The sequence below is a fragment of the Streptomyces termitum genome, assembly GCF_014650175.1.
In the GTDB taxonomy this organism is placed as follows: domain Bacteria; phylum Actinomycetota; class Actinomycetes; order Streptomycetales; family Streptomycetaceae; genus Streptomyces; species Streptomyces termitum.
This window is the reverse complement of record NZ_BMUL01000003.1, coordinates 171345-398118: the sequence shown is the minus strand read 5'-3', so window position 1 is coordinate 398118 and position 226774 is coordinate 171345. Positions and strand designations below refer to the sequence as shown.

Genomic DNA, 226774 nt, shown 5'->3' with positions numbered 1-226774 from the left:
ACGGCGGCGCCTCCTACCTCCAGCTCCTGGAGCCCACCCGGGAGGACTCCGCGGTCGGCAAGTGGCTGGCCAAGAACGGCGAGGGCGTGCACCACATCGCCTTCGGCACCGCCGACGTCGACGGGGACGCCGAGGCCGTCCGCGGCAAGGGCGTCCGGGTCCTCTACGACGAGCCCAGGACCGGCTCCATGGGCTCCCGGATCACCTTCCTCCACCCCAAGGACTGCCACGGCGTCCTCACCGAACTGGTCACCTCGGCACCGCCCTCCGCGGACCCCTCCTCGGCGGAGCACTGACCTCCGTATTCCCGGCCCGGTAGAGTGGGCGGCTCCGGGCCGGGGCCGGTCGGGGCCGCTGCGCGTGGCGTCGAAGTCGGGATGTCGGGGTCGTCCGATCTGCCACGATTCCCCGGGGGGCCGTTCTTCCGGTGAACGGTGCTCGTCGGAACGTTGCGACCAGGGTTGGGGGCTCCCCCGCTCCCGGAGCTCGGGGAAGGATGGACCGCGCGGTGCGGGGCTACGAACGCCAGGAGAGCCACCGAGCTGAAGAGGACCATCTCTCGCGGTTCGAGGCCGAGATGGACCGGCTGAGGAAAGAGCGGGAGAAGGCCGTTCAGCACGCCGAGGACCTCGGCTACCAGGTCGAGGTCTTGCGTGCCAAGCTCCACGAGGCGCGGCGCACCATCGCGTCCCGTCCCGCCTACGACAGCGCCGACATCGGCTACCAGGCCGAGCAGTTGCTGCGGAACGCCCAGGCGCAGGCCGAACAGCTCCGCCAGGACGCCGAGCGCGAACTGCGGGAGGCGCGGGCGCAGACCCAGCGCATCCTCCAGGAGCACGCCGAGCACCAGGCGCGCCTCCAGGCCGAGCTGCACAACGAGGCCGTCCAGCGCCGCCAGCAGCTCGACCAGGAGCTGAACGAGCGCCGCCAGACCGTCGAGGCCCACGTCAACGAGAACGTGGCCTGGGCCGAGCAGCTGCGCGCCCGCACCGAGGCGCAGGCCCGCCGGCTGATGGACGAGGCCCGCGCCGAGGCCGAGCAGTCGCTCACCGCCGCCCGCGCCGAGGCCACCCGGCTCAGCGAGGAGACCGGCCGCCGCGTCGGCGCCGAGGCGGAGTCCGCCCGCGCCGAGGCCGAAGCGATTCTGCTGCGCGCCCGCAAGGACGCCGAGCGGATGATGACCGCCGCCTCCACCCAGGCCCAGGAGGCCACCGGCCACGCCGAGCAGCTCCGTACCGCCGCCGTCGCCGAGACCGACCAGGCCCGGCGCCAGGCCACCGAGCTCTCCCGCGCCGCCGAGCAGCGCATGCAGGAGGCCGAGGAGCGGCTCCGGCAGGCCCGCGCCGAGGCCGACAAGGCCCTCACCGAGGCCAAGGAGTCCGCGGCGAAGACGCTGTCCTCCGCCGACTCGGTCAACGAGCAGCGCACGCGCACCGCCAAGGCCGAGATCGCCCGGCTGGTCGGCGAGGCCACCGAGAAGGCGGAGGCCCTGCGGTCCGAGGCCGAGGAGAAGCTCCGCGAGGCGACCGCCCACGCCGAGAAGCTGGTCTCCGAAGCCTCCGAGAAGGCCCGCACCACCGCCGCCGAGGACTCCGCCGCCGCGCTGGCCAAGGCCGCCCGCGGCGCCGAGGAGATCCTCAGCAAGGCGTCCGAGGACGCCTCCGAGACCACCCGCAAGGCCGCCGAGGAGGCCGAGCGGATCCGCCGCGAGGCCGAGACCGAGGCCGACCGGCTGCGGTCCCGCGCCGAGGAGCAGGCCGACGAGCTGCTCGGTTCGGCGAAGGACGACACCAAGGAGTACCGGGCCAAGACGGTCGAGCTCCAGGAGGAGGCCCGGCGGCTGCGCGGCGAGGCCGAGCAGCTGCGCGCCGAGGCCGTCGCCGAGGGCGAGCGGATCCGCGGCGAGGCCCGCCGCGAGGCCGTCCAGCAGATCGAGGAGGCGGCCAAGACCGCCGAGGAGCTGCTCTCCAAGGCCAAGGCCGACGCCGACGAGCTGCGGGGCAACGCGGGCGCGGAGAGCGAGCGGGTCAAGTCCGAGGCGATGGAGCGCGCCCAGACGCTCCGGACCCAGGCCGAGGAGACCCTGGAGCGGACCCGCGCGGAGGCCGAGCGGCTGCGCGGCGAGGCCGAGGAGCAGGCCGAGGAGGTCCGGGAGGCCGCCGCGAAGGCCGCCGCCGAGCTGCGCGCGGAGGCCGAGCGGGCCGCCGGGGCGCGCCGGGCCGAGGCCGCCGAGGAGCTGGCCCGGCTGCACACCGACGCCGAGACGAAGGTGGCGGCGGCCGGGCAGGAGCTGACCGACGCGCGCGCCGAGGGCGAGCGGATCCGCCGGGAGGCCGCCGAGGAGGCCGAGCGGCTGCGCTCGGAGGGCGCCGAGCGCATCCGTACGCTGAGCGAGCAGGCCGAGACCGAGGCCGAGCGGCTGCGGTCGGAGGCCGCCGGCGACGCCGCCGCGGCCCGCGCCGAGGCCGAGGCGACCGCGCAGCGGCTGACCGGCGAGGCGGAGACCGAGGCCGAGCGGCTGCGGTCGGAGGCCCAGGAGACGGCCGACCGGGTGCGGGCCGAGGCCGCCGCGGCGGCCGAGCGGATCGCCGCCGAGGCCGCGGAGGCGCTGGCCGCCGCCCGCGAGGAGGCCAACCGGCGGCGCCGGGAGGCCGAGGAGACGCTGGAGTCGGCCCGTTCCGAGGCCGGCCGGGAGCGCGAGCTGGCCCGCGAGCAGTCCGAGGAGCTGCTGGCCGCCGCCCGCAAGCGGGTGGAGGACGCGCAGGCCGAGGCGCAGCGGCTGGTCGAGGAGGCCGACGCGCGGGCGACCGAGATGGTCACCGCCGCCGAGCAGACCGCGCAGGAGGTCCGCGACGCGGTCGCGGGTCTGCGCGAGCAGGCCGAGGAGGAGATCGCCGGGCTGCGGTCGGCCGCCGAGCACGCGGCCGAGCGGACCCGCACCGAGGCGCGGGAGGAGGCGGACCGGGTCCGCGCCGACGCGTACGAGGAGCGGGAGCGGGCCTCCGAGGACGCGGCCCGCACCCGGGCCCGGGCCCAGGAGGAGTCCGAGGCGGCGAAGGCGCTGGCCGAGCGGACCGTCGGGGACGCCCTCGCGGAGGCGGAGAAGCTCCGTACCGACACCGCCGAGTACGCGCAGCGGGTGCGGACCGAGGCGACGGACGCGCTGGCCTCGGCCGAGCAGGACGCGGCCCGCACCCGGGCGGACGCCCGGGACGACGCCAACCGGATCCGGTCGGAGGCCGCCGAGAAGGCGGAGGGCGTGGTCGGCGGGGCCCGGGACGAGGCCGAGCGGATCGCCGCCGAGGCGGCGCTGGTCCTGGACGAGGCCCGGGAGGCCGCCGACAAGCGGCGCTCGGACGCCGCCGAGCAGGCGGACACCCTGGTCGGCGAGGCGACGGCGGAGGCCGAGCGGATCGGCGCACAGGCCGCGCGGGTCCTCGACGAGGCGCGGGAGGCCGCCGACAAGCGGCGCTCGGACGCCGCCGAGCAGGCGGACACCCTGGTCGGCGAGGCGACGGCGGAGGCCGAGCGGATCGCGGCCGAGGCGGCCGTGCTGCGCGAGACGACCGAGCGGGACGCGGCGCGGCTGCGGAGCGAGGCCGAGCAGGTGCGCACCGACGGCGAGGCGCACGCGCAGGCGCTGCGGACCACCGCGCTCGCGGACGCCGAGCAGATCCTCGACGAGGCCCGGCAGGCGGCCGACAAGCGCCGTCAGGACGCGGCCGAGCAGGCCGACGCGCTGGTCGCCGAGGCGAACGCGGAGTCCGGCCGGATCACCGACGAGGCGGTGGAGCTGGCCGACTCGGTGACCGCCGACGCGCGGACCGAGGCCGAGCGGACGGTGGCCGACGCGGCCGGCGAGGCCGAGCGGCTGCGGACCGAGGGCGCCGAGGCGCTGGAGGCGGCCCGGCAGGACGCCGGGCAGGCCCGTGCCGACGCGGCGCGGATCCGGCAGGAGGCCGAGGAGGCGGCCGAGCGGATGCGCTCGGAGGCCCGCGAGGAGGCGGACCGGACGCTGGACGAGGCCCGCGAGGCCGGGGCGAAGAAGCGCGCGGACGCGGCGGGGCAGGCCGACCAGCTGATGGCGAAGGCCCAGGAGGAGGCGCTGCGCGCCACCACCGAGGCGGAGAGCCAGGCGGACACGATGGTCGGCGCGGCCCGCAAGGAGGCGGAGCGGATCGTCGCCGAGGCGACCGTGGAGGGCAACGCGCTGGTCGAGAGGGCGCGGACCGACGCCGACGAGCTGCTGGTCGGCACGCGGCAGGACGCGACCGCCATAAGGGAGCGGGCCGAGGAGCTGCGGGCCCGGATCGAGGGCGAGATCGAGGAGCTGCACGAGCGGGCGCGGCGCGAGTCGGCCGAGCAGATGAAGACGGCCGGCGAGCGGGTCGACAAGCTGGTGAAGGCCGCGGAGGAGCAGCGGGCCGAGGCCGAGGAGAAGGCCAAGGAGATGCTCTCGGAGGCGAGTTCGGAGGCGAGCAAGGTCCGGATCGCGGCCGTGCGGAAGGCGGACACGCTCCTGAAGGAGGCCTCGCAGAAGAAGAACTCGCTGGTGGCCGAGGCCGAGCGGATCAAGGCGGAGGCGGAGGCCGAGGCGGAGCGGCTGGTCGAGGAGGGCCGGCGCGAGCTGGAGCTCCTGACCCGGCGCCGTACGGACATCAACGCGGAGATCTCGCGCGTCCAGGACGTCCTGGAGGCGCTGGAGTCCTTCGAGACCCCGGGCGGGGGCGCGAAGGCGAGCGCTTCCGCGGGTTCCACTCGTTCGGGTGGCAAGTCCCAGGACGGCTAGCCACTCAAAAGGTTGGACATTCTCCAGATCAAACGGGCATACGCTCGATGACACGCCGCTTCGGCCCCTAGGATTCCTTCTATCACCTCACCGGTCTCATTCGACAGGAACTCCATGAGCAGCGACCACTCCTCCCCCTTCGGCTTCGAGCTCGTGCGGCGCGGTTACGACCGCGGTCAGGTGGACGACCGCATTACCAAGCTCGTCGCCGACCGTGACAGCGCGCTGGGCCGGATCACCTCTCTGGAGAAGCGCATCGAGGAACTCCACCTCGAAACGCAGAACGCCCAGGCACAGGTGACCGACGCCGAGCCGTCGTACGCCGGTCTCGGCGCCCGCGTCGAGAAGATCCTCCGCCTGGCCGAGGAGGAGGCGAAGGACCTGCGCGAGGAGGCCCGCCGCGCCGCCGAGCAGCACCGCGAGCTGGCCGAGTCGGCCGCCCAGCAGGTGCGCAACGACGCGGAGTCGTTCGCGGCGGACCGCAAGGCGAAGGCCGAGGACGAGGGCGTCCGGATCGTCGAGAAGGCGCAGGGCGAGGCCAACACGCTGCGGGCCGAGGCGCAGAAGGACGCGCAGTCGAAGCGCGAGGAGGCGGACGCCCTCTTCGAGGAGACCCGCGCCAAGGCCGCCCAGGCCGCCGCGGACTTCGAGACCAACCTGGCCAAGCGCCGCGAGCAGTCCGAGCGCGACCTGGCCTCCCGTCAGGCCAAGGCCGAGAAGCGCCTGGCCGAGATCGAGCACCGCGCCGAGCAGCTCCGCCTGGAGGCCGAGAAGCTCCGCACGGACGCCGAGCGCCGGGCCCGCCAGACGGTGGAGACCGCGCAGCGCCAGGCCGAGGACATCGTGGCCGACGCGAACGCCAAGGCCGACCGGATCCGTTCGGAATCGGAGCGCGAGCTGGCGGCGCTGACCAACCGCCGCGACTCGATCAACGCGCAGCTGACCAACGTCCGTGAGATGCTGGCGACGCTGACCGGTGCCGCGGTGGCGGCGGCCGGCTCCCCGCTCGACGAGGAGCGCGGCGCGGGCGTCCCGGCGCAGCAGACCCGCTGAGCCGGGCGCGGCCGGGAGGACTCCCCCGTGCCTCTCGTCCGATCCTCCGAACCCCCCGTCACTCCGGTGGCGGGGGGTTTCGCGCGCCCTTAACTTGGTACGCATGATCGAGCTTGAGGGGCTGACGAAGCGGTACGGGACGAAGACGGCGGTCGATCACCTCTCCTTCCAGGTGCGGCCGGGTATGATCACCGGCTTCCTGGGGCCCAACGGGGCGGGCAAGTCGACGACGATGCGGATGATGCTGGACCTGGACAACCCGACGAGCGGGACGGTCCGGATCGACGGGCGGCACTACCGGGAGCTGGACGAGCCGCTGAAGTACATCGGGGCGCTGCTGGACGCGAAGGCGATGCACGGCGGCCGGTCCGCGTACAACAACCTGCTCTGCCTGGCGCAGTCGAACCGGATCCCGGAGCGCCGGGTGGGCGAGGTGCTGGACCTGGTGGGTCTGACGGCGGTGGCGCGGAAGAAGTCGAAGGGCTTCTCGCTCGGCATGGGGCAGCGGCTCGGCATCGCGTCGGCGCTGCTGGGCGATCCCGAGATCCTGATGTTCGACGAACCCGTCAATGGTCTGGACCCCGAGGGAATTCACTGGATCCGCAATCTGATGAAGGCGCTCGCCTCCGAAGGGCGGACGATCTTCGTTTCCAGCCATCTGATGAGTGAAATGGCGCTGACGGCAGATCATCTGATCGTCATCGGGCAGGGAAAGCTGCTGGCCGACACGTCGATGGCGGATTTCATCCGGCAGAATTCCCGGAGTTTCGTACGGCTCCGGTCCCCGCAGCGGGAACGGCTGCTCGACGTGCTCCACGAGAACGGCTTCGTCGCCGTCGAGTCCGGGAACGGAACCCTGGAGATCGACGGGACGACCACCGAGGCGCTCGGCGAACTGGCCGCCGCCCACCAGCTGGTGCTGCACGAACTGAGCGCCCAGCAGGCCTCCCTGGAGGAGGCGTTCATGCAGATGACGGCCGGCGCGGTGGAGTACCACGCGCACGGCGGCGCCGGTGACCCCGGCGCTCCGCCCGCCGCCCCGCCCGGCCCCCAGTGGGGCGCGCGGGCCGGCGGCCCGACCACCGAGGAGCTCTGAGCGATGGCAGCGGTACCGGCGGTCCTCCGGTCCGAGTGGACCAAGATCCGGACGGTCTCGTCGACGGTCTGGACCCTGGCGTGCGCGCTGATCGTGACGGTGGCGATGGGCGCGGCGCTGTCGGCGGTCCTGAAGTCGACCTTCAACGATCTGGGCGAGGTCGAGCGGGCCACCTTCGACCCGACCTTCGTCAGCTTCTCCGGGATGGTGCTGGGGCAGCTGGCGATGGTGGTGTTCGGGGTGCTGGTGGTGGGCACCGAGTACTCCTCGGGCATGATCCGCACCTCGCTGGCGGCGGTGCCGCAGCGGGCCACCTTCCTCTTCTCCAAGGTCGCGGTGGCCGGGGCGCTGGCCCTGGGCGTCGGCCTGGTGACGAGCTTCCTGTCGTTCTTCCTCGGGCAGGCGCTGCTCGGCGAGCACCGGACCACGATCGGCGCGGACAACGTGCTGCGGGCGGTGGTGGGCGGCGGGCTCTACATGGGCCTGATCGCGATCTTCTCGATGGGCGTGGCGGCGATGCTGCGCTCCTCGATGCTGTCGCTCGGCATCCTGGTGCCGTTCTTCTTCCTGATCTCGCAGATCCTGTCGGCGGTGCCGAAGGCGAAGGAGGTCGCCCGGTACTTCCCCGACCAGGCCGGCGCGAAGATCATGCAGGTGGTGCCGGACGCGATGGGCTCGGACAAGGCGCCGTACGGGCCGTGGGGCGGGCTCGGGATCATGCTGGTCTGGGTGGTGGCCTCGCTGCTCGGCGGCTACCTGGTGCTGAAGCGCCGGGACGCCTGAGCGGGCCCCGGCCCCTGCCGCCCGGACGCCCCGGACCCCGACGCGGGGCCGGGGCGTCCCGGATTTCTCCCTGAGGTTTCGCTTCGGTCTCGCTTCCCCGGAGCGGGAACCGTCAACGGCTGGTTAAGCTCCTGACTCGTACGGGGGTCCTTCCGGCCGCGCGCCGTCGTGCCCCGATCGCACACCACCGACCTGTCGATGGGGCTGGAGAATGATCGAGGCAGTCGGCCTGACCAAGCGCTACGGCGCGAAGACGGCCGTGTACAACCTTTCCTTCCAGGTGAGGCCGGGGGTCGTCACCGGCTTCCTGGGACCGAACGGCTCCGGCAAGTCGACCACCATGCGCATGATCCTGGGCCTGGACCGGCCGACGGCCGGGCGCGTGACGATCGGCGGCCACCCCTTCCGGCAGCTGCCGAACGCGCCCCGCCAGGTCGGCGCCCTGCTCGACGCCAAGGCCGTGCACGGCGGCCGCAGCGCCCGCAACCACCTCCTGTCGCTGGCCCAGCTGGCCGGCATCCCGGCCCGCCGGGTGGACGAGGTGCTCGGCGTGGTCGGTCTCCAGGACGTGGCGAAGCGCCGCTCCAAGGGCTTCTCGCTCGGCATGGGCCAGCGGCTCGGCATCGCGGCGGCCCTGCTGGGCGACCCCCAGGTGCTCCTCTTCGACGAGCCGGTCAACGGCCTGGACCCGGAGGGCATCCTCTGGGTGCGGAACCTGATGAAGAAGCTGGCCGCCGAGGGCCGCACAGTCTTCGTCTCCAGCCACCTGATGAGCGAGATGGCGCTGACGGCGGACCACCTCATCGTGATCGGCCGGGGGCAGCTGCTCTCCGACATGCCGGTGAAGCAGTTCATCTCGGCCAACTCGGCGGACTTCGCCCGGGTGCGGACCCCGGAGACCGAGCCGGGCCTGCGGGAGAAGCTGTCCGGGGTGCTCACCGAGGCCGGCGGGCAGGTGCTCTCCGAGCCGGACGGGGCGCTGCGGGTCACCGGCCTGCCGCTGCCCCGGATCAGCGACCTGGCGCACGGGGCGGACGTCCGCCTCTGGGAGCTCTCCCCGCACCAGGCGTCGCTGGAGGAGGCGTACATGCGCCTGACCCAGGGCGCGGTGGACTACCGCTCCACCGACGACAAGCTGGCCCACCTCCAGGCCCCGCCGCAGCCCGGGCAGCCGGGGTACGGGATGCCGGGGCACGGGATGCCGCAGCCGCCCGTCGCGCCGGACGCGCCGGGGCAGGGCGGCTGGTACGCCCCGCCGCCGCCCGGGCAGAACCCGCCCGGACCGAACCCGTACGGCCAGGCCCCGGCCGGGCCGAACCCGTACGCCGCCCCGCAGCCCCCGGCCGCCCCGAGCGACACCACCGAGGACGCCCGATGACCGCCCCGCTCCCCCCGGCCCCCACGCCGCCCCCGTCGTACGGCTACGTCTCCCCCATCCCGGTCCGCCGGGCGCACCTCGGCGACGCGCTCGCCTCGGAGTGGACGAAGATCCGCTCGGTCCGCTCGACGGTGTGGACGCTGGGCACGATGGTGGTGCTGATGCTGCTCATCGGGCTGGGCGTGGCCGCGATCGCCTCCGGCCAGGGCGGGAACATGGGCGAGGAGTCGGCGCTGCCGCTGGGCTTCTTCGGGATGCTGCCGGCGTCGATCTGCGTGATCACGCTGGGCGTGCTGACGATCTCCTCGGAGTACGGCACGGGGATGATCAGGACCACCCTGACGGCGTGCCCGAGCCGGTCCCGGGTGCTGACGGCGAAGGCGGTCGTCTTCTTCCTGCTGGTCTTCACCGTGACCCTAATCGTCTCGTTCGCGGTGGCGACGGCGCAGGTCGCGATGGTGGAGGCGGCGGAGCCGACGGCCGCGGAGTGGGCGCGGGCGACGGTCGGCACGGCCCTGTTCCTGGCGGTCCTCGGGCTGCTGTCGATGGCGATCGGCGCGCTGGTGCGGCACTCGGCCGGGGCGATCACGGTGATGATCGGCCTGCTGCTGCTGCCGCTGGTGGCGGCGCTGTTCATGTTCGCGCCGGCGCTGAAGGGGCTTCAGGAGGCGCTGTTCACCTACTCGCTGCCCTCGCAGATGATCGCCCTGTACAGCGACCGCCCGCCGTTCACGGAGAGCGGTCCGGCCGGCTGGGAGGCGCTGTTCATCCTGGTGGGCGTGGCCGTGGTGGGGGTCGGCGGCGCGTACGCGCTGCTGAACAACCGGGACGTCTGAGCCCCGGACCGCCTCAGTACTTCGGCGCGTTGCGGGACCGCTGCACCCGGGAGGTGCGGCGGTCCTTCGCGTTCCAGCACGCCTTGTGCCAGTGGCGGCGGTCGTCGACGCCGCCGTACTCGGGCCAGGCGACGACGTGCGGGGCGCCGGCCGGGATCTCCTGGTCGCAGCCGGGGCAGCGGTAGCGCTTGCCGGGGGAGCTGGCGCCCGCGACCAGGCGGACGTACCACTCCTCGCCCTGCCAGGACTCGGTGCGCTGCGCGCCGCCGTACCGGTCGGCCCGGTCGTCGTCCTGCTCGTCGGGCCTGGCGCCGCGGCGGGCGCGGTTGTGGCGCGGGGACACGGCACACCTCACAGGGTCGGGGAGCACGGAACGTTCCCTCCAGCGTACGGGCCGCGACCTGGTGCCCGGGGCCCCGGTCCGCCCCTCCGGGCCGAAAATCGCAAGATTTTCGCGTCGTAGCCGTTGCCTTTGGCACGTGTCAGGCGTTGTTGCCGGTACGGGGACAGAACGTGTCGGCCGCGAGGAGGCAGAAGACGATGCGCGTGGGAACGTTCGTTCTGGCGGCTCAGTTTCCGGGCCAGGGGCAGGGGGAGGCGCTGCACCGCGCGGTGCGGACCGCCGAGGTGGCCGAGGAGGCGGGGCTGGACGCGGTCTGGCTGGCCGAGCACCACTTCGTGCCGTACGGGGTCTGCCCGTCGGCGGTGACGCTGGCGGCGCTGCTGCTCGGGCGCACCCGGCGGCTGCGGGTGGGCACCGCCGTCAGCGTCCTGCCGACCGTCCACCCGGTCGCCCTCGGCGAGCAGGCGGCACTGCTGCACATCGCGTCGGGCGGCAGGTTCACCCTCGGGGTGGGCCGCGGCGGGCCGTGGGTGGACCTGGAGGTCTTCGGCGCCGGTCTGGAGGCGTACGAGCGCGGCTTCCCGGAGGCGCTCGACCTGCTGCTGCGCTGGCTCACCGAGTCCCGGGTGGGGGCCGACGGGGAGCGCTTCTCCTTCCGGGAGGTGCCGGTGGTGCCCCGGTCCGGGGAGCTGCTCGGCGGCTCCCCCGCGCCGGAGGTGGTCGTCGCCTGCACCTCGCCGAAGACCGTGCGGCTGGCGGCCGAGCGCGGACTGCCGATGCTGCTCGGGATGCACTGCGGGGACGAGGAGAAGGCGGAGGCGGTCGCGGCCTGGGCGCGCTGGGCGCGGGAGGCCGGGCGGGATCCGGACGAGGTCGCGCGGATCGGCGCCGGGCACGTCTCGGCGGGCGTGGTGCAGCTCGCGGACCGGGGCGCGGAGGCGGCCGAGACGCTGGTGAAGGCGATGCCGGGCTGGCTGCGGCAGGGGCTGGACGCGCACGTGACGGTGGACGGCCGGCACCGGGTGATGCGGGACCCGGTGGCGTACACCGAACTGCTCTGCTCGCTGCATCCGGTCGGCACCCCCGCGCAGGCGGCGGACCGGCTGGCGGCGACCGCCGAGCGGACCGGCATCCGGCGCTTCGCGCTGCTCGCCGAGGGCTCCGGCGATCTGGCCGGCACGGAGGAGAACCTCCGGCGGCTGGGGGCGGAGGTCCTGCCCCGGCTGGACGGGATGGCGGGGTGAGCCGCCGCTCCGGCGTCCCCGCACCGCGATGCGCGTCGACACGCACCGGGCACGGCTCCCGCGACGCGGAGCGGCGGCATCACGTCCCGGTGGTCCCGGGCGACGGCGGAGCTCAGCAGTCGCGGAGTTCCGGCGACTGGTTGAGCAGCTGCCCCCGTATCGAGGTGAAGCGGGCGAGCCGCTCGTCCACCGCCGGGTCCAGCGGGAAGACCGCCACCCGGTGGCAGTTCTGGAAGGCCAGCCGTACACCGAAGTGCCGCTGGAGCGCGCCGCGGATCGCGTCGCTCGCCAGCGCGCGCAGCAGCTGACCACGTGCCTGCTCGTTCGGCGGCGGCGTCTGGTTGTCGGCGAACTCTCCGCCTTCCACCTCCAGCTGGGCCACCAGAGAACTGATCATCTCCCACGCGAAGGGCAGGGAGGTCCGGACGCAGTCGACGAAGGCGGCTTCGTCGACCTCGCCTCGCTCGGCCTGTTCCAACAGTGCCGGTGAGACGTCGAGCGACATGGGTTCTCCTCTCGCGACCCCGCGGAGCGGGGTCTGTGCGGGCAGGTCCGGAGACCGACGTCGCCACGCAGCGTGCACGGACGACGACCTCCAGCTTCCACGGTAAGCGCGCGGTCCGGCCCGCACCAGGCGATTGGGCACACAACAGGCCGATAACCGACGGGTGTTCGGCTCAGGACGGTGCCCGAATCGCGTAGAAGGGCGCCCGTCTTGTAGCGTTGCCGACCATGCGTCTCGTCATTGCCCGTTGCTCCGTGGACTACGCGGGCCGGCTCACGGCCCACCTGCCCTCCGCACCCCGGCTGATCCTGATCAAGGCAGACGGCAGCGTCTCCATCCACGCGGACGACCGGGCGTACAAACCGCTCAACTGGATGTCTCCGCCGTGCACCCTCAAGGAGGGCGCCGAGGACGGGACCGCGATCTGGACCGTGATCAACAAAGCGGGCGAGAAACTGATCATCACGATGGAGGAGATCCTCCACGACTCCTCGCACGAGCTGGGCGTGGACCCGGGCCTGATCAAGGACGGCGTCGAGGCCCACCTCCAGGAACTGCTCGCCGACCGGATCGAGACGCTGGGCGAGGGGTGGACGCTGGTCCGCCGCGAGTACCCGACCGCGATCGGGCCGGTGGACATCCTCTGCCGGGACTCGGACGGCGCCACGGTGGCGGTCGAGATCAAGCGGCGCGGCGAGATCGACGGCGTCGAGCAGCTGACCCGCTACCTGGACCTGCTCAACCGCGACCCGCACCTCGCGCCGGTGAAGGGCATCTTCGCCGCGCAGGAGATCAAGCCGCAGGCGCGGGTGCTGGCGACGGACCGGGGCATCGACTGCGTGGTGCTCGACTACGACGCGCTGCGCGGCATCGAGGACGACAAGCTGCGGCTCTTCTGAGCCGGACGGAGCGGACGGAAGAACGGGGAAGGGGACGGCCGACCGGCCGTCCCCTTCCCCGTTCCGTCCCTCAGGTCGTCTCGGCCCCGGGGGTGCCGGTGTCCTCGGGGGCGCTCGCGAGGGGGGCCTCGCCGGGGGTCGTCCCCGTCGGTTCGGGGGACGGGCTGTCCGTGGTCGGGCCCGGGGTGGGCGACTCCGTCGTCGGATCGGGCGACGGGGTGCTGGGAGTGGGGCTGCTCTTCGTGGGCGTCGGCTTCGGGCTGGTCGGACGGGTCGTCGGCGAGGTCGGGGTGCCGGTCGCCCCCGGTTCGCTGGTGGAGGGGTCCGGCGTGCCCGTCCCGGTGGCCGACGGGGAGCCGCCGGCCGAGGGGTCCGTCGCGGAGCCCGACGGCGTCGCGCCGGGGGTCGTCGGGCCGGGCGAGCCGGAGGCGGTCGGCGTGGCGGTCCCGCCGGGTGCGTCCGCCGCGTCCTCGGCGGGGGTCCCGTCATCGGTGCCGGGCAGGTCGGTGCCGGAGCCCTGGCCGGCGGTGCTGTCGGTGGTGACGGTCCCGGAGGTGGGGGCGTCGTCGCCGGAGACGGCGTTGAGGGTGACGACGGTGCCGAGGACGGCGACGAGGAGCGCGCCGGCGCCGACGGCGGCGAGGTTGCGCCGGGTGCCGCCGATGAGCCGCTGCTTGAGGCCGACGGTCTTCTCGGCCGCCGGGACGGCCTCGGGGCGGGTGATGAGCGTGGGGCCCTCGTCGGCGAAGTCCGGGAAGGCGGGGAAGCCGGCCGGGGTGGCGGCCCGGTCGGGGGCCGGCCGTGTCCCGGCGGCCGGTGCGGCGGGGGCCGGGACGCTGATGCGCAGGGCGGGCAGGCCGCGCGACGGGGAGGGCGGCCCCTCCGCGGCGGCCGGGGGCGCGGCGGGTTCCCGGTCGCGGCCGAGGTCGGCGACGAGGGCGAGGGCCCGGCGGCCGGCGACGGTGCCGCGCTTGTCGGCGAGGGCGCCGCGCAGCCCGATGGACGCCTCCAGTTCGGCGCGGGCGCGGGCGAGGTTGCCGGCGCAGAGGGCGAGGACGCCGAGCTCGTGGTGGAAGTACGCCTCCTCGGCGACCTCCCCGGCGAGCCGGGCGGCCTCCTGCCCGGAGCGCAGGGCCCGCTCCCAGGCGCCCCAGTGGAGGCCGGCGGCGAAGGCGGGGGCGGCGGCGCGGGCGAGGGCCACGGCGACGGCCCGGTCCTCGGCGGCGGTCCCGGCGGTACGGTCCCCGGCCTCGGCGGCGGGGACGTCCTCGGGGCCGTTGCCGAGGCCGCCGACGAGGGCGCCGAGGACGGCGAGGACGGCGTCGGACTCGGCGGCGGCCCGCTCGGGGGCGACGGAGGGGTGTCCGGTCCACCAGGCGTAGTGCTGGGCGGCGCCGCGGACGCGCTCGGTGGCGTCGTGGCCGTAGCCGTGGCCGAGGAGCTGGGTGAGGACGCCGGTGGCGAGCCGGTGGCGGGGACCGACGGGGCTGAGGAGTCCGCAGGCGCGGAGCTCGCCGAGGGCGGCGTCGGCGTGGGTGTCGCCGGTGAGGGCCGGGAGGTGCGCGTGGTGCGGGAGTTCGCCGCCGAGGGCGACGGCGAAGCGGAGGGTGGTCTGGGCGGCGCGGCTGAGCCGGGAGGCGAGGAGCGCGGCGGGGGCGGCGCCCTCGCCGAGGCTGGGCAGCGGCACCTCGCGCAGTTCGACGTCGGGGTCCTCGTACGGGTCGAGGGCGGGCGCGGCGGGCTCCCGGCCGGGGTCGGCGGCGGGCTCGGCGCCGGGGCCGAACGCCTCCTCCAGGGCGCCGAAGGCGTCGAACTCGGCGGGGGTGACGCGCAGCCGGTCGCGCTGCCGCAGCAGGGCGCCGGCCTGGACGAAGCGGAGCGGCAGGCCCTCGGACTCGAACCAGAGGTCGCCGGCCCAGTTGGCCTCCTCGTCGGTGAGGCGGCGGCCGACGGCGGCCTCCAGGAGGGCGAGGGAGCCGGCGCGGCCGAGGCCGGGGAGGGCGACCTCCTCGATCCTGGCCCCGGTCGAGGGGGCGGGGACGCCGGGGGCGGCGGAGAGGAGGAAGGCGCACTCGGGGGCGGCGGCGAGCAGCTCGTCGAGGGCGGTGCCGCCGAATTCCAGGTCGTCGACGACGACCACGGCGCCGATGGTGCCGAGCGCGGTGCGCAGGGCCTCGCGGCCGGGGCGGTGGCGGGGGTCGTGCAGGACGGCGGCGCGCAGCTCGTGGAGCAGTTCGCCGCTGGTGCGGTGGTGGCCGGAGAGGCGGACGACGCCGTCGGGGGCGAGGTCGGCGCAGTCGGCGGCGACGGCGTCGAGGAGGGCCGTGCGGCCGGAGCCGTCGGGGCCGGTGAGGCGGGCGGAGCGGCCGCGGGTGAGGGTCTCGGTGAGCCGGGCGCGCTGGGCCTCGCGCTCCAGGAGGGGCAGCTCGGGGGCGGCGGGGCCGGGCGGCACGGGCGCGGTGGTGGCGCGGGCGGCCTCGGCGCGCTCCTCGGGGGTGCGGCGGCGGGCGGGCGGGGGCTCCTCGCCGGGCGGGCACGCCTCGATCTCGCTGCCGTCGACGGGGTTGACGGTGAGGAGGAGGCCGTCGGAGACGACGCGGGTGACGCGGGCGCGGGCGGCCGGGGCGGCGCGCTCGGGCAGGGCGGGGTGGGTGGGGCGGGCGTCCTCGGCCGCGGTGTCGTGACCGGACTCGTCCGGCCCCCGGTGTATCGGGTCCATGGTCAAAGCCCCCAAGAGCGGTGGTGCGGAGCCCGCCGGGTGGGTCCGTCGTCGGGTGCGGGCGACCGAACCCTAGACGGTAGCGGAGCGCCCGGGAACAGGCGGGGTGCCCCGGAGACCAAGACGTCACGGTCTTGTGAGGATTGGGACACGACCGCCTGGTTCGCACCGTGCCTCCACCGTTCGGGGGGCTGCTCACCTTGGGGAAAGGGGCCGCCGGGCGGTCAGACGCGGGGCAGGGACTCCACCACGAGGCCGCCCTCGATGGCGAGGATGCGGTGCAGCCGGGTGGCGACGAGGAGCCGCTGCATCTGCGGCGGCACCCCGCGCAGGACGAGCCGCCGCCCGCAGCGGCCGGCCCGCCGGTGGGCGCCCATGATCACGCCGAGTCCGGTGGCGTCCCAGGAGTCGAGGCCGGTCAGGTCCAGCACCAGGTCGCCGACTCCGTCGTCGACGGCCGTGTGCAGGACCGTACGGGCGTCCGCCGCGCTCCGGACGTCGAGGCGGCCCCCGACGACCAGCTCGGCGTGGTCGCCCCTGATGTGCATAGTCGCTCCCCGGGAAATGCTCCGTCGTTCGCAACGACTGACTGCCGCTCGGGCGGATACGTTGCGCCTTGTTCACGAACAGGTACCTGAATTCACCCCATGGAGTGAGGCCGAGTGGCCGGGCGAGATCAGTACGTGTAAAAGCCCTGCCCGCTCTTGCGGCCGATGTCACCCGCGTCCACCATCCGGCGCATCAGCTCCGGCGGCGCGAACTTCTCGTCCTGGGTCTCGGCGTAGATGTTGCCCGCGGCGTTGACGAGGATGTCGACGCCGGTGAGGTCGGTGGTGGCGAGCGGGCCCATGGCGTGGCCGAAGCCCAGCTTGCAGGCGAGGTCGATGTCCTCGGCGGTGGCGACGCCCGACTCGTACAGCTTGGCCGCCTCGACGACGAGGGCCGAGATGAGGCGGGTGGTGACGAAGCCGGCGACGTCGCGGTTGACGACGATGCAGGTCTTGCCGACGGACTCGGCGAAGGAGCGGGCGGTGGCGAGGGTGGCGTCGCTGGTCTTGTGGCCGCGGACCAGCTCGACGAGCTGCATCATCGGGACCGGCGAGAAGAAGTGGACGCCGACGACGGCCTCGGGGCGCTCCGTCACCGCGGCGATCTTGGTGATCGGGATGGCGGAGGTGTTGGAGGCGAGGACCGCGCCGTCCTTGGCGATCTTGTCGAGGGAGCGGAAGATCTCGTGCTTGACCTCGATCTTCTCGAAGACGGCCTCGACGACGACGTCCGCGTCGGCGACGGCGTCGAGGTCGGTGGTGGCGGTGATCCGGCCGAGGGCGGCCTCCGCGTCGGCGGCGTCCAGCCTGCCCTTCGCGACGAACTTCTCGTACGAGGCGCGGATGCCGTCGGTGCCCCGGGTGAGGGCGGCGTCCGTGACGTCCCGCAGGACGACGTCCCAGCCGGCCTGGGCCGAGACCTGCGCGATGCCGGCTCCCATGAGTCCGGCTCCGATGACGGCGAGCTTCCCAGCCACGTATTCCACCCCTTAACACCTGTTCACTTCTGGCTCTCCGGCGGAGATTAGCGGGCCGGAGGCGCCATGTGACCGTGAAGTAACGCGCGTCACGCTCCCTTTGACGGACGTCACACTCACGACAGGCCCCGGGGGCGGGAGCGTCACTAGGCTGGGGTCCATGGTCAATCTGACGCGCATCTACACCCGCACCGGCGACACGGGCACGACGGCCCTCGGCGACATGAGCCGGACGGCCAAGACCGACCTGAGGATCGCGGCCTACGCCGACGCGAACGAGGCGAACGCCGTGCTCGGCACGGCGCTCGCCCTGGGGAACCTCGACGAGGAGGTCGCCGCGGTCCTCACCCGGGTCCAGAACGACCTCTTCGACGTCGGCGCCGACCTCGCCACCCCGGTGGTGGCGGAGCCGGAGTACCCGCCGCTGCGGGTGGAGCAGGCGTACGTGGACCGGCTGGAGGCGGACTGCGACCGCTTCCTGGAGCCGCTGGGGAAGCTGCGCTCGTTCATCCTGCCCGGCGGCACGCCCGGCGCGGCGCTGCTGCACCAGGCGTGCACGGTGGTCCGGCGGGCCGAGCGGTCCACCTGGGCGGCCCTGGAGGCGCACGGCGAGACGATGAACCCGCTGACGGCCACCTATCTGAACCGGCTGTCAGACCTTCTCTTCATCCTCGCGCGGACCGCGAACCGCGGGGTCGGGGACGTGCTCTGGGTGCCGGGCGGGGAGCGCTGACGCCTTCGCGCCGCCGGGGTCCGGGGAGCCCGGGCCCTTCGGGGCCTTCTTCGGCCAGAGCGCGTAGCTGAGGGCGATCAGGCCGTGGATGCCGACCGCCCGCCAGACGACGTGGACCGTGGAGCGCAGCCCCGAGGTGTCGCCGTCGGGACCGACGTACCAGACGGCGGCGAACAGGAGGCCGGTGGCGACCGCGCCGGCGACCAGCGAGCCGAGCCAGACCGCGCCCTCGTGGCGGGCGCGGGCCATGCCGTAGCGGGGCGGCTCGGGCGGCGGCGGGGCGCCGCCGAGGCGGTGGGCGGCGTGGCCGTCGAGCCACTTCACGGTGCGGTGGCCGTGGCCGGCGGTGTAGCCGATGTAGACGGCGGCGAGGCCGTGCCGCCAGCTCGGCTCGGCGCCGTTCTTGAGGTCGATCGCGGTGACGACGAGGAGCAGGACCTCCAGGAGCGGCTCGCAGAGCAGCAGCCCCGCGCCGAGCCGGGGCATCCTCAGCAGATAGCGGGCGGTGAGCCCGGCGGCCAGCAGGACCCAGAAGCCCACCTCGCAGACGATGATCATCGTGACGATCACGGTGCTTCCCCTTTCGCTTCCCCCGGCGGGTCCCTCCCAGCGTCCCGCGCGGCCGGGCGCCGTTCGTCGTCGCCGGTGACGAAACCCGCCTACATCCTTCGACGGAGGCGGGGGCGCGCCGGGATCGGCCCGTACGCCGAGGTGGCGGGGGCTCCGGCCGTGTTGGATGGGACCGTGACGCTCCCCCGCCCGCACCCGCACGACGTGTTCATCGCGCTCGCCAGCCTCGCCGTCGGCCTGCTGCTGTGGTCCTACGGGCTGTACCTCGCGGCCGACCGGGTCTTCGAGCAGCGGTGGGCGGCGCTCGTCCCGCTGGTGGTGATGGCGGCGGCGGAGTCGGCGCGCCGGACGGCCCCGCGGACCGCGCTGGTCGTCGGCACGGCGGCCGTCGTCGGCGACCAGTTCACCAACGGGAACCTGGCGACGGTGCTGATGTTCTCGGACGTGGTGTACGCGGCGGTGGTCTACGGCACCCCGGCCCAGGCCCGGCGCATCCCGTACACGACGGCGCTGGTCACGGTAGGCATCACGGTCGTCTTCCTGGTCTGGTGGCAGAACGCCGTCGCGCTGCTGGTCGGCGTGCTCAGCGGCATCGTCTCCTTCCTGCCCGCCGTCACCGGCTCGGTGGTGCGCAACCACCGGGAGGCGGCCGAGGCGGCGCGGCTGCGCGCCGGGCAGACGGCGCTGCTGGCCGAGATGGACCGGGCGCAGGCGGTGGCGGCGGAGCGGGCCCGGATGGCGCGGGAGCTGCACGACGTGGTCGCCAACCACCTGTCGGCCATCGCGATCCACTCGACGGCCGCGCTCTCCCTCGACGACCCGGACACCACCCGGCGGTCGCTGACGGTGATCCGGGAGAACAGCGTGGCGGGGCTGGCCGAGATGCGGCGGCTGATCGGGCTGCTGCGGGAGAGCGGGGCGGAGGCCGGTCCGGCCGCGACGGCGACCCTGGCGGGGCTCGACGCGCTGGTGGCGCAGGCGCGGGCGAGCGGCGCGGCGAGCGGGCTGCGGTTCGCCCTGGACGACGCGCGGCGGGACGGTCCGGGGCTGCCGGCGCCGGTGGAGCTGGCCGCGTACCGGATCGTGCAGGAGTCGCTGACGAACGCGCTGAAGCACGCGGCGCCGGGCGAGGTGCGGGTGGCGCTGGCGCGGGCGGGCGGGGCGCTGACGGTGGAGGTGACGAGTCCGTACGGGGAGCGGCCGGGGCCGCGCGCGCCGGGTTCGGGGGCGGGGCTGGTGGGGATGCGGGAGCGGGTGGCGCTGCTGGGCGGCTCGCTGGAGGCGGGCCGGGCGGCGGACGGCGGCCCGGGGGCGGTGTGGCGGGTCCGGGCGGAGCTGCCGGTGGACGCGAGCGAGGAGGAGCCGGCGTGACGGTGCGGGTGGTGGTGGCCGAGGACCAGAGCGCGGTGCGGGCCGGTCTGGTGCTGATCCTGGGGAGCGCTCCGGACGTGGAGGTGGTCGGGGAGGCCGAGGACGGGGAGCGGGCGGTGGAGCTGGCCCGGGAGCTGCGGCCGGACCTGGTGCTCATGGACGTGCAGATGCCCCGGCTGGACGGGGTGGCGGCGACCCGGCAGGTGGTGGCGGAGGGGCTGGCGGACGTGCTGGTGCTGACCACCTTCGATCTGGACGAGTACGTCTTCGGGGCGCTGCGGGCGGGGGCTGCGGGGTTCCTGCTGAAGAACGCGGACGCGCGGGAGCTGATCGAGGCGGTGCGGACGGTGGCGCGGGGCGAGGGGCTGATCGCGCCGGCGGTGACACGGCGGCTGATCGCGGAGTTCGCGGCGGGGCGGCCGATGGAGCCGGCGGCGGACCCGGCGGCGCTGGAGGCGCTGACGCCGCGCGAGCGGGAGGTGCTGGCGGCGCTGGGGTCGGGGCTGTCGAACGCGGAGATCGCGGTACGGCTCGACATGGCGGAGGCGACGGTGAAGACGCACGTCAGCAAGGTGCTGGGGAAACTGGGGGTACGCAGTCGGGTCCAAGCGGCGGTACTGGCAAGGGAGTTGGGGGTCACGTAAAGAAAAGCGACGTTGGTCCAGACCTCTTGACGATTGGTCCAGACCTTCTTACGCTCTCGAAGCGCGCGCAACTCTACGGACCACCCCCACCCCCGAACGTCCGCTACTTGAGGAGCACCGTTGAGCACTCAAGCACCGACGCGCAGACGAAGCTTCAAGGCGAAGGCCGCCGCCGGCCTCACCTCCTTGATCCTTCCGCTCGCCGCGATGGTCGGCCTGGCCTCTCCCGCCGAGGCCGCCGACTCGGTCACCGCGACCTATACCAAGACCCAGGACTGGGGCTCCGGCTTCGGAGCCAACTGGACCATCAAGAACACCGGTACCACCGCCGTCTCCTCCTGGACCCTGGAGTGGGACTACCCCGCCGGGACCCAGGTGACCTCCGCGTGGGACGCCACCGTCACCAGCAGCGGCAACCACTGGACCGCCAAGAACCTGTCCTGGAACGGCACCCTGGCGCCCGGAGCCTCTCTCTCCTTCGGCTACAACGGCTCCGGCGCCGGCGCGCCCTCCGGCTGTAAGATCAACGGCGCCTCCTGCGACGGCGTCGTCCTGCCGCCGGGCGACAACCCGCCCTCGGCCCCCGGCACCCCGGTCGCCTCGGACATCACCAACACCTCGGTGAAGCTCACCTGGGGCGCGGCCGACGACGACAAGGGCGTCAAGAACTACGACGTCCTGCGCGGCGGCACGAAGGTCACCACCACCACCGGTCTGACCTACACGGACACCGGCCTCACCGCCGGCACCGACTACAGCTACACGGTCGTGGCCCGCGACACCGCCGACCAGACCGGCCCCGCCGCCGGCCCGGTCCCGGTCCGCACCACCGGAGGCGACACCCCGCCGCCGCCGAAGGCCATCAAGATGGGCTACTTCACCAACTGGGGCGTCTACGGGCGCAACTACCACGTGAAGAACATCGTGACCTCGGGCTCCGCCTCGAAGATCACGCACATCAACTACGCCTTCGGCAACGTCCAGGGCGGCAAGTGCACCATCGGCGACGCCTACGCCGACTACGACAAGGCGTACACCGCCGACCAGTCGGTCGACGGCGTGGCCGACACCTGGGACCAGCCGCTGCGCGGCAACTTCAACCAGCTGCGCAAGCTGAAGAAGGCGTACCCGAACATCAAGATCCTGTGGTCCTTCGGCGGCTGGACCTGGTCCGGCGGCTTCGGCCAGGCCGTCCAGAACCCGACCGCGTTCGCGCAGTCCTGCTACGACCTGGTCGAGGACCCGCGCTGGGCCGACGTCTTCGACGGCATCGACCTGGACTGGGAGTACCCGAACGCCTGCGGTCTCACCTGTGACACCAGCGGTCCGGCCTCCTTCAAGAACATGATGCAGGCCATGCGCGCCAAGTTCGGTGCCAACAACCTGGTCACCGCGGCCGTCACGGCCGACGGTTCCAACGGCGGCAAGATCGACGCGGCGGACTACGGCGGCGCGGCCCCGTACTTCGACTGGCTGAACGTCATGACGTACGACTTCTTCGGCGCCTGGGAGGCCAAGGGCCCGACCGCCCCGCACTCCCCGCTGACCTCGTACTCCGGCATCCCGCAGGCGGGCTTCAACTCCGCCGACGCGATCGCCAAGTTCAAGGCCAAGGGCGTCCCGGCCAACAAGCTGCTGCTCGGCATCGGCTTCTACGGCCGCGGCTGGACCGGCGTCACCCAGGCCGCCCCCGGCGGCACGGCGACCGGCCCGGCGCAGGGCACCTACGAGCAGGGCATCGAGGACTACAAGGTCCTCAAGAACTCCTGCCCGTCCAACGGCACCATCGCCGGTACCGCCTACGCCCACTGCGGCACCAACTGGTGGAGCTACGACACCCCGGCCACCGTCGTCTCCAAGATGAGCTGGGCCAAGACCCAGGGGCTCGGCGGAGCCTTCTTCTGGGAGTTCAGCGGTGACACCACCAACGGCGAGCTCGCGACCGCGATCAACTCCGGTCTGAGCTAGTCGGCACCCGCTCCACGGAGCCCCGTACCGCTCCCCTCCACGAGGGGGCGGTACGGGGCTCCTCGCGTTCCCCGTCGGCAAGGAGATCGCAAAGAACGCCAACTCACGCTCCCACGAAAGGCGTTCATCCTATATTCCTATCGAGGACTGAACCTTTCCCGCCCTGAAAGGGGGTGCAGTGATGAAGCTTCTCTTCGCCATCCGCAACAAGGTGTCCGCTCAGAAGAGCCTGAAGGCCAGCTCCTGGTACATCTGGTACTGAGCCGCCCGGCCGTCCCCGCCGCGAGGCGGGGGCGGCCCGCCCTCCGACGCCCGCACCTCCCGGAGACCCCCATGCGCGCCACGGTGTTCCACCCCCGACTCGCCGCCCTGTTCCGGGACCACCTCGGACAGGACGTCTTCCGGCTCGAACCCGACACCGTCGGCGTCGCCGGACACGAGGCCGCCGACCGGATCCTCGCCGCCCGCCGCGCCACCGAGGACGAGCGCCCCACCTTCAAGCCGCTCCAGGGCCGCTCGATCCCCCGCACCGAGGGCGCCGCCGTGATGCGGACCATCGGCGCCGACGTCCGCGCGGCCCTCAAGAAGGAACGGCTCCGGCCCGAGGACGTCGACCTGGCCGGGGTGTGGCCGCACCGGGGCCACGTCTTCCTCCGCGACCTGGTCCTCGGCCAGGACCCCTACCGGCTGCGGATCCTCATGAGCCGCAACCTCGAACTGACCCCCAAGCTCACCTGGGCCGTCATCGCCGCGGGCGCCGCCCTCCCCGGCCGGCCCGGCAGCCGCGGCGAACCCCTCACCGGCCTCGCCCGGCTCACCGCCGACGCCGCCGGCTACCAGGACCGCCGCTACGCCATGGGCATGTACCGGCGCGCGGCCGCCCCCGTCTGCTTCACCGTCTCCGCCCTCGTCGCCAACGCGCTCTGGCTCGGCGCGCCCTTCGACCCCGGGACGCCGAACCGGCACCTGCTGTACGAGTCCATGCGGCTGCTGCCGCCCTCCTGGAACATCCTGCGCAACGCCTCCCCCGAGTACCCCGGCATCGACTCCCGCATCGGCCCGGCCGACGATGTCCTGCTGCTGCCCCTGCTCACCCACCGGGACCCGGAGCTGTGGGAGGACCCCGACGTCTTCCGCCCGGAGCGCTGGGAGCACCTCGACCCCGACGACACCCCCGGCTACCTGCCCTTCGGCCACGTCTCCGAGCGCTGCTGGGGCCGCCACATGGTGATGCCGCTCGCCGAACTGCTCCTGGACCTCGTCCGCGGCGCGGGCCTGGAGGTCGACCCCGGACAGACGAGCGCCGAGGTGCCCCTCACGGGACTCCTCGGCGTGTCGGAGATACGCATACGGCGCGGCCGTCAGGCCACGTTCACCCTCTGACCGGGCGGTGCCGCCTCCAGCCAGGCCATGAAACCGGTCCGGGCGTCCTCGCTCATCGCGAGTTCGAGCCGGACCCCGTTGTACATGCAGGGCTGGATCACCGCGTCGGACAGGAGCGCCAGCTCCTCCTCGCCCTCCGGCATCCGGCGCTCCAGGGCCACGATGGCCGAGCGCTCCAGGAAGCGGCGCGGCCGGGGCGCGTACGAGAAGACCCGGAACCAGGCGATCTCGTCGCCGCTGTACCGGGCCACGCCGTACACCCAGCCCTTGCCGGACAGGTCCGGCGTCTCCGGGACGTCCCAGCGCAGCGAGCAGTCGAAGGTGCCGCCGGCCCGCTGGATGAGCCTGCGGCGCAAGCCGAAGACGAAGAGTCCGATCATCACCAGTGCGACGACCAGGCCGCAGAGCAGCAGCGCGAGGAACATCTTCACCGACCTCCTCGCCGCGTCCTGTGACCGGCACCGCCGGTCCGACCGAATACAACCTGCATCTGCATCGCCTCAGCCGCGGCACGGTCTGGAACATTCCAGCCGTGCCGCGGCTGAGGGCACTACTCTTCGGCTCGGGCCCGCGTCAGCGGACCGATACCGCGCGCAGCCGGACTTCGGCGCGCCGCTCGGCGGCGGCGTCCTCGCCCGACTTGGCACGCTCCAGCGCGCGCTCGGCACGCTGGGCGTCGATCTCGTCCGCCAGCTCGGCGATCTCCGCGAGCAGAGAAAGCTTGTCGTCGGCGAAGGAGATGAAACCGCCGTGGACGGCGGCCACGACGGTGGCGCCCTCGCTCGTGCGGATGGTCACCGGGCCCGATTCCAGCACACCGAGCAGCGGCTGGTGACCGGGCATGACGCCGATGTCGCCGGAGGTGGTCCGCGCGATGACCAGGGTGGCCTCGCCGGACCAGACACTCCGGTCCGCGGCGACCAGCTCGACGTGCAGCTCAGCGGCCAAGGGTGGCTCCTCGGGTCACCACCCGGCGGTCGTGCCGGGTGTTGGGGTCAATTCTACTGGGGCGTGAAGAGGGGGGCGGGACACGTCCCGCCCCCCTCAGGCGAGCACGGGGCTCAGGAGACGCCGAGCTCCTTGGCGTTGTTCTTGAGGTCCTCAAGACCACCGCACATGAAGAACGCCTGCTCCGGGAAGTGGTCGAACTCGCCGTCGCAGATCGCGTTGAACGCGGCGATCGACTCGTCCAGCGGAACGTCCGAACCGTCCACACCGGTGAACTGCTTCGCCGCGTGGGTGTTCTGCGACAGGAAGCGCTCGACACGACGCGCGCGGTGCACGACGAGCTTGTCCTCCTCGCCGAGCTCGTCGATGCCGAGGATCGCGATGATGTCCTGGAGATCCTTGTACTTCTGCAGGATGCCCTTGACGCGCATGGCGGCCTCGTAGTGGTCCTGCGCGATGTAGCGCGGGTCCAGGATCCGGGACGTGGAGTCCAGCGGGTCCACGGCCGGGTAGATGCCCTTCTCGGAGATCGGACGGGAGAGAACCGTCGTCGCGTCGAGGTGGGCGAAGGTGGTCGCCGGCGCCGGGTCGGTGAGGTCGTCGGCGGGGACGTAGATCGCCTGCATCGAGGTGATCGAGTGACCACGGGTCGAGGTGATGCGCTCCTGGAGGAGACCCATCTCGTCGGCCAGGTTCGGCTGGTAGCCCACCGCGGAGGGCATGCGGCCGAGCAGGGTCGAGACCTCGGAACCGGCCTGCGTGAAGCGGAAGATGTTGTCGATGAAGAACAGCACGTCCTGCTTCTGCACATCGCGGAAGTACTCCGCCATGGTCAGACCGGCGAGGGCGACGCGCAGACGGGTGCCCGGGGGCTCGTCCATCTGGCCGAAGACCAGGGCGGTCTTGTCCAGAACGCCGGACTCCTCCATCTCCGCGATGAGGTCGTTGCCCTCACGGGTGCGCTCGCCGACACCGGCGAACACGGAAACGCCGTCGTGCAGCTTGGCCACACGCATGATCATTTCCTGGATCAGAACGGTCTTGCCGACACCGGCACCACCGAACAGACCGATCTTTCCACCCTTGACGTACGGGGTGAGGAGGTCGACGACCTTGAGGCCGGTCTCGAACATCTCGGTCTTCGACTCGAGCTGGTCGAAGGCGGGGGCCTTGCGGTGGATGGACCAGCGCTCGCCGACCTCCGACTCCGCCTCGGGGTCGTTCAGGATCTGACCCAGCGTGTTGAACACGCGGCCCTTGGTGACGTCGCCGACGGGCACGGTGATGCCGTCGCCGGTGTCCACCACGGGGGCCTGGCGGACCAGACCGTCGGTGGGCTGCATGGAGATGGCGCGGACGACGCCGTCACCGAGGTGCTGCGCGACCTCCAGGGTCAGCGTCTTCTTGGCGCCGTCCTCGGCCGGGTCGGCGACCTCGACGTGGAGGGCGTTGTAGATCTCCGGCATCGCGTCGACGGGGAACTCCACGTCGACGACCGGGCCGATGACCCGGGCGACGCGGCCCGTGGCGGCGGCCGTCTCAACAGTGGTCGTCATTACTTGTCACTCCCCGCGGTCGCGTCGGCCAGGGCTGCGGTGCCACCGACGATCTCGCTGATTTCCTGGGTGATTTCGGCCTGGCGGGCCGCGTTGGCAAGTCGGGAGAGGTTGTTGATCAAGTCTCCCGCGTTGTCGGTCGCCGACTTCATCGCGCGCCGCGTGGCGGCGTGCTTCGACGCCGACGACTGGAGCAGCGCGTTGTAGATCCGGCTCTCGACGTAGCGCGGCAGAAGGGCGTCCAGGACGTCTTCCGCCGACGGCTCGAAGTCGTACAGCGGGCGGAGCGTGTCCGACTCGCCGGCCTCCTTCGCGACCTCGTCGAGGCTGAGGGGCAGCAGCCGGGCCTCGACCGCCGTCTGCGTCATCATCGAGACGAACTCGGTGTAGACGATGTGGAGCTCGTCCACACCACCCTCCGCCGTGTCCTTCTCGATCGCCTTGATCAGCGGCTCGCCGATCTGCTTGGCGTCCGCGTACGTCGGCTCGTCCGTGAAGCCGGCCCACTTGTCGGCCAGCTTGCGCTCACGGAAGTTGAAGTGCGCGATGCCGCGGCGGCCGACGACGTAGACGTCCACCGCCTTGCCCTCGCCCTCCAGCCGCTTGATGAGCTGCTCCGTCGCCTTGATGGCGTTGGAGTTGAAGGCGCCGGCCAGACCGCGGTCGCTCGACAGGAGCAGAACCGCGGCACGGGTCGGGTTCTCGGCCTCGGTCGTCAGCGCGTGCTTGTCGCTCGCACCCGTGGCCACCGCGGTCACCGCGCGGGTGAGCTCGGTGGCGTACGGGGTGGACGCCTGCACCTTGCGCTGGGCCTTGACCACGCGCGAGGCGGCGATCATCTCCATCGCCTTGGTGATCTTCTTCGTCGCGGTGACGGATTTGATGCGACGCTTGTAGACCCGGAGCTGCGCTCCCATGAGTCAGGTCCCTTCCGTCGTCACTTCGAGACGTTGACGGCGGCAGGGGCGTCCGCGCCGAGCAGCTTGCCGTCAGAGGTCTCGAACTGCTTCTTGAACTCCGCGATGGCGTCGGCGACGGCCGTCAGGGTGTCGTCCGACATCTTCTTGCCCTCACGGATGGAGGTCATGAGACCGGAGTGGTTCTGGCGGAGGTACGCCAGGAGCTCGGCCTCGAAGCGACGGATGTCGGCGACCGGGACGTCGTCCATCTTGCCGGTGGTGCCGGCCCAGACGGAGACGACCTGGTTCTCGGTCGGCATCGGCTGGTACTGAGCCTGCTTCAGCAGCTCGACCATCCGCTGACCGCGCTCCAGCTGCGCCTTCGACGCGGCGTCCAGGTCGGAACCGAAGGCGGCGAACGCCTCCAGCTCACGGAACTGGGCGAGGTCCACGCGGAGGCGGCCGGCGATCTGCTTCATGGCCGGGTGCTGGGCGGAGCCACCGACACGGGAGACCGAGATACCGACGTTCAGGGCCGGACGCTGACCGGCGTTGAACAGGTCGGACTCCAGGAAGCACTGGCCGTCGGTGATGGAGATGACGTTGGTCGGGATGAACGCCGAGACGTCGTTGGCCTTCGTCTCGACGATCGGGAGACCCGTCATCGAACCGGCACCGAGGTCGTCGGAGAGCTTCGCGCAGCGCTCCAGGAGACGGGAGTGCAGGTAGAAGACGTCACCCGGGTACGCCTCACGGCCCGGCGGGCGGCGCAGCAGCAGCGACACGGCGCGGTAGGCGTCGGCCTGCTTCGACAGGTCGTCGAAGACGATGAGGACGTGCTTGCCCTGGTACATCCAGTGCTGGCCGATGGCCGAGCCGGTGTACGGGGCGAGGTACTTGAAGCCGGCCGGGTCGGAGGCCGGGGCGGCGACGATCGTCGTGTACTCGAGCGCGCCGGCCTCTTCCAGGGCACCGCGCACGGAGGCGATGGTGGAGCCCTTCTGACCGACGGCGACGTAGATGCAGCGGACCTGCTTGTTCACGTCGCCCGAGCGCCAGTTGTCGCGCTGGTTGATGATCGTGTCGACGGCCAGGGCGGTCTTGCCCGTCTGGCGGTCGCCGATGATCAGCTGGCGCTGGCCGCGGCCGACCGGGGTCATGGCGTCGACGGCCTTGTAGCCGGTCTCCATCGGCTCGTGGACCGACTTACGGGCCATGACGCCGGGGGCCTGCAGTTCGAGGGCGCGGCGGCCCTCGGTCGCGATCTCGCCGAGACCGTCGATCGGGTTGCCGAGCGGGTCGACGACGCGACCCAGGTATCCCTCGCCGACGCCGACCGAGAGGACCTCGCCGGTGCGCTGCACCGACTGCCCCTCCTCGATGCCGCTGAACTCGCCGAGGACGATCGCGCCGATCTCGCGCTCTTCGAGGTTCAGCGCGAGGCCGAGGGTGCCGTCCTCGAACTTCAGCAGCTCGTTCGCCATGGCCGAGGGAAGACCCTCGACCTTCGCGATGCCGTCACCGGCCAGGCTGACCGTGCCGACCTCCTCGCGCGAGGCCGCGTCCGGCTGGTACGACTGGACGAAGGTCTCCAGTGCGTCCCGGATCTCCTCCGGCCGGATCGTGAGCTCCGCCATCTGGGTTCCCTGCTCTCCTTGTTGGGCCCGAAGTTTCTTAAGGGGTCTGGGGGCCGACCCCCAGGAATCTTCTGCAATCTCTGCACGGCCCAACCGGGCCGCTGTGATGCGTGTTGAGTTGTGGCTGCCGCCGGTGTCAGCCGGCCAGTCGCCGCTTCGCCTCGTCGAGGCGCTCGGAGACCGTGCCGTCGATGACCTCGTCGCCGACGCGCACTGAGATCCCGCCGAGGACCGCGGGGTCCACGTCCAGGTTCAGGTGCATCGCGCGGCCGTACAGCTTCGCCAGTACGGCCCCGAGGCGCTGCTTCTGCGCGTCGGTGAGCGGCACCGCCGAGGTGACGACGGCGACCATCCGGTCCCGGCGCGCCGCGGCGAGCTTGGACAGGGACTCGAGTCCCGCTTCCAGGCTACGTCCCCGGGGCTGGGTCACCAGACGGACGACCAGGCGCTCGGTGGTACGGCTGGCCTTGCCGCCGAGCAGGCTGCGGAGCAGCTCGCCCTTGGCGGTGGCCGTGGCGGTCTTGTCCGTCAGCGCCGAGCGGAGCTCGGTGCTGGAGGACACGATCCGGCCGAAGCGGAACAGCTCGTCCTCGACGCTGTCGAGGGAGCCCGCCTTCTGCGCCGCGGTGAGGTCGGCGATGTTCGCCAGCTCCTCGGCCGCGTCGACCAGGTCGCGCGAGCGCGACCAGCGGGACCGGACCATTCCGGAGACCAGGTCGAGGGTCTCGCCGCCCACCTGACCGGTCAGGAGTCGCTGCGCGAGTTCGGCCTTGGCCTCACCCTGCTGGGCGGGGTCGGTCAGGACCCGGCGCAGCGACACCTCGCGGTCGAGCAGGACGGTGACGGCGGCCAGCTCGTCCGCCAGCTTCGCCGCGTCGACCGAGGTGTTGTCGGTCAGCGCGTCGAGGGACTCGCGGGCGGCGGAAAGTGCCTCACGGCTCGCTCCGTTCATCGGACGGCCTCAGCCTTCTCCTCGAGCTCGTCGAGGAAGCGGTCGATCGTGCGGCTCTGGCGGGCGGTGTCCGTGAGGGACTCGCCGACCAGCTTGCCGGCCAGGTCGGTGGCGAGCTTGCCGACGTCCTGACGCAGGGAGGCGGCCGCGGCCTTGCGGTCGGCCTGGATCTGCGTGTGGCCGGCGGCGACGATCTCCTCGCGCTGGCGCTGGCCCTCCGCCTTCATCTCCTGGATGATCGCGGTGCCCTGCTCCGTCGCCTCCTGGCGGAGACGTGCGGCTTCGTGGCGGGCCTCGGCGAGCTGTGCCTTGTACTGCTCCAGCACACTCTGAGCCTCGATCTGGGCCGACTCGGCCTTCTCGATGCCGCCCTCGATGGCCTCACGGCGCTCTTCCAGAACCTTGTTGATGTTCGGGACGAGCTTCTTGGCGAGGAAGCCGAAGACGATGACGAAGGCGATCAGGCCGATGACGAGCTCGTCAATGTACGGGATCAGAGGAGGCTGGGCCTCCCCCTCCGCCGCAAGAAGCAGAGCGTTCACATCAGTGCCTTCCGTGAAAATGTGGCTGTCGTCGAGAAGCAGGCTTAGTAGACGAAGCCCATGACGATGCCGATGAGGGCGAGCGCCTCACAGAAGGCGAAACCCATGATCTGGTTGGTACGGATCAGGCCGGCCGCCTCGGGCTGGCGGGCGAGGGCCTGGGTGCCGTTACCGAAGATGATGCCGACGCCGACGCCGGGGCCGATCGCGGCGAGGCCGTAACCGATGGCGGCGACGTTGCCTTCGACAGCAGCAAGGGTCTGGAGAGCGGACATGCCGGTTCTTCCTTCTCTTTCAAGGACCCGGTGGGGGTTGGCCACCGGAGACTTCGGGGTGGGTGGTGGAGCTGGTCCGTGGCAGGGGGCTCAGTGGTGCTCGGAGAGCGCGCCCTGGACGTAGTTGCAGGCCAGGAGCACGAAGACGTACGCCTGGACGGCCTGGATGAAGAGCTCGAAGGCGGTCATCACGAGGACCATCACGAAGGACGTGGCCGCGTAGACGACACCGATGCCGTTGAGCAGGTACCAGGAGGCCAGCGAGAACATCACGATGAGCAGGTGACCGGCGAACATGTTCGCGAACAGTCGGACCGCGTGCGTGAAGGGGCGGATGATCAGGTTCGAGAAGAACTCGAGGACGACGACCAGCGGCAGGATCGGGCCGAGCGACTTGTCGTAGCCGGTGATGTTCTTCCAGCCGCCGACGAAGCCGTGCTTCTTGAACGTCAGCGAGACCCAGAGGACGTACACGATCAGCGCGAGGGCCGCCGGGAAGGCGATCAGCGAGGTGACCGGGAACTGGGCCAGCGGGATGATCGACCAGAGGTTCATCATCCAGACGAGGAAGAACATGGAGACCATGAAGGGGACGTACTTCTCGCCGTCCTTCTTGCCGATGATCTCGTAGACGATGCCTCGGCGCACGAAGTCGTAGCCGGCTTCGCCGACCATCTGCATCTTGCCGGGGACCAGCTTCGGCTTGCGGAAGGCCGCCCAGAAGAACCCGACCACCACGACCGAGCTCAGGACCGCGAGCAGCATGGGCTTGGTCAGCTCGAAGCTGCCCCACGTCGCGATCGGCTCGTAGATGAACGTGTGCAGGCCCGGCGCCGGGAAGCCACATCCGGTGAAGATCTGGCAATCGGGGTCGAAGGCAAGCGTCTGGTCAGCACTCACCGCGGGCTCCTTCAGCGTGGCGCATAGGTACGGCAACCTCGTTGTGTCGGCGCGGCACGCGGCCGCGGGTCGGCACTGGACTGGTCTTACGGATGAGAGGGCGGCGGTTCGGCATCAAGCCTCGCGCTGGGACGGGTGCCTCTTCGGAAGCCCAAGCCCGCAGTGCCGCAGTTGGAAACGGACGATAGCAGGAAGCCGAACGCGTCTTTATCCCGGCCCTACCCTTCACGGCTTCGAACCCGTTTTCTCGGGCTCGACGTACGTGATCTTGGCCTTCATGTAGGCCCGGGCCTGGGCCGCTACCCACACCACGGTCGCCGCGAGCAGCGTGAAGGCGAAGGCCTTGAAGTCGAACACCGTGGTGCCCTTCAGCAAGGCCAGGAAGACGAAGAGGACCAGCAGCTGGGTCGTGTAGAGCAAGAGCCCCATGGCCTGGAACAGCTGCGGGAGCTTCTTGGCCGTCCGCTGGAGCACCAGCATCCCGATGCCCATGAAGAGGAGGACGACCAGGGTGCCGAGAACGGCGCCGATCGCCCCCTTCCCGCCGGCGACGATGCCGCTGATCACCGTGGCGATGACGCCGACGGCGGCAGTGGGTACGACGGCCGAGAGGAGGAGGCGTGCGTCGCTGGAAGGCATGGCGGTGTCTCCGCTTTTTGATGGTGGGGCGATGGTGTCGTCAGGGACGAGCGTAAGCCCGGTCCGAGGTGGGTCTCGGGGCCAACAGACCGTCGCACTACGGTCTTTCGGCACTGTCGCCGGGTCTCGTGAACCGTATCACAAACTATTTGAATAGGTCTTTACTCATACGGTGTGCCACCTGTCACACGTGAGGGTGATGACGCGCGAATGTGCGAGACAGCGGGGCGACTTGTCTGGTATTGCACCCCGCCGCGCCTTTCGTCAACTCGGCGTTCCGGCCTTCCGCCGGTCGGTGAAGCGCGAGCGGTGACCGATCGCCGTCGACCCGTGCAGCCCCGCCGGGACCGGCACGCGCTCCTCGGCGGGCTCCTCCGCGTCCTCCCCGGCCTCCTCGGGGTCCGGGACCGGACGCCGCCGGTAGCGCGGCGGAACGACCGCCTCCGCCCAGCGGGGGGCCCGCGGCGAGAAGCGCGGCAGCAGGAGCAGCACCAGCCCGAGCGCGCTCAGCCCGGTGACCGCCAGCACGATCCACATCGACGTCGAGTGGACCGAGTACGCCAGCGTCCCGAAGGCGATCAGCGCCGACCAGAAGTACATGATCAGCACGGCCCGGCTGTGCGAGTGGCCGATCTCCAGGAGCCGGTGGTGCAGGTGGCCGCGGTCCGCGGCGAACGGCGACTGGCCCTTCCAGGTGCGCCGCACGATCGCGAGCACCAGGTCCGCCATCGGGATCGCGATGATGGTCAGCGGCAGGATCAGCGGGATGAAGACCGGCAGCGCCGCGTGGGTCGCCTGCCGGGTCGAGCCCTCGAAGATCTTCAGGGTGTCCGGGTCCACCTGGCCCGTGATCGAGATGGCCGAGGCGGCCAGGATCAGGCCGATCAGCATCGAGCCGGAGTCGCCCATGAAGATCCGCGCCGGGTGCATGTTGTGCGGCAGGAAGCCCAGGCACATGCCCATGAGGATGGCCGCGAAGAGCGTCGCGGGGGCCGCCGCCTCGATCGTGTAGCCGTACCAGAGCCGGTACGCGTACAGGAAGAACGCGCCGGTCGCGATGCAGACCATGCCGGCGGCGAGGCCGTCGAGGCCGTCCACGAAGTTGACCGCGTTGATGGTCAGGACGACCAGGGCGACCGTCAGGAGGGTGCCCTGGCCCTGGGTCAGCGCGACCGTCCCGACGCCCGGGATCGGCAGCCACAGGATCGTCAGGCCCTGCGCCACCATCACGCCGGCCGAGATCATCTGCGCGCCCAGCTTGATCAGCGCGTCCAGCTCGAACTTGTCGTCGAGGACGCCGATCAGCCAGATCAGCGCGGCGCCGGACAGCAGCGCGCGCGGCTCGTTCGACTGGTCGAAGACGCTGTTCAGGTTCTGGAGGTGGTCCGCGACCAGCAGGCCCGCGCACAGCCCGAAGAACATGGCGATGCCACCGAGCCGGGGCGTCGGTTCTCGGTGCACGTCGCGCGCGCGGATCTCGGGCATCGCCCCGGTCGCGATGGCGAACTTCCGCACCGGACCGGTCAGCAGATAGGTCACCGCGGCCGTGACACAGAGCGTCAGCAGGTAATCACGCACGGGCTGTCCCCACAGGAATCGCTGGCCATCTCAGCCCCACACCCTAGCCGTGCCGTCCATGTGGTGGGAGACACGCGGGGGGCCGGAACGGTTGCGTCCGGTGCCCCCTCAGCCGCCGTACGGGGGAAAACCGCTGGTCAACTCCCGTACTTCCGCCCTTGCCCGAGCCGTCGCCTCCCGTTCGCCCCGCAGTGCGACGGTGAAGAGGGCGGCGATCCCCGCCATCTCCGGGGCGCCCATCCCCTGCGTGGTCACGGCGGCCGTCCCCAGCCGGATACCGCGCCCCGTGCCGTGCGGCAGCGCGCAGGTGTCGAGGACCATCCCGGCCGCCGCCAGCCGCGCCCGCGCGGACCGGCCGTCGAGACCCAGCGGCGCCGGGTCGGCGGTGATCAGGTGGGTGTCGGTGCCGCCGGTGGTCAGCGCGAAGCCCTCCGCCGAGAGCGCGGCGGCGAGCACGCGCGCGTGCTCCACCACCCGATGGGCGTACCCGGTGAACGCCGGAGTGGACGCCTCCCCCAGCGCGACCGCCTTCGCCGCGATCGTGTGCATCTGGGCCCCGCCCTGGGTGAACGGGAAGACCGCCCGGTCGATCCGGTCGGCCAGCTCCGCCGTGCACAGCAGCATCCCGCCGCGCGGACCGCGCAGCACCTTGTGCGTGGTGGCGCAGACGACGTCGGCGTACGGCACCGGGTTCGGCGCCGCTCCCCCGGCGACCAGGCCGATGGGGTGGGCCGCGTCGGCGATCAGGTACGCCCCCACCTCGTCGGCGATCGCCCGGAACAGCGCGTAGTCGGGGTGCCGGGGGGAGGAGATCGAGCCGCAGACGATCGCCTTCGGCCGGTGGTGCCGGGCGAGCGCGGCGACCTGCTCGTAGTCGATGAGGCCGGTCGCGGGGTCGGTGCCGTACGGGACGAAGTCGAACCAGCGGCCGGAGAAGTTCGCCGGCGAACCGTGCGTGAGGTGCCCGCCCTGGTCCAGGCCCATCGCCAGGACCGTGTCACCGGGCCTGAGAAGGGCCGCGTACGCCGCCAGGACGGCCGCGGAGCCCGAGTGGGGCTGGAGGTTCGCGTGATCGGCTCCGAAGAGCGCGGTGGCCCGTTCCACGGCGATCCGCTCGGCCGCGTCGGCGTACGCGCAGCCGCCGTGGTGCCGGGCGCCCGGATACCCCTCGGCGTACTTGTTGGCCAGCGGCGAGGCGAGCGCGGCGAGCACCGCGGGCGAGGTGAAGTTCTCCGCCGCGATCAGCTGGAGCGTCTCGGCCTGCCGCCGGGCCTCCCCCGACAGCACGTCGGCGATCTGCGGGTCCTGCCGCCGCAGGACGTCGAGACCTTCTCCGGCGGGCGCGCTGACGGCCATGGCTGACTCCGGGCGTGGAGGGACGTAGCACCAATGTAGGCGCGCCCCACGACCCCCGCCCCCGGAGCCGTCCCCTCGGGGACCCGGGAGGGCCCGCGCCCCGTCAGCGCGGGGCCCCGACCCCCGTCAGGGCCGTGACGACCGGGTCCAGGGCCTCCTGGATCTCGTCGCCGATGGAGCGGAAGACGGTGATGGGGGCGCCGTAGGGGTCGTTGACCTCGTCCGCCTCCGCGGAGGGGGCCAGGAGCCACCCGCGTAGAGCGGCGGCGGCACGGACCAGGGAGCGCGCGCGTTCGACCACGCCGTCGCGGGGGTCCGGGAGGGTGGCCGGGTCGATGGCGCGGACCAGCCGGGTGAACTCCTTCAGGGTGAAGGTGCGCAGTCCGGCCGAGTGGCCCATCGAGATGACCTGGGCGCGGTGGTCGCGGGTCGCGGTGAGGACGAGGTCGGCGCGGATGACGTGCTCGTCGAGGAGCTCGCGTCCGACGAAGCCGCTGTGGTCGGCGCCGAAGTCGGCGAGGACCTGCTCCGCGTTGGTCTCCATGGGGGCGCCCTCGTGGCCCCAGGTGCCGGCGCTCTCCACGATGAGGCCCCGGCAGAGCCCGTCGCCGAGCCGCTGGCCGAGGGCGTGGCGGGTCAGCCGCTCGGTGATGGGCGAGCGGCAGACGTTGCCGGTGCTGACGTGGAGGATGCGGAAGGTGGTGTCGTACCCCGCTATGCCACGCCCCTCAGGGGCGGTCAACTGGCCACCTCAAGGTCCGGCACGACCTTCCTCAGCTCCTCCGGCGAGAGGGAGCCCTCACGGAGCAGGACCGGCACCGGGCCGGTGACGTCGACGATGGAGGAGGGGGTGTTGCCGGGCGTCGGGCCGCCGTCGAGGTAGACGGAGACGGCGTCGCCGAGCATCCGCTGGGCGGCGTCGCAGTCCTCCGGCGCCGGGTGGCCGGTGACGTTGGCCGCGGTGACGGCCATCGGGCCGACCTCGGTGAGCAGCTCGATGGCGACCGGGTGCAGCGGCATCCGGATGGCGACGGTGCCGCGGGTGTCGCCGAGGTCCCACTGGAGGGACGGCTGGTGCCGGGCGACCAGGGTGAGCGCGCCGGGCCAGAAGGCGTCGACGAGCTCCCACGCGTGCTCGGAGAAGTCGGTGACGAGTCCGTGCAGGGTGTTCGGGGAGCCGATGAGCACGGGGACGGGCAGGCCGCGCCCGCGGCCCTTCGCGGCGAGCAGGTCCGCGACGGGCTCGCTGCCGAAGGCGTCCGCGCCGATGCCGTACACGGTGTCGGTGGGGAGCACGACCAGTTCGCCGCGGCGGACCGCCGACGCGGCTTCGCGCAGGCCGGTCGCGCGGTCGGTCGCCTCGTTGCAGTCGTATCGGCGGGCCATCAGTCGCGCTCCTCCTCGGTGGCGGTGCGGTGCCGGCTCACGGCATCGCCTTGCGGGCGGTCGCGAAGCGCGGCCGGTTGTTGAGGTCGGGGTGGTCGGCGGCGTCCGCCCAGCCGGCCTCCTCATTGAAGATCCACGGCACCTGGCCGCCCTGGGTGTCCGCGTGCTCGATGACGACGAGGCCGCCGGGGCGCAGCAGCCGGTGGGCGGTGCGCTCGATGCCGCGGATGGTGTCGAGGCCGTCCTCGCCGGAGAAGAGGGCCATCTCGGGGTCGTGGTCGCGGGCCTCCGGGGCGACGTACTCCCACTCGGTGAGGGGGATGTACGGCGGGTTGGAGATGACCAGGTCGACCTGGCCGTTCAGCTCGGGGAGCGCGGTGAGCGCGTCGCCCTGGTGGACGGTGACGCGGGAGCCCTCGGCGTTCTTCCGGGTCCAGACGAGGGCGTCGTCGGAGAGCTCGACGGCGTGCACGCGCGAGCGCGGCACCTCCTGCGCCATGGCGAGGGCGATGGCGCCGGAGCCGGTGCACAGGTCGACGATGAGCGGTTCGACGACGTCCATGGCGCGCACCGCGTCTATGGCCCAGCCGACGACCGACTCGGTCTCCGGGCGGGGCACGAAGACGCCGGGTCCGACCTGGAGCTCCAGGTAGCGGAAGAAGGCGCGGCCGGTGATGTGCTGGAGGGGTTCGCGCGCCTCGCGGCGCGCGACGGTCTCCCAGTAGCGGGCGTCGAAGTCGGCGTCCTTGACGTTGTGCAGCTCCCCCCGCTTGACGCCGTGCACGAACGCGGCGAGCTCCTCGGCGTCGAAACGCGGTGAGGGAACGCCGGCGTCGGCCAGCCGCTGGGTGGCCTGGGCCACCTCGGCGAGCAGCAGGTTCACGCTGGTCCTCCGTGGTACGGGGTGGGGCTGGACGAGGTCTCGGGCGGGGGCGCGGTCCTACGCCGCCGCGAGCTTGGCGGCCGAGTCGGCGTCGACGCAGGCCTGGATGACGGCGTCGAGGTCGCCGTCGAGGACCTGGTCGAGGTTGTACGCCTTGAATCCGACGCGGTGGTCGGAGATCCGGTTCTCCGGGTAGTTGTACGTCCGGATCTTCTCGGAGCGGTCGACGGTGCGGACCTGGCTGCGGCGGGCGTCGGCGGCCTCGGCCTCGGCCTTCTCCTGGGCGGCGGCGAGCAGCCGGGAACGGAGGATGCGCATGGCCTGCTCCTTGTTCTGGAGCTGGCTCTTCTCGTTCTGGCAGGAGGCGACGATGCCGGTCGGCAGGTGGGTGATGCGGACCGCGGAGTCGGTGGTGTTGACCGACTGGCCGCCGGGGCCGGAGGAGCGGTAGACGTCGATGCGCAGGTCGTTGGCGTGGATCTCGACGTCGACCTCCTCGGCCTCGGGGGTGACGAGCACGCCGGCGGCGGAGGTGTGGATGCGGCCCTGGGACTCGGTGGCGGGCACGCGCTGGACGCGGTGGACGCCGCCCTCGTACTTGAGGCGGGCCCAGACGCCCTGGCCGGGCTCGGTGGCGCCGTTGCCGCCCTTGGTCTTCACGGCGACCTGGACGTCCTTGTAGCCGCCGAGCTCGGACTCGGTGGCGTCGATGATCTCGGTCTTCCAGCCGACGCGCTCGGCGTAGCGGAGGTACATGCGGAGCAGGTCCCCGGCGAAGAGGGCGGACTCGTCGCCGCCGGCGCCGGCCTTGATCTCCAGCAGGACGTCCTTGTCGTCGCTCGGGTCGCGCGGGACGAGCAGCAGGCGGAGCTTCTCGGTGAGCTCCTCGCGCCGCCGCTCCAGGTCCTTGAGCTCGGCCGCGAAGTCGGGGTCGTCGTGCGCGAACTCGCGCGCCGTCTCGATGTCCTCCCCGTTCTGCTTCCAGGAGCGGTACGTGGCGACGATCGGGGTCAGCTCGGCGTAGCGCTTGTTCAGCTTGCGCGCGTTGGCCTGGTCGGCGTGGACCGCGGGATCGGCGAGCTTCTTCTCGAGGTCGGCGTGCTCGCCGACCAGTTCCTCGACCGCCTCGAACATCTTCGGGCTCCTGGTTTCGTCAGTTGCTACGGGGACGCCAAAGCGCCGGTCCCGGCCGCCCCGCTCGGGGGCGGCCGGTGACCGGCGCGGGGGCTCGCTACTTCGCGGCGGAGCCGGCGGCCTTGCCGAAGCGGGCCTCGAAGCGGGCGACGCGGCCACCCGTGTCGAGGATCTTCTGCTTGCCCGTGTAGAACGGGTGGCACTCGGAGCAGACCTCGGCACGGATGGTGCCCTCGGTGAGGGTGCTACGGGTGGTGAACGACGCGCCACAGGTGCAGCTGACCTGGGTCTCGACGTACTCGGGGTGGATCTCGCGCTTCAAGGTGTCTCCTAGTTCCGGGAGGGCGCCGGGTCGTCGCCGCGGGTTGCGGCGGACGTGAACCGGGGCCGACGTACCAGTCTGCCAGGACCGGCCGCATCTCCCCAAACCGGGGTGGCGCCGTCCGTATTCCGCCGGGGGGTCCGGGGGCGGTCCCGCCGGGGTCCGGGGCGGCGGCTACCGCACGATGCCGTCGGCCCGTCCGGTGGCGGTGTCGGCGGTGGCGGCCGCGGGGATGTCCCGGTCGGCCTTCAGGGCCGTCCAGACCTGCCGGGCCTTGGCCTCGACGGGGACGACCCGGTTGGGGTCGGCGGCGTCGTACTCCACCGGCAGGGTGACCATGCGGATGTTCCCGGCGGAGATGCCCATGAGGCCCTGGGCGAAGCCCATCAGCTCCTGGACGGAGTCGAGTTCGGAGTCGGGGGTGACGGCCTTGGTGGCGGCGTCGGCGAGGTCGAGGAGCTTCTTGGGGCTGGTGCCGATGCCGAGGTCCTTGACCTGGGCGACGAGCGCCTTGACGAAGGCCTGCTGGAGCTGGATGCGGCCGAGGTCGCTGCCGTCGCCGACGCTCTTGCGGGTGCGGACCAGGGCGAGGGACCGCTCGCCGTCGAGGGTGTGGGTGCCGGGGGCGAGGTCGAGGCCGCTCTTGGGGTCCTCGATGGCCTTCGTGGTGGTGATCTCGACGCCGCCGAGGGTGTCGACGATCTTCTTGAAGCCGGTGAAGTCGACCTCGATGTAGTGGTCCATGCGGATGCCGGACATCGCCTCGACGGTCTTGACGGCGCAGGCGGGGCCGCCGGCCTGGTAGGCGGTGTTGAACATGGCGCGGGTCTCGGCGGGGACCTCGGTGCCGCGTGCGTCGGTGCAGGCGGGGCGGTCGACGAGGGTGTCGCGGGGGATGGAGACGATGCTCGCCTTCTTGTGGCCCTCGTGGACGTGGACGACCATCGCGGTGTCGGAGCGGGCGCCGCCCTCGTCCCTGCCGTAGGCGGCGTTGTCGCCGGAGCGGGAGTCGGAGCCGAGGACGAGGATGTCCGTCGAGCCGTTGTCGAGGTTCTTGGGGCGGTCGGCGCCGAGCTGGGAGTTGATGTCGACGCCCTCGATGTTGCCGTCGAGCCTGAGGTACAGGTATCCGAGTCCGGTGCCGGCCAGGACGAGCGCGGTGGCGACGCCGGAGAGGAGTATGGCGGCGCGGCGGCGGCGCCTGGCGGGCGGTTTGCGGCGGCGTCCCGTGCCGCCGCGGGGGCGCGTGCCCCGGTGCTGTTCGGTCATGTCGTCCCTCGGCCTTCGGTTCACCTGCTGTGACGGCGAAGCGTCCGAAAGAGTTGCATACGTCCCTGTGCGTCATCCCCCGGAAACGGGCTGTGCCCACCGCTCGGTGAGCGGTGGGCACAGTGTTCGCGCTGGTCACGAGGGGGTTACGGCCCCGGGGCCGGTCTCCCCCGTGTGACGGGGATCTCCGCGACGGCGTCAGTCGTTGTTCCCGCCCGGCGTCGTCTTCTGGATCTGCAGCAGGAACTCGGCGTTCGACTTCGTCTGCTTGAGCTTGTCCAGGAGCAGCTCGATGGCCTGCTGCTGGTCGAGCGCGTGCAGGACGCGGCGGAGCTTCCAGGTGATGGCGAGCTCGTCGCTGCCGAGGAGGATCTCCTCCTTGCGGGTGCCCGAGGCGTCGACGTCGACGGCCGGGAAGATCCGCTTGTCGGCGAGCTTCCGGTCGAGCTTGAGCTCCATGTTGCCGGTGCCCTTGAACTCCTCGAAGATCACCTCGTCCATGCGCGAGCCGGTGTCGACCAGCGCGGTGGCCAGGATGGTCAGCGAGCCGCCGTCCTCGATGTTGCGCGCGGCACCGAAGAAGCGCTTCGGCGGGTAGAGCGCGGTCGAGTCGACACCACCGGACAGGATGCGGCCGGAGGCGGGCGCCGCGAGGTTGTACGCGCGGCCCAGGCGGGTGATGGAGTCCAGCAGGACGACCACGTCGTGGCCCAGCTCGACGAGGCGCTTGGCGCGCTCGATGGCCAGCTCGGCGACGGTGGTGTGGTCCTCGGCCGGGCGGTCGAAGGTCGAGGAGATGACCTCGCCCTTGACCGACCGCTGCATGTCGGTGACCTCTTCCGGACGCTCGTCGACCAGGACGACCATCAGGTGGCACTCGGGGTTGTTGTGGGTGATCGCGTTGGCGATCGCCTGCATGATCATGGTCTTGCCGGTCTTCGGCGGGGCCACGATCAGACCGCGCTGGCCCTTGCCGATCGGCGACACGAGGTCGATGATCCGCGTGGTCAGGACGCCCGGGTCGGACTCCAGGCGGAGCCGGTCCTGCGGGTAGAGCGGGGTCAGCTTGTTGAACTCGGGGCGGCCGCGGCCGGAGTCCGGCGCCATGCCGTTGGTCGAGTCGAGGCGGACCAGCGCGTTGAACTTCTCGCGGCGCTCGCCCTCCTTCGGCTGGCGGACCGCGCCGGTGAGGTGGTCGCCCTTGCGCAGGCCGCTCTTGCGGACCTGGGCGAGGGAGACGTACACGTCGTTCGGACCGGGCAGGTAGCCGGAGGTCCGGATGAACGCGTAGTTGTCGAGGATGTCGAGGATGCCCGCGACGGGGATCAGGACGTCGTCGTCGGAGACCTGCGGCTCGCCGGCGGCGAACTCGTCACGGCCGCGACGGCCGCGACGGTCGCGGTAACGGCCGCGACGGCCCCGGCGACCGCCCTCGAAATCGTCGTCGTCCTGCGGGCCGCCGCCCTGCTGGCCGCCGCCCTGACCCTGGCCCTGGCTCTGGCCCTGCTGCTGGCCGCCGCCCTGGCGCTGCTGGTCCTTGCGCTGGCCGCCGCCCTGCTGCTGGTCGTCGCCCTTGCCGCGCTCGCGCTGGCGGTCGCGGCGGTCGCGGCGGTCCCGGCGGCTGCGGCCCTCGGCACCCTCGCCGACGGCGTCGGCGCGCTCGCCCTGCTGCTCGGTCTTCGCCTCGGCGCGGACCTCGGTACGGGTCTCGGTCTTGACGGCCTGCGGGGCCTCGCCGCCCTCCGGCGAACCGGCGGGGGCGGTGGCGCGGCGCCGGCGGCGCTCGCCGGCCGGCTGCTCGTCGGCCTGCTCGGCGGCGGGCGACTTCGACGGCTGGCCCGGGATGTCGATCTGCTGCTGGGCGGCGGCCGGCTCGGCCTTCTCCGCCTTCGGCTCGGCGGCCTCGGCGGTCTCACCCGTGCGGGCCTTGGAGGTGGCGCGGCGCTTCGGCTTGGCCTCGGCGGTCTCGGCCGCGGCCTTGGCGGGGGCGGCGGCACCGCCGCCGGCCTGCGCCTCCTTGATGACCTCGATCAGCTGGCTCTTGCGCATGCGCGCGGTGCCCCTGATGCCGAGGCCGGACGCGACCTGCTGCAGCTCGGCCAGGACCATGCCCTCGAGGCCGGTGCCGGAGCGGCGGCGCCGTGCGGTGCCGGTGGCACCTGCGGCGGGCGCGGCGGCGTCGACAGTGCTGTCGGCAGTCACGCCCATCAGATCGGTGGTGTCGCTCACGAAGGGTCCTTCCCTGGAGCGGACGTCGGCCCTGTGGCTCGGCGACCGGTTGTGCTGTCCGGCGGCGGTCCTGGTTGGCGGACCGTGTCCGGGGCGGTGGTCCCGCCGGGATGCGGCGAGAAGAGAGAAACGTGCTGTGGGTCCGGCCCGAGCGCCCCCTGCTCGGTCCTCGTGCGGAAGAACGAGGGGTGTCGTGCCGGTTCCGGAGCGTGCTCAAAACTGCTCAGGCAGGCTGCTCAGGCAGTTGAGGAGGCTTCCGGAAGAATGATTGGTCCCTGAGGGGACACGCCGCACCGCTCCACCAACAAGAGGTCGGGTGCAGACTTGAGGTTAACACTACCGGCTCCAACAAACATTCCCCCTCTCCGTCACCGGCCATCGCGTGTCAGGACGCTGCCCGGCGTCCCGTACGGCTGCCGCCGCGCCCCGTCAGGACGTCAGCGGCAGCACGCTCGCTCCGGACGCGTCGAGGTCGAGCCGGTTGGCGGCCCAGCCCTCGCCCGCGAGCAGGGCGACCTTGTCGGCCGTCCCGTTGTCGGCCAGCGCCAGGACCGTGGGGCCCGCGCCGGAGATGACCGCGGGGACCCCGTCCGCCCGCAGCCGGTTCACGAGGGCGATGCTCTCGGGCATCGCGGGGGCCCGGTACTCCTGGTGCAGCCGGTCCTCGGTGGCCGCGAGCAGCAGCTCGGGGCGGCGGGTCAGGGCCTCGACGAGGAGGGCGGCGCGACCGGCGTTGGCGGCGGCGTCCACATGGGGGACGGTGCGCGGCAGAAGGCCGCGGGCGGTCTCGGTCAGGACCGGCTTGCCGGGCACGAAGACCACCGGAACGATGGATTCCGAGGGGTCCATCCGGATCGCGCGGGCGGCTCCGGCCTCGGTCCACGCGAGGGTGAAGCCGCCGAGCAGACAGGCGGCGACGTTGTCGGGGTGGCCCTCGATCTCGGTGGCCAGCTCCAGCAGGGCGGTCTCGTCGAGCCGGCTGTCGCCGCCTATGGTCACGGCGCGGGCGGCGACGATGCCGGCGCAGATGGCGGCGGAGGAGGAGCCGAGGCCGCGGCCGTGCGGGATGCGGTTGGCGCAGACGACCTCCAGGCCGCGCGGCTGTCCGCCGAGCAGGTCGAAGGCCGTGCGCAGGGAGCGTACGAGCAGGTGGCTCTCGTCGCGCGGGAGGGTCTCGGCGCCCTCGCCCGCGATGTCGACGTGCAGCCCGGAGTCGGCGACCCGGACGACGACGTCGTCGTAGAGCCCCAGCGACAGGCCGAAGGCGTCGAAGCCCGGGCCGAGGTTGGCGCTGGTGGCGGGAACGCGCACCCGTACGGCGGCGGCGCGGAACGCGGGACCGGCCATCTCTCGATGACTCTCCTTGACTGCGACTACAGGGTGATCGAAGAAGTGCGGGGACCCGGGGTGCCGTTTCGGCCGTTTCGGTCGCGGGGAGGCGACAACGGCAACGACACCGCGCATATGCGCCGGGGCGGGTCCGGTACAGCCTATCGAAGGAAGGTTCTGCGGCGACATAGGGCGCACGGGAGGCGCACGATGCGTGTCGCCCGCCAACCTGTGCGCCTATGTACGTTCCTGATCGGGTTTCGCTCATCCCGCGGCCCCCGGGGCGGGGGCCGCGGGCGGCGGGATCAGGCCAGGCCGAGCCGCTCGGCGGCGGCCGCGGCGTCGACCGGGACGGTGACGGGCTGCGGGGCGCCCGCGACGGCCCAGTCGGGGTCCTTGAGGCCGTTTCCGGTCACGGTGCAGACGATCCGCTGGCCCGGGTCGACCTTGCCCTGCTCGGCGGCCTTCAGCAGACCGGCGACCGAGGCGGCCGAGGCGGGCTCCACGAAGACGCCCTCCTGCGCGGCCAACAGGCGGTAGGCGCGCAGGATCTCACGGTCCGTCACCTCGTCGATGAAGCCGCCGGACTCGTCCCGCGCGGCGATCGCGTAGTCCCAGGAGGCCGGGTTGCCGATGCGGATCGCGGTGGCGATGGTCGACGGGTCCTTGACGACCTCGCCGCGCACCAGCGGGGCCGAACCGGACGCCTGGAAGCCCCACATGCGCGGGCGGCGGGTGGCGAGGGCCGGAAGAAGAGGGCGACGCGAAGCGTCTCCGGCAGGGGTGGTGGCGGGCGACGGGAGGGCGTACTCGCGGTACCCCTTCCAGTACGCGGTGATGTTGCCCGCGTTGCCGACCGGGAGCACGTGGATGTCGGGGGCGTCGCCCAGCATGTCCACGATCTCGAAGGCGGCGGTCTTCTGGCCCTCGATGCGGACCGGGTTGACCGAATTGACCAGCGCCACCGGGTAGTTCTCGGAGAGCGAGCGGGCCAGGGTCAGGCAGTCGTCGAAGTTTCCGTCGACCTGGAGGATCTTCGCGCCGTGCACGAGGGCCTGGCCCATCTTGCCGAGCGCGATCTTGCCCTGGGGCACCAGGACCGCGGAGACCATCCCGGCGCGCACCGCGTAGGCGGCGGCGGAGGCGGAGGTGTTGCCGGTGGAGGCGCAGATGACCGCCTGGGCGCCCTCCTCCTTGGCCCTGGTGATGGCCATGGTCATGCCCCGGTCCTTGAAGGAACCGGTGGGGTTGGCGCCCTCGACCTTGAGGTGCACCTCGCAGCCCGTGCGCTCGGAGAGGACCTGAGCGGGGACGAGCGGCGTACCGCCCTCACGGAGCGTGACGACCGGCGTCGTGTCCGTGACCGGGAGGCGGTCCCGGTACTCCTCGATGATGCCGCGCCACTGGTGGGTGCCCTTGTGGGTCATGGGTCCTTACTCCCCTTCAACACGCATGATGCTGGCGACACCGCGCACGGTGTCGAGCTTGCGCAGCGCCTCGACGGTCCCGGAGAGGGCGGCGTCGGGCGCGCGGTGGGTGACGACGACGAGGCTGGCCTCGCCGTCCTTGCCCTGCTGGCGCACCGTATCGATCGATACGCCGTGCTCGGCGAAGACCGTCGCGACCTGGGCGAGGACACCCGGCTTGTCGGCCACGTCGAGACTGATGTGGTACCGCGTGACGACCTCGCCCATGGAGCTCACGGGCAGCTGTGCGTACGCGGACTCGCCGGGGCCCGTCGCCTCGTTGAGACGGTTGCGGCAGACGGCGACGACGTCGCCGAGAACGGCCGAGGCGGTCGGCGCGCCGCCCGCCCCGGGGCCGTAGAACATGAGCCGGCCGGCGGCCTCCGCCTCGACGAAGACCGCGTTGTACGCCTCGCGGACGGAGGCGAGGGGGTGGCTCAGCGGGATCATCGCGGGGTGCACGCGCGCGGTGACGGACGCGCCGTCGGCGGCCCGCTCGCAGATGGCGAGCAGCTTGATGGTGCAGCCCATCCGCTTGGCGGAGGCGAAGTCGGCGGCGGTGACCTCGGTCATGCCCTCGCGGTACACGTCGTCGAGGCGCACGCGCGTGTGGAAGGCGATCCCGGCGAGGATGGCGGCCTTGGCGGCGGCGTCGAAGCCCTCGACGTCGGCGGTCGGGTCGGCCTCGGCGTAACCGAGCGCGGTGGCCTCGTCCAGGGCCTCCTGGTAGCCGGCGCCGGTCGAGTCCATCTTGTCGAGGATGAAGTTCGTGGTGCCGTTGACGATGCCCATCACGCGGTTGATCTTGTCGCCGGCGAGGGACTCGCGCAGCGGGCGGATCAGCGGGATGGCGCCCGCGACGGCGGCCTCGTAGTAGAGGTCCTTGCCGTGCCGGGCGGCGGCCTCGTACAGCCCGGCGCCGTCCTGGGCGAGCAGCGCCTTGTTGGCCGAGACCACCGAGGCGCCGTGCTCGAAGGCGGTGGTGATGAGGGTGCGGGCGGGCTCGATGCCGCCGATCACCTCGACGACGACGTCGATGTCCCCGCGTTTGACCAGGGCGGTCGCGTCGGTGGTGATCAGCTCGGGGGCGATCCCGCCGCGCACCTTGTCGGGCCGGCGGACGGCCACGCCGGCGAGCTCGACCGGCGCGCCGATGCGCGCGGCGAGGTCGTCGGCGTGCGTCGTCATGATGCGCGCCACCTCGGAGCCGACAACTCCACAGCCCAGCAGCGCCACCTTCAGCGGACGCGTACGCATCATCCGACCTCGTCTCTCGTACTTCTGAATCCGCATCCCTGCGGGTTCGGGTCTCTACGGGTTCGTGTCCCTGTGGGGTCCCGGGATTCCCGGCGGCTCCTTTGGGGAGTGGGAACAAGTCTCACCCACCCTGTGGAGGATTCCGCCGTTCGTCCGGATCCTGAGACATCGATTCCATCACCTGACTATTTCATCAGCCGACGTCGAGTCGCAGGAGATCTTCCTCCGTCTCCCGGCGGACGATGACCCTTGCTTCGCCGTCCCGGACGGCCACGACGGGCGGCCGGAGGGCGTGGTTGTAGTTGCTCGCCATGGAGCGGCAGTAGGCGCCGGTGGCGGGCACGGCGAGCAGGTCGCCGGGGGCCAGGTCGGCGGGGAGGAAGGCGTCCCGGACGACGATGTCGCCGCTCTCGCAGTGCTTGCCGACGACGCGGCTGAGCATCGGCTCGGCGTCGCTGGCGCGCGAGACGAGGGAGACGCTGTACTCGGCGTCGTACAGGGCGGTGCGGATGTTGTCCGACATGCCGCCGTCGACGCTCACGTACGTCCGCAGCCCCTCCAGCGGCTTGACCGTGCCGACCCGGTAGAGGGTGAAGGCGGTCGGGCCGACGATGGCCCGGCCCGGCTCGACGGAGATCCGGGGGGTGCGCAGCCCGGCCGCCTCGCACTCGCGGGTGACGATCTCGCTCAGCGCCTTGGCGATCTCGTGCGGCTCGCGCGGGTCGTCCTCGGAGGTGTACGCGATGCCGAGGCCGCCGCCGAGGTCGATCTCGGGCAGTTCGACGCCGTGCTCGTCGCGCACGTCGGCGAGGAGCTGGACGACGCGGCGGGCCGAGACCTCGAAGCCGGCCATGTCGAAGATCTGCGAGCCGATGTGCGAGTGGATGCCGATGAGCTCCAGGCCGTCGAGGGCCAGCGCCCGGCGCACGGCCTCGGCGGCCTGTCCGCCGGCCAGCGCGATGCCGAACTTCTGGTCCTCGTGGGCGGTGGCGATGAACTCGTGGGTGTGCGCCTCGACGCCCACCGTCACCCGGATCTGGACGCGCTGGCGCTTGCCGAGGGACCGGGCGACGTGGGCGACGCGGACGATCTCCTGGAAGGAGTCGAGGACGATCCGGCCGACGCCGGCCTCGACGGCCCGCAGGATCTCGGCCTCGCTCTTGTTGTTGCCGTGGAAGGCGATCCGCTCGGCGGGCATGCCGGCCGACAGGGCGGTGGCCAGCTCGCCGCCGGAGCAGACGTCGAGGTTGAGGCCCTCCTCGTACAGCCAGCGGACGATCGCCCGGGAGAGGAACGCCTTGCCGGCGTAGAAGACGTCGGCGTCCGGCCCGAAGGCGTCGGCCCAGGCCCGGCAGCGGGCCCGGAAGTCCGTCTCGTCGAGGAAGTAGGCGGGCGTCCCGAACTCCTCGGCCAGGTCGGTGACGCGCAGCCCGGCGACGGTCGCGATGCCCTGCTCGTCGCGGGCGACGGTCCGCGCCCACACCTTGGGGTCGAGCGTGTTCAGGTCGGCGGGCGGGGCGGTGTAGTGGCCCTCGGGGAGGACGTCGGCGTGGCGGGGGCCTGCGGGGTGGGCGGAACGGCTCATGGTCCTGGTCTGCTCTTTCAGATCCGGTCGGGTGCGCTGATGCCGAGCACGGAGAGGCCACCGGCGAGCACCGTCCCGGCGGCTTCGGCGAGCGCGAGCCGGGCGCGGTGGGCGGCCGAGGGTTTCTCGTCGCCGCGCGGCAGGACCGCGTGCTGGAAGTCGAGCAGCGCGTCGGCGACGGCCTCGACGTGCCGGGCGACCCGGTCGGGCGCCCGGAACCGGGCGGCGGAGAGGAGGACGCCGGGGTACTCGCGCAGGAGGGCGGTGAGGGCGGCGGCCGTCGTGTCGGCGGCGGCGTCCGCGGGAACATCGGCGGCGGCATCGGACAGGGCGTCGGGGAGGACGCCGAGGTCCGCTCCGTTGACGAGGAGCCGCCGGGCGCGGGAGTGGGCGTACCGGACGCGGAAGAGGCCGTTGCGCTCGTGCCGTACGAGGAGGGCGTCGCCGTCCGGCGGACGGTCGTGGGGCGCGGGCCGCAGCAGCCGCCAGCGGGCGGCGTCGGTGCCCAGCCGGTCGGGCTCGTACGCCCCCGGGTGGACGTGGAGCCGCTCCCCGCCGGGCGCGGTGCCGGCGTCGGCGCCCTGCCCGCGCAGCAGGCCCACCAGGCAGTCGGTGACGACGGCGGCGCGCGCCTCGCGGGCGGGTGCGAAGCGGACGGTCCGCCCGGCGAGGGCGCCGCCGCGCCCGTACGCGGTCCCGGCGGCGGCGATCTCGCGGAGGAGTGCGGCCGTGTCCGTGCGGCGGAGGGTGAAGTTCAGGAACCCGGGTCCGGTGATGTCGACGGCAAGGATGCCGTCGGCGCCGTCGAGCCGCTCCTTGAGGACGGAGGCGACGTCGAGCGCGGGCCGTCCGGCGGGCCGCGCGAGGGAGAGCGCGACGCTGCTGGCGTACTCCCCCACCCCTCCGGGCCGCGCCTTCTCGACCTTCACGCGCGGGGGGACGTCGACCCGCAGCGCACCGTCGTCGACCGCGCGGCGCACGGCGCGCCGCACGGTGAGGGAGAGGTCCGCGGGGGTCACGGTCCCAGCCTAGGGGAGGAGGGGGGTCGGAACGCGAACCGGTTTCGCCATCCGGTCACTCCCCCGGCGGCGCGCGAAGAACCCGCAGGTGAGAGGGGTACGCCCCCGAGACGCACCGCGCCCCGAAGAACGGACGGCACGCCTCCGCCCGCCCGGGCCGCACGGCTGCCCGCGGATCGCCTCGGCGGCGAGGGACCGGCGCCCCTCCCCGTCCGGGTCACACCCTCCCGGCGGCCGGTCTGCCCGCGGAGCCGTCCCCTGCGGACGGCTCCTCTCCCGCGTCGGGCCCACCGGCCTGACGCCGCTGCCGGGGCTCGCGGTGCAGCAGCAACTGCCGCACGACGCGGACGAGCTCCGCCGGCTCGAAGGGCTTGGCGAGGAACGCGTCCGCCCCGGACGTCGCCTCGCCCCCGCACGCGCTGATGATCGCCACGGGGAGGTGCCGGGTCCGCGGGTCCTCGCGGAGCCGCTGGGCGGTGCTGATCCCGTCGAGGCGCGGCATCACGACGTCGAGGGTGACGACGTCGGGCCGCACGCGGTGGACGACGTCCAGACACTCGGCACCATCGGCCGCGGTCACCACCTCGAACCCCTCTAGTTCGAGATTGACCCTGATCAACTGCCGGATGACCTTGTTGTCGTCGACAACGAGCACCCGCCCGGACACTCCTGACACACGGACGAGAGTAGGCGCCCCCGAACCACCGCGTCCGGGTTTTGCCCACTTCCGCCCCGCGCGGGGGACCACCCCTCCGGTGACGCCCCGGAAATACCTGTTCACAGGCACCCCACGAGAGCTGGTAGTGTTCTACCCGTCGCCACCGAGCGCGACGAAAGCCCCCGTAGCTCAGGGGATAGAGCAACGGCCTCCGGAGCCGTGTGCGCAGGTTCGAATCCTGCCGGGGGCACTTCGCAGGAAGTGCCACACAGACCCCGTGATCAGCGAAAAGGCTGAGAGCGGGGTCTTGTTGTATGTGCGGGCGACGCTGTCGAGCGTCGTCACGCGGCGGCTTCCCCGCTGGAGGAGAACGGCATGGCATTCATCTCGAAGAAGACCCCGGAACAGCAGGCGCAGGCGACCGCGGAGAAGGAGCGCAAGCGGCAGGAGGCCGCGGAGCGGCAGCGGGCCGAGCAGGCCGAGCGCGACCGGAAGGCATTCCTGTCCACTCCGGTGGGCAGGGCGCGGCAGTGCTTCGAGCAGGGGGACCTCGTGTACCAGTGCTCGATCGACGTCATGAGTCAGCAGGCGGTCATCGTCGCGATGGTCGGCAGCACGACCCTCAAGCAGACGACCGACCCGGTGGCCGTCCTCAACGCCGTGTGCCGGGAGGGCTGGGAGCTGGTGAACGGCTCCTTCGTCTTCGTGGAGCAGGGGCAGCAGAGCCGCGACAAGTTCATGACGTCCGGTCAGAACGTCGCCGTCAAGGGCGAGACCGTGGGCTATTACCTCTTCAAGCGCCGCGAGGCGAACCGGAAGGATTCCTGACCGGTCACGGGCACGGGAAGTTCACGTTCCGCGACTGGTTCGACGCGCACCGTATGTGGCGCAAAGCGAGCGGCGTCGGTGGGGCTCGGGCCCCTGTGGCGGCCCTCCTGTGGTGCACACTTGCTGCCTGATGGAGGGCTCACGGGGGAAGGCGGCCTGGCAGATGCTGACGGGGATCGAGGAGGTCGACTGGGCCTCGCTGGGGCATGCGTACGGCCCCGCGGACGATGTGCCGGCGCTGCTCCGCGGGCTCGTCTCGGCCGATTCCGGCGAGCGGGAGGCCGCCCTCGACGGGATGTACGGCGCGGTCCACCACCAGGGGGACGTGTACGACTCCACGCTCGCCTGCATCCCCTTCCTCCTCGAACTCGTCGCCGACCCCGCCGTCCAGGACCGGGGCTGCCTGGTCGAACTCCTCACCAGCATCGGCGGGATCGAGCTCGACGACGAGGACGCGGACCTCGGCGGGGTGGGCGGTTTCGATCCCGGCGACCCCGAGTCGCTGCCCGCCGCGAACTTCGCGATGGCCTCGGCGGCGATCGCCGCGGGCGCCGACGTCTTCCTCGGCCTCGTCGACGACCCCGACGCCGAGGTCCGCCTCGCCGCGCCCGTCGCGCTGGCCTCGCTGCACCCCGATCCCGCGCGCGTGCTGACCCTGCTGCGGGAGCGGCTGGAGCGGGAACCGGACACCGAGGTGCGGCTCGCGCTCGTCGCGGCGGTGGGGCGGATCGGGCTGCGGCACTCCTCGCTGGCCGCCGAGACCGTCGACCGGCTGGACCTGCTGGCGCGGACCGCCCTGGAGCCGGGGCTGCGGCTGGCGGCCCTCGCGCAGCTCGCGCGCTGCGCGCCGGGGCGAATACCGGACGACGTCGTGCGCCGGGTGACGGAGCTCCTGGAGGAGATCAGGACCGCGCCCCGCACCGGGCCCGAGGAGGGTGCCGCGGGGTCCGGATCCGGCCGGATGCCGGTGACGCTCGTCGGCCAGGTGCGCGAGCTCCTGGAGGAGCACGTGGCGGGCCGCCGCACCCCGTGGACGGAGGAGCTGCTGCGCACCCTGCACGGCGCCCTCGACGACCGGGTCGACGACCGGATCGCGCTGGTCCTGGCGCAGCTGCGCAGCCCGGACCCGGGGCAGCGCACGGACGCGGTCTGGCTGTGCGGCGGTCTGGTGCGGCTCTGGCGGGGGCGGTACGAGGAGGTGGTGCGGCTGGTCGGGGCGCAGCTCGCCGATCCGGACGCCCGGCTGCGGGAGGCCGCCACCTCGTTCCTCGAGCGGTTGTTCGAGCTGGCCGGGCCGGCCGCCGACGCGCTGGCCGGGGCGCTGGCGGGCGGGGCGGCGCGGTCCGGCGGGCGGTTCGGGCGGGACGGGATGCTGCTCGCGCTGGCCCGGACCGGCGACGCCCGGGCCGTACCGGCGCTGGCGCGGGTCCTGGAGGCCCCCGGCGAGGCGCGCCGCGAGCTGCTGTACGCGGTCGACGGGCTGGGGCCCGCGGCGGCCGGGCTGGCCCCGCTGCTGCGGCTGCGGCTGGCGGGGGTCGAGCTGGACGAGGACCTGTACGACCGGGCATCCCCGCTGCTGCACGCGCTCGCGGCGGTGCGGGGCGTGGAGGCGCTGCCCGAGGTGCTGCGGGTGCTGCGCGGGGCGCCCGAGCACCGGCGCGCCTGGGTGCGGGAGTCGGCGGCGCGGACCCTGGGGGCCTTCGGTCCGGCGGCCCGGGAGGCCGTGCCGGAGCTGCGGGGGCTGCTGCGCGCGGAGCAGGTGGCGGTGGTCGCGGCGGCGGCGCGGGCGCTGTGGTCGGTGGAGGGTGACGCGGGTGCGGCGGTGCCCGCGCTGGAGCGGTGGCTGCGGCCGGGGGCGTCGAGCACCGACCGGTGCGTGGCGGCGCAGGCGCTGGGGGCGATCGGCCCGGCCGCCGCGGGCGCGGCGCCCGCCCTGGCGGCGGGGCTGGGCGCCCGGGACCTGTGGGAGCGGGTGCGGTGCGCGGTGGCGCTGTGGCGGGTGACCGGGGAGACGGGGCGGACGCTGCCGGTGCTGCTGGCGGCCTGGGAGGAGAACCGGCACGCGCGCGTGGCGGTCGCCGAGTGCCTGGCCGAGATGGGTCCCGCCGCGGCGGCGTCGGCGCGGCTGCCGGTCCTGACCGAGCTGACCCGCCGCCGCCGGCACAACGCCCGCGAGGGGGCCTCGGGCAGCCATGACGTCCACCACGACGAGAAGCTCCTGACCCTGTGCCGGGCGGCCCTGGCCCGGATGGAGCACGGCGGGTTCTGAGCGGGCGGGGCACGCGCCGTTCCGGCGGGAGGGGCCTTCTCCGTCGCCGTCCTCCACCCTGCGGAGCGAATCCGGCAAAAGACCGGATACGCGACTCGGCATATCGTTCCTTCACGTAAGCCCTTTTCGGGACCCTTCGCGGGGTCCGCTGCCGGGCCCTCCCCCGGGGCCCTTCGAGGAGTGACGTGAGAAGCCGTGCCGTCCGGCCGTTCGTCCAGGCCCTCGCGTCCGGCGTGCTCGCCGTGGCGGCCGGGGTGGCGCTCGCCGGGTGCGGGGCCGGGGGCGGGCTGGTGAGCGACGGGCCGACGCCGGCCGCCGCCGGGCCGGTGCGGCTCTGGCCGGAGCTGCCGCCCGCCTCCGATCCGCCGGTGGACTACGGGGAGACCGACACCGAGCGGGTGCCGGGGATCGCCGTGCGGGACGCCGACGTCCGGACGGTGGACCCGGTGGCGGTGCTGCGGGCGGAGGCGGCGGCGCACTCCGACACCTTCGCCGGGCCGGACGGGGACCACGAGGAGACCGCGCGGGCGGTGCTGGCCTGCGGCTCGGCACCGTCCGCGTGCCCGGTGCTGCGGGCGTACCGCCACGATCTGACGGGCGACGGGCGGGACGAGCTGATCGCGGGCGTGCGGCTGCCGGGCCAGCAGGTCGCCGTCCGCGTCTACCTCGCGGAGGACGGCGGCCTCACCCGGGTGATGTCCGCCGTCGAGCAGGTGGTGAGCGTGGAGCTGGCCGGGCGGGACCTGATCGTGCGGGCCGCGTCGGCGGGCATCCCGGGGTACGAGTACCGGACCGTCTGGTCGTGGGACGCGCGGCAGCACGCCGTGCTGCCGGCCCGGGACGAGATCGTGCCGCTGCGGCCCCGGCCCGTCCCGTCCCGGTCGGGGGCCACCCCGGAGCCGGTGTCGTGACGGCGCGCCCGCGACGGCCCCGGGCGCCCGCCTGGACCGCGACCCTCACCTGGAAGGCGGCCCTCTTCATCGCGGCGATGTGCTGCGCGCTGGCCGCGCTGCTCGGCGTCCTCGTGCACGTCTCGGTGACCGGGCAGACCGTGCGGGACGCGCGGGAGAAGGCGCTGTCCCGGCTCACCGAGGTCACCCGGCTGTACGAGGCGGGCGAGCCGCTGCCGCGGTTCGCCGGGCTCGACCCGGCCGGGCTGCCGGCGCCGCTGCGGCGGCTGGTCGCGGACGGCGAGCGGGGTTCCGCGCTGGGCTCGTACGAGGGGCGGCCGGTGATGTGGGCGGCGGGTCCGGCGGACGGCCGGGCGCTGGCGGTGCGGGTCGACCACAGCGTGGGCGCGGGGACCATCGACGCCCTGGACCGGTCGATCGTCGGGTCGTCGGTGCTCGCCATCGCGGCGACCCTGGCCGTCGGCGTGTTCGCCGTCACCCGGGTGACCCGGCGGCTGCACCTGACCGCGCGGGTGGCCGGGCGGATCACGGCCGGGGACCTGGACGCGCGGGTGGACGATCCCCGGACGCGGGACCCGCGCCGGGTGCGGGACGAGGTGGCGATCGTGTCGGGCGCGCTGGACACCATGGCCGCCTCGCTCCAGCGCAAGCTGCGCGGCGAGCAGCGCTTCACGGCGGACGTGGCGCACGAGCTGCGGACGCCGCTGACGGGGCTGTCGGCCGCCGCCGAGCTGCTGCCGGAGGGCCGGCCGGCGGAGCTGGTGCGGGACCGGGTGCGGGCGCTGCGGGCGCTGACCGAGGACCTGCTGGAGATCTCCCGGCTGGACGCGGGCACCGGGACCGTGGACCTGGCGGTGCACCGGCTGGGACCGCTGGTGGAGCGGGCGGCGCGGGCCCCGGGGGCGGAGGCGGAGGTGCGGGTGGTGCGGGACGCGGAGGTGGCGACGGACCGGCGGCGGCTGGAGCGGGTGCTGGGCAATCTGCTGGCCAACGCGCATCGGCACGGCCGGGCGCCGGTGGAGGTGACGGTGGACGGCCCCGAGGTGACGGTGCGGGACCACGGGCCGGGCTACCCGGAGTACCTGCTGGTGTCGGGGCCGCAGCGGTTCCGGACGGAGAGCGGCGGGAAGGGGCACGGGCTCGGGCTGACGATCGCGGCGGGGCAGGCGGAGGCGATCGGCGCGGAACTGGTGTTCGGGACGGCCCTGGAGGGCGGCGCCGTGGCGCGGCTGCGGCTGCCGGAGTACGGGCGTCCCGACGGCACCGGCGAGGACATCGGCGGGACCGGCGACGGCGGCACCGGGGAGACCGGCGGCACCGGGGCCGTACCGCCGAAGCCGTAGGGACCTGAGCCGTACCGCCGGGGCCGTACCACCGGGGGCGTACGGCCGGAAGTACGGAGGGGTGCCCGCCGTGGCTCCGGTGGCCGTCCGCACGGCGCACCGCACGGCACACCGTACGACAAAAGGGACATACGGTGTGCGTCTTGCTACGTTGCCGACCATGACCGCACCTCGGAGCACGGGCACGGGCACCGGCGCGCGCCCGTCCGGGCCGGCCGGCGGCCGCGCCCCGAAGCGGCGCGGGGTGGAGCTGGTGCTGCTCCTCGGCGCCGTCCTCATCTCCGTCTGCGGCTACGCCGAGGTGGGGCTCGCGCACGACGGGGCCGTGCCGCCGGACGCCGCCCGGTACGGGGCGGGGCTCGGGCTGCTGGCGCTCCTGGCGCACCTGGCCGTCCGGCTGCGCGCGCCCTACGCCGACCCGCTGCTGCTGCCCATCGCCGTGCTGCTCAACGGGCTCGGCCTGGTGCTCATCTACCGGCTGGACCTGGAGACGCCGAGGGACCAGGCGGCCACCCCGCAGCTGGTGTGGTCCACGCTCGGGGTGGCCCTCTTCATCGTGGTGGTGGTGCTGCTGCGCGACCACCGCGCCCTCCAGGGGTACGCGTACGTCTGCGTCGCCGCCGCGCTGGCCCTGATGATCCTGCCGATCTTCTTCCCGGCCGTGAACGGGGCCCGCATCTGGATCCGGTTCGGCGGGCTCTCCTTCCAGCCGGGTGAGTTCGCGAAGATCCTGCTCGCGGTCTTCTTCGCCGCCTACCTCTCGGCCAACCTCGGCGTGCTGGCGTACGCCGGGCGCCGGATCTGGCGGTTCCAGTTCCCGACCTGGCGGGTGCTCGGGCCGATCGTGGCGATCTGGCTGGTGAGCGTCGGCGTCCTCGTCCTGGAGCGGGACCTCGGCACCTCGCTGCTGTTCTTCGGCCTCTTCGTGATCATGCTGTACGTGGCGACCGGGCGGACCGGCTGGATCGCGATCGGGCTGCTGCTCGCGGCGGCCGGGGCGTTCCTGATCGGCTCGGTCGAACCGCACGTGCACGGCCGGGTGCAGGACTGGCTCGACCCGTACGCCTCCATCCGGGCGGGCGACGGGCCCGGCCAGCTCGCCCAGTCCCTCTTCGCCTTCGCCGCCGGCGGCTTCCTCGGCACCGGGCTCGGCCTGGGCCACTCGGTCCTCATCGGCTTCGCCGCCAAGTCGGACTTCATCCTGGCGACGGCCGGCGAGGAGCTGGGACTGCTCGGCCTGACCGCGCTCTTCCTGCTGTACGCGCTCTTCGTGGGGCGCGGCTACCGGGCCGGGCTGTCACTGCGGGACCCCTTCGGGCGGCTGCTCGCGGTGGGGCTCGCGTCGATCGTGGCGCTCCAGGTCTTCGTCATCGCGGGCGGGGTGATGGGGCTGATCCCGCTGACCGGCATGGCGATGCCGTTCCTGGCGCAGGGAGGGTCGTCGGTGGTGACGAACTGGGTGATCGTGGCGCTGCTGGTGCGGGTCAGCGACTCCGCGCGGGCGCCGGAACCGGCGGCGGCGGGGCCGGGCGAACCGGCCCGGGTGGAGGAGCGGGCGGGATGATCCGGTACATCCGGCGGGCCGCCGCGCTCTGCCTCCTGCTGCTGGCCGCGCTCCTGGTGAACGCGGTCCGGGTGATGGTCGTCGAGGCCGGGGAGCTGGACGCGAATCCGGCCAACCGGCGCGGCCCGATCGCCCGCTGGGCCGAGCCGCGCGGCGAGATCCTGGTGGACGGCGAGCCGGTGACCGGCTCCCGGGACAGCGGCCAGCAGCTCCGCTGGGAGCGGACCTACCGCAAGGGGCCGCTGTACGCGCCGGTGACCGGCTACGCCTCGCAGACGTACGGCACCACCCTGGTCGAGAACGCCCGGGACGGCATCCTCGCCGGGACCGACCCGGCGCTGGCGCCGCTGCCGCTGTGGAACGAGCTGACCCGGGGCCGCTCCCCCGGCGGCGACGTGGCGACCACCGTCCGGGCGGCCGTGCAGGAGGCGGCCTACCGGGGGCTGGACGGCAAGCGGGGCGCGGTGGTCGCCCTGGAGCCGTTCAGCGGCCGGATCCTGGCGCTGGTGTCCTCGCCGTCGTACGAGCCGGGGGTGCTGTCCGGCACCGGGCCCCGGGTGGAGGAGGCGTGGTCCCGGCTGACCACCTCGCCGAACCAGCCGATGCTGAACCGGGCGCTGCGGCAGACCTATCCGCCCGGCTCCGCCTTCAAGATCGTGACGGCGGCGGCGGCGCTGGACGAGGGGGTGGTGCGGGACGTGGACGCGCCGACCGACACCCCCGATCCGTTCGTGCTGCCGGGGACCCGGCAGGTGCTGCCGAACGAGGCGAAGGGGTGCGCGGACGCGTCCCTCGCGTACGCCCTCCAGTGGTCGTGCAACACGGTGATGGCCGGGCTGGGGGTGGACGTGGGGCTGGACGGGATGGTGGCGGCGGCGGAGCGGTTCGGCTTCGACGACACGACGCTGCGGGTGCCGTCCTGGGTGGCGAAGTCCAACTTCGACCGGCGGATGAGCCCGGACCAGCTCGCCCTGTCGTCGATCGGGCAGTTCGACACGACGGCGACGCCGCTCCAGATGGCGATGGTGGCGGCGGCGGTCGCCAACAACGGCGAGATCGCGCGGCCGTACCTGGTGGAGCGGACGACGACGGCCGGCGGGGCGACCGTGGAGCGCACCCCGCGCGACCGCTACCGGCAGGCGATGAGCCCGTCGACCGCCCTCCGGCTCCAGCGGCTGATGGTGCGGGCGGTGGAGGAGGGCACGGGCACCAACGGGGCGGTCCCGGGGGCCCGGGTCGGCGGGAAGACGGGCACGGCGCAGCACGGCTTCGGCAACACGGGGACCCCGTACGCCTGGTTCATCGCCTGGGCGCAGGCCGACGACGCGGCCCGGCCGGCGGTGGCGGTGGCGGTGGTCGTGGAGGACGCGGAGGCGTCCCGCACGGACATCAGCGGCGGCGGCAGCGCGGCGCCGATCGCGCGGGCGGTGATGGAGGAGGCGCTGCGGCTGGACGCCGAGTCCCGCACGGGCGGGGCGCCGGGGGCGCGGGGCGGGCGGCCGTCCGCCGCCCCGGCTCCGGTGGGGCCGCCGGGCGGCCCGGGGCGGTCTACTCCGCCGCCGCGCCGTCCCTGACGGCCTCGGCGACCTCGGCGACCCGGGCCCGCTCCTCGGCCGCGAAGCGTTCGGCGTCGAGCCGCTCGGCGATCTCCTCGTCCTGGCTCATGAGCAGGTCGAGGCTGGAGTCGCCGAGGTCGAGGACGCCCATGTCGAGGTAGGCCCGCTGGAGGCGCTCGCCCCACAGGCCGATGTCCTTGACGCAGGGCACGATCCGGCTGAACAGCAGCTTCCGGAAGAGGTGCAGGAACTCGCTGCGCTCGCTGTACTCCTCGGCCTCCTTGCGGGGGACGCCGAAGTTCTCCAGCACCTCGACGCCGCGCAGCCGGTCGCGCATCAGGTGGCAGCCCTCGATGACGAACTCCTCGCGCTCGCGCAGTTCGGCGTCGGTGAGCTGCTTGTAGTGGTCGCGCAGGGCCATCCGGCCGAAGGCCACGTGCCGGGCCTCGTCCTGCATGACGTAGGCGAGGATCTGCTTCGGGAGCGGCTTGTCGGTGGTGTCGCGGATCATGCCGAAGGCGGCGAGGGCGAGGCCCTCGATGAGGACCTGCATGCCGAGGTAGGGCATGTCCCAGCGGGAGTCGCGCAGGGTGTCGTCGAGGAGGGTCTGGAGGTCGTCGTTGATCGGGTAGAGCATCCCGACCTTGTCGTGGAGGAAGCGGCCGTAGATCTCGGCGTGCCGGGCCTCGTCCATGGTCTGGGTGGCGGAGTAGAACTTGGCGTCGAGGTCGGGTGCGGACTCGACGATCCGGGCGGCGCAGACCATGGCGCCCTGCTCGCCGTGGAGGAACTGGCTGAAGTTCCAGGCGGCGTAGTGGCGGCGCAGTTCGCCCCGGTCCTTCTCGGTGAGCTTGGCCCAGTGGCGGGTGCCGTGCAGGGCGAGCGCCTCGTCGGGGGTGCCGAGGGGGTCGTACGGGTCGACCTCCAGGTCCCAGTCGATGCGGCGGGCGCCGTCCCACTGCTTGTCCTTGCCCTTCTGGTAGAGGGCGAGGAGGCGTTCCCGGCCGGTGTCGGCCAGGTCGTACTCCCAGGAGAAGCGGGCGTCCCCGGTGGCCGGGATCTCCCGGCCGGCCCCGGACGGGGGGTTCACGTAGAGCTCGTGCGTCGACATCGACCACTCCTTCCAGCCGTCGGGAGCAGGCTCACACGTTGCTGACAGATCGTCAACAAGTCGCGCACGAGGGATTGACGGCTTTGCTGACGGCAGGTCTCATAAGAGGTGACCGACGGTAACCCGCTGCTCGCGCCCCCGTGAGGTGTCCCCCGCCATGAGCCCCCGCACCGAGCCCGACTTCACCCTGATGCGGGACGCCCTCGGCCCGCTCCGCGACCGCGAGCGACTCGCCGAGCGGCTCCTCGACGCCTCCCGCCGGCACTCCCACGACCCCGACGCCGAACTCGACTGGGACGCCCCCTACGAGGACGGCAAGTGGTTCTGGCCCCCGGAGCTGGTCTCCCTCTACGACACCCCGCTGTGGCGGCGGATGTCCGAGGAGCAGCGGATCGCGCTCTCCCGCCACGAGGCCGCCGCGCTCGCCTCGCTCGGCATCTGGTTCGAGGTCATCCTCATGCAGCTCCTCGTCCGGCACGTCTACGACCGGGACCTGACCAGCCATCACGTCGGCTACGCGCTCACCGAGATCGCCGACGAGTGCCGCCACTCGATGATGTTCGCCCGCATGATCCGCAAGGGCGGCACCGGCTCGTACCCGGTCCCCCGGGTCCACCACAACCTCGCCCGCGTCCTCAAGTCCGTCTCCACCACCCCCGGCTCCTTCGCCTCCACCCTCCTCGGCGAGGAGGTCCTGGACTGGATGCAGCGGCTCACCTTCCCCGACGAGCGGGTCCAGCCGCTGGTGCGCGGCGTGACCCGCATCCACGTCGTCGAGGAGGCCCGGCACGTCCGGTACGCGCGCGAGGAGCTGCGCCGCCAGATGGCGACCGCCCCCCGCTGGCAGCGCGAGATGACCGCGCTGAGCTGCGGCGAGTCCGCCCGGGTCTTCTCCAGCTGCTTCGTCAACCCCGGGGTGTACGACGCCGTCGGCCTCGACCGGCGGCGGGCGGTCGCCGAGGTCAGGGCCAGCGGCCACCGGCGCGAGGTGATGCGGACCGGCGCCGAGCGGCTGACGGACTTCCTCGACGACGTCGGCCTGCTCCAGGGCCCGGCCCGGCGGCTGTGGAAGTCCTCCGGACTGCTGGCCTGACGGCGCGCGGCCCACGGACCGTGACGCGGACACCGGCCCGGAGCCGGACGCACCGGGGTTACCCTGCGGGCATGACCAGCGCCGCCTCGCCCGCGTACCGCCGGCTCAGCGTCGAGGAGCGGCGCGGCCAGCTCCTGGAGGCCGCCCTCGGACTCTTCGCCCACCGGGCGCCCGAGGACGTCTCCCTCGACGACGTCGCCGAGGCCGCCGGGGTCTCCCGCCCGCTGGTCTACCGCTACTTCCCCGGCGGCAAGCAGCAGCTGTACGAGGCCGCCCTGCGGTCCTCCGCCGACGCCCTCAACCGCTGCTTCCACGAACCGGCCGAGGGCCCGCCCACCGAGCGCCTCGGCCGGGTCCTCGACCGCTACCTCGCCTTCGTCGACGGCCACGACGCCGGGTTCAGCGCCCTGCTGCGCGGCGGCAGCGTCGTGGAGACCTCCCGCACCACCGCCATCGTGGACGAGGTGCGCCGGGAGGCGGCCGGGCAGATCCTCCACCACCTGGGCGCCGAGCGGCCGGGCCCCCGGCTCGCGATGCTGGTGCGCACCTGGATCGCGGCCGTCGAGGCGGCCTCGCTGCTCTGGCTCGACGAGGAGAAGCGGCTGCCCGCCGCCGAGCTGCGGGACTGGCTGGTCGACCACCTGGTGGGCGTCCTCGTGGTGAGCGCGGCGGGCGATCCCGAGACGGCCGGGACGGTGCGCGGGCTGCTCGCCCGGGAGCGCCCGGACGGCCCGGTGGCGGACCTGGCCCGGCGGCTGCTGCCGCTGGCGGACGAGGCGGCCCGGCTGCTCTGAGCCCGCCGGGGGAGACTGGACGGGTGAGAAGCGAGAACACCCCCTTCCGCGGCGGCCCGCTCGACGGCCGGGTGCTGCCGGTCCTGCTCGGCCCGACGGGCCATCCGCCCAAGTGGTACGAGGTGCCGGTCCCGGCCCACGACGGCCGGCCCGCCGTGCGGTACGCCTACCGGCGCGAGCCCGCCGGATACTCCAAGCGGCTCGGACTCCAGCGCGGCTGGGTCTACGCGTACGCCCCCGGGGGCCGCGAGCGGCGCGAGATCCGGTGGCCGTGGTCCAAGCCGCGCACCGGGACCGCCGGTCCGGACGGTGCCGGTCCGGACGGTGCGCCGAAGGAGTGAGGGGCCGGGCCACGCCCGCATGCGTACGGTGATCGGATGAAATGACGCGCCATGATGCTCCGGAGCCCGCTCTGGAGGTGGTGGTGACGTGGCGCGACGACTCCTGCGCACGCTCGGCACGGGGGCCCTGGCCGCCCTGACGGCCCTGTCCGGCACGACCGCCGTCACCGCCGCCGCCCCGGCACCGCCGGGACCGGTGGAATCGATGGGGCCGGTGGAATCGGCCAGGCCCGTGGGACCGGAGGAGTCACCGGGGCCGGTGGGACCCGTGGAGTCCACCGGGCCGGTGGGGCCGACGGGGTCCGGGGAGCCGGTGGGGCCCTTGGAACCGGCGGAGTCCACGGGGCCGGGCGGGCCGGTGGGGCCGGGTGCCGCGTCCTCCGGGGACGCCGGGGAGACCGGCCGGAGCGGGCCCGGGGACTCCGTGGCCGTCCTGCTGACCCGGCTGCGGACCCTCTACCGGCAGGCCGAGGCCGCCACCGAGCGGTACAACGCCGCCGAGGAGGCGCTGCGGCTCCAGACCGCCGACACCCGCCGGGTCACCGCCGCCCTGGCGGGCGCCAGGACCGCCCTGGCGCGCGGGCGGGACGAGGCCGGACGGCTGGCCCGCGAGCAGTACCAGGGCCGCGGCGGGTACGACTCCCCGCTGCGGCTCCTCTTCTCCCCCGACCCGCAGTCCGCGCTGGACGCCGGGCACCTGATGGACCGGGCCGCCCGCGACCGGGCCACCGCCGTCCCCCGGCTCCGGGAGGCCGAGCGCCGGGCCGCCGGGCTTGCCACCGCCTCCCGCACCGCCCTCGACCGGCAGCGCGCCCTCCTCGCCCGGCAGGGCACCGCCCGCGACGGGGTGCGCGCGCGGCTCGCGGAGGTCGAGCGGCTGCTCGCCTCCCTCTCCCCCGACCAGCTCGCCGGGGTGGAGGCGCGGGAGCGGACCGAGACCGCCGGGGCCCAGGGCGCGCTGCTCGACAGCGGCGTCCTCGACGGCACCCGGCACCCGTCCGGGGCGGGCGCCGAGGCGCTGCGCTTCGCCGTGGACCAGCTCGGCAAGCCGTACGAGTGGGGGGCCGAGGGGCCGGAGTCGTACGACTGCTCGGGGCTGACCCAGCGGGCGTGGGCGGCGGCCGGCCGGGAGATCCCCCGCACCAGCCAGGAGCAGTGGGCCGAGCTGCCCCGGGTGCCGCTGGCCGGGCTGCGCCCCGGCGACCTGGTCGTGTACTTCCCGGAGGCCACCCACGTGGCGCTCTACCTCGGCGGCGGCCTGGTGGTGCAGGCCCCCCGGCCGGGCGCCCGGGTGAAGGTCTCCCCGATCGCGGCGAACCCGCTGCTCGGGGCCGTACGACCCGATCCGGGCGCGGAGGCCCTGGCGGCGTACGTCCCTCCCGCGCTGCCGGAGGCGGCCCGGGAGGGGTCGGACGAGGGCTACCGGGAGGCTCAGGCCCCGGCGGAGACCGAGGCCAGGTAGGCGGCGGCCTTCTCCGGCTCGTAGAAGAAGTGCTCGAAGTCGGCCGGGTCGTCGAAGCCGTTGGCGACGCGGTCGGCGACGGGCTGGAGCTGCCCGGCGGCGCCGAGCAGGTTCAGGACGTGCTCCGGCGGCGGGGCCAGCATCGCGTTGGTCCACTTGGTGACGGGTTCGGCGGTGCGCCAGTAGCGGGCGAAGGCGGACCGCATCCACGCCTCGTCGAAGGGCCGGTCGCCCTGCTCGACGATCGCCGCCAGGTAGGCGGCGGCGCACTTGGAGGCCGAGTTGGAGCCCTGGCCGGTGATCGGGTCGTTGGCGACGACGACGTCGGCGACGCCGAGGACCAGGCCGCCGGAGGGCAGCCGGCCGACGGGGTTGCGGACGGTCGGCGCGTAGCGGCCGGCGAGGGTGCCGCCCGCGTCGGTCAGCTCGACCCTGGTGGCCCGCGCGTACTCCCAGGGGATGAAGCGCTCCATCAGCTCCAGGGTGAGCGCCAGGTGCTCGGCGGGGTCCTTGACGCCCCGGAAGGCGTCGACGGGGCCGCCGGGCAGGCCCTCCCAGAAGAGGATGTCGGCGCGGCCGCCGGTGGTGAGGGTCGGCATGACGAACAGTTCGCCGACGCCGGGCACGATGTTGCAGCGGACCGCGTCGAAGTCGGGGTGCTCGGGGCGCGGGCCGAGGCCGTGGACGTAGGCGACGGCCAGCGCGCGCTGCGGCTCGGTGTGCGGGGAGCGCTCGGCGTCCCGGCCGAACATGGAGACCAGCTCGCCCTTGCCTGCGGCGACGAGGACCAGGTCGTAGCGGCGGGCGAAGAAGTCGAGGTCGCCGACGGACGCGCCGTGGATGACGAGCTGGCCGCCGCGCTGGGCGAAGGTCTCCATCCAGCCGGCCATCTTGACGCGCTGGTCGACGGACTGGGCGATGCCGTCGAGGCGGCCGACCCAGTCGATGGGGCGGGCGGAGTCGGGGCCCGCGACGGAGAGGCCGAGGCCCTCGATCCGGGGGGCCTGGGACTCCCAGAAGTTCAGGCCGAGGTCGCGCTCGTGCTGGAGCGCGGTGTGGAACATGCACTGGGTGGACATGACCCGGCCGGAACGGACCTCGTCCGCCGTCCGGTTCGACATGAGGGTGACCTCGTACCCCTGGGACTGGAGGCCGAGGGCGAGCTGGAGGCCGGACTGTCCGGCGCCGACTATGAGTATCTTCCGCATGGGCGGGGGCTCCTGGCGAAGACGGGGGCGGGCTATTCGGGCGTGGCGGAGAGCGCGTGCTCGACCATGGCGAGGAGCGTCTCGACGACGCTGTAGCGCTTGCGCGCGTCCATGATCACCACGGGGACCTCCGGGGAGATCGTCAGGGCCTCCCTGACGTCCTCCGGCTCGAACAGTTCGGTGCCCTCGAAGTGGTTGACCGCCACCACGTACGGCAGCCCGCAGCTCTCGAAGTAGTCGAGGGCCGGGAAGCAGTCGGTGAGGCGGCGGGTGTCGGCGAGCACGATCGCGCCTATCGCGCCGCGCACCAGGTCGTCCCACATGAACCAGAAGCGCTGCTGGCCGGGGGTGCCGAAGACGTACAGGACCAGGTCGTTGTCGAGGGTGATCCGGCCGAAGTCCATCGCCACGGTGGTGGTGAGCTTGTCCGGGGTGGCGGTGAGGTCGTCGGTCTCCTCGCTGGCCTGCGTCATCAGGGCCTCGGTCTGGAGCGGGGTGATCTCCGAGACCGCGCGGACGAAGGTGGTCTTGCCGACGCCGAAGCCTCCCGCGACCACGATCTTCGTCGCGATCGGGGCCCGGCTGTGGTCGAGCTGCCAGTCCTGGGCGCCGTCCTCGGGATCTGGTTCGGCGGTCCCGCCGCGCTGCTGGGCGGGGATCGCCACGGCGGGCCGGCCGGTCTCCGGGGAGGCGGCCCGGGGAGGGGCGGTCTCCTGGGGAACGGCCTCCGGGAGGACGGTCTCCGGGAGGACCGTCTCCGGGGAGGCGGAGACGGTGGTGGCGTCAGAGACGACGGAGTCCACTCAGCACCCTTTCGAGGAGCGCGCGGTCGGGCTGCCCGGTGTCGTGACCGGTCCCGTACACACGGATCTTTCCCTGGTCGGCCAGGTCGCTGAGCAGCACCCGGACGACACCCAACGGCATCTTGAGGAGGGCCGAGATCTCCGCGACGGTCCGCATCCGGCGGCAGATCTCGACGATGGCGCGCATCTCGGGCATGAGCCCTCGGGCGCCGGGGCCGCCGTCCGTGAGGACCTTGCGGGCGGGGGCCGCCTCCAGGGCGGCCACGAAGGTCTCCACGAGCAGCACGTGTCCGAAGCGGGTGCGGCCGCCGGTGAGCGAGTACGGGCGCACGCGCGCGGGGCGCCGCCCCTCGCCCCGGACCGGCAGGCGCCGGGCGGAGAGCGAGGTCACCGGTAGCTCTCCATCGCCTCGCGCAGCTCGCTGCGGACCTCGGGGGTGAGGACGTGTCCGGCCCGGCCCACGAAGAGGGCCATGTGGTAGGCGACGACGCTCATGTCGCAGTCGGGGGTGGCGTGCACGCCGAGCAGCGAGCCGTCGCTGATCGACATCACGAAGACGCTGCCCTCCTCCATGGCGACCATGGTCTGCTTCACCCCGCCGCCCTCCATCAGCCGGGCGGCGCCCACGGTGAGGCTGCCGATGCCGGAGACGATGGTGGCCAGGTCGGCGCTGGAGCCGCGCGGGCCCCGGGGGCGGGCGGCCCCGTCGTCCCCGGGGCCGGCCGGCGGCTCCGGGTCGGAGGAGAGCAGCAGGAGCCCGTCGGAGGAGACGACGGCGACCGAGCGGACGCCGGGCACCTCCTCGACCAGGTTGCCCAGCAGCCATTGCAGGTTGCGGGCCTCGGTGCTCTGCCCGTACGTCCCGGTGGTGCCGGTGGGTACGGTCGTACTGGTGGTGCCGGTCGTTCCCGTGGCGGTCAACTGCGTGCCTCCTCGACTGAGTCCCCCGTCATCTCCTCTGTGCGCGTGGTGCTCTCGGCCGCTATCTCCGCCTCGACGTCACGGCGTCCGGCGACGGCGCCCTGGTGGAAGCCGCCCAGCCGGCGGCGCAGCGCGTCGGCGTCGACCGCGCCCCGGCGGGGGGCGGTGGGCGACGCGGGGGCGCGGACCACCTGGGGGGTCCGCTTGGGCAGGCCCTTGTCGGTGACGCGCTCCCACTGGGCGGGGCGCGGTCCGGGGAGCTGCCCCTCGTCCACGGGTCCGGCCTGCTCCGGCACGAGCGGCTCGGGCGCGGGCCGCTCCGGGGCCGCCGCGGCGGGCGGTTCGGGGGTGCGCTCGTGGCTGTCCGGCTCGGGCGGCGGGTCGGGCAGCCGCACCTGGAGGGTGGTCTCGGAGACGGACTCGACGGGGGCGTACGGCTCCTCGGCCGGGTACGCCTCCTGGGGCGGGTACGGCTCCTGGGACGCGGGCGCGGGCTCGGGGGCGTACGGCTCCTCGGGCGCGTACGGCTCCTCCTGGGCGGGGGCCGGCGCGGGCTCCTGGTGCGCGGCCCGGAAGGCGCGCTCGGCGGCCTCCACCAGCGGGTCCCGGCCGCGGGACGGCAGCGTGTTGGAGTTGGCCTCGGCCTCGGAGCCGGGCAGGTGGACGACGGGCACCGGGCCCGCGGCGCCGAAGCGGACCGGCTCGGGTCCGGCGGCCGGCGGGGCGGCCGGGAGCAGCGGCAGCGGCAGCACGACGACGGCGGCGGTGCCGCCGGGCTTCTGCTCGCGCAGTTCGACGCCGACGTCGTGCCGGGCGGCGAGCAGGGAGACGACCCGCATGCCGAGGCCCTCGCCCTCGAAGCCGTCCGGGTCGGCGGTGGCGAGGCGGGCGTTCAGCTCGGCGCGCCGGTGCTCGGGGATCCCTATGCCGGAGTCCTGGACGGAGAGCATGACCTCGCCGCTCTCCAGGAGCCAGCCGGAGAGCTGGACCTCGGCGTCCGGCGGGGAGAAGGCGGTGGCGTTCTCCAGGAGTTCGGCGACGAGGTGGCTGAGGTCGTCCGCGGCGAAGCCGGCGACCTGGGCGTGCGGCGGCAGGGACTGGATGGTGACCCGCTCGTACCGCTCGATCTCGCTGACGGCGGCGCGCAGCACGTCGACCAGCGGGACCGGCCCGCCGTGGCCGTGGACGTGCTCGTGGCCGGCGAGGACGAGGAGGTTCTCGCTGTGGCGGCGCATGACGGTCGCCATGTGGTCGAGCTTGAAGAGGGTGGCGAGCCGGTCGGGGTCCTGCTCGCGCTCCTCCAGCTTCTCGATGACGGCGAGCTGGCGGTCGACGAGGCCGAGGCTGCGCAGCGAGAGGTTGACGAAGCTGTGGTGGACGGTGTCGCGGAGCCGTCCGAGGTCGGCGGTGAGGAGCGCGATCCGGCCCTGGAGGTCGGCGCGCAGGGTGGCCAGTTCGGCCTCGGCGGCCTCCTGGGCGGCGGTCTGGGCGGCCCGCTCGCCGGTGAGCCGGCCGGTGTGCGCGGCGAGGGCGGCGAGCTGCCCGTGGAGGGTGTTGAGGGAGCGGACGACCTGGGCGAACTCGTCGTTGCGGCCGGTGAAGCGGACGGCTTCCTCGGCGGCCGGGTCGGGCGCGGCGGCGAGCCGGGCGGCGCCGATGCGCAGGACGGCGAGCGGCCGGGTGAGGCTGCGGGCGACGTAGGTGGAGACGGCCACGGCGGCGAGCAGGCAGGCGCCGACGAGGGCGAGGTGCAGTTCGAGGGCGGTGACGTCGTCGTCGCGCAGGACGGTGAGCCGCTCGACGCGCTTGGCGGCGAGGGCGGACTCGACGCTCCGCATCTGCTCGATGCGGGCGGAGAGCGCGGCGTCGAGACCGGCCGGGGGGGTGCGGGTCTCGGCGGCGGTCAGGGTGGGCCGGTCGGTGAGCCGGCCGAGGGCCTGCTCGGCGGTCTTGACCTCGGGGCCGGTGACGGCCTGCGCGAAGGAGTCGCGGGCGGTGGCTCCGGCGGAGCGGTCGAAGTCGGCGAGGGCGGCGAGTTCGCTGACGCGGGCCTGCTGGGCGGCGGTGCTCAGCAGGTCGCGGGCGCGCTGGGCCTCCTTGGCGCCCTCGGGCTCGTCGGGGACGTAGGTGCCGGTCTCCGCGTCGTAGTGGATGTCGCCGGTGGGCTTGGGCTGCGGGACGAGGAGAGCTCCGAGGAGGAGGCCGCGGGTGGCGGACGCCTGCTCGACGGCGCGGCCGAGGTCGGCGGGGGCGCGGGAGTCGCCGGTGGGGCCGTCGGCGGCGCGCGGCGGGGTCTGCCGGGCCAGGTCGTCGGCGAGTTCCTGGAGCTTGCCGATGAGGTCGCCGTAGGCCCGGTGGGCCTCCAGGGCGGTGCCCTTGCCGGTGACGGCGGTGCGCCGCAGCGAGGGGACGGAGGCCAGGTCGCGGCGGAGCCCGGCGGGGGCGGCGGCGCGGATCTCGTCGATCTGCCGGTCGACGCGGGCGGAGGTGGCGGGGTCGAGGACCCAGCGCTGCTTCCCGGAGCCGGTCTGCCCCTCGCGGCCGGCGGCGATGTGGGCGACGACCTCGTCGCGCTCGTCGGCGAGGGAGTGGGCGAGGGTGACGGCCTGCCGGTCGAGTTCGGCGAGGGCGACCAGGCGCCGGGAGTCGTCGAGGTCGGCGGAGGCGGCGAGGACCGCGGGGGCGCCGGCGCCGAGCACGGTGATGCCGACGAGGGCGACACCGGCGACGAGCCGGGTGCGGACGCGCTTGGGACGGCCCTGGGGGGCCGGGGCCGGGACGGCGGGCGGGGTGCCCTGGTCCGGCGCGCTGCCGGGGGCCGGGGGCTGACCGGGGGTCCGGCTCCGCGCGCCGTTCATGCTCCGAGGCCGCTTCTTCTGCACCGGTGCTCGCATTCTTGACTCGTCCGCCCACACAGCAGAGGTGACGGCCGGTCACGAGGTTCCGCCCCCACCCCTGGTACGGCTTCCGACCATTCCAGCGCTTCCGGGTAGAAGACGGGCATCGGCCGCTCCGCCACCCGAACGAGTGAACAACACTCCTGAGTTGGCGAACAACTTCCGGCGGCGGCGGGCGGGGGCCCGTTCCGGCCCCCGGCTGGATCTTCGGGGCGGGCTTTGACAGGATGCGCGCCCGCAGGTCGCCGGAGCCGTCAGTTCCGCCCCGGGCAGGGGCCACGGCCGGTTGGTACAGTCCATTTTCGGCCCTTTGCAGGGGTTGTGAAGGCGCTGCGACAGCCGGGCACACTGGACATCATGCGCACCGAAGCCGCCACCCTGCCCGGCGACCCCGCCCGTCCCAACGAGGACTGGGCCGCGACGGCCCTGCCCGCCTCGGGGGACGGGGGGACGCTCGTCCTGCTGGACGGTGTGACGCCGCCCCGGGGCGGGGACGGATGTGTGCACACGGTGCCGTGGTTCACCGCCCGGCTCGGCGGGGCTTTGACCGAACTGTCCGCTTCCCGGCGTGATCTGACGCTGTCCGAGATCCTCTCGTTGGCAATCCGGCGCACCGCGAAACTTCACGCGGACACTTGTGACCTTTCTCACGTGCGTACGCCTCAGGCGACCGTGGTCCTCGCGCGGTGGGGCGCGGCCGGGGTCGAGTACCTCGTCCTCTCCGACGCGGTGCTGCTGCTCCGGGCCCCCGGCGGCGGCGTCCGGGCGGTGCGGGACGACCGGCTGGACCGGGTCCCGGCCGAGGCGCTCCGCTCGCACGCGGCGGCGGACCGGCTGCGGAACAGGGAGGGCGGCTTCTTCACGGCGGCGGCCGACCCCGCGGTCGCGCGGCGGGCGGTGACCGGCACGGTGCCGGCCGCGGAGGTCCGGGCGCTGGCCGCGCTCACGGACGGGGCGGGGCGCTGGGTGGAGCGGTTCGGTGCGGGCGACTGGACCGACTGCGCGGACGTCCTGGAGCGGGAGGGCCCGGCGGGGCTGCTGCGGCGGGTGCGGGAGCTGGAGGCGGCGGACGCGGCGGCCGGGGGCGGGCGGCGCGGCAAGGTCCACGACGACGCGACGGCCGTGTACGTGGAGCCGTGACCCCGGCGGCCCGCCCCGGGGTCAGCCCTCGGAGCGCTGGTTGAAGTGGTTGAGGAGCCGGGCGAGTTCGGCGACCTCGGCGCGGTCCCAGTCGGCGAGCTTGCGGACGTACCGCTCCCGGCGGGCGTCGCGGACGTGCCGGAAGCGGGCCCGGCCCTCGTCGGTGAGGCGGACCAGCGAGGCGCGGCCGTCGGCCGGGTCGGGGTCGCGGGCGACCAGGCCGAGCTGTTCGAGGGCGCGCAGCTGGCGGCTCATGGTGGCCTTGCCGACGCCGATGTAGGCGGAGAGCTCGGTGGCGCGCTGCGGGCCGGCCCCGTCGAGCCGGACGAAGAGGCCGTACGCGGAGGACTCCAGCTCCGGGTGGACCTCGCGGGCCATCTCCCCGGACTGTGCCCGCGCCCGCCGCAGGAACACGGCGAGCTCCCGCTCCAGCGCGAGGAACTCCGGCTCGGCGGCCGGGGCGGCCCCGGGCGCGGCGGCTCGCGGACCGGAGGCCGTACCGGAAGTCGCGCCGGGGGCGGCGGCCTCCCCGGGGGCGGCCGTTCCCCCGCCCGTGGTGCCGTCTTCACCGGCCGTACCGCTGTGGCGCACGTCCGCACCTCCCGCGCGTGTTTCGTGGGCTGAAAGTTTCCCGCCGCGACGGGCATCGCCGCAGCTCTTTCAGTATTTCGCAGGAGTAGACCAACGGCGGCACCCGGCACCCCTTCCACCCGGTGGTCTACGTGCGTAGAGTCACCGCCGAGCACGAGACTGACATGTCCACACCATCCCCCCCACCCAGCCACGGGAGTCCCCCATGCGTGTGCACAGATCCGTCCCCACCGCCCTGCTCGCCGGCCTCGCCGCCACCGCCCTGGCGCTGCCCCTGGCCGGCCCGGCGGCCGCCGCCGACCCCGACGCCCGCGCCGCCGTCCCCGCGCGCGGCACCGCCCACATGGGCATGGGCGTCCTCCAGCACGACGGCCGGGGCCCGGCCGCCCCCGGCGGCACCTCCGCCCTCGCCGCCCAGACCGAGGGCGTCGACGTCGCCAGCCACCAGGGGAACGTCGCCTGGTCCACCCTCTGGAACAGCGGCGTCAAGTGGGCCTACGTCAAGGCGACGGAAGGCACCTACTACAAGAACACCTACTTCAACCAGCAGTACAGCGGCTCCTACGACGTCGGCATGATCCGGGGGACGTACCACTTCGCCACCCCGGACACCACGACCGGCGCCGCCCAGGCCGACTACTTCGTCAACAACGGCGGCGGCTGGTCCAAGGACGGCAAGACCCTGCCGGGCGTGCTCGACATCGAGTGGAACCCGTACGGCGCCAGCTGCTACGGCAAGTCCCAGGCCGGGATGGTCTCCTGGATCCGCGACTTCACCACCCGCTACAAGGCCCGCACCGGCCGCGACGCCGTCATCTACACCGCGACGAGCTGGTGGAAGGAGTGCACCGGCAACTACTCCGGCTTCGGCACCACCAACCCGCTGTGGATCGCGCGCTACGCCTCCGCCGTGGGCGAACTCCCCGCCGGATGGCCGTACTACACGATCTGGCAGTACACCTCGACCGGCCCGACGGTCGGCGACCACAACCACTTCAACGGCGACCTCTCGCGGGTCCGGGCGCTCGCGAACGGCTGACCCGGCGCCACCACGCCCGGCCCGTACGACCGGTCACCCCGGCCCGTGCGGCCGGTCACCCCGGCCCGTGCGGCCGGTCGCCCCGGCCCGTACGACCGGCGGCACCTCTCCCCCGACGGCGGTTCCAGGGATGCGGCGGCATCCCCGGAGCCGCCGTTCCACGTGGTCAGAGGCTTTTTCGGTGCCACCTCTTGCCCATTGGTATGGACCAATGCCAGTCTCTACCCCGGTCGCACGGAAGACAACTTCCGCGCCGCCCGCACGCGTTGCCCGCTCCGTCCCCCCACGCACCACGCACGAGAGAGAGCCCCCGCATGCCGTCCACCCGCCGTACCGCCGCCGGCGTCGCCGCCCTGTCCGCCGCCGCGGCCCTCGTCGGTCTCACCCCCACCACCGCCGCCGCCCACGGAGCCGTCTTCAACCCCGTGAGCCGCGTCGCCGCCTGTTACGCCGAGGGTCCCGAGGCCCCCAAGTCGCAGGTGTGCAAGGACCTCGTCGCCGACTCCGGCACCCAGCCGCTGTACGACTGGAACGAGGTCAACATCGCCAACGCCGACGGCAACCACAAGGCGCTCATCCCGGACGGCAAGCTCTGCTCGGCCAACCGCGAGAAGTACCGGGCCCTCGACTGGGCGCGCACCGACTGGCCCGCCACCGCCGTCCAGGCCGGCTCCTTCGACTTCAAGATCCGGGCCACCGCCGCCCACTCCGGCACGATGACGATGTACATCACCAAGGCCGGCTTCGACCCGACGCAGCCCCTGAAGTGGTCCGACCTCGACGCCTCCCCGGTCGCGGTCTACAACACCCCCCGCACCGCCACCGACGGCTACTACGCCTTCACCGGCAACCTCCCGGCCCGCGCCGGCCGCCACATCGTCTACATGGTGTGGCAGCGCAACGACAGCCCCGAGGCGTTCTACAGCTGCTCGGACGTCACCTTCGGCGCGGCGGCCGCCGCCCCCGCCGCCCTCAAGGCCCAGGCCCCCACCGAGGCCGAACTGGCCGCCGGCGCCGAGCTGTCCACCGTCAGCCACGCCGGCCACGGCGGCGACGAGCAGCCGCCGGCGCTCTCCGCCGAGACCGGCGAGGCCCCCGCCTCCCCGCTGCCGCTCGCCCTCGCGGGCGCGGGCGCCCTCGCCGTCTTCGGCGCGGGCAGCCTGCTCCTCGGCCGGCGCCGCGACTCCTCCGCCTCCTAGGAGACGGAGGCAGGCGGGAGGAGGCGGGCGGGGCGGGACCCCGCTCACCCCTCCGGCGGTCCCCAGGGAAACCCGCCCTCCTCCTCCCCGCCCCGCCCCCCGGAGTCCGCTCCGGGGGGCGATTTCGCGTCATGTGCGCGAGGACGGGTGGAAGCCGGGACGTTCGTGGACAGCCTTGGAGAAAGCTCTGTTCGAACGGCCGTCACGCACCACCGTCCGCCCGTTAAGGAGAGCGCTCCATGCGGAACCAGCAGCGGTGGGTCTACCACCGCGGGGAAGGGCTGCGCACGTTCGGGGTGGAGGAGGAACTCCTCCTGGTCGACCCCGAGACCGGACTCCCGCAGCCCCTCGCCGGCACCGTCACCGAGATCGCCGCCTGGCACGCCGACGCCGTGCCGCGCACCGGGGGACCTGAACCGGAACCGGCGAAGCCGGAGTTGTACTCCGAGCAGCTGGAGATCGGCACCTCCCCCTGCACCACCACGCCGCAGCTCGCCGACCAGCTGCGGCGGGCCCGGCGGGCCGCCTCGGCGGCGGCCGAGGAGGCCGGGGTCGCCGTCGCGGCCGTCGCGACCCCGGCCGTCGGCTTCGGCCCCCTGCTCAACCCCGCCGACCGGTACCAGCGCATCCACGCCCGCTACGCCCACCTCGTCGACGAGGAGTTCGCCTGCGCCTGCCACGTGCACGTGCACCTCTCCTCCCAGGACGAGGGGGTCGGCGTCCTCGACCGGATCCGGCCGTGGCTCGCCCCGCTCCTCGCGCTCAGCGCCAACTCCCCCTACTTCCAGGGCCGGGACACCGGTTACGCGAGCTGGCGCCACCAGCTCTGGCAGCGCTGGCCGATGTCCGGCCCCAGCGAGCTGTACGGGGACGTGGAGGCGTACGAGCGCACCACCCGGGAGATGCTCGCCAGCGACGTCCTGGTCGACGACCACATGGTCTACTTCGACGCCCGGCTCTCCCGCCGCTACCCCACGGTCGAGATCCGGGTCGGCGACGTCTGCCTCGACATCGAGGACACCGTCCTGCTGGCCGTGCTGAGCCGCGCCCTGGTCGAGACGGCCGCGCGGGAGTGGCGGCGGGGCCGGGTCCCCGATCCGGTCTCCACCGTGGTGCTCCGCCTGGCCGCCTGGCGGGCCAGCCGGTACGGGCTCGGCGGCGAACTGCTGCACCCCGGCAGCTGGCGGCCGGCCCCGGCGGGCGAGGTGCTGCACGCCCTGCTCTCCCACGTCGGGCCCGCCCTGGAGGAGTCCGGCGACCGGGAGCGCGCGGAGGCGGGCGTGGCCCGGCTGCTCGCGCGCGGCACCGGCGCGGACGCCCAGCGCGCGGCCCACGCGGGCGACGCCAGCCTCGCCTCGGTGATGGTGGAGGCGGTCCGGCGGACCACGCCGGTGTGACGCGCGGCGGAGGCCCCCGGCACGCGGGCGCGTGCCGGGGGCCTTCCGTCCGGCCGGGTCAGGCCGCCGCGGCGACCGGGACCTCCGCCGGGGCCAGGGCGATCTCCAGGACCTGGCGGACGTCGGTCACCGGGTGGACCTCCAGCTTCGCCAGGACCTCGGCCGGGACGTCGTCCAGGTCGGCCTCGTTCCGCTTGGGGATGACCACCGTGGTGATGCCCGCCCGGTGCGCGGCCAGCAGCTTCTGCTTGAGGCCGCCGATCGGCAGCACCCGGCCGGTGAGGGAGACCTCGCCGGTCATGGCCACGTCGGTGCGGACCGTCCGCCCGCTGAGCAGCGAGGCCAGCGCGGTCGTCATGGTGATGCCCGCGCTCGGGCCGTCCTTGGGGACCGCGCCCGCCGGGAAGTGGATGTGCACGCCCCGGTCCTTCAGGCCGGTGACGGGCAGCTCCAGCTCCGCGCCGTGCGAGCGGAGGAAGGAGAGCGCGATCCGCGCGGACTCCTTCATCACGTCGCCCAGCTGCCCGGTGAGGGTCAGCCCGGCGGCGCCGGTCTCCGGGTCGGCGAGGGACGCCTCCACGAAGAGGACGTCGCCGCCCGCGCCGGTGACCGCGAGGCCGGTGGCCACGCCGGGGACGGCGGTACGGCGCTCGGCCGGGTCCTGCGCGGACTCGGGCACGTGGTGCGGCCGGCCGATCAGCTCCCGCAGGTCGTCCGGGCCCACCGTGAACGGCAGCTCCCGGTCGCCCAGCTCGTGCTGGGCCGCGATCTTGCGGAGCAGCCGGGCGAGGGCCCGCTCCAGGGTGCGCACGCCCGCCTCGCGGGTGTACTCGCCGGCCAGCCTGCGCAGCGCCTCCTCGTCGAGGACCACCTCGCCGGCCTCCAGGCCGGAGCGCTCCAGCTGCCGGGGCAGCAGGTGGTCGCGGGCGATGACGACCTTCTCGTCCTCGGTGTAGCCGTCGAGGCGGACCAGCTCCATGCGGTCGAGCAGGGCCTCCGGGATGGCTTCGAGGACGTTGGCGGTGGCGAGGAAGACCACGTCGGAGAGGTCGAGCTCGACCTCCAGGTAGTGGTCGCGGAAGGTGTGGTTCTGCGCCGGGTCGAGGACTTCGAGGAGGGCGGCGGCGGGGTCGCCCCGGAAGTCGGAGCCGACCTTGTCGATCTCGTCGAGGAGGACGACCGGGTTCATGGAGCCGGCCTCCTTGATCGCGCGGACGATCCGGCCGGGCAGCGCGCCGACGTAGGTGCGCCGGTGGCCGCGGACCTCGGCCTCGTCGCGGACGCCGCCGAGGGCGACCCGGACGAACTTCCGGCCCATCGCGTGGGCGACGCTCTCGCCGAGGCTGGTCTTGCCGACGCCGGGCGGGCCGACGAGGGCGAGCACGGCGCCGCCGCGCCGCCCGCCGACGACCCCGAGGCCGCGCTCGGCGCGCCGCTTGCGGACCGCCAGGTACTCGGTGATGCGCTCCTTCACGTCCTCCAGGCCGGCGTGCTCGGCGTCGAGGACGGCCTTGGCGCCCTGGATGTCGTACCGGTCCTCGGTCCGCTCGTTCCACGGCAGTTCGAGGACGGTGTCGAGCCAGGTGCGGATCCAGGAGCCCTCGGGGGACTGGTCGCTGGACCGCTCCAGCTTCTCGACCTCCTTCAGGGCGGCCTCGCGGACCGTCTCCGGGAGGTCGGCGGCCTCGACGCGGGCCCGGTAGTCGTCGGACTCCTCGCCGTCCTTCTCGCCGTTCAGCTCGCGCAGTTCCTTGCGTACGGCTTCGAGCTGGCGGCGGAGCAGGAACTCGCGCTGCTGCTTGTCGACGCCCTCCTGGACGTCCTTGGCGATGGTCTCGGCGACGTCCTGCTCGGCGAGGTGCTCGCGGAGCTGGGCGGTGGCGAGCCTCAGCCGGGCGACCGGGTCGGCCGTCTCCAGGAGGGCGACCTTCTGCTCGACGGTGAGGAAGGGCGAGTACCCGGAGTTGTCGGCGAGGGCGCCGACGGCCTCGATCTGCTGGACGCGGTCCACGACCTGCCAGGCGCCGCGCTTGCGCAGCCAGCTGGTGGCGAGCGCCTTGTACTCCTTGACCAGCTCGGTCACGGCGCCGGGCAGGGGGTCGGGCACGGTCTCCTCGACGGTGGTCCCCTCCACCCACAGCGCCCCGCCGGGCCCGGTCGTCCCGGCCCCGATCCTGACCCGTCCGACGCCCCGGATGAGCGCGCCCGGGTCCCCGTCGGACAGCCGTCCGACCTGCTCGACGGTCCCGAGCACACCGGTCCCGGCGTACGTCCCGTCGACCCGCGGCACCAGCAGCACCCGCGGCTTCCCGCTCCGCGCGGCGGCCTGCGCGGCCTCCACGGCGGCCCGCACCTCGGCGTCGGACAGGTCCAGCGGCACCACCATCCCGGGCAGCACGACCTCGTCGTCGAGCGGCAGCACAGGCAGCGTCAGCGGCACGGACGGCTTGGACTCAGAAGCCATGATCTCCCCTTCGGCAGTCAAGTTGAGCTATGCCGACTCAATGCATGTGAGCCCACGAATGTTCCCCGAGCGCTGTTCGCTCTGAGCGATCACTCCGGGGGCGCTCTGCGCGACCTGTCCTGGTGAATCCCCCGCGCGGGGCTTTCCGGCGCGTTCCGGCCACGGCGGGGGCGGCGGGCGGGCATGCTCGGCCCATGGACGCTGCTGTGGAGTACGGGACCGGGCGCGGGCGGGTGTGGGGGGCGGTGCTGCCCGGGGTGGTGGCGGCGCTCGTCCTGGGGGTCGGCGGCTGCGCGGCCGCCGACGGTCCGGCCGCCCCGGCGCCCGGCACGAGCGGAACGGGCGCGGACACCGGCGCGACGGCGGAGCCGCGCGCCGCGGCCGCGCTCGTCGAGGTGGCGGTGAGCGGCGGGTTCGCCGGGGTGGACAACCGGCTCGCCGTGGCCGAGGACGGCTCCTGGACCAGCCGGTCCCGGAGCGGGGAGGTCCGCACGGGGCGGATGACCGCCGGGGAGCTGGCCGCGCTCCGGGCCGCCCTGGAGGACCCCGCCTACGCGCGCGTGCCGGAGGAACCGTCCGGCCGGACCGTCGCCGACGGGTTCCGCTACACGGTGACGTACCACGACCGCGCGGTCGTCGCCGGTGACGACGGACGCCCCGCCGCCCTCCAGCGCGTCTTCGACGCCCTCCCCGGCGGCGGCCCGCCGACCGCCCCCTAGTCCCTGCCCGGAAAGCGCCGCCGGGCACGCGCGCGTGGAGGCCGCCCTCGGGCCGCGCCCGGAGAGCGCCGCCGGGCTACGCGCGCGGTGGCCGCCCCTCGGGCCGCGCCCGGGGACGCGCGTGCCGTCCACCTCCTGAACCGCGCCCTGGGACGCGCGCCTGCCGACCGCCTCCGGGGCCGCGCCCGGAGAAGGCCGCCCGGCACGCGCGTGTGGTGGCCGGATGCGGTCGGCGCGCGGGGGCTTTCCCGTAACACGTTTGCCCGGCTCCCTCCGGGTCAGGAGGATGGCCGGGCCGGACCGTGTCCGCGCGCGGAGCCCGTATCGCGTTCCGCGCGGCGGGCGGGGCGGCGAAGCAGACGAGCGAACGAAGACACGGAGTGATGCGGAAGTGAGCACGACCGGCCCCGTCACCCTCGACCGCCGCGAGGGTCCGTACGGAGAAGTCGTCCTGCGCCGCCGGGAGACCGGGGGCCGTACCGACTACGAGATCATCGCCAACGGCACCTTCCTGATGGACACCTCCGACGGCCGCTCGGAGCGGCTGCTGGTGGACGCGGCGATGGACGCGCTGCCGGAGCCGGCCAGGGCCGGCGCCGCCGTGCTGATCGGCGGGCTCGGCGTCGGCTTCTCCCTCGCCCACGCGGCCGCCGACCCCCGCTGGTCGCGGATCGCCGTCGCGGAGCGTGAGGAGGCCATCATCGAGTGGCACCGGGCCGGGCCGCTCGCCGCGGTCTCCGGGCGCGCCCTCGCCGACGAGCGGACCGTGATCCTGCACACGGACCTGGTGGAGTACCTGGCGACCTCCGCCGACACCTACGACGCCCTGTGCCTGGACATCGACAACGGGCCCGACTGGACCGTCACCGAGGACAACGGATCCCTTTACGGGGCAAGCGGTCTGGCGTCCTGCGCGGCCCGGCTGAAACCCGGCGGCGTGCTCGCCGTGTGGTCCGCCCGACCGTCCGGCGATTTCGAAAGGTCCTTGCGGAATGCCGGATTCAGCGGGGTACGGACGGAAGAGGTCGCCGTTGCCCGGGGCGTCCCCGACGTGGTCCACCTCGGCATCCGGCCTGCGTAGCCGGGACGCCGCCGGTACCTCTAGGCTGCCGTACCGACATCGGCGACGCGAGGCGGGGCAATGGAGCAGACACACACCACTCACCACGGTGCGGCGGCCACTCCGGGGGCCCAGCGGCGCGTGCTGGTCGTCGAGGACGACGCGACCATCGTGGAGGCCGTCTCGGCCCGGCTGCGGGCCGAGGGCTTCCTCGTCCAGACGGCCACCGACGGCCCGGCGGCCGTCGAGGCGGCCGAGGCGTGGCAGCCGGACCTGATGGTCCTGGACGTGATGCTGCCCGGCTTCGACGGCCTGGAGGTGTGCCGCCGGGTGCAGGCGCGGCGCCCGGTGCCGGTGCTGATGCTGACCGCGCGGGACGACGAGACCGACATGCTGGTCGGGCTCGGCGTCGGCGCCGACGACTACATGACGAAGCCGTTCTCCATGCGCGAGCTGGCCGCCCGGGTGCACGTGCTGCTGCGCCGGGTCGAGCGGGCCGCGCTCGCCGCCGCCACCCCGCGCAGCGGCATCCTGCGCCTCGGCGAGCTGGAGATCGACCACGCGCAGCGCCGGGTGCGGGTGCGGGCCGAGGACGTGCACCTGACGCCGACCGAGTTCGACCTGCTGGTCTGCCTGGCCGGCAGCCCGCGCGCGGTGCTCTCCCGCGAGCAGCTGCTCGCCGAGGTCTGGGACTGGGCCGACGCCTCGGGCACCCGGACCGTGGACTCCCACATCAAGGCGCTGCGCCGGAAGATCGGCGCCGAGCGGATCCGTACGGTGCACGGGGTCGGGTACGCGCTGGAGACCCCGGCGCCGTGAACCGGCCGGAGCGGCGCGCCGGAGGGCCCCGGCACCGGATCGTGATCTCCATCAAGACCAAGCTGGGCGCCCTGGTGGTGGGCGCGGTGCTGCTCACCTCCGGCCTGGCCCTGGTGGCGATCCGCACCTCCACCGAGTTCCGGTACATCACCGTCTTCGCGATGATCGCGACGCTGCTGATCACCCAGTTCGTGGCGCAGTCGCTGACGGCGCCGCTCGACGAGATGAACACGGTGGCGGGGTCGATCTCGCGCGGCGACTTCTCGAACCGGGTCGGGGGCGCCGGCCGGCGCGACGAGCTGGGCGACCTGGCCACGACGATCAACCGCATGGCGGACGACCTGGAGGCGGTCGACCGGCACCGCAAGGAGCTGGTGGCGAACGTCTCCCACGAGCTGCGCACCCCGATCGCGGCGCTGCGCGCGGTGCTGGAGAACGTGGTGGACGGGGTCTCCGAGGCCGATCCGGAGACGATGCGCTCGGCGCTGAAGCAGACCGAGCGGCTGGGCCGGCTGGTGGAGACCCTGCTGGACCTGTCCCGTCTGGACAACGGTGTCGTGGAGTTGCGGGCCCGCCGCTTCGAGGTGTGGCCGTACCTGTCGGGGGTGCTGCGGGAGGCGAACCTGGCGGCGGCCCAGCGCGGGCTGCCCTCGACCTCGGGCCTGCACCGGCGCACCGACGTCCACCTGCACCTGGACGTGCAGCCGTCCGACCTGACGGCCCACGCGGACATGGAGCGGCTGCACCAGGTGATGGCGAACCTGATCGACAACGCGGTGAAGCACTCGCCGCCGCACGGCCGGGTGACGGTGCGGGCGCGGCGCGGCCCGTACCCGGAGTCGCTGGAGCTGGTCGTCGAGGACGAGGGGCCGGGGATCCCGGAGGCGGAGCGGGACCGGGTCTTCGAGCGGTTCAACCGGGGCCGGACGCCGGACCGGCGGGGGCCGGGGAGCGACGGCGGGACCGGTCTGGGGCTGGCGATCGCGCGCTGGGCGGTGGGTCTGCACGGTGGCGGGATCGGCGTGGCCGAATCCTCACGCGGATGCCGGATCAGAGTCACCCTTCCGGGCAGTCTTCCTCCGCGCGATTGACGTAGGGTTCGAACCGGAAGCCCATGTTCTGCGTGAACACGCACAGGACGTGGTCAGGGTGCGGCCGAAGAGGGCCGTAGCCGGGCTTTTACGTACCCTGGCACGACCGGAACCCCGCTTGTTTCCCGCCATTCACGGCGCCGAAACACCCCGTCAAGTGTGACTTGCGCGACGTTGGTAGCGCCCCGCCTGCACGTCCCGCCCGGACAGGCGTAGCCTTTATTTCCGCTGTCCATCACCTTGCGAAGCGGAAGAGGGCGGTTGCCGCCGTGTCGTCTCAGTCCCCCAGTACCCCGAGCTCCCCGGCCGACCAAGACGGGCGTGGCGTGAGCCCCGCAGCCGCCTTCGGCGCCAATGAGTGGCTCGTCGACGAGATCTACCAGCAGTACCTCCAGGACCCGAATTCGGTCGATCGTGCCTGGTGGGACTTCTTCGCCGACTACAAGCCGGGTGCGGCGGAGACCCCGTCCGCACCGGCCGCCACCACCACGGCCGCGCCGGCGGCGCAGCAGGCGGGCCCCGCACAGGCCGCGCCTGCCGCCCCTGCCGCCGTCCCGGCCCCGGCCGCCGCCCCTGCTCCGGCCGCTCCGGCCCCGGCGAAGCCCGCCGCGGCCGCTCCGGCCGCCGTGAAGCCGGCCCCGGCCGCCGCTCCGGCGAAGCCGGCCGCCGCCCCGGCCACCGAGGCCCCCGCCGGCCCCGAGCTGGTCACGCTGCGCGGTCCCGCCGCCGCGGTCGCGAAGAACATGAACGCCTCCCTGGAGGTGCCGACGGCCACGTCCGTCCGCGCCGTCCCGGTGAAGCTGCTCTTCGACAACCGGATCGTCATCAACAACCACCTGAAGCGCGCCCGGGGCGGGAAGATCTCCTTCACCCACCTCATCGGCTACGCGATGGTGCAGGCGATCAAGGCCATGCCGTCGATGAACCACTCCTTCGCGGAGAAGGACGGCAAGCCGACCCTGGTCAAGCCGGAGCACATCAACTTCGGCCTCGCGATCGACCTGGTGAAGCCGAACGGCGACCGCCAGCTCGTCGTCGCGGGCATCAAGAAGGCCGAGACGCTCAACTTCTTCGAGTTCTGGCAGGCGTACGAGGACATCGTCAAGCGCGCCCGCGTGGGCAAGCTGACGATGGAGGACTTCTCCGGCGTCACCGTCTCCCTGACCAACCCCGGCGGCCTCGGCACGGTCCACTCCGTGCCGCGTCTGATGCCCGGGCAGTCGGTCATCATGGGCGTCGGCTCGATGGACTACCCGGCCGAGTTCCAGGGCACCTCCCAGGACACCCTGAACAAGCTGGGCATCTCGAAGGTCATGACCCTGACCTCGACCTACGACCACCGGGTCATCCAGGGCGCCGCCTCCGGCGAGTTCCTGCGGATCGTCGCCAACCTCCTCCTCGGCGAGGGCGGCTTCTACGACGACATCTTCAAGTCGCTGCGCATCCCCTACGAGCCGGTCCGCTGGCTCAAGGACATCGACGCCTCGCACGACGACGACGTCACCAAGGCCGCGCGCGTCTTCGAGCTCATCCACTCCTACCGGGTCCGCGGCCACGTCATGGCCGACACCGACCCGCTGGAGTACAAGCAGCGCAAGCACCCCGACCTGGACATCACCGAGCACGGCCTCACCCTGTGGGACCTGGAGCGGGAGTTCGCGGTCGGCGGCTTCGCCGGCAAGTCGATGATGAAGCTCCGCGACATCCTCGGCGTCCTGCGCGACTCGTACTGCCGCACCACCGGCATCGAGTTCATGCACATCCAGGACCCGAAGCAGCGCAAGTGGATCCAGGACCGCGTCGAGCGTCCCCACGCGCGCGTGGAGCGCGAGGAGCAGCTCCGCATCCTGCGCCGCCTGAACTCCGCCGAGGCGTTCGAGACCTTCCTGCAGACGAAGTACGTCGGCCAGAAGCGCTTCTCCCTGGAGGGCGGCGAGTCCGTCATCCCGCTGCTCGACGCGGTCATCGACTCCGCCGCCGAGTCCCGCCTGGACGAGGTCGTCATCGGCATGGCCCACCGCGGCCGTCTGAACGTCCTCGCCAACATCGTCGGCAAGTCGTACGCGCAGATCTTCCGCGAGTTCGAGGGCAACCTCGACCCGAAGTCGATGCACGGCTCCGGCGACGTCAAGTACCACCTGGGCGCCGAGGGCACCTTCACCGGTCTCGACGGCGAGCAGATCAAGGTCTCCCTGGTCGCCAACCCCTCCCACCTGGAGGCGGTCGACCCGGTCCTGGAGGGCGTCGTCCGCGCCAAGCAGGACGTCGTCAACAAGGGCGGCACGGACTTCACCGTCCTGCCGGTGGCCCTGCACGGCGACGCGGCCTTCGCGGGCCAGGGCGTGGTGGCCGAGACCCTGAACATGTCGCAGCTGCGCGGCTACCGCACCGGCGGCACGGTCCACATCGTCATCAACAACCAGGTCGGCTTCACCGCCGCCCCGGAGGCGTCGCGCTCCTCGATGTACGCCACCGACGTGGCCCGCATGATCGAGGCGCCGATCTTCCACGTGAACGGCGACGACCCGGAGGCCGTGGTCCGCGTCGCGCGGCTCGCCTTCGAGTTCCGCCAGACGTTCAACAAGGACGTCGTGATCGACCTCATCTGCTACCGCCGCCGCGGTCACAACGAGGGCGACAACCCCTCGTTCACCAACCCGCAGATGTACAACCTGATCGACAAGAAGCGCTCGGTGCGCAAGCTCTACACCGAGTCGCTCATCGGTCGCGGCGACATCACCCTGGAAGAGGCCGAGCAGTCGCTCCAGGACTTCCAGGGCCAGCTGGAGAAGGTCTTCGCGGAGGTCCGCGAGGCCACCTCCGCCCCGGCCGCCACGCACGTCCCGGACGCGCAGGCCGCCTTCCCGGTCCCGGTCACCACCGCGGTCTCCCAGGAGGTCGTGAAGCGGATCGCCGAGTCGCAGGTCAACATCCCCGAGCGGATCACGGTCCACCCGCGTCTGCTGCCGCAGATGCAGCGCCGCGCCGCCTCGATCGACGACGGCACCATCGACTGGGGCTTCGGCGAGACCCTCGCCATCGGCTCCCTGCTGATGGAGGGCACCCCGGTCCGCCTGTCGGGCCAGGACTCCCGCCGCGGCACCTTCGGCCAGCGCCACGCGGTCCTGGTCGACCAGGAGACCGGCGAGGACTACACCCCGCTGCTCTACCTGACCGACGAGCAGGCCCACTACAACGTCTACGACTCGATGCTCAGCGAGTACGCGGCGATGGGCTTCGAGTACGGCTACTCGCTGGCCCGCCCGGACTCGCTGGTCGTCTGGGAGGCCCAGTTCGGCGACTTCGTCAACGGCGCGCAGACCGTCGTCGACGAGTTCATCTCCTCCGCCGAGCAGAAGTGGGGCCAGACCTCCGGCGTCACCCTGCTCCTGCCGCACGGCTACGAGGGCCAGGGCCCGGACCACTCGTCCGCGCGCCCGGAGCGCTTCCTCCAGATGTGCGCCCAGGACAACATGACGGTCGCCATGCCGACGCTGCCGTCGAACTACTTCCACCTGCTGCGCTGGCAGGTCCACAACCCGCACCACAAGCCGCTCATCGTCTTCACCCCGAAGTCGATGCTGCGCCTGAAGGCCGCGGCGTCCAAGGTGGAGGAGTTCACCACCGGCGGCTTCCGCCCGGTCATCGGCGACGACTCGGTCGACCCGGCCGGCGTCCGCAAGGTCGTCTTCTGCGCCGGCAAGGTCTACTACGACCTGGAGGCCGAGCGGCAGAAGCGCGGCGACAAGGAGACCGCGATCATCCGTCTGGAGCGCCTGTACCCGCTGCCGGGTGCCGAGCTCCAGGCCGAGATCGCCAAGTACCCGAACGCCGCGAAGTACATCTGGGCGCAGGAGGAGCCGGCGAACCAGGGTGCGTGGCCGTTCATCGCGCTCAACCTGATCGACCACCTGGACCTGGCGGTCGGCGCGGACATCCCGGCGGGCGAGCGCCTGCGCCGGATCTCCCGCCCGCACTCCTCGTCCCCGGCGGTCGGCTCGGCCAAGCGCCACCAGGCCGAGCAGCAGCAGCTGGTCGACGAGGTCTTCGACGCCTGATCCCGGCACCGCGTGCGGAGGCCCGGCACCCTTCGGGGTGCCGGGCCTCCGGCGTGTCCGGGCGGGCCCGTCGCGGGCCTATCCTGGGTGCCATGTACTTCACGGACCGTGGCATCGAGGAACTGGAGAAGCGGCGCGGCGAGGAGGAGGTCACCTTCGAGTGGCTGGCCGAGCAGCTGCGGACCTTCGTCGACCTGAACCCCGACTTCGAGGTGCCGGTCGAGCGCCTCGCGACCTGGCTGGCCCGTCTCGACGACGAGGACGACGACGAGTAGGCCCCCGTTCCGGTACGTGACGGACGCCCCCTTCCGCGCGGGAGGGGGCGTTCGCCGTGTCCGGGCTCCTCAGGACGCGCGGAGGCGGTCGTAGGCGAGGCCGAGGGCGCCGTGGGCGACGAGGAGGGCGCCCGCCGCGCTCCAGCCGCCGCTGCGCCGGCCGATGCCCCAGAGCAGCAGGGGCACGCCCGCGGCGAGCTGTACGCCGCTGAGCAGGCGGGCCCGGGGGCCGCGCAGGTACGGGCCGAGGGGGCCCTCCTCCACGACGTCGAGCTCGGCGCGGACGGTGGCCTTCCAGCCGAGCCGGTCGAGCTGCTCGGCGTCAGCGTCGAGGGCGGCCTCGCGGAGCCGGCCGGGGGCCGTGCCGGGGTCGATGCCCGGGGGCAGGTCGAGGCCGGTGCGGGCGAGGACGGCGACGAGGCCGAGGAGGCGGGTGGCGGCGTCGGCCTCCGGGTCGGGGCGGGTGAGCGGTTCCAGGGCCTGCACGTCGAGGACGGGGTCGAGGCCGAGGCGTTCGGCGAAGGTCCGTACGGCTTCGTCCTCGCCGGCCGGGGTGCCGTCGGTGAGCCAGGTGTAGCCGACGGGGCGGCGGAAGCCCGAGGCGAGGGTGAGGCCGGCGCGGCCGGTGTCCCACCAGAGGGCGAGGACGGGCCAGCCGGCGGCGGAGACGGCGAGGGCGGTGGCCCAGCCGGTGACGACCCGTTCGACCGGCTCCCCGTCCTCCTGCCAGGGCCTGCCCTCCGGTACGAGGACGCTCCAGCCGGCCCCGGCGGGGGCGAGGAGCAGCCGCTCCCGCAGGAGGAGGGCGGGCGGCCGGACCGCCGTCGGTTCGGCCCGGCACAGCAGCAGCGCCCCGGCGGGGCTCGGTCCGGATGTCGCGTTCATGGCCCCTACGCTAGGGCAGTTCGTCCGCTTAAGGGGTTGTTTGCCCCTCCCCTGTCAGGGTCGAGTCAGGGATGAGTCGGGGTTGACGCGACCCCACCGCGATATATCGTGAATTCCGAAGTCGCGATATGTTGCGTCGCGGCGTACTCCGAGGGGAAACGGGAGGCAGCACCATGACCCAGTGGTCCGTCACCGAGCCGGTGAAGCTCGCGCCCACCGAGCCCGTGACACGGCTGCGCGTCCGCGTCGTGGGCGGCGCGGTGAACGTGGTGGGCACCGACGAGAGCACCGCGCGGGTGGACATCGCGGAGATCGAGGGCCCGCCGCTGATCGTCTCCCAGGAGGGGTCGACGCTGACGGTCACCTACGAGGACCTGCACTGGAAGGGCGTCCTCAAGTGGCTCGACCACCGCTCCCACAAGCGGCGGGCGGTCGTCTCGGTGGCCGTCCCGGCCGGGGCCGAGGTCGAGGTCGGCGCGGTCACCGCGGAGACGGTGGTCTCCGGGATCCGGGGCCGTACCGAGGTGCGCGGGGTGACCGGCTCCACCACGCTCGTGGGGCTCTCCGGGCCGGTCCGCGCCGAGAGCGTCTCGGGCGCCCTGGAGGCCCAGTCGGTGACGGGGGCGCTGCGGGTGAACTCGGTGACCGGGGACGTCACGGTGATCGAGGGCTCCGGTTCCGCGGTGCGGGCGGAGACGGTCAGCGGGGACATGGTCCTCGACCTGGACCCGGCCCCGGCCGAGGCGCCGCCCGCGGACATCCGGCTCACCAGCGTCTCCGGCGAGGTCGCCATCCGGCTGCCGCACCCGGCGGACGCCCGGGTGGAGGCGAGCACCGCCAGCGGCGCGGTGTCGAACGCCTTCGAGGACCTGCGGGTGGGCGGCGACTGGGGCACCAAGTCGATCACCGGGACTCTCGGCGCGGGCCGGGGCACCCTCCGGGCGACGACGGTCTCCGGTTCGATCGCGCTGCTGCGCCGCCCGGAGCCCGCCGAGGACCCGGAGGCCCCGCCCGCCGGCCCCGCCGACCCCACCGCCCCCGCGTCCGGAAAGGTGCTCTGATCATGGCTCCCGTCTTCGCCCACGGCCGGCTCCGCCTCTACCTGCTGAAGCTGCTCGACGAGGCCCCCCGCCACGGCTACGAGGTGATCCGCCTCCTGGAGGAGCGGTTCCAGGGGCTGTACGCGCCCTCGGCCGGGACGGTCTACCCCCGGCTGGCCAAGCTGGAGGCCGAGGGCCTGGTCACCCACACCAGCGAGGGCGGCCGGAAGGTCTACGCCCTCACCGACGCGGGCCGGGCCGAGGTGGCCGGCCGCGCGGCCGAACTCGACGCGCTGGAGCGGGAGATCCGCGATTCGGTGGCGGAGCTGGCCGCCGAGATCCGGGACGACGTACGGGGCGCGGCCGGCCGGGTCCGCAGCGAGATGCGGGCGGCGGCGAGCCGGGCCCGGACGGCGGAGGCCGGGTCCTTCCCCGACCCCAAGGAGGAGCTGCGCAAGGCCAGGAAGGAGTGGAAGGAGCAGGCCCGGAGGGCGAAGGAGGAGGCCCGCTCGGCGAAGCTCCAGGCGAAGGAGTTCCAGCGGATCGCCCAGCAGGTGCAGGACGAGGTGCAGCACCGCTTCGCGAAGGGCGAGTGGCCGCAGACCGTCTGGGAGGGGCTGTCGGGGATCACCGCCCAGCTGGGCGACCTCGTCTCGGGCACCACCCACCCCAAGGCCCGCGCCGCCGCGGGCGCCGACCCCACCGCCGACCCGGCCGCCGACCCGGCATCCGGCCCGGCGGCCGATCCTGGCGCAGGCCCGGCTACCGGGCCCGGCGCCGGCTCCGGCGCGGGTCCGATCGCCGGTTCCGCCGCCCCGCGGGACGCGTCCGCGTCCGGGGGCGTGTCCGGCCGGAGTTCCGAGGAGCCGCCCGTCGGGGACGAACCGCCCGCGTGGGCGCGGGAGTCGGCGGGGTCGGGCGAGCCGGCCCGGGACCTGGACCGGCTGCTCGACCGCTTCCGGGACGAGATCCGGGACGCGGCCCGCGACCACGGGGTGACGGAGGACCAGCTCACCGAGGTGCGGCGGCACCTGGGCGCGGCGGCGGCCCGGGTCGGCCGGATCCTGGCCCCGCGCGCGGACGCCTGAGCACGGGCGCCCGCGCGCGGGGGCCCCGGGCGGCCGGGCGGCCGGTGCCTTCGTCCGCGGCTCGGGCGCCCGCGCTCGCGGGGCCCCGGGTCAGGGGCGGGCGGTGCCGGTCCGGGTCGCGGTGACCGTGACCCGGGTGTGCGGGGCGGCGACGACCCGGACCCGGCCGTCGCGGTCGCGCAGGACGGCGGCCCCGCGGGCCGACACCTTCCAGTCGCCGCGCGGCAGCACCAGCTCGGTGGTCCGGGAGCCGCGCGGGCCGGCCGCGTCGTACTCCAGCCGGTAGACGCCGGTGCGGGGGTCGTAGGCGGTGGAGCGGACCCGGCCGGCGACGGCCTGGGCGTACGGTTCGGCGGTCAGCTCCTTGTTGGCGCGGAAGGCGCCCTTCTCGTCGACGGCGCAGTAGCCGCCGCCGTAGCACCAGACGTAGCCGGCCCAGCCGGAGGTGTAGCGGCCGAGGGAGGCCATGGCCTCGCGGTAGAAGCGGTTCATGTTCGGCAGGGAGTTGTTGAGCGGGCCCCACTCCCCCACCACCACGGGGACCTTGTACCGCTTGGGGTAGAGGGTGACGGCCTGCTCGTAGCTCTCGATCCAGCCGGCGGCGGGGTCGTAGTCGGCGCCGGCCTCCATGCCGGTGTTGTAGAAGTGCGGGGCGTAGACGATCTTCGGGTCGTCGATCCGGCCGAGTCCGGTGGGGACGCCCTCGCCGACGATGGGGGTCGGCTCGACGAAGATCCAGGCGTCCCGGTCGACCTCGCGGATCGCGTCGGCGATCCGGTTGTACATCGGGGTGAGCTGTTCGCGCTCGATCCGGCGGGCGGCGGTGGGCAGGTCCTCGCCCTCGCGGAGTTCGCCCATGGGCTCGTTGACGGGGTCGTAGCCGAGCAGGGCCGGGTGGCCTTCGAAGCGCGCGGCGAGCACCTGCCACATGCGGGCCTGGGCGCGGCGGAGGTCGGGGTCCTCGTAGAGGTGGGTGAAGGCGCGCTGGACGGCGGGCTCGAAGTACTCGGAGAACCAGTCGCCGGGGCGGGGGGTGAAGGGGAGGCCGTCGGTGCGGGTGGCCCAGGCGGGGATGCCCCGGTGGCCGAAGGCGGGGCCGAAGACGTCCTGGTGGGCGTCGAGGAGCACCTTGACGTCGTACTTCTCGGCCCAGTCCAGGATGCGGCCGATCTTCCGCAGGTAGCTCTGGCTGTAGGCGCCGGGGCGGGGTTCGAGGTCGTCCCAGAAGACGAGGAGGCGGGCGAAGTTGTAGCCCTGGGCCCGCATGTCGCGGAAGTGCTTCTCCGTGACGGCGGAGAGGGCGGCGTCGCCGCGGTTGCCCTTGTCCTCGACGTTCCAGCCGCGGAGGGTGAGGACCCGGCCGCGGGAGTCGGTGAGGTCGGGGATGCCGTCGGCGCCGACCGGGGCGGCGGGGCCGCCGGCGCGGGCGTGGGCCGGGGCGGCGGCCCCGGGGGCGGGGGGTGCGGCGGCCGGCCGCGCGGTGGCGGCGGTCGGGGCGAGGAGGGCGGCGGCGAGGGCGCCCGCCGTGAGGGTGGTGCGCAGCAAGGGGGACCTCCGGCACGAGAAGTGAGCGATGTTCATCTTTTCGCTGTGCCGGAGATCCCATCAGTCCCGGGACGGAATCATCAAGACGTCGTCAGCACGATCTTTCCGAAGAGTTCGCCCGAGGCCATCTTCGCGAAGCCCTCGCGGGCCCGGTCCAGCGGCAGCACCTCGTCGATCACCGGGCGGACCCCGGTGGCGGCGCAGAAGGAGAGGAGGTCCTCCAGCTCGTCCTTGGAGCCCATGGTGGAGCCGACCACCTTCAGCTCCAGGAAGAAGATCCGGGTCAGCTCGGCGTGCGCGGGGCGGTCGCCGCTGGTGGCGCCAGAGATCACCAGAGTGCCGCCGGGGCGCAGGGACTTGACCGAGTGCGACCAGGTCGCGGCGCCGACGGTCTCGATGACGGCGTCGACCCGCCGCGGCAGCCGCGCGCCGGGCTCGTACGCCTCGACGGCGCCGAGCTCCACGGCCCGCTTCCGCTTGGCCTCGTCCCGGCTGGTGGCGAAGACCCGCAGGCCGGCCGCCTTGCCGAGGACGATCGCGGCGGTGGCGACGCCGCCGCCCGCGCCCTGGACGAGGACCGAGTCGCCGGGGCGGACCCCGGCGTTGGTGAAGAGCATCCGGTAGGCGGTCAGCCAGGCGGTGGGGAGGCAGGCGGCCTCGGCGAAGGAGAGCTCCTTCGGCTTGGGCAGCACGTTCCAGCTCGGGACGGTGACGCGCTCGGCGAAGGTGCCCTGGTAGCGCTCGGTGAGGATGGAGCGGGGCTCGTCGGGTCCGACCCCGTGGCCGGTCTGGCCGATGACGGAGTGGAGGACGACCTCGTTGCCGTCCTCGTCGATCCCGGCGGCGTCGCAGCCGAGGATCATCGGCAGCTTCTCCTCGGGCAGTCCGACCCCGCGCAGCGACCACAGGTCGTGGTGGTTGAGCGAGGCGGCCTTGACGGTGACGGTGGTCCAGCCGGGGCGCCGGTCGGGCTCGGGGCGTTCGCCCAACTCAAGTCCGTTCAGGGGCTGGTCGCGGTCGATTCGGGCGGCGTAGGCAGCGAACATGGCCCCGACCCTAGGCGCCCGCGGGGACCCCGCGGAACCACACACCGCTGTGACACACGTCCCCCGTCACCCCGTCCCCCTCACCACCCCGGGCCGGTCCCCCACGGCCTCACGGCCCCGCACCCGCGGCCCTCCGCCCACGCGAAAGGCCCCCGTTCCCGGCCGATGCGGCGGACGGGAACGGGGGCCTTCGGAGACCCGCGTCGGGCCTGCGCGGGCCGGGGCCCGGAGCCCGGGGGCCCGGGAGCCCGGGAGCCCAGGGGCCCGGGTCGGCCCCGCGCGGTGGGCGCGCGGGGCCGGGGCCTCAGCGGCGGGCGACGCCCTCCGCGCGCGCGGCGGCGGCGACCGCGGCCGCGACGGCCGGGGCGACCCGGTCGTCGAACGGCGACGGAATGACGCAGTCGGCGGCGAGCGCGTCACCGACGACACCGGCGATGGCGTCGGCGGCGGCGATCTTCATGCCCTCGGTGATCCGGGAGGCCCGGACCTGGAGCGCACCGGCGAAGATGCCGGGGAACGCGAGGACGTTGTTGATCTGGTTGGGGTAGTCCGAGCGGCCGGTGGCCACGACGGCCGCGTACTTGTGCGCGACGTCGGGGTGGACCTCGGGGTTCGGGTTGGCCATGGCGAAGACGAAGGCGTCCTTCGCCATGGTGGCGACCGCGGCCTCCGGGACCGTACCGCCGGAGACGCCGATGAAGACGTCGGCGCCGGCGAGGGCGGTCTCCAGGGAGCCGGAGAGGCCCGCCTTGTTGGTGAGGGCGGCGATCTCGCGCTTGACGTCGGTGAGGTCCTCGCGGTCGCTGCTCACGACGCCCTTGCGGTCGGCGACGCAGACGTCGCCGATGCCGGCCTCCAGCAGGAACTTGGCGATGGCCACGCCGGCCGCGCCCGCGCCGGAGATGACGGCACGCAGGTCGCCGAGGGTGCGGCCGGTCAGCTTCGCCGCGTTGCGCAGGGCGGCGAGGGTGACGATCGCGGTGCCGTGCTGGTCGTCGTGGAAGACCGGGATGTCGAGGCGCTCCTGGAGCTTGCGCTCGATCTCGAAGCACCGCGGGGCCGAGATGTCCTCCAGGTTGACGCCGCCGAAGGACGGGGCCAGCCGGACGACGGTCTCGACGATCTCGTCGGCGTCGGTGGTCGCGAGGGCGATCGGCACCGCGTCGACGCCGCCGAACTGCTTGAAGAGGATGGCCTTGCCCTCCATGACCGGGAGGGACGCCTCCGGGCCGATGTCGCCGAGGCCGAGCACGGCGGTGCCGTCGGTGACGACGGCGACGACCTGGGACTTCCACGTGTAGTCGTGGACCAGTTCGGGCTGCTCGGCGATGGCGGTGCACACCTTGGCGACGCCGGGCGTGTACGCGAGGGACAGGTCGTCCTTGTTCCGGACGGGGACGGTGGCCTGAATGGCCATCTTTCCGCCGCGGTGGAGCGCGAAAGCAGGATCGAAGGGCTCCTCCGGAGCTCCTTCCGTACCGCTGTCGCTGCGAGGATTGACGATCTCCGCTGCCATTGGGTGAGACCCCTTTATGTCTTGATGTCGAGGGTTTTCCGCTCCTGGTGCGGAGCGGCGGGCGGGTCCCGCGGTCGCCGTGTCTGGCAGCCGCGCGGGCGCGCCGCACAACGCGCCCTGAGCCCCGGATGAGGGGTGTAAGGATCCTTCTTACCGGACGGACGGCACCGCAGACGAGTCCATAAGCACGCGGTGACGCGACTCATACCGAGCGTTCCCGGACGCGGACGGAGAGCGACTCGTCACGGGATGTCCGGACACATGCGCCCACTACCCGTTCGGCGGCTTTCCTGTCGTCCGAATGCCGAGATGCACCGGAGAATCTCCGGTAGGAGGGGAGGGCGGCGAAAGATGATCCGGCCTTGATGTACCGGCCTGTGGGGATTGGGGGTTCACCCGTTACCCGATTTTGACATCCGGGGCCGTCGGTTTGAGTCGGTCCGAATGGCAAGATGCCGTAATCACACGAGGTCGCGGGACTCGAAGACGCGTACGCGACCATTGGCAACGCCTATGGCAACTCCCTCACACGCCGGAGGATCCCGACCATGACCGCACGCTCCACGCGCTGTACGACCGCCGCCAAGACCCGCACGTCCCGTCTTGCCGCGGTCGCCGCCATCGCGGTCGCCGGCTCCATGCTGCTGACCGCCTGCGGAGACCAGACCGACAGCGGTTCCACCGGCGGTGCCGCCACCGGCGCCCCGAAGGACGGCGGCAACTCCGCGCCCCTCTTCGCGAAGCTGCCCGACGACATCCGCAAGGCCGGCGTCATCAAGGTCGGCACGGACGCCTCGTACGCCCCGATGGAGTTCACCGAGAACGGCAAGATCGTCGGCGTCGACCCCGACATAGCCGCAGCGCTCGGCAAGCAGCTCGGTGTGAAGTTCGAGTTCGTGTCGGGCACCTTCGACGGCCTGATCACCTCCCTGGAGACCGGCCGCCAGGACCTCGTCATGTCGTCCATGACGGACAACAAGAAGCGCCAGGAGGGCCTGGACGACGACGGGAAGAAGATCGGCAAGGGCGTCGACTTCGTCGACTACTTCTCCTCCGGCGTCTCCCTGCTGGTCAAGAAGGGCAACCCGAAGGGCGTCACGTCCCTGGAGGGCCTGTGCGGCCAGACCGTCGCCGTCCAGCGCGGCACGATCTACGAGGACACCTTCAAGGCGCAGGCCGAGAAGTGCGGCGGCAACAAGCTGACGATCCAGGCGTTCGACACCGACGCCGAGGCCCAGACCCGCGTGAAGGCCGGCGGTGCGGTCGCCGACCTGAACGACTACCCGGTGGCCGCGTACATCGCGAAGACCTCCGGCGGCGGCAAGGACTTCGAGGTCGTCGGCAACCAGAGCGACGTCGGCCTCATGGGCATCGCCGTCTCCAAGGACAAGACCCAGCTGCGCGACGCCGTCAAGGAAGCGCTCGACGCCATCATCAAGGACGGCTCCTACGCCGAGGTCCTGAAGAAGTGGGAGGTCGAGGACAGCGCGGTCGCGTCGGCGACCGTCAACGCCGGCAAGTGACCTGCCCCCTCCCCCTCGCACCACTGAAGGGCAGTCGTCATGACTGACAAGATCAGCAAGGACCCGGCCGGCGGCCCGGCCGGGTCCGGCCCCTCGGCCACTCCCCCGGGCGGCCCCGCGAAACTCCCGGCGGCCGTCCCCTACCAGGCGATCAAGGCCGTTCCGGTCCGGCACTACGGGCGCTGGATCAGCGGCGTGGTCGTCGTGGCCCTCCTCGGCTGGCTCGTCTACGCCTTCTCCCAGGGCAACATCATCTGGGACACGGTGTGGGACAAGCTGTTCGACGCCTCGATCATCGACGGCCTGGCGAACACGGTGCTCATCAGCATCGCCTCCATGGCCCTCGGTCTGGTCCTCGGCATCGTCTTCGCCGTGATGAGGCTGTCGAAGAACCCGGTGACGGGCGCGGTGGCGTGGCTCTACATCTGGTTCTTCCGCGGCACGCCGGTCTACGTCCAGCTCCTCGTCTGGTTCAACCTGGCGCTGATCTTCGAGTACATCAACCTCGGGCCGATCTACAAGAACGAGACCGTGGACGTCATGCAGCCGTTCATGGTGGCGCTGCTCGGCCTCGGTCTGAACGAGGGCGCGTACATGGCGGAGATCGTCCGCGCCGGCATCCAGTCGGTCGACGAGGGCCAGACCGAGGCGGCGCACGCGCTCGGCATGTCGCAGACGAAGACCATGCGCCGGATCGTGCTGCCGCAGGCGATGCGGGTGATCGTGCCGCCGACCGGCAACGAGTTCATCAACATGTTGAAGACCTCGTCCCTGGTCTCCGCCGTGCAGTACACGGAAGTGCTCCGCGCCTCCTCGAACATCGGCAGCACGGCGGGCGCGGTGATGGAGATGCTCTTCGTCGCGTCGATCTGGTACCTGGCACTGACCAGCGTGTTCAGCGTCGGCCAGTACTACCTGGAGCGCCGTTTCGCCCGCGGTTCGTCCCGCAGCCTGCCGCCCACCCCCTGGCAGCGGGTCCGGACGAACCTCGCCACCTTCAAGCGTTCCCCGGAGGCAACGGCATGACCGGTCAGCCCATGGTCAAGGCGGAGGGCGTCCACAAGTCCTACGGCGCCGCCCACATCCTGCGGGGCATCGACCTGGAGGTCCGCAGCGGGGAGGTGTTCTGCCTGGTCGGCCCGTCCGGCTCCGGCAAGTCCACCTTCCTGCGGTGCATCAACCACCTGGAGCGGATCGACGGCGGCCGGCTCTCGGTCGACGGCCGGCTGGTCGGCTACCGGCAGCAGGGCGAGCGGCTGTACGAGCTCAAGGACAGCGAGGTCGCGGCCCAGCGCCGGGACATCGGCATGGTCTTCCAGCGCTTCAACCTCTTCCCCCACATGACGGCCCTGGCCAATGTGATGGAGGCGCCGGTCCAGGTGAAGGGCGAGACCAAGGCCGTCGCCCGCGAGCGGGCCCAGCGCCTGCTCGACCGGGTCGGACTGAGCGACCGGATGCACAACTACCCCTCGCAGCTCTCCGGCGGCCAGCAGCAGCGCGTCGCCATCGCCCGCGCGCTGGCGATGGAGCCGAAGCTGATGCTGTTCGACGAGCCGACCTCGGCGCTCGACCCGGAGCTGGTCGGTGACGTCCTCGACGTCATGCGGGACCTGGCCGAGTCGGGCATGACGATGATCGTCGTCACGCACGAGATGGGCTTCGCCCGGGAGGTCGGCGACTCGCTGGTCTTCATGGACGGCGGCGTGGTGGTCGAATCCGGCCACCCGAGGGACGTCCTGGGCAACCCGCAGCACGACCGGACGAAGGCGTTCCTGTCGAAGGTGCTGTAGGGCGTACGGGACGGCCGGAGGCGCCGTGAGGCGTTCACGGGAAGGGGCGGTACGGGCGCGAAGCCCGTACCGCCCCTTCCGCCGTGTCCGGGAGTTACTTCACGGCGAGCAGCAGGGTGTCCGAGGGCGAGCACCAGACCGGCCGGGCCTCGCCGAAGCCGGCGGCGCGCAGGGTGTCGGCGTGCCAGCCGGGCGCGGGCATGTCGCCGTCGGCGTGCTCGCCGTAGATCTCGTAGCGGCGGGCGGTGGGCTCGGCGAGGACCGGGTCCTTCGCGGCGAGCGCCCACCAGTCGGCCCAGTCGAGGACCCCTTCGGCCTTCTCCCGGTCCATCCGGGCGTGCCGCTGGGCGCGCTCGGCGGCGTTGATCCGCGGGGTGGCGGTATCGATCATGTGGTCGGCGTTCATGAAGACGCCGCCCTCGCGGACGAGCCCGGCGACCTGCCCGTAGAGGGTGGTGAGGGGTCCGCTGTGCAGCCAGTGGAGGGCGGTGGCGGTGAGGACGGCGTCGTACGTGTCGTACGGCAGCGCCGCCGTCCACGCGGGGTCCTTGAGGTCGGCGGTCACGAAGGAGACCCGCCCGTCGCCCTCGAAGGTGCCGCGGGCGATGGCGAGGAGCGCCGGGTCGAGGTCCACGCCGGTGCTGACCGCCTCCGGGAACCTCCGGAGCAGCCTGTCCGTGATACTTCCCGTACCGCAGGCGAGGTCGAGGACGCGGGGCTTCGGCCCGACGAGCGCCTCGACCATGTCGAGCATCACGCGGAACCGCTCCTCGCGGTCCGGCATGTACCACTCCTGCTGACGGTCCCAGCTCCGCTGCCAGTCCGCCCAGTCGGTGTCGGCCATGTCCGTGTCCCTCCGTCGTCGGTGCCCGGGCCCGCGGGCGCGCACGGCCCCCGCCGCGGCCGGAGAACGGCACGGCGGAACCCTCGAACCCCCCAGAACGTAATACCCTCGACAGGGAACGAGTCGTTACCCCGTCGACGCCGACCCTAGCCCGCCAGAGTAAGGACTACAAGTGGAACTGGCCTATTACTCGGATTACGCCGTGCGTCTGGTCAACACCGAGGAGCCGGCCCGCGGCAAGGACGGCCTCACCTCCGTCGAGGTCATCAGGGACCTCTTCGGCGGCGCCTCCCAGATGGCCCGCCGGGTCACCGAGGCCGACCTCGGCCGCTTCCGCTCGATCCGCGCCCGGCTGCGCGCGGTCTTCGCCGCGGCGGACGAGGGCGACCAGACCGGCGCCGTCGACCTGCTCAACTCGCTGCTCCTGGAGTTCCCGGTCAGCCCGCAGATCTCCGGCCACGAGACCCTCGACGAGAACGGCCTGCCGCGCTGGCACATGCACCTCGCCGACCACTCGTCCAACGCCACCGCCGGCTACGCGGCGATCTGCGCGATGGGGCTCGCCTTCCACCTCACCGAGTTCGGCGCCGACCGGCTCGGCCTCTGCCAGGCCCCGCCCTGCCGCAACGCCTACCTCGACACCTCCACCAACCGCTCCCGACGCTACTGCTCCGACCGCTGCGCCACCCGCGCCAACGTCGCCGCCTACCGCGCCCGCAAGCGCCTGGAGGCCGAACGGGCGGAGCCCACCGGCCGCACGGCGGAGAACAGCCAGGAGGCCACCACCCCCGCCGACCGCTGACGCCCCGGCGTCACCGGCCGGTACCGGACCAGCACCCGCCCGAGCACCAGCTCGGGCGGCACCGTCCCGAAGACCCGGCTGTCGCCCTCGGCCGCCGGATTGTCCCCGAGCACCCACCACCCGGCGTCCCGTCGCTCGATCAGCCGTTTCACGACGAGCAGATCCTGCTGGAGCGGATGGCGCAGCACCACCACGTCCCCGGCGCCGACCCGCCCCCCGTACCGGACGAACAGCCGGTCCCCGTGCAGCAGCGTGGGCACCATCGACACCCCCGTCACCTCGGCGATCCCGAACGGCGCCGCGCCCGGCGCGCTGCTCTCCCGCTCCGCTCCCACTCCGTTCCGCCCCTCTCCTCGATTCGTCGACTCGCCCACAAGACCCACCCGGACCCCGGACTTTTGACCTAAGCCCCAGGGGGCACTCGCGAAAACGCCCTTCTCACCGAGTAATCTCCCACTTGAGAAGACGATCACGAGGAAGGACGGCTCAATGCTCTCCCGCCTGTTTGCCCCCAAGGTCAAGGTCAGCGCCCACTGCGACCTCCCCTGCGGCGTGTACGACCCGGCCCAGGCCCGCATCGAGGCCGAGTCCGTCAAGGCTGTCCAGGAGAAGTACCAGGCGAACGAGGACCCGCACTTCCGGGCCCGCGCCACGGTCATCAAGGAGCAGCGCGCGGAACTCGCCAAGCACCACGTGTCGGTCCTGTGGAGCGACTACTTCAAGGCCCCGCACTTCGAGAAGTACCCCGAGCTCAACCAGCTCGTCAACGACACCCTGAAGGCCCTCTCCGCCGCCAAGGCGTCGACGGACCCGAAGACCGGCGAAAAGGCCCTGGAGCTCATCGCCGAGATCGACCGCATCTTCTGGGAGACGAAGAAGGCCTGACCTTCCCTCCCCGCTCCGAAGGGGTACGACCGCTTGTCGGTCGTACCCCTTCGGGCTTTTCGGGAGACGGATGGGAGAGGGGCTTCGGGTCAGGTCGTCCGGAGGGTGTAGCGGGTCTTGTCCTTTTCCGTGGCGCCCAGGCGGGTGTAGAAGCGGCGGGCGCTCTCGTTCCAGGTGGGGGTCTGCCATTCGATGTGGAGGAGGCCGAGGCGGGCGGCCTCGGCGCGGACGGCGGCCATCAGGAGGCGGCCCACGCCTTGGCCGCGGGTTTCCTCGGTGAGGTAGAGGCAGTCCATGAAGAGGTACTCGCGGCCTTCCCAGGTGGAGAGTTCGGGGGCGCAGGTGGAGTAGCCGGCCAGGGTGCCGTCGGGGGCCTGGGCGACCAGGCAGCGGAGGCGGGAGGGCGGGCCGGACGGGGGGAAGAGGAGGGCCGCCAGGCGGTCGGCCAGGCCGGGGGCGGGCGGGTCCGCCTTCTCGTACACCGCGTGTTCCGCGATCAGTTCGACCACCCGGGGGAGGTCTTCGGGGCGGGCCGGGCGGATCGTGAAGGAGGGGGTGGCGGGGGTGGGCATGGGGTGGGGTTCCTTCGGAGCGGGGAGGGGGTCAGGCGGCGGCCAGGCAGGGTTCCGCCGTGCCGCCCGCGCGGAGCCAGGCGCGGTACGGGGCCGCGCGGTGGGCCGCTTCGCGGTAGGCGGCGGCCAGGTCGGCGTGGAGGGGGTCGAGGGGGGTGGCGGGGCGGGCGTAGAGGAGGAGGCGTACGGCGAGGGGGTCGCCGCGCAGCGGGCGGACGGCGAGGTCCTCGCGGGGGACGGAGGTCGGCTGGCAGGGGGCGACGGCCTCGCCGAGGGAGATGAGCGAGGAGGCCGTGTGGTAGTCGCCCTGGAGGAGGGGCGGGTCGATGCCGGCGGCGGTCAGGACGCGGCGTAACCCGTCCCATTCGCCGTCCACGCTGGGGTCCACCATCCAGTGGTCGGCGGCCAGGTCGGCGAGGTCCACCACGGGGTGGGCGGCGGCCGGGTGGGCCGGGGCGAGGGAGATGAACTGCGGTTCGCGGGCGACGAGGACGCGGTGGACGAGGCCGTCGGGGACGCGCAGCGGGCAGCCCTCCACCTCGTGGACGAAGGCGACGTCGAGGCGGCCGTCGGCGACGTCGTGGAGCAGGGCGCGCGCGGAGACGTCGACGCGCAGGCCGACGTCGGTGCCGGGGAGGCGGGCGCGCAGCCGCCGCAGCCAGCCCGGCAGGGCCCGGCTGGCGGTGGAGCCGACGTGGAGTTCGGGGCCTTCGGCGCGGGCGGCCTCGGCACGGGTCTCGGTGATCAGCGCGGTCATGCCGGCGACCAGCGGGCGGGCGCGGCTGAGGAGGGAGCGGCCGAGGGGGGTGGGGCGGCAGCCGGTGCGGCCGCGGGAGAAGAGTTCGGCGCCGAGGGAGTTCTCGATGCGGCGCAGCTGGGTGGTGAGGGAGGGCTGGCTCATGCCGAGCTGCCGGGCGGCCTTGTGCAGGCTGCCGGTGTCCGCGATGGCGCAGAGCGCGCGCAGGTGTCTCACCTCCAGCTCCATGGCCTTGAGGGTAGGGCGGGGCCCGCGGTCGCACCAGAGAGCGGAATCCCTTCAACCCGCCTGGAAACAGGGCAGGTCGGGGCCGACGGGACAGTGGCCGGAATGGGGTGATGCGGCCGGGCTATCGGCAGCCGGCATCATTCCGGAACGCTCCGCCGGGCCCGAGACTCTCTCCCGACCCCGATCAGGAGGAGCCCCCCATGCGACACCCCAAGGTCCTCACCTCGGCCCTGACCGCCACCCTCGGTCTCGGCCTGGCGGCCTCGCTCGGCGCCGCCCCGGCGAGCGCCGCGCCGGACGCCGCCCCCCGTACCGCGTCCGCCGTGGCGCCCGCCGTCGCCGGGTACACCGGCGCGACCGGGTACGCCGGTTCGGCCGAGGAGGCGCGGGCGAACCGGGCGTTCTACGAGGCCGTCATGCGGTCGGTGGCGGAGAAGCGGGCCGCCGTGCCCGGCGCCGCCGCCGTCACGGTCGTGTACAGCTCGGCCAACGCGCCCAGCTTCCGTACGCAGATCGCGCGTTCGGCGCAGATATGGAACAGCTCGGTGACCAACGTGCGGCTGGTCGAGGGCAGCAACCCGGACTTCCGCTACTACGAGGGGAACGACTCCCGCGGCTCGTACGCCAGCACCAACGGGCACGGCAGCGGCTACATCTTCCTGGACTACCGGCAGAACCAGCAGTACGACTCCACCCGCGTGACGGCCCACGAGACGGGGCACGTGCTGGGGCTGCCGGACCGCTACAGCGGTCCGTGCAGCGAGCTGATGTCGGGCGGCGGCCCCGGCCCGTCCTGCACGAACGCGATCCCGAACTCCCAGGAGCGGGCCCGCGTCAACCAGTTGTGGCAGTACGGGCTCGCGTCCGCCTTCAAGAGCTGAGACCGGTCCCGGGAGTCGACGCCGGTTCCGGGAACCGGGACCGGCGTCGAGGGCTGAGGCCGGGCGGGAACGGGGCACCGGCTCTCCGGGCCGGTGCCGTCGGCGGCGCCCCCTTCCCCGGGGGCTCCGTCGTCACACGGTGGCCGACAGGAGTCGGCGGCCGAAGTCGGAGCCCTCGGGGAGCTGGCCGCGCAGCCGGGCCAGCGCCCCCTCGAAGTCTCCGCCGGCGACGATCGCCTCGAAGGCGGTGCCGCCGTAGTGCAGGGTCAGGCTGAGGTCGGCGCGCTCGCCGAGGGTGAGCAGGCAGGCCAGGGTGGCCTGTTGGGAGGTCGTGCCGGTGACGACGGGGAGCGGGAGGTCCCACTCCAGAACGCAGTTGGTGAGGGGCTCGGCGCCCTCGGCGGTGGTGAGCGCGGCGAAGCTCGCGCCCGTGTACTCGATTCCCCTGACGCGGGTGGCGACCCGGTCGCCGTCGGCCGTGATGACGATCGCTTCCGCGCCATGGCGGTCCCGGTACCAACCGGTCCAGACTTCTGTCGACTCCGATGACATGCGCGGACTGTAGCGGTATGACCGGCTCCGGCGCGCGGCCGGTCACCCTGTGGCCGGACTTCTCCCGTTCTCGCCCTTCTTGCCGGTGACCTGCGTGGTAGTGGCTTCCGTTCCGCCGGAGCCCGCCGCCCCCGGCGTCTCGCCCGAAGGGCCGTCCGGGGCCTCGTAGTCCGGGCAGTCGGGGTTCCGGCAGGGCAGGGTCCGCCACTCGGGCACCCAGGCCCCGAGGACCTTGTGCCGGGTGGCGGTGGTGGCCAGCGGGTGTCCGCAGGCCGGGCACGCGGGCGCGGCCAGCGGGTCCCGGGTCGTACGGGGCGTCTCGTCACCCATGCTTCCAGGGTAGGCCGCCCGGGGGCGGGCCGCCCGCTACCGCTTCCTGGTGTAGGTGCGGACGACCACGCCGTTGTCGAAGGCGCGGACCTCGCCGAGGTCGAACTCCCGCACCTGGAAGCCGGTTCCGAACATCGGCATGCCGGAGCCGTAGACCTCCGGGTAGGTCTTGACGACGAGTTCGTCGATCTCGTCGACGAGGGCGCCGGCGAGGGTGGAGCCGCCGCAGAGCCAGATGTCGAGTCCGCCCTCCTCGGCCTTGAGTTCGCGGACGCGGCCGACGAGGTCGTCGGCGATCAGCTCGACGTTCGGGTCGGGCGACTCGGTGAGCGAGCGGGTGGCGACGTACTCGCGGAGGTGGGCGTAGGGGCTGGTGATCCCGGCGTCGAGGCCGATCCGGTACGAGTTGAGCCCCTGGAGGACCGTGTCGTAGCGGCGGGCGGGGGTGCCGGGTTCGATGCCGAGGACGGGCCACGCGGGGGCGGCGACGGTCTCGGGGTACTCGGCCTTGAGGAACTCCAGGTACTCGCCCATGACGTAGCCGTACGTGGAGGAGGCGTCGCCCTTCGGGTCGCCGATGAAGCCGTCGATGGTGCAGGCGACGAAGTAGGTGAGCTTGCGCAAACCGGATCCTGTTCCGTTCGGGGGCGTGACCGCGAGCGCGACCACGACAGACATAGTGCTTCATCTGTAGTGGTCGCGCAACCCCGAAAGACGGCCCCTTCTCCCGGCTCCCCGGCCGTCAGCGCGTTCTGCGGGTCACGAACTCCGCCAGCGCCAGCAGGTCTCCGGCCGCCGCGAGGTCCGGCACCGCCCGCGCCAGGTGCTCGACGGCCCGCCCCATCCGCTCGGCCGCCTGCTCCTGCGCCCAGTCCCGGCCGCCCGCCCGCTCCACGGCGTCGGCCGCCGCCCGCACGGCCCGCTCGTCCAGGGCGGTACGGGAGTACAGCTCGGCCAGCTCGTCGGCGGCGGGGGTGCCGGAGGTGAGCGCCGCGACGACGGGCAGCGACTTCTTCCGGGCCACGAGGTCGGCGCCGGCCGGTTTGCCGGTGCGCTCCGGGTCGCCCCAGATGCCGATCAGGTCGTCGATCAGCTGGAAGGCGAGCCCGGCCTCGCGGCCGAAGGCGTCGAGCGCGGCCACCTCCGCCTCGCCCGCGCCCGCGTAGAGCGCGCCGAGGGCGCAGGAACAGCCGAGCAGGGCGCCGGTCTTGGCGATGGCCATGGCCACGCACTCGTCGAGGGAGACGTCGCGCGGGCCGCGCGACTCGAAGGCGCAGTCGGCCTGCTGGCCCGCGCACAGCTCGATGACGCAGGCGGCCAGGCGCGCGGTGGCCGCGGCGGAGGCCGGGTGCGGGTCCTCGGCGAGCAGCCGGAGCGCCAGCGCGTTCATCGCGTCGCCGGCCATCAGGGCGTCGGGGATGCCGAACACGGTCCAGGCGGTCGGCCGGTGACGGCGGGTCGGATCCTCGTCGACGATGTCGTCGTGGAGCAGGGTGAAGTTGTGCGCCAGCTCGACGGCGGCGGCGGGCTTCACCGCCCGGTCCTCCTCGGCGCCCAGCGCGCGGGCGGCGGCGAGCACCAGGGCGGGGCGGATCGCCTTGCCGGCCGGACCGGCGGCGGGCGCGCCCTCGGCGTCCTGCCAGCCGAAGTGGTACATCGCCACACGGCGTATCGAGCCGGGCAGGGTCTCGACGGTGGAGCGGAGCTGGGGGTCCACGGCGGTCCTCGTCCGGTCGAGGAGCTCCGCGGCGCCCGGCCCGTCGGTGACGGGGTCCGCGCTCATCAGGGTCACGGTCGTGTCGTCCTTCACGGGGAGCCGCGCGCGAGGCGCGGTCGGGGCGGTACGGGGGCGGCGGTACGGGGCCGCCGCGCGGGGCGGCGGTACGGAAGGCGTACGGGGAGGGGCGGCGGGGGCGGTACGAGGGGCCCGCGCGAGGTGGCGGTACGGGAGGCCCGACGGGGCGGGGCGGGGCGGGGTGGCGGGGCGCCGCCCCGGGCCGTCCCGCGCGTGCCCGGCGGGCGCGTGGACGCGGGACGAGGCGGCCTCTCGGACGCCGGCCGTCCCCGCGCGTGCCCGGCGGGTGCCCCGGCTCCGGACCGCGCCCGCGCGGGGCGGGCGGTCCGGTCCGGCCGGGCCGGGGGTGGGGCCCCGGACCGGCCGGGGTTCAGCGGCGGCGGTTGACCTCGACGTTCTCCAGGACGCCGAGCGCGTCGGGCACGAGGATCGCCGCCGAGTAGTAGGTGGTGACCAGGTAGGAGATGATCGCCTGCTCGCTGATGCCCATGAAGCGGACGGAGAGGCCGGGCTCGACCTCGTCGGCGAGGCCGGTCTGGTGCAGGCCGATGACGCCCTGGTCGGACTCGCCGGTGCGCAGGCAGAGGATGGAGCTGGTGCCGGCCGGGGTGACCGGGATCTTGTCGCAGGGGAAGATCGGGAGTCCGCGCCAGGTCGGGACGCGGGTGCCGGCCACGTCGACGGTCTCCGGGACCAGGCCCCGCCGGTTGAGCTCGCGGCCGATGGCGGCGATGGCCTTCGGGTGGGCGAGGAACAGCTTGGAGTCGCGGCGGCGGGAGAGCAGCTCGTCGAGGTCGTCGGGGCCGGGGACGCCGTCGTGCGGCTGGATCCGCTGCCCGTAGTCGCAGTTGGCGAGGAGGCCGAACTCCCGGTTGTTGACGAGCTCGTGCTCCTGGCGCTCGCGCAGCGCCTCGACGGTCAGCCGCAGCTGGTGCTCGGTCTGGTTCATCGGGTGGTTGTAGAGGTCCGCCACGCGCGTGTGGACCTTGAGCACGGTCTGGGCGAGGCTCAGCTCGTACTCGCGGGGCGCCGCCTCGTAGTCCACGAAGGCGTGCGGGACGAGGGCCTCGCCGACGTGGCCGGCGGAGAGGTCGATGGCGGCCTCCCCGTAGCCGTTGGTGGGGCGCTCCGGGCGGCCGGCGACGCCGGCCAGGTGGGAGGCGAGGGAGCCGGTGCGGGCGGCGAGGGCGGTGACGTCGTCCCGGGTCAGCTCCAGGACGGTGCAGGAGGTGGCGGCGCGGGCGGTCCACTCCTGGACGGCGCCGTCGGCGAGGAGGGCGTCCTCGCCGAAGTAGGAGCCGTCGGCGAGGACGCCGAGGACGGCCTCGTCGCCGTAGGGGCCCTCGCCGACCTGCTCGACCCGGCCGTGGGCGAGGAGGTGGACGCGGTCGGCGGGGGCGCCGGCGGCGGCGATGACCTCGCCGGGGGCGTAGACGCGCTGGACGCAGCGGGCGGCCAGCTCGCGCAGGGCCTCCTCGTCCTCGTACCCGCGCAGGGCGGGCAGTTCGCCCAGTTCGGCGGGGATGACGGCGACCCGCTCGCCGGTCTGGACGAAGGTGACCCGGCCGTCGCCCACCGCGTGGCTGAGCCGCCGGTTGACCCGGTAGGCACCGCCCTTGGCCTCGACCCAGGGCAGCGACCGCAGCAGCCAGCGGGAGGAGATCTCCTGCATCTGCGGGGCCGATTTGGTGGTCGAGGCGAGGTTCCGCGCGGCGTCGGTGCCGAGACTCTGCTGCGGCGCCTGCTGCGCGAGGACCTCGTCGCCAACCGAACCAACGGACATGGAACTCCCTCTCGTACGTCTGGCTTGCGAAGGAGAGCCTTTCAGCACGGAGCGTCGCCGCGCCATTACACAATCGGGTGGGACTGTTCGGAGGTCTTCGGGGCATGTCGCCCGATTTCCCGCCGGACGGCGGAGCGCGAGGACCGGCCGGTCTGTCCGAATCCGCTCGCACGTGGCTCGAACGCGTAGCGGTGACGGAACGGAATCCGGTACTCCGGAAGTTCGGTCCGTTCCGCTTGGAAGGAGCACGCCATGGCGGTTCCGCTGTCCGCGAGCAGGGTTCTCGGCGCACTGCGCGGCGAGGGTCTGAAGGTCGTCGAGGTCGGCGCCTGGTCCACCCACAACAGAAACCACAAGGGTCCCTGGGGTCCCGTGCACGGGGTGATGATCCACCACACCGTCACCCGGGGCACCGCGAGCACCGTCCGCATCTGCCGGGACGGCTACGCGGCGCTGCCCGGCCCGCTCTGCCACGGCGTGATCGCCAAGGACGGCACCGTCCACCTGGTCGGCCACGGGCGCGCCAACCACGCCGGGCTCGGCGACGACGACGTGCTGCGGGCGGTGATCGCCGAGCACAACCTGCCGCCGGACGACGAGGCCACCACCGACGGCAACCGGCACTTCTACGGCTTCGAGTGCGAGAACCTCGGCGACGGCGAGGACCCCTGGCCCAAGGTCCAGCTGGACGCCATCGCGAAGGCGGCGGCGGCGATCTGCCGGGCGCACGGCTGGACCCACCGCTCGGTGATCGGGCACCGGGAGTGGCAGCCGGGGAAGGTCGACCCGCGCGGCTTCACCATGGCGTCGATGCGCGAGCGGGTCGCCGAGGTGCTGCGCTGAGAGGCGCCGCGCCGACCCGAGGGGGCGGGGCGCCGGGCGTCCGGCGCGCCGCCCCCGGCGGCCCGCCCCTCCCCCGCACCCCCTCCGATCCCCCGTACCCCCTCCGACCGGTGAGAATGGCCGGGTGGAGACCGACGACCTCGCCGCGCTGGCGCCCCGGCTGCCCTCCCCGCTGGAGCCGGTGGAGGACGAGCGGTTCGCCCGGCGCGGCCTGGCGCTGCTGCTGAAGCGGGACGACCTGATCCATCCCGACCTGCCCGGCAACAAGTGGCGCAAGCTGGTGCTCAACCTGCGCGCCGCGGCCGGCCGGCCGGTGCTGACCTTCGGCGGCGCGTACTCGAACCATCTGCGGGCGACCGCCGCCGCGGGCCGGCTGCTGGGCTTCCCCACGATCGGGGTCGTACGCGGCGACGAGCTGGCCGGGCGGCCGCTGAACCCCTCGCTGGCGCGGTGCGCGGCGGACGGGATGCGGCTGGAGTTCACCGACCGGGCCACGTACCGGGCGAAGCACGAGCCGGCGGTGCTCGCCGCCTTCCTGGCGCGGGCGCCGGAGGGGACGTACGCGGTCCCCGAGGGGGGCAGCAACGCGCTCGCGGCCGAGGGGTGCGCGGCGCTCGGCCGGGAGCTGTCCGGGCGCGCGGACGTGGCGGCGGTGGCCTGCGGCACGGGCGGCACGCTGGCGGGCCTGGCAGCCGGTTTCGACGGGCGGGCGCTGGGCGTGCCGGTGCTGCGGGGCGGTTTCCTGGGCGGGGAGGTGCGGGCCCTCCAGGCGGCGGCCTTCGGCGGGCCGCGCGGCGACTGGCGGCTGGACGAGCGCTTCCACTGCGGCGGCTACGGCCGTTCGAATCCCGAGCTGGACCTTTTCGTACGGGACTTCGAGGCGCGGCATGGACTCGCCATCGAGCGGCTGTATGTCGCCAAAATGCTGTTCGCACTGGTGTCCCTCGCCGAGGAGGGCGCGTTCGCACCGGGGACCCGGATCGCGGCGGTCGTCACCGGCGCCCCGGACGCCCTGCCGCAGGACACGGCCTAGTCCTCCTCCTCGCGGTGGGCGGCGGCCTCCTCCAGGTCGAGGCGGCGCAGCAGGGTCCGCATCATCTCGTCGTCGATGCGGCGCTCGTCGCGGAGCCGGACGAAGACCTCGCGCTCGGCGTCGATCAGCTCCCGGGCGAGCCGCCGGTAGGTGTCGTCGGCGGTCTCGCCGGTGAGTTCGTTGACCGCGCCGAGCCGTTCCCAGACGCCGTTGCGGCGGCGTTCGAGGACGGTGCGGAGCCGGGCGGCGAGGGGGCCGGGGAGGGCGTTGCGCTCGTCGGCGAGGAGGGTGTCGAGGCGTTCCTCGGCGGCCCGGGACGCCTCGCTCTGCGCCTGGGCCTCGGCGAGGATCTCGGCCCGCCGGTCGCGGCCGGGGAGCTTCAGGGCGCGGATGAGCGGCGGCAGCGTGAGGCCCTGGACGACGAGGGTGGCGATGACGGTGGTGAAGGTCAGGAAGAGGACCAGGTTGCGGGCGGGGAAGACGACGCCGTCGGCGACGACGGGGATGGAGAAGGCGATGGCGAGGGAGACCACGCCGCGCATGCCGGCCCAGCCGACGATCACCGGGGCCTTCCAGTCGACGCCGGGCTCCCGCTCGCGGACGCCGGCGGAGAGCCAGCGGGGCAGGAAGGTGGCGGGGAAGACCCAGACGAAGCGGACGACGACCACCAGGACGAAGACCCCGGCGGCGTACCAGAGGGACTCCCCGATGCCGTACGGGCCGAGGCCCTGGACGACGTAGGAGAGCTGGAGGCCGATGAGCGCGAAGACGGCGGATTCCAGGACGAAGGAGACCATCTTCCACACGGCCTCCTCCTGGAGCCGGGTGGCGAAGTCGACCTTCCACGCCTTGTGGCCGAGGAAGAGGCCGACCACGACGACGGCGAGGACCCCGGAGGCGTGCACCTCCTCGGCGGCGGCGTAGGCGATGAAGGGGATGAGCAGGGAGAGGGTGTTCTGGAGGAGGGGTTCGGTGAGCCGCGTGCGGAGCCAGTGGATGGGCACCATGAGGACCAGGCCGACGCCGATGCCGCCGATCGCGGCGAGGGCGAACTCGCCGAGGCCGCCGGCCCAGCCGATGCCCGCCCCCACGGCGGCGGCGACGGCCACCTTGTAGGCGGTGATGGCCGTGGCGTCGTTCACCAGGGACTCGCCCTGGAGGATCGTGGTGATCCGGTGCGGCAGGCCGAGGCGGCGGGCGATGGCGGTGGCGGCGACCGCGTCCGGCGGGGCGACGACGGCGCCGAGGACGAGGGCGGCGGTGAGCGGCAGGTCGGGGACGAGGAGGTACGCGAGCCAGCCGACGGCGACGGTGGCGAAGAGGACGTACCCGACGGAGAGCAGCGCGACCGGTCTGATGTTGGCCCGCAGGTCCAGGTAGGAGGATTCGACGGCCGCCGTGTAGAGCAGCGGCGGCAGGATCAGCGGGAGCACGATGTGCGGGTCGAGGGTGTAGTCGGGCATCCCCGGGAGGTACGAGGCGGCGAGGCCGACGGTCACCAGGAGGAGGGGCGCCGGGACGGGGGTGCGGCGGGCGAGGCCGGCCACCGCGGTGCTCGCCGCGACCAGGGCCACCAGGTGCAGTGCGTCCATGGGCTTCGTCCCGTCCGTTCCGTTCCGCCGCGGCGCGTCCCGTCGCCGTACCCTGGCCATCATGATCGAGTGCCCGCACGTAGCGGAAATGCCGCGCCCCGAGCCGGTCCCGCTCCACGCCACCTGCCCCGAGTGCCTGGCCGAGGGGACCAACCCGGTGCAGCTGCGGCTCTGCCTGTCGTGCGGGCACGTGGGGTGCTGCGACTCCTCGCGGGGGCGGCACGCCTCGGGGCACTTCTCGGCGACCGGCCACCCGGTGATGCGGAGCTTCGAGCCGGGCGAGGCGTGGCGCTGGTGTTTCGTGGACGAGTCGCTGGTCTGAGGACGTTCTCGGGCCGGGGCGGTTCGAGGGGGCGGCCGGTGGGTACGTCACCCCTCCGCCGGTCGGCGTCGTCGGCCCCGCACACCCCCGGACACGTTTCGCGCCCATGGGCCTACCATGAGTGACGGGCCGGAACCGGGGTCCGGGGGGCTTCCGGCGACACGGCGGGACGGATCGCGATAGCGTCACGGCGGACTGCGCAGCCCCTGCGTACCGCCCGGTTCGGGGGCCTCCTCCCCCGGGCCCCGAATGAGTTTGTGCCACCTTGGAGGTGAGGGTGTCCCAGATCGCAGGCGAGCCCGGGACCCAGGACTTCGTGGAAGTCCGGCTGCCCGCTGCGGGTGCCTATCTGTCCGTGCTGCGTACGGCCACGGCCGGTCTCGCGGCGCGCTTGGACTTCACCCTCGACGAGATCGAGGACTTGCGGATCGCGGTGGACGAGGCGTGCGCGATCCTGCTCCAGCAGGCGGTGCCCGGCTCGGTCCTGAGCTGTGTGTTCCGGCTGGTGGACGACTCCCTCGACGTGACCGTGTCCGCGCCGACCACCGACGGCCGGGCCCCCGAGCGCGACACCTTCGCCTGGACGGTGCTGTCGGCACTGGCGGGCAAGGTGGACTCCTCGGTCGCGGAGGACAAGACGGTCTCGATCAGCCTGTACAAACAGCGCGGCGCGGGGCCAGGCCCGGCGTGAGGACCGGGGACGCGACGGCCGGCATCCCCGGTCAGCAGGCACGGCCGCATGAGGTCGCTACGGAGCAGCAGGCGGACCAGATGAGCGAGCACGAGCAGCAGCACGACGAGGCTCCCCCGGGCCCCGGCGAGGAGGCGTCCCCGCCGGCCGCCGGGGAGCCGGGGGCCGGACCGGACCGGGACGCCGGAGACTCCCCCGGCGAGAGCGGCGAGACCGGCGACAGCGACGGGTCCGGCGAGAGCGACAGAACCGGCGAGGACGGGGAGACCGGGGAAGCCGCCGGCGGCGGGGCCTCCGGCGGGCACCGGCCGCACGACCGCAGCGGCGCCCGCGCGCTGTTCGTGGAGCTGCGGGCGCTGCCGGAGGGCTCCCCGGAGAAGGCCGAGCTGCGCAACCGGCTGGTGCGGATGCACCTGCCGCTGGTCGAGCACCTGGCGCGGCGGTTCCGGAACCGGGGCGAGCCGCTGGACGACCTGACGCAGGTGGCGACCATCGGCCTGATCAAGTCGGTGGACCGCTTCGACCCGGAGCGGGGCGTGGAGTTCTCCACGTACGCGACGCCGACGGTGGTCGGCGAGATCAAGCGGCACTTCCGGGACAAGGGCTGGGCGGTCCGGGTGCCGCGCCGGCTCCAGGAGCTGCGGCTGTCGCTGACGACGGCGACGGCGGAGCTGTCCCAGCAGCACGGGCGGTCGCCGACCGTGCACGAGCTGGCGGAGCGGCTGGGGATCTCCGAGGAGGAGGTCCTGGAGGGGCTGGAGTCGGCGAACGCCTACTCGACCCTGTCGCTGGACGTGCCGGACACGGACGACGAGTCGCCCGCGGTGGCGGACACGCTGGGCGCGGAGGACGAGGCCCTGGAGGGGGTCGAGTACCGGGAGTCGCTCAAGCCGCTCCTGGAGGACCTGCCGCCCCGGGAGAAGCGGATCCTGCTGCTTCGCTTCTTCGGCAACATGACCCAGTCGCAGATCGCGCAGGAGGTCGGCATCTCGCAGATGCACGTCTCCCGGCTGCTGGCCAGGACCCTGGCGCAGCTCCGGGACAAGCTCCTCGTGGAGGAGTAGGTCAGCCCTCCCGGCGGCCGGGCCCCCGGATGCCGAGGGCCTCGGTCGTGGCCGGGTTCACCAGCAGGACGAGCCCGGTCACGGAGAGGACCGCGAGGACGATCCCGAAGGGGATGAAGCCCTCGGTCTGGAGCAGCTGCCAGGCCACCGGCAGTGCCAGGATCTGGGTGATCACCGCCGGGCCCCGGCTCCAGGAGCGGGACCGCCACAGGCCGAGCGCGGCGGCGAGCGGGATGAGGCCGAGTGCGACGAGGGTCACTCCCGCGGTCGTCCCGCCGGTGAGGTCCCCGCCGTCGCCGGCGACGGTCCGCACCAGGACGTAGAGGCCGCCGGCGAGGAGCCCGAGGGCCTCGACGAGGGCCACCCCCGCGGCGGCGGCCAGGCGGGAGGGGCGGGAAGTCTGCTCCGTACTGCTCATGCAGGGCAGCGTAACGGGGAGGCGTACGGGCACGGGGCCGGGGCGGCCCTTCCCGCCCGGCGCCCGCGCCCCTTCCGCACCGCGCGGACGCCCCCTGCCGTACGGCGCGTACGCCTCCTTCCGTACCGCGCGGACAGCCCTTTCCGTACGGCGCCGACAGCCCTTCGCGTACCGCACCGACAGCCCTTTCCGTAGGGGGCGGACGACCCCGTGCGTACGGCTCCGGCGGCCCGCCCCGACCGGTTCCCGTCCGCCGCGCGCGGCCCCTCCGGGCCCGTTCCGTGCCGTGGCCCGCAGGTGGGGCGGGGGGTGTCCGGGGAGCGGGCGGGGGTGGGATCGGTACCGCCGGGTAGGTACGCTGGCGGGCATGCGCGCACTTCTCGTGGTCAATCCGGCAGCCACCACCACCAGTGCCCGCACCCGTGACGTACTGATCCACGCGCTGGCCAGCGAGATGAAGCTGGAGGCGGTCAGCACCGAGTACCGGGGGCACGCCCGGGACCTCGGGCGGCAGGCCGCCGAGTCGGGCGAGGTGGACCTGGTCGTGGCCCTGGGCGGCGACGGCACGGTGAACGAGGTGGTGAACGGGCTGCTGCACGACGGGCCCGACCCGGACCGGCTGCCGGGGCTCGCGGTGGTGCCCGGCGGCTCGACGAACGTCTTCGCCCGCGCGCTGGGACTGCCCAACGACGCGGTGGAGGCGACCGGCGCCCTGCTGGACGCGCTGCGCGAGCGGCGGACCCGGACGGTGAGCCTCGGGCTCGCCTCGGGAACCCCGGGCACCCCGGACGAGGAGGTGCCGTCCCGCTGGTTCACCTTCTGCGCCGGACTCGGCTTCGACGCCGGAGTGGTCGGCCGGGTCGAACAGCAGCGCGAGCGCGGGAAGCGGTCCACGCACGCGCTCTACCTCCGCCAGGTGCTCCGCCAGTTCCTGGAGGAGCCGAACCGGCGGCACGGGACGATCACCCTGGAGCGGCCCGGCGCCGATCCGGTCGAGGACCTCGTCCTTTCCATAATCTGCAACACCTCCCCCTGGACCTACCTGGGCAATCGCCCGGTGTACGCGTCCCCGGAGGCGTCCTTCGACACCGCGCTCGACGTCCTCGGACTGAGCCGGCTGTCCACTCCGGCGGTGGCCCGGTACGCCACTCAGCTGCTCACTTCGACCCCGGAACGGGGCCCTCGCGGCAAGCACGCCACGACTCTGCACGACCTGACCCGCTTCACCTTGCATTCGAAGGCGCCACTCCCCCTCCAGATGGACGGAGACCACCTCGGACTGCGTACGAGCGTGACGTTCACAGGCGTTCGCCGTGCACTGCGTGTGATTGTGTGAGTGGAAGGGCCGAAAGTCCTTGCACTCGAACGTTTAGGCGCGCATCCACCCCTTAGAAGTACGGCTGTGACCTAGCCGACACCGAGGAATCCAAAAAAACTTTTCGGAAGGGGTTGTATCCGCTGCCGAGGTTTGCGAGTCTCTTCTTGGCGATCGGGACGGCCCGCAACACCGGCCTCCACTGAAAGCCAGAACCCCTCCTCAAAACCAAGGACCACGCCGGTTCCTCCGGCAGTCGGCCCTTCACTTGTTGAGGGATTCGTGAAAGCGTTCACATTCACAAGCAACTTGCACGTCACACCAAGAGAGGTAGCAGCCATGGACTGGCGTCACAACGCCGTTTGTCGTGAGGAAGACCCCGAGCTGTTCTTCCCCATCGGCAACACCGGTCCTGCGCTGCTGCAGATCGAGGAAGCCAAGGCCGTCTGCCGCCGCTGCCCCGTCATGGAGCAGTGCCTGCAGTGGGCGCTCGAGTCCGGCCAGGACTCCGGCGTCTGGGGTGGCCTCAGCGAGGACGAGCGTCGCGCGATGAAGCGCCGCGCCGCCCGCAACCGGGCGCGCAACGCCAGCGCCTGAGCCACCTGCACAGCCTGAGGCGCCGGCGGCGCGTACACCGTGTACGCAATCACCGCCCCACGAGCCGCAGCACGCAGCAGTAACACCGCAGTACCCCAACAGCATTCGAGCCCCGGACCGAATTCCCTTCGGTCCGGGGCTCGCTGCTGTGAAGCGCCTTTCACGGAACGTCACTTCCGTGAACGCCCCTTCTGTGAACGGCTCTTCTGTGAACGGCTCTTCCGCTGGCGCCACTTCTGCGGGCGCCACTTCCGTGAACGCTACTTCTGCGGGCGCACCGGAATGTCCAGGACCACCTTGGTGCCGCCCTCGCCGCCCGGCCGCATGTCGAAGGAACCGCCCAACTCCCCCTCCACCAGGGTCCGAACGATCTGGAGTCCGAGATTGCCGGCCTTCTGCGGATCGAATCCCTCGGGCAGGCCCCGGCCGTCGTCCCGGACGGTGATCAGGAGCCGGGCGTCCGCGCGGGGTTCGCCGCGGACCGCGCTCACCTCGACCGTGCCGTGCTCGCCGGGGGCGAAGGCGTGCTCCAGGGCGTTCTGGAGCACCTCCGTGAGGACCATGGAGAGCGGGGTGGCCACCTCCGCGTCCAGAATGCCGAAGCGGCCGTTGCGGCGGCAGGTGACCTTGCCCGGGGAGATCTCCGCGACCATCGCGATCACCCGGTCCGCGATCTCGTCGAACTCCACCCGCTCGTCCAGGTTCTGGGACAGCGTCTCGTGCACGATGGCGATCGAACCGACGCGCCGCACCGCCTCGTTGAGCGCCTCGCGGCCCCGGACCGAGTCCATCCGGCGGGCCTGGAGGCGCAGCAGCGCGGCCACCGTCTGGAGGTTGTTCTTCACCCGGTGGTGGATCTCCCGGATGGTGGCGTCCTTGGTGATCAACTCGCGCTCGCGGCGGCGCAGTTCGGTGACGTCCCGGAGCAGGACCAGCGAACCGATCCGGCTGCCCTTGGGCTTGAGCGGGATGGCCCGCAGCTGGATCACCCCGCCGCTGCCCTCCACCTCGAAGTTCCGGGGGGCGTAACCGGAGGCCAGCTTCACCAGGGCCTCGTCGACCGGGCCCCGGGAGGGGGCCAGTTCGGCGGTGATCTGGCCGAGGTGCTGGCCGACCAGGTCGGCGGCGAGGCCGAGCCGGTGGTAGGCGGAGAGGGCGTTGGGCGAGGCGTACTGGACGACGCCGTCCGCGTCCAGCCGGACCAGGCCGTCGCCGGCCCGGGGCAGCGAGTCCATGTCGGACTGCTCGCCGGGATAGGGGAAGGTGCCGGCGGCGATCATCTGGGCCAGGTCCGAGGCGGACTGGAGATAGGTGAGTTCGAGCCGGGAGGGGGTGCGGACGGTCAGCAGGTTGGTGTTCCGGGCGATCACGCCGAGGACCCGGCCCTCGCGGCGCACCGGGATCGACTCGACCCGGACCGGGACCTCCTCGCGCCACTCCGGGTCGCCCTCGCGGACGATCCGGCCCTCGTCCAGGGCGGCGTCCAGGAGCGGGCGGCGGCCCCGCGGGACCAGGTGGCCGACCATGTCGTCGTGGTAGGAGGTGGGGCCCGTGTTGGGCCGCATCTGGGCGACGGAGACGTACCGCGTGCCGTCGAGGGTGGGGACCCACAGGACGAGGTCGGCGAAGGAGAGGTCGGAGAGCAGCTGCCACTCCGACACCAGCAGGTGCAGCCACTCCAGGTCGGAGTCGCTGAGGGCGGTGTGCTGGCGGACGAGGTCGTTCATGGAGGGCACGGTGCGAGCGTACCCGCGGAATTAACGGGGGGTGAACCTGGATCTCCCGCCCTCCGTGATGGAGGATGGGCCGGGAAAGAGCGCGTGCGTGTGGATGGACAGACAAGAATGGTCTAGTCCACAATGGACGCATCGAACTCCACACAGCCTCCATCCTCCCCGCACAGGAGGATGGACGAGGTACCCGGCGCTCTCTGCCCTGACTGCGCCGAGACCTCCCTTCACGGCCGAGGGACCGCACACCCCCGGCCGGGTACACCCGGGCTGCGGTGCCGGGCGGGCTGAGGGTCCCGCCGGGCGCCGCGGCCCGCGGCTTTTCCCGGGCCCCCTCCCCTTCTCTCCCCTCCTCCGCCCCATCCCCGCTCCACCCCTTGTCCCCACGGCCCGATCGGCCGGTTCGAGTGGCCGGTGGATGACGTGCGGCCGACCATGGAGGAAGCCCCGCGCGGCAGGCCGTCCGGGGTACGGAACGACATGAGGAGACGGCCTCCCCTCTGCTAGATTTGGGCTTTGATTGGTCTATACCACAGGACCCCTCACCAGCCCCTCACCAGATCGGCAGGCACAGCGTGGAAGTTGTCATCGTCAAGGACGCCAAGGCGGGCGGCGAACTGATCGCGGACGGCATCGCCGGCCTCCTGCGCCGCAAGCCCGACGCGCTGCTCGGCGTGGCCACGGGCTCGACCCCGATCCCCATCTACGACGCCCTGGTCGCCCAGGTCGCGGCGGGCACCGTGGACGCCTCGCGGGCCCGGATCGCCCAGCTGGACGAGTACGTCGGGCTGCCCGCCGGGCACCCGGAGTCGTACCGCTCGACCGTCCTGCGGCAGGTCGTGGAGCCGCTCGGCCTCCCCCAGGACCACTTCATGGGCCCCGACGGCTCCGCCGAGGACGTCCAGGCCGCCTGCGAGGCGTACGACCAGGCGCTCGCCGACGCCGGCGGCGTCGACCTCCAGATCCTCGGCATCGGCACCGACGGGCACATCGGCTTCAACGAGCCGTGCTCCTCGCTCGCCTCCCGGACCCGGATCAAGACGCTCACCGAGCAGACCCGGATCGACAACGCGCGCTTCTTCGACGACGACATCGAGCAGGTGCCGCACCACGTCATCACCCAGGGCATCGGCACCATCCTGGAGGCCCGCCACCTCGTGCTGCTCGCCACCGGCGAGGGCAAGGCCGAGGCCGTCGCGCAGACCGTCGAGGGCCCCGTCGCGGCGCTCGTACCGGCCTCCGCGCTCCAGCTCCACCCGCACGCCACCGTGGTCGTGGACGAGGCCGCCGCCTCCAAGCTGAAGCTCGCCGACTACTTCCGCCACACCTACGCCAGCAAGCCCGCCTGGCAGGGCATCTGACACCCGGCGCGCCTCCCGCACGGCGACGCGGAAGGGGCCCGGCACCTGGAGTTCCAGGTGCCGGGCCCCTTCCGCGTGCCCGTCGGGTCCGTCAGGCGCCGGTGCCGGCCACGGCCTCGGCGGCCGCCCGGCCGCAGACGCGGGCGGCGCCGTGCGTCGCGATGTGCAGGGCACCCCGCGGCTCCGCCTCGTTCAGACCCATCTCGACCACCACGGTGTCCGGGCGGGCCGCCACCAGGGCGTCCACGGCCGCGGTCATCCACGGGTGGCGGTGCAGGTCGCGGACGACCGCGACGATCCGCCGCTCCCCCGCCGCCTTGAGCGCCGAGTCCGCCCCGGCGTCCTCGCCGAAGGAGCCCGTCTCCGTGCCCGGCAGCAGCCGGTCCAGCTCGGCGGCGATGCCCCAGGGGGTCTCGTCGCCGACCGCGAAGTTGGCGACCGGAGTGAAGGAGGCGACGAACGGCGCCCCGGAGACCGGGGTGTAGACCCCGGCGCCCTTGGTGATCCGCAGGGCCCGGCGGGCCGCCACGAGTCCGATGTCGGCGCCGGGCGCGGTCCCCTCCTGCACTGCCGCGCCCGACGCCGATCCGGCCCCCCTCGCCCGGTGCGCCTGGGTCCAGGCCGCCAGGGCGCGCACGCGCGCCGCGGCGTCGGCCAGCCGCTCCTCGGGCAGTTCACCGGTCCGTACCGCGTCGACCAGCGCGTCGCGCAGCTGCAGTACGGTGCCCTCGTCGCACAGGCCGCCGCCGACGCAGATGGCGTCGGCGCCCGCCGCGATCGCGAGGACGGATCCGCGCTCGATGCCGTACGTCGCCGCGACGGCCTGCATCTCCATGCCGTCGGTGACGATCAGCCCCTCGAAGCCCAGCTCCTGGCGGAGCAGACCGGTGAGGATCTGCGGGCTCAGGGTGGCCGGGTGGCGGGTGTCGAGCGCGGACAGAAGGATATGCGCACTCATGACCGCTTTGGTACCCGCGGCGATGGCCGCACGGAAAGGCACCAGCTCACGGGCGTGCAGTGTGGCGAGGTCCACATCGATCCGGGGCAGCGCGTCGTGCGAGTCGACGTTGGTGTCGCCGTGCCCGGGGAAGTGCTTGGTGCAGGCCGCCACGCCGACGCCCTGGAGGCCGTCCACGTACGCCACGGTGTGCCGGGCGACCAGGTCGGGGTCGGGGCCGAAGGAGCGGACCCCGATGACCGGGTTCTCGACGTTGGAGTTCACGTCCGCCGAGGGGGCCCAGTTGAGGTCGATGCCGCAGGCGATGAGCCGGCGGCCGAGCTCGCGGGCGACGGCCCGGGTCAGCTCGACGTCGTCGACCCGGCCCAGGGCGTAGTTGCCCGGGAAGGACGAGCCCTCGTTGACCTCCAGGCGGGTGACGTCGCCGCCCTCCTCGTCGATGGCGACGAGGACGTCCTCCCGCTCGGCGCGCAGCTGCGCGGTGAGGCGGGAGAGCTGCTCGGGACCGGCGACGTTCCGGCCGAAGAGGCCGACGGAGGACAGGCCCTCGCCGATCCGGCGGAGCAGCCAGTCGGGGGCGGTGGTGCCCTCGAAGCCGGGCTGGAGCACCGTGAGCGCGTCACGGGTCAGGGTGTCCGTGGCGTGTACGAGTGTGGTCATGGCGCCGTTATCCCTTCACCGCGCCGGCGGTCAGACCTGCGGCCATCTTGCGCTGGACGATCAGGAAGAGGATCACGATGGGGACGGCCATCATGGTGGAACCGGCCATCATCGGGGCGTACTCGGTGCCGTTCTTGGTGATGAAGTTGCTGAGCCAGACGGTGGCCGTCTGGTTCGGCTGGCTCATCAGCATCAGGGCGTAGAGGTACTCGTTCCACGCCTGGATGAAGCCGTAGACCGAAGTGGCCACCATGCCCGGCGCGAGCAGCGGGAAGACAACCCTGATGAAGGCGCCGGAGCGGGTGCAGCCGTCGACCATGGCCGCTTCCTCCAGTTCCTTGGGGATGTTGACGATGAAGCCACGCAGCGTCCACACCGTAAAGGGGAGGATGAAGGTCAGATAGGTGATGATCAGACCGCTGAGCTTGTCGTACTGCCCGAGGTCGTTGAGGAGCAGGAAGACCGGGATGATCATGGCGACCAGCGGCACCATCTGGACCGCGAGGATGCCGACGATCACGATCTTGCGGCCGCGGAAGGCGAAGCGGGAGATCGCGAGGGCGGCGAGAAGGCCGACCGCGATGCCGATGACGACCACGACGAGCGAGACGGAGAGGCTGCGGAGGACCGGGCCCCAGAAGTCCGCGATGTCGAGGGCACGCTTGAAGTTCTCGAGCGTGAAGGTCGACGGGAAGAAGTGCGGGTCCGGGTCGATCGCGTCCTTGGCCGGCTTGAAGGCCGTGTTGAGCATCCAGTAGACCGGGAAACCGGCCGTGAGGACGACGAGCAGGCCGAGGAGGTTCCAGCCGAGCTTGGACTTGCGGCGGCGGGTTGCGGTCGGGGCCGGCGATTTGGCCGGGGCTGCCGTGGCGTTGGCGGCGCTCACTCCACGTCTCCGATCTTGAGCATCTGGCGCATGTAGACGGCGACGACGCCGAGCAGCAGCAGGACCGTGACGAGCGCGATCGCGGAGCCGGTGCCGTAGTCGTTGACGACGAACGCCCGGTCGAAGGAGTACGTGGTGAGGAGCTGGAACTCGGCCTCGGGGTGGCCGTTGCGCATCACGTAGACCTGCGGGAAGACGCCCATGTCCCAGATCACCGACAGCGTGGTCAGCATGACGATGATGGGCTTGAGGATGGGCAGGGTGACGAAGCGGAAGACGCCCCAGGCGCCGGCTCCGTCCAGACGGGCGGCCTCTTCGAGCTCCTTGGGGACCTGGGTGAGGCCGGCGCTCAGGGTGATCACCACGAAGGGCACCGCACCCCAGACGACGAGCAGCATGATCACCGCGAGGCCCTGCGGACCACTGGCGAACCAGTTGTGGCCGATCATGTCAACGCCGGGTATCCGGCTGAGCAGCCAGTTCAGCACTCCGTAGTCGGCATCGAACAGCCACTTGAAGATGGCGGTGGCGACGATGATGGGCATGCCCCAGCTCGCCACGAGCACGATGTTGATCAGCGCCTTGACCCAGCCCGAGACGCGCTGGAGCAGGAGGGCGATCAGCATGCCGAGGACCATGGTGACGATCACGGCGCCGGCTGCGAAAATCACCGTGCGCAGGACGACGGCCCAGAACTCGCTGTCGCCGAGGACGGTGGCGAAGTTGTCGAAACCGGCCGACTCCGGCTCCTGGAAGCCCCACAGCTGGGGCTGGCCGAACTTCTGGAACGAAAGAACGACCAGTCGGACCAGCGGATAGCCGAGCACCAGAACCAGGACGAGGAGGCATGGCGCGAGAAGCAGCCATGGGACGCCCGCCCCGCTGTTGGGCTTCTTGCCGGGCTTCCCCGGGGCACCGGCTGCGGAGCCGGGGGGTGGCGATTGCCGCACCGGCGGCACCTTCGCGGTGGTTGTGTCTGCGGCACTCATCCCGTGCTCCTCAGCGATCCCTCTCGTGCATGCGGGCGGCAGGGCCCCGCGCGGTGCGGGGCCCTGCCCGTCGGTCACTTGGTGTTGATGACCTTGTCGATCGCGGTGTCGGCGGCCTTCGCGGCCTCCTCGACGGACTTGCCCTTGGCGATGTCGATGAGCATCGTCTTGAGGATCTGCGCCTTCTCGACCTGACCCCAGCCCGGAGCGGTCGGGACGAAGTAGCTCAGCTCGGCCGCGGTCGCCGGGACGGCGGTGGCCGGGTCGTTCTTCAGCGGGGCGAGGTCGGCCTTGTTGTTCGGCAGGTTGCCCTTGCCGATGAGGCCCTTCTGGCCCTCGGCGCCGGTGAAGGCGGCGATCCACTCGGCGGCGACGTCCTGCGCCTTGGACTTGACCGGGATGGCCAGGTCCGAGCCGCCGAGGAAGACCGGGAGGGGCTTGCCGGACGGGCCGGGCATCACGAAGTTCTCGAGCTTGTCCTTCAGCCCGCCGACCTTGTCGCTCTTCGGGTCGGCCGCGGTGGCGCCTTCCCAGCCGGCGGCGAAGATCGTCGCGGACTTGCCCTGGCCGAAGACGACGGGACGGTCGGACTCGTCCTTCGTCTTGTCGCCGTGCATGTACTTGTCGAGGATGCCCTTGTACTCGTTGAGGCCCTTGAGGGACTCCGGCGAGGACAGGTTGGCCTTCCAGGTCTCGCCGTCCTGCTTGGCGATGGAGCCGCCGGCGTCGAAGACGAAGGACATCGCGGCGTACCAGTCGGGCGACGGCTGGTACCAGGCGCTGAACTTGTCGCCCTTCTTCTCCTGGATGGCGTCGAGGGCGGCGGTCAGCTCGGCCCAGGTCTTCGGGGCGGCCTTGACGCCCGCCTCGGCGGCGATGTCCTTGCGCCAGGTGCCGACACGGCCACCGGCGTAGTAGGGGACGCCGTAGGTCTTGCCGTTGTAGGTGACCGAGTCCTTGAGGGCGTCGAGCCACTTGTCGGAGTTCTCGAACTTCGACGCGTCGACCTCGGCGAAGGCACCCTTGGCCATGTAGCTGATCATCTCGGTGTTGCCCATTTCGACAACATCCGGGGCCTTGTCCGTGGCGAGCACCGCGTCAAGCTTGGTGTTCTTGTCCGGCCAGCCGTAGTACTCGTGGTTGATCTTGATGCCCGGGTGCTTCTTGGTCACCGCGTCGTCGGCAGCCTTGACCAGTTCGGGCCAGTTGTTCTGAGCGTCGACCGTCAGCCAGACGGTGATCTCCTTGACGTCCGCGCCGGCCTTGCCGCCGGACTTGTCGGCCGTGTCGGACCCCCCGCACGCCGCGATAGAAACCATCATGCCCGCGACGCCGATCGCCGCGATGAGCTTGCGCTTCACGCCACCCTCCTCAGGGATGCCTGCAACCCCTGCCCACCGCGCGAAGACATACGTCAGGTAGTGCTCGTGGGGCTGGGACCTGGCCTTAAATGGTTTAGACCAGTACCCGGAGCTTGGCCTAGACCTTTGGGGGTGTCAAGGGTGTATAAGAAGGGCAGTCGCGTCCGTTACCGGACCGACACCTGAGGGAGGCCGACGACCCGTGACCGGTCCGTGCCACCATGTGAGCCGCGACAGACGGAGGAGCCGGTGACGGCAGCAGCACAGTCGGAAAGGCAGGCCATGGCCACGGAGGCGGGCAGTACGGAGACAGAGGGCGGAGCGGCGACCCGCACCGCACGTGTACCAAAGTACTACCGGCTGAAAAAGCACCTCCTCGACATGACGGAGACCCTTCCGCCCGGCACACCCGTGCCGCCCGAACGGACCCTGGCCGCCGAGTTCGACACCTCGCGCACCACCGTGCGCCAGGCGCTCCAAGAGCTGGTCGTCGAGGGCCGGCTGGAGCGCATCCAGGGCAAGGGCACCTTCGTGGCCAAGCCCAAGGTCTCGCAGTCCCTCCAGCTCACCTCGTACACCGAGGACATGCGCGCCCAGGGGCTCGAACCCACCTCGCAGCTCCTCGACATCGGGTACGTCACCGCCGACGACACCCTCGCCGGTCTGCTGGACATCACCGCCGGCGGGCGGGTGCTCCGCATCGAGCGGCTCCGGCTGGCCAACGGCGAACCGATGGCCATCGAGACCACCCACCTCTCGGCCAAGCGCTTCCCCGCGCTGCGCCGCTCCCTGGTCAAGTACACCTCGCTCTACACCGCCCTGGCCGAGGTCTACGACGTACACCTCGGCGAGGCCGAGGAGACCATCGAGACCTCGCTGGCCACCCCGCGCGAGGCCGGGCTGCTCGGCACCGACGTCGGCCTGCCGATGCTGATGCTCTCCCGGCACTCGGTGGACACCCAGGGCGAACCGGTCGAATGGGTGCGCTCGGTCTACCGCGGCGACCGCTACAAGTTCGTGGCCCGCCTGCAGCGCCCCAACGAGTGACGGTGAGGGCGGGGCACGGCATCGCCCTGAGGTCCGACTCCCCGCCCGGCCGCCGGTTCGGCCACCCGTCCGCGGGACGGCGGCCCGCCGAGCGGCGTACGGCCGCGTGACCGGTCGGGTGCCCGTGACTTCACGGGTCGCCCTTGCCCTTGCCACCGGCTCGTGGACGGGAAACCCTTCGGGTTCCGTTCCGCGCGGCGCCCACCTGCGGCGTCGCGCGTCGAGAGCGTGAACCGCGAGGGTTTCCCCTCCCCACCGACCGCCGCCCGGCCCCGTCGTCCGACCCGCAAGCGGCCGGCACACCGCCGCCCGCCCACGCACGAGATCGACTCACCGGTCAACGTCCGTCCAGCGCGAAAGGAGGCCGCCGGATCGGCGGCCTCCTTCACCCCTCGCAGCCAGGTCGGCTCAGCTGCTCAGCTCCACGTCGATGTAGCCGTACACGCCCGCGCTCCCGTTGCCGGAACAGGAAGCCGTCGACCAGCCGCTGCTGATCCAAGGACCGAAGACCTCGAACGTCCGCCCGGAGTTGGCGATACACGGAACGACCACTCGGTACTTCTTGTACCCGCCCAGGCTGGTACACGAGGCCCTACCGGTGTATCCGTTCACCTTCTCCTTCGAGCACGAAGCAGTAGGCGTATCGGCAACGGCGGTTCCCGCCCCGACGGGGAACGCCCCCAGGGCAAGAGAAAGCGCACCGACCGCTGCCCACTTTTTGCCGCGAACCATGACCCTCCCCCTACTTCCGAAGCTCGAAGTCAACAGAGAGGTACCTGGCGCCGCAACTCACTCGCGACGTCGTCAGCGCCCCCACCGCCTCCCAAGGGCCGTACTTCTTGAACGTGTAGGTGTTGTTTCCCGCGATGCAGGTCGCCACCACTCGATATGTCGAGTACAGCGCCGACGGGTCATCGTTCGCGTAGCAGTGGGCCACGGCCTCACTACCCACGATCTCGGTGGTGCACCGAATACCGGCAGAGGCCGTCGGAGCGGCCACCATGACCACTCCGCCTGCCAGAACTCCAGACATCAGAGCAGCACTTGCAGCCTTGCGGAAATTCATTCATTCCCCCTCATAGCCGATGAGACCCTCCCTCGGCGGAATCACGAACGTACCAAAGAGAACCATCGACAGTGATGGACTAGACCAGATATGACCGGGAATCGATATCCCGATCAAAAAAGACGACACGCAGCAATCGATCCGAATCCGCCACGCGGTGTTCGACCTGGGAACTCCGGATACAGAAAAGGCGCCCGCCGACCTGGGACGACGGGAGTTCTTCAGGATTCCATCGGCACCGGCCGGAAAGGCGCCCCGCAAGGGAAACCCTCTCCCCGCGCCCGCGGCGACGTTCACGGCGGCCCATGGCTCAAACCTGATCCCGTACGGCGGCCCGACCGCCCGGGTGCGGCCGACCGGGAGGCGCGGTCCGCCCGGCCCGGTCCGCGGCAGGGAGGGAACCGTCTTCGGCCGGCCCCGGCAACGCGGCCCGCGCTTCCGGATCATCCCCCCTCCACGCCCATCGCCGCGACGGTCACCGCGGCCCCGCGCCCGCGCAAGGACTCGGCCGGCTCCGGCGAGGGCGCCGCCCATCTGGTCACCGAGGCCGTGAACGTGCTCCCGGCCGTGGGCACGAGGGGCCAGTCATCGGCGACTCCGCGCTCCGCCCGCAGCCGTTTCGAGGCCGGCGTGCGGGCCGGGAAAGAGGGCTGGCTCTGAGCCGAACCGGCGCCCCCGTTCATCCGTGAGGAGGACAGGGGTTCCGCGACGGGAAAAGGTCCCCTACATTTCGTCGGCGTCAATCGGCGCCGCCCGGCGCCAACCGGTGTGCAACGAGGGGACTTTCATCCGCCATGACACAAACCAGCACAGACAAGCCACCGGTCGTCACACCGGTCAGGGCCGTCATCGCGCTCTGCCTGCTCGCCCCGTTCGTCGCGATGCTGTGGGTGAGCTCGTACGCGAAGACCGAACCGCTCCTCGCCGGGATCCCCTTCTTCTACTGGTACCAGATGCTCTGGGTGCTGATCTCGACCGTGCTCACCGTCGTCGCGTACAAGCTCTGGCAGCGCGACCAGCGCGCCCGCCGCGCCGCGCAGGGGGGTGAGGGACGATGAAGGACGTCAACGTCGTCGCGCTCTGCGTCTTCGTCTTCTTCTTCCTCGCCGTCACCGTCATGGGCTTCCTCGCCGCGAAGTGGCGGCGGGCCGAGAACGAGAACAGCCTGGACGAATGGGGCCTGGGCGGCCGCTCGTTCGGCACCTGGGTCACCTGGTTCCTGCTCGGCGGCGACCTCTACACCGCGTACACCTTCGTCGCCGTCCCGGCGGCCATCTACGCGGCGGGCGCGGCGGGCTTCTTCGCCGTCCCGTACACGATCCTGGTCTACCCGCTGATCTTCACCTTCCTGCCCCGCCTGTGGTCGGTCTCGCACAAGCACGGGTACGTCACCACCTCCGACTTCGTCCGCGGCCGCTTCGGCTCCAAGGGCCTCTCCCTCGCGGTCGCCGTCACCGGCATCCTCGCCACCATGCCGTACATCGCGCTCCAGCTCGTCGGCATCCAGGCCGTCCTGGACGTGATGGGCGTCGGCGGCGGCGAGGACACCCACTGGTTCGTCAAGGACCTGCCGCTGCTGATCGCCTTCGGCGTCCTCGCGGCCTACACGTACTCCTCCGGCCTGCGCGCGCCCGCGCTCATCGCCTTCGTCAAGGACACCCTGATCTACCTGGTGATCGCGGTCGCGATCATCTACATCCCGATCAAGCTGGGCGGCTTCGGCGAGATCTTCGCCGCCGCCGACGAGAAGTTCACCGCCAACAAGACCGGCGGGCTCGTCCCCGGCGGGGCGGGGCAGTGGACCTACGCGACGCTCGCGCTCGGCTCGGCGCTCGCCCTCTTCATGTACCCGCACTCCATCACGGCCACCCTGTCGTCCAGGAGCCGCGAGGTCATCCGCCGCAACACCACCATCCTGCCGCTGTACTCGCTGATGCTGGGCCTGCTCGCGCTGCTCGGCTTCATGGCGATCGCCGCCGGGATCAAGGTGCAGAACGGGCAGCTCGCCATCCCGCAGCTCTTCGAGGACATGTTCCCCGACTGGTTCGCGGGCGTCGCGTTCGCCGCCATCGGCATCGGCGCGCTCGTCCCGGCCGCGATCATGTCGATCGCCGCCGCCAACCTCTTCACCCGCAACATCTACAAGGACTTCATCAAGAAGGACGCCACCCCGGCCCAGGAGACCAAGGTCTCCAAGCTGGTCTCGCTCCTGGTGAAGGTCGGCGCGCTCGTCTTCGTCCTCACCATGGACAAGACCGTCGCCATCAACTTCCAGCTCCTCGGCGGCATCTGGATCCTCCAGACCTTCCCGGCGCTGGTCGGCGGCCTGTTCACCCGCTGGTTCCACCGCTGGGCACTGCTCGCCGGCTGGGCCGTCGGCATGGTCTACGGCACGATCGCCGCCTACAACGTGTCGACGCCGAAGCAGGCCCACTTCGGCGGCTCCTCCGCCGAGATCCCCGGCATCGGCGAGATCGGCTACATCGGCCTCACCGCCTTCGTCCTCAACGTCCTCGTCACGGTCGTCCTCACCTTCGTCCTCAAGGCCGTCAAGGCCCCCGAGGGCGTCGACGAGACCTCCCCCGCGGACTACACGGCCGACGCCGGCGACGCCGGGGTCCGCGACCTGCCGAAGGTCGGCGCCGGCAGCCACTGACCGGCGGACACGCGCACGACGACGGGGGTCCGGGGCGGCGAGAGCCCCGGGCCCCCGCCGCGTCCGCCCGGCGGGGCCCCGGGCAGACTGCCCGGCATGGACTTCACGATCAGGGCCGTACGGCCCGAGGAGTACGAGGAACTCGGCGAGATCACCGCACGGGCCTACCTCGACGACGGACACCTCGACTTCGGCGAGGACGACGGCTACCTGCACGTGCTGCGGGACGTGGCGCGCCGGGCCGCCGAGGCCGAGGTGCTCGTGGCGGTGGACGGGGACGGGACCCTGCTCGGCGGGGTCGCCTTCACCCCCGGCGGGCGGGAGTACGCCGACATCGCCGTCGAGGGCGAGGCGGAGTTCCGGATGCTGGCGGTCGCGCACGCGGCGCGCGGCCGGGGCGCCGGCGAGGCGCTGGTACGGGCCTGCGTCGCGCGGGCCCGCGCGCTGGGCAGCGCCCGGCTCGTGCTCTCCACCCAGTCCGGCATGGTCCGGGCCCACCGGATCTACCAGCGCCTCGGCTTCGTCCGCCGCCCGGAAAGGGACTGGAAGCCCGTCCCCGAGCTGGAGCCGCTGCTCGTCCTCGCCCTGGAACTCTGACCGGCGGGACACAACATGTGGTGGGTGCCGTGATCGGCGCCCCCCACATGTATGCTCGTGCTCGCTGTCGCCGCAGGGGAATCCGGTGCGAATCCGGAACTGACCCGCAACGGTGTGCTCCGCGCGCTTTTCGCCCGGAGCGAGTCCGAGCACCTGCCGACGGCGCGCCCGGTCCGACCGTTCCGGGCGCCGACGACGTCCGGGTCCCGCGGAATGGACCGGTGGACGCGGGCCCGCGCGTGCGCACGGCCGCCCGCCCCCCTCCTCCCCCGCCGCCCGGTCCGAGAGCGAGGGAGAGCCCCCACGTGACCATCGCGCCCGCGGGTCCGTCAGCCGTCGAGGCCGCCGCCGAAGAGAGCGCCGGCCCGGGAACCGCCCACCCGTCACCCGCCACCATCCCCGACGGGGGCCCCACCGGCCGCGGCTCCCAGCTGCTGCGGACGCTGACCGACCTCACCGCCGACCTCCCCGACACCGACCCCGGCCGGGTCGCCGCCGCCGCCCTGCGCGGCCGGAACGCCGGATCGGACGAGGCGGAACTGCGCGAACTGGCCACCGAGGCCGCCGCCGGGCTCATCTCCGAGGACCCGGCCTACTCCCGGCTCGCCGCCCGGCTCCTCACCCTCACCATCGCCGAGGAGGCCGCCTCCCAGGGCGCCGTCTCCTTCTCCTCCTCGGTCGCCACCGGCCACCGCGAGGGCCTGATCGCCGACCGCACCGCCGCCTTCGCCGCCCTGCACGCCGAGCGCCTGGACGCCCTGGCCGACCCGGCCGCCGACGACCGCTTCGGCTACTTCGGGCTGCGCACCCTCTACTCCCGCTACCTGCTGCGCCACCCGCTCACCCGCAAGGTCGTCGAGACCCCGCAGCACTTCCTGCTCCGGGTCGCCGCCGGCCTCGCCGAGGACGACAGCGACCGCGCGGCGGACGAGGTGGCGGCGCTCTACGGGCTGATGAGCCGGCTGGACTACCTGCCCTCCTCCCCCACCCTCTTCAACTCCGGCACCCGCCACCCGCAGATGTCCTCCTGCTACCTGCTGGACTCGCCGCTGGACGAGCTGGACTCGATCTACGACCGCTACCACCAGGTCGCGCGGCTCTCCAAGCACGCGGGCGGCATCGGCCTGTCCTACTCCCGCATCCGCTCGCGCGGTTCGCTGATCCGCGGCACCAACGGCCACTCCAACGGCATCGTGCCCTTCCTGAAGACGCTGGACGCCTCCGTCGCCGCCGTCAACCAGGGCGGCCGCCGCAAGGGCGCCGCCGCCGTCTACCTGGAGACCTGGCACGCGGACATCGAGGAGTTCCTGGAGCTCCGCGACAACACCGGCGAGGACGCCCGCCGCACCCACAACCTGAACCTCGCCCACTGGATCCCGGACGAGTTCATGCGCCGGGTGAACGCGGACGCCGACTGGTCGCTGTTCTCCCCCGCCGACGTCCCCGAGCTCGTCGACCTGTACGGCGACGCCTTCGACGCCGCCTACCGCGCCGCCGAGGCCGCCGGCCTGGCCCGCCGCACCCTCCCGGCCCGCGACCTGTACGGCCGGATGATGCGCACCCTCGCCCAGACCGGCAACGGCTGGATGACCTTCAAGGACGCCGCCAACCGCACCGCCAACCAGACCGCCGAGCCCGGCACCGTCGTCCACTCCTCGAACCTCTGCACCGAGATCATCGAGGTCACCGACGACGGCGAGACGGCCGTCTGCAACCTCGGCTCGGTCAACCTCGGCGCCTTCGTCGACCCGGCCGCCGACGGCGGCATCGACTGGGACCGCCTCGACGCGACCGTCCGCACCGCCGTCACCTTCCTCGACCGCGTCGTGGACATCAACTTCTACCCGACCGAGCAGGCCGGCCGCTCCAACGCGAAGTGGCGCCCGGTCGGCCTGGGCGCCATGGGCCTCCAGGACGTCTTCTTCAAGCTCCGCCTCCCCTTCGACTCCGCCGCCGCCCGCGCGCTGTCCACCCGCATCGCCGAGCGGATCATGCTCGCCGCGTACGAGGCGTCCGCCGACCTCGCCGAGCGGAACGGCCCGCTGCCGGCCTGGGAGAAGACCCGTACCGCCCGCGGCGTCCTGCACCCCGACCACTACGGCGTCACGCCGCACTGGCCGGAGCGCTGGGCCGCCCTGCGCGAGCGGATCGCCGCCGTCGGCCTGCGCAACAGCCTCCTCCTCGCCATCGCCCCCACCGCCACCATCGCCTCCATCGCGGGCGTCTACGAGTGCATCGAGCCGCAGGTCTCCAACCTGTTCAAGCGCGAGACGCTCTCCGGCGAGTTCCTCCAGGTCAACTCGTACCTCGTGGACGACCTGAAGAAGCTCGGCGTGTGGGACGCGCAGACCCGCGAGGCGCTGCGCGAGTCCAACGGCTCGGTGGCCGGCTTCACCTGGGTCCCCGCCGAGGTCCGCGAGCTGTACCGGACCGCCTGGGAGATCCCGCAGCGCGGCCTCGTCGACATGGCCGCCGACCGCACCCCGTACCTCGACCAGGCCCAGTCCCTGAACCTCTTCATGGAGACGCCGACCATCGGCAAGCTGTCGTCGATGTACGCGTACGCCTGGAAGCGCGGCCTGAAGACGACGTACTACCTGCGCTCGCGCCCGGCGACCCGGATCGCCCGCGCCGCGCGGGCCGCCGCGAACGTCCCCCTCCAGCAGGCCGCCCCCGACGCGGACGCCGTCGCCTGCTCCCTCGAAAACCCCGAGTCCTGCGAGGCATGCCAGTGAGCACCACCGAGACCAAGAACCTGCTCGACCCGGGCTTCGAACTGACCCTGCGCCCCATGCGCTACCCGGACTTCTACGAGCGCTACCGGGACGCCATCAAGAACACCTGGACCGTGGAGGAGGTCGACCTCCACTCGGACGTCGCCGACCTCGCCAAGCTCACCCCGGGCGAGCAGCACATGATCGGCCGCCTGGTCGCCTTCTTCGCCACCGGCGACTCGATCGTGGCGAACAACCTGGTGCTGACGCTGTACAAGCACATCAACTCCCCCGAGGCGCGGCTCTACCTGAGCCGCCAGCTCTTCGAGGAGGCCGTCCACGTCCAGTTCTACCTGACGCTCCTGGACACCTACCTCCCCGACCCGGACGACCGGGCGGCGGCCTTCGCGGCCGTCGAGAACATCCCCTCCATCCGCGAGAAGGCGCAGTTCTGCTTCCGCTGGATGGACTCGGTCGAGAAGATCGACCGGCTGGAGAGCCGGTCGGACCGCCGCCGCTTCCTGCTCAACCTGATCTGCTTCGCCGCCTGCATCGAGGGGCTGTTCTTCTACGGCGCCTTCGCCTACGTGTACTGGTTCCGCTCCCGCGGCCTGCTGCACGGCCTGGCGACCGGCACCAACTGGGTCTTCCGCGACGAGACCATGCACATGAACTTCGCCTTCGAGGTCGTGGACACCGTCCGCGCGGAGGAGCCGGACCTCTTCGACGACGAGCTGCGGCAGCAGGTCACCGACATGCTGAAGGAGGCCGTCGAGGCGGAGCTCCAGTTCGGCCGCGACCTGTGCGGCGACGGGCTGCCCGGCATGAACACCGAGTCGATGCGCGCCTACCTCCAGTGCGTCGCCGACCAGCGCCTGGCCCGCCTCGGCTTCCCCCCGGTCTACGGCTCCGAGAACCCCTTCTCCTTCATGGAGCTCCAGGGCGTCCAGGAACTGACCAACTTCTTCGAGCGCCGCCCCTCCGCCTACCAGGTGGCGGTGGAGGGCACGGTCGACCTGGACGAGGAGTTCTGAGATGGGCGCGGCGCGCACGCGCCTCGCGGCGGGCGCCGCGGCGGCGCTGACCGTCGCCGCGGGGCTCGGCGTGCGCGCCGCGGCGGCGGGCCCCGTCGCCAAGTACGCGGGCGACGCGCTCTACACGGTGCTGCTGCTGGCCCTGGTGGTGCTGCTCGCGCCCCGGACCCGGCCGGCGGTCGCGGCCGGGACCGCGCTGGCCCTCAGCTGGGCCGTGGAGCTGTTCCAGCTCACCGGCGTCCCGGCCGCGCTGGCCGCGCACAGCACCCTGGCGCGGCTGGTCCTCGGCACCTCGTTCAACGCCCCGGACCTGTTCTGGTACGCGATCGGCGCGGCGGCCGGCTGGACCGTCCACCACACCGCCCGCACCCGGACCGCGCCCGCCCCGGCCTAGGTCCCGTCCGACGGCGCGGTGGCGGCACCCGGCTCAGCCGCCCGTCCCCCACCGCACCGCCGCCACCACGCCCAGCACCAGGGCGGGCACCGCCCACCCCCAGCCCATGACCCGCCGCACCGACGGCGCCAGCCACAGCGCCGCCACCGCGCCCGCGGCCCCCACGGCGAGGGCGCCCGCCAGCGAGATCCCCGCGTAGGCGTCGTCGTCCCAGCTCCCGGAGGGCCGGATGGTCACCGCCAGGTAGCAGAAGTACCCGGCGACGAGGGTGAGCAGCACCAGGGGCACGGCGAGCACGCCCCGCAGGCACCCCCGCTCGTCCCCGGCCCCGGCCCCGGTCCCGGAGGAATCGTTCGTCGTCACCGCAGCGCGTTCCTCGCCTCGTCCAGATGGTTGGTGAAACCGCGGCCGTACGCCTGGGCGTCGTCGGACCGCCAGCCCGGCCCTCCGTTGTAGCGCGCGGCGAGCTCCTGGTACTGCTCCGGCGTCATCTCCTGCGCCGGAACTCCGGCGAACGGGCTCTCCGCCTTCAGCTGGGCCAGGTACTCCGAGGCGATGAAGATGTTCTGCGCCGGGTCCTGGAGGGCCTCCTCGACCATGCTCCGCTGCTGGTCGGTGAGGTCGTCGGGGTCGTAGCCGAGGACTTCGGCGCCGCGCCGGATCTGGATGGCGATCGGGCCGAAGGAGGTGTGGTCGGGGTCGCCGCCGAGCCGCCACGGCAGGTTCTCGGGGCTGATCGGGCTGAGCGGGCCGTCGAACGACTCGCGGATCGTGTCCGTGAGGTCGTCGAGGATGCCGGGCTGGCCGCCGATCTCCTGCCAGGCGATGCCGGCGACCATGTCGGGCGGCAGGCCGGAGTTGCGGGCCGCCGCGTTGATGACCTCCTTGTTCGCCCGGATCCACGCGGCCCGCTCCTCGGCGTTCGAGGGCGGGTTCCAGTAGCTGTCCTTCGCGCCGGGGAGGTTGGCGACCTGGAGGCGGATGTCCCGCAGGGCCGGGGAGACGATCTCGTTTCCGGCGGTGGGGTAGTAGTCCTGTTTGGGGCCGCCGCCGGACAGCCGGGTCAGCGGGTTCGCGGCCGCCTCGGCCGCCTCCTGCCGCAGCGCGGCGACGGCGGGGGCGATGTCGACGCGCTGGACGAAGCCCGTGCGGAACTCGGGCAGCAGGTCGTACGCCTGCTTGAGGCCGTGGACGCAGAGGTCCCGGGCGGTCCGCTCCGTGGTCTTCGCCAGGTGGAAGTCCCCGCCCGCGGCGTCGTGCAGCCGGTTCGCCTCGTCGCGGATGTCGTCGACGTCCATGGTGAGCTCGGCAAAGAAGTCGAGGACACCGGTGGTCGCCCGCATGTCCTCCCACTGGCGCATCGGCTCGGCCTCCTGCGCCGTGCGGGTGATCGGCACTCCCTTGGTGTGGATCAGGTCGGCGAGGGCCCGCTCGGTGGCCCTGCCGTTGGCGTAGTGGGTCTTCGCGGTGGCGAGGGCGTACGCGTAGGCCCGCAGGGAGCTCTCCGCCTTGGCGTACCCCTCGGCGAGCCGGGCGAGGAGCTTGCGGGCCTCGGCGAGCCGGGACTCGTAGCGGGCGCTGCCCTCGCTCTTCCACCGGGTGCGGGTCTCGGCCCGCTCGGCGGGCTCGTCGGCCGCCGCGAGCAGGTCGCGCAGCCGCTTGAACTCGTCGGCGTTCCGCTCGACCAGGGGCGGGCTGCACCCCTCCAGGAACTCGACGTCCTTCCGGTGGCTGATCCCGCCGCTCACCGTGCCTCCGGGGCGACGTACTGGCCGTACAGGAGCACCTCGTCGAGGAACCGGCGGGCGGTGTCGCCGTCGACCTCCACGAAGGTGCCTCCGGCGGCCCGCAGCCGGGTGGAGAGCGCCGTGAACAGGGCGACCGCGTCCAGGTACTGGTCCCCGGCGAACGAGGCGAACCGCGCCACCTCCGCGGCCGCGTCCCCGTGGGCGCGGGGCTCCCTGGCCAGCGTGGTGAGCTCGGCGTCGGGCCGGCCCTCGTGGAGGAGGCCGGCGATCTCGATCAGCAGGTTGGCGTTGCCGTTGATCGAGTCCGTCGCGGCCACGAGGCTCCCGGCGACCGGGGCGCCCCCGCCCCCGCCGCCGTCCGGCAGCTGGTCGATCCGCATGGCCGTCGACCTGCGCGCCAGGGCGTCGGCCTTCAGCTGGGCCCATTCCTCGTCGAAAGACAACCCGCTCCCCCTCCGCGTCATCCCCACACCTCAACTACCCCTGAAACAAGGCGACTTAACGTGCGAAGGGGTACGGGTGCGCCGGAGGGACGACGAGGGGCCCCGCACTCGGGTGAGTGCGGGGCCCCTCGTCGGGTGTGCGGCGGGGTCAGTCGTTGGGGACGACCGGGTAGCGGGGGGTGCCCTCCTCCATCTGGCGGAGGGCGTCCTTGCGGTCCCGCTTGGAGAGCTTGTCGATGTACAGGAAGCCGTACAGGTGGTCCGTCTCGTGCTGGAGGCAGCGGGCGAAGTAGCCGGTGCCGCGGACCTTGATGTCGTTGCCGTGCAGGTCCTTGCCGTGGACCTCGGCGAAGTCGGGGCGGGCCAGCTCGGCGTAGGCGGTGGGGACCGACAGGCAGCCCTCGTTGCCGTCGTCGAGGTGGCGGCGGTCGGCCGGGAGCTCCTGGAGCACCGGGTTGACCACGTGGCCGGTGTGGCGGACGCCCTCGTCGTCGGGGCAGTCGTACACGAAGACCTTGAGGCCGACGCCGATCTGGTTGGCGGCGAGGCCGACGCCCTCGGCCGTCTTCTGGCTGGCGAACATGTCGTCGACGAGGGCGGCCAGTTCGGGGCCGAAGTCGGTCACGTCCGCGCACTCGTGGTGCAGCACCGGATTGCCGACCACCGTGATCGGGCGGGAGGTGCCCCGCTCGCGGTGGGCGAGCTCGCGGGCCTCGCAGTCCTCCGTGTCCACGATGTAGCCGTCGTCGTCCAGGGCGTAGCCCGTGAAGATCTGCTCGCCCGTCTCCTGCTGCGCCATGTGCCGCCGCGCCTTCCTGAAAACCCGAAATTCCGTCGGGGACAGCCTACGGGCCCCGGGCCTGGGCCTCAGCAGACCTCTTCGAGATCCCGCCATTCGCGGCTGTCGGGGCTGTCGGCGACCCAGCCGTCGAGGAGGCCGCGCACCAGGTCCGGCGGGGCGGCGATGCCGCACTCCCGCTCGGGCACCCACAGCTCGCCGGGCGAGCGGTGGCCGAGCGGTCCGGGGTGGCCGGGCTCGCTGTGGTCGTGCGGGTCGACGTGGTCGCCCTCGCCCTCGGCGCTGGGCATGGTCGACTCCGAGCAGGCCCGGCACAGCAGCCGTACCGACGACGACCAGTCCTCGGCGGCGAAGCCCGCCTCGGAGGCGAGCTGCTCCAGGGCGTCCCGGTCGGCCTCGGTGGCGGCCTCCAGGAGGACGACCCAGGTGGGGACGGGGGACGGCGCCCACAGCTCGATCTCGTCGAAGACCGGGTAGGAGGGTCCGGCGCTGGTGGTCCGCTCGCCGTTGGGCACGCCGTCGTGGAGGACGACCTCGCCCCAGCGGCGCCCGGAGGACGGCAGCGGGATGGAGAGGAGCTCGATGCGGGCCGGGTCGAGCCGGCGGCCCCACACCACCTCGGCCTCGCCCTCCGGCGACAGCCGCACGGCGGCGCTGCCCAGCTCCATCCCGACGGGCTCGCCGGTCGCGGAGGAGGCCCCGGGGACCTTGAGGCCGTACGCCTGCCAGGCGCGGCGGGCCAGCGGCCAGTCCTGGAGGGCGGTGGCGGCGATGCCGACGTTCCACCAGTCGGGGGCGCCGGTCTCCTTGTCGAGCAGGGCCACGGCCCGCAGCCCGGCGGCCCGCGCCTGCTCCCAGTCGTGCCGGAACTTGTGCAGCAGCGCCAGGTTGAACCAGGACTCGGAGAGCCAGGGCTCCAGATCGGCCGCCCGGGTGAGCAGCGCGCCCGCGTCCTCGTACCGGCCGTCGCCGATCAGCGTGAACGCGCGGTCGGTGGCCTGCCGCCACGAGGCGGAGGGCCGGTGCCGTACCTTCCCGAAGATCCTCACGATTCCCGCCTGCCGGTCGCTTCACCTTCTTGTTCGCATCCAACCATGCCGGGTCGGACGCGCGCTCATTACCCATGGGTTACCCCGTGGGGACGGAGGTCACCCCCGGGGTGCCGCCCCGGGCCAGGACCCGGGCCAGACCGGCCACGACCTCGGGGTGGTAGTCCCGGGCGGTGCCGAGGCGGAGCCGCTCCAGGGCCTCCAGGGCGGCGGCCCCGTCCTCGCCCGCGAGGTCGTCGTAGGCGTTCACGGCGCGGACGATGCGGGCCGCGAGCGGCTGGTCGCGGTACGGATCGGCCTGCCGCTCGACGACCAGGGCGACGGCCGGCGGGACGCCGGTCATCCGCACCACCTCGCCGCCGAGCAGGGCGATCCGGCGCTGCTCCTCGGCCGGGAGGAGGGCGGTGGCGCCGCCCGCGACCGGGTCGACGAGGGAGAGCTGTCCGATGTCGTGCATGAGCGCCGCGTACTCCAGGACGGTCAGGTCGGTGCCGCCGAGGCCCAGCTCGCGGCCGACGGCGGTGGCGAGCGCGGCGACCCGGCGGGCGTGGCCGGGCGGGGTGCAGCCGGCGATCTCGGTGGCGCGGGCGAGGGAGGCGATGGTCTGCCGGCCGACGGTGCGGACGGCGGCGTACCGGCGCAGCGAGATCTGGGCGAGGAGGACCGGCACGGCGAGCACCGGGAGGGTCCACAGACCGGCGGTGGCCACGCCGAGGGCCATGACGACGCCGGTGGCGCAGACGGCGGAGCCGATGCCGAGCAGGCCGCGCAGTTCCTCGCGGAGCAGCGGCCCGTACGGGTAGGAGGTGCGGGCGCGCAGCAGCAGGGCGGCAAGGACGGCGTCGCAGAGGGCGGTGAGGACGAGGACGAGCAGCAGGACCAGGACGTAGGGGGCGCCGGGGCCGAGGCGGGCGAGGAGGGCGCCGGAGTCGTGCAGCGGCTGGGCGCAGAGGGCGGCGAAGCCGATGGTGAGGATCCGGCGGGCGAGGTGGTCGCGGCCGGGCCCGCGGCCTCGGGCGATGTGCGGGACGATCCCGGCGAGGCCGGCGGCGACGGTGACGGCGACGGTCTGGAGGGCGCCGTGGGAGGTGGCGGTGGCGGCGTCGCCGAGGAGGGCGTAGCCGAGGGCCGCGGCGGCGGCCAGCGGGGCGGCCTCGCGGTCGTACGGGGCGGGCGGCCCGGGGTCGGGGTGGGGGGCGGTGCGGGCCAGGGTGCCGACGGCGACGAGGAGGCCGAAGGCGAGGGCGGCGCCGGGGGCGGCGAGGCCGTGGCGGAGCGTGGCGGCGAAGGCGGCCAGGGTGAGGAGGAGGGCGGCGGCGTGGACGGCTCCGGCGGTGACCGCCCCGGGCCTCACGCGGGCTCCCGGGGCTGGGCGGGGAGGGGGTCGCGCGGGGCGGGGAACCGGCCGTCGGGGCCGTCGGCGGTGACGGCGGTCCGCCAGCCGTGCCGGTCGAGGGCGCGGACCAGGGCGCGGACCATACGGGGGTCGAACTGGCTGCCCGCGCACCGCTCCAGTTCGGCGACGGCGGTGGCGACGGGCCGGGCGCGGCTGTAGGAGCGGGTGGAGGTCATGGCGTCGAAGGCGTCGGCGACGGCGACGACGCGGGCGCATTCGGGGATCTCCTCGCCGCGCAGCCCGTAGGGGTAGCCGCTGCCGTCGATCCGCTCGTGGTGGTGGAGGACGGCGTCGCGGGCCTCGCCGAGGAAGCCGATGCCGCGGACCATCTCGTGGCCGTACTCGGGGTGGAGTTCGATGGTGCGGCGTTCCTCGGGGGTGAGGGGGCCGTCCTTGCGCAGCACCCGGGTGGGGACGCCCAGCTTGCCGACGTCGTGGAGGATGCCGGCGAAGCGGACGGTGTCGAGCCGGTCGCCGTCCATGCCGAGCTCACGGGCGATCAGGACGGAGGCGTGGCCGACGCGTTCGCTGTGGCCGCGGGTGTAGCTGTCCTTGATGTCGACGGCCTGGACGAGGGCCCGGATGGTGGCCTGGTGGGCGGCCCGCTCGTGGTGGTACTGGGCGAAGACCCAGCAGGAGAGGTACATGGGCAGCAGGACGAGGAGGGCGGCGGCGGGGCCGTGCGGGCCGCGCCAGAGGACGGCGAGGACGAGTCCGGCGAGGCCGTGGACGAGGTGCGGGGGGAGCGCGCGGCCGAGGCGGGCGGCCAGGGCGGCGCGGGTGGGGGGTCCTTCGGCGGCGGCCCGGACACCGGCGTCGAGGGCGGTGAGGACGAGGCAGAGGACGAGGGCGGCGGCGAGCGCGGGCGGGAGCGCGGCGGGCAGGGCGGGGCCGTCGCCGTCGAGGGCGGCGGGGGCGTGCAGGGCGCCGGCGGTGTGGGCGGCGGCCCAGGTGGCGAGGGCGGTGGAGGCGGTGCGCCAGACGCGGCGCCAGGCGGCGGGGGAGGCGTCGGCGCGGGCGAGGAGGCCGCCGGGGAGGGCGGCGAGCGCGGCGGCGGCCGGGGGCAGCAGCAGGGCGGCGGCGAGGAGGACGGGGAAGAAGGAGCCGGTGCCGAGGGGGGCGGGGCGGCGGAGGGCGCGGCCGAGCAGCGGGCAGCGGGCGGGCAGCTCGCAGAGCGCGTACAGGGCGGCGAGGAGCAGGGTGGTCGCCCGGGGGAGGGTGGGCGACGGGGGGAGGAGCGCGGGCAGGGCGCACGCTCCGGCGCCGAGGGCGGCGCAGACGATGGACGCGCGGGCCGTTCGCGTCAGGGGCTTCGCGACCGTCACGCGGTCACGCTAGCGAGGACGGCGGCTCCGGAGGCCGGGCCGCCGTCGGTTCCTCCCATCGGGTGATGCGGGCGGACGGGTGCGCGGCGGGCGTCTCGCACGCCCGTGCGTTCGCGCCCGCGGGCTCACTCCTGGGTGGCGGGTTCCTGCGGCACGGGGGCGGCGGCGGGCTCCCCGGCGGCCGGGTCCTGCTCGGGCACCAGGTGCCCGGCCCTGATCAGGTCGATCCGTCCCATCACCTTGGCCCGCAGGTCGGTGGGGACCTCGTCACTGCCGCAGCAGCGCTTGACGAGCTTCTTCACCGCCTGCTCCAGGCCGTACTTCTCCAGGCACGGGGAGCACTCCTCGAAGTGCACCTCGAACTTGGTGCATTCGCCGTCGGGCATCTCTCTGTCGAGGAACTCGTAGAGATGGTCCAGGACTTCCGAGCAGTCCGTCTCGTGCGGGTCTCCGCAGCTCATGAGTCCGCGCCTTTCAGATCCTTGGACGACTCCCCGGCTCCCGCGGGGACCAGCCCGCGGTCGCGCGCGTAGTCCTCGAGCATGCCGCGGAGCTGGCGGCGGCCCCGGTGGAGCCGGGACATCACCGTACCGATGGGTGTCCCCATGATGTCCGCGATCTCCTTGTAGGCAAAGCCCTCGACGTCGGCGAGGTAGACCGCGATGCGGAACTCCTCGGGGATCGCCTGGAGCGCCGACTTCACGTCGGAGTCGGGGAGGTGGTCGAGGGCCTGCGACTCGGCGGAGCGCAGTCCGGTCGACATGTGCGACTCGGCGCGGGCGAGCTGCCAGTCCTCGATCTCCTCGGCGGCGCTGCGCTGGGGCTCGCGCTGCTTCTTGCGGTACGAGTTGATGAAGGTGTTGGTGAGGATGCGGTACAGCCACGCCTTGAGGTTGGTGCCCTCGCGGAACTGGTGGAAGGAGCCGTACGCCTTCGCGTAGGTCTCCTGCACCAGGTCCTCGGCGTCCGCCGGGTTGCGGGTCATCCGCAGGGCGGCCGAGTACATCTGGTCGAGGAAGCCGAGGGCGTCCCGCTCGAAGCGCGCGTTGCGCTCGTCGGTCGTCTCCTCGGGGCCCTCGTCGGTCCCCGTGTCGGTACCGGTGACGGGACCCACCTCCTCCAGCGCGGTGACGAGCCCGGGTCCGGACCCGCTCGTTTCGGAGGATAGACGAGGAACGGCTCCGCCCGCCGCCCGAATCGGGGCGCCCTTGGGGGCGGGCAGCACGGTCCAGTCCAGCTCCGCGGACCGCGCCCGCGCGGGGCAGATGGTCGATCCCATGCGGCGTACTCCCTCTCTCGCGTCTCACACCGACGCCCACGACAACAGCGGTCGCGCGTCCGGCATTCCCGGTGGCGGCGGGGAGCTCAGCCGAGGCCGTCGAGCCAGTCGCCGACCGCGCCGGAGAGCAGCGCGCGTGCCTCCTCCGGGCCGAGGGGCGCCCGCTTGGGGAGGGCGAGGCCGTGGTCGGCGTCCGGTACCTCGACCAGCCGGTACGGGCCCGCCGGGAACTCCCCGGGCCGGCCGAAGGGGTCGTTGCCGCCCTGGACGACGAGGGTGGGCAGGCCGGTGGAGAGCAGTTCCTCCGCGCGGCTCCGTTCGGGCCGGCCCGGCGGGTGCAGCGGGAAGGAGAGGGCGAGGACGGCGGTGGCGCCGAGTGCGGCGGCGGTGCGGCAGGCGACCCGGGCGCCGGCGCTGCGGCCGCCCGCGACCACCGGGAGGCCGGGCGCCGCGAGCGCGGGCCACAGGCCGCGCCAGCCGGTGTCGAGGGTCCCGGGGGCGGGCGCGACCTTCTTGCCGGCGACCCGCCAGGGCTGCTCGACCAGGGCGACGGTGGTGCCCCGGGCGGGCAGGGCGGCGGCGAGGGCGGCCAGGTCGCGGGCCTCGATGCCGCCGCCGGCGCCGTGCCCGAGGGCGAGGACGCGGCGGGGCCGGTCGGCGGGGTGCCAGGTGATGCGCGCTTCACCGGCGTCGGTGGGGACGGTCTCGGTCTTCGTCACGTCCCCATCCTGCCGCGCGGACGGGCCCGGACCGGTACGGCGTGCTGCGCCCCGCCGTGCCGGTCCGGGCCGGTCGGCTCAGAACAGCGTGCCGAGTTCCGGGCCGTCGAGTTCGTCGAGGAGTTCGGGGCCGTTGTTGCGGACGCTGCTGACGGCGGTGGAGACCGGGTAGGCCCGCATCAGGCCCTCCGGGGGCGGGGCGAGCAGGGCGCGCAGTTCGTCGGTGCCGGTGGTGGCCGGGTCGAGCCAGGGGTCCCAGCGGTCGGGGGTGAGCATCAGCGGCATCCGGGGGTGGATCTCGGCGAGCGAGCCGGGGCCCTCGGCGGGCGCGACGCCGAGCGGGCCGGTCTCCGCCTCGGTGGTGATCACCGAGCAGGTCGCCCACCAGGCGTCCGGGTGCTCGGGCGGCAGGGTGGCGTCCCGCCAGAACTCGTACAGCCCGGCCATGGCGAAGACCGAGCCGTCGGCCGGGGTCACGAAGTAGGGCTGCTTGCGGGGCCGCTTCTTCTTCCCCTCGACCTCCAGGTCGCGCTCGGCGGCGCCGGTCACCCACTCGTAGTAGCCGTCGGCGGGGACGATGCAGCGACGGGACTGGAAGGCCCTCTTGAAGGAGGGCTTCTCGTGCAGGGTCTCGGAGCGCGCGTTGATCATCCGGGCCGCGCCGTCCGGGTTCTTCGACCAGGAGGGGACCAGTCCCCACCGCAGGGTCCGCAGCTGGCGAACCGGGCGGGGCGATTCCGCGTCTTTCAGGGGGCGCTCCAGCACCACGTGGACCCGTTTGGTCGGGGCCACGTTCCAGTCCTGGTCCAGGGCCTCCTCGGGCTCCCACCGTTCCACCCCGAAGAGCTCCGCCAGTTCCTCGGGCTTCCTGCTGGCCGCAAAACGTCCGCACATACGTGCCACACTGCCACGATTCCCGAGACCGAGAGGAGCGGACCGGAGGATGGACCTCTTCGACCCGCAGGCCGCCCCCGCCGAGTGGCTGGTGATCGCCACCGGCGTGGCCGCCCTCGCCGTCACCGTGCCGCGCCGGATCTGGCTGCTCGCCCGGAACGCCGTCACCATCGCCCACGAGGGCGGCCACGCCCTGGTCGCGGTCGTCTCCGGCCGCCGTCTGGAGGCCGTCCGGCTCCACTCGGACACCAGCGGCCTCACCGTCACCCGGGGCCGCCCGACCGGTCTCGGCATGGTCCTCACCGCCGCCGCCGGCTATCCGGCGGCCCCGCTGCTCGGCCTCGGCGGGGCGGCCCTGCTGGGCGCCGGGCGGGTCACGGTGCTGCTGTGGCTGGCGACGGCGCTGCTGCTCGCCCTCCTGGTGATGGTGCGCAACGCGTACGGGGTCCTCACCGTCCTGCTCACCGGCGCCCTCTTCGTCCTGGTGTCCTGGCTGGGCGCCCCCGAGGTGCGGGCGGCCTTCGCCTACGCGGTGGTGTGGTTCCTGCTGATCGGCGGGGTCCGGCCGGCCTTCGAGCTCCAGGCGAAGCGGCGCCGCGGCGGGGCCCCGGACTCGGACGCCGACCAGCTCTCCCGGCTCACCCACGTGCCCGCCGGGGTGTGGCTGGCCTTCTTCCACACGGTGTCCCTCTGCTGCCTGATCGGCGGCGGCCGCTGGCTCCTGGGCTTCTGACGCCCCCGTACAGTGAGGACATGACCGCAGCCTCCCCCGCGCACTCCGGACCCTCCGCCGATCCCGACCTCTGGCCCGCCCCGTACGCGGCCGGGCCGGTCGACGCGACCGTGACCGTGCCCGGTTCGAAGTCGGTCACCAACCGGGCCCTGGTGCTCGCCGCGCTGGCCGCCGAGCCGGGCTGGGTGCGCCGCCCGCTCCGCTCCCGCGACACCCTCCTGATGGCCGAGGGGCTGCGGGTCCTGGGCACCGCCGTCGAGGAGGGCGTCGGCCCGGACGGCACCGGCGAGGCGTGGCGGATCGTCCCGGCCCCGCTGCGCGGCCCGGCCGCCGTGGACGTGGGCAACGCGGGCACGGTCATGCGCTTCCTGCCGCCGGTCGCCGCGCTGGCCGACGGCCCGGTCCGCTTCGACGGCGACCCCCGCTCCCACGAGCGCCCGCTGCACGGGGTGATCGACGCGCTGCGCGCGCTCGGCGCCCGGATCGACGACGGGGGGCGCGGCGCGCTCCCGCTGACCGTGCACGGCGGGGGCGGTCTGGAGGGCGGGACGGTCGAGATCGACGCCTCCTCGTCCTCCCAGTTCGTCAGCGCGCTGCTGCTCTCCGGCGCCCGCTTCAACCAGGGCGTCGAGGTGCGGCACGTGGGCGGCCGGCTGCCGTCGATGCCGCACATCCGGATGACGGTGGACATGCTGCGGGCGGTGGGCGCGCAGGTGGACGAGCCGGAGCACGGCGGCGAGCCGGACGTGTGGCGGGTGGCCCCGTCGGCGCTGCGCGGCCGGGACCTGGTGGTCGAGCCGGACCTGTCGAACGCGCAGCCGTTCCTGGCGGCGGCGCTGGTCACCGGCGGCCGGGTGACGATCCCGGACTGGCCGGCCCGCACCACCCAGCCGGGTGACGAGCTGCGCCGGATCTTCACCGAGATGGGCGGCGCCTGCGAGCTGACCGACGCGGGCCTGACCTTCACCGGCACCGGCCGGATCCACGGCATCGACGTGGACCTCGGCGAGGTCGGCGAGCTGACCCCGGGCATCGCGGCGGTCGCGGCCCTCGCGGACTCCCCCTCGACCCTGCGCGGGGTGGCCCACCTGCGGCTGCACGAGACCGACCGGCTGGCGGCGCTGACCGCCGAGATCAACGGCCTGGGCGGCGACGTCACCGAGACGGCGGACGGGCTGCTGATCCGCCCGCGCCCGCTGCGCGGCGGGGTGTTCCGCACGTACCACGACCACCGGATGGCGACCGCGGGCGCGATCCTCGGCCTGGCCGTGAAGGACGTGGAGATCGAGGACGTGGCGACGACGGCCAAGACCTTGCCGGACTTCCCCGGGATGTGGACCGAAATGCTCGGGGTCTGAACCATGCGGCGCTACGGCAAGCACACCGACGAGGACGACATCCGCCAGCGGCCCAACCGCAAGGGCACCCGGCCGCGGACCAGCATCCGGCCCAAGCACGAGGACGCCGTCGAGGGCATGGTCCTGACCGTGGACCGGGGCCGGCTGACCTGTCTGGTCGAGGACCGGCCCGTGATCGCGATGAAGGCGCGCGAGCTGGGCCGCAAGGCGGCCGTGGTCGGCGACCGGGTCTCCCTGGTGGGCGACCTCTCCGGCGAGAAGGACACCCTGGCCCGGATCGTGCGGATCGGGGAGCGGGAGTCGGTGCTGCGGCGCACGGCCGACGACGACGACCCGTACGAGCGGGTGGTCGTGGCCAACGCGGACCAGCTCGCCATCGTCACCGCGCTGGCCGACCCCGAGCCGCGGCCCCGGCTGATCGACCGCTGCCTGGTGGCGGCGTACGACGGCGGTCTGGAGCCCTTCCTGGTGCTGACCAAGTCGGACCTGGCCCCGCCGGAGAAGCTGCTGGAGCTCTACGGCGACCTGGACATCCCGCACGTGGTGGTGAACCGCGAGGAGCTGTACGACGGCGGGGCGGCGGACCGGGTGCGGGAGTACCTGGACGGCCGGGTGACGGCCTTCGTGGGGCACTCCGGCGTCGGCAAGACGACGCTGGTGAACGCGCTGGTGCCGGAGGAGAAGCGGCGGATCACCGGGCACGTGAACGCGGTGACCGGGCGCGGCCGGCACACCACCACCTCGGCGCTGGCGCTGCCGCTGGACAAGGTGGACGGCTGGGTGATCGACACCCCGGGCGTGCGCTCCTTCGGTCTGCACCACGTCGATCCGTCCCGGGTCATCCACGCCTTCCCGGACCTGGAGCCGGGCACCGAGAACTGCCCCCGCGCGTGCGGCCACGCCGAGCCGGAGTGCGCGCTGGACGCCTGGGTGGCCGAGGGCCACGCCGATCCGGCGCGGCTGTACTCGCTGCGCCGGCTGCTCTCCACCCGGGAGCGCCGCGAGGGCGACTGAGCCGCCGCGGGTTTACGCCGCCACCCAGACCGGTAAGGACATAAGCGCACAAGTGCGCATGATCAGACCGGGTGGGAGGCGGGGACGATGGCGTGGCTCCTGGTGGTGGTCGCGGGACTCCTGGAGACGGGGTTCGCGGTCTGCCTGAAGCTCTCGCACGGGTTCACCCGGCTCTGGCCGACGATCGCCTTCGCCTGCTTCGCCCTGGGCAGCTTCGGGCTGCTGACGCTCGCCCTGAAGAAACTGGACGTGGGTCCGGCGTACGCGGTGTGGACCGGGATCGGGGCGGCCGGCACCGCGATCTACGGCATGGTCTTCCTCGGCGACCTGGTCTCCACGCTGAAGATCGTCTCGATCAGCTTCGTCATCGTGGGGGTCATCGGCCTCCAGCTGTCCGGCTCCGCGCACTGACCCCCGGGCGGCAGCGCGGGCGCCACGACGTGGCTGAGGGCGAGCCGCAGCGCCAGCTCGCAGCCGGCCGCCCACCGCTCCCCCGCGCACCACGCGGCGGCCGCGAGGAGCTCCCCCGGCGCCGGCGGCCCGCCGTCGGCCCTGCGCTGCGCGGGTACGGGGGCGGGCCGGGCGCCCGGCCGGGCGGCACGGGGCCGGGGCATCCCCTCGGTCCAGGCACCGGTGAGCAGCGCGCGCAGCAGCGGCCGGTCGCCGGCCCGGACCACGGTCCATTCGGCGACGGCGGCGAGGGAGGCGGGCGCCTCGCGGGCGGCGAGCAGCCGGCGCACCCCGTCGAGGTAGGCGTCGGCCTCGCGGCGGACGAGGGCGCGGGCGAGCCCCTCCTTGCTGCCGAACTCGTTGTAGAGCGTCTGCCGGGAGACCCGGGCCGCGGCGGCCAGGTCGGCCATCCGCACGGCGGACCAGGGGTGCCGGGCCAGCGCGGCGAGGGCGGCGTCGAGAAGGGCGTCGCGGGCGGTCGGCACGGGCGCCTCCGGACCGGTTCGGTGGGTCGTCCAGCGTCGGCAGCGCGTCCCCTCCTGTCAAGGAGCGCCACCGGGGCGGCGGGCGGGCTTCGGGTGCCGTCCACGGACGGTTCACCGGGCGCCTCCCGGGCGGGGATAGCATGCCCGGCATGGCCGATTACCACGATGACCTGCGCCTTGCCCACGCCCTGGCGGACACCGCCGACGCGGCCACGATGGCCCGCTTCCAGGCGCTCGACCTGAAGGTCGAGACGAAGCCGGACATGACCCCGGTGAGCGAGGCGGACCGGGCCGCCGAGGAGCTGATCCGCGCCGGGCTCCAGGAGGCCCGCCCCGGGGACGCGATCCTGGGCGAGGAGTACGGGGTGGAGGGCTCGGGCCCGCGCCGCTGGGTGGTCGACCCGATCGACGGCACCAAGAACTACGTGCGCGGGGTGCCGGTGTGGGCGACCCTGATCGCGCTGATGGAGGAGGGCGAGTCCGGCTTCCAGCCGGTGGTCGGCGTGGTGTCGGCGCCGGCGCTGGGCCGCCGCTGGTGGGCGGCGAAGGGCCTGGGCGCCTTCACCGGCGCGGGGCTCGCCGAGGGGCGGCGGATCGGGGTGTCGCAGGTGGCGTCGCTGGCCGACGCCTCGTTCGCGTACTCCTCGCTGAGCGGCTGGGAGGAGCGGGGGCGGCTGGACGCCTTCCTCGACCTCACGCGCGCGTGCTGGCGGACCCGGGCGTACGGCGACTTCTGGCCGTACATGATGGTCGCGGAGGGGTCGGTGGACCTGTGCGCCGAGCCGGAGCTGTCGCTGTGGGACATGGCGGCGGTCGCGGTCGTGGTGCAGGAGGCGGGCGGGTCGTACACCGGTCTGGACGGGCTCCCCGGCCCGCACAGCGGGAACGCGGCGGCCTCCAACGGCCTGCTGCACGAGGAGCTGCTGAGCCGTCTGGGGGGCGGGGGCACTCCGGCCGGCTGACCGCCCCCCGGTACGCCCCGGGGGCGCTTCGCGCGCCCCCTTGTCGGCCCCCTCCCCCGGTGCGACTCTGGGAGCCCCCCACTTGTGCATTTGTGAACCGCCCTGGTGGGGCGGTTCGCGAGGAGGTGGCCCCACCCATGCTCGTCCGCGACGCCATGAGCACGGTGATCCTCACCGTCGGCCCCGACCACACCCTCCGGCAGACCGCCCGGCTGATGTCCGTCCGCCGGGTCGGCGCGGCCGTCGTCCTCGACGGCGACTCCGGGCTCGGCATCATCACCGAACGCGACGTCCTCACCTCGCTGGGCCGGGGCGAGGACCCCGACCGGGAGACGGCCGGCTCCCACACCACCCACGAGGTGGTCTTCGCCGCGCCCGGCTGGACCCTGGAGGAGGCGGCCGGGGCGATGACCCGGGGCGGCTTCCGCCATCTGGTCGTCCTGGACGGCCTCGGGCCGGTCGGCATGGTCTCGGTCCGCGACATCATCCGCTGCTGGCTGCCGGCCCGGAGCGCGGCGGGGTGAGCCCCGGGGGCGGCAGGCGGGCGGGGGCGGCAGCGGAAGGGGCCGGGCCCCGGCGCGGCGGTCGTCCCGTCCGCGCCGGAGGCCCGGCCCGCTCCCGTCCGGCGGGCGTCCGGCCGGCCGCGGAGGGCCTGGGACCGCGGCCCGCGGCCGCCCGCCGAAGACTTCCCCCACCCAGGACCCTACACTGGACTCCATCCAGATCAAGATAGAGCCTGGATCAAGATCAATCCCAGGTCAAGACACCATCCAGGTCGACACCCCTTCGGGACCGGGGCGGCCCGCTGTTAGGCTGGACCCATGAGCGACCTGCTGGAACGACTGCGCGGACGCGGCTGGCGGATGACCGCCCAGCGCCGCGTCGTCGCCGAGGTCCTCGACGGCGACCACGTCCACCTCACCGCCGACGAGGTGCACGCCCGCGCCGTCGAGCGCCTGCCCGAGATCTCCCGGGCGACCGTCTACAACACGCTGGGCGAGATGGTGACGCTCGGCGAGGTCCTCGAAGTCGCCACCGACGGTCGCGCCAAGCGCTACGACCCCAACGCCCACCGGCCGCACCAGCACCTGGTCTGCGCCGGCTGCGGCGCGATCCGGGACGTGCGCCCGGCGGGCGACCCGCTGCGGGACCTGCCGGTCTCCGAGCGCTTCGGCTTCACCGTCTCGAACGTCGAGGTCACCTACCGGGGCCTCTGCCCGAACTGCGCCACGGCCGCCTGACCCGGCCCCCGCGACCCGAGGCGCCTCCCATGAGGGGGGCGCCTTCTTCGTGCCCGAGAGAGGCGGGCTTCACCCTTCCCGTCCGGAAATCCGGACCCCGGGAACGCCGAAGGCCCGGACCGTCCTGAGACGATCCGGGCCTTCGTGCTACTGAGTAGCGGGGACAGGATTTGAACCTGCGACCTCTGGGTTATGAGCCCAGCGAGCTACCGAGCTGCTCCACCCCGCGTCGGTGAACACCACCTTACGGGACTCCCGTGACAGGAGCAAATCCTTCTGACGCGGTCCTACGCGGTGAGCTCCTGGTGCAGCGCCTCGCTGAGCCGCGCGGCCCGCTCGGCGACCTCGGCCGGGCCCAGCTCGACCGCGCGGGCGCACCAGTGGCGGCCCTCGGTCAGCTCGCCCCGGCGGGCGGCCAGCAGGGCGAGCCGGAGCGCGGCCCGGCCGTGCCCGGCGCGGGCGGCCCGGGTCCACCACAGGGCGGCCTCCCGCTCGCTGCCCTCGCGGGCCAGCAGCAGGCCCAGGTTGAAGGCGCCGTTGCGGCTGCCCGCCTCGGCGGCCTCCCGGTACCAGCGGGCCGCCTCGGCGAGGTCGCCCCGGTCGGCGGCGAGCATGCCGACCCGGACCTGGGCGCGCCGGTGGCCCTGCTCGGCGGCCCGCTCGTACCACTCCTCGCACTCGGTCTTCTCGTCGACGGGCGCGCCGAGGACCACCGGGCCGGGGTCGGGGCGGCGGGCGTCGAGGACGGTGGCGAGCCGGAAGGCGGCCTCGGCGCTGCCGCCGCCGGCCGCGCAGCGCAGGTGCCGCTCGGCGGTCCGCTCGTCGCCGTCGCGCAGGGCGGCGATGCCGACCTGGAGGGCGGCCTCGGTGTGCCCGGCGGCGGCGGCCCGCTCGTACCAGGCGAGCGCGGCCCGGTCCTCGTCCCGGCCGGCGTGCAGGATGCCGAGGTTGAAGGCGGCGTCCACGCTGCCGGCCTCGGCGGCCTTGGAGAACCACGGCTCTGCGCCGCCCGCGTCGCCCGCCTGGAGCAGGAGGACGGCGAGCGCGTTGGCGGCCTCGCGGTGGCCCGCGTAGGCGGCGCGGCGGTACCACTGCTCGGCCTGCGGCAGACGGTCCTGGGCGGCGCAGAGCAGCCCGAGGTTGTACGCGCCGTTCACGTCTCCGGCGTCCATGGCGGCGCGGTACCACCGCTCGGCGGTCTGCTGCTCGCCCCGGGCGGCGTGCAGCGCGCCGAGCGCGTTGGCGGCGTTGCCGTCGCCGTCCTGGGCGGCCCGCAGCCACCAGACGGCGGCGCTCTCCTCGTCCCCGGCGTCGCGCAGCAGGAAGCCGAGGGCGCAGGCGGCCTTGGCCTCGCCCTCCTTGGCGGAGCTGAGGTACCAGCGCCCGGCCTCCTTGAGCTCGCCGCGCTGCTCCAGGATCGCGCCGAGGTGGAGGGCGGCCTTCCGGTGGCCCCGGGCGGCGGCCTGCCGGAACCACTGCTCGGCCTCCCGCAGCGGTGCGGCGGCGTCCCCGGCGGGGGCGGCCTCGCGGTGCGCCCGCTCCGGGGCGGCGTCGCGCGCCAGGGGGTCGGCGGCGCTGAGCCGGCCGGCGGTGTCGTAGGCGCGGCCGGGGCGGCCCGGGGTGACGGGGCCGTAGGCGTGCGGGCCGCGGAGGGTCTCGGTGGCGCGCCGCTCCAGGGCCAGGGCGAGCCGGTAGGCGGCCTCGCGGTGGCCCTGCTCGGCGGCGGCGCGCAGCCACCGCTCGGCGCCGACGTCGCTGCGGTGCTCCAGGAGGTCGGCGAGGGCGTACGCGCCCAGGGCGTGGCCCTGCTCGGCGGCCTGGCGGAGCCAGTACTCGGCGGCGGGCTCGTCGCCGCGCTCGCGGTGGTGGCGGCCCAGGGCGTGCGCGGCGGGGGCGGAGCCCGCGACGGCGGCGACCCGCCACCAGCCGGCCGCCTCGTCGGGGTAGCCGCGCTGGTGGAGCAGGACGCCGAGGTTGTTGGCGGCGGCGCGGTCGCCCTCGGCGGTGGCGCCGCGCAGGAAGGTCTCGGCGCCGTCGAGGTCGCCGCGGCGCAGCAGGAGGGCGCCGAGGGCGCTCATGGCGGCGACGTCGCCGCGCTCGGCGGCCCTGCGGTGGCGGCCCTCGGCCTCGGCCTCGGTCTCGGCCTCGGTCTCCGGTACGGCGCCGGGGTCGATCCCGGTCCCGGCGGTGGTCTCGTCGAGTCCGTCAACGGCGCTGCCGGCCTTGACGGCCTCGATGATCTCGTCCGCGGCACTTCTGGCGTGCCGCTGCACAAACCGCCCTGTCTCCAACAGAGTTGCCCTGTCCCCCATAAATACCATCGTCGCACCACCCGCAACCCGCGCACACCCGGTATACCGCAGCCCTTGAGGTCACCTCAGCGTTTTGTCGACATGCCCACAGAGAGACAAGTCAAACACGATCGGCCTCAACTCGCCTCTTCCGTACCGCCCTTCGGTGCTCCTAGTCGCCTCGACACGCGACGAGGGCCCGGATCCTTATGGATCCGAGCCCTCGTTCCCGTAGTAGCGGGGACAGGATTTGAACCTGCGACCTCTGGGTTATGAGCCCAGCGAGCTACCGAGCTGCTCCACCCCGCGTCGGTAACGTCACCGTATCACGACGCGGGGTGAACCTCGCAGGTCAGCTGCCGGAGCCGCCCTTCGCCGGGGTGCCCGCGCCGCCGCCCGAGCCCGAGGGCTGGATCTTGGCGCCGGCGTCGGCGGCCCGCTGGAGCGCCTTCTGGAGCTCGTCCTGGGCCTTGCCGTAGGCCGTCCAGTCCTGCTTCGCGAGCGCCGCCTCACCGTCGTCGTACGCCTTCTGGGCGTCCGCGATGGCCTTCTTCAGCTCCGCGTCGGCCGAGGCCGGCGGCTGGGGCTTGGTCGGCTGGTCGGTGCCGGGCGGGGTCGTCGGCGGGGTCGTGCCCTCCACCCCGAAGACCGCGTTGAGGGCGGCCGTCAGGTTGTTCTCGAACACCGTGGTGTCCTTGGTGGTGTCGCCGTCCGGCTGGTCGGCGTCCACGTACGACACCGCGACCTTCTTCAGGAGCGGGTAGAGCGCGTTCCGTCCCTGGGCGTAGACCGGCTCGACGTAGAGGAAGCCGCCGTCGAGCGGCACGGTCAGCAGGTTGCCGTACTGGATGTCCGAGTCGGCGCCCTTCATGTCGCGGACGAAGGTGGCCACGTCCGGCAGACCGTTGAGCTTGCTCTGCACCTGCGCCGGGCCCGGCACGTCCTCGGTGACCCTCAGCAGTCTCAGCCGGCCGTACTCCTTGCTGGTGGCGTCGGCGTCGACCGCCATGAAGCCGCCCAGGTTGGGCCGTCCGTTCGGCGTGAAGGTGGTGGTCAGCGAGAAGCGCTGCTCCGTGTCCCCGGGCATCTTCATGCTCAGGTAGTACGGCGGCACCGCGACGTTGTCCTTGTTGGTCGGGTCGTCCGGCACCTGCCAGGCGTCCGAGCCGCTGTAGAACTGCGCCGGGTCGGTGACGTGGTAGCGGGTCAGCAGCTCGCGCTGGACCTTGAACATGTCCTGCGGGTAGCGCAGGTGCTCCAGCAGGTCGCCCTTGACGTCGGACTTCGGCTTCACCGTGCCGGGGAAGGCCTTCATCCAGGTCTTGAGGACGGGGTCCTCGGTGTCCCACTGGTAGAGGGTCACCGTGCCGTCGTAGGCGTCGACGGTGGCCTTCACCGAGTTGCGGATGTAGTTGACCTGGTTCTGCTGGGCGACGACCGCGCGCTGCTGGTTGCCGACGGTCAGCGAGTCGGCCGTGGTGTCGCCGAGCGTGGTGCGCGAGGCGTACGGGTAGCCGTTGCTGGTCGTGTAGGCGTCGACGATCCACTGGATGCGGCCGCCGACGACCGCCGGGTAGGCGTCGCCGTCGATGGTCAGCCAGGGGGCGACGGCCTCGACGCGCTGCTTGGGCGTGCGGTTGTACAGGATCCGGGAGCCGTCGCCGATGGCTCCGGAGTACAGGATCTGCGGCTCGCTGAAGGCCACCGCGTAGGCGGCGCGGTTGAAGGCGTTCTCCAGGCTGACGCCGCTGTCGCCCTCGTAGCTGGTGGTCTTCTCGCCGTTCTCCTCGTAGTCCAGCTCCTTCTGGGGGCCGCCCACGATCGAGTACTGGTCGGTCTTCTCGCCGTAGTAGATCCGCTGCTCGTACGTGCCCAGCTCACCCGCGGTGGGCAGGCCGGACTCGGTGAAGACCGGGGAGCCGTTGGCGTCGGTCTGGGTGCCGCGGGCCATGATGGCGCCGTAGCCGTGGGTGTAGGTGAAGTGGTCGTTGATCCAGTTCCGCTTCGGGATGCCGCGGATGTTCAGCTCGCGCAGGCCGATGACGACGTCCTGGCCCTTGTAGCGGTCCACGTCGAGCGTGGTGGGGAACTGGTAGTACTTCCGCTTCTGCTCCAGCTGCTGGAACGTCGGCGAGACGATGCTCGGGTCGAGGATCCGGTAGCTGGCCGCCGAGTCGGCGTCGGCGCGGAGCTTGTCCTTCGCCTTGACCGTGGACTTGCCCGAGTAGTTCTCCAGCTTGGTGGCGTCGATCGCGTACGCCTTGCGGGTCGCGTCGATGTTCTTCTGGATGTACGGGGCTTCCTTGGCCTGCTCGTTCGGCTGGACCTGGAACTTCTGCACGATCGCCGGGTACAGCCCGCCGATCAGGACCGCCGACAGCACCATCAGGCCGAAGCCGATGACGGGCAGCTGCCAGGTGCGGCGCCACAGGGTGGCGAAGAAGAGCAGGGCGCAGATGACGGCGATGCAGAAGAGGATCGTCTTCGCCGGCAGGTAGGCGTTGGCGTCGACGAAGCGCAGGCCGGTCCAGTTGCCGGTGGCCTTGAAGTCGCTGGACTTCACCGCCAGGCCGTACCGGTCGAGCCAGTACGCCACGGCCTTGAGGGCCACGAAGACGCCGAGCAGCACCGACAGGTGGCCGGTGGCGGCGGCGGTGGCGCGGGCGCCGGGGCTGGTGACCCGCAGTCCGCCGTACAGGTAGTGGGTGACCGCGGCCGCGATCAGCGAGAGCACCACGGCGGCGAAGCCGAAGGCCAGCAGGAAGCGGTACCAGGGCAGGTCGAAGGCGTAGAAGGAGACGTCCTTGCCGAACTGGGCGTCCTTCTCGCCGAAGTCCACGCCGTTGACCCACATGAGCCAGGTGCGCCACTGCCCGGAGGCGGAGGCGCCGGAGATCAGGCCCACCAGGGCGGCGACCGCGAGCAGCACCCACTTCTTGAAGGGGGCGACGCCCATCCGGTACCGGTCGAGGCTCTGCTGCTCCAGCGACATCGCGCTGAGCGGCGGCCGCAGCCGGTACGCCAGCCAGATGTTCAGGCCGACGGCGAGGGCCATCAGCAGGCCGAAGACGGCGAACAGGCCGATCTTGGTCCACAGGGTGGTGGTGAACACGGACGAGTAGCGGACCGACCGGTACCAGAGCCAGTCCGTCCAGAACCCGGCGAACATCACGAACGCCATGGCCAGGACGGCCAGCACGCCCAGCGTCATCAGCAGGGTGCGGGCCCGCCGGGACGGCCGGCCGACTCTGATCCTTGGCCCGGACGGGCCTCCGCCACGGTCCGGCATCTGGAAAGCCAACGTGCGCCCCTCGGTGTCGATGCGTCGGAAAGCGGGCCTCGTGATCGTAGGACCCACAGATGCAACTTACCGACGCTTTACCTAGTTCCCGTCTCCGGGGGAAGAGGAGGCAGGATATTGGTCATGTCCAACGTTTCCCCCTCGGGCCCGCCGATGGCCTCCAGTCCCCTCACCCGCGCGGTGCTCGAGATCGACGAGTACGCCTCGGGTCTCGGCTGGGACCGTCCCGCCCGCCTCTTCGCCCTGGTCGACACCGCGCGGCTGCGCGCCCAGGCGCCCTCCCTGAAGCTCGGCGAGGACGCCACCGCCTACACCCCGATCGAGCAGGAGGAGATCCCGGCGGGCAAGCCGCTGGACGAGTTCCTCGGCACGATCGCCTGGCCGGACGCGGTCGCCGGCTGCGCCCTGACGGTGGAGCGGCTGATGCTGCCGCCGTCCGCCGAGGCCCAGGTCCCCAAGGACCTGAGCGGCGCCAGGCTGAACAAGTGGGTCGCCTCGCACCCGGACCGCCAGGAGGTCCGGATGACGGTGGCCGTGCTGCGGACCGGGGCCCGGGAGGCGGCGATCCGGCTGCGCGAGAAGGACTCGCCGACCGAGGTGCTGACCGGACCGGACCTGGTGCCGGGGCTCGCCGAGGCGCTGGCGGCGACCTTCGAGGGCTGAGCGGTACGGGGCGGGGCCGGTCCTTCTCGGGACCGGTTCAGCCCTTCGCGCAGCTCGGGAGGCCCGCCGTGTCGCCCTTGCGGAGCTTCTCCAGCGACTTCGTGGCGTCGTCGATGGTGTCCACCTTGATCAGGGTGAGCCCGTCGGGCGTGTCGGCGGCGGCGGAGGCGCAGTTGTCGGCGGGGGTGAGGAAGTAGGCGGCGCCCGCGTTCCGCGCGCCGACCAGCTTCATCTGGATGCCGCCGATCGGGCCGACCCGGCCCTCGTCGTCGATGGTGCCGGTGCCGGCGATGAACTTGCCGCCGGTGAGGCTCTCCGGGGTCAGCTTGTCGATGATCCCGAGCGCGAACATCAGGCCGGCGCTGGGCCCGCCGACGTCGGCCAGCTTGATGTCGATGGTGAACGGGAAGACGTGGTCGGTGCCGGCCTGGATGCCGACGATCGCCCGGTCGCCCTCCTCCGACTTCACGGTGGTGACGGTGACCTTCCGGGTGGTGGTGGGCTCCTTGCCCGCCTTCTCGGCGGCCTTCGCCTCCTCGGCCGGGACGATGGTGAACTCGACCTTCTGGCCCGGCTCGCGCTTGGTGACCTGCGCGGCGACGTCGGCGGGCTTCTCGACCGCCGTCCCGTCGACGGCCTTGACGACATCCCCGGCGTGGAGGACGCCCTCGGCCGGGGAGCCCTTCACCACGGAGGCGACGACGACCCGGCTGACGAAGGGGATGCCCAGCTCGTCGAGGGCGGCCACCTTGGCGCTCTCCTGCGACTGGCTGAACTCCTCGGCGTTCTCCTGGCTCGACTCCTCCTCCGTCTTCCCGTCCGGGTAGAGGGTGTCGTGCGGCACCACCACGTTGTCGTGGGTGAGCCAGCCGTAGACCGCCTCGACGGCGTTCATCTTGTAGTCCGCGCTGGTGACCCTGACCGTGGTCATGTTGAGGTGGCCGTCGGTCGGGTACGTCTTGCGGCCGGAGATCTGGAGCACCGGTTCGCCGCGCGCCTCGCCGAGCGTGTTGACCGTGGGTCCGGGGCTCATCTCCGAGTACGGCACCGGGATCAGGACGCCCGCGATCAGCAGGCAGATCAGGACCAGGGTGGAGGCGAGCATCGTCGCGGTGCGGCGTGGCATGGAACGACAGTACGGGACTCGCCTGTGCGCGCACCCCCGGGGCGGGCCACCGGAGGGGTCGGTCCGGGAGGTCCCGCGGGCGGCTCGCCGGGGACGGCCGGAACGGCGTCAGACGGTCGACGAGGCGGCGGGCGTCGCCGCGGCGGGTTCGGGCGCCGGGCGGAGCGGGGCGGCGGGCGGTGCGGTGGGCGGTACGGCGGAGTGGGCGCGCTCCATGGCGTCCCGGAAACGGGCGTAGCCGGCGAGCTCGGCCACGTCACCTATGGTCTTGTTCCTCTGGACCCAGCTTCCCCATATCGCCGCGCCGACGACTGCGAAAAGCGGAATCAGCAACCAGGCGAGCGCTGCCATCCCGACCTCCCATCCCCAGTGAGTTGATCAGCAGATCTATCATCTGTGGCTTCAACGCTCGCGGCTGGGGGGCGGTTACGCAAATCGGGCGGTCGGCTACCCCGTGTCGGCGCGCCTCCTTGCCCGGCCGAACGGACGACCGGAATCCCGCGGGGCCGGGCACGGACGGGGCCGACGGGCCCTTCGGGGCGGAGGCTCAGCAGGCCCCGACCCTCCCCCAGACTTCGTCCGGGGGGACCCCCAGCCTCGGGGCGGAAGCTCAGCAGGCCCCCACCCACTCCTCTGTGCCGTCCGAGAAGGTCTGGTGCTTCCAGATGGGGACCTCGTGCTTGAGGTCGTCGATCAGCTTCCGGCACGCCTCGAAGGCCTCGGCGCGGTGCGGGCAGGAGACGGCGACGACCACCGCGAGGTCCCCGACCCCCAGGTCCCCGACGCGGTGGACGGCGGCCAGGGCGCGGACCGGGTAGTTCGCCGCGACCTTCTCCGCGACGCGGCGCAGCTCCGCCTCGGCGCTCGGGTGGCAGGAGTAGCCGAGACCGGAGACGTCCGCCCCGCCGTCGTGGTCGCGGACGGTGCCGACGAACAGCGCCGTACCGCCCGCGGCGTCGTCGCCGACGGCCCGGAAGACCTCGTCGACCGAGAGCGGGGTGTCACGGATCGCGAGCAGCTTGATCGGGTCGTCCGCGGCCCGCTCGCCGGGGTGGTCGTGCGTGGTGGTCATGGGTTCATGGTGCCGTACGCCTCCGACATCCCGGAATAGCGCTTTCGCCCGGGCGCGGTGGACCCCGCTAGGAGGGTCCTACAGGCCCGGAAGGGCGACAGGGGCCGGGGAGCGGGTCCTACAGGCCGCGCCGCTTGCGCATCTGCCGGACCAGGGCCGCCGTGCCCAGCAGGGCCACCGTGGCGCCCGCCGCACCGGCCGCCGTGGCGTCCTTGCGGCCGAGGCGGCGGCCCGCGACCGTGTGCCGGCCCTGGACCTCCTCCAGGAGCGCCGCGAGGACCTCCTCGTTGGTCCACTTCGGCCGCCAGCCCGCGTCGTGGAGGCGGCCGACGCTCACCACCCAGGGGTGCATGGTGTAGGCGAGGTCGCCCGCCGGGGACGGGGTGAGGCCGATCCGGTGGAGCCGGGCGGCGGCGCCGAGGGCGACCGCCGAGGGCAGCTCCATGCGCCGGATGCCCGACAGCTCCTCGACCTCCTCCTGCTCCAGCCAGCCCTCGCAGCCGACCGCGAACTCCCCCTCGACCTTCTCCAGGGCCGCGTACTCCAGGGCGCTGACCAGGTCGTCCACGTGGCAGAACTGCCAGGTGGGGCGGGAGCCGGCGACGACGAGGAGCCGGGGCGACTCGAAGTAGCGGGTCAGCGCCGTGTCCGTGCCGCCGACGAGGACGGCCGGGCGGACCACGGTCACGTGGAGCCCGGGGTGGGCGCGCGGGGCGCGGCGGCCGAGCCGTTCGACCTCCAGGAGGTCGCCGACGCCGGTGGCCTCGGCGGTGGCCCGCAGCTCGGCGTCCTCGGAGAGCGGGATGTCGTTGTCGGGCAGGGCCCCGTAGACCATCGTCGAGGTGCAGAGCACGACCCGGTGGACGCCGGCCGCCGCGGCGGCGGTGAGGACCGTCTGCGTGCCGCGCACGTTGTAGGCCGTCCGGGCGGCGGGATCGGTCTCCAGGTCGAGGTCCACGGCGAGGTGGACGACGACGTCGGCGCCGCGCAGCTTCTCGGCGATGGCCGGATCGCGCACGTCGAGGACGTGCCACCGGGCCTCCTCCACCTCGCCGCGCCGCTCGTCGATGGCGAGGACCTGCCTGACCTCCTCCGAATCGGCGAGTCGCCTGGTCAGAAGGGCTCCGACGCCGGTGGCGGCGCCGGTGACCGCGACGACGGGCCCGCGCGCGGCGGACCGGGTTGAGTGGTTTCGCGCTCCGCGAACCTGCGGATCTGGGGAACTCACCGACCGTCTCCAGTGGTTGTCTTCAGTACGCACGCGGATGACGCGTACGTACCAGGTGACGTCCATCCTGCCGCAGGGCACGGCCCGGCGGAGACATGAGCCCATATCCGACCCGGATGTCTACGCTGGTGTTGTGCAGCGGGCAGTCGCCGCCGGCAGAGGCCGGCGGCCCTAGGAGCCGAGGAAACCTGTGAGTGACACCCCATTCGGATTCGGCCTTCCGCCGGAGGAGCCGGAGGACGGCGACGAAGGCAAGAAGAAGGACCCCGCCGGAGGTGGCCAGGGGTCCGGCGGCCAGGGCAACCCGTTCGGGGCTAACCCGTTCGGCTTCGCCCTGCCCGGCATGGGCGGCCAGGGCGGCGCGGACAATCCGTTCGCCGCGATGTTCGGGTCGATGAACCCGACGGACCTGGGCGCGGCCTTCCAGCAGCTCGGGCAGATGCTCAGCTACGAGGGCGGTCCCGTGAACTGGGACATGGCCAAGCAGATCGCCCGCCAGGTGGTGGCCCAGGGCACCGCCGACGGGGTGAAGGACGCCAGCGTGGGCCCGGCCGAGAAGTCCGCCGTCGAGGAGGCGGTCCGCCTCGCCGACCTGTGGCTGGACCAGGCCACCTCGCTGCCCTCCGGGGCGAACACGGCGGTGGCGTGGAGCCGCGCCGAGTGGGTCGAGGCGACCCTCCCGGCGTGGAAGGAGCTGGTGGACCCGGTCGCCGAGCGGGTCGGCACGGCCATGGGCGACGTGCTGCCGCAGGAGATGCAGGCCATGGCGGGCCCGCTGATCGGCATGATGCGGTCGATGGGCGGCGCCATGTTCGGCCAGCAGATCGGGCAGGCCATCGGCGCGCTCGCGGGCGAGGTCGTCGGCTCGACCGACGTCGGCCTGCCGCTCGGCCCGGCCGGCCGGGCCGCGCTGCTCCCGCTGAACGTGGAGTCCTTCGGCAAGGACCTGGGCGTGCCCTCCGACGAGGTGCGGCTCTACCTGGCCCTGCGCGAGGCCGCCCACCAGCGCCTCTTCGCGCACGTGCCGTGGCTGCGGGCGCACCTCTTCGGCGCGGTCGAGTCGTACGCGCGCGGGATCAAGGTCGACACCTCGAAGCTGGAGGAGGCCGTCTCCCAGCTCGACCCGACCCATCCGGAGCAGCTCCAGGAGGCATTGCAGTCCGGCATGTTCCAGCCGCAGGACACGCCCGAGCAGAAGGCGTCGCTCGCCCGGCTGGAGACGGCGCTCGCGCTGGTCGAGGGCTGGGTGGACGCGGTGGTGCACGCCGCCGCGAAGCCCCGGCTGACCTCGGCGGACGCGCTGCGCGAGACGCTGCGCCGGCGCCGGGGCACCGGGGGGCCCGCGGAGCAGACCTTCGCCACCCTGATCGGTCTGGAGCTGCGCCCGCGTCGGCTGCGGGACGCCTCGCGGCTGTGGGCCTCGCTCACCGACGCGCGCGGGGTCGACGGCCGCGACGCGCTGTGGGAGCACCCCGACATGCTGCCGACGGCGACCGACCTCGACGACCCGGACGGCTTCGTCCACCGCGAGCAGCTGGACTTCTCCGAGCTGGACAAGCTGCTCGGCGAGGCCGCCGAGGGCAAGGCCGAGGGCAAGGCCGACGGCAAGAAGGACGACCAGGGCGAGGACGGTTCCGGAGAGTGACCCTGTACGACGACGCGGTCCTCGTCCTCAAGGGGTACGAGGGCCAGCCGGAGCTGCGCGACCTCTATCTGGCGCACCTGGCGGAGCATCCCGGCGGTCTGTACAAGCCGTGCTCGGCGGGGCACCTGACCGGCAGCGCGCTGGTGGTCGACCCCTCGCGGGGCCGGGTGCTGCTGACCCTCCACAAGAAGCTGAACATGTGGCTCCAGATGGGCGGCCACTGCGAGGAGGGCGACGCGACGCTCGGGGCGGTGGCGCTGCGCGAGGCGGCGGAGGAGTCGGGCATGGCCGGGCTGAGCCTGCTGCCGGGCGGCCCGGTGCGGCTGGACCGGCACCCGATCCCGGCGCCCTGCCACTGGCACCTGGACGTGCAGTACGCGGCGCTGGCCCCGGCGGACGCGGTGGAGCGGATCAGCGAGGAGTCGCTGGACCTGCGGTGGTTCGCGTACGACGAGGTGGCGGCGGTGGCCGACACCTCGGTGGTGCGGCTGCTGGAGGGCACGCTGGCCCGGCTGTGAGCGGGACGCGAGGAGGGCCCCCGGTCTCCCGGGGGCCCTCCTCACGTCCGTGCCCGGCGGTCAGTTCCAGGCGTTGTTCTGGTTCTGGCCGTGGGCGCCCTGCTGGCCGACGCCCCACTGGGCGGCGACGCCCTGGCCGATGACCGCGTTCTGCGGCGGCATGATCTCGCTGGGCTGGACGAGGGCGAAGCCCTGGCCGAGGAAGCTCAGCTCCCAGCCCTCGCCGGTGCTGCCGCGCCGGCTGCGGACGCTGCTGCTGTGCGTCTGGGCCTGCATCTGGACCCGCAGCGAGGTGGACCAGGCGACGATCGCGTCGGCGTCGGCGCTCACGTACTTCTCCGGGGTGACCTGGAGCATCAGCGGCTGGCCCGAGGTCATCAGGGCGACCTTGCCGCGGCCGGTGATGTTGAGCTGGTACTTGCCGGTACCGGAGACGCCGTACTGGCTGTCGACGGCGATGGCCTCGGTGTGCAGGCTGGAGTCGAGCGCGAGCACGTAGGCGCTGTCCACGGTGAGGCCCTCCTGCTCGACCTCGACGACGTGGATGTACTGGGCGAGGTTGGCGAAGTAGACCGTGCCCTGGCCGGAGCAGCGCATCAGGTCGAGGCCCTCGCCGGTGCGGGCGCGGGCCTGCCGCTGGGTGCCGCTCTGGTACTCGCCGTCGAAGTCGACGAGTCCCTGGTAGGCGACCATGGCGCCCTTGCGGGCGAGGACGTCGTCGTGGCCGGTGAGGGCGACCCGCAGGAGCTGCGGGTTCTGGACGACGTACCGCTCCTGGCTCTGCTGCTCGGCGTGGTTGAAAAGCGGGCTCTGCATGATGTGTTCTCGCTTCCCCTCAGCCCCGGGCCCGCAGGCGGTCGGTGCTGTCCTCGCTCGGCTGTACGACGACGATTCCCTGGCCGGAGAAGGCCATCTGGTACGCCTCGCCGCTGCCCCGTCCGATCAGGGAGCCGGCCTTGAAGCTGCGCTTGCCCTTGACCTTGAGCTGCGGCGACCAGGCGACGAGCGCGTCGGGGTCGACGTAGGTCTCGTCCTCGCCGCGGCCGCAGTCGACGACGATGGGGGTGCCGCGCGAGGTGAGCGCGACCCAGCCGGTACCGGCGATCCCCACGTTGAACAGGCCCTGGCCGGCGAACTTGGCGAGGCCCTTGACCCGCTCGACGCCCCACTGGAGGTGGGCGTCGAGGGCGAGGAGGTTGGTGCCGTTGACGGAGATCGCGTCGTTCTGGAGGTTGATCACGACGACGTCGGCGCCGTAGTCGGCGAGGTAGAGCAGGCCGTCGCCGGTGCACTTCATGAGCGGCGCGCCCTCGCCGGTGATCCAGTCGCGGGCGATCTGGCGGACGGCGGGCGGGTTGGGCTCGTAGCTGATGAAGCCCTCGTAGGCCACCATCGAGCCGGACCGGGCGTAGAGGTCCTGGCCGGTCGCCATGGCGACCTTGAGCATGCTGTGGCCGTGGTTCTCCATACGGGCCGCGATGGGGGTCGGGGCGTAGCCCGCGAGTTGCTGGTTCATGGTGCCGGGCTCCCTCAGACCTCGTACGGCTGGACGACGATGAAGTTTCCGGGGGCGCCCCGGAACTGGAGGTTCACGGTCTCCCCGCTGTGGCCGGGGTAGGCGTTGCGCCGGAGCCGGACCTGGCTGGAGAGGATGACCTGCGAGGCGGCCGACCAGGCGACGACGGCGTTGCAGTCGGCGAAGGTGGTCGGGGTGACCGGCAGGACGACGGGGACGCCGTGGGTCTTCACGACCACGGTGCCGGTGCCCTGGAACTGCATGGTGAACAGGGCGCCGCCGGGGATGCCGTGGCCCTCGATGCGGCGGACCTCGTACTGGAGGGACTCGTCGAAGGCGAGCACGTTCTCCGCGGAGACGCAGATGGCGTCGCCCTGGAGCTCGATCGGGTGCAGGTGGGTGCCGTTCTCCGCGAGGAAGACCTGGCCGCGGCCGGTGCAGCGCATGAGCTGCATCTCCTGGCCGGTGGCGTTGCCGACGATGCGGCCGGCGAATCCGGCGCCCTTGTAGGAGAAGTCGACCTTGCCCTGGTACATGACCATGGAGCCCTGGCGGGCGAGGACGGGGGTGCCGCCCATGCCGAGGTCGACCCGCATGAGCTGCTGGTTCTGCGGCGCCCAGCGGACTCCGGTGGGGGTCTCCTTGTACGGGGAGAGCGCGGCGGCGAGGCCGGCGCCGGCGGCCGGAACGCCCTGCGGGACGCCCTGGGGCGCCTGCCCGTAGGGGGCCGGCTGGCCGTAGGGGGCCTGCGGGACCTGCTGCCCGTAGGAGGGCTGCTGGCCGTAGGGCGGCGGGGTCTGGCCGTACGGGGCCTGCGGCGGCTGGCCGTAGGGGGCGCCGTGCGGCGGGGTCTGGCCGGGGACCTGCCCGTAGGGGGCCTGCGGGGGTTGCCCGTACGGTCCGGGGGCGCCCGGTGCGGGGGCCGGCGGCGGCACCGGGGCCGGGGCGAGCGGCGCGACCATGGTCGGCTGGGAGTGCACCGGCTGCGGGGCGGGCGGCGGGGTCGGCGCCTGCGTGGTGCCGAAGGCCGGGGCCGGGGCGGGCGGCGGCGGGGCACCGAAGGACGGTGCCGGAGCCGGTGCCGGGGCGGGCGCGGGGGCCGGGGCGGCGGGGGCGCCGAAGGCCGGGGGCGCGGCGGCCTGGGCGGGCGCGCCGAAGCCGGGGGCGGCCTGCTGCGGCGCGGCCGGGGCCGGGGCGGCGGGCTCCTCCTCCAGGACCTCGCCGCCGAAGTTCCGCAGCAGCGCTTCCAGGCCGCCGTCGAAGCCCTGGCCGACGGCGGCGAAGCGCCACACGTCCTTCAGGTAGAAGTCGCCGAGCATGACGGCGCGCTCGGTGGAGAACTCCGCTCCGGTGAAGGCGTACCGGGCGACCTCCTCGCCGCCCGCGACGATCCGGATCCAGCCGGGCCCGACCTGCGACATCTGGCCGTCGCCGTCGATGGTGGCGGTGAAGGAGAGCTTCTGGATCCGCGGGGGGATCCGGTCGAGGGTGACCCGGAAGGACTCGGTGTCCCCGGCCTGCGCCCCGAGCAGCTGGACGGACTCCTCCGGGGTCTTCGGCTGGTTGAAGAAGACGAAGTACCGGTCGTCGGACAGGCGCTCGTCGGCGTCGAGCCCGAAGCAGCTGATGTCGAAGGTCAGCCCGGGAGCGGCGATCTGCACGCCCACGTACAGATCGGTGCCCGCGGTCAGATCACTGATCCTGGCCTTGTGGCCGCGTTGGAATTCCCTGGCCATGCGTAACGACCGTCCCCCATCCCGATGGCGAATGTTCGCGCCAGGCTAACCGCTGTCACCGACATTGAGACAGCGCGGGCCGATTTCGGTACGGAATCGGGAAACCGGACGTCAGGTCGCCGCTCCGTCGTCCGGCGGGGCCGGGAGACGGGCCGCGCCGGCCGCTCCCTCAAGGTAGCCGCGGGCCCGCTCGGTGCGCGGGTACGCCTCCAGGAGCCGCCAGAATCCGGGGCCGTGACCGGGCACGAGGAGGTGCGCCAGCTCGTGCAGGAGGACGTAGTCGACGACGTACTCGGGCATCTCCCGGAGCCGGTGGGAGAGCCGGATGCTGCCCTCGGCGGGGGTGCAGGAGCCCCAGCGGCTGTTCTGGTTGGTGACCCATCGCACGGTGGCGGGGCGGGCCCGGCCGTCGAGGTACTGGGCGGAGAGGCGGGCGGCGCGGGCGGCGAGTTCGGCGTCGCCGGGGGTGCGGCGGCGCTCCCGGTCCCGCTCCTTGGCGGCGAGCTTCTCCAGCATCACCCCCACCCAGCGGCGCTCCTCGGCCTCGGACATCCGGGCCGGGACGAGGACGATCGTGCGGTCGCCCTCGCGGTAGGCGGAGACGGAGCGGGTGCGGCGGGCGCTGCGCCGGATCTCGACCTCTCCGGTGCCCGGGGCGGGGTCGGCGAGGCGGGGGCTGGGGTCGGCTGACACGCCTCCGACGGTACCCGCCGCGCCGGGTCCGGACTCCGCACCCGGCCATGCCTTCGTGTGATTGATACGACTTACGCGAGGGCCTGTGGACAACTTTCGGCGGCTTTCCGCGCCGCCGGGCAGCCTGGTCACGGAGGCCCGGACCGGCGCGCGGCGCGGTCCCCGTCTCCCGACGATCTTCACAAGAGCGAAAGCGGAAAGGCGGGGGCGGGGATGCGACCGATGGTGAAACCGGCGCTGCGCCGGGCGTGGCGGAGCCTGTCGTGCGCGCAGTACGGGGTGACGCCCGCCCACGCGGTGGTGCTGGATCCGGTGGACGCGGCGACGGGCCGGCTGCTGGGGCTGATGGACGGCACGCGCGGCACCGAGGCGCTGCGGACCGAGGCGGAGGCGCTGGGCCTGCCGGAGGGGCGGGTGGACTCGCTGGTCGGGCGGCTCGCCGAGGCGGGGCTGCTGGTGGAGGCCGGGGCCGGGCGGCCGGGGCGGGCCGGGCCGGAGGCGGGGGCGGTGGACACGGCGCTGGATCCGCTGCGGGCGGACCTCGCCGCGCTGTCGGTGGTGTGCGCGGAGCCGGACGGGGCGCTGCGGAGACTGGCGGCCCGGCGGGAGCGGCGGGTGCGGGTGCGGGGCGCCGGGCGGGTGGGCGCGATGGTGGCGGCGCTGCTCACGGCGGCCGGGGTCGGCGGGGTGGAGGTGGTGGACGGGGGCCGGGTCGAGCCGTGGGAGACGGCGCCGGGCGGGCTGCCGGCCGAGGCGGTCGGCGAGCGGCGGGTGGCGGCGGTGCGGCGGCTCGCGGGGTGCTGGGCGCGCGGCCCGGTGACCGCGCGGCGGGCGGGCGGCGGGCGCGGGGACGCCCGGGTGTCACTGGTGGTGGTCGCGCCCCGGGACGGTCTGGCGGCGCTGGTGCCGGATCCGGTGACGGCGGAGCCGTGGATGGCGGCGGGGGTCCCCCATCTGTACGCGGGGACGGTGGAGGCGACGGGGCTGGTGGGCCCGCTGGTGCTGCCGGGCGGGACGGCGTGCGCGCGGTGTCTCCAGGAGGAGGCGACGGACCGGGATCCGGCGTGGCCCCGGTTGCTGGCGCAGTGGCGTTCGGGTGCGCCGCGGTCGCTGCCGGCCGGGGAGGTGGCGCTGTCGGCGGCGGTGGCGGGGCTGGCCGCCGGGCACGCGCTGGCCTTCCTGGACGGGGAGCTTCCAGCCAGTACGGGGGTGCGGTGGGAGGCGGCGCTGCCGTCGCTCGGGTGGCGGTCCGAGCGGCTGGTGCCGCATCCGGCCTGTCCCTGCGGGGCCGCGCGCGGCAGGGTGGGGGTGGGCGTCCCGGTGGTCGGGGGGCACGGTCCACAATGACGGCGCACCGCCCTGCGCGGCACGGCGGTCTGGGAATTGGAGGGGCGCATGTCTGATCTTCCCCGGAAGGCGGTCACCCGGACCGCCAAGTTGGCCGCGTTGCCGCTGAGTTTCGCGGGCCGCGCGACCTGGGGCCTGGGCAAGCGGATCGGCGGCAAGTCGGCCGAGTTCGTCGCCCGGGAGCTCCAGGAGCGCACGGCCGAGCAGCTGTTCAAGGTCCTCGGGGAACTGAAGGGTGGCGCCATGAAGTTCGGCCAGGCCCTGTCGGTCTTCGAGTCGGCGCTCCCGGAGGAGCTCGCCGGGCCCTACCGGGCGGCCCTGACGAAACTTCAGGAGGCGGCGCCGCCGATGCCGGTGCGGGCGGTGCACGCGGTGCTGGAGGAGCGGCTCGGGCCGGAATGGCGGGATTCGTTCCTGGAGTTCGAGGACAAGCCGGCGGCGGCCGCCTCGATCGGGCAGGTGCACCGGGCGGTCTGGCACGACGGGCGCGAGGTCGCGGTGAAGGTGCAGTACCCGGGTGCCGGGGAGGCCCTGCTGTCGGACCTGACGCAGCTCGGCCGCTTCGCCCGGCTGCTCGGGCCGCTGCTGCCGGGGATCGAGGTGAAGCCGCTCCTCGCCGAGCTGCGGGAGCGGGTGGCGGAGGAGCTGGACTACGCCCTGGAGGCGCGGTCCCAGCGGGAGCACGCCGAGGTCTTCACGGACGATCCGGACGTGGTGGTGCCGGCGGTGGTGCACCAGGCGGAGCAGGTCCTGGTGACGGAGTGGCTGGAGGGGGTGCCGCTGTCGGAGGTGATCGCGGACGGCGGGCAGGAGGAGCGGGACCGGGCCGGTCAGCTCCTCGCCCGGTTCCTCTTCTCGGGCCCGGCCCGGACGGGGCTGCTGCACGCCGACCCCCATCCGGGGAACTTCCGGCTGCTGCCCGCCGCCGACGGGTCGGACGATCCGGCGGGGCTGCGGCTCGGGGTGCTCGACTTCGGCACGGTGGACCGGCTGCCCGGCGGGCTGCCGGAGACGATCGGGCCCTGCCTGCGGATGGCGCTGGCCGGGGAGGCCGAGGAGGTGTACGCGCTGCTGCGGGCGGAGGGCTTCGTGAAGGAGTCGGCGGCGCTCGACCCGGAGGAGGTCCTGGAATACCTGCTGCCGATCATCGAGCCGGCCGAGGCGGAGTCCTTCGTCTTCACCCGGGGCTGGATGCGGACGCAGGCGGCCCGGCTCGCCGACCCCCGCTCCCCCGCGCACCAGCTGGGCCGGCAGCTGAACCTGCCGCCCTCGTACCTGCTGATCCACCGGGTGACGCTGAGCACGATCGGGGTGCTGTGCCAGCTGAACGCGTCGGTCCGGCTGCGGGAGGAGCTGACGGCCTGGCTGCCCGGCTTCGACGCGGCCCAGGGGGTTTCCGGCGGAGCTTCGTAGGCCCGCGGAGATCCGCCGGACAGGCCCCGAGAGGTTTCCCTCCGGGGCGGTCGGGGCCGGGTCACCACCAGGAGGAGTCGAGACGGCCCTCGATGGCCCGGAGGTGGGTGCGCGCGCACTCGTCGCAGAAGTACCGTCTGCGGCCGTCCTCGACGGAGCAGGTCCAGGTGAGCGGGAGGGGGTCGGCGGTCCTGCCGCAGCGCGCGCAGGCCACGGGCTCCTCCGTGGGGCGGGGGTCGTTCACCCGGGTGACGATAACCCGGCGGGGCCGTCGCGGCGGGGCAACGCACCGCGGGGGCCGGTCCGTTCGGACCGGCCCCCGCGGTGACGCCCGGTGGGGCGTCGTCAGTGCATGACGGCCATGGCGAGCGCGCGGCGGGCACGCAGCGAGACGCGCTCGGCGCGGCGCTGCATGCGCCGGGCGGCGACCAGGCGCACGGCCTGGCGTTCCGCGTCGGCCTCACGCCGGCGCTCGTGCATATGCGCACGGGCCAGCGCTTCTGGGATGAGTTGCATGTCACGGGTCCTGTTCTGGTGCAGGGCGAGGGCCCCGGCGGTGGAGAGATCGGGGGTAGCGGAGCCGGTGGGCTCGGTGGCGGGCATGGTCATCGGGGCCTGCTTCTGGGGATCGTGCGTCAGGGGGTGATCGATGGTTCCGGTGACGTTCATGCCGCGACCGGGTTCTTGCGCGGACGGCCGCGGGGCCGCTTGCGGGCCACGACGACACCCTGGACGAACAGCTCGCCACCCCAGACACCCCAGGGCTCGCGGCGCTCCTTGGCACCGGCGAGGCAGGCGGCGACCAGCGGGCAGGTCTTGCAGAGGGACTTGGCGTACTCGACGTCGGCCGGGGACTCCGCGAAGAAGACCTCGGGGTCGTAGGCACGACAGGGAACCGGGACGCCGAGGTTCTCGATGGCGTCGTCGAGCGCGGTGAGCGCGGTGAGGGGGGTCAAGGTGTGGTCCTCCGTGGAGCCGGACGGGGGGATCGTGTCGGAGTGCGGTACGGACGGGGCGTGCGCTTCGAGTTGCACGGGTGTCTTTTCCTCGTCTGGTCGTTTCCGGCCGGTCGGCCGGGTCTTCGGCTGGTACCGGGTTCTCTTGTCCCGAGGCCCCTTCGTCCCGTCCTCCCCGTTCGGGGAAAACAGAAGGGCCGCGGATCCCGGGTGGGGTTCCGCGGCCCTGAAGGCGCCGGCCTGATCCTGGATCAGGCTGGATCACTCCAGGGTTCGAGCCCACGGAAGGCCCACATCGTGTGGTGCTGCGTCGTCTGCTTGCCGGCACCGGCCGCTCCGAAGCCATAGGCCGCGAATCCGGCCTTGCCTTCTGCCACCCGTGCCTTGGTCGGTCGCTCAGCGTGCTCATTGACAGCCTTGCCGCGGCCGGACAGACCGGTGACGGGCAGACCAGTGGCGGGCAGACCGCTGCCAAGGAGATCGAAGGCGGAGAAGCCGAGCGAGCAGGCGGAGACGACCGAGCGATCGGTCATTTTGGCGGTGCTGGCGGTGCTGATGTTGATGATGCTGATCACTGGAATCGCCTCCTCTCGGCGTCTCGGAGGGTTCGGGTGTGAGCCGGACCCTCGATGTTCATTTGGACAAGTACACCACGAAGGCCGGGCTTCTATGAAGCCGCCGTCGCGTGGTTAAGAACCTATGGGGCTTGACGGGGCGGGCGCAAACTATTTTTCCCACGAGTTTCGCTCAGTCTCCCTCCGCGCCCGCCGCACCCTCCTCACCTGCGCAGATGGCGAGGACCTCGGTTCCGAAGCGGTCGAGCTTGCGGGCTCCGACGCCGGCGATCACGGCCAGCTCGCCACCGGTGGCGGGGACGCGTTCGGCGATGGCCATGAGGGTCTTCTCGGTGAAGACGCAATAGGCGGGCTGGCCGAGGCCCCGGGCCCGCTCGTCGCGCCACGCGTGCAGGCGCTCGTACAGGCCCTCGTCCATGTCGGAGGGGCAGTCCTCGCAGCGGAGCAGTTTCATCGCCCCGGCCTCGGTGAGGGTGGTGCCGCAGACCCGGCAGCGGACCGGTCCGCGCGGGCGGCGGCGGGCGGCGGTGCCGCCCGGTCCCGGGCCGCCGCCGCGCTCGATGCCGCCGGCGCCGCCGAGGACGGTCCCGGCGGTGCGGCCGGAGCCGGGGCGCAGGCCCTGGAGGAAGCGGCTGGGGCGGCGGGTGGCACGGCCGCCCGGGGAGCGGGAGAGCGACCAGGAGAGCGTGAGGTGGACGCGGGCCCGGGTGACGCCCACGTAGAGCAGGCGGCGCTCCTCCTCCAGCTGCTCGTCGGTCTTGGCGTAGGTGATCGGGAGCATGCCGTCGGTGAGGCCGACCAGGAAGACGGCGTCCCACTCCAGGCCCTTGGCGGCGTGCAGCGAGGCGAGGGTGACGCCCTGGACGGTGGGGGCGTGCTGGGCGGCGGCCCGCTCGTCGAGTTCGGCGACGAGGTCGGAGAGGGTGGCGCCGGGGCGGGCGGCGGCGAAGTCGTCGGCGAGCCGGGCGAGGGCGGCGAGCGACTCCCAGCGGTCCCGGACGGCGCCGGAGCCGGCCGGGGGCTCGCTCCGCCAGCCCTGGCCGGAAAGCACTGCCCGCACCTGGGCGGGGAGGTCGTCGGCGCCGTCGAGCAGGGAGTCGTTGGCGCCGAAGCGGGCGGCGCCGCGCAGGGCCGCGCCCGCCTCCCGTACCTCCTGGCGCTCGAAGAAGCGCTCGGCGCCGCGCAGCTGGTAGGGCACGCCCGCGTCGGCGAGGGCCTGCTCGTAGATCTCCGACTGGGCGTTGATCCGGTAGAGGACGGCGATGTCGCCGGCCGGGACGCCGGCGGCGATCAGGTCGCGGACCCGGCGGGCGGTGCCCTCGGCCTCGGCGGGCTCGTCGGCGTACTCGGTGTAGACCGGCTCGGGGCCGCGCTCGCGCTGGGAGACCAGTTCCAGGCGGTGGTCGGCGGCCCGGCCGCGGGCCTGGTTCAGCAGGCCGTTGGCGAGGTGGACGACCTGGGGGGTGGAGCGGTAGTCGCGGACCAGCTTGACGACGGTCGCCCCGGGGTGGCGGGTGCGGAAGTCCAGCAGGTGGTCGGGGGTGGCGCCGGTGAAGGAGTAGATGGTCTGGCTCGCGTCGCCGACCACGCAGAGGCTGTCCCGCTCGCCGAGCCACAGCTCCAGGAGGCGCTGCTGGAGGGGGGAGACGTCCTGGTACTCGTCGACGACGAAGTGCTGGTACTGGCGGCGGATCTGCTCGGCGATGTCGTGCCGGTCCTGGAGGATGCCGACGGTGAGGAGCAGCACGTCCTCGAAGTCGATGACCGTGCGCTCGCCCTTGAGCTGCTCGTACATCGCGTAGAGCTGGCCGAGCTCGGCCGGGTCGCGGGGGGCGTCACGGCCGGAGCGGGCGACGGCGGCCGGGTAGTCGGCGGGGACGGTCTGGGTGACCTTGGCCCATTCGATCTCGGAGGTCGCGTCGCGCAGCTCGTTGCGGTCGAGGCGGATGCGGCAGCGGGCGGCCGCCTCGGCGACCAGCTGGACCTTGCGCTCCAGGAGCCGGGGCAGCTCGCCGCCGATCGCTTTCGGCCAGAAGAACTGGAGCTGGCGGAGGGCCGCGGAGTGGAAGGTGCGGGCCTGGACCCCGCCCGCGCCGAGCTGCCGCAGCCGGCCGCGCATCTCGCCCGCGGCGCGGTTGGTGAAGGTGACGGCGAGGACGCTCGCGGGGGGCAGCACGCCGGCCCGCACCCCGTAGGCGATCCGGTGGGTGATCGCCCGGGTCTTGCCGGTGCCGGCGCCGGCGAGGACGCACACCGGGCCGCGCAGGGCCAGGGCGACCTCGCGCTGCTCCGGATCGAGCCCTTCGAGGACCGCGTCGGCGGTCTCCGGGACGCGAGGGAAGAGGGAGGGGTGCGTTGCTGCTGTCACTCCGCCATGCTGCCAGGTCCGGGCCGGACGGCGCGGCCCGTCGTCCACAGGCCGGGGGCCGTGGTCACACGATCACACCGGTCGGGGGCCGGGGCTGTGGACAAGAGCCGGGATCGGGCCGGGGCCGGAGGCCGGGCCGGGGTCAGGACCGGGACCGGGGGCGGAGACCGGGCGGGGCCGGAGGCCGGGCCGGGGTCAGGACCGGGCCGGGGCCGGGGGCCGGGGGGCGGGACCGGATCCAGGACCGAGGGCGGGGGCCGGGATGACGGGGATCACCCCGGGGTGCGGGAATGGGCGGGGTGGTGGCGTACGTTCTGTCTTCGGCACCCATCCCGAACCAGAGGAGCGCCTGGCCATGCAGGGCACCGTGACGATGTACAGCACCGAGTGGTGCGGCTACTGCCGCCGGCTGAAGGGCCAGCTGGAGCGCGAGGGCATCGCGTACACCGAGATCAACATCGAGCACGACCCGGCGTCGGCCGCCTTCGTCGAGCAGGCCAACGGCGGCAACCAGACCGTCCCGACCGTCCGCGTCGTGCCCGCCTCCGGCGACGCCGAGGTCGTCATGACCAACCCGAGCCTGGCCCAGGTCAAGCAGGCGCTCGGCGTCTGACCGCGCCCCCGCGAAGGGCCCCCGGCCGCACCGGCCGGGGGCCCTTTGTCAGTGCCGCCCGCTAGCGTGCGGCGCATGGACATCAACGATCCGCAGGACGTGGGCGCGGCCTTCTGGGCGCAGGTCCAGGGCTTCACCCCGGTCGAGGGGCCGGCCGCGCCGGACACCCCGCTCGGCCGCCTCCAGGCGTTCTCCGCCGTGCACGGCAGTGAGAAGCTGACCGTCGAGCACGTCAGAGCCGCGATCGAGGGGCTCCCGCTGCCGCCGCCCGCCGGGGCGTAGCGGCGGCGGGCCGGGTCAGACCACGTCGCCGGGCTTGGGGAGCGGCTTGCCGTACCAGAGCTCGATCAGGCGCGAGGCGATCGAGATGCCGTACGGCGGCAGCAGCTCGCCCGAGGCGAAGCCGGCCTCCATGTCCTCCCGGGAGAACCAGCGGGCCTCGTGGATCTCCTCGCCGTCCACCTCGATCTCCGGGGAGGTGGCCCGCGCGAAGAAGCCCAGCATCAGGCTGGCCGGGAAGGGCCACGGCTGGCTGGCGACGTACTCCACCTCGCCGACGGTGACGCCCGCCTCCTCGAAGACCTCCCGGACCACCGCGTGCTCGATCGACTCGCCCGGCTCCACGAAGCCGGCCAGCGTCGAGAAGCGGCCCTCCGGCCAGTGCACCTGGCGGCCCAGGAGCGCCCGGTCCCGGTCGTCGGTGACCAGCATGATCACGGCCGGGTCGGTGCGCGGGTAGTGCTCGGCGCCGCAGACCGGGCAGCGGCGGACGTGCCCGGCCGCCGCGATCACCGTGCGCTCGCCGCAGCGCGAGCAGAAGCGGTGCAGCCGCTGCCAGTTCTCCAGCGCGACCGCGTGGGTCATCAGGCCCGCGTCGCGCGGCGACAGGAGCATCCCGGCCTCCCGCAGTCCGGCCGGGCGGGCCGACTGGTCCATGCGGCCGGGCAGCGAGTCCTTCTGGAGCGCGAAGTACGACACCCCGTCGGTGTCGGTGCCGAGGAAGTACCGGTGCGTCTCGGTCATCGGCGCCTCGAACGCCGGGGTCGTCACGATCTCCGTGGTGCCGTCGGGGCGGTCGTCGATCAGCACCTGGCCGCCGGAGACCACGAACACGCGCGTGGTCGGGTGGCTCCAGGCCGCCGCCAGCCACGCCTCGTCGAGCCGGTGGTGGGCGGCGCGGTCGATCCCGCTCGGGGCGGTGAGCGGGATCGGGCGGTCCGCGGACGCGTCGTTCAAGGTGCTCACAGGTGCTTCCAACTCCCCCGGATCGGTGTCATGGGTACGGCGGTGCGGCTCGGCGGTCAGCGCCCGGCGGCCCGCAAGGCGGCCGGCAGCTCGCCCCACAGGTACGCGGTCGTCTCCACGCCCTTCATCAGGAGGTCCAGCTCGACCTTCTCGTTCGGGGCGTGCCAGCCGTCGGAGGGGACCGAGATGCCCAGGAAGAGGACGGGCGCGTCCAGGACGTCCTGGAGGTCGGCGGCCGGTCCCGAGCCGCCCTCGCGCGTGTAGCGGACCGGGGCCCCGTCGAAGGCCCGGCTCATCGCGCCAGCCACCGCCGCGAGCGCCGGGTGGCCGAGCGGGGTGAGGCAGGGCCGGGTCGGGGCGCCGAAGGCCACCTCGTACCGGATGCCGGCGGGCACCAGGCCGGCCAGCCACTCCCGTACCAGCGTCTCGATCCGGTCCGGGTCCTGGCCCGCGACCAGCCGGAACGACAGCTTGAGGTGGGCGGAGGCGGGCACGATCGTCTTGCCGCCGGGGCCCTGGTAGCCGCCGCCGAGGCCGTTGACCTCGGCGGTCGGGCGGGCCCAGACCCGCTCCAGGGTCGAGTACCCGGCCTCGCCGAGGGTGCCGTGGGACCTGGCGGTGCGCAGCCACTCGGCCTCGTCGAAGGGCAGTTCGGCGACGAGCCGCCGCTCGGCCTCGGTGAGCTCCGCCACCCCGTCGTAGAAGCCGGGGACCGCGACCCGCTCGTCCGCGTCGTGCAGGGCGGCGACGATCCGGCCCGCGACGGTCGCCGGGTTGGGCACGGCGCCGCCGAAGGAGCCGGAGTGGATGTCCTGGTCGGGGCCGTACAGGTCGATCTCGCAGTCGGCGACCCCGCGCATGCCGGTGCAGACGGTCGGCGTGGTCTCGGACCACATGCCGGTGTCGGAGACGACGACCGCGTCGGCGGCGAGCCGCCCGGCGCGCTCCTCGACGAGGGCCCGGAAGTGCGGCGAGCCGGACTCCTCCTCGCCCTCCACCAGCAGCTTGAGGTGGACGGCGGGGGCGGTGCGGCCGGTGGCGGCGAGGTGGGCGCGGACGCCGAGGGTGTGGAAGAGGACCTGTCCCTTGTCGTCGGCCGCGCCCCGCGCGTACATCCGGCCGTCGGCGACGACCGGCTCGAAGGGGTCGGTGTGCCAGCCGTCCTCGCGGGCGGCGGGCTGCACGTCGTGGTGGCCGTAGACCAGCACGGTCGGGGCGTCCGGGTCCTCGGACGGCCACTCGGCGAAGACGGCGGGGGCGCCGGGCGTCTCCCACACCTCGACGGTGGCGAAGCCGGTGTCCTCGAGGGCGGCGGCGAGCCACTCGGCGCTGCGCCGGACGTCCCCGGCCCGCTCGGGCTGCGCGGACACGGACGGGATGCGCAGCCAGTCGGCCAGGTCGCCGAGGAAGGCGGCGCGGTGCGCCTCGATGTACGCGCGCACGGGCTGGACGACGCTGTCCGGGGTCTCGCTCATGCTCCCGAGCCTATCCGGCGCCGGGCGGTGCTCCGCCCTCGGAGTGCTCCCCGCCCAGCAGGATCGCCTCCAGGGCGGCCCGGCCGGGCAGCCGGGCCGGGCGGGCCACCTCGCCGGTCCGCACGTACACGAAGGCGGCGGCGACGTCCTCCGGGTCCAGGCCGTGCCGCTCGGCCCAGGCCAGCCGGTACAGGGCGAGCTGGAGGGGGTCGGCGCTCCGGTGCCGGCTGGTCTTCCAGTCGACGATCTCGTACGCGCCGGTCTCCGGGTCCCGGTAGACGGCGTCGATCCGGCCCCGGACCACCCGGCCCGCGAGGGTGAGGTGGACGGGGACCTCCAGCCGGTACGGGGTGCGGTGGGCGTACGGGGTGCGGGCGAAGGCCGCCTTGAGCTCCTCCAGGTCCCGCTCGTCGGTGATCTCCGGCTCGCCCGCGAACTCCTCGCCGCCGGGCAGCTCGTCCGGGCCGAGGAAGGGCAGCGGCAGTTCCTCGAAGCGGGACTCCACCCAGGCGTGGAAGCGGGTGCCGCGCCGGGCGGCGGGCTGCGGCGGCTTCGGCATCGGCCGGGCCAGCTCCTGGGCGAAGCCGTCCGGGTCCTCGGCGAGGCGGAGGACCTGGGAGGCGGAGAGGTACGGGGGCAGCAGGACGTCCCGGGTGGTGGCGCGGGAGCGGCGCAGCTCCTCGGTGAGGGCGGTGAGGTCGCGGTCCCAGGAGGCGATCGTGCGCAGCTCCTCGGGGGTGAGCTCGTGCCGCCGGGGGTGCGGGACGGAGTGGCCGGGGTTCTCGTCGGTCCCGTCCGCGTCGGCCCCGTCCCCGGTGTCCCGGGGCTCCTCCCCCGGGTCGTCGGGCAGCCAGAGGTCCTCGGTGCCCTGCTCCGGATCGGGCCGTGGTGCCGGCTCCGGGTCCCGGTGCGGGGCGCGGAGCCTGGCGCGTACGGCCTCGGCGGCGTCCCGGCGGCGTCCCATCGCCTCGTCGTCGAGGGGCAGCGGCCAGGGCAGGTCCCGGTCGGCCGCGGCGAGGAGGGGGTTCTCGTCGCCCTTCTCCGGGGCGTCCGCCCAGACCTCGATGTCGCCGTGGCCGCGCTCGCAGTGCTCGTACAGGGCGGTCATGAAGGCCGACGGGCCGCGGGGGCGCTTCTGGGACGGGCCCCACCAGTGGGCGGAGCCGAGGAGGAGGGTGCGGGGGCGGGTGAAGGTGACGTAGCCGAGGCGCAGCTCCTCGGTGTGCTGGTGCTCGGCCATGGCCGCCTTGTAGGACTTCATGGCGGCGGCGGTCCAGGCGTCCAGGTCCGGGAGGGTGGCGGCGTCGCCGCGCAGGCCGTGCGGGAGGACCTGCGGCTGGGAGGTCCAGGACTCGCGCGCGCGGGCGGACGGGAACTGGCCGGTGACCAGGCCGGGGACGGCGACGACGTCCCACTCCAGGCCCTTGGACTTGTGCGCGGTGAGGACCTTCACGGTGTTCTCGCCGCCCGGGAGGGCGTTGTCGAGGCCCTTCTCGAACTGGGCGGCGGTGCGCAGGAAGCCGAGGAAGGCGAGCAGGCCGGCCTCGCCGTCGAGGGAGGCGAAGCGGGCGGCGACGTCGAGGAAGTTGCCGAGGGTCTCGCGGCGGCGGGCGGCCAGGGCGTGCGGGGAGGCGGAGAGCTCGACCTCCAGGCCGGTGACGGCGAGGACCCGGTGCAGGACGTCCATCAGCGGGTCGGCGAGGGAGGCGCGCAGGGAGCGGAGCTCGGCGGCGAGGCGGGCGAAGCGGACCCGGGCCTCGGCGGAGAAGGGCAGGCCGTCCTCGGGGTGGCCGGCCGCGTCGAGGAAGGTGTCGAGGGCGTCGGCGAGGGAGACCACCTCGGCGGGGTCGACGCCCTCGACGGCGGCGGCGAGCCGCTGCCCGGGGTCGGCGTCCGGCCCGGCCCGGTGGACGAGGAGACGGGCGCGGCGGCCGAGGAGGGCGAGGTCGCGGGGGCCGATGCGCCAGCGGGGGCCGGTGAGGAGGCGGACCAGGGAGGCGTTGGCCCCCGGGTCCTGGAGGACCTCGCAGACGGCGACGAGGTCGGCGACCTCGGGGAGGTGGAGGAGGCCGGAGAGGCCGACGACCTCGACGGGCACGTCCCGGGCGACGAGGGCGGCGTGGATCGCGGGGAAGTCTCCGGCGGTGCGGCACAGGACGGCCATGGAGCCGGGCTCGCGGCCGGTGCGGACGAGGTGGGCGAGGGAGTCGGCGAGCCAGTCGATCTCCTCCCCGTGGGTGGGCAGGAGGGCGATCCGGACGGTGCCGTCGGCCTCGGCGCCGGGGGCGGGACGCAGCGCCTCCACGCCCTCGTGCATCGCGCGCAGCGGCGCGGCGAGGCCGTTGGCGAGGGTGAGGAGGCGGCCGCCGCTGCGCCGGTTCTCGGAGAGCGACTGGCGGGTGGCGGGGGTGCCGTCGGCGTGCGGGAAGTGCTCGGGGAAGTCGTCCAGGTTGGCGACGGAGGCGCCGCGCCAGCCGTAGATGGCCTGGCAGGGGTCGCCGACGGCGGTGACGGCGTGGCCGGTGCCCTGGCCGAAGAGGCCGGAGAGGAGGAGCCGCTGGGCGACGGAGGTGTCCTGGTACTCGTCGAGGAGGACGACGCGGAACTCGTCGCGCAGGAGCGCGCCGACCTCGGGGCGGGTGGTGGCGAGCCGGGCGGAGAGGGCGATCTGGTCGCCGAAGTCGAGGAGGTCGCGGGAGCGCTTGGCGGCGCGGTAGCGGTCGACGAGGCCGGTCAGTTCGCGGCGGGCGGCGGACGCCTCCGGGAGCTTGCGCAGGTCGTCGTTGGTGAGCCTGGCGGCGGCGAGCGCGTCGAGGAGCCCGGCGTCGTGCGCGAGGAGGTCGGCGGGCTCGACGAGGTGCTCGGCCAGCTCGGCGTCGAGGGCGAGGAGGTTCTCGACGAGGGCGGGGAAGGACTTGGTGAGCGCGGGGTACGGGCCGGGGGCCTCGCGCAGCACGCGCGCGGCGAGCTGGAAGCGGGTGGCGTCGGCGAGCAGCCGGGAGGTCGGTTCGAGGCCGATGCGCAGGCCGTGGTCGGTGAGGAGCTGCCCGGCGAAGGCGTGGTACGTGGAGATGCGGGGCTCGCCCGGCAGGTAGGAGGGGTCGGCGGGCACCGGTGCCGTCGGGGGGTGGGGGCCGGACGGCGGGCGGGCGGGCTCCACCGGGTCGGGGTCGGTGACGCCGGCCCGGACCAGGGCGGTGCGGACGCGCTCGGCGAGTTCGCCGGCCGCCTTGTTGGTGAAGGTGAGGCCGAGGACCCGCTCGGGGGCGACCTGGCCGGTGCCGACCAGCCACACCACCCGGGCCGCCATCACCGTGGTCTTGCCGGACCCCGCTCCGGCCACGATGACCTGCGGGGCGGGCGGCGCGACGACGCACGCCATCTGCTCCGGGGTGAAGGGGATGCCGAGCAGCTCCTTGAGCTGCTCGGGGTCGGTGAGGCGCGCGGTCACCCGGAAAGGGTAGTCGGACGGTCGGACATTCCGGATTCCGGACGGGGACGGGGCCGGGGGCCGGTGTACGGGACCGGGGTCGCGGGCCCCGGGGTCGCTCACGGGCCCCGGCCCCGGGGTCAGGCGGCGGTGCCGGTGCCCGTGTCGTCGAGGCGGGAGAGGTCCAGGGTCTGGTCGGCGGGCGGGGCGGTGACCTTCACCGGGCGGCCGAAGTCGGAGAGCGCGAGGGAGCCGGGCTCGGAGCCGCCGGCGCGGACGATCCGCAGGAGGTACGGGGTGCCCTCGGCGGCGACGGAGAGGGTGGTGGTGACGCCGCCGGGCCGGTGGGCGACGAGGGTCGCCACGGGGGTGCCGGCGATTTCGTCGTCGGGGCCCCGGGTGAGGTCGCGCCGGGCGGCGCGGTCCCGGTCGAGGCCGGTGAGGAGGGAGCCGATGTCGCAGACGCCGCTGAGGTCGTCGCTGCCGGCCTGGCCGGGGGCGATCTTGATCCAGCGGCCCCGGACGAGTTCGACGGTGGGCGCGATCTGTGCCTCGGGCACGCCCTGGGAGGCCATGGAGGAGCGCCAGAAGGCGGTGTCGCCCTTCATGTAGACGATGCCGTCGAGGCGGCGGAGTTCGGCGGTGCCGCCGCCGACCTGGATGAGGCCCTTGCAGGAGCCCCGGGAGTCGACGGAGAAGTCGACGCGGAGGGTCTGGCCGTCGGTGACGATCCGGCCGGTCATGCGCAGGGAGTCCGCGGCGCGGGTGGCGATGACGGCCCGGTCGGCGATCTGCGCGGCGGTGAGTCCCTCGAAGGGGTCCGGCGCGGCGGCCGCGGCCGCGCGGGGCGGTGCGGCGGGCGCCGCCGCGAAGGCCGCCGGGGCGGGGCCCGCGAGGGCGAGGGCCGCGCAGACGGCCGCGGTGGCGCGGAGCGTGCGGTGGTGGCGGTGGGACCTCATGCGAGCCTCCTCGTCCCCCCGTACCCCGTTCACCAGGGTCGCCCAGCGGGCGCGCGGGCGCGACCGCTGGGCCCGGACCCCGGCCGGGACGCCCGGAAAGGCGGCGCGAGCGGCCCGGAGGGCGTACCGGGAGCGGCGCGGGCGGCCGGGGGGCGTGCGGGAGCGGGGGCGTACCGGAAAAAGGGGAACGGCGCCGGGGCGGGGCACCGGGGAGGTGTCCCGCCCCGGCGCCGCGCAGCACCGGGGGCCCGCGCGGAAGGACCGCGCGGGGGGCGTCAGCTGCCGGCGCCGGCCTTCATGAGGGCCTCCATGTCCATGACCTCGCCGGCCGGCGGGGCGGTGACGTTCAGCGGCTTGTCGAAGTCGCTGAGGGTGACCTCGCCCGGGTCCTCGCCACCGGCGGTGACGGAGCGGAGGATGTACGGCTTGGCGGAGTCCTTGGCGACGTAGAGCGTGACGACCTGGCCCTTGGCGTCGGCCTTGCCCTTGACGACGGCGACCGGGGAGCCGTCGACGTCGGCGTCGGCCTCGCGGGTGAGACCGGTGGTCTTGGTCTCCTTGTCCATGTCGGCGAAGATCACCTTCAGGTCGCAGAACTCGCCCAGGTCGTTGGCGTCGGCGTCCTCGGCGGGGAGCTTCATCCAGCGGCCCTTGAGCAGGGTGGCGAGGGCGCCGCTCTCCTCGGCGGAGGAGCCCTCCTCGCCGCCGGTGGCCTTCCAGAAGGCGTCGTCGCCCTTCATGTAGGTGAAGCCGCCGGTGCGCTTGATCTCGGCCTTGCCGCCGCCGGGGGAGACGCTGCCCTCGCAGGTGCCCTTGTCGTCGACGCTGAAGTCGAGGGTCATGTCCTTGCCGTCCTCCTTGCCCTTGCCCTTCATGTGGACGGAGGTGGCGGTCTTGGTCGTCTCGACGGCCTTCTTGGCTATGGCGTCGGCGGTGAGGCCCTCGAAGGGGTCGGCGGCCTTCTCGGCGGGCTTCCCGGCCCCCTTGTCGACGGGCTTGTCGGCGCCCTTGCCGCCGCAGCCGGTGACACCGGCGAACACGGCCAGACAGACCGTCGTCGCGGCCCAGAGCTTCCGGTTGGCCCTCATGCGCGTACTCCTCCGTGTTCACCCGTGAACCGTTCACAGGTTTTTCTCACGGCGACCTTATGCGGCGCCGCGGGAACACTGACCACCCAGGTCGCCCCAAGGATGCACGAGGCAAACGTGATGCCGGTCACTCCACGATGTGGCGGCCTTCGGGCCGGGCGCTACAGGCCGCGCGGAAGGAGCAGGTCTCGCAGTGCCGGCCGGTGGTCGGCGCGAACCGCTCGTCGAGGACGCGCCCGGCGGCGTCGGCCAGCAGCTCCCCCACCCAGTCCCCGGCCAGTGGCTCCTGGGCCTGGACCCTGGGCAGCGCGTCGCCGCCCTCGGCCTTGGGGGCGGCCTGCCGGAGCTGGACGAGCTCGGCGCCGCCGGGCTCGGGGCGGCGGCCGTCGAAGACCTCGTCGACGGCGCCCTCGCGGACGGCGAGCTGGTAGACGGCGAGCTGCGGGTGCTCGGCCACCTCGCCCTTGGTGGGGGCGGACTTGCCGGTCTTGAAGTCGACGACGTAGGCGCGGCCCTCGCCGTCGGTCTCGACGCGGTCCATGGAGCCCCTGATGCGGACCTGGTACTCCCCCGCCTCCAGGGTCACGTCGAAGCCGTGCTCGGAGGCGGCCGGGGTCCGCTCGCCCCGGTCCATGACGTGCCAGTTCAGGAACCTTTCGAGGGCCACGCGCGCGTGCGCCTTCTCCTGCTGCGACTTCCAGGGCGCGTCGAAGGCGAGCGCGTCCCACACCGTGTCCAGCCGGGCCATGAGGACGTCCAGGTCGGCGGGGGTGCGGCCGGAGGCGACCTCGTCGGCGAGGACGTGCACGACGTTGCCGAAGCCCTGGGCGGCGGAGGCGGGCTCGGCCGCCTTCACCTCGCGGCCCAGGAACCACTGGAGGGAGCAGGTCGAGGTGAGGCTCTCCAGGGCGCTCGGGGAGAGCGCCACCGGCCGGTCCCGGTCCCGCAGCGGCACCTCGCTCCGGGTCGGCTCGTACAGCCCCCACCAGCGGTCCGGGTGGGCGGCCGGGACCAGCGGCTGCCCGTCCTCGTCGGCGAGCGCGGCCAGGTCGGCGAGGCGGCGGACGGCGGCGTCCCGGAGCGCGGGCGAGGCCGCCGGGTCCACGGTGGTGGCGCGCAGCTCGGCGACGAGCGCGGAGACGGCGAGGGGCCGGCGGGGGCGGCCGGGCACCTCCCGGGGTTCGACGCCCAGCTCGGTGAGGAAGCGGGAGGGCTGGTCGCCGTCCTCGGCGGGGGCCTTCACGGCGGTGGCGACGAGCCGCTCACGGGCGCGGGTGGCGGCCACGTAGAAGAGGCGGCGCTCCTCGGCGAGGAGGGCGCCGGGCGTCAGCGGCTCGGCGAGGCCGTCGCGGCCGATGCGGTCGGCCTCCAGGAGGGAGCCCCGGCGGCGCAGGTCGGGCCAGCGGCCCTCCTGGAGCCCGGCGACGACGACGAGGTCCCACTCCAGGCCCTTGGCGCGGTGGGCGGTCATCAGGCGGACCGCGTCGGGCCGGGTGTGGCGGCGGGTCAGGGTGTCGGCGGCGATGTCTTGGGCGTCGACCTCCTCCAGGAAGTTGAGCGCGCCCCGGCCGCCGACCCGCTCCTCGGCGCGGGCGGCGGTCTCGAAGAGGGCGCAGACGGCGTCGAGGTCCCGGTCGGCGTTGCGGCCGGCGGGGCCGCCGCGCAGGGCGGCGCGCTCCAGCCGGGACGGCCAGGGGGTGCCGTTCCACAGCACCCACAGGGCCCCTTCGGCGGTGCCGCCGGCGGCGAGCAGGGCGCGGGCCTCCTGGAGCAGTCTGCCGAGCCGCTGGGCTCCGCGCGCGTAGGACGGCTCGTGGACGGTGAGCCGCTCGGGCTCGGCGAGCGCGCGGGCGAGGAGGACGTCGGAGGGGGGCGGGACCTTGGTGCCGGCGGCCCGCTCCTCGTCGCGCAGGGCGCGGCCGAGGCGGCGGAGGTCGGCGGGGTCGACGCCGGCGAGGGGGGAGGCGAGGAGTTCGAGGGCGGTCTCGGTGGCGAGCCAGCCGGAGGAGGCGGCCGGGGCGGCGGGGGCGCCGTCGGAAGCCTCCGTCTCCTCTGTCCCTTCCGCTTCCGCTTCCGCTTCCGGGTCCTGGTCGGCCGTCGCCGTCGCGCGCAGGGCCAGCAGCAGCGGGGCGACCGCCGGTTCGTGGCGGAGCGGGGTGTCGGCGGCGTCCGTCTCGACCGGGACGCCCGCCGAGGTGAGCGCGCGGCGCAGGGCCGGGAGGACCGCGCCGGAGCGGGTGAGGACGGCCATGGACTGCCAGGGCAGCCCGTCCTCCAGGTGGGCGCGGCGCAGCAGGTCCGCGATGTTCTCGGCCTCGGCGGAGGCGGTGGGGTAGGTGTACGCCTCCGCCCGCCCCCCGTCCCGTACCGGCGACAGCTCGCGGTGGGCGCGGGCCTTGTCGGCGGGCAGCCGGGTGAGCGGCATCCGCCGGGTCAGCTCGCGGGTGGCGGCGAGGAGGCCGGCGCCGGAGCGGCGGGAGGTGCCGAGGACCCGGACCGGCGCGCCCCCGAAGGCGGCGGGGAAGTCGAGGATGCCGTTCACGTCGGCGCCCCGGAAGGCGTAGATGGACTGGTCGGGGTCGCCGAAGGCGACGACCGTGTCGCGGCCGCCGCCGGTCAGCGCGGTCAGGAGCCGGACCTGCGCGGGGTCGGTGTCCTGGTACTCGTCGACGTACACGGCGTCGTACCCGGGCAGGGTGACCTCCCCGGCGAGGAGGACGGCGCGGTGCACCAGCTCCGTGTAGTCGAGGACGCCCTGGAGGTCGAGGACGTCGAGGTACTCGGCGAGGAAGCCGGCCGCCGCCTTCCAGTCGGGCCGGCCGACGCGCTCCGCGAAGCGGGCCAGTTCGTCGGGGCCGAGGCCCAGCTCGCGGGAGCGGGCGAGGACGGCCCGGACCTCGTCGGCGAAGCCCCGGGTGGTGAGGCAGGCGCGGAGCTCGTCGGGCCAGCGGACGCCGCCGAGGCCGGTCCGCTCCAGGTCGATCTGGCCGGCGAGCAGTTCGCGGACGGCGAGGTCCTGCTCGGGGCCGGAGAGCAGCCGGACGGGCTCCGCGAAGAGGTCGGCGTCCTGGTGGGCGCGGACGAGGGCGTAGCAGTAGGAGTGGAAGGTGGTGGCCTGGGGCGGGCGGCGGCCGCCGAGCCGGGTCGCCATCCGGTCGCGGAGTTCGACGGCGGCCTTGCGGCTGAAGGTGAGGACGAGGATCCGCTCGGGGTCGGTGCCGCGCTCCATGCGGGCGGCGACGGCCTCCACCAGGGTCGCCGTCTTTCCGGTGCCGGGGCCGGCCAGGACGAGGAGCGGCCCCCGGTCGTGCTCAACCACCGCCCGCTGGGCTGCGTCCAGCTGAGGGGGATCCACCGGGGCCGGCGCCGTGCGCACCAGCCGGTACGCGCCGGGGCCCCGCCGCCGGCCCGCGCCCGGGTACGGCTGTCCCTGGTGCGGCGGCGTAGGCCGGGTGGTGGAGGAGGAGCTCACGTGGTTGGCCGGTCCTGGTCGGTGCTGATGCGGTGCCGGTGCCGCGGGTGACGCCGGGGGTGCGGAGGGGGGTACGGGGCCGGGCACGCGCGCGTGCGGGGGTCCGTACCGCCGTCCGGGCTTCCGGGGCCGGGTGCGGCACGCCCGCCGACGTTACGCGAAACCCGGCGGCGGCGGGTCCTTCTCGGCCGGACCGGGGGGCCGGGGAGCGGGCGTCCGCCGAGGCCGCGCGGGGGCGTGTGAGATGGGGCACGCTCCGGCGCCGTCCTTCCGGGGCCGCCGCCGGACTCCCGGCTCCGGTTCCCGCCCCGGCGTACGTGACAGCCGTCACTCCCCCGCTCCGTCCGGTCCTCCGCCCGGCCTTCTGTCCGGTCCTCTGTCCGGACCTCCGCCCGACCCTCCGCCCGGCCTTCTGTCCGGACCTCTCCCCGACCCTCCGTCCGGCCTTCCGCCCGGACCCGGTCCCCGCCCCCGGCGCGGCCTCGGCGGCCGGGCCGGGGACGGCCCCCGTGCCGGTCCGGTCAGGGCGTCCCGGTGCCGTCCCAGCGGGCCCGGCGCATGTCGAGCCGGGGGACGTGGCCGTCGGCGGCCGGGCCGCGCTCGCGCAGCGGCGTGCCCTCCTCGCGGTAGTGGCCGAGGGCCCGCAGCTCGTGGCCGGGGAGCAGGGTGCCGTCGGAGCGGACGACCCGCCACCACGGGGCGGCGCCGCCGTAGAGGGACATGACGCGGCCGACCTGGCGGGGGCCGCCCTCGCCGAGCCACTCGGCGACGTCCCCGTAGGTCATGACCCGGCCCGGCGGAATGCGGTCGGCGACGTCGAGGACGCGCTCCGCGTAGGCGGGCAGCTCGCCGACGGACTCCGCCACGGACTCTTCCACGTGGGCGGGCGGCTTCCCGGCGGACTCCGTCACGGGCTCCTCCGCGCAGGCCGGCGGCTTCCCGGCGGGCTCCTCCGCGTCCCCGGCCTCCGGTTCCCGGGCCCCTGTCCCCCTCGTCTCCCCCACCGCTCCGGAGCCGTTCGTTCCGCTCGTTCCGGTTCGTCCCACGGGTCCCTCCAGCCTCATTCGTCTCATCCTGCCTCACGGTGCCGACATGGCCCTGATGCCTCCGCCGGGCGGTTCTTCGTGCCACCATCGTCCGGGCGGTGACGGTGACACGGGATCGATCACGGCGGAAACGAACGCACGGACCAGCAGACGTACCAGCAGAAGCACGGGCAGAGACGGACATGGTGATGGGTCAGGACACACAGCCCCCTGGAGGGGCCCGGCCCGACGTGCCCGAGCGGGTGTCCGGGGACGAGCCGCTGCTCGCGGCCCGGGTGCACCGCCCGTCCGACCTCATGCGCCTCCTCGCCGGGGTGCTCGCCATCGCCGTCGTGCTCGCCATCGCCGCCTTCGCCCACGGCACCACCTCCGGCCTGGAGGACGACATCAACAAGGGCGCCGTCGGCGCCCCCGACGTCTTCGTCAAGATCGCCGGGCTGGCCTCGTCCATCGCCATCCTGGTCCTGCCCGTCGCCTTCGCCATCGAGCGGCTGGTCAAACGGGACGGGCTGCGGATCGCCGACGGCGTCCTCGCGGCCGTCCTCGCCCACGGCGTCACGCTCGCGGTGGACCTGTGGGTGGCGAAGGCGGCGCCGGACACCATCCAGGACGCGCTGACCCAGCAGGCGAGCGGCGGCGGGCTGACCGACCCGGTGCACAACTACCTCGCGCCGGTGATCGCGTACATGACGGCCGTCGGCATGGCCCGCAGACCGCGCTGGCGGTTCTCGCTCTGGGCGGTGCTGCTGCTCGACGCCTTCACCATGCTGGTGGCCGGATACACCACCGCCTTCTCGATCATCCTCACCGTGCTGATCGGCTGGACGGTGGCCTACGGCACGCTGTACGCGGTCGGCTCGCCGAACGTCCGGCCGACCGGCCAGACCCTCCTCGCCGGACTGCGCCGGGTCGGCTTCCGGCCGGTGACCGCGCTGCGCGCCGAGGAGGTGCCGGAGACCGCCGAGAGCGGGGACCGGGGCCGCCGGTACCTGGTGACCCTGGAGGACGGGCCGCCGCTGGACGTCACCGTCGTCGACCGGGAGCAGCAGGCGCACGGCTTCTTCTACCGGCTGTGGCGGCGGATCACCCTGCGGACCATGACCACCCGCCGCTCGATCGTCTCCCTCCGGCAGGCGCTGGAGCAGGAGGCGCTGCTCGCGTACGCGGCGATCGCGGCGGGCGCGAACGCGCCGAAGCTGATCGCCACCTCGGAGCTGGGCCCCGACGCGGTGATGCTCGTGTACGAGCACATCGGCGGGCGGAGCCTGGACACGCTGGACGACGACGAGATCACCGACGAGCTGGTGCGCGGCGCGTGGCGGCAGGTGAAGGCGCTCCAGTCGCGGCGGATCGCGCACCGGCGGCTGTCCGGCGACGCGATCCTGGTGGATCGTTCCGGCAGGGTCTTCCTGACCGACCTGCGCGGCGGCGAGATCGCGGCCGGCGACCTGGTGCTGCGCATGGACATCGCGCAGTTCCTCACCACCCTGGGCCTGCGGGTCGGGGCGGAGCGGACCGTCGCGGCGGCCGTCGAGGTGCTCGGCCCGGACGCGGTGGCGGACTGCCTGCCGCTGCTCCAGCCGATCGCGCTGAGCCGCTCGACCCGGGCGACGCTGCGGAAGCTGGCCCGCGAGCGCTCCCAGCGGGAGCGGGAGGCGGTCCTGTCGGCCTCCGAGGCGGCGAAGAAGGAGCGGGAGCGGGTCAAGGCCGCCGCGCACGCGGGCCTCCCGGCGCCGGGCGCCGACCCCAAGGCGGAGAAGGCCGAGAAGAAGGCGGACAAGAAGGCGGAGAAGCGGGCGCTCGACGAGGCCCTGGACGAGGCCCGCGAGGAGGACCTGCTCGCGCAGATCCGCCGCCAGGTGCTGCTGATCCGGCCGCAGGCGCCGGTGGAACCGGTCCGGCTCGAACGGATCAAGCCGCGGACGCTGATCTCGATGATCGCGGGCGCGGTCGCCGCGTACTTCCTGCTGTCGCAGATCGCCCGGACCCCGCTGTCCACGGTCGCCGAGGCGGACTGGCGGTGGGTGGCGGCGGCGGTGCTGTTCTCGGCGCTGAGCTACGTGGCGGCGGCGATGAGCCTGCTCGGCTTCGTGCCGGAGCGGGTCGGGTTCTGGAAGACGGTGGTGGCGCAGGTCGCCGGGTCGTTCGTGAAGATCGTCGCCCCGGCGGCGGTCGGCGGCGTCGCCCTCAACACCCGCTTCCTCCAGCGCGCGGGCGTGCGGCCGGGGCTCGCGGTGGCCAGCGTCGGCGCCTCCCAGCTGTTCGGGCTCGGGGCGCACATCCTGCTGCTGCTCTCCTTCGGCTATCTGACCGGCACCGAGAAGTCGCAGTCGTTCACGCCGTCCCGGACGGTCATCGCGGGGCTGCTGACGGTCGCGGTGCTGGTGCTGGTGGTGACGGCGATCCCGTTCATGCGGAAGTTCGTCTCGACCCGGCTGCGCTCGCTCTTCGCGGGCGTGGTGCCGCGCATGCTGGACGTGCTCCAGCGGCCGATGAAGCTGGTCACCGGGATCGGCGGGATGCTGCTGCTGACCGGCGCGTTCGTCTTCTGCCTGGACGCCTCGATCCGGGCCTTCGGGCACGGGAACGTCTCGATCAGCTACGCGAGCGTGGCCGTGGTCTTCCTCGCGGGCAACGCGCTGGGCTCGGCGGCCCCGACGCCCGGCGGCGTCGGCGCGGTCGAGGGCGCGCTCACCCTCGGCCTGGTCACGGTGGGCCTGACCTTCGAGGTCGCCACCCCGGCGGTGCTCCTCTACCGCCTGCTGACCCTGTGGCTGCCGGTACTGCCCGGCTGGATCTGCTTCAACTGGCTGACGAAGCGGGAGGCGCTCTAGGTCCTGCCCGGAAAGTCCCGCGGGGTTCCCCCGCGCGGGACACCCGCTTGGGCGCGCGTCCCGCGCGGTGCGGGGTCCGGGCACCGAGCATGGGGGCATGCCGATCTCCGCCGCCCCGCGCGCCGCCGCCCTGCTGACCGCCTCCGCCGTGCTGTTCCTGGCCGGGTGCTCGGACGGCGGGGGCGACCAGGCGCCGACGGCGGCGCAGCCCACCAAGGCCGGCGGCATGGCGGCGCTGACCGAGCAGAAACCGGAGTGGGACCGGTGCCCGGCGCCGTCCCCGGCGGAGGGCGGCGGCGACGCGCCGACGCCGCTGCCGGGCGGCACCGCGTGGGAGTGCGCCTTCCTGACGACGCCGCTGGACTGGTCGCGGCCGGACGGCGAGACGATCGAGCTGGCGCTGATCCGGGCGAAGGCCCGGAACGAGGGCGGCCGGATCGGCTCGCTGGTCTTCAACTTCGGCGGGCCCGGCGGCAGCGGCGTCAGCGCCCTGCCCGGCTTCGCCTCCGACTACGAGTCCCTGCGGTCCCGCTACGACCTGGTCTCCTTCGACCCGCGCGGGGTGGGCCGCAGCGACCCGGTCGAGTGCCTGTCGGACCGGGAGCTGGACGCGTACTACGCGCTGGACTTCACCCCCGACGACGAGGCCGAGGAGCGGACCCTGTCGGACGCCCAGAAGAAGTACGCGGCGGCCTGCCGGAAGAACTCGGGCGCGGCGCTGCCGCACGTCGGCACGGAGAACGCGGCCCGGGACATGGACCTGCTGCGCCAGGTCCTCGGCGACGACCGGCTGCACTACTTCGGGATCTCGTACGGCACCGAGCTGGGCGGCGTGTACGCGCACCTCTTCCCGGAGCGGGTCGGCCGGGCCGTCTTCGACGCGGTGGTGGACCCGGAGGCGGGCGTCGAGGCCGGGGCGCTGGGCCAGGCGAAGGGCTTCCAGCTCGCGCTGGACAACTTCGCGCAGGACTGCGTGGACCGGGGCGACGCGTGCGCGCTGCCGGGCGCCTCGGTGCCGGAGGTGGAGGCGGGGATCACGGACCTCCTCGCCGCGCTCGACGAGAAGCCGATCTCCGGCATCGGCACCCGGAAGCTCACCCAGACCCAGGCCACCAACGGCATCGCCCAGTCCCTGTACTCGAAGGAGTTCTGGCCCTACCTGGAGCAGGGTCTGGACGCCGCCGACGGCGGGGACGGGGCGCTGCTGCTGGCCCTGTCCGACTCGATGAACGGGCGGAACGAGAACGGCAGCTACAGCAACATCCAGGCCGCGAACGCCGCCATCAACTGCGTCGACTTCAAGGAGCGCTACACCCTCGGCCAGGCCAAGGAGCGGCTGCCGCAGTTCCGCGAGGCGTCCCCGGTCTTCGGCGACTTCATGGGCTGGGCGCTGTCGAGCTGCGCGCAGTGGCCGGTGCCGGGCGCCTGGGAGCACCCGGACGTGTCGGCGCCGGGCTCCGCGCCGATCCTGGTGGTCGGCAACACCGGCGACCCGGCGACCCCGTACGAGGGCGCGCGGGCGATGGTGAAGGCGCTGGGCCAGGGCGTCGGCGTGGAGCTGACGTACGAGGGCGAGGGGCACGGCGCGTACAACGGCGGCAGCGCCTGTGTGAAGAAGGCGGTCGACGGCTACCTGCTGAACGGCAGGGTGCCCGCCTCCGGCACCGTCTGCAAGTGACCTGCGGCCCGCGCCCGGCACCGTCCGCGAGGAGCCGCGGGCCCGCCGCCTAGGATGACGGTCTGTCACGATCCCGGGGGGTTCCCATGTCCATACGCCGGCGCCTGACGGCCCTCGCCGTCGGCGGAGTGCTGGTCACCGGCTGTACGGGAACGGGCGCCCCGGCCCCCGCGCCCTCCTCCGCCGCCCCGGCCGGCGACGGCAAGCCCGCCCCGTCCTCCCCGTCGGCGGGGCTCGCCGCGCAGCGCCCGGAGTGGAAGGCGTGCGAGGACGCGGGCGAGGGGTGGCGCTGTGCGACGGTGCGGGTGCCGCTGGACCACGCGAAGCCGTCGGGCGCGACGATCCCGGTGGCGCTGATCCGCAAGGAGGCGACCGACCCCAAGCGCAGAATCGGTTCGCTGCTGTTCAACTTCGGCGGGCCCGGCGGCTCCGGGGTGGACACCCTGCCGCAGCTCGCGGAGGAGTACCGGGGCCTGAACGCCCGCTACGACCTGGTCTCCTTCGACCCGCGCGGGGTGAGCCGCAGCTCCGGCGTGGTCTGCCGGGACGACGCCGAGCAGGCCGCCGCCGAGCGGACCGTGGACCTCACCCCGGACACCCCCGCCGAGGAGGCCGCCTACCTGGCCGACGCGGCGGCCTTCGGCGCCGGCTGCGCCCGCCGCTCCGGCACGGTCCTGCCGCACACCACGACCACGGCGACCGCCCGGGACATGGACCTGATCCGGCAGGTCCTCGGCGACGACAAGCTGTCGTACTTCGGGATCTCGTACGGCACCCAGCTCGGCGGCACCTACGCGCACCTGTTCCCCGAGCGGGTGGGCCGGCTGGTCCTGGACGCGGTGGTCGATCCGACCGCGGGCACGGTGGAGCACGCCCGGCAGCAGACGACCGGATTCCAGCGGGCGCTGGACAACTACCTGGAGAGCACCGGCGCCGACCCGAAGGCCGGCACCGAGCGGATCGTCCGCCTCCTGGCGGCGCTCGACCGGGAGCCGCTGCGGGTCGGCGACCGGCGCCTGACCGACGGCCTGGCCCTCACCGGCATCGCCGTCACCCTGTACGCGGAGGCCAACTGGCCGCTGCTCACCCGGGGCCTGGAGGAGGCGGAGAAGGGCGACGGCACGACCCTGCTCCAGCTCGCGGACTGGTACAACGACCGGGACGAGCAGGGCCGTTACGCGACCCAGTCGCACTCCCAGCGGGCGATCTCCTGCGCCGACTCCAGCGAGCGGCCGACGGCGGCGCGGGCGAAGGCGCTGCTGCCGGAGTTCCGGCGGATCTCCCCGGTCTTCGGCGCCTTCCTGGCCTGGGACACGGCGGGCTGGTGCGCCGCGTGGCCGGTGGCGGGCGAGGCGGCCACCCCGGCGGCGTCCGCCCCGGGCGCGGCCCCGGTCCTGGTGGTGGGCACGACCGGCGACCCGGCGACGCCGTACGAGGGCGCGGAGCGGATGGCGCGGGAGCTGGGCGAGGGCGTCGGTGTGCTGGTCACCAACCGGGGCGAGGGCCACGGGGCGTACGGCACCTCGCCGTGCGTGACCCGGACGGTGGACGCGTACCTGCTGGACGGCAAGGTGCCCGCGTACGGCACGACCTGCGGGTAGCCGGGCACGGGGAAGGCCCCGGACCGATCCCGGTCCGGGGCCTTCGCGCGCACGGTCAGTAGACCGGCTTCTCCGGCTCGATCTGGTGGACCCAGCCGATGACGCCGCCGCCGACGTGCACCGCGTCCGCGAAGCCCGCGGACTTGAGCACGGCGAGGACCTCCGCACTGCGGACACCCGTCTTGCAGTGCAGGACGATCTTCTTGTCCTGCGGGAGGTCCTGGAGGGCGGTGCCCATCAGGAACTCGTTCTTGGGGATCAGACGCGCGCCCGGGATGGAGACGATCTCGTACTCGTTCGGCTCGCGGACGTCGATGATGTCGATGTTCTCGCCCTCGTCGATCCACTCCTTGAGCTGCTTGGGAGTGATCGTCGAGCCGAGCGCCGCCTCCTGGGCCTCCTCGGACACGACGCCGCAGAAGGCCTCGTAGTCGATGAGCTCGGTGACGGTCGGGTTCTCGCCGCAGACCGCGCAGTTCGGGTCCTTGCGGACCTTGACCTGGCGGTACTGCATCTCCAGGGCGTCGTAGATCATCAGGCGGCCGACCAGCGGCTCGCCGATGCCCGCGAGGAGCTTGATGGCCTCGTTGACCTGGATGGAGCCGATGGACGCGCAGAGCACGCCGAGGACGCCGCCCTCGGCGCAGGACGGGACCATGCCCGGCGGCGGGGGCTCCGGGTAGAGGCAGCGGTAGCAGGGGCCGTGCTCGGACCAGAAGACGGACGCCTGGCCGTCGAAGCGGTAGATCGAGCCCCAGACGTACGGCTTGTTCAGCAGCACGCAGGCGTCGTTCACCAGGTAGCGGGTGGCGAAGTTGTCGGTGCCGTCGACGATCAGGTCGTACTGGCTGAAGATGTCCATCACGTTGTCGGCTTCCAGCCGCTCCTCGTGAAGGACCACGTTCACGTACGGGTTGATGCCGAGCACGCTGTCGCGCGCCGACTCCGCCTTGGACCGGCCGATGTCGGCCTGGCTGTGGATGATCTGGCGCTGGAGGTTCGACTCGTCGACCTCGTCGAACTCCACGATGCCGAGCGTGCCGACACCGGCCGCGGCCAGGTACATGAGGGCCGGCGAGCCGAGGCCGCCGGCGCCCACGGCGAGCACCTTGGCGTTCTTGAGCCGCTTCTGCCCGTCCATGCCCACGTCGGGGATGATCAGGTGGCGGGAGTACCTGCGGACCTCGTCTACGGTGAGCTCGGCAGCCGGCTCGACCAGGGGTGGCAGCGACACGGGGACTCCGTTGGTCGGTATGTCAGTACGGTTGTTCTCCCCGTAACACTGCCACGCCCCTCCTCATTCCGAGACACCCGGTCCGATACGCGAGACAATTTCGTCCCAGTAGCCGGGCAGCGAATGAAATGGATCGTTTTGTCCCGGGGCCCCGGCGCGATCGGTGAAGAAGATCGTTCCGGCGCCCTGCCAGCGGGCGATCCGCAGCGCCTCGTCCAGGTGGGTGCGCGGCACCCCGTGCACGAAGTGCGCGAACTTCCCCTCCGGGTAGGAGGCCGTCCACTCCGCCACCTGTGACCAGCGGTAGTCCGTCCAGGGCCCGGAGAAGGTGACGAGCTGGTCCGCCGCCTCCGCGTAGCCGGGGTGCGGGTGGCGGCCCTGGCCGAGGACCAGGTGGGCGTCGCCGCCGAGGAGCGCCGACAGGGTCGCCGTGACCCGCCTCACTCCCGGCAGGTCCGTCCGCTCCGTGGGACAGCGGTCCAGGTAGAAGCCGCCGATCCGGTACCAGTCGACGAACCGCTGCGCCTGCGAGACCAGCTCGCCGAAGGGCCGCGCGCCGTGCGCGAGGTCGAGGTGGCCGAGCACCCGCACCCCCGCGTGCCGCAGGCGCGCGGCGGTCTCCAGGCAGTGCGGGTCGGGCCGGCTGCCGGGGCCCTCGGCGACGTTGAGCACCGCCCAGTGCACGGGCGTCCCGGGGCGGGTGAGCTCGGCCCACTCGACGGGGGCGAGCAGCGGGTGCCCGTAGCCGGGGGCGCCCACGCCGAGCGCCCGGACCGCCCCCGTCGCCGTGGCCGCACCCGTCAGATGCGACACGCCGCCTCCATCCAGATGTCGGCGAGCGACTCCTCCAGGTTGATCCGGGGGCGCCAGCCGAGCCGGTCGCGGGCGGTGCGCACGTCGGCCTGCTGCCAGGGGCCGCAGCCGTCGGGGTACGGGTAGGGGGTGGCGCCCAGCTGTTCGGCGATGGTCGCCTCGGTGCGGGGCGCGCCGATCACCGGGCGCTGCGGGATGCCGTGCGGGCCGTCCACCTCGTGGAGGTTGCCCGCGTAGCCGGCGACCCGGGCGAGGACGGCGGCGGCGTCCCGCAGCCGGACCGCGCGGCCGGTGCCGATGTTGACGACGCCCTGGGCGGCGGAGAGGGAGGCGGCGTGCACGGCGCGGGCCACGTCCCGGACGTCCACGAAGTCCCGCTGCACGCCGAGGCCGCTGAGCTTGAGCTCGCCGTCGCCGGCCTGCATGGCCCGGCGCATCGCCTCGGCGAGCCGGCCCAGCGGGGAGCCGGCCGGGGTGCCGGGGCCGACCGGCGAGAAGACCCGCAGCACGACGGCGTCGAGCCCGGAGCCGAGGACGAGTTCGGTCGCGGCGAGCTTGGAGACGCCGTACGGGCCGCCGGGGCGCGGCACCGCGTCCTCGGCGGTGGACGAGCCGGGCTGGCTGGGCCCGTACTCGGAGGCGCAGCCGACCTGGACCAGCCGGGCGCCGCAGCCGCTGCGGCGCAGCGCCTCGCAGACGGTGGCGACGGCGACCGTGTTGTGCCGGGTGAGGTCGCGGGCGCCGCCGCGGGTGGCGCCCGCGCAGTTGACGATGACGCCGGGGTGGACGGCGTCCAGGAAGCGGGTGAGGGCGCCGGGGCTGCCGGTGGCGAGGTCGAAGCGGACGTCGGCGTCGTCGCCGCGGCCGAGGGCCGTGAGGTGGACCGCCGGGTCGGCGAGCAGCCGGTCGGCGACGAAGCGGCCGATGAAGCCGTTGGCTCCGAGCAGTAGCACCCTCATCGTGCGGCCCCTTCGTGCCGACCGGCCGGTGCTGGGGAGTGAGGGGTCATGTTCTTCGTTCTCCTTGAGGGTGATGAGAGAGAGGGGCCGAGTGGCGCCCGCGGCGTCGGCTCCGCGGGTGCGCCGGGGGTTCAGGGGGCGGTGTGGGCGGTGGCCCGGGTGAGGGCGCCGGCCGCGTGGACCAGCAGGGCGAGCGCGGCGGCGCCGCAGACCAGGGCGGGCAGGGCACCGGCGCCCCAGGTGTCGGCGGCGGCCCGCACGGGGACGGCCAGCGCGTCGAAGCCGGGGAGCGGCAGCCGGGCGGCCAGCACGCTGGCGATGCCGAGGGCCTCGGCGGCGCAGGCGGCGGCGAGCGCGGCGGCGGCCGTCTCGGGGTGGCCGTGGACGGTGAGCAGCCGGGCGAGCAGCAGCAGGGCGCCCAGGGCGAGCGCGCCGGGGCTGAAGCCGGTGGCGGCGAGCAGTCCGGCGAGGGCGGCGAGGTGGAGCAGGACGGCGGCGGAGAGCCAGCCCCGGGCACCGGCCGCGAAGTCGGCGAGGCCCCGGCTGGTGGCGATCCGGCGGCGGACCCGGGTGGCGAAGAGGTGGGCGCACCAGGCGGCGGGGGCGACGGCGAGCGCGAGCCCGAGGAGCGGGGCGGGCTCCACCGGCCAGCCGGCGTCGGGCCCGCCGCGCAGCACCTGGTCGAGGAGCCCGTCGCCCGCGACGGCGTACCCGAGCAGCCACAGCGTCCAGAGCCGGGCGGCGGGCGGCGCGGCGGGGGCGCGCAGCGGTCCGGTCCGTACGGCGAGGGCGAGCGCGGCGGCCAGCGCGAGCGCGCCGGCCGCGGCGGCGGCGATCCCGGCGGCCCCGTCGAGGCGGGCCACGGCGGGGACGGCGAGCGCGGCGACGGCGCCGGGCGCGAGGACGGTCAGCGGCCAGCGGCCGCGGGGCTCCGCGGCGGTCTCGGCGGGCGCGGCCTCCCGCCGTCCGCGCGGCACGCGCGCGTACAGCTCCTCGGCGAGGGTGAAGACGTCCCGGTGCCGGTAGCGGGCGGCGGTCCGGTCGGTGAACCCGAGCGCTTCGAGCCCGGCGGCGATCTCCAGCGGGTCGACGGCCCGCTCGCACAGCTCCCGGTGGCGCCGCATCAGCACCTTGACCGGGTCCCCGCCGCCCCGCCGGGGCCGCCCGCCGGGCGCCTCCCCCCAGGCCGCGCCGGGACCGGGCGCGACGGGCCCGCCGGGCGCGTCCCGGAGGTCCGGTCCGGCGGGGGCGCCGGCGGATTCCCCGTCCGGAGGCCCGGCGGGAGCGTCTTCGGACACGGCGGCTTCGGACGCGACGGCTTCAGGAGCGGCGGCTTCGGACGCGACGGTTTCGCGAGCGGCGCTCTCGGACGCGGCGGTCCCCGAGGCTTCTTCGGGAACGACGGACTCGGGAGCTTCTTCGGAAACGACGGACTCGGGCGCGGCAGTCGCGGCGGCCTCGGGCAGGGCGGGGAGCCGCGGGGGGCCGAAGGCGGCGAGGAGGGCGTCGAGGGCGGTGGCGTCGGGGTCCGCGGGCTCGGGCCGGGGGTCCGCGTGCAGGTCGAGGGTGGGGAGCGGGCCGGGCCCGGCGGCTATGCCGGTCTCCGCTTCGGCCGCCGGGGCGGCGAGGAGGGCCTCGGAGCGGGCGTCCCAGGCTCCGGGGCTCGTCGGGGCGGCGGGGCCGCGCATGGGGGTGCCTCCTTCAGGCATCGGGGGCTCCTGTGCCCGCGGGGACGGCGCTCGGTGCCCAGCCGCCGGGGATCCGGGTCTCGGCGGGGTGGGCGAAGGGCACGTCGGATCCGGCGCGGTGGCGGACCGGGGCGCGGGAGAGGAGTTCGAGGTAGATGCCGCGGAAGGCGGCGAGGTTCTGGTCGACGGTGAAGAGTTCGAGCGCGCGGGCGCGGGCGGCGGCGCCGAGCCGGTACCGGCGGCCGGGGTCGCGGAGCAGGGCGAGGCAGGCGTCGGCGAGCGCGCGGGGGTTGCGCGGGGGGACGACGAGGCCGGTGCCGCCGATGATCTCGACGACCGCGCCGACGTCGGTGGAGACGGTGGCGCGGGCGCAGAACATGGCCTCGACGAGGCTGGCCGGGAAGCCCTCGACGGTGCTGGAGAGGACGACGACGGCGGCGGAGGCGTAGACGTCCTCCAGGGTGGGCGCCTCGGGACCGCCGAGTTCCTCGAAGGAGACGGGGTTCTCGCCGACGGCGTGCGCCCCGGCGGCCTCGTCGGGGAAGAGCTGGGCGGCGAGGGCGGCGCACTGGGCGCGGTAGGCGCAGTGGCCGTCCCGGCGGCCGTCCCCGTCACCGGCGGCGGGGACGGAGACGATCCGCAGCCGGGTGTCGGGCTGGCGGGCGCGGAGGTCGGCGAAGGCGTGGAGGAGGGAGACGAGGTCCTTGGCGGGTTCGACGCGGCCGATCCACACGAGGGTGCCGGGTTCGCCGCTCTCCTCGTCCTCGCCGACCTCGGCGAAGCGGGTGGCGGGCATGCCGGGGTGGACGGTGCGGATGCGGTCGCGGCCCGCGCCGCACTTCTCCTGCCAGCGGCGGGCGTGGGCGTTGCCGGGGGTGAGGAGGTCGGCCTGCCGGCAGGTCTCCCCGGCGAGGCGGCCGTGGAGGGCGGCGAGCAGGGTGCGCAGGGCGGTGGAGCGGCCGGGGTCGTCGGCGGCGAGGTAGTGGGCGCGCAGGCCGACGCCGTACTCGGTGACGAGGAGCGGGGTGCCGAAGAAGCGTTTGGCCAGGAGGCCGGGGAGGGCGACGGGGCCGCCGGCCGTGGCGTGGCAGAGGTCGGCGGCGCCGAGGGCGGTCTCGTCGTACCAGTCGAGGGAGAGGGGGCGCAGGGCCCGTTCGAGGTGGCGGGCGAGGGCGAGGTGGTCGCTCAGGCAGGCGTCGGCGACGGCGCGCCGGGCGCCGGGGGCGCGGCAGGCGTCCTCCAGGAGGCGGACGGCGTCGTCGGAGCGGAGGGCGGCGGGCAGGCCGCCGGTGTCGCGGGCGAGGTCCGCGAGGGCGCCGAGGCCGTCGGCGAAGGCGTCGGCGGCGGTGTCGTCCTCGGCGGCGAGGCCGGTGGCGAGGGCGTGGAAGCCCTCGGCGAAGCGGCGGCGGTCGCGGCGGCCGTGGGTGCGGCGGGGCGCGCGCTCGGCGGGTCCGGCGGGGCGCGCGCCCTCCCCGGTGGGGGCGACGGGCCGGACGTGCGGCGGCAGCGGGGTGGCGGGGGGCGGGCCGTCGAGGGCGTAGAGGTCGAAGTCGTGGCCGCCGAGGCCGTGGACGAGCCGCCGCCACCAGGCGCCGGTGTCACCGGAGGCGCACGGGGCGCCACCCTCCGTGAGCAGTCCGATCCGCACGAGCACCCACCCCCTGTCGTCGTTGACGTCCCCCGCCGTTGCCTTCGGCGGGGCGCGCTGCCGACCCGCAGCGGGAAGAACGTATGCACTGGGAACGAGGGGCGACGGACGGTTGTCCGTCGCACCACCGGAAGGGGTGAATGCGCGTTACTTTCCGCGACCGGGGGCGTTCTGTCGCGGTACGCGCCGGAGGCGCCGGTTCCGGCGCAGCGGAAGGGGCGCCTCCCGGCCCCGCCGGGAAGCGCCCCCTCCTCGATGCCCCTCGTCAACTCCCTGGGTGCACCCAGGGGTTGGGACGGCAGACGATGCCGTCGATGTCCAGGGTCTTGGTCTGCTGCTGCATCACGGGGGCGAGGGCGCCCGGGGTGCGGCAGGAGACGTGGTTGTGGCCGAGCCGGTGGCCGACCTCGTGGTTGATGAGCATCTGGCGGTAGGCGTACATCGCCTTCGGGCCGAAGGTCTCCGCGCCCTGCGCCCAGCGGAAGGCGTTGATCATCACGCGCTCGGTGGAGGCGGAGTCGCAGGAGACGTTGTCGACGGTGGTGTCGAGGCCGGACTTGGCGCACCACTTGCCGGTGGTCACGGGGCTGGCGAGGGTGATGACGAAGTCGGCCTCGCCGCTGGAGACCCGCTCGAAGGTCATGGCGCCCTGCCCGGCCCAGCTCCGCTTGTCGTTGAGGGTCTGCTGGACGGCGCGGGCGAAGAGCCCGGCGTCGAGCCCGAGCCCCTTCTCGACGTCGACCCGGTAGCGGTGCTTCGCTCCCCGGCCGGGCGCCTTGTCGAAGCCGGGCACGGTCTCGAAGTCGCCGGACGCGAACAGCTTGGGGTCGATCGGGAACTGACGGGTCATCAGCTGCTCGTACGTGGGCGGCCGCACGGTCGGCTCCGGCGCCGGGCTCGGCGGGGTGGCGCGCCCGTCGGAGCGGGAGGCGGAGCCGTCCGCGGTGCGCTCGCCCGCGCCCTGGGCGGCGTGGGCCTCCAGGGCGTCGTCCTTGCCGTCGGTGACCTGTCCGGCGACGACGAGGGCGAGGCAGGTGGTGACGGCGGCGGCGGCGATCCCGGTCAGCGTCCGGCCCATGCCGCCGCGCGCGGCGGCGGTCTCCTCGTCCTCCTCGGGCGCGGCGCCCTCGGCGGCGGTCGCGGGGACCGGTGCCTCGGCGCGACGGCGCGGTCCGGGGACCCGGCGCCCGCCGCCCGCGGGCCCGTACCGCTCGGGCCCGGGGGTGCCGGTCTCCTCGTCCGCCGGGTGCCCGCCGCGCACCGGGACGCCGTGCGCGGGGGTGTGCGGCGTCCCGTGCGCGGGCGTGTCGGCGCCGCCGCCGCGCGGGACGGCACCCGGCACGGGCCGACGCGGGGCCCCGTACGGAGCGGGGGTCCCATGGGCGGGGGTTCCGTGAGCGGGCGTCCCGTGGGCGGGTGTTCCCTGGGCGGGTGTCCCGTACGCCGGGGATCCGTACGCCGGGGACCCGTACGCGGGGGTGCCGTGGGCCGGGGTGCCCGGTGCGGGCGCGGGGCGCCTCGGTCCGCCGGGTCCCGGCGCGGGCCTGCCCTGGCCGCCGTACGCGGGACCGCCCGGCGCGGGCCGGGGCGCCGTGCCGTACGCGGGCCGCTGCGGAGCCCCGTAAGGAGAAGGAGAAGGAGAAGGAGGGGCCGCGCCGTGGACCGGCGTCCCGTGCGCCGGGGTGCCCGGCGTCCCGTACCCCGGGAAGGAGCCGTCGCCGCGGGCGTCCGGGGCGTCGCCGGAGCGGCGGCGCCGGCCCGTGCCCGCCCCGCCGTCCACGACCGGCGCGCGTCCGGTGTCGGTCGCGGGCGCCTGCCCCTTGCGGCTGTGTCGTCCCACTCCGGGCTCAGCTCCCGTCGTGCCGCGCGTCGTGGTCCGCGATCAGCTCCCGGGCGGCCGCGGCGACCGTCTCGGGCTCCTCCATCATCGCCACGTGACCGGCGTCCGGGAGGCTCAGCAGGCGCGCACCGCGGAAGGCCGCGGCGGCCCGGCGGGCCATCCGGTACGAGACGAGCCGGTCACGGCCGCCGTAGACGAGCAGGGTCGGCGCGAGGACGCGCTCCGCCTGCCGCCACAGCCCGTGCTGGCCGCCGAGCGTATACGCGTCGACGATGCCGCGCGAGGACCTGGCCATCGCGTCCCAGAAATAAGGGAGTTCGAGCCTGCGCTCCATCTCCTCGACCGCGTGCAGGAAGCCCTCGTCGGTGACCCGGGCGGGGTCGCCGTAACAGAGCGAGAGGACGCCCCGGACGCGCTGCTCGGGGGTCCAGTCGCGGGACATCCGGGCGAAGAGCCCGGCGACGCCGGGGACGGCGAGGAGCGCCGTCGGCCAGGCGGTGCGCTGGGCGCGCAGCTCGGGCAGGGCCGGGGAGACCAGGGTGAGGGTGCGCACCAGGTCGGGGCGGACGGCGGCGACCCGGGTGACGACGGCGCCGCCCAGCGAGTTGCCGAAGAGGTGCACGGGGCCGCGGCCGGCCGCGTCGAGCAGCCGGATGACGGCGCGGGCGTGCCCGGTGACCGAGTAGTCGCCGTCGTCGGGCGGCGGGGAGACGCCGAAGCCGGGCAGGTCGACGGCCTCGCCGTCGACGGTGTCGGCGAGCAGCGGCATCAGGGCGGACCAGTTCTGCGAGGAACCGCCGAGTCCGTGCACGTACAGCGCGGGCGGCAGGCCGGTCCGGGTGCCGGGACGCGCGCGCACGGTGAGGGAGAGGCCGGGGAGCGCGACGGAGCGCAGCTCCTCGCCGTCGGCGATCCGGACGGGCCGGGAGCGCGGGGCCGCCGGTGCGGCGTCGGCGGTCCGGGTGTCCGGCAGCTCGGTCGAGGACATGGCCGCAATATTACGAGACGATCACGCGGGCCCGTGTGTGGGTGCGGTCACAGGCCCCCGGCCCCTTCCCCTCGGCGCCCCCGTCCCGCCTCCCGGACGCGGCTCGGGTGCGCCCCGGCACCGTTGCTCCTACGCTCGTAAGGAGGGTCGTCGGCGCGGGCCGGACGCCCGCGCGCGGCCGTGGACCGGTTACGGGAGGGAAGCCCATGAGTGTGGATCCGTCCGAGCCCGACACCTTCTCCGACGGAGAGGACGCCGGACTCGACCAGGAGGTTCCGGAGGCCGACGCCGCCGAGCAGCACACCGCGCTGCGTCCTGACGAGGACGCGCCGCCGGGCGAGGTCGACCGGGACGCGGCGAACGAGGCCGACGCCGCCGAGCAGGCCCGGGTCGTCACCCTCGACGAGGACGACTACCGCTGACCGTTCCCGACGTTTTGTTCGGTTCAATCTTGAATTGCCTGTCGACCGCGGCGTCCGGTCCGTGAAATTCTGCGTCCGCACCGCGCACAGCCGGGTTACCCAAAAGTACGATGGCGGCGCGGCGCGACAGCGCGTACGGATCGACATCTTGGGAGGCCGCGTGAGCGCCATCGAGCAGACAGAGGCAGCACGCCCTCGCGGTACGAGGCTCCCGCGCCGTGCCCGGCGGAACCAGCTCCTCGGCGCGGCCCAGGAGGTGTTCGTCGCCCAGGGCTACCACTCCGCGGCCATGGACGACATCGCCGAGCGGGCCGGCGTCAGCAAGCCGGTGCTCTACCAGCACTTCCCCGGGAAGCTGGACCTCTACCTGGCCCTGCTCGACCAGCACTGCGAGGCCCTCCTCCAGGCGGTGCGCACCGCGCTGGCCTCCACCTCGGACAACAAGCTCCGGGTCGCGGCCACCATGGACGCCTATTTCGCCTACGTCGAGGACGAGGGCGGCGCCTTCCGCCTGGTCTTCGAGTCCGACCTCACCAACGAGCCGGCCGTGCGCGAGCGCGTGGACCGGGTGAGCCTCCAGTGCGCCGAGGCGATCTCGGACGTCATCGCCGAGGACACCGGCCTGTCCAAGGACGAGTCGATGCTCCTCGCGGTCGGCCTCGGCGGCGTCTCGCAGGTCGTCGCCCGCTACTGGCTGTCGAGCGAGTCCCCGATCCCCCGGGACACGGCGGTCTCGCTGCTCACCTCGCTCGCCTGGCGCGGCATCGCGGGCTTCCCGCTGCACCCGGTGGACGGGCAGCTGAGCGCCGAGGGCCACTGAGCCACCCGCCCGGCGGGCCCCGCCCCGCCGCGCCCTCCCCGTGTGTTCCCCGGGGGTGTTCGCTCCTGGCGTGCGGCGGCTGCGCCGTGCGCGTCCCCTCACCGGGCTAATGTGTGCAGCGTACGGCGCGGGTTCATCGCGCATGGCTGACCGTTCGGAGGGACATAGCCGTGGAGGTCAAGATCGGCGTGCAGCACGCGCCCCGGGAGATCGTTCTGGAGAGCGGGCAGTCCGCCGAGGACGTGGAGCGCGCCGTCGCCGACGCGCTGTCCGGCAAGGCGCCGCTGCTCAGCCTGGAGGACGAGAAGGGCCGCCGGGTCCTGATCCCGTCGGACAAGATCGCGTACGTGGAGCTGGGCGAGACCGCGGTGCGCCGGGTGGGCTTCGGCACGCTCTGAGGGCCGTCTCTCGCACGGGAGGCCGGGAAGGACCGCACGGTCCTTCCCGGCCTCCGCGCGTTCCCGGCGCGCCTTCCGCTCTCCCGTCCCCACCAGGGCGTACGGGAGGATTGCGCGGCGACGGCGGCGGGTAGAGGGGCTGTGACCGCACCGCCCGCCCCGCAGCCCCCGCGAGGTGATCCACCGTGTTCCTGGAAGCCCTCGGTTCCGCTCTGCTCGGACTCGCCCTGGCCTGGGCCGCCGCGCACCGGCTCCCCGACCGCCTCCCCGCCCGCGGGACCGTGCTCCTGACCGGGTCGCTCGGCGCGGTCTTCGGCGCCCTCGTCACCCACGGGGCGCTCGGCCCCGGTCACTTCCTCGCCACCCTCGCGGGCGCGGTCGCGGTGGCGGCGGTGCTGCTCTCGCTGCTGGTCCGCCCGGCCGCCCGCAGGCTGCGCCGATCATCGTCCGCCGCGTACTGACGCGGCGCCGCGGACGGCGGAAGACGGCCGCGCGGCCCCGGACAGCGGATGTCCGGGGCCGCGCGGCCGTCGTGCGGAAGCGGGAGGGGCTCAGGCCGCGAGGCCCAGGGCCGCCATGCGCTTGGTGTGCGCCTCGGTGATCCGGGAGAACATCCGGCCCACCTCCGCCAGGTCGAAGCCGTCGGCGAGCCCGCCGACCAGCATGGTGGAGAGCGCGTCGCGCTCGGCCACCACGCGCTGGGCCTGCGAGAGCGCCTCGCCCATCAGGCGGCGGGCCCACAGCGCGAGCCGGCCGCCGACGCGCGGGTCGGCGTCGATGGCGGCGCGGACCTTCTCCACCGCGAAGTTGCCGTGGCCGGTGTCGTCGAGGACGGCCAGCACCAGGGCGCGGGTGTCGGAGTCGAGGCGGACGGCGACCTCGCGGTAGAAGTCGCTGGCGATCGAGTCGCCCACGTACGCCTTGACCAGGCCCTCCAGCCAGTCCGACGGGGCGGTCTGGCGGTGGAAGTCGTCGAGCGCCTTGGCGAAGGGCTCCATCGCGGCGGTCGGTTCGGCGTCCACGGCGGCCAGCCGGTCGCGCAGCCGCTCGAAGTGGTGGAACTCGGCGGAGGCCATCTTCGCCAGCTCGGCCTTGTCCTCCAGGGACGGCGCCAGCTTGGCGTCCTCGGCGAGCCGTTCGAAGGCCGCCAGCTCGCCGTAGGCGAGGGCGCCGAGGAGGTCGATCACGGCGGCGCGGTAGTGCGGCTCCGCGGAGGCCGTGGCCCAGTCCTCGGCGGCGATGCCGGTGGGCGCGTCGCCTTCGGCGGCGGGGGTGGCGTTGTCAGGCGTCTCCATGCAGGGCACAATAGCCCGCCCTCCGGGCCCCCGAAGGTCCCGGCCTCCCGGTGTGACCGTGCACTCATCGCCATTTCACCCGACACACATGCGCGATTCCGGGGTACAGTGATATTGCGCCTGCCGACTACGCGGACATGCTTTCGCACGTTCGGACGTGTCCGGTGGGCCGACGCATGAATGAGGATGCCCGGTCGGTGGCCCGATCGGCTCCGGCCCGACAGCCCTTCCGGCGGACCCGCCGAAGGGTCCCCTCAGCGGTACGACGCTCGAGCGACGGCAGTGGTCCCGTGCCCCCCGGCGGCGGTCCTCCCCAGGATCCCGCGGGAGGAGTCCGGCACGAGGAGACCCCCTTCGTTCGCCTCGCGCCGCGTCTCACAGAAGAGGCAGCACCCTGACTACGTTCCGAGAGCTCGGAATCCTTTCCGAGACCGCCGAAGCGCTCGAAGCCGTCGGCATCGTCACCCCCTTCCCCATCCAGGAGATGACCCTCCCGGTCGCCCTCACCGGCACCGACGTCATCGGCCAGGCCAAGACCGGCACGGGCAAGACCCTCGGCTTCGGCCTGCCGATCCTGGAGCGGGTCACCGTCCCCGTCGACATCGAGGCCGGCCGCGCGAAGCCCGAGCAGCTGACCGAGGCGCCGCAGGCCCTCATCGTCGTGCCGACCCGCGAGCTGTGCCAGCAGGTCACCAACGACCTCCTGACCGCCGGCAAGGTGCGCAACGTGCGCGTCCTCGCCATCTACGGCGGCCGGGCCTACGAGCCGCAGGTCGAGGCGCTCCAGAAGGGCGTCGACGTCGTCGTCGGCACCCCGGGCCGTCTGCTCGACCTGGCCGGCCAGCGCAAGCTCGACCTGTCGCACATCAAGACCCTCGTCCTCGACGAGGCCGACGAGATGCTCGACCTGGGCTTCCTGCCCGACGTCGAGAAGATCATCAACATGCTGCCGCCGAAGCGCCAGACGATGCTCTTCTCCGCGACGATGCCGGGCGCCGTCATCGGCCTGGCACGCCGCTACATGTCGCAGCCCACGCACATCCGCGCGACCTCGCCGGACGACGAGGGCGTGACCCACGCCAACATCGCGCAGCACGTCTACCGCGCGCACAACATGGACAAGCCGGAGATGGTCGCGCGGATCCTCCAGGCCCGCGGCCGCGGCCTCGCGATGATCTTCTGCCGTACCAAGCGGACGGCCGCCGACATCGCCGAGCAGCTCCAGCGGCGCGGCTTCGCCTCCGGCGCGGTCCACGGCGACCTCGGCCAGGGCGCCCGCGAGCAGGCGCTGCGCGCCTTCCGCAACGGCAAGGTGGACGTCCTCGTCTGCACCGACGTCGCCGCGCGCGGCATCGACGTCGAGGGCGTCACCCACGTCATCAACTACCAGACGCCCGAGGACGAGAAGACGTACCTGCACCGCACCGGCCGCACCGGCCGCGCGGGCAACACCGGTACGGCGATCACCCTGGTCGACTGGGACGACATCCCGCGCTGGCAGCTGATCAACAAGGCGCTGGAGCTGGACTTCCACAACCCGGTGGAGACCTACTCCAGCTCCCCGCACTTCTACGCCGAGCTGGACATCCCCGAGGGCACCAAGGGCATCCTGCCGCGCTCCGAGCGGACCCGCGCGGGTCTCGCGGCGGAGGAGCTGGAGGACCTGGGCGAGCCCGGCGGGCGCCGTGCCCGCGGCGGCCGGACCGAGGCCCCCGCCGAGGAGCGCCCGGCCCGCGCCCCGCGCCAGCGCCGCCGCACCCGTGGCGGTGCCGACGACGCCCCGGTGGCCGAGGCGCCCGCGACCGAGCAGGAGTCCGCCGAGGGCCCGCGCCGGCCGCGCCGCCGCCGCACCCGCGGCACCGGCCCGGTCGGAGGCGGCATCCCGGTCGCCGGTACGGCCCCGGTGACCGCCGAGGCCCCCGCCGCGGAGGTCGTCGAGACCGCCGCCGCGGAGACCGTGGAGGCCCCCGTCGTGGAAGCCCCCGCTGTGGAAGCCCCCGCCGTGGAGACGCCCGTCGCGGTCCCGGCCGCCGACGAGCAGCCGTCCGGTGACGGCCGTGCGCGCCGCCGCCGCTCCCGTGGCGGCCGCCCGGAGGCGGAGACCGCGCCGGCCGAGGTCCCCGTGACCGAGGCTCCCGCGGCCGAGGCCCCGGCCGCCGTCGAGGCGCCCGCCGAGGCTCCGGCCGAGGAGAGCGCCCCGCGCCGCCGCCGCGGTCGTGGCGGCCGCCCGGAGGCGGAGGCCCCGGCCCCCACCGCCGTCGCGGCCGAGGAGACCGGTCCGCGTCGTCGCCGTGGTCGCGGTGGCCGCCCCGAGGCCGTCGCGGCGCCCGCCGCCCCGGCCCCGGCCGCCGCTCCCGCCCCGCGCAAGCGGCGGGTCCGGCCGCGCGCCGAGGAGACGGTGTTCTTCCAGACCGTGGAGACCGCCGCCGCCGAGCTGGCCGCCGCCCGCCGGCAGCCCGCCCCGGCCGCCGCTCCCGTCGCCGTGCCGGCCCAGACCGCCGTGGAGCCCGTCGCTCCCCGCGCGGCCGAGGCCGCCCCGGTCCAGGCTCCGCTCTCCGCCGTCCCGGCGCAGGCCCCGTCCGGGCCGCGCGTCCGCCGCCGGGCGACCCGTCCGGTCTCCACTCCGGGCGCCGTCGTCGAGACCGCTCCGGCCGTCGTCGAGGCCCCGGCCCCGGCTCCGGTCGAGGAGCCGCCGGCCCGGACCCGCCGCCGCGCGGTCCGCAAGGCGTCGAGCCCGGTGACGGCCACGGCCGCCGCCGAGGCCGTCCTGGTGATCCCGGCCCCGGTCGAGGAGGCCCCGGCGCCCGTCGCCGAGACCGCCCCGGTCGAGGAGGCCCCGAAGGCCCCGCGCAAGCGGACCGCCGCGAAGAAGGCCGTCGCGACCGAGGCCGCCCCGGTCGAAGAGGCCCCCAAGGCCCCGCGCAAGCGGGCCGCCGCCAAGAAGACCGCCGCCGCCGAGGCGCCCGCCGCGACCGAGGAGGCCCCGAAGGCCCCCCGTAAGCGCGCCGCCGCGAAGAAGACGGCCGCGGTCGTCGAGGAGGCCCCCGCCGAGGAGGCCCCCAAGGCTCCGCGCAAGCGGGCCGCCGCGAAGAAGGCCGTCGCCGCCGAGACCGCCCCGGTCGAGGAGGCGCCGAAGGCCCCGCGCAAGCGGGCCGCCGCCAAGAAGACCGCCGCCGTCGAGACGCCCGCGACCGAGGAGGCCCCCAAGGCTCCCCGCAAGCGCGCCGCCGCGAAGAAGGCCGTCGCCACCGAGGCCCCCGCCGAGGAGGCTCCGAAGGCTCCGCGCAAGCGGGCCGCCGCCAAGAAGACGGCGGCCGCCCAGCCGGAGGCGTGACCCCCGGCCCGGACCACCGGGCCCGTGCCGGAGGCCCGGCCCCTCACCGGGGGCCGGGCCTCCGGCGTTCCCGCCCCGCACCGGACGTTCCCGGAGGCCGTACTCCGGTTACAGTCCTGACATGAGCAAGCCCCGCTCCCTCGCGCTGCCGCCGGGCACCCGGGCCCACCGGATCGAGACCGTGCGCGGCGCCTTCGCCGTGCTCGACGCCGCGCCCCGGGGCGACCGGCGCGGCACCGTCCTGATGCTGCCCGGCTACACCGGCAGCAAGGAGGACTTCCTGGCGCTGCTCGGCCCGCTCGGCGCGGCCGGCTACCGGGTCGTCGCCGTCGACGGGCGCGGACAGAACGAGTCGTACGGCCCCCGGGGCCGGGCCGCCTACCGCCGCCGGGCGCTCGCCCTGGACGCCGTCGCGCAGGCGATGGCCCTGCGCGACGGGCCGGTGCACCTGCTCGGCCACTCCTTCGGCGGGCTCGTCGCCCGCTCGGCCGCCGTGCTCGCGCCCCGCTCCTTCCGCTCGCTGACCCTGCTGTCGTCCGGCCCCGGCCGGGTCGCCCGGCCGCAGCGGCTGCGGATCCGGGCCCTGCGCGCCGGGAACGCGCTGCTCGCCAAGGACAGCGTGTGGCGGGCCACCCGCTGGCTGGACTCCCGGGGCGAGGAGCCGGACGCGGCGGCCGACTCCCCCGAGCTGGCCGGCTTCCTGCGGCGGCGCTGGATGCTGACCCGGATCTCCCAGCTGTCGGGGGCGGGCCGGCTGCTGCTGCGCGACCCCGACGGGGCGGCGGAGCTGGCCGCGCTGCCGCTGCCCGTGCACCTGGCGTACGGCTCCGACGAGATGGTGTGGCCGCCGGCCGAGCTGGCGGCGGTCGCGGCCGGCACGGGCGCGCACCACACCGTCGTCGCGGGCGCGGGCCACTCCCCCAACGTGTCGCACCCCGAGGAGCTGGCCGAACGGCTGGCCGCCTTCTGGACGCGGGTCGACGCGGCCCCCCGTCCCCAGGAGGCCGCGTCCGAGGTCAGTACTGCGTCCTGAGGTGCTGCCAGAAGCCGTCGCGCAGGGCGCGGCGGAGCGCGCCGTGGCCGCGCAGCGAGCGGCTGAGCCGCGTCTCGGCCTCGACCAGGAGGTCCTGGTCGACGGCGGCGGGGAGGAAGGGGTCGCCGGGGAGGAGTTCGGCGAGCCGGTCGCGACCGCGCTCGCCGAGCCAGGTGGCGGCGATCTGGGCGCCGATGAAGCGGACCTCCTCGCGGGAGGGCGGGGGCCCGGCCTCGCCCTCGTACATCGTGACGGGGCGGCGGGTGACGTACGGGCGGCAGAAGTCCAGGTCGAAGGTGCGCTGGCTGTCCACCTCCCAGAGCAGGGCCTCGGCCTGGTTGGGGCCTTCGGCGGCCTCGATGCCCCAGAGGTGGACGCGGGCGCCGTAGCCCTGGGCGGCCTCGACGGCGGAGACCAGGTCCTCGTCGCCGCCGACGAGGGCGGCGTCGCTGATGGCGCGGTGGCGGGCGAGGGACTCCAGGTCGGAGCGGATGAGGGAGTCGACGCCCTTCTGCTGGTTGTTGGCGTTGAGGTTGCCGAGGCGGACCTTGACGTCGGGGAGTTCGGCGATGGACTGCTGCTCGGTGGTGTGGATGCGGCGGCGGGCGCCGTCGTACCAGTAGACGCGCAGCAGGCGGCTGTCGGCGAAGATCGTGCGGGCGGTGTCGATGAACGCCTCGATGAGGCCCTCGGCGTCCAGGTCGAAGTTGCGCCGGTCCTCGGTGCCCGCCACCAGCAATCCGGCGGAAGCGTGGACGTAACCGGCGTCGACGAAGATGGCGTGGGTGGACGGGGTCTTCGCGACCTCGGCCAGCATCCGTCTCAGGAGCTCGTTGGTCTGCTCCAGGCGCCGCTCCAGCGCGTGCAGCGCGTCGGGGGCGGCCGGGGGTTCGGGGGCGGGCGGGCCGGGGTGCGTGGCGTCGTTCATCGGCCCTCATTGTCCGCCGCCGGAAGGTGTGCCGCCACACCCCCTACCGATTAGTAGTTAGACAGGCGAAAATTTTCTTTAGCGTAAGGAATGTTTTCGCCCCCTGCCTCGTTGGACACAGAGGTACACACGTGCCCAGTTCTCCACATGGAGGATCAACTCGGACGAAGGGAGAAGCCGTGCGCTTCGAAATCCTGCGCCTCGACGACATCGACGGGACCCCCGTGGACTCGACCGTCGTGGACGCCGCCTCCGTCAACAGGATCGTGCAGCAGGCCGCCGCGATCGGCCAGCGCATCTGGATCCGACCCGCTGAGACCGCGGCCTCGTAACGGCCGGGTCCACACCACGCACCGCGCCCCCGCGCGGACTCCGCTCGACGGAATCCGTACGGGGGCGCAGTGGCGTCCGGGACCGGGCGCCGGGCCGTCAGGTGCCCTGGACGACCTGGGTGACGCCGTTGATGATCTGCTGCACGGCGATGGCGGAGAGCATCATGCCGGCGAGCCGGGTGACCAGGACGACGCCGCCGTCCTTGATGACCCGGATGATGAGCAGCGAGTAGCGCATGGTGAGCCAGAGCACGACGTGCATGGCGACGATGGCGGCCCAGACGGAGATCTGCGCGGAGACGCTGTCGGCGTGCTGGACGGCGAGGATGACCGAGACGATGGCGCCGGGCCCGGCGAGCAGCGGCATGCCGAGCGGGACCAGGGCGACGTTGACGTCCTTGGTCTGCTTGGGCTCGTCGGTCTTGCCGGTGAGCAGGTCGAGCGCGATGAGGAGCAGCAGGAGGCCGCCCGCGATCATCAGGGCGGGCACGGAGACGTGCAGGTAGGCCAGGATCTGCTGGCCGAGGATGCCGAAGACGGTGATGACGCCGAAGGCGACGGCGACCGCCTGCCAGGCCATCCGGCGCTGGACCTTGGCGGGGCGGCCGGAGGTCAGCGCCAGGAAGATCGGCGTGATGCCGGGCGGATCCATGATCACGAACAGGGTGAGGAAGAGCGAGCCGAAGACGGCGACGTCGAACACGGTGGGGTGCCTTGCGGGGAGAGGGTCGATCGGGGGGAGTCGGAGCGGAATCAATGATTCCGGCACCGGCGCGCGCGTGTCCCGCCGCCGCGCGGAGAACGTGCGGGGCGGGGAACGCGCGTCAGCGTGTACGGGTACGAGTGCGGGCGCGGGGCCGGGCAGCACGGCGCCCCGCCGTCACGCGACGGCGGGGAGAGGGGATGCCGGAACGGCGGCGCCGGGGACGCCTCAGGCGGACGCTCCGCCGGCGCCGGGGACCGGGAAGGCGCCGGTGGCACGGCGGGTGATCTCGCCGTAGATCTCGGGGTCGGTGGTGTACTCGCCGAGCCGGCAGGTCTTGCGGCTGCCGTGGTAGTCGCTGGAGCCGGTGGCCAGCAGGCCCAGCTCCTTCGCGAGCCCGCGCAGCCGGGCCCGGGTCGGCTCGTCGTGGTCCATGTGGTCGACCTCGATGCCGTCGAGACCGGCCTCGGCGAGCCGGGCGAGGGCCGCCTCCGGAATCACCCGGCCGCGCTTGACGGCGGCCGGATGGGCCAGGACCGCGACCCCGCCGGCGGCCTTGACCAGCCGGATCGCGTCGGCCGGGTCCAGCTCGTGCTTGTCGACGTGGGCGCGCCCGCCGTCGGCGATCCACTCGGCGGTGAAGGCCCCGGAGACATCGGGGACGACCCCGAGCTCGACGAGGGCCTCGGCGATGTGCGGGCGGCCGACCGAGCCGTCGCCCGCGATCCGGGCCACCTGCTCCCAGGTCACCGGGACGCCCAGGTCGCGCAGCCGCCCGATGATGGCGCGGGCGCGGGGCACCCGGTCGTCGCGGACCAGCTCGCGCTCGGCGAGCAGGGCCGGCTCCTCGGGGTCGAAGAGGTAGGCGAGCAGGTGCACGCCGGTGCCGTCGAGGCGGCAGGAGAGCTCGGCGCCGGTGACGACGGTCAGCCCCTCGGGCGCGGCGGCGATCGCCTCGGCGTGGCCGCGGGTGGTGTCGTGGTCGGTGAGGGCGACGACGTCCAGTCCGGCCGCGGCGGCGCCGCGGACCAGCTCGGCGGGGGTGTCGGTGCCGTCGGAGGCCGTGGAGTGGGTGTGCAGGTCGATGCGCACGACGCGGTTCTCCAGGAGCTCGGGACGGGTGACTGACGCTTCAGCATAACGGGCGATTCACGCACGGTTGTACGGATCCGGGGCATCGGGCGCCCGTTACGGAACGGGGGGTGCGACGGTCCGTCAGCCGAGCAGGCGCGGGGTGAGCGCGCCGCAGGGCAGCAGCTCGACCTCGGCGCCCGCGTCGCGCAGGTCGGTGAGGACCAGCTCGTCGTACATCAGCAGCCCGGACTGCTCGGGCCAGACGATCGCCCAGAGCCACAGGCCGCGCGCCTCGCCGGCGAAGACGGCCCGGTCGTGCGGGGTGCCGGTGACGTGCCAGAGGGGGGTGGGGCGGCCGGCGGCGAGGACCTTGGTCTGCGGCGGCTTGTCGATGGCCATGCCGGAGCCGGGGTCGGGGCCGTCGATGCCGGCGTACCGGGCGCCGAGGCCGACGCCGAGCTCCTCGGCGACGAGGAGCAGCTCGCCGAGGCCGCCGAGGGGGCCGGGGCCGGAGCAGGCGACGGCGGTGGCACGCCCGCCGCTGCGGTCGTCACCGGCGTAGGCGACCCCGGTGAAGAGCCAGCCGACGGGGAGCGGCCAGGGCATCCAGACGGGCACCTGCGAGCGGTGGACGGCGGCGCCGAGGGCTTCGACGCTGGGCGGGACGACGGGCTGGAGCGGGTGGACGGCGCCGTGCGCGTCGCACTGCCAGGAGTCGGCGAAGAGGCCGGGCGCCCTGACCCGCCCACCGCACTTCGGACAACTGGGTTCGCCCCTCATAGGGCTCAACGGTCCTCCCGCTTCCGCCTCCCGTCAAGGACGGGCACGACCGATCACCCGTCCGGACCGCCCGCGTCCCCCGTGCGCCGCGCTCCCCCGCACCCCGGCCCGGCCCCGGCCGCATCCCGGCCCACATCCCGGCCCGCGCCCCGTCCGCGCCCCGCCCGTCCCCCCGTCCGCCCCGTCGTCCGCCTTCCCTCCCGACCGAGATAGATGTAGCTTGCACCCATTAGCTTGTCTAACTTATTGTGCGCGCACAGCACTCGTCACACGGATACGGAGGAACCGTCCATGGCACCCACGGAAGACCCCCTCGAAACGGCCGAGACGCCCGGCGGCGGCCTCCTGCGCCAGCCCCCCGCCGTCTGGGCCACCGCCGGGGCGTCCGTCGTCGCCTTCATGGGCATCGGACTCGTCGACCCGATCCTGCCCTCGATCGCCAAGGGGCTGGACGCCACGGCGAGCCAGGTCTCGCTCCTGTTCACCTCGTACTTCCTCATCACCGCCGTCGCGATGCTGGTGACCGGCTTCGTCTCCAGCCGGATCGGCGGCCGCCGGACCCTCCTCGCCGGGCTCGCCCTCGTCGTCGTCTTCGCCGGACTCGCCGGCACCTCCGACACGGTCGGCCAGCTCGTCGGCTTCCGGGCCGGCTGGGGCCTCGGCAACGCCCTCTTCGTCTCCACCTCGCTCGCCGTCATCGTCGGCGCGGCGGCCGGCGGCAGCGCGGCGGCGATCCTGCTCTACGAGTCGGCCCTCGGACTCGGCATGGCGTGCGGGCCGCTGCTCGGCGCCCTCCTCGGCGACGCGAGCTGGCGCTACCCCTTCTTCGGCACCGCCGTCCTCATGGCGATCGGCTTCGTCTGCATCGCGGTCTTCCTGAAGGAGCAGCCGAAGCCCGCCCGGAAGACCTCGCCGCTCGACCCGATCCGGGCCCTCGGCCACGGCGGGCTCGCCTCCGCCGCCGCGGCCGCCTTCTGCTACAACTACGCGTTCTTCACGGTGCTCGCCTTCACGCCCTTCGTGCTGGACATGACGCCGTACCGGTCCGGCGGGGTCTTCTTCTTCTGGGGCGTGCTGCTCGCCGTCTTCTCCGTGCTCGTCGCCCCGCGCCTCCAGCGCCGCTTCGGCTCGCTCGCGGTGCTGGCCGGATCACTGGTGCTGCTCGCCGCCGACGTGCTCGTCCTCGGCTACGGGAACCACACCACGGCCGTCGTCTGCACCGTCCTGTCCGGCGCGTTCATCGGCGTCAACAACACCGTCTTCACCGAGCTCGCCCTCGGCGTCTCGGACGCCCCTCGCCCGGTGGCCAGCGCGGGCTACAACTTCGTCCGCTGGTTCGCGGCGGCCGCCGCCCCCTACCTCGCGCCGAAGATCGAGGAGTGGAGCGACGTCCACATGCCCTTCGCCGTCGCGGCCCTCGCCGCCGTCGCCGGCGCCGGGATCGTCGTCGTCCGCCGCTCCGCCCTCACCCGCGAGGCCGAGGAGCTCGCCCCGGAACACGCCGCCGAGGACGGCGTCACCGCCTTCGCGAACTGACCGGCGTACGGCTCCGGGCCACGGCTCCGGAGCCGTACGGGCACTCAGTCCAGGGCCACCGGACCGCGCAGCGGGTCGCGCAGGTCCGTGCCCTTCGACAGCCAGCGCTCCTCCAGCGCCTGCGCCCCGTGCACCCGCTTCCAGGCCGCCTCGTTCGGCGTCATCGGCAGCAGCGGCAGGAAGCGGACCGGGTCGCGCGGCGCGGCCAGCTCCAGATCCTCCACCAGCCCGCCCGGCTCGGCGACCAGGACCGAGGTGAAGGAGGCGCCCGGCCACAGCGGCCCGCCGACGTCCAGCGAGGCGCCCGCGGCCACGACCACGCCCTCCACCTGGGGCGTCGCCGCCAGCACCGCGAGCGGGCGCAGCACCTTGTCGGTGTCGGCGCGCCCGGCCCGCACGGTGAGGACCAGCTCGGCGCGCGGCCCCTTCACCGGGTCCGCGAGCGCCGCCGTCGGGTCGGCCATCGGCGCCGCCGACATGCCGAGCGTGGCGTAGCGCACGAGCCCCGCCTCCGCGTCGACGAAGCGCAGCACCTCGATGCGGTCGGCGCCCAGGAAGGTCACCGCGGCCCGCGCGTCCGGTTCGCCCAGGGCCGTGCGGAGCCGGGCCTCGACCAGTGCAAGAACTTCTTCCATCCCGCGAGCATAGATCGCGTATGGAACGGGCAAAGTAAGGGATTGACCATCGGTCGGCTGATAGTGTTGGCCAGTGGTCGGGTTTCCCGACTGCTCGTCACACGTCATCCCTCACGAGGGACCGGCCGGAGGAGGTGGGACTGCGATGGATCGAAGTCGATCGGGCAGTACCAGCCGCTCTTCCGCCGCACCGCACCCGAGCCGGGTGCGTTCCTCCCTCCGGTGACACCGGGTCCCCGTCCGTTCGGGACCCCCCTCTCCGGCCTCGCGTACGACGGAAGAGCATCCCTCCCCTCTGCCTGTCTGTTGCGAACGCCGTCGCCGTGACCACGCGGTGCCGCCCGCTTTGTGGACGACGCTCCCCTCCCGTCCCCATTCCGGGCTGTGCCACGGCCGCCGACGGCCCGTCCGTGAAGGAGCACGCCCATGTCGATGATCCGTGACCTGCGCGCGGCCGTTCGGCCGAGTCTGCGTCCCAGCCTGCGCAAGACCCCCACCACGTACACGAACTACGACCCGACCCGCGACCACTCGGCCTCCAGCGCCGTCGTCGACTGCGCGGTCTACCGCGACGGGCGCCGGGTCGACGACCGCGCCTGCCTCACCCCGCGCGGCGCGATGTCCCGCGTCCGCGAGGAGGGCGGCTTCGCCTGGATCGGGCTCCACGAGCCCACCGAGGCCGAATTCGCCGGTATCGCCGCCGAGTTCGGGCTGCACCCGCTCGCCGTCGAGGACGCCGTCCACGCCCACCAGCGGCCCAAGCTGGAGCGGTACGACGACACCCTCTTCACCGTCTTCAAGACGATCCACTACGTCGAGCACGCCGAGCTGACCGCGACCAGCGAGGTCGTCGAGACCGGCGAGGTGATGTGCTTCACCGGCCCCGACTTCGTCATCACCGTCCGGCACGGCGGCCAGGGCTCCCTGCGCAACCTCCGCCACCGCCTCCAGGGCGAGCCCGAGCTGCTCGCCAAGGGCCCCTCCGCCGTCCTGCACGCCCTCGCCGACCACGTCGTCGACGGCTACATCGCGGTCGCCGACGCCGTCGAACTCGACATCGACCAGCTGGAGATCGACGTCTTCTCGCCGGCCGCCAAGGGCTCCAAGCGCGGCACCGACACCGGCCGCATCTACCAGCTCAAGCGCGAGGTCCTGGAGTTCAAGCGGGCGGTCACCCCGCTCCAGCGGCCGATGCAGCTGCTCAGCGAGCGGCCGATGCGGCTGGTGGACCCGGACATCCAGAAGTACTTCCGGGACGTCGCCGACCACCTGGCCCGCGTCCAGGAGCAGGTCGTCGGCTTCGACGAGCTGCTGAACTCGATCCTCCAGGCCAACCTGGCGCAGGCGACCGTCGCCCAGAACGAGGACATGCGCAAGATCACCTCGTGGGCGGCGATCGTCGCCGTCCCCACGGCGGTCTGCGGCGTCTACGGCATGAACTTCGACTACATGCCGGAACTCCAGTGGAGGTTCGGCTACCCGATGGTGCTCGGCGGCATCGCCGTCATCTGCTTCACCATCCACCGCACGCTCAAGCGCAACGGCTGGCTCTGACGCCCTAGGCTTCGCCCCATGACAGATGAGCTGTTCCTCGTCGAGGAGGCCACCAAGAAGTCCGGCCTGGTGTGGGTGCGGGGCACCGGGCCCGCCCGCGCGCTCTGGCACGTCTGGCACGACGGCGCCGCCCACGTGGTCGGCGACGGCCCCGGCGAGCAGCCGCTGCCCGGCCTGGCCGACGGCGCCACCGCCGAGGTCACCGTCCGCAGCAAGGACAAGGGCGGCCGGCTCGTCTCCTGGACGGCCGCCGTGCGCGAGCTCTCCCCCGGCACCGACGCGTGGGACGCGGCCGTCGCCGAACTGAAGGGCAAGCGGCTCAACGCGCCAGACGGCGAGGCGGTGCCCGGGCGCTGGGCGCGCGAGTGCCGCGTCCTGCGCCTCGACCCGCGCGCCGTCACCACCGAACTCCCCGACGGCTCGCTCGCCGCCGTCCCCCTGCCCTCGGAGGCGAACACCCGCCGCCCGGTCCCGGCCGCCCTCCCCCGCCTCCTGTTCCGGCGGGGGAAGCGCTGACCGGGCGGGCCGGGTACGGAACGCCGCCGACCGGTCAGGCGCGCGGCAGCTGCTTGCCGTAGTCGAGGGTCTGGTTCTTCTCCGGCTCGGCCAGCGGGAAGTCCTTGTCCCACTCGGTGAGGACCACCAGGCCCGCGCCGCCGCCCCGGGCGAACTGGAGGGGGTACGGGGAGCCCTCCAGGGCCACGTCGAGGGTGCCGCCCTCGCCGTCCCCGCCGCCCTTCACCTTGATGGTGCGGACGCCGCCGATCTGGTCCCGGTCGCCCTTGACGGCCTCCCCGTGCAGCCCGATCAGCCCGCGCAGCAGCGGCCCCATCTCGGTGAAGCCCCGGAGCTGCTTGTACGAGGGGTCGTCCTGCGGCACCTTCACGTACTTGTCGTCGAGCTTGCCGGCCGCCTCGCTGTCGGCCTCGGTGGGCTTCTCGCCGTCCTCCGGGCCGTGCATCCAGAAGCCGGCGTCGGCCTTGAGGTAGAGCGCGTCGCCGACCCGCAGCAGTTCGAAGGTGTTGTTCTTCGTGGTCACCGAGCCGGTGGCGCCGTCCTGCTTGAGCCGCATGTTCAGCTTGAACGTGCCGCCCTTGCTGACCAGGGTGCCGGCGAGCCGGACCGCCTTCGCCGTGTCGGCCGCCTCCCGGGCCTTCCCCTCGATCTCCCGCGCCGGCAGCCTCCCGACCCCGTTGGTGCCCTCGTCCGGGTCGGCCCCGCAGGCCGTCAGGCCGATCGCCAGACCCGCGCACAGCGCCAGGGGGCCGACCGCCCGGCGGAACCGGCCCAGGGCGCGCGCCGGGCGCGTGGCGGGGGCGGACGGGACAGGAGATGACGGGGTGCGGACGGTCACCTGCGCGGCCTCTCGTTGTGCGTGAGGGGGTCGCGGCCCCGGTCGCGCGCACGGCGCGGAGGGGCCGCCGGGGCCCGGCCGGGGGACGGCCGGTGCCGGTGGGGGCGGCAGACCGCAGCGTACCCGGGCCGGGTGCGCGGCCCGGCGGCAGCCGGACGGCGGCGCTGCCGGAGCGGGGTGGAACGGCACGGGCTAGCCTGAACCCTGCGCGGTCCGGCACGGCCCGCGCGCACGCGGATCGCCCGGTACGTCAGGAGGCGCGAGGCATGGCGGCAGGCGCCCCCCGGATCTTCGTCTCGCACCTCGCGGGCGTGGCCGTCTTCGACCCGGTGGGCGACCAGGTGGGCCGGGTCGGCGACCTGGTGGCGATGCTGCGGGTCGGCCGCCGTCCGCCCCGGCTGCTCGGCATGGTCGTCGAGGTGCTCAGCCGCCGCCGGGTCTTCGTGCCGATGACCCGGATCACCGGGGTGGAGTCCGGGCAGGTCATCACCACCGGCGTGGTCAACATGCGGCGCTTCGAGCGGCGGCCCACCGAGCGGCTGGTCCTCGGCGAGCTGCTCGACCGGCGGGTGACCCTGGTGGAGACCGGCGAGGAGGTCACCGTCCTCGACGTCGCGATCCGTCAGCTCCCGGCCCGCCGCGAGTGGGAGATCGACAAGGTCTTCGTGCGGCGCGGCAAGGGCGGCGCGCTGCGGCGCAAGGGCGAGACGCTGACCGTGGAGTGGTCGGGCGTCACCGGCTTCTCGCTGGAGGAGCACGGGCAGGGCGCCGAGAACCTGGTGGCGACCTACGAGCGGCTGCGCCCCGCGGACCTGGCCAACGCGCTGCACCACCTGTCGCCCAAGCGGCGCGTCGAGGTCGCCGCCGCCCTCGACGACGACCGGCTCGCCGACGTCCTGGAGGAGCTGCCGGAGGACGACCAGGTGGAGATCCTGGGCGAGCTCCAGGAGGAGCGGGCGGCCGACGTCCTGGAGGCGATGGACCCGGACGACGCCGCGGACCTCCTCAACGAGCTGCCGGACGAGGAGAAGGAGCGGCTGCTGACCCTGATGCGGCCGGACGACGCCGCCGACGTGCGCCGGCTGATGGCGTACGAGGAGCGGACCGCGGGCGGTCTGATGACGACGGAGCCGATCGTGCTGCGGCCGGACGCCACGGTCGCCGACGCGCTGGCCCGGGTCCGGCAGCAGGACCTCTCCCCCGCGCTGGCCGCGCAGGTGTACGTGTGCCGGCCGCCGGACGAGACGCCGACCGGGAAGTACCTGGGCACGGTGCACTTCCAGCGGCTGCTGCGCGACCCGCCGTTCACCCTGGTCAGCTCGCTGGTGGACAGCGATCTGCCGCCGCTCGGCCCGGACACCCCGCTGCCCGCCGTGACCAGCTATTTCGCCGCGTACAACCTGGTGGCGGCGCCGGTGGTGGACGAGAGCGGGTCGCTGCTCGGCGCGGTCACGGTCGACGACGTGCTCGACCACCTGCTGCCGGACGACTGGCGGGAGACGGAGTTCCACGAGGAGGGGGTGCGCGGTGGCTGAGCGGACGCAGGAGCGGGACCGGGAGCGGACGCTGCCGCGCATCCGGCTGGACCAGCCGAGGATCCGGCGCTCCCGGCTGCTGCCGGAGTACGACCCCGAGGCGTTCGGCCGGATGTCGGAGCGGATCGCCCGCTTCCTGGGGACCGGCCGGTTCATCGTCTGGATGACGGTGATGATCATCGCCTGGGTGGTGTGGAACGTGTCCGCCCCGGCGCACCTGCGCTTCGACGAGTACCCGTTCATCTTCCTGACCCTGATGCTGTCGCTCCAGGCGTCGTACGCGGCCCCGCTGATCCTGCTCGCGCAGAACCGGCAGGACGACCGGGACCGGGTCAACCTGGAGCAGGACCGGAAGCAGAACGAGCGCTCCATCGCCGACACCGAGTTCCTGACCCGGGAGATCGCGGCGCTGCGGATGGGCCTCGGCGAGGTCGCCACCCGCGACTGGATCCGCTCCGAACTGCAGGATCTGATGAAGGAGATGGAGGAGCGCGGGCGGGAGCGCGATCTATTCCCGCCGGACGGCGGACGGCACAGTGACGTACCCGACGCTTGACAGCTCTTTCATGGGCGCACGGTCGTCGCCGTACCATCGTTCCCATGGCTACGGAAGACGCGGTGCTTGAGGCACTGGCGACGGTGAACGACCCCGAGATCAATCGTCCGATCACGGAACTCGGCATGGTCAAGTCGGTGGAGATCGGACCGGACGGCACGGTGGCCGTGACGGTCTACCTGACGGTCTCCGGCTGCCCGATGCGCGACACCATCACGCAACGCGTCACCGAGGCCGTCGCGCGGGTCGAGGGCGTCACGGGCGTCGAGGTGACCCTGGACGTGATGAGCGACGAGCAGCGCAAGGAGCTGGCGACGGCGCTGCGCGGCACGACCGCCGAGCGCGAGGTGCCGTTCGCGCAGCCGGGTTCGCTGACCCGGGTGTACGCGGTCGCCTCCGGCAAGGGCGGGGTCGGCAAGTCCTCCGTGACCGTGAACCTGGCCGCGGCGATGGCCGCCGACGGGCTGAAGGTCGGTGTCGTGGACGCCGACATCTACGGTCACAGCGTGCCCCGGATGCTGGGCGCGGACGGCCGTCCGACCCAGGTCGAGAACATGATCATGCCGCCGTCGGCGAACGGCGTGAAGGTCATCTCGATCGGCATGTTCACCCCGGGCAACGCGCCGGTGGTGTGGCGCGGCCCGATGCTGCACCGCGCGCTCCAGCAGTTCCTGGCGGACGTGTACTGGGGCGACCTGGACGTGCTGCTCCTCGACCTGCCGCCGGGCACCGGCGACATCGCGATCTCCGTCGCGCAGCTGGTGCCGAACGCGGAGATCCTGGTCGTGACGACGCCTCAGCAGGCGGCGGCCGAGGTCGCCGAGCGGGCCGGTTCGATCGCGGTGCAGACCCACCAGAAGATCGTCGGCGTGGTGGAGAACATGGCGGGCCTGCCGTGTCCGCACTGCGACGAGATGGTGGACGTGTTCGGCACCGGCGGCGGTCAGCTCGTCGCGGACGGTCTGTCCCGCACGACGGGCACCACGGTTCCGGTCCTCGGCTCGATCCCGATCGACGTGCGGCTGCGCGAGGGCGGTGACGACGGCCGCCCGGTCGTCCTGTCGAACCCGGACTCCCCGGCGGGCGCGGCGCTGCGCGCCATCGCGGGCAAGCTCGGCGGCCGTCAGCGCGGTCTGTCGGGGCTGAGCCTGGGCATCACCCCGCGCAACAAGTTCTGAGCCCCCGCGGGCACGCGGACATGACGGAGGGCACCCCGGAGCGGGGTGCCCTCCGTCATGTCCGGACGGCCGGGGGGCGGTCAGGCGTAGGCGCCGAGGTCCTTGACGCGGGCGAAGCCGAGCCCGTACGCGCTCATCCCCCGCCCGTACGCGCCGATGTGCGTGTCGTCGGCCGAGCCGGCCAGCACCCAGCCGAACTCGGTCTCGCGGTAGTGGAAGGGCACCGGGACGCCGTCCACGGGCAGCGACAGGCCGGTCCAGGCGGGTCCGTCGAGGTCGTCGGCCAGCTCGAAGGCGGTCTCGGTCTGCTGGTCCAGCCAGTGGTCGCGCAGCCCGTGGTCGAGGGTGGCGGGCCAGGTGTGGGCGAGGAGCCCGGAGCCGGCCAGCCAGGCGGCGGAGGAGACGGTGGTGGCCTCCAGGACGCCGGTGCCGTCGCCGGTGCGGCGGACCGGGTTCGCGGCGACCGTCACGACGACGGCGAAGCGCTCCTTGTCGGTGCCCGCGGTCTCGGACTTTATCGACGGCTCGTCGCCGTGGCCCACCGAGCCGTGCTGGACGGTGCCGTCCGCGGCCGTGCCGATCTGCATCAGCCTGCGCGGTCCGGTGAACGCCTCGTCCAGCCCGTACCAGGCGAAGGGTGCGCGCAGAAAGCCCTCGGCTTCCACCCGACTCGTCGTCTTCATTCGGCCGCCTCCTCGTTCCTCCCCCGGACCCTGTCCGGGGGTACCCCCAACTCAAGGAGGATAGCGACCGGGGCCCGGCCGGTCGGTGACGGGCGGCCGTCAGGTCGCGTCGGAGTCGTACGGGGGGCGCTCGGGCGCGGCCGGGCGGTCCGGCTTCTTCAGCAGGTCGGGCTTCTTCAGCAGGTCGGGGCCGGGGCCGCCGGCCGCGGCGGGGGCCGGTTCGGGAGCGGGCGCGGGGGCGGGCGTGTCCTCGCGGCCGTGGACGGCGTCGGCGACCTCGTTCATCTCCTTGCGGAGGTCGAAGGTGCCGCGCAGCTCCTTGAGCTCCCGGAGGTCCTCGTTGCCCTCCAGCTGCTTGCGGATGAAGGTCTTCGGGTTGAGGTCCTCGAACTCGAAGTCCTTGAAGTCCGGGCCCAGCTCGCTGCGGATGTCGTTCTTGGCGCTGTCGGAGAACTCGCGGATCTTCCTGATGAAGCGCGAGACGTCCTGGACGACCTGGGGCAGCTTGTGCGGCCCGAAGATGAGGACGGCGAGCACCACGAGCGTCACCAGCTCCAGTGCGCCTATGTCGTTGAACACCCGGTAACTCCTTCACGCCGGTCCAGGACGGCCCGGTCCACGGTACCCGCCCGATCTGCCGGACGGGTACCTCGCGGTGTCCGCCACATGTCACCCGGGTGTCCCCGGGGGTCGCGGGGCCGGGCCGGGCGGGGCGGGGCGGGTCAGCCGCTCTGGGAGGAGCCGAGGACGAGGGTGCGGGTGATCTCCCGGCCGTCGCGGTCGAGGGTGAGGGTGAGCTCGTCGCCGGGGCGGTGGGCGCGGATCTTCACGATCAGCTCCTCACCGTTGTGGACCCGCTGGCCGTTCACCTTGGTGATGACGTCGTGCGGGCGCAGGCCGGCCTTGGCGGCGGGGCCGCCGGGGGTGACCGAGGCGGTGCCGTCCTTGCCCTTGTCGCCGACCCGGGCGCCGTCGCCGCTGAACTGCATGTCGAGGGTGACGCCGATGACGGGGTGGACGGCCTTGCCGTTGTTGATGAGCTCTTCGGCGACCCGCTTGCCCTGGTTGACGGGGATGGCGAAGCCGAGGCCGATGGAGCCGGGCTGGGAGGCGCCGCCCTGGCCGCCGGAGCCGCCGGCGGCGCGGATGGCGCTGTTGATGCCGATGACGCGGCCCTTGCCGTCGAGGAGGGGGCCGCCGGAGTTGCCGGGGTTGATGGGGGCGTCGGTCTGGAGGGCGTCGACGTAGCTGATGTCGGTGCCGTCGCCCTTCTCGCCGCCGGCGGTGATGGGGCGCTCCTTGGCGCTGATGATGCCGGAGGTGACCGTGTTGGCGAGGTCGAAGGGGGCGCCGATGGCGACGACGGGGTCGCCGACGCGGACGCTGTCGGAGTTGCCGAGCGGGAGCGGCTTGAGGCCCTTGACGCCGGTGACCTGGACGACGGCGAGGTCGTAGCCGGTGTCCCGGCCGATCAGTTTGGCGGGGGCGGTCTCGCCGCTGGAGAAGGTGACGGTGATCGCGCCGGAGGCCGCGGCGGCGTCGACGACGTGGTTGTTGGTGAGGATGTGGCCCCGGTTGTTCAGGACGAAGCCGGTGCCGGTGCCGGCCGAGCCGCCGCCGCTGACGTGCAGGGTGACGACGCCGGGCAGGGCTCCGGCGGCGATGCCGGCGACGCTGCCGGGGGCGCGGTCGAGGTCCTCGGCGGACGCCTGGGGCAGGTCGATGGTGCCGACGCCGCCGTTGCGCTCGACGTAGGCGCCGACGCCGCCGCCGATGACGCCGGTGAGGAGCGCGAAGGCGAGGGCCCCGGCGAGGGCGAGGCCGCGCCGGGACTTCTTCCGGGCGGGCGGCGGTACGGCCCCGGCGCCCCAGGGGTCGTACTGCCCCCAGGCGCCCTGCGGCGGCGGTACGGGCCCGTGCGGGGGCACGGGTGCCTGCGGGGGCGGCACGGCGCCGTGCGGCGGCGACGGTACGGGAACGGGGCCGGGGCCGGGGACCTGGCCGGGGACCTGCGGGGGCGGTACGGGGGCGGTGGGGCGCTGCACCGGCGGTGCGGGGGCCCACGGTCCGGGCTCGCCGTAGGGCGGGGTGCGGTACTCGTCGGGCTCGTGCAGGGGCCGGGCGGCGGCCTCCGCGGCGGCCGGTGCCCCGGGGGCGTCGGCGGGCGCGGCCACGGGCGCCTCGGCGGACGCCTGCGCGGGGGCGTCGGGGAACTCGGCGCCCTCGGGACCGGACGGGGCCTCGGGGGCCTCGGCGGGCGCCGGGGGCTCGGAGACCGGGGGCGCGGGGGTCTCGGCGTCCCGGTCCGGCCCGGCCGGCGCGGCGGACGGCGGGGCGGGCGGGGTCGTGGGGACGGGCGGAACCGCCGGGGCGCCGACGGGGGCCGGGGGCTCCGGAAGGCTCTTCGTCATGTCCACCCTGGGGGCGTCCGGCGCGGGCTCCTCGGGGGCCGCCCCGGGCGCCTGGAGGGGGAAGTCGTCGTCCGCCGGAGGCGGCGGGGATATCCCCTCCGCCTCCGGGGGCGTCGAAGGCCGGCTCCACCAGTTCGGCTTCCCGTCGTTCATGCTCTCCCCGCAACCGCTGACCCGTGAGCACCCTCATGTGGGGTGCTCTGACCGAGGATTCAACCAGGTCGGGGGTCAGCGGGGGGAGCCCGGCGGGGGTCCGGACGGGCCGGGGGCCGGGCGGGGCGCCGGGCCGAAGGCCAGCTGGAGCGCCGGGGGCGCCGGGTGGACGAACGGCGAGGGCGCGAAGAGGGACCGCACCTGGGTGGTGCTCAGCCGCAGGACCGCCGGGGCGGGGCCCGCGTGGTCGACGTCGGCCGGGACCGCGCCGGAGGGGACGGTGCCGCCGGGGACGAGCGGTTCGGTGCCGATGGACTGGGCGCCGGTGGAGCGCTCGGAGCGGTCCGAGCGGCCGGTGGCCGGTCCGGCGGAGCCGGGCCCGGTGGAGGCGCCCGCGCGCAGCGGGGTGACCGCGCTGCCGGTAGCCGGTCCGCCGCGGGCGGTGGTGGTGAGGGAGCCGTCGACGGGGAGCGTGCCGCCGAGGGCGATGGCCGCGAAGGAGACCGCTCCGGCGGCGGCGACCGCGAAGCGCCGGCCGCGGCCGGGCCCGGTGACGGCGTGGACGCGGAAGCCGGTGCCGGATTCGGGCAGCCGCCGGGGGACGGTGGCGAAGCCGTCGCTCCGCACGCCGCCCGCTTCGAGGAGCTGCTCCAGCGGGGAGCGGCCCGGGTCGCCGGGGCCGCCGGGGAGGCCCTGGAGGCGGGCGAGGAAGCCCTCGGAGGGCTGCGGGGCGCCGCTGGAGGCGAAGACGCTCTTGAGGCTGCGCTGCGCGTCCGCCTCGGCCTTGCAGCGGGCGCAGGTGGCGAGGTGGGCGAGGACCCGCTCGCGGGCGTCGTGGCCGAGCTCGCCGTCGACGAGCGCGGCGAGCCGGTCCCCGAGGTGGTGTTCCGCGGGGGTGGGTGACGGAGGAGGCGTGTTCACGCTGTCCCGGCCTCCCATCCGATGCCCGCCAGGGTGCGCTCCGCGCGGGCCTCGGGCGAGCGGTGCTTGAGCGCCTTGCGCAGGTGGGAGCGGCCCCGGTGGATGCGGCTGCGGACGGTGCCGAGCTTCACGCCGAGGGTGGCGGCGATCTCCTCGTACGAGAGCCCCTCGATGTCGCAGAGGACGACGGCGGCGCGGAACTCGGGCGCCAGGGTGTCGAGGGCCTGCTGGACGTCGGCGTCGAAGTGGGTGTCGTTGAACACCTGCTGGGGGGAGGGCTCGCGGCTGGGGAGCCGCTCGGCGGCGTCGTCGGCGAGCGCGTCGAAGCGGATGCGCTGCTTGCGGCGGACCATGTCGAGGAAGAGGTTGGTGGTGATGCGGTGCAGCCAGCCCTCGAAGGTGCCGGGGGTGTACGTCGACAGCGAGCGGAAGACGCGGACGAAGACCTCCTGGGTGAGGTCCTCGGCGTCGTGCTGGTTGCCCGTGAGGCGGTAGGCGAGGCGGTAGACGCGGCCGCTGTGCGTGCTGACGATCTCCTCCCAGGTGGGCGGAGTCCACGCCTGTTCCGCATCCGAGGCGAAGGTCGCGGTGGTCGGCGCGGTGGCGGTGGTGTGGATGCTGTCAGCGGTGTCGGTCACGGATTTCGGCTCACCCGCCGACCTGAGAAAGCGCCGCAGCGCTCCTCCCCGATCCACAGGCGCAGCCGCACCTCCCCTATCGGCTCTGGTGGTGTCCAGTGGAGCCCCTACCATAGCCACCTCGCCCGTTAGCTCCGGATAAGAATCTTTACGCGCATTTGAATCGGGGTCGTCCGCCGGTTCCGGTGCGCGTCCTTCCCCTGGTGAACGCCCGGTCCCATCTGCGGGTTCCCGCTGACAGCGGATACAGTCACCGTTGCGTCAACTAAGGGGACAGGAGAGGGCCATTACCGCCAACCGGCAGACGGACTGGGCGTTCGCCGACGCCTTCGTCCCCGAGGGGGAGGCTCTGCGCTGGGCCCGGGCGGAGGCCCGTGCCGTGGGGCTGCCCTCGGTGTCGCCGGGCACGGGCGCCGCGCTGCGGCTGCTGGCGGCCTCGGCGGACGCCAAGGCGGTGGCCGAGATAGGCACCGGCACCGGCGTGTCGGGGATCTACCTGCTGCTCGGGATGCGGCCGGACGGCACCCTCACCACGGTGGACGTGCAGCCGGAGCACCAGCAGCTGGCGAAGACGGCCTTCCGGGCGGCGGGCTTCGCGGGGAACCGGGCGCGGTTCATCCCGGGCCGGGCGCTCGACGTGCTGCCGAGGCTCGCGGACGGCGGGTACGACCTGGTCTTCTGCGACGGCGACCGGTACGAGTACCCGGACTATCTCGCTGAATCGTTGCGCCTGCTCCGACCTGGGGGTCTGGTGTGCTTCGAGGGCGTCTTCGCGGACGGCAGGACCGTCGATTCGGGGGCGCAGCCGGCCGAGGTGCAGCGGGTGCGGGAGCTGCTGCGGACGGTCCGGGAGAGCCAGGAGCTGCTGCCGTCCCTGCTGCCGATGGGCGACGGCCTGCTGTGCGCGGTGCGGCGCGGCTGACCGCGCCGACGCCGGGCGCCGTACTCCCGCGGGTTCCGGGCCCGGCATGACGCTGCCCCGGTGCGGCGGGGCCGTACCGGGGCAGCGTCAGGAGAACGGGGAGGGTCAGCCAACGACCTGCTTCAGGGCGTCGCCGAGCGCCTCGGCCTCGTCCGGGGTCAGCTCGACGACGAGCCGGCCGCCGCCTTCGAGCGGGACGCGCATGACAATGCCCCGCCCCTCCTTGGTCACCTCGAGCGGGCCGTCGCCCGTCCGCGGCTTCATGGCCGCCATGCTCGTTCCCCTTCCTGAAACCAGCTCTTTGTCAGCCGGGCAGCCCCGTGATACGGAGCACGCGTCACCGGCTTCGAACACATTGCTTCCAGGTCATTATCCCGCATCGCAGCACCCGATGACCAACATCGCTCCGCATCGCTTGCGCAACGCGCTCTCGCAAAACCACTCATTTCGGCCCCGGGCCTGCGATACTTCGCCGCCGCGGGTCTCCCTCGGGGTGCGGATTCTTTGACGCAGCTCACATGGGCGGTCCGGGTGATCTCCGTCATGCTGGGGCGGTCAGCCCACGCACGAGACGAAGGGGTCCCGATGGCCGACGCCGTCCTGTACGAGGTGAGCGACGGGCTCGCCACCATCACGCTCAACCGGCCCGAGGCGATGAACGCGCTGAACGTGGCCGCGAAGGTCGCGCTCCGGGACGCGGCCGAGACCGCCGCCGCCGACCCGGCGGTCCGGGCGGTGCTGCTGGCGGCGGCGGGCGACCGGGCGTTCTGCGTCGGCCAGGACCTGAAGGAGCACGTGGGGCTGCTCCTCGAGGACCGGGAGCACGGCACGCGGTCCACCATGGAGACCGTCCGGGACCACTACAACCCGATCGTGCGGGCCCTCGCCGGCATGCGGAAGCCGGTCGTCGCGGCGGTGAACGGCGTCGCCGCCGGCGCCGGCTTCGGCTTCGCGCTCGCCGCCGACTACCGGATCGCCGCCGACACGGCCTCCTTCAACACCTCCTTCGCCGGGGTGGCCCTCACCGCCGACTCCGGGGTGTCCTGGACGCTGCCGCGCCTGATCGGCGCGAGCCGTGCCACCGACCTGCTGCTCTTCCCCCGCTCGCTCGGCGCCCGGGAGGCGTACGAGCTGGGCGTCGTGAACCGGCTGGTGCCGGCGGCCGAGCTGGCCGCCGAGGCGGAGAAGCTGGCCCGGAAGCTCGCCGCGGGCCCCACCGTCGCCTACGCGGCGCTGAAGGAGTCGGTGGCCTACGGCGCCGGGCACTCCCTCGACGAGGCCCTGGACAAGGAGGACGAGCTCCAGACCCTGGCGGGCGCCTCCGAGGACCACGGGATCGCGGTCCGGGCCTTCCTCGCCAAGGAGAAGCCGGTCTACCTGGGCCGCTGATCCTCCGGCGCGCGCAGGCCGCCGGCGCGGGCCGCGCAGGCCGCGAGGTGGTCGTCGACCAGGCCGCACGCCTGCATCAGGGCGTAGGCCGTGGTCGGGCCGACGAAGCGGACGCCGCGCTTCTTGAGCGCCTTGGCGAGGGCCGTGGAGGCGTCGGTGACGGCGGGCACGTCGGCGAAGGAGACCGGGGCGGGGCGGGTCTCCGGGTCCGGGGCGTGCGACCAGATCAGGGCGTCCAGCTCGCCGGGGGCCCAGTCGGCGAGCAGCCGGGCGTTGGCGAGGGTGGCGTCGACCTTGGCGCGGTTGCGGATGATGCCCTCGTCGGCGAGGAGCCGCTCGCGGTCGCCGTCCCCGAAGGCGGCGACCGCCTCGATCCGGAAGCCGGCGAAGGCGCGGCGGAAGCCCTCGCGGCGGCGCAGGATCGTGATCCACGACAGGCCGGACTGGAACGCCTCCAGGCAGAGCCGTTCGAAGAGGGCGTCGTCGCCGTGGACGGGGACGCCCCACTCCTCGTCGTGGTAGGCCGTGTAGTCCGGGGCCGACAGGCCCCAGGCGCAGCGCGGCCGCCCGTCGGGGCCGAGGACCGTGCCGGCGTTCACCGCGCGTCGTCCTCCGGGGCCTCGTCCCGGCCCGCGGCGGCCGGCGCGCCGGCGAGGGCGGCCTCCAGCTCCGCGATGCGGGCGTCCCGCTCGGCCAGTTCGGCGCCGAGCCGGTCGAGGACGTCGTCGACGTCCTCCATGCGGTAGCCGCGGGCGGTGACCGGCAGCCGCAGCGACTCGACGTCGCCGCGGTCGACCGGGCGGCCCAGCGGCAGCGGGTCCACCAGCTGCTCGGGCGCCACGTCGGGCAGCACCTCGCTGTCGCCGCCGCCGACCACGGCGAGGGTCACGGCCGCGACGACCACGACCATCGTGATGAGCAGGAACCAGAACACCAGCGCGCCTCTCCCCGGAGTGGAAAACGTCCCGTGCCGATCGTGCCATGCACCACCGACGGTTAGGGTCACAGACGACGCGGGTGAGCGATCGCAAGGGAGGACATAAGGGATGCTGCGCTTGGGACGGCGTGAATTCGGGCCGCACGAGCCGGTGATCATGGCGATCGTGAACCGGACCCCGGACTCGTTCTACGACCAGGGCGCCACGTTCCGCGACGAGCCCGCGCTCGACCGGGTCGAGCGGGCGGTCGCCGAGGGCGCCGCGATCATCGACATCGGCGGGGTCAAGGCGGGCCCCGGCGAGGAGGTCACCGCCGAGGAGGAGGCCCGCCGGACCGTCGGCTTCGTGGCCGAGGTCCGCCGCCGCCACCCGGACGTGGTGATCAGCGTGGACACCTGGCGGGCCGATGTCGGCGCGGCGGTCTGCGAGGCGGGCGCGGACGTGCTGAACGACGCGTGGGGCGGGGTGGATCCGGGGCTGGCCGAGGTCGCCGCGAAGTACGGCGCGGGGCTGGTCTGCACGCACGCGGGCGGCGCCGAGCCGCGCACCCGGCCGCACCGGGTGGAGTACGAGGACGTGATGGCCGACATCCTGCGCGTCACGGTCGGCCTCGCGGAGCGCGCGGCGGCGCTCGGGGTGCGGCGGGACGGCATCATGATCGACCCGGGGCACGACTTCGGGAAGAACACCCGGCACAGCCTGGAGGCGACCCGGCGGCTGGGCGAGATGGCGGAGACGGGCTGGCCGGTGCTGGTCTCCCTGTCCAACAAGGACTTCGTGGGCGAGACGCTGGACCGGCCGGTGAAGGAACGCCTGCTGGGCACGCTGGCCACCACCGCGGTCTCCGCGTGGCTCGGCGCGCGGGTGTACCGGGTGCACGAGGTCGCCGAGACGAAGCAGATCCTGGACATGGTCGCGACCATCGCCGGCCACCGCGAGCCGGCGGCGACCCGCCGGGGCCTGGCCTAGACACCCGCCTCCGGGCCTCCCGAGGGGCCTTCCGGGGCTCCCCGGCCGGGCCCCGCCTCCGGGTGCTCCCGGCCTCCTCCGCGCCGCCTCCGGCCCGTCTCCTCCCGGGCGCTCCCCCGGGTTCCTCCGCCCCTCCTCCGCGCCTCCTCCTCTTCCGGAACGCCGCGTCCGGTCCCGTCTCGCACGGGGCCGGGCGCGGCGTTCTCGCGTTCCGCCGCTGGTGGCGGGCGGGTGACGGGCCGGGGGACGGGAGATGGAGCGGTGGGGGCCGGGACGGGTTCTGTCAGATCCCTTCCCCTCGCCATGTGACGTGTGAAATTGTACCTCCGCTCCGCCCCTCCCTGACGGAGCACTGTCAAACACTCCCCCACCGCGCGGTCGCCCCACGACCGTGCGAGGCCCAGGAGGCCCAGTGAAAACCGCCCGCACAACGGGACTGCCGCACCGCATACGGCTCCTGACCGCCGCCGTCGCGTCCTGCCTGGCCATCGGGATGCTCGCCCCGATGAGCCAGGCCGCCACCCCCGCCGCCCCCGCTCCGAAGGCCCCGGCCCGGGTCGCCACCGCGCCCGCGCCGCAGCCCGCGGCCGTCCCCGCCCCGGAGACGCTGGAGGCCGACCGCGCCACCGGCTCCGTGCCCGCCGCCGAGCGGCCGCCGGTCCTCGACGCCGCCGCGAAGCCCCTCTCGCCGCGCGCCCGGACCGCCGCAGCCGCCTGCAACGTCCAGGACTTCACCAACCGCACCGGCAGCGCCCTGGTGCAGCTGGTCAAGGCGACCGACGCGAACTGCTTCGGCGAGCTGTTCCAGCTGACCGGCGGCAACGCCTACGGGGCCTTCCGCGAGGCCCAGATGGTGACCGTCGCCGACGCGCTGCGCGCCAACACCGCCGCGTACCCCGGCGACAACAGCACCTCCACCTACCAGTTGGTCCTCTTCCTCCGCGCCGGCTACTACGTCCAGTGGTACAACGCCTCGGACGTCGGCACCTACGGGCCCGCCCTCACCACCGCGATCCGCGGCGCCCTCGACGGCTTCTTCAACAACCCGCGCTCGCGCGACGTGACCACCGCCAACGCCGGCACCCTCTCCGAGACCGTCACCCTGATCGACAGCGCCCAGGAGAACGTCCGCTACCTCCCGGTCGTCAAGCGCCTGCTCACCGACTACGACGCGGGCACCTACAACGGCGTCGACGGCATGCCGGCGGCCGTGAACAACGTCTTCACGGTCCTCTTCCGCGGCCACCAGACGGACGGCTTCCTCGCCGCCGTCCAGGCCGACCCGAGCCTCCTCGACACGCTCTCCGCCTTCGTCTCCCGCAACAAGGCGCTGCTCGGCGGCGCCCACAGCTACCTGCCGTACAACGGCGCCCGCGAGCTCGGCCGCTTCATCCAGTACCCGTCCCTGCGGGGCAAGCTGAAGCCGCTGATGAGCGGTCTCGCCGCGCAGACCTCCCCCAGCGGGAACACCGCCTACCTGCTGGCCGCCCTCGCCGAGATGGTCGACGCCTACGACCCCTCCGCCGCC

209 protein-coding genes, 3 tRNA genes and 1 riboswitch (2 of these 213 only partly in view) are annotated in these 226774 nt (G+C 73.7%); of the genes, 93 read left to right on the top strand and 119 right to left on the bottom strand.

Annotated elements, in window-relative coordinates; genetic code table 11:
- From mce to IE219_RS07925, 7 genes are all read left to right on the top strand, one after another.
- Window positions 1-296, top strand: partial view of a methylmalonyl-CoA epimerase gene (gene mce, locus IE219_RS07955; RefSeq protein WP_189975842.1) — the 3' portion only. It extends 157 nt beyond the left edge of the window; the window shows 296 of its 453 coding nt (coding positions 158-453); its start codon lies off the left edge, out of view; its stop codon occupies window positions 294-296.
- A gap of 212 nt (window positions 297-508) precedes the next feature.
- Window positions 509-4789, top strand: coding sequence for a polarized growth protein Scy (gene scy, locus IE219_RS07950; RefSeq protein ID WP_189975841.1), 4281 nt, complete (start codon window positions 509-511; stop codon window positions 4787-4789).
- Window positions 4790-4903: 114 nt separating this feature from the next.
- On the top strand, window positions 4904-5842 hold the full coding sequence (locus IE219_RS07945) for a coiled-coil domain-containing protein (RefSeq protein ID WP_189975840.1): 939 nt from the start codon (window positions 4904-4906) through the stop codon (window positions 5840-5842).
- A gap of 103 nt (window positions 5843-5945) precedes the next feature.
- Window positions 5946-6938, top strand: a complete 993-nt coding sequence (locus IE219_RS07940) for an ABC transporter ATP-binding protein (RefSeq protein ID WP_189975839.1) — start codon at window positions 5946-5948, stop codon at window positions 6936-6938.
- Between the two features lie 3 nt (window positions 6939-6941).
- The gene (locus IE219_RS07935; protein ID WP_189975838.1) at window positions 6942-7721 is read left to right on the top strand and encodes an ABC transporter permease; all 780 of its coding nucleotides are present in this window, start codon (window positions 6942-6944) and stop codon (window positions 7719-7721) included.
- 211 nt (window positions 7722-7932) lie between these two features.
- On the top strand, window positions 7933-9099 hold the full coding sequence (locus tag IE219_RS07930) for an ABC transporter ATP-binding protein (RefSeq protein ID WP_189975837.1): 1167 nt from the start codon (window positions 7933-7935) through the stop codon (window positions 9097-9099).
- Window positions 9096-9935, top strand: coding sequence for an ABC-2 transporter permease (locus IE219_RS07925; protein WP_189975836.1), 840 nt, complete (start codon window positions 9096-9098; stop codon window positions 9933-9935). Before IE219_RS07930 ends, IE219_RS07925 begins: the two co-directional genes overlap by 4 nt.
- Before the next feature lie 13 nt (window positions 9936-9948).
- On the opposite strand, the gene IE219_RS07920 is transcribed toward IE219_RS07925, so the two are convergent.
- Window positions 9949-10278, bottom strand: a complete 330-nt coding sequence (locus IE219_RS07920; RefSeq protein ID WP_189975835.1) for an Rv1322 family protein — start codon at window positions 10276-10278, stop codon at window positions 9949-9951.
- Between the two features lie 197 nt (window positions 10279-10475).
- On the opposite strand from IE219_RS07920, the gene IE219_RS07915 reads away from it, so the two are divergent.
- A complete protein-coding gene (locus IE219_RS07915) occupies window positions 10476-11522 on the top strand; it encodes an LLM class flavin-dependent oxidoreductase (protein WP_189975834.1) in 1047 nt (348 codons plus the stop codon).
- Window positions 11523-11634: 112 nt separating this feature from the next.
- On the opposite strand, the gene IE219_RS07910 is transcribed toward IE219_RS07915, so the two are convergent.
- Complete coding sequence (locus IE219_RS07910; RefSeq protein WP_031006219.1) at window positions 11635-12027, bottom strand: SCO5389 family protein; 393 nt, start codon at window positions 12025-12027, stop codon at window positions 11635-11637.
- Window positions 12028-12254: 227 nt separating this feature from the next.
- Here IE219_RS07910 and nucS point away from each other — a divergent pair, with 227 nt between their 5' ends.
- A complete protein-coding gene (gene nucS / locus IE219_RS07905) occupies window positions 12255-12926 on the top strand; it encodes an endonuclease NucS (RefSeq protein ID WP_189975833.1) in 672 nt (223 codons plus the stop codon).
- 70 nt (window positions 12927-12996) lie between these two features.
- Here nucS and IE219_RS07900 read toward each other — a convergent pair whose 3' ends face one another.
- The 3 genes from IE219_RS07900 to IE219_RS07890 form a co-directional block, all read right to left on the bottom strand.
- Window positions 12997-15645: an ATP-binding protein gene (locus IE219_RS07900; RefSeq protein WP_189975832.1), complete on the bottom strand. Its 2649-nt coding sequence runs from the start codon at window positions 15643-15645 to the stop codon at window positions 12997-12999.
- 224 nt (window positions 15646-15869) lie between these two features.
- Complete coding sequence (locus IE219_RS07895; protein WP_169086744.1) at window positions 15870-16193, bottom strand: STAS domain-containing protein; 324 nt, start codon at window positions 16191-16193, stop codon at window positions 15870-15872.
- Window positions 16194-16321: 128 nt separating this feature from the next.
- A complete protein-coding gene (locus IE219_RS07890) occupies window positions 16322-17170 on the bottom strand; it encodes a 3-hydroxyacyl-CoA dehydrogenase family protein (protein ID WP_189975831.1) in 849 nt (282 codons plus the stop codon).
- Between the two features lie 160 nt (window positions 17171-17330).
- On the opposite strand from IE219_RS07890, the gene IE219_RS07885 reads away from it, so the two are divergent.
- Complete coding sequence (locus IE219_RS07885) at window positions 17331-17903, top strand: cob(I)yrinic acid a,c-diamide adenosyltransferase (protein ID WP_189975830.1); 573 nt, start codon at window positions 17331-17333, stop codon at window positions 17901-17903.
- Here the strand turns inward: IE219_RS07885 and IE219_RS07880 are convergent.
- Window positions 17823-18473, bottom strand: coding sequence for a hypothetical protein (locus IE219_RS07880; protein WP_189975829.1), 651 nt, complete (start codon window positions 18471-18473; stop codon window positions 17823-17825). The genes IE219_RS07885 and IE219_RS07880 overlap by 81 nt on opposite strands.
- A gap of 174 nt (window positions 18474-18647) precedes the next feature.
- Here IE219_RS07880 and IE219_RS07875 point away from each other — a divergent pair, with 174 nt between their 5' ends.
- The 5 genes from IE219_RS07875 to IE219_RS07860 all read left to right on the top strand — a co-directional run bounded on the left by IE219_RS07875 (window position 18648) and on the right by IE219_RS07860 (window position 23839).
- Window positions 18648-19844 (top strand): sensor histidine kinase, encoded by a 1197-nt coding sequence (locus tag IE219_RS07875; RefSeq protein ID WP_189975828.1) that lies wholly within the window; start codon window positions 18648-18650, stop codon window positions 19842-19844.
- Entirely contained in the window at window positions 19841-20488 is a 648-nt protein-coding gene (locus IE219_RS07870) for a response regulator (RefSeq protein ID WP_189975827.1), read from the top strand. The genes IE219_RS07875 and IE219_RS07870 overlap by 4 nt, the downstream gene beginning before the upstream one ends.
- Window positions 20489-20608: 120 nt before the next feature.
- Complete coding sequence (locus IE219_RS07865; RefSeq protein ID WP_373298788.1) at window positions 20609-22456, top strand: glycoside hydrolase family 18 chitinase; 1848 nt, start codon at window positions 20609-20611, stop codon at window positions 22454-22456.
- 181 nt (window positions 22457-22637) lie between these two features.
- The gene (locus IE219_RS32530; RefSeq protein WP_350971518.1) at window positions 22638-22718 is read left to right on the top strand and encodes a tryptorubin family RiPP precursor; all 81 of its coding nucleotides are present in this window, start codon (window positions 22638-22640) and stop codon (window positions 22716-22718) included.
- A gap of 71 nt (window positions 22719-22789) precedes the next feature.
- Window positions 22790-23839: a cytochrome P450 gene (locus tag IE219_RS07860; protein WP_189975826.1), complete on the top strand. Its 1050-nt coding sequence runs from the start codon at window positions 22790-22792 to the stop codon at window positions 23837-23839.
- On the opposite strand, the gene IE219_RS07855 is transcribed toward IE219_RS07860, so the two are convergent.
- The 25 genes from IE219_RS07855 to IE219_RS07735 form a co-directional block, all read right to left on the bottom strand.
- Window positions 23818-24264 (bottom strand): DUF2550 domain-containing protein, encoded by a 447-nt coding sequence (locus IE219_RS07855; RefSeq protein ID WP_189975981.1) that lies wholly within the window; start codon window positions 24262-24264, stop codon window positions 23818-23820. The two genes, IE219_RS07860 and IE219_RS07855, sit on opposite strands and share 22 nt — an antisense overlap.
- Window positions 24265-24412: 148 nt before the next feature.
- Window positions 24413-24787, bottom strand: a complete 375-nt coding sequence (locus IE219_RS07850) for a F0F1 ATP synthase subunit epsilon (protein WP_189975825.1) — start codon at window positions 24785-24787, stop codon at window positions 24413-24415.
- Window positions 24788-24900: 113 nt separating this feature from the next.
- The gene (gene atpD, locus IE219_RS07845; RefSeq protein WP_189975824.1) at window positions 24901-26343 is read right to left on the bottom strand and encodes a F0F1 ATP synthase subunit beta; all 1443 of its coding nucleotides are present in this window, start codon (window positions 26341-26343) and stop codon (window positions 24901-24903) included.
- The gene (locus tag IE219_RS07840) at window positions 26343-27260 is read right to left on the bottom strand and encodes a F0F1 ATP synthase subunit gamma (protein ID WP_189975823.1); all 918 of its coding nucleotides are present in this window, start codon (window positions 27258-27260) and stop codon (window positions 26343-26345) included. The genes atpD and IE219_RS07840 overlap by 1 nt, the downstream gene beginning before the upstream one ends.
- 20 nt (window positions 27261-27280) lie before the next feature.
- The gene (gene atpA, locus IE219_RS07835; protein WP_189975822.1) at window positions 27281-28879 is read right to left on the bottom strand and encodes a F0F1 ATP synthase subunit alpha; all 1599 of its coding nucleotides are present in this window, start codon (window positions 28877-28879) and stop codon (window positions 27281-27283) included.
- Window positions 28880-29015: 136 nt separating this feature from the next.
- Window positions 29016-29831 carry a F0F1 ATP synthase subunit delta gene (locus IE219_RS07830; RefSeq protein WP_189975821.1) on the bottom strand — a complete coding sequence of 272 codons (816 nt, stop codon included), beginning with the start codon at window positions 29829-29831 and terminating at the stop codon, window positions 29016-29018.
- Entirely contained in the window at window positions 29828-30373 is a 546-nt protein-coding gene (locus IE219_RS07825) for a F0F1 ATP synthase subunit B (protein ID WP_189975820.1), read from the bottom strand. Before IE219_RS07825 ends, IE219_RS07830 begins: the two co-directional genes overlap by 4 nt.
- 44 nt (window positions 30374-30417) lie before the next feature.
- Entirely contained in the window at window positions 30418-30648 is a 231-nt protein-coding gene (atpE, locus tag IE219_RS07820; RefSeq protein WP_006346597.1) for an ATP synthase F0 subunit C, read from the bottom strand.
- Between the two features lie 90 nt (window positions 30649-30738).
- On the bottom strand, window positions 30739-31548 hold the full coding sequence (atpB, locus tag IE219_RS07815) for a F0F1 ATP synthase subunit A (protein ID WP_189975819.1): 810 nt from the start codon (window positions 31546-31548) through the stop codon (window positions 30739-30741).
- A gap of 225 nt (window positions 31549-31773) precedes the next feature.
- Window positions 31774-32187: a Cg1360 family ATP-synthase-associated protein gene (locus tag IE219_RS07810; protein ID WP_189975818.1), complete on the bottom strand. Its 414-nt coding sequence runs from the start codon at window positions 32185-32187 to the stop codon at window positions 31774-31776.
- 264 nt (window positions 32188-32451) lie between these two features.
- A complete protein-coding gene (locus IE219_RS07805) occupies window positions 32452-33765 on the bottom strand; it encodes an MraY family glycosyltransferase (RefSeq protein ID WP_189975817.1) in 1314 nt (437 codons plus the stop codon).
- Window positions 33766-33873: 108 nt separating this feature from the next.
- On the bottom strand, window positions 33874-35121 hold the full coding sequence (glyA, locus tag IE219_RS07800) for a serine hydroxymethyltransferase (RefSeq protein ID WP_189975816.1): 1248 nt from the start codon (window positions 35119-35121) through the stop codon (window positions 33874-33876).
- A 103-nt stretch (window positions 35122-35224) separates the two neighbouring features.
- Window positions 35225-35863, bottom strand: coding sequence for an arsenate reductase/protein-tyrosine-phosphatase family protein (locus IE219_RS07795; protein ID WP_189975815.1), 639 nt, complete (start codon window positions 35861-35863; stop codon window positions 35225-35227).
- The gene (locus tag IE219_RS07790; RefSeq protein WP_189975814.1) at window positions 35860-36507 is read right to left on the bottom strand and encodes an L-threonylcarbamoyladenylate synthase; all 648 of its coding nucleotides are present in this window, start codon (window positions 36505-36507) and stop codon (window positions 35860-35862) included. Before IE219_RS07790 ends, IE219_RS07795 begins: the two co-directional genes overlap by 4 nt.
- Before the next feature lie 37 nt (window positions 36508-36544).
- Window positions 36545-37390: a peptide chain release factor N(5)-glutamine methyltransferase gene (prmC, locus tag IE219_RS07785; RefSeq protein WP_189975813.1), complete on the bottom strand. Its 846-nt coding sequence runs from the start codon at window positions 37388-37390 to the stop codon at window positions 36545-36547.
- Between the two features lie 57 nt (window positions 37391-37447).
- Window positions 37448-38524, bottom strand: coding sequence for a peptide chain release factor 1 (gene prfA / locus IE219_RS07780; protein ID WP_189975812.1), 1077 nt, complete (start codon window positions 38522-38524; stop codon window positions 37448-37450).
- Window positions 38525-38621: 97 nt separating this feature from the next.
- Window positions 38622-38846, bottom strand: coding sequence for a 50S ribosomal protein L31 (rpmE, locus tag IE219_RS07775; protein WP_169086776.1), 225 nt, complete (start codon window positions 38844-38846; stop codon window positions 38622-38624).
- 174 nt (window positions 38847-39020) lie between these two features.
- Window positions 39021-40115 (bottom strand): LCP family protein, encoded by a 1095-nt coding sequence (locus tag IE219_RS07770; RefSeq protein ID WP_189975811.1) that lies wholly within the window; start codon window positions 40113-40115, stop codon window positions 39021-39023.
- A gap of 198 nt (window positions 40116-40313) precedes the next feature.
- Entirely contained in the window at window positions 40314-42344 is a 2031-nt protein-coding gene (rho, locus tag IE219_RS07765; protein WP_189975810.1) for a transcription termination factor Rho, read from the bottom strand.
- A gap of 429 nt (window positions 42345-42773) precedes the next feature.
- Entirely contained in the window at window positions 42774-43691 is a 918-nt protein-coding gene (thrB, locus tag IE219_RS07760) for a homoserine kinase (protein ID WP_189975809.1), read from the bottom strand.
- 287 nt (window positions 43692-43978) lie between these two features.
- Complete coding sequence (gene thrC, locus IE219_RS07755; protein ID WP_189975808.1) at window positions 43979-45100, bottom strand: threonine synthase; 1122 nt, start codon at window positions 45098-45100, stop codon at window positions 43979-43981.
- Window positions 45101-45106: 6 nt separating this feature from the next.
- On the bottom strand, window positions 45107-46396 hold the full coding sequence (locus IE219_RS07750) for a homoserine dehydrogenase (protein WP_189975980.1): 1290 nt from the start codon (window positions 46394-46396) through the stop codon (window positions 45107-45109).
- Window positions 46397-46589: 193 nt separating this feature from the next.
- Window positions 46590-47981 (bottom strand): diaminopimelate decarboxylase, encoded by a 1392-nt coding sequence (gene lysA, locus IE219_RS07745; RefSeq protein WP_189975807.1) that lies wholly within the window; start codon window positions 47979-47981, stop codon window positions 46590-46592.
- Between the two features lie 17 nt (window positions 47982-47998).
- Window positions 47999-49000: an ArgS-related anticodon-binding protein NrtL gene (gene nrtL / locus IE219_RS07740; protein WP_189975806.1), complete on the bottom strand. Its 1002-nt coding sequence runs from the start codon at window positions 48998-49000 to the stop codon at window positions 47999-48001.
- Window positions 49001-49217: 217 nt separating this feature from the next.
- The gene (locus IE219_RS07735) at window positions 49218-49655 is read right to left on the bottom strand and encodes a response regulator (protein ID WP_229849644.1); all 438 of its coding nucleotides are present in this window, start codon (window positions 49653-49655) and stop codon (window positions 49218-49220) included.
- 181 nt (window positions 49656-49836) lie between these two features.
- Between IE219_RS07735 and IE219_RS07730 the strand changes: the two genes are divergently transcribed.
- From IE219_RS07730 to IE219_RS07700, 7 genes are all read left to right on the top strand, one after another.
- Window positions 49837-49908: transfer RNA gene (locus IE219_RS07730), tRNA-Arg, on the top strand.
- Between the two features lie 125 nt (window positions 49909-50033).
- Window positions 50034-50486, top strand: a complete 453-nt coding sequence (locus IE219_RS07725) for a hypothetical protein (RefSeq protein ID WP_189975804.1) — start codon at window positions 50034-50036, stop codon at window positions 50484-50486.
- Window positions 50487-50649: 163 nt separating this feature from the next.
- Entirely contained in the window at window positions 50650-52755 is a 2106-nt protein-coding gene (locus tag IE219_RS07720) for a HEAT repeat domain-containing protein (RefSeq protein WP_189975979.1), read from the top strand.
- A gap of 185 nt (window positions 52756-52940) precedes the next feature.
- Window positions 52941-53666, top strand: coding sequence for a hypothetical protein (locus tag IE219_RS07715; RefSeq protein ID WP_229849643.1), 726 nt, complete (start codon window positions 52941-52943; stop codon window positions 53664-53666).
- Window positions 53663-55009 (top strand): ATP-binding protein, encoded by a 1347-nt coding sequence (locus IE219_RS07710; protein ID WP_189975803.1) that lies wholly within the window; start codon window positions 53663-53665, stop codon window positions 55007-55009. The genes IE219_RS07715 and IE219_RS07710 overlap by 4 nt, the downstream gene beginning before the upstream one ends.
- A 160-nt stretch (window positions 55010-55169) precedes the next feature.
- Window positions 55170-56573, top strand: coding sequence for an FtsW/RodA/SpoVE family cell cycle protein (locus IE219_RS07705; RefSeq protein ID WP_189975802.1), 1404 nt, complete (start codon window positions 55170-55172; stop codon window positions 56571-56573).
- Entirely contained in the window at window positions 56570-58147 is a 1578-nt protein-coding gene (locus tag IE219_RS07700; RefSeq protein WP_189975801.1) for a penicillin-binding transpeptidase domain-containing protein, read from the top strand. Before IE219_RS07705 ends, IE219_RS07700 begins: the two co-directional genes overlap by 4 nt.
- Here IE219_RS07700 and IE219_RS07695 read toward each other — a convergent pair.
- The gene (locus IE219_RS07695; RefSeq protein WP_189975800.1) at window positions 58122-59240 is read right to left on the bottom strand and encodes a ferritin-like domain-containing protein; all 1119 of its coding nucleotides are present in this window, start codon (window positions 59238-59240) and stop codon (window positions 58122-58124) included. The genes IE219_RS07700 and IE219_RS07695 overlap by 26 nt on opposite strands.
- A 157-nt stretch (window positions 59241-59397) precedes the next feature.
- Here IE219_RS07695 and IE219_RS07690 point away from each other — a divergent pair, with 157 nt between their 5' ends.
- The 4 genes from IE219_RS07690 to IE219_RS07675 all read left to right on the top strand — a co-directional run bounded on the left by IE219_RS07690 (window position 59398) and on the right by IE219_RS07675 (window position 62930).
- Window positions 59398-60333, top strand: a complete 936-nt coding sequence (locus tag IE219_RS07690; protein WP_189975799.1) for an AurF N-oxygenase family protein — start codon at window positions 59398-59400, stop codon at window positions 60331-60333.
- Window positions 60334-60404: 71 nt separating this feature from the next.
- Entirely contained in the window at window positions 60405-61127 is a 723-nt protein-coding gene (locus IE219_RS07685; protein WP_189975798.1) for a TetR/AcrR family transcriptional regulator, read from the top strand.
- A gap of 23 nt (window positions 61128-61150) precedes the next feature.
- On the top strand, window positions 61151-61468 hold the full coding sequence (locus IE219_RS07680) for a DUF8847 domain-containing protein (protein WP_189975797.1): 318 nt from the start codon (window positions 61151-61153) through the stop codon (window positions 61466-61468).
- Between the two features lie 88 nt (window positions 61469-61556).
- Window positions 61557-62930: a C40 family peptidase gene (locus tag IE219_RS07675; RefSeq protein ID WP_189975796.1), complete on the top strand. Its 1374-nt coding sequence runs from the start codon at window positions 61557-61559 to the stop codon at window positions 62928-62930.
- Here the strand turns inward: IE219_RS07675 and IE219_RS07670 are convergent.
- From IE219_RS07670 to IE219_RS07650, 5 genes are all read right to left on the bottom strand, one after another.
- On the bottom strand, window positions 62900-64138 hold the full coding sequence (locus IE219_RS07670; protein WP_189975795.1) for a styrene monooxygenase/indole monooxygenase family protein: 1239 nt from the start codon (window positions 64136-64138) through the stop codon (window positions 62900-62902). The two genes, IE219_RS07675 and IE219_RS07670, sit on opposite strands and share 31 nt — an antisense overlap.
- 32 nt (window positions 64139-64170) lie before the next feature.
- The gene (locus IE219_RS07665) at window positions 64171-64803 is read right to left on the bottom strand and encodes a GTP-binding protein (RefSeq protein WP_373298797.1); all 633 of its coding nucleotides are present in this window, start codon (window positions 64801-64803) and stop codon (window positions 64171-64173) included.
- 118 nt (window positions 64804-64921) lie between these two features.
- The gene (locus IE219_RS07660; protein ID WP_189975794.1) at window positions 64922-65332 is read right to left on the bottom strand and encodes a DUF742 domain-containing protein; all 411 of its coding nucleotides are present in this window, start codon (window positions 65330-65332) and stop codon (window positions 64922-64924) included.
- Window positions 65329-65862 (bottom strand): roadblock/LC7 domain-containing protein, encoded by a 534-nt coding sequence (locus IE219_RS07655; RefSeq protein WP_189975793.1) that lies wholly within the window; start codon window positions 65860-65862, stop codon window positions 65329-65331. The genes IE219_RS07660 and IE219_RS07655 overlap by 4 nt, the downstream gene beginning before the upstream one ends.
- Window positions 65859-68744 carry a sensor histidine kinase gene (locus tag IE219_RS07650; RefSeq protein WP_373298786.1) on the bottom strand — a complete coding sequence of 962 codons (2886 nt, stop codon included), beginning with the start codon at window positions 68742-68744 and terminating at the stop codon, window positions 65859-65861. Before IE219_RS07650 ends, IE219_RS07655 begins: the two co-directional genes overlap by 4 nt.
- A 372-nt stretch (window positions 68745-69116) precedes the next feature.
- Here IE219_RS07650 and IE219_RS07645 point away from each other — a divergent pair, with 372 nt between their 5' ends.
- A complete protein-coding gene (locus tag IE219_RS07645; RefSeq protein WP_189975791.1) occupies window positions 69117-69899 on the top strand; it encodes a hypothetical protein in 783 nt (260 codons plus the stop codon).
- A 21-nt stretch (window positions 69900-69920) separates the two neighbouring features.
- On the opposite strand, the gene IE219_RS07640 is transcribed toward IE219_RS07645, so the two are convergent.
- On the bottom strand, window positions 69921-70490 hold the full coding sequence (locus tag IE219_RS07640) for a MarR family winged helix-turn-helix transcriptional regulator (RefSeq protein WP_229849642.1): 570 nt from the start codon (window positions 70488-70490) through the stop codon (window positions 69921-69923).
- Between the two features lie 205 nt (window positions 70491-70695).
- Here IE219_RS07640 and IE219_RS07635 point away from each other — a divergent pair, with 205 nt between their 5' ends.
- The 3 genes from IE219_RS07635 to IE219_RS07625 all read left to right on the top strand — a co-directional run bounded on the left by IE219_RS07635 (window position 70696) and on the right by IE219_RS07625 (window position 74125).
- Window positions 70696-71529, top strand: a complete 834-nt coding sequence (locus tag IE219_RS07635) for a lysozyme (RefSeq protein WP_189975790.1) — start codon at window positions 70696-70698, stop codon at window positions 71527-71529.
- A 314-nt stretch (window positions 71530-71843) separates the two neighbouring features.
- Window positions 71844-72728: a lytic polysaccharide monooxygenase auxiliary activity family 9 protein gene (locus tag IE219_RS07630; RefSeq protein WP_189975789.1), complete on the top strand. Its 885-nt coding sequence runs from the start codon at window positions 71844-71846 to the stop codon at window positions 72726-72728.
- A gap of 239 nt (window positions 72729-72967) precedes the next feature.
- Complete coding sequence (locus IE219_RS07625; protein ID WP_189975788.1) at window positions 72968-74125, top strand: carboxylate-amine ligase; 1158 nt, start codon at window positions 72968-72970, stop codon at window positions 74123-74125.
- 58 nt (window positions 74126-74183) lie between these two features.
- Here IE219_RS07625 and lon read toward each other — a convergent pair whose 3' ends face one another.
- Window positions 74184-76589, bottom strand: a complete 2406-nt coding sequence (lon, locus tag IE219_RS07620) for an endopeptidase La (RefSeq protein WP_189975787.1) — start codon at window positions 76587-76589, stop codon at window positions 74184-74186.
- Window positions 76590-76783: 194 nt separating this feature from the next.
- Here lon and IE219_RS07615 point away from each other — a divergent pair, with 194 nt between their 5' ends.
- The 6 genes from IE219_RS07615 (at window position 76784) to IE219_RS07590 (ending at window position 84611) form a co-directional block, all read left to right on the top strand.
- Window positions 76784-77308, top strand: coding sequence for a hypothetical protein (locus tag IE219_RS07615; RefSeq protein ID WP_189975786.1), 525 nt, complete (start codon window positions 76784-76786; stop codon window positions 77306-77308).
- A gap of 391 nt (window positions 77309-77699) precedes the next feature.
- Complete coding sequence (locus tag IE219_RS07610) at window positions 77700-78389, top strand: spermidine synthase family protein (protein ID WP_189975785.1); 690 nt, start codon at window positions 77700-77702, stop codon at window positions 78387-78389.
- Between the two features lie 60 nt (window positions 78390-78449).
- Entirely contained in the window at window positions 78450-79187 is a 738-nt protein-coding gene (locus IE219_RS07605) for a response regulator transcription factor (protein ID WP_189975784.1), read from the top strand.
- On the top strand, window positions 79184-80278 hold the full coding sequence (locus tag IE219_RS07600) for a sensor histidine kinase (RefSeq protein ID WP_189975783.1): 1095 nt from the start codon (window positions 79184-79186) through the stop codon (window positions 80276-80278). Before IE219_RS07605 ends, IE219_RS07600 begins: the two co-directional genes overlap by 4 nt.
- Before the next feature lie 269 nt (window positions 80279-80547).
- Complete coding sequence (locus IE219_RS07595) at window positions 80548-84336, top strand: multifunctional oxoglutarate decarboxylase/oxoglutarate dehydrogenase thiamine pyrophosphate-binding subunit/dihydrolipoyllysine-residue succinyltransferase subunit (RefSeq protein WP_189975782.1); 3789 nt, start codon at window positions 80548-80550, stop codon at window positions 84334-84336.
- Window positions 84337-84428: 92 nt separating this feature from the next.
- Window positions 84429-84611, top strand: a complete 183-nt coding sequence (locus IE219_RS07590; RefSeq protein ID WP_019075209.1) for a DUF6104 family protein — start codon at window positions 84429-84431, stop codon at window positions 84609-84611.
- 69 nt (window positions 84612-84680) lie between these two features.
- Here the strand turns inward: IE219_RS07590 and IE219_RS07585 are convergent, their stop codons facing one another.
- Entirely contained in the window at window positions 84681-85496 is an 816-nt protein-coding gene (locus IE219_RS07585) for a hypothetical protein (protein WP_189975781.1), read from the bottom strand.
- A gap of 173 nt (window positions 85497-85669) precedes the next feature.
- Here IE219_RS07585 and IE219_RS07580 point away from each other — a divergent pair, with 173 nt between their 5' ends.
- Window positions 85670-86557, top strand: a complete 888-nt coding sequence (locus IE219_RS07580) for a DUF4097 family beta strand repeat-containing protein (RefSeq protein ID WP_189975780.1) — start codon at window positions 85670-85672, stop codon at window positions 86555-86557.
- 2 nt (window positions 86558-86559) lie between these two features.
- Entirely contained in the window at window positions 86560-87624 is a 1065-nt protein-coding gene (locus IE219_RS07575) for a PadR family transcriptional regulator (RefSeq protein ID WP_189975779.1), read from the top strand.
- Between the two features lie 90 nt (window positions 87625-87714).
- Here IE219_RS07575 and IE219_RS07570 read toward each other — a convergent pair whose 3' ends face one another.
- From IE219_RS07570 to IE219_RS07560, 3 genes are all read right to left on the bottom strand, one after another.
- Entirely contained in the window at window positions 87715-89205 is a 1491-nt protein-coding gene (locus tag IE219_RS07570; RefSeq protein WP_229849641.1) for a cellulase family glycosylhydrolase, read from the bottom strand.
- 44 nt (window positions 89206-89249) lie between these two features.
- A complete protein-coding gene (locus IE219_RS07565) occupies window positions 89250-90215 on the bottom strand; it encodes a zinc-binding dehydrogenase (RefSeq protein WP_189975777.1) in 966 nt (321 codons plus the stop codon).
- 304 nt (window positions 90216-90519) lie between these two features.
- Window positions 90520-91731, bottom strand: a complete 1212-nt coding sequence (locus IE219_RS07560) for an NAD(P)-dependent malic enzyme (RefSeq protein ID WP_189975776.1) — start codon at window positions 91729-91731, stop codon at window positions 90520-90522.
- A 548-nt stretch (window positions 91732-92279) separates the two neighbouring features.
- Here IE219_RS07560 and IE219_RS07555 point away from each other — a divergent pair.
- Genes IE219_RS07555 through IE219_RS07545 form a run of 3 tightly spaced genes read left to right on the top strand, consistent with a single transcriptional unit; the run spans window position 92280 to window position 95044 of the window.
- Window positions 92280-93254, top strand: coding sequence for an ABC transporter substrate-binding protein (locus tag IE219_RS07555; protein WP_189975775.1), 975 nt, complete (start codon window positions 92280-92282; stop codon window positions 93252-93254).
- 39 nt (window positions 93255-93293) lie between these two features.
- Window positions 93294-94280 carry an amino acid ABC transporter permease gene (locus IE219_RS07550; protein WP_189975774.1) on the top strand — a complete coding sequence of 329 codons (987 nt, stop codon included), beginning with the start codon at window positions 93294-93296 and terminating at the stop codon, window positions 94278-94280.
- Window positions 94277-95044, top strand: a complete 768-nt coding sequence (locus tag IE219_RS07545) for an amino acid ABC transporter ATP-binding protein (protein ID WP_308434012.1) — start codon at window positions 94277-94279, stop codon at window positions 95042-95044. Before IE219_RS07550 ends, IE219_RS07545 begins: the two co-directional genes overlap by 4 nt.
- A 94-nt stretch (window positions 95045-95138) precedes the next feature.
- Here IE219_RS07545 and IE219_RS07540 read toward each other — a convergent pair whose 3' ends face one another.
- Window positions 95139-95888 carry a class I SAM-dependent methyltransferase gene (locus IE219_RS07540; RefSeq protein ID WP_189975773.1) on the bottom strand — a complete coding sequence of 250 codons (750 nt, stop codon included), beginning with the start codon at window positions 95886-95888 and terminating at the stop codon, window positions 95139-95141.
- Between the two features lie 172 nt (window positions 95889-96060).
- On the opposite strand from IE219_RS07540, the gene IE219_RS07535 reads away from it, so the two are divergent.
- Window positions 96061-96690: a CGNR zinc finger domain-containing protein gene (locus tag IE219_RS07535; RefSeq protein ID WP_189975772.1), complete on the top strand. Its 630-nt coding sequence runs from the start codon at window positions 96061-96063 to the stop codon at window positions 96688-96690.
- Here the strand turns inward: IE219_RS07535 and sodX are convergent.
- Window positions 96594-97025: a nickel-type superoxide dismutase maturation protease gene (gene sodX / locus IE219_RS31625; RefSeq protein ID WP_229849640.1), complete on the bottom strand. Its 432-nt coding sequence runs from the start codon at window positions 97023-97025 to the stop codon at window positions 96594-96596. The genes IE219_RS07535 and sodX overlap by 97 nt on opposite strands.
- Window positions 97026-97179: 154 nt before the next feature.
- On the opposite strand from sodX, the gene sodN reads away from it, so the two are divergent.
- Window positions 97180-97575, top strand: a complete 396-nt coding sequence (gene sodN / locus IE219_RS07525) for a superoxide dismutase, Ni (RefSeq protein ID WP_030207400.1) — start codon at window positions 97180-97182, stop codon at window positions 97573-97575.
- Window positions 97576-97664: 89 nt separating this feature from the next.
- On the opposite strand, the gene IE219_RS07520 is transcribed toward sodN, so the two are convergent.
- Both IE219_RS07520 and IE219_RS07515 read right to left on the bottom strand, forming a co-directional pair.
- Window positions 97665-98147 carry a GNAT family N-acetyltransferase gene (locus tag IE219_RS07520; RefSeq protein ID WP_189975770.1) on the bottom strand — a complete coding sequence of 161 codons (483 nt, stop codon included), beginning with the start codon at window positions 98145-98147 and terminating at the stop codon, window positions 97665-97667.
- Between the two features lie 31 nt (window positions 98148-98178).
- The gene (locus IE219_RS07515) at window positions 98179-99132 is read right to left on the bottom strand and encodes a LysR family transcriptional regulator (protein WP_229849639.1); all 954 of its coding nucleotides are present in this window, start codon (window positions 99130-99132) and stop codon (window positions 98179-98181) included.
- 200 nt (window positions 99133-99332) lie between these two features.
- On the opposite strand from IE219_RS07515, the gene snpA reads away from it, so the two are divergent.
- The gene (snpA, locus tag IE219_RS07510) at window positions 99333-100013 is read left to right on the top strand and encodes a snapalysin (RefSeq protein ID WP_189975769.1); all 681 of its coding nucleotides are present in this window, start codon (window positions 99333-99335) and stop codon (window positions 100011-100013) included.
- A gap of 132 nt (window positions 100014-100145) precedes the next feature.
- On the opposite strand, the gene IE219_RS07505 is transcribed toward snpA, so the two are convergent.
- The 5 genes from IE219_RS07505 to IE219_RS07485 all read right to left on the bottom strand — a co-directional run bounded on the left by IE219_RS07505 (window position 100146) and on the right by IE219_RS07485 (window position 104473).
- Complete coding sequence (locus IE219_RS07505; protein ID WP_189975768.1) at window positions 100146-100565, bottom strand: DUF6304 family protein; 420 nt, start codon at window positions 100563-100565, stop codon at window positions 100146-100148.
- 42 nt (window positions 100566-100607) lie between these two features.
- Window positions 100608-100895 (bottom strand): hypothetical protein, encoded by a 288-nt coding sequence (locus tag IE219_RS07500; RefSeq protein ID WP_189975767.1) that lies wholly within the window; start codon window positions 100893-100895, stop codon window positions 100608-100610.
- A gap of 36 nt (window positions 100896-100931) precedes the next feature.
- A complete protein-coding gene (locus tag IE219_RS07495) occupies window positions 100932-101519 on the bottom strand; it encodes a dihydrofolate reductase family protein (protein WP_189975766.1) in 588 nt (195 codons plus the stop codon).
- Between the two features lie 118 nt (window positions 101520-101637).
- Window positions 101638-102678, bottom strand: a complete 1041-nt coding sequence (locus IE219_RS07490) for a family 2 encapsulin nanocompartment cargo protein polyprenyl transferase (RefSeq protein ID WP_189975765.1) — start codon at window positions 102676-102678, stop codon at window positions 101638-101640.
- A 382-nt stretch (window positions 102679-103060) separates the two neighbouring features.
- Window positions 103061-104473, bottom strand: a complete 1413-nt coding sequence (locus IE219_RS07485; protein ID WP_189975764.1) for a family 2B encapsulin nanocompartment shell protein — start codon at window positions 104471-104473, stop codon at window positions 103061-103063.
- A gap of 252 nt (window positions 104474-104725) precedes the next feature.
- On the opposite strand from IE219_RS07485, the gene IE219_RS07480 reads away from it, so the two are divergent.
- Window positions 104726-105316 (top strand): N-acetylmuramoyl-L-alanine amidase, encoded by a 591-nt coding sequence (locus IE219_RS07480; RefSeq protein WP_189975763.1) that lies wholly within the window; start codon window positions 104726-104728, stop codon window positions 105314-105316.
- A 124-nt stretch (window positions 105317-105440) separates the two neighbouring features.
- Window positions 105441-106349: a 1-aminocyclopropane-1-carboxylate deaminase/D-cysteine desulfhydrase gene (locus IE219_RS07475; protein ID WP_189975762.1), complete on the top strand. Its 909-nt coding sequence runs from the start codon at window positions 105441-105443 to the stop codon at window positions 106347-106349.
- Here IE219_RS07475 and IE219_RS07470 read toward each other — a convergent pair.
- Window positions 106346-107941, bottom strand: coding sequence for a Na+/H+ antiporter (locus IE219_RS07470; RefSeq protein ID WP_189975761.1), 1596 nt, complete (start codon window positions 107939-107941; stop codon window positions 106346-106348). The genes IE219_RS07475 and IE219_RS07470 overlap by 4 nt on opposite strands.
- A gap of 61 nt (window positions 107942-108002) precedes the next feature.
- Between IE219_RS07470 and IE219_RS07465 the strand changes: the two genes are divergently transcribed.
- From IE219_RS07465 to IE219_RS07455, 3 genes are all read left to right on the top strand, one after another.
- Window positions 108003-108263 (top strand): UBP-type zinc finger domain-containing protein, encoded by a 261-nt coding sequence (locus IE219_RS07465; protein WP_189975760.1) that lies wholly within the window; start codon window positions 108003-108005, stop codon window positions 108261-108263.
- 277 nt (window positions 108264-108540) lie between these two features.
- Window positions 108541-108954 (top strand): ATP-binding protein, encoded by a 414-nt coding sequence (locus IE219_RS07460; protein ID WP_189975759.1) that lies wholly within the window; start codon window positions 108541-108543, stop codon window positions 108952-108954.
- 80 nt (window positions 108955-109034) lie between these two features.
- Window positions 109035-110018: an RNA polymerase sigma factor SigF gene (locus tag IE219_RS07455; protein ID WP_373298785.1), complete on the top strand. Its 984-nt coding sequence runs from the start codon at window positions 109035-109037 to the stop codon at window positions 110016-110018.
- Window position 110019: 1 nt separating this feature from the next.
- Here IE219_RS07455 and IE219_RS07450 read toward each other — a convergent pair whose 3' ends face one another.
- A complete protein-coding gene (locus tag IE219_RS07450) occupies window positions 110020-110436 on the bottom strand; it encodes a hypothetical protein (RefSeq protein WP_189975757.1) in 417 nt (138 codons plus the stop codon).
- Between the two features lie 367 nt (window positions 110437-110803).
- On the opposite strand from IE219_RS07450, the gene IE219_RS07445 reads away from it, so the two are divergent.
- Window positions 110804-111772, top strand: coding sequence for a diacylglycerol/lipid kinase family protein (locus IE219_RS07445; RefSeq protein ID WP_189975756.1), 969 nt, complete (start codon window positions 110804-110806; stop codon window positions 111770-111772).
- Between the two features lie 318 nt (window positions 111773-112090).
- Complete coding sequence (locus IE219_RS07440) at window positions 112091-112348, top strand: WhiB family transcriptional regulator (RefSeq protein ID WP_003953983.1); 258 nt, start codon at window positions 112091-112093, stop codon at window positions 112346-112348.
- 260 nt (window positions 112349-112608) lie between these two features.
- Here IE219_RS07440 and IE219_RS07435 read toward each other — a convergent pair whose 3' ends face one another.
- On the bottom strand, window positions 112609-114075 hold the full coding sequence (locus IE219_RS07435; protein ID WP_189975973.1) for a sensor histidine kinase: 1467 nt from the start codon (window positions 114073-114075) through the stop codon (window positions 112609-112611).
- A 578-nt stretch (window positions 114076-114653) separates the two neighbouring features.
- Here IE219_RS07435 and nagB point away from each other — a divergent pair.
- Window positions 114654-115439, top strand: coding sequence for a glucosamine-6-phosphate deaminase (gene nagB / locus IE219_RS07430; protein ID WP_189975755.1), 786 nt, complete (start codon window positions 114654-114656; stop codon window positions 115437-115439).
- 91 nt (window positions 115440-115530) lie between these two features.
- Here the strand turns inward: nagB and IE219_RS07425 are convergent, their stop codons facing one another.
- The 4 genes from IE219_RS07425 to IE219_RS07410 form a co-directional block, all read right to left on the bottom strand.
- On the bottom strand, window positions 115531-117057 hold the full coding sequence (locus IE219_RS07425; protein WP_189975754.1) for a glycoside hydrolase family 3 protein: 1527 nt from the start codon (window positions 117055-117057) through the stop codon (window positions 115531-115533).
- 7 nt (window positions 117058-117064) lie between these two features.
- A complete protein-coding gene (locus tag IE219_RS07420) occupies window positions 117065-117943 on the bottom strand; it encodes a carbohydrate ABC transporter permease (RefSeq protein ID WP_189975753.1) in 879 nt (292 codons plus the stop codon).
- Window positions 117940-118932: a carbohydrate ABC transporter permease gene (locus IE219_RS07415; RefSeq protein WP_189975752.1), complete on the bottom strand. Its 993-nt coding sequence runs from the start codon at window positions 118930-118932 to the stop codon at window positions 117940-117942. The genes IE219_RS07420 and IE219_RS07415 overlap by 4 nt, the downstream gene beginning before the upstream one ends.
- 74 nt (window positions 118933-119006) lie before the next feature.
- Entirely contained in the window at window positions 119007-120293 is a 1287-nt protein-coding gene (locus tag IE219_RS07410) for an extracellular solute-binding protein (protein WP_189975751.1), read from the bottom strand.
- Window positions 120294-120575: 282 nt separating this feature from the next.
- Here IE219_RS07410 and IE219_RS07405 point away from each other — a divergent pair, with 282 nt between their 5' ends.
- Window positions 120576-121340, top strand: coding sequence for a GntR family transcriptional regulator (locus tag IE219_RS07405; protein WP_189975972.1), 765 nt, complete (start codon window positions 120576-120578; stop codon window positions 121338-121340).
- Window positions 121341-121748: 408 nt separating this feature from the next.
- Here the strand turns inward: IE219_RS07405 and IE219_RS07400 are convergent, their stop codons facing one another.
- Complete coding sequence (locus IE219_RS07400) at window positions 121749-121892, bottom strand: hypothetical protein (protein WP_189975750.1); 144 nt, start codon at window positions 121890-121892, stop codon at window positions 121749-121751.
- A gap of 190 nt (window positions 121893-122082) precedes the next feature.
- Window positions 122083-122406: a hypothetical protein gene (locus IE219_RS07395; RefSeq protein ID WP_189975749.1), complete on the bottom strand. Its 324-nt coding sequence runs from the start codon at window positions 122404-122406 to the stop codon at window positions 122083-122085.
- Between the two features lie 794 nt (window positions 122407-123200).
- On the opposite strand from IE219_RS07395, the gene IE219_RS07390 reads away from it, so the two are divergent.
- The 6 genes from IE219_RS07390 to IE219_RS07365 all read left to right on the top strand — a co-directional run bounded on the left by IE219_RS07390 (window position 123201) and on the right by IE219_RS07365 (window position 129801).
- Window positions 123201-123464: a DUF3311 domain-containing protein gene (locus tag IE219_RS07390; protein WP_189975748.1), complete on the top strand. Its 264-nt coding sequence runs from the start codon at window positions 123201-123203 to the stop codon at window positions 123462-123464.
- Window positions 123461-125062, top strand: coding sequence for a monocarboxylate uptake permease MctP (gene mctP, locus IE219_RS07385; RefSeq protein WP_189975747.1), 1602 nt, complete (start codon window positions 123461-123463; stop codon window positions 125060-125062). Before IE219_RS07390 ends, mctP begins: the two co-directional genes overlap by 4 nt.
- A 96-nt stretch (window positions 125063-125158) precedes the next feature.
- Window positions 125159-125659, top strand: a complete 501-nt coding sequence (locus IE219_RS07380) for a GNAT family N-acetyltransferase (RefSeq protein WP_189975746.1) — start codon at window positions 125159-125161, stop codon at window positions 125657-125659.
- 51 nt (window positions 125660-125710) lie between these two features.
- Window positions 125711-125834, top strand: a riboswitch (cobalamin riboswitch).
- 130 nt (window positions 125835-125964) lie between these two features.
- Complete coding sequence (locus IE219_RS07375) at window positions 125965-128394, top strand: ribonucleoside-diphosphate reductase subunit alpha (protein ID WP_189975745.1); 2430 nt, start codon at window positions 125965-125967, stop codon at window positions 128392-128394.
- Between the two features lie 56 nt (window positions 128395-128450).
- Complete coding sequence (locus tag IE219_RS07370; RefSeq protein WP_373298796.1) at window positions 128451-129407, top strand: ribonucleotide-diphosphate reductase subunit beta; 957 nt, start codon at window positions 128451-128453, stop codon at window positions 129405-129407.
- A gap of 1 nt (window position 129408) precedes the next feature.
- On the top strand, window positions 129409-129801 hold the full coding sequence (locus IE219_RS07365; protein ID WP_189975743.1) for a ribosomal maturation YjgA family protein: 393 nt from the start codon (window positions 129409-129411) through the stop codon (window positions 129799-129801).
- 33 nt (window positions 129802-129834) lie between these two features.
- Here IE219_RS07365 and IE219_RS07360 read toward each other — a convergent pair whose 3' ends face one another.
- From IE219_RS07360 to IE219_RS07310, 11 genes are all read right to left on the bottom strand, one after another.
- A complete protein-coding gene (locus IE219_RS07360) occupies window positions 129835-130164 on the bottom strand; it encodes a hypothetical protein (RefSeq protein ID WP_189975742.1) in 330 nt (109 codons plus the stop codon).
- Window positions 130161-131549, bottom strand: a complete 1389-nt coding sequence (locus IE219_RS07355) for a hypothetical protein (protein WP_189975741.1) — start codon at window positions 131547-131549, stop codon at window positions 130161-130163. Before IE219_RS07355 ends, IE219_RS07360 begins: the two co-directional genes overlap by 4 nt.
- Entirely contained in the window at window positions 131546-131992 is a 447-nt protein-coding gene (locus IE219_RS07350; protein ID WP_229849638.1) for a hypothetical protein, read from the bottom strand. The genes IE219_RS07355 and IE219_RS07350 overlap by 4 nt, the downstream gene beginning before the upstream one ends.
- Before the next feature lie 148 nt (window positions 131993-132140).
- Entirely contained in the window at window positions 132141-132791 is a 651-nt protein-coding gene (gene def / locus IE219_RS07345; RefSeq protein WP_189975740.1) for a peptide deformylase, read from the bottom strand.
- Between the two features lie 68 nt (window positions 132792-132859).
- Window positions 132860-133840 carry a tetratricopeptide repeat protein gene (locus IE219_RS07340; RefSeq protein ID WP_189975739.1) on the bottom strand — a complete coding sequence of 327 codons (981 nt, stop codon included), beginning with the start codon at window positions 133838-133840 and terminating at the stop codon, window positions 132860-132862.
- Window positions 133841-133919: 79 nt separating this feature from the next.
- Window positions 133920-135194, bottom strand: coding sequence for an HD-GYP domain-containing protein (locus tag IE219_RS07335; protein WP_189975738.1), 1275 nt, complete (start codon window positions 135192-135194; stop codon window positions 133920-133922).
- On the bottom strand, window positions 135191-136561 hold the full coding sequence (locus IE219_RS07330; protein ID WP_229849637.1) for an HD-GYP domain-containing protein: 1371 nt from the start codon (window positions 136559-136561) through the stop codon (window positions 135191-135193). The genes IE219_RS07335 and IE219_RS07330 overlap by 4 nt, the downstream gene beginning before the upstream one ends.
- Before the next feature lie 125 nt (window positions 136562-136686).
- Window positions 136687-137022 (bottom strand): mycothiol system anti-sigma-R factor, encoded by a 336-nt coding sequence (rsrA, locus tag IE219_RS07325; protein ID WP_189975737.1) that lies wholly within the window; start codon window positions 137020-137022, stop codon window positions 136687-136689.
- A complete protein-coding gene (locus IE219_RS07320) occupies window positions 137019-137675 on the bottom strand; it encodes a sigma-70 family RNA polymerase sigma factor (RefSeq protein WP_189975969.1) in 657 nt (218 codons plus the stop codon). Before IE219_RS07320 ends, rsrA begins: the two co-directional genes overlap by 4 nt.
- A 251-nt stretch (window positions 137676-137926) precedes the next feature.
- A complete protein-coding gene (locus IE219_RS07315) occupies window positions 137927-138559 on the bottom strand; it encodes an alpha/beta hydrolase family protein (RefSeq protein WP_189975736.1) in 633 nt (210 codons plus the stop codon).
- A 78-nt stretch (window positions 138560-138637) separates the two neighbouring features.
- Window positions 138638-139453 carry an SOS response-associated peptidase gene (locus tag IE219_RS07310; RefSeq protein ID WP_189975735.1) on the bottom strand — a complete coding sequence of 272 codons (816 nt, stop codon included), beginning with the start codon at window positions 139451-139453 and terminating at the stop codon, window positions 138638-138640.
- 49 nt (window positions 139454-139502) lie between these two features.
- On the opposite strand from IE219_RS07310, the gene IE219_RS07305 reads away from it, so the two are divergent.
- The 4 genes from IE219_RS07305 (at window position 139503) to IE219_RS07290 (ending at window position 142969) form a co-directional block, all read left to right on the top strand.
- Window positions 139503-140186: a M50 family metallopeptidase gene (locus IE219_RS07305; protein ID WP_189975734.1), complete on the top strand. Its 684-nt coding sequence runs from the start codon at window positions 139503-139505 to the stop codon at window positions 140184-140186.
- Between the two features lie 20 nt (window positions 140187-140206).
- Entirely contained in the window at window positions 140207-141544 is a 1338-nt protein-coding gene (gene aroA, locus IE219_RS07300) for a 3-phosphoshikimate 1-carboxyvinyltransferase (RefSeq protein WP_189975733.1), read from the top strand.
- A 3-nt stretch (window positions 141545-141547) separates the two neighbouring features.
- Window positions 141548-142558, top strand: a complete 1011-nt coding sequence (gene rsgA / locus IE219_RS07295; RefSeq protein WP_189975732.1) for a ribosome small subunit-dependent GTPase A — start codon at window positions 141548-141550, stop codon at window positions 142556-142558.
- A gap of 87 nt (window positions 142559-142645) precedes the next feature.
- Window positions 142646-142969: a DMT family transporter gene (locus tag IE219_RS07290; protein ID WP_189975731.1), complete on the top strand. Its 324-nt coding sequence runs from the start codon at window positions 142646-142648 to the stop codon at window positions 142967-142969.
- Here IE219_RS07290 and IE219_RS07285 read toward each other — a convergent pair.
- On the bottom strand, window positions 142861-143493 hold the full coding sequence (locus IE219_RS07285; RefSeq protein WP_189975730.1) for a TetR/AcrR family transcriptional regulator: 633 nt from the start codon (window positions 143491-143493) through the stop codon (window positions 142861-142863). The two genes, IE219_RS07290 and IE219_RS07285, sit on opposite strands and share 109 nt — an antisense overlap.
- Before the next feature lie 149 nt (window positions 143494-143642).
- Here IE219_RS07285 and hisN point away from each other — a divergent pair, with 149 nt between their 5' ends.
- The 3 genes from hisN (at window position 143643) to IE219_RS07270 (ending at window position 145696) form a co-directional block, all read left to right on the top strand.
- Window positions 143643-144455 carry a histidinol-phosphatase gene (hisN, locus tag IE219_RS07280; protein WP_189975729.1) on the top strand — a complete coding sequence of 271 codons (813 nt, stop codon included), beginning with the start codon at window positions 143643-143645 and terminating at the stop codon, window positions 144453-144455.
- Window positions 144456-144592: 137 nt separating this feature from the next.
- Window positions 144593-144979 (top strand): CBS domain-containing protein, encoded by a 387-nt coding sequence (locus IE219_RS07275; protein WP_189975728.1) that lies wholly within the window; start codon window positions 144593-144595, stop codon window positions 144977-144979.
- A 297-nt stretch (window positions 144980-145276) separates the two neighbouring features.
- Entirely contained in the window at window positions 145277-145696 is a 420-nt protein-coding gene (locus IE219_RS07270) for a Fur family transcriptional regulator (RefSeq protein ID WP_189975727.1), read from the top strand.
- A gap of 155 nt (window positions 145697-145851) precedes the next feature.
- Here IE219_RS07270 and IE219_RS07265 read toward each other — a convergent pair.
- From IE219_RS07265 to IE219_RS07250, 4 genes are all read right to left on the bottom strand, one after another.
- A tRNA-Met gene (locus IE219_RS07265) sits at window positions 145852-145925 on the bottom strand.
- 58 nt (window positions 145926-145983) lie between these two features.
- Window positions 145984-148017 carry a tetratricopeptide repeat protein gene (locus IE219_RS07260; RefSeq protein ID WP_189975726.1) on the bottom strand — a complete coding sequence of 678 codons (2034 nt, stop codon included), beginning with the start codon at window positions 148015-148017 and terminating at the stop codon, window positions 145984-145986.
- A gap of 205 nt (window positions 148018-148222) precedes the next feature.
- Window positions 148223-148296, bottom strand: a tRNA-Met gene (locus tag IE219_RS07255).
- Between the two features lie 43 nt (window positions 148297-148339).
- On the bottom strand, window positions 148340-151276 hold the full coding sequence (locus IE219_RS07250; RefSeq protein ID WP_189975725.1) for a UPF0182 family membrane protein: 2937 nt from the start codon (window positions 151274-151276) through the stop codon (window positions 148340-148342).
- Between the two features lie 135 nt (window positions 151277-151411).
- On the opposite strand from IE219_RS07250, the gene IE219_RS07245 reads away from it, so the two are divergent.
- The gene (locus IE219_RS07245) at window positions 151412-151951 is read left to right on the top strand and encodes a PPA1309 family protein (protein WP_189975724.1); all 540 of its coding nucleotides are present in this window, start codon (window positions 151412-151414) and stop codon (window positions 151949-151951) included.
- 37 nt (window positions 151952-151988) lie between these two features.
- Here the strand turns inward: IE219_RS07245 and IE219_RS07240 are convergent, their stop codons facing one another.
- The 4 genes from IE219_RS07240 to IE219_RS07225 all read right to left on the bottom strand — a co-directional run bounded on the left by IE219_RS07240 (window position 151989) and on the right by IE219_RS07225 (window position 155377).
- The gene (locus IE219_RS07240) at window positions 151989-153077 is read right to left on the bottom strand and encodes a YlbL family protein (RefSeq protein ID WP_189975723.1); all 1089 of its coding nucleotides are present in this window, start codon (window positions 153075-153077) and stop codon (window positions 151989-151991) included.
- A 108-nt stretch (window positions 153078-153185) separates the two neighbouring features.
- Entirely contained in the window at window positions 153186-153332 is a 147-nt protein-coding gene (locus IE219_RS07235) for a hypothetical protein (protein ID WP_189975995.1), read from the bottom strand.
- Between the two features lie 355 nt (window positions 153333-153687).
- Window positions 153688-154149: a molybdenum cofactor biosynthesis protein MoaE gene (locus tag IE219_RS07230; protein ID WP_189975722.1), complete on the bottom strand. Its 462-nt coding sequence runs from the start codon at window positions 154147-154149 to the stop codon at window positions 153688-153690.
- 118 nt (window positions 154150-154267) lie between these two features.
- Window positions 154268-155377 carry an SDR family oxidoreductase gene (locus IE219_RS07225; protein WP_189975721.1) on the bottom strand — a complete coding sequence of 370 codons (1110 nt, stop codon included), beginning with the start codon at window positions 155375-155377 and terminating at the stop codon, window positions 154268-154270.
- 190 nt (window positions 155378-155567) lie between these two features.
- Between IE219_RS07225 and IE219_RS07220 the strand changes: the two genes are divergently transcribed.
- Together IE219_RS07220 and IE219_RS07215 are read left to right on the top strand one after the other, a co-directional pair.
- Entirely contained in the window at window positions 155568-157022 is a 1455-nt protein-coding gene (locus tag IE219_RS07220; RefSeq protein ID WP_189975720.1) for a zinc-dependent metalloprotease, read from the top strand.
- Entirely contained in the window at window positions 157019-157540 is a 522-nt protein-coding gene (locus IE219_RS07215) for an NUDIX hydrolase (RefSeq protein ID WP_189975719.1), read from the top strand. Before IE219_RS07220 ends, IE219_RS07215 begins: the two co-directional genes overlap by 4 nt.
- A 60-nt stretch (window positions 157541-157600) precedes the next feature.
- Here the strand turns inward: IE219_RS07215 and IE219_RS07210 are convergent, their stop codons facing one another.
- The 4 genes from IE219_RS07210 to IE219_RS07195 form a co-directional block, all read right to left on the bottom strand.
- Window positions 157601-158356, bottom strand: a complete 756-nt coding sequence (locus IE219_RS07210) for an AIM24 family protein (RefSeq protein ID WP_189975718.1) — start codon at window positions 158354-158356, stop codon at window positions 157601-157603.
- A gap of 19 nt (window positions 158357-158375) precedes the next feature.
- A complete protein-coding gene (locus IE219_RS07205) occupies window positions 158376-159056 on the bottom strand; it encodes an AIM24 family protein (protein WP_189975717.1) in 681 nt (226 codons plus the stop codon).
- Window positions 159057-159070: 14 nt separating this feature from the next.
- Window positions 159071-160792 carry a TerD family protein gene (locus IE219_RS07200; protein ID WP_189975716.1) on the bottom strand — a complete coding sequence of 574 codons (1722 nt, stop codon included), beginning with the start codon at window positions 160790-160792 and terminating at the stop codon, window positions 159071-159073.
- Between the two features lie 111 nt (window positions 160793-160903).
- Complete coding sequence (locus IE219_RS07195) at window positions 160904-161485, bottom strand: M48 metallopeptidase family protein (RefSeq protein WP_189975715.1); 582 nt, start codon at window positions 161483-161485, stop codon at window positions 160904-160906.
- Window positions 161486-161698: 213 nt separating this feature from the next.
- Between IE219_RS07195 and IE219_RS07190 the strand changes: the two genes are divergently transcribed.
- Window positions 161699-162832 (top strand): TOMM precursor leader peptide-binding protein, encoded by a 1134-nt coding sequence (locus IE219_RS07190; RefSeq protein ID WP_189975714.1) that lies wholly within the window; start codon window positions 161699-161701, stop codon window positions 162830-162832.
- Between the two features lie 48 nt (window positions 162833-162880).
- The gene (locus tag IE219_RS07185) at window positions 162881-164245 is read left to right on the top strand and encodes an ABC1 kinase family protein (RefSeq protein ID WP_189975713.1); all 1365 of its coding nucleotides are present in this window, start codon (window positions 162881-162883) and stop codon (window positions 164243-164245) included.
- 61 nt (window positions 164246-164306) lie between these two features.
- On the opposite strand, the gene IE219_RS07180 is transcribed toward IE219_RS07185, so the two are convergent.
- The 5 genes from IE219_RS07180 to IE219_RS07160 form a co-directional block, all read right to left on the bottom strand.
- Window positions 164307-164489: a hypothetical protein gene (locus IE219_RS07180; RefSeq protein WP_189975712.1), complete on the bottom strand. Its 183-nt coding sequence runs from the start codon at window positions 164487-164489 to the stop codon at window positions 164307-164309.
- A 101-nt stretch (window positions 164490-164590) separates the two neighbouring features.
- Window positions 164591-164914, bottom strand: a complete 324-nt coding sequence (locus IE219_RS07175; RefSeq protein ID WP_189975711.1) for a putative WhiB-interacting protein — start codon at window positions 164912-164914, stop codon at window positions 164591-164593.
- Window positions 164911-165279 (bottom strand): WhiB family transcriptional regulator, encoded by a 369-nt coding sequence (locus IE219_RS07170; RefSeq protein WP_189975710.1) that lies wholly within the window; start codon window positions 165277-165279, stop codon window positions 164911-164913. Before IE219_RS07170 ends, IE219_RS07175 begins: the two co-directional genes overlap by 4 nt.
- 173 nt (window positions 165280-165452) lie before the next feature.
- Window positions 165453-165773, bottom strand: coding sequence for a hypothetical protein (locus IE219_RS07165; RefSeq protein WP_373298795.1), 321 nt, complete (start codon window positions 165771-165773; stop codon window positions 165453-165455).
- A gap of 175 nt (window positions 165774-165948) precedes the next feature.
- Complete coding sequence (locus tag IE219_RS07160; protein ID WP_189975708.1) at window positions 165949-168144, bottom strand: ATP-dependent DNA helicase UvrD2; 2196 nt, start codon at window positions 168142-168144, stop codon at window positions 165949-165951.
- 355 nt (window positions 168145-168499) lie between these two features.
- Here IE219_RS07160 and IE219_RS07155 point away from each other — a divergent pair, with 355 nt between their 5' ends.
- Both IE219_RS07155 and IE219_RS07150 read left to right on the top strand, forming a co-directional pair.
- Window positions 168500-168757 carry a mycoredoxin gene (locus IE219_RS07155; RefSeq protein ID WP_189975707.1) on the top strand — a complete coding sequence of 86 codons (258 nt, stop codon included), beginning with the start codon at window positions 168500-168502 and terminating at the stop codon, window positions 168755-168757.
- A gap of 75 nt (window positions 168758-168832) precedes the next feature.
- Complete coding sequence (locus IE219_RS07150) at window positions 168833-169039, top strand: hypothetical protein (protein ID WP_189975706.1); 207 nt, start codon at window positions 168833-168835, stop codon at window positions 169037-169039.
- Window positions 169040-169054: 15 nt separating this feature from the next.
- On the opposite strand, the gene nudC is transcribed toward IE219_RS07150, so the two are convergent.
- From nudC to IE219_RS07115, 7 genes are all read right to left on the bottom strand, one after another.
- Window positions 169055-170002: an NAD(+) diphosphatase gene (nudC, locus tag IE219_RS07145; RefSeq protein ID WP_189975705.1), complete on the bottom strand. Its 948-nt coding sequence runs from the start codon at window positions 170000-170002 to the stop codon at window positions 169055-169057.
- A 56-nt stretch (window positions 170003-170058) separates the two neighbouring features.
- The gene (locus tag IE219_RS07140; RefSeq protein WP_189975704.1) at window positions 170059-171477 is read right to left on the bottom strand and encodes a dipeptidase; all 1419 of its coding nucleotides are present in this window, start codon (window positions 171475-171477) and stop codon (window positions 170059-170061) included.
- Between the two features lie 10 nt (window positions 171478-171487).
- Complete coding sequence (locus IE219_RS07135; protein WP_189975703.1) at window positions 171488-174928, bottom strand: ATP-dependent helicase; 3441 nt, start codon at window positions 174926-174928, stop codon at window positions 171488-171490.
- 119 nt (window positions 174929-175047) lie between these two features.
- Window positions 175048-175866, bottom strand: coding sequence for a hypothetical protein (locus IE219_RS32225; protein WP_189975702.1), 819 nt, complete (start codon window positions 175864-175866; stop codon window positions 175048-175050).
- A 275-nt stretch (window positions 175867-176141) separates the two neighbouring features.
- Window positions 176142-176954: a LolA-like protein gene (locus IE219_RS07125; protein WP_189975701.1), complete on the bottom strand. Its 813-nt coding sequence runs from the start codon at window positions 176952-176954 to the stop codon at window positions 176142-176144.
- Window positions 176955-177081: 127 nt separating this feature from the next.
- Entirely contained in the window at window positions 177082-180426 is a 3345-nt protein-coding gene (locus IE219_RS07120) for an ATP-dependent helicase (protein WP_189975700.1), read from the bottom strand.
- Window positions 180427-180947: 521 nt separating this feature from the next.
- Window positions 180948-181304, bottom strand: coding sequence for an MGMT family protein (locus IE219_RS07115; protein WP_189975968.1), 357 nt, complete (start codon window positions 181302-181304; stop codon window positions 180948-180950).
- 350 nt (window positions 181305-181654) lie between these two features.
- On the opposite strand from IE219_RS07115, the gene IE219_RS07110 reads away from it, so the two are divergent.
- The 3 genes from IE219_RS07110 to IE219_RS07100 all read left to right on the top strand — a co-directional run bounded on the left by IE219_RS07110 (window position 181655) and on the right by IE219_RS07100 (window position 187585).
- Window positions 181655-184306 (top strand): lysylphosphatidylglycerol synthase transmembrane domain-containing protein, encoded by a 2652-nt coding sequence (locus IE219_RS07110; RefSeq protein ID WP_189975699.1) that lies wholly within the window; start codon window positions 181655-181657, stop codon window positions 184304-184306.
- A gap of 97 nt (window positions 184307-184403) precedes the next feature.
- Window positions 184404-185984: an alpha/beta hydrolase gene (locus IE219_RS07105; RefSeq protein ID WP_189975698.1), complete on the top strand. Its 1581-nt coding sequence runs from the start codon at window positions 184404-184406 to the stop codon at window positions 185982-185984.
- Between the two features lie 86 nt (window positions 185985-186070).
- Complete coding sequence (locus tag IE219_RS07100) at window positions 186071-187585, top strand: alpha/beta hydrolase (protein WP_189975697.1); 1515 nt, start codon at window positions 186071-186073, stop codon at window positions 187583-187585.
- A 55-nt stretch (window positions 187586-187640) separates the two neighbouring features.
- On the opposite strand, the gene moeZ is transcribed toward IE219_RS07100, so the two are convergent.
- From moeZ to IE219_RS07065, 7 genes are all read right to left on the bottom strand, one after another.
- On the bottom strand, window positions 187641-188819 hold the full coding sequence (moeZ, locus tag IE219_RS07095) for an adenylyltransferase/sulfurtransferase MoeZ (protein WP_189975696.1): 1179 nt from the start codon (window positions 188817-188819) through the stop codon (window positions 187641-187643).
- Between the two features lie 63 nt (window positions 188820-188882).
- A complete protein-coding gene (locus tag IE219_RS07090) occupies window positions 188883-189632 on the bottom strand; it encodes a spherulation-specific family 4 protein (RefSeq protein ID WP_189975695.1) in 750 nt (249 codons plus the stop codon).
- Window positions 189620-190591: an NAD-dependent epimerase/dehydratase family protein gene (locus IE219_RS07085; RefSeq protein WP_189975694.1), complete on the bottom strand. Its 972-nt coding sequence runs from the start codon at window positions 190589-190591 to the stop codon at window positions 189620-189622. Before IE219_RS07085 ends, IE219_RS07090 begins: the two co-directional genes overlap by 13 nt.
- A 131-nt stretch (window positions 190592-190722) precedes the next feature.
- Window positions 190723-192300, bottom strand: coding sequence for a hypothetical protein (locus tag IE219_RS31615; protein ID WP_229849636.1), 1578 nt, complete (start codon window positions 192298-192300; stop codon window positions 190723-190725).
- Window positions 192293-193927 carry a glycosyltransferase gene (locus IE219_RS07075; protein ID WP_189975693.1) on the bottom strand — a complete coding sequence of 545 codons (1635 nt, stop codon included), beginning with the start codon at window positions 193925-193927 and terminating at the stop codon, window positions 192293-192295. The genes IE219_RS31615 and IE219_RS07075 overlap by 8 nt, the downstream gene beginning before the upstream one ends.
- Before the next feature lie 265 nt (window positions 193928-194192).
- Window positions 194193-195269, bottom strand: coding sequence for a DUF3152 domain-containing protein (locus IE219_RS07070; protein WP_444545641.1), 1077 nt, complete (start codon window positions 195267-195269; stop codon window positions 194193-194195).
- Between the two features lie 505 nt (window positions 195270-195774).
- Entirely contained in the window at window positions 195775-196755 is a 981-nt protein-coding gene (locus IE219_RS07065) for an alpha/beta fold hydrolase (RefSeq protein ID WP_189975691.1), read from the bottom strand.
- Between the two features lie 206 nt (window positions 196756-196961).
- Between IE219_RS07065 and IE219_RS07060 the strand changes: the two genes are divergently transcribed.
- The 4 genes from IE219_RS07060 (at window position 196962) to IE219_RS07045 (ending at window position 198856) form a co-directional block, all read left to right on the top strand.
- Window positions 196962-197177 (top strand): Rv3202a family protein, encoded by a 216-nt coding sequence (locus tag IE219_RS07060; protein ID WP_189975690.1) that lies wholly within the window; start codon window positions 196962-196964, stop codon window positions 197175-197177.
- Window positions 197178-197337: 160 nt separating this feature from the next.
- Complete coding sequence (locus IE219_RS07055) at window positions 197338-197997, top strand: TetR/AcrR family transcriptional regulator (protein WP_189975689.1); 660 nt, start codon at window positions 197338-197340, stop codon at window positions 197995-197997.
- Between the two features lie 170 nt (window positions 197998-198167).
- The gene (locus IE219_RS07050) at window positions 198168-198395 is read left to right on the top strand and encodes a DUF3107 domain-containing protein (RefSeq protein WP_189975688.1); all 228 of its coding nucleotides are present in this window, start codon (window positions 198168-198170) and stop codon (window positions 198393-198395) included.
- Between the two features lie 185 nt (window positions 198396-198580).
- Window positions 198581-198856 (top strand): hypothetical protein, encoded by a 276-nt coding sequence (locus tag IE219_RS07045; protein WP_189975687.1) that lies wholly within the window; start codon window positions 198581-198583, stop codon window positions 198854-198856.
- Between the two features lie 90 nt (window positions 198857-198946).
- On the opposite strand, the gene IE219_RS07040 is transcribed toward IE219_RS07045, so the two are convergent.
- Window positions 198947-199690 (bottom strand): ferritin-like fold-containing protein, encoded by a 744-nt coding sequence (locus IE219_RS07040; protein WP_189975686.1) that lies wholly within the window; start codon window positions 199688-199690, stop codon window positions 198947-198949.
- Between the two features lie 484 nt (window positions 199691-200174).
- Between IE219_RS07040 and IE219_RS07035 the strand changes: the two genes are divergently transcribed.
- Window positions 200175-203024 (top strand): DEAD/DEAH box helicase, encoded by a 2850-nt coding sequence (locus tag IE219_RS07035; protein ID WP_189975685.1) that lies wholly within the window; start codon window positions 200175-200177, stop codon window positions 203022-203024.
- Between the two features lie 121 nt (window positions 203025-203145).
- Window positions 203146-204057: an alpha/beta fold hydrolase gene (locus IE219_RS07030; RefSeq protein WP_189975684.1), complete on the top strand. Its 912-nt coding sequence runs from the start codon at window positions 203146-203148 to the stop codon at window positions 204055-204057.
- Here the strand turns inward: IE219_RS07030 and IE219_RS07025 are convergent.
- The gene (locus tag IE219_RS07025) at window positions 204041-204985 is read right to left on the bottom strand and encodes an NYN domain-containing protein (RefSeq protein WP_373298782.1); all 945 of its coding nucleotides are present in this window, start codon (window positions 204983-204985) and stop codon (window positions 204041-204043) included. The genes IE219_RS07030 and IE219_RS07025 overlap by 17 nt on opposite strands.
- 179 nt (window positions 204986-205164) lie before the next feature.
- On the opposite strand from IE219_RS07025, the gene IE219_RS07020 reads away from it, so the two are divergent.
- The gene (locus IE219_RS07020; protein ID WP_189975683.1) at window positions 205165-205317 is read left to right on the top strand and encodes a DUF8834 family protein; all 153 of its coding nucleotides are present in this window, start codon (window positions 205165-205167) and stop codon (window positions 205315-205317) included.
- Window positions 205318-205414: 97 nt separating this feature from the next.
- Here IE219_RS07020 and IE219_RS07015 read toward each other — a convergent pair whose 3' ends face one another.
- The 3 genes from IE219_RS07015 to IE219_RS07005 all read right to left on the bottom strand — a co-directional run bounded on the left by IE219_RS07015 (window position 205415) and on the right by IE219_RS07005 (window position 207874).
- Window positions 205415-206020, bottom strand: coding sequence for a MarC family protein (locus IE219_RS07015; protein ID WP_189975682.1), 606 nt, complete (start codon window positions 206018-206020; stop codon window positions 205415-205417).
- 228 nt (window positions 206021-206248) lie between these two features.
- Complete coding sequence (locus tag IE219_RS07010; protein WP_189975681.1) at window positions 206249-207112, bottom strand: PHP domain-containing protein; 864 nt, start codon at window positions 207110-207112, stop codon at window positions 206249-206251.
- Window positions 207113-207235: 123 nt separating this feature from the next.
- The gene (locus tag IE219_RS07005; RefSeq protein WP_189975680.1) at window positions 207236-207874 is read right to left on the bottom strand and encodes a DUF6758 family protein; all 639 of its coding nucleotides are present in this window, start codon (window positions 207872-207874) and stop codon (window positions 207236-207238) included.
- 291 nt (window positions 207875-208165) lie between these two features.
- Between IE219_RS07005 and IE219_RS07000 the strand changes: the two genes are divergently transcribed.
- Window positions 208166-209410, top strand: coding sequence for an MFS transporter (locus IE219_RS07000; RefSeq protein ID WP_189975679.1), 1245 nt, complete (start codon window positions 208166-208168; stop codon window positions 209408-209410).
- Between the two features lie 44 nt (window positions 209411-209454).
- Here the strand turns inward: IE219_RS07000 and IE219_RS06995 are convergent, their stop codons facing one another.
- Window positions 209455-210045 carry a suppressor of fused domain protein gene (locus IE219_RS06995; RefSeq protein ID WP_189975678.1) on the bottom strand — a complete coding sequence of 197 codons (591 nt, stop codon included), beginning with the start codon at window positions 210043-210045 and terminating at the stop codon, window positions 209455-209457.
- Between the two features lie 426 nt (window positions 210046-210471).
- Here IE219_RS06995 and IE219_RS06990 point away from each other — a divergent pair, with 426 nt between their 5' ends.
- Both IE219_RS06990 and IE219_RS06985 read left to right on the top strand, forming a co-directional pair.
- Entirely contained in the window at window positions 210472-211599 is a 1128-nt protein-coding gene (locus tag IE219_RS06990; protein ID WP_189975677.1) for a magnesium and cobalt transport protein CorA, read from the top strand.
- 18 nt (window positions 211600-211617) lie between these two features.
- On the top strand, window positions 211618-212115 hold the full coding sequence (locus IE219_RS06985) for a hypothetical protein (protein ID WP_189975676.1): 498 nt from the start codon (window positions 211618-211620) through the stop codon (window positions 212113-212115).
- A 34-nt stretch (window positions 212116-212149) separates the two neighbouring features.
- On the opposite strand, the gene IE219_RS06980 is transcribed toward IE219_RS06985, so the two are convergent.
- On the bottom strand, window positions 212150-212953 hold the full coding sequence (locus IE219_RS06980; RefSeq protein ID WP_373298781.1) for a hypothetical protein: 804 nt from the start codon (window positions 212951-212953) through the stop codon (window positions 212150-212152).
- 266 nt (window positions 212954-213219) lie between these two features.
- Here IE219_RS06980 and IE219_RS06975 point away from each other — a divergent pair, with 266 nt between their 5' ends.
- The 3 genes from IE219_RS06975 to IE219_RS06965 are packed head-to-tail and all read left to right on the top strand — an operon-like array spanning window position 213220 to window position 216222.
- Complete coding sequence (locus IE219_RS06975) at window positions 213220-214488, top strand: magnesium transporter MgtE N-terminal domain-containing protein (RefSeq protein ID WP_189975675.1); 1269 nt, start codon at window positions 213220-213222, stop codon at window positions 214486-214488.
- A complete protein-coding gene (locus IE219_RS06970) occupies window positions 214481-215044 on the top strand; it encodes a DUF1003 domain-containing protein (protein WP_189975674.1) in 564 nt (187 codons plus the stop codon). The genes IE219_RS06975 and IE219_RS06970 overlap by 8 nt, the downstream gene beginning before the upstream one ends.
- Window positions 215045-215088: 44 nt before the next feature.
- On the top strand, window positions 215089-216222 hold the full coding sequence (locus IE219_RS06965; protein ID WP_189975673.1) for an Mrp/NBP35 family ATP-binding protein: 1134 nt from the start codon (window positions 215089-215091) through the stop codon (window positions 216220-216222).
- 80 nt (window positions 216223-216302) lie between these two features.
- On the opposite strand, the gene IE219_RS06960 is transcribed toward IE219_RS06965, so the two are convergent.
- The 5 genes from IE219_RS06960 to sigE all read right to left on the bottom strand — a co-directional run bounded on the left by IE219_RS06960 (window position 216303) and on the right by sigE (window position 221142).
- A complete protein-coding gene (locus IE219_RS06960) occupies window positions 216303-216905 on the bottom strand; it encodes a hypothetical protein (RefSeq protein ID WP_189975672.1) in 603 nt (200 codons plus the stop codon).
- A 99-nt stretch (window positions 216906-217004) separates the two neighbouring features.
- A complete protein-coding gene (locus IE219_RS06955; protein WP_189975671.1) occupies window positions 217005-217484 on the bottom strand; it encodes a sec-independent translocase in 480 nt (159 codons plus the stop codon).
- Window positions 217485-217627: 143 nt separating this feature from the next.
- Window positions 217628-219469, bottom strand: a complete 1842-nt coding sequence (locus IE219_RS06950; protein ID WP_189975670.1) for a S1C family serine protease — start codon at window positions 219467-219469, stop codon at window positions 217628-217630.
- 75 nt (window positions 219470-219544) lie between these two features.
- Window positions 219545-220408, bottom strand: coding sequence for a zf-HC2 domain-containing protein (locus IE219_RS06945; protein WP_189975669.1), 864 nt, complete (start codon window positions 220406-220408; stop codon window positions 219545-219547).
- Complete coding sequence (gene sigE, locus IE219_RS06940; protein ID WP_189975668.1) at window positions 220387-221142, bottom strand: RNA polymerase sigma factor SigE; 756 nt, start codon at window positions 221140-221142, stop codon at window positions 220387-220389. Before sigE ends, IE219_RS06945 begins: the two co-directional genes overlap by 22 nt.
- A 142-nt stretch (window positions 221143-221284) precedes the next feature.
- Between sigE and IE219_RS06935 the strand changes: the two genes are divergently transcribed.
- Window positions 221285-221950 (top strand): O-methyltransferase, encoded by a 666-nt coding sequence (locus tag IE219_RS06935; protein ID WP_189975667.1) that lies wholly within the window; start codon window positions 221285-221287, stop codon window positions 221948-221950.
- A 105-nt stretch (window positions 221951-222055) separates the two neighbouring features.
- Here IE219_RS06935 and IE219_RS06930 read toward each other — a convergent pair whose 3' ends face one another.
- Window positions 222056-222223, bottom strand: a complete 168-nt coding sequence (locus IE219_RS06930) for a DUF3117 domain-containing protein (protein WP_006346801.1) — start codon at window positions 222221-222223, stop codon at window positions 222056-222058.
- 312 nt (window positions 222224-222535) lie between these two features.
- Between IE219_RS06930 and chcB the strand changes: the two genes are divergently transcribed.
- Window positions 222536-223339, top strand: coding sequence for a 2-cyclohexenylcarbonyl CoA isomerase (chcB, locus tag IE219_RS06925; protein ID WP_189975666.1), 804 nt, complete (start codon window positions 222536-222538; stop codon window positions 223337-223339).
- On the opposite strand, the gene IE219_RS06920 is transcribed toward chcB, so the two are convergent.
- Window positions 223324-223938, bottom strand: coding sequence for a DNA-3-methyladenine glycosylase I (locus IE219_RS06920; RefSeq protein ID WP_189975665.1), 615 nt, complete (start codon window positions 223936-223938; stop codon window positions 223324-223326). The genes chcB and IE219_RS06920 overlap by 16 nt on opposite strands.
- Window positions 223935-224273 (bottom strand): DivIVA domain-containing protein, encoded by a 339-nt coding sequence (locus tag IE219_RS06915; RefSeq protein WP_189975664.1) that lies wholly within the window; start codon window positions 224271-224273, stop codon window positions 223935-223937. The genes IE219_RS06920 and IE219_RS06915 overlap by 4 nt, the downstream gene beginning before the upstream one ends.
- A gap of 112 nt (window positions 224274-224385) precedes the next feature.
- On the opposite strand from IE219_RS06915, the gene folP reads away from it, so the two are divergent.
- A complete protein-coding gene (folP, locus tag IE219_RS06910; protein WP_189975663.1) occupies window positions 224386-225246 on the top strand; it encodes a dihydropteroate synthase in 861 nt (286 codons plus the stop codon).
- A 493-nt stretch (window positions 225247-225739) separates the two neighbouring features.
- A protein-coding gene (locus IE219_RS06905) for a M9 family metallopeptidase (RefSeq protein WP_189975964.1) crosses the window boundary here: on the top strand, window positions 225740-226774 show its start. The gene runs 1173 nt beyond the window's last position; 1035 of the gene's 2208 nt are visible here — the first part of the coding sequence; the start codon lies at window positions 225740-225742; its stop codon lies off the right edge, out of view.

Bases quoted from the DNA above. Each gene is read 5' to 3' on its own strand.
- IE219_RS07810 (WP_189975818.1), bottom strand. From the start codon at position 32,187: ATGCCTTCCAGCGACGCACGCCTCCTCCTCTCGGCCGTCGTACCCACT.
- IE219_RS07140 (WP_189975704.1), bottom strand. From the start codon at position 171,477: ATGAGCGAGACCCCGGACAGCGTCGTCCAGCCCGTGCGCGCGTACATC.
- IE219_RS07590 (WP_019075209.1), top strand. From the start codon at position 84,429: ATGTACTTCACGGACCGTGGCATCGAGGAACTGGAGAAGCGGCGCGGC.
- lon (WP_189975787.1), bottom strand. From the start codon at position 76,589: ATGGCTTCTGAGTCCAAGCCGTCCGTGCCGCTGACGCTGCCTGTGCTG.
- IE219_RS07930 (WP_189975837.1), top strand. From the start codon at position 7,933: ATGATCGAGGCAGTCGGCCTGACCAAGCGCTACGGCGCGAAGACGGCC.
- IE219_RS07125 (WP_189975701.1), bottom strand. From the start codon at position 176,954: ATGAGGGCCAACCGGAAGCTCTGGGCCGCGACGACGGTCTGTCTGGCC.
- nucS (WP_189975833.1), top strand. From the start codon at position 12,255: ATGCGTCTCGTCATTGCCCGTTGCTCCGTGGACTACGCGGGCCGGCTC.
- IE219_RS07895 (WP_169086744.1), bottom strand. From the start codon at position 16,193: ATGCACATCAGGGGCGACCACGCCGAGCTGGTCGTCGGGGGCCGCCTC.
- thrC (WP_189975808.1), bottom strand. From the start codon at position 45,100: ATGACCCACAAGGGCACCCACCAGTGGCGCGGCATCATCGAGGAGTAC.
- IE219_RS32225 (WP_189975702.1), bottom strand. From the start codon at position 175,866: ATGAGGTCCCACCGCCACCACCGCACGCTCCGCGCCACCGCGGCCGTC.
- IE219_RS07390 (WP_189975748.1), top strand. From the start codon at position 123,201: ATGACACAAACCAGCACAGACAAGCCACCGGTCGTCACACCGGTCAGG.
- IE219_RS07250 (WP_189975725.1), bottom strand. From the start codon at position 151,276: ATGCCGGACCGTGGCGGAGGCCCGTCCGGGCCAAGGATCAGAGTCGGC.
- IE219_RS07210 (WP_189975718.1), bottom strand. From the start codon at position 158,356: ATGCAGAGCCCGCTTTTCAACCACGCCGAGCAGCAGAGCCAGGAGCGG.
- IE219_RS07395 (WP_189975749.1), bottom strand. From the start codon at position 122,406: ATGAATTTCCGCAAGGCTGCAAGTGCTGCTCTGATGTCTGGAGTTCTG.
- IE219_RS07485 (WP_189975764.1), bottom strand. From the start codon at position 104,473: ATGTCCGTTGGTTCGGTTGGCGACGAGGTCCTCGCGCAGCAGGCGCCG.
- atpD (WP_189975824.1), bottom strand. From the start codon at position 26,343: ATGACGACCACTGTTGAGACGGCCGCCGCCACGGGCCGCGTCGCCCGG.
- IE219_RS07435 (WP_189975973.1), bottom strand. From the start codon at position 114,075: ATGAACGACCTCGTCCGCCAGCACACCGCCCTCAGCGACTCCGACCTG.
- IE219_RS07645 (WP_189975791.1), top strand. From the start codon at position 69,117: ATGCGCACCGAAGCCGCCACCCTGCCCGGCGACCCCGCCCGTCCCAAC.
- IE219_RS06950 (WP_189975670.1), bottom strand. From the start codon at position 219,469: ATGAACGACGGGAAGCCGAACTGGTGGAGCCGGCCTTCGACGCCCCCG.
- IE219_RS07580 (WP_189975780.1), top strand. From the start codon at position 85,670: ATGACCCAGTGGTCCGTCACCGAGCCGGTGAAGCTCGCGCCCACCGAG.
- IE219_RS07365 (WP_189975743.1), top strand. From the start codon at position 129,409: ATGGGCGCGGCGCGCACGCGCCTCGCGGCGGGCGCCGCGGCGGCGCTG.
- IE219_RS07615 (WP_189975786.1), top strand. From the start codon at position 76,784: ATGGACGCTGCTGTGGAGTACGGGACCGGGCGCGGGCGGGTGTGGGGG.
- IE219_RS07855 (WP_189975981.1), bottom strand. From the start codon at position 24,264: ATGTTCCTCGCGCTGCTGCTCTGCGGCCTGGTCGTCGCACTGGTGATG.
- IE219_RS06945 (WP_189975669.1), bottom strand. From the start codon at position 220,408: ATGGGAGGCCGGGACAGCGTGAACACGCCTCCTCCGTCACCCACCCCC.
- IE219_RS07520 (WP_189975770.1), bottom strand. From the start codon at position 98,147: ATGCCCACCCCCGCCACCCCCTCCTTCACGATCCGCCCGGCCCGCCCC.
- IE219_RS07625 (WP_189975788.1), top strand. From the start codon at position 72,968: ATGCGGAACCAGCAGCGGTGGGTCTACCACCGCGGGGAAGGGCTGCGC.
- IE219_RS06985 (WP_189975676.1), top strand. From the start codon at position 211,618: ATGACAGATGAGCTGTTCCTCGTCGAGGAGGCCACCAAGAAGTCCGGC.
- IE219_RS07945 (WP_189975840.1), top strand. From the start codon at position 4,904: ATGAGCAGCGACCACTCCTCCCCCTTCGGCTTCGAGCTCGTGCGGCGC.
- IE219_RS07545 (WP_308434012.1), top strand. From the start codon at position 94,277: ATGACCGGTCAGCCCATGGTCAAGGCGGAGGGCGTCCACAAGTCCTAC.
- hisN (WP_189975729.1), top strand. From the start codon at position 143,643: ATGGCCGATTACCACGATGACCTGCGCCTTGCCCACGCCCTGGCGGAC.
- IE219_RS07110 (WP_189975699.1), top strand. From the start codon at position 181,655: ATGGTGATGGGTCAGGACACACAGCCCCCTGGAGGGGCCCGGCCCGAC.
- IE219_RS07230 (WP_189975722.1), bottom strand. From the start codon at position 154,149: ATGACCACCACGCACGACCACCCCGGCGAGCGGGCCGCGGACGACCCG.
- aroA (WP_189975733.1), top strand. From the start codon at position 140,207: ATGACCGCAGCCTCCCCCGCGCACTCCGGACCCTCCGCCGATCCCGAC.
- IE219_RS32530 (WP_350971518.1), top strand. From the start codon at position 22,638: ATGAAGCTTCTCTTCGCCATCCGCAACAAGGTGTCCGCTCAGAAGAGC.
- IE219_RS07025 (WP_373298782.1), bottom strand. From the start codon at position 204,985: ATGAACGACGCCACGCACCCCGGCCCGCCCGCCCCCGAACCCCCGGCC.
- IE219_RS07540 (WP_189975773.1), bottom strand. From the start codon at position 95,888: ATGGCCGACACCGACTGGGCGGACTGGCAGCGGAGCTGGGACCGTCAG.
- IE219_RS07035 (WP_189975685.1), top strand. From the start codon at position 200,175: ATGACCCTCCCGGTCGCCCTCACCGGCACCGACGTCATCGGCCAGGCC.
- IE219_RS07245 (WP_189975724.1), top strand. From the start codon at position 151,412: ATGTCCAACGTTTCCCCCTCGGGCCCGCCGATGGCCTCCAGTCCCCTC.
- IE219_RS07910 (WP_031006219.1), bottom strand. From the start codon at position 12,027: ATGTCGCTCGACGTCTCACCGGCACTGTTGGAACAGGCCGAGCGAGGC.
- IE219_RS06965 (WP_189975673.1), top strand. From the start codon at position 215,089: ATGGCTACGGAAGACGCGGTGCTTGAGGCACTGGCGACGGTGAACGAC.
- thrB (WP_189975809.1), bottom strand. From the start codon at position 43,691: ATGGCCGGTCCCGCGTTCCGCGCCGCCGCCGTACGGGTGCGCGTTCCC.
- IE219_RS07465 (WP_189975760.1), top strand. From the start codon at position 108,003: ATGATCGAGTGCCCGCACGTAGCGGAAATGCCGCGCCCCGAGCCGGTC.
- IE219_RS07310 (WP_189975735.1), bottom strand. From the start codon at position 139,453: ATGTGCGGACGTTTTGCGGCCAGCAGGAAGCCCGAGGAACTGGCGGAG.
- IE219_RS07060 (WP_189975690.1), top strand. From the start codon at position 196,962: ATGAGTGTGGATCCGTCCGAGCCCGACACCTTCTCCGACGGAGAGGAC.
- IE219_RS07470 (WP_189975761.1), bottom strand. From the start codon at position 107,941: ATGGACGCACTGCACCTGGTGGCCCTGGTCGCGGCGAGCACCGCGGTG.
- IE219_RS07840 (WP_189975823.1), bottom strand. From the start codon at position 27,260: ATGGGAGCGCAGCTCCGGGTCTACAAGCGTCGCATCAAATCCGTCACC.
- IE219_RS07940 (WP_189975839.1), top strand. From the start codon at position 5,946: ATGATCGAGCTTGAGGGGCTGACGAAGCGGTACGGGACGAAGACGGCG.
- IE219_RS07190 (WP_189975714.1), top strand. From the start codon at position 161,699: ATGCGACCGATGGTGAAACCGGCGCTGCGCCGGGCGTGGCGGAGCCTG.
- IE219_RS07790 (WP_189975814.1), bottom strand. From the start codon at position 36,507: ATGGCCCGCCGATACGACTGCAACGAGGCGACCGACCGCGCGACCGGC.
- IE219_RS07030 (WP_189975684.1), top strand. From the start codon at position 203,146: ATGAGCAAGCCCCGCTCCCTCGCGCTGCCGCCGGGCACCCGGGCCCAC.
- IE219_RS07500 (WP_189975767.1), bottom strand. From the start codon at position 100,895: ATGGGTGACGAGACGCCCCGTACGACCCGGGACCCGCTGGCCGCGCCC.
- IE219_RS07565 (WP_189975777.1), bottom strand. From the start codon at position 90,215: ATGTTCGCTGCCTACGCCGCCCGAATCGACCGCGACCAGCCCCTGAAC.
- rsgA (WP_189975732.1), top strand. From the start codon at position 141,548: ATGCGGCGCTACGGCAAGCACACCGACGAGGACGACATCCGCCAGCGG.
- IE219_RS07455 (WP_373298785.1), top strand. From the start codon at position 109,035: ATGAGCGAGCACGAGCAGCAGCACGACGAGGCTCCCCCGGGCCCCGGC.
- IE219_RS07440 (WP_003953983.1), top strand. From the start codon at position 112,091: ATGGACTGGCGTCACAACGCCGTTTGTCGTGAGGAAGACCCCGAGCTG.
- IE219_RS07555 (WP_189975775.1), top strand. From the start codon at position 92,280: ATGACCGCACGCTCCACGCGCTGTACGACCGCCGCCAAGACCCGCACG.
- IE219_RS07150 (WP_189975706.1), top strand. From the start codon at position 168,833: ATGGACATCAACGATCCGCAGGACGTGGGCGCGGCCTTCTGGGCGCAG.
- IE219_RS07885 (WP_189975830.1), top strand. From the start codon at position 17,331: ATGGTCAATCTGACGCGCATCTACACCCGCACCGGCGACACGGGCACG.
- IE219_RS07605 (WP_189975784.1), top strand. From the start codon at position 78,450: ATGGAGCAGACACACACCACTCACCACGGTGCGGCGGCCACTCCGGGG.
- IE219_RS07690 (WP_189975799.1), top strand. From the start codon at position 59,398: ATGAGCCCCCGCACCGAGCCCGACTTCACCCTGATGCGGGACGCCCTC.
- IE219_RS07175 (WP_189975711.1), bottom strand. From the start codon at position 164,914: ATGAACGTCACCGGAACCATCGATCACCCCCTGACGCACGATCCCCAG.
- snpA (WP_189975769.1), top strand. From the start codon at position 99,333: ATGCGACACCCCAAGGTCCTCACCTCGGCCCTGACCGCCACCCTCGGT.
- IE219_RS07925 (WP_189975836.1), top strand. From the start codon at position 9,096: ATGACCGCCCCGCTCCCCCCGGCCCCCACGCCGCCCCCGTCGTACGGC.
- mctP (WP_189975747.1), top strand. From the start codon at position 123,461: ATGAAGGACGTCAACGTCGTCGCGCTCTGCGTCTTCGTCTTCTTCTTC.
- IE219_RS07720 (WP_189975979.1), top strand. From the start codon at position 50,650: ATGCTGACGGGGATCGAGGAGGTCGACTGGGCCTCGCTGGGGCATGCG.
- IE219_RS07695 (WP_189975800.1), bottom strand. From the start codon at position 59,240: ATGTCGACGCACGAGCTCTACGTGAACCCCCCGTCCGGGGCCGGCCGG.
- IE219_RS07185 (WP_189975713.1), top strand. From the start codon at position 162,881: ATGTCTGATCTTCCCCGGAAGGCGGTCACCCGGACCGCCAAGTTGGCC.
- IE219_RS07560 (WP_189975776.1), bottom strand. From the start codon at position 91,731: ATGGCAGCGGAGATCGTCAATCCTCGCAGCGACAGCGGTACGGAAGGA.
- IE219_RS07445 (WP_189975756.1), top strand. From the start codon at position 110,804: ATGCGCGCACTTCTCGTGGTCAATCCGGCAGCCACCACCACCAGTGCC.
- IE219_RS07425 (WP_189975754.1), bottom strand. From the start codon at position 117,057: ATGACCACACTCGTACACGCCACGGACACCCTGACCCGTGACGCGCTC.
- IE219_RS07490 (WP_189975765.1), bottom strand. From the start codon at position 102,678: ATGAGCGCGGACCCCGTCACCGACGGGCCGGGCGCCGCGGAGCTCCTC.
- IE219_RS07705 (WP_189975802.1), top strand. From the start codon at position 55,170: ATGACCGCACCTCGGAGCACGGGCACGGGCACCGGCGCGCGCCCGTCC.
- IE219_RS07065 (WP_189975691.1), bottom strand. From the start codon at position 196,755: ATGTCCTCGACCGAGCTGCCGGACACCCGGACCGCCGACGCCGCACCG.
- IE219_RS07700 (WP_189975801.1), top strand. From the start codon at position 56,570: ATGATCCGGTACATCCGGCGGGCCGCCGCGCTCTGCCTCCTGCTGCTG.
- atpA (WP_189975822.1), bottom strand. From the start codon at position 28,879: ATGGCGGAGCTCACGATCCGGCCGGAGGAGATCCGGGACGCACTGGAG.
- chcB (WP_189975666.1), top strand. From the start codon at position 222,536: ATGGCCGACGCCGTCCTGTACGAGGTGAGCGACGGGCTCGCCACCATC.
- IE219_RS07915 (WP_189975834.1), top strand. From the start codon at position 10,476: ATGCGCGTGGGAACGTTCGTTCTGGCGGCTCAGTTTCCGGGCCAGGGG.
- IE219_RS07005 (WP_189975680.1), bottom strand. From the start codon at position 207,874: ATGAGGGGCGAACCCAGTTGTCCGAAGTGCGGTGGGCGGGTCAGGGCG.
- prfA (WP_189975812.1), bottom strand. From the start codon at position 38,524: ATGTTCGAGGCGGTCGAGGAACTGGTCGGCGAGCACGCCGACCTCGAG.
- rsrA (WP_189975737.1), bottom strand. From the start codon at position 137,022: ATGAGCTGCGGAGACCCGCACGAGACGGACTGCTCGGAAGTCCTGGAC.
- IE219_RS06990 (WP_189975677.1), top strand. From the start codon at position 210,472: ATGTCGATGATCCGTGACCTGCGCGCGGCCGTTCGGCCGAGTCTGCGT.
- IE219_RS06975 (WP_189975675.1), top strand. From the start codon at position 213,220: ATGGCGGCAGGCGCCCCCCGGATCTTCGTCTCGCACCTCGCGGGCGTG.
- IE219_RS31615 (WP_229849636.1), bottom strand. From the start codon at position 192,300: ATGCCTGAAGGAGGCACCCCCATGCGCGGCCCCGCCGCCCCGACGAGC.
- IE219_RS07770 (WP_189975811.1), bottom strand. From the start codon at position 40,115: ATGACCGAACAGCACCGGGGCACGCGCCCCCGCGGCGGCACGGGACGC.
- IE219_RS07260 (WP_189975726.1), bottom strand. From the start codon at position 148,017: ATGGTATTTATGGGGGACAGGGCAACTCTGTTGGAGACAGGGCGGTTT.
- IE219_RS07305 (WP_189975734.1), top strand. From the start codon at position 139,503: ATGGACCTCTTCGACCCGCAGGCCGCCCCCGCCGAGTGGCTGGTGATC.
- glyA (WP_189975816.1), bottom strand. From the start codon at position 35,121: ATGGCCGTCAGCGCGCCCGCCGGAGAAGGTCTCGACGTCCTGCGGCGG.
- IE219_RS07270 (WP_189975727.1), top strand. From the start codon at position 145,277: ATGAGCGACCTGCTGGAACGACTGCGCGGACGCGGCTGGCGGATGACC.
- IE219_RS06995 (WP_189975678.1), bottom strand. From the start codon at position 210,045: ATGGAAGAAGTTCTTGCACTGGTCGAGGCCCGGCTCCGCACGGCCCTG.
- IE219_RS07200 (WP_189975716.1), bottom strand. From the start codon at position 160,792: ATGGCCAGGGAATTCCAACGCGGCCACAAGGCCAGGATCAGTGATCTG.
- IE219_RS07550 (WP_189975774.1), top strand. From the start codon at position 93,294: ATGACTGACAAGATCAGCAAGGACCCGGCCGGCGGCCCGGCCGGGTCC.
- IE219_RS07670 (WP_189975795.1), bottom strand. From the start codon at position 64,138: ATGCGGAAGATACTCATAGTCGGCGCCGGACAGTCCGGCCTCCAGCTC.
- IE219_RS07290 (WP_189975731.1), top strand. From the start codon at position 142,646: ATGGCGTGGCTCCTGGTGGTGGTCGCGGGACTCCTGGAGACGGGGTTC.
- sigE (WP_189975668.1), bottom strand. From the start codon at position 221,142: ATGGTAGGGGCTCCACTGGACACCACCAGAGCCGATAGGGGAGGTGCG.
- IE219_RS07480 (WP_189975763.1), top strand. From the start codon at position 104,726: ATGGCGGTTCCGCTGTCCGCGAGCAGGGTTCTCGGCGCACTGCGCGGC.
- sodN (WP_030207400.1), top strand. From the start codon at position 97,180: ATGCTCTCCCGCCTGTTTGCCCCCAAGGTCAAGGTCAGCGCCCACTGC.
- IE219_RS07935 (WP_189975838.1), top strand. From the start codon at position 6,942: ATGGCAGCGGTACCGGCGGTCCTCCGGTCCGAGTGGACCAAGATCCGG.
- IE219_RS07515 (WP_229849639.1), bottom strand. From the start codon at position 99,132: ATGGAGCTGGAGGTGAGACACCTGCGCGCGCTCTGCGCCATCGCGGAC.
- IE219_RS07585 (WP_189975781.1), bottom strand. From the start codon at position 85,496: ATGAACGCGACATCCGGACCGAGCCCCGCCGGGGCGCTGCTGCTGTGC.
- IE219_RS07450 (WP_189975757.1), bottom strand. From the start codon at position 110,436: ATGAGCAGTACGGAGCAGACTTCCCGCCCCTCCCGCCTGGCCGCCGCC.
- IE219_RS07750 (WP_189975980.1), bottom strand. From the start codon at position 46,396: ATGCGTACGCGTCCGCTGAAGGTGGCGCTGCTGGGCTGTGGAGTTGTC.
- IE219_RS07380 (WP_189975746.1), top strand. From the start codon at position 125,159: ATGGACTTCACGATCAGGGCCGTACGGCCCGAGGAGTACGAGGAACTC.
- IE219_RS07570 (WP_229849641.1), bottom strand. From the start codon at position 89,205: ATGAACATCGCTCACTTCTCGTGCCGGAGGTCCCCCTTGCTGCGCACC.
- IE219_RS07685 (WP_189975798.1), top strand. From the start codon at position 60,405: ATGACCAGCGCCGCCTCGCCCGCGTACCGCCGGCTCAGCGTCGAGGAG.
- IE219_RS07085 (WP_189975694.1), bottom strand. From the start codon at position 190,591: ATGAGGGTGCTACTGCTCGGAGCCAACGGCTTCATCGGCCGCTTCGTC.
- IE219_RS07575 (WP_189975779.1), top strand. From the start codon at position 86,560: ATGGCTCCCGTCTTCGCCCACGGCCGGCTCCGCCTCTACCTGCTGAAG.
- IE219_RS07100 (WP_189975697.1), top strand. From the start codon at position 186,071: ATGTCCATACGCCGGCGCCTGACGGCCCTCGCCGTCGGCGGAGTGCTG.
- IE219_RS07900 (WP_189975832.1), bottom strand. From the start codon at position 15,645: ATGGACCCGATACACCGGGGGCCGGACGAGTCCGGTCACGACACCGCG.
- IE219_RS07415 (WP_189975752.1), bottom strand. From the start codon at position 118,932: ATGAGTGCCGCAGACACAACCACCGCGAAGGTGCCGCCGGTGCGGCAA.
- lysA (WP_189975807.1), bottom strand. From the start codon at position 47,981: ATGAGCCGTTCCGCCCACCCCGCAGGCCCCCGCCACGCCGACGTCCTC.
- folP (WP_189975663.1), top strand. From the start codon at position 224,386: ATGCTGCGCTTGGGACGGCGTGAATTCGGGCCGCACGAGCCGGTGATC.
- IE219_RS07405 (WP_189975972.1), top strand. From the start codon at position 120,576: ATGGCCACGGAGGCGGGCAGTACGGAGACAGAGGGCGGAGCGGCGACC.
- IE219_RS07040 (WP_189975686.1), bottom strand. From the start codon at position 199,690: ATGGAGACGCCTGACAACGCCACCCCCGCCGCCGAAGGCGACGCGCCC.
- def (WP_189975740.1), bottom strand. From the start codon at position 132,791: ATGGCGCAGCAGGAGACGGGCGAGCAGATCTTCACGGGCTACGCCCTG.
- IE219_RS06930 (WP_006346801.1), bottom strand. From the start codon at position 222,223: ATGGCGGCCATGAAGCCGCGGACGGGCGACGGCCCGCTCGAGGTGACC.
- IE219_RS07105 (WP_189975698.1), top strand. From the start codon at position 184,404: ATGCCGATCTCCGCCGCCCCGCGCGCCGCCGCCCTGCTGACCGCCTCC.
- IE219_RS07505 (WP_189975768.1), bottom strand. From the start codon at position 100,565: ATGTCATCGGAGTCGACAGAAGTCTGGACCGGTTGGTACCGGGACCGC.
- atpE (WP_006346597.1), bottom strand. From the start codon at position 30,648: ATGTCCGCTCTCCAGACCCTTGCTGCTGTCGAAGGCAACGTCGCCGCC.
- IE219_RS07000 (WP_189975679.1), top strand. From the start codon at position 208,166: ATGGCACCCACGGAAGACCCCCTCGAAACGGCCGAGACGCCCGGCGGC.
- IE219_RS07635 (WP_189975790.1), top strand. From the start codon at position 70,696: ATGCGTGTGCACAGATCCGTCCCCACCGCCCTGCTCGCCGGCCTCGCC.
- IE219_RS06960 (WP_189975672.1), bottom strand. From the start codon at position 216,905: ATGAAGACGACGAGTCGGGTGGAAGCCGAGGGCTTTCTGCGCGCACCC.
- IE219_RS07830 (WP_189975821.1), bottom strand. From the start codon at position 29,831: ATGAACGGAGCGAGCCGTGAGGCACTTTCCGCCGCCCGCGAGTCCCTC.
- IE219_RS07630 (WP_189975789.1), top strand. From the start codon at position 71,844: ATGCCGTCCACCCGCCGTACCGCCGCCGGCGTCGCCGCCCTGTCCGCC.
- IE219_RS07240 (WP_189975723.1), bottom strand. From the start codon at position 153,077: ATGCCACGCCGCACCGCGACGATGCTCGCCTCCACCCTGGTCCTGATC.
- IE219_RS07275 (WP_189975728.1), top strand. From the start codon at position 144,593: ATGCTCGTCCGCGACGCCATGAGCACGGTGATCCTCACCGTCGGCCCC.
- IE219_RS07725 (WP_189975804.1), top strand. From the start codon at position 50,034: ATGGCATTCATCTCGAAGAAGACCCCGGAACAGCAGGCGCAGGCGACC.
- IE219_RS07155 (WP_189975707.1), top strand. From the start codon at position 168,500: ATGCAGGGCACCGTGACGATGTACAGCACCGAGTGGTGCGGCTACTGC.
- IE219_RS07205 (WP_189975717.1), bottom strand. From the start codon at position 159,056: ATGAACCAGCAACTCGCGGGCTACGCCCCGACCCCCATCGCGGCCCGT.
- IE219_RS07370 (WP_373298796.1), top strand. From the start codon at position 128,451: ATGCGCTACCCGGACTTCTACGAGCGCTACCGGGACGCCATCAAGAAC.
- IE219_RS07860 (WP_189975826.1), top strand. From the start codon at position 22,790: ATGCGCGCCACGGTGTTCCACCCCCGACTCGCCGCCCTGTTCCGGGAC.